Source organism: Chitinophaga sp. 22308 (genome assembly GCF_052045305.1).
GTDB classification, from domain to species: Bacteria; Bacteroidota; Bacteroidia; order Chitinophagales; family Chitinophagaceae; genus Chitinophaga; species Chitinophaga varians_A.
Genome location: NZ_JBQEOP010000004.1, coordinates 576715 through 807400 on the forward strand (window position 1 = coordinate 576715; position 230686 = coordinate 807400).

Sequence of the window (230686 nt, forward strand, 5' to 3'; positions counted from 1 at the left end):
TACGGTTTCCGTCGCGTCCCAGCTTAGCGTCCGGGTGTTTTTCATCATCCAGTACCTGGTACTCCAGACCGATGGCAGATTTCCCACCGGTTTCATATGACTCATTTACGAAATATTTCACCCCGCTGTTGGCTCCTGGTGTGAGTTTGAACATAAACTCCATTTCAAACGCGCCATATTCTTTTTCTGTGACGATGTCGCCGCCGCTGCCTTCTTCATCCCCGTTGGAATGCATAATCGTCAGCATGCCGTCCTGGATATGCCAGCCGGAAGTGGGGAAATCCTTTCTGTAAGCGCCTCTCCAGCCTTTGGAGGTCTTACCGTCCCACAGTAGCTGGTACCCGTTCTTTTTCTGCTGACCGGAAATAGTGTTGTCCACATTATTCACCACATAGATATTATCATAGGGAGAATATTGGGAAGCCGCCGGTTTGTCTATGATCCGGATATTTTTCCAGTAAATATGTTTGTTTTCGTCAGCGGCATTTTTGCCGATGCCATGCACCTGCAATGCGATAAAACCTTTAGGCAGCGCGGTATCCACCAGATGTGCGGTAGGAACGCCGTTCACCCAGGTACGGATTTCATTGCCCCTGCATTCAATACGGTATTTATTCCAGTCGGTAGGTTTGAATGCATTTTGCCCTGCCGGATTCAACTCCATAGGGTATTGCCAGCCTCTGCGGCCTTCTTCGTACACTCCACCGCTCCACTTGCGGTCAGACGGGTCTATCTCCATCTGGTAGCCAAATACACGGCCATTCTGATAGTCGTCGCGGCTCTGGCTGCGGAATTGTATACCGGAGTTAAAAGGAGCGCCCAGTTTGAATTCCAGCTCCAGGATGAAATCTCCGTAGTCCTTATCGGTGGCCAGGAAGGAGTTGGGCGTGCCGGTCACGGTTGTACCGACTATCTGTCCGTTCTCTACATTATATACAGCCTTGCCTCCCAGCTGTTTCCAGCCTTTCAGGTCTTTGCCATTAAAAAGCGTTTGCCACTGGCCCTTTTGGGCAAACAGGCTGCCGTACATAAAAAGCAGGCTGCCGAATAGTAAAATCGTCTTTTTCATAACTTGTTATACTGGAATGAAGGTGTCAAATTAGGTAATGAAAATGATTTTTACAACCGATTGCAAAGAAAAAAACTTTTCAAGACGGAAAATAATAGGGCTGGGTTGACCAAGGTAGATGCCAGCCAACCATAAACGCTTACATTTTAGTTGCCGACCTACCTGAAGATATTACAGTCTCTTACCTGAATTTCTTTTTGGAAATCTCTCTGAATGCCCTGCTCACAAAGATGATAATTTCCCATTAACGATAATATAGTTAACCATATTGCCGAAAAACGCTACCAGTCAACCAGCTCAATTCAACTTCAGAAAAATGTTCTCTGGAAAAATAACCCTGATCATCTTCCGAAAATCTTCTTAAAAAAACTTCTGTATAAAAGCCTCATCCAAAAGATGTTAAAAAAATATTGCCGAAATTACCCGGTCCCCAAAACCGCGATAACCCCTTTGCTGTCCCCACTTTTACCCCCTTGCCCGCAAAAAAATTGCATTCCTAAAATTGCAATCGTTTGCATCTCTGCAAATAATTATTATTTTGGGCTGGATAAGTTAGTACCCAATTCCATTTTTTGAAAAACTGATAACGTTATGAATAGGATTTCACGCTTATGTTTTGCAGCGTTATGCCTGCTGCTATGCCATCAGCTTGCTCAAGCACAATCCAAACAGGTGGAGGGAAATGTTGTGGCAAAAGATAAGACTCCCCTGGTAGGCGTTACGGTAGCTGTTAAAGGCGGTACTTCCGGCACGCAGACCGACGCTAACGGACACTTTAAATTACAGGTTGCCAATTCCTCCAATGCTGTACTGGTTTTTTCCTTCATCGGCTACACCCGGCATGAAGAACCCGTCTCCGGACGCGGCGTCATCAGCATCACCCTGGAGGAAGACCAGAAAAAACTGGAAGAAATTGTTGTTGTCGGCTATGGTCAGCAAAAGAAAAAAGATGTGACCGGCTCCATCGCTTCTGTCAGCAGTAAAGCCATCCAGGAAGTACCGGTGACCAACGCGCAACAGGCGCTGCAAGGCCGTACGCCTGGTGTGGACGTCATCAGCAACAGCGCCAAACCCGGCGACGAGCCCACGGTCCGCATCCGCGGTACCCGCTCCCTCTCTGCCGGCAACGATCCGCTTTATGTAATTGATGGTATCCCGTACTCCGGCAGTTTGAATGATATCGGTCCGGGCACCATCCAGTCCATGGAGATCCTGAAAGATGCCTCTGCAACGGCTATCTACGGTTCCCGCGGCGCCAACGGCGTAGTGCTGATCACCACTACCCGCGGTAAAACCAGCCGCCCGATTGTGACCTATTCCGGCTCCTATGGCATGGTGAAAAACCTCGGACAAACAGACCTGATGAACGGCGCCCAGTTCGCCGAAATGCGCCGTGAAGCCTACCGCACTATCGGTAAGTACAATGACAACAACCGCGACTCCTCCGACAGAGCCATCTTTGTTCCGCAGGAATATGCGGGCATCCAGAAAGGCACCAACACCGACTGGCAAAAACTGCTCCTGTCTACCGGATACCAAACCAACCACTCCCTCGGCGTAAACGGTGGCACGGAAAAAACAAAATATGCTGTCGGCCTCGGCTACTTTAAAGACCAGGGCGTGCTGAAACTGCAAAGCTATGAACGCTATAATATCAATATCAGCCTCGATCAGATGATCGGTTCCCGCGTAAAAGTGGGCGCCACTATGCTGGCTTCCTATAGCAACCGCAAAGGCGAAACTTACAATGGCATCAACAACGCCATCCGTATGCTGCCCATCTCATCTCCCTATGATGATAACGGCAACCTGATCACCTTCCCGAACAATGACAGTAACCTGCCCAACCCGTTGCTGGACTACGTGCCAGGCGCCCGCACGGAGAACCGCAAACGTTTCCGCCTTTTTACCAGTCTTTATGGCGAAGTGGAAATAATCGACGGTCTTAAATACAGGCTGAACGTTGGACCGGATATCTCGCAATACAACTACGGCCTGTTCCAGGGTAAGAACACGTTCGATCTCCTGATCGGTGGCGGCGATGCCACCGCTTCCAAAACCAGCGGAGAAACGATTGCATACACCGTGGAAAACGTAGTCACCTACAATAAAACTTTCAACAAAAAACACAACATCGGCTTCACCGGTCTGTATAGCGTACAAAGACAAAGAGGCGACAGCACCACGGCCAACGTACGCGGCGTGCTCGTGGAAGCACAGGAATACTACAACCTCGGTCAGGCAATGAACGTTACCGGCGTTGGCAGCAGCCTCGGTACCTGGACCATCCTGTCTTATATGGGACGCCTCAACTACGGATATGATGACCGTTATCTCGTAACACTGACAATGCGCGCTGACGGCTCCTCCCGCTTCGCTCCCGGTCATAAGTGGGGTTATTTCCCCTCTGTGGCCGCCGCCTGGAATATGAGCAACGAACAGTTCCTCAAAAACAGCCGTAATATCAGCCATATGAAACTGCGCGCCAGCTTCGGCCGTATAGGCAATACCGGTATCGATCCATACGCTACACAGGGTTTGCTGGCACGTATTCCCTACTCGTTCGGCGGAAAAGGCGTGCTCGGTTATACGCCGCAAATGCTGCGTAACCCCAATCTTACCTGGGAAACCACCACTTCCTTCGATGCCGGCCTTGACTTCGGCTTCTTTAAAGACCGCCTGACCGGTACTGTCGATTTCTATAAACAGAAAACCACAGACTTGCTCATGCCTTTCCTGCTGCCTTACAGTAACGGCTTCAACAGCGTCCTGCAAAACGTAGGCGCCACCAGCAATACCGGCTGGGAAGTAGCACTGTCCGGCATCATCATCGACAACCCGAAAGGATTTAACTGGAGCATGGACGTGAACTTCTCCCGCAACCGGTCTAAAATCCTGGAACTGATGGGCGGTAAGACAGAAGACATCGGTAACGGCTGGTTTGTAGGTCAACCTACATATGTGTACTACGACTACAACAAAATCGGTATCTGGCAAACCAATGATAAAACGGATGGCCTGCTCTATAAACCCAAACCGGGTGAAATCAAAGTGGAAGACACCAATGGCGATAAAAAAATAGATGCCAGCGATCGTAAAATACTCGGTACACCGCAGCCCGACTGGACTGCCGGCATGACTCAACGGCTTTCCTATAAAAACTTTGAATTGTCCGTAGTAGCCTTTGCACGTGTAGGCGGTATGATCAAGAGTGATTTCTATCAGAATACCAACACACTGTTCGGCCGTTTCAATAACCTGAACATCAACTACTGGACACCAGCCAATCCGACCAACGATTTCCCCCGGCCCAACGCCAACCAGGAACGTCCGGTCAATTACCAGTCCCTCAGCTATTTTGATGGTTCTTTCTTTAAAATCAGGAACATCTCCCTCTCTTATGCGTTGCCGGAAGCTACCGTGAAACGTATGCAGATGCAGGACCTGCGCTTTAATGTGAGTGTAAAACAACCACTCATCCTGGCGCCTTACAGACAGAAATATAAGGGAGTGGACCCTGAAGACGTGAACGTAATTGGTATTGACGCACCCGCCACCTGGATGTTGCAGTTTGGTGTGAATGCACGGTTCTAATTTTTTTCAATCAAAAACATTCCAACATGAAAAATATTTTGTGGGCATTAGCATTAACAGCACTCGCCGGTACAGGGTGTAACAAAATGCTGGACGAAGATGTAGTCACCAATACAACCGATGATTTCTATAACACGCGGAATGGTTTCACCACTGCGGTCAACGCAGGTTACGCCGGCATGCGCATCTTTTATAGCACAGAAAGGGGCATGACCCTCACCGTTGCAGGAACAGACACCTACACCAACGGCTCTGACGGGAACTTTAAATTTGCCAACCAGTACACTTCCCAGCTGGACGCCCGCTACGATCACGTGAGGGAATTGTGGAACGGCTTGTACCAGTCCATCAACAACTGTAACGTGGTGGTAGACCGCGCAGATAAGGTGAGTGGCCTCGATTCTGCCGCTAAGTTCAAAGGGGTGGGTGAAGCCTTGTTTTGCCGGGCACATTATCACTTCTTGCTGATGCAGACTTTTGGTAACATACCCTTACGGCTACACGAAAATAAAGAGATCAATACAGCCGCTACCCGCGACAGTACCGCTAAAGTATACGATGCCATCATTGACGATCTGACGAAGGCCGCGCAATACCTGCCGCCAACGCAGAGCGACTGGGGCCGCGCTACCAAACCGGCGGCAGAACACCTGCTGGCCAGGGTGTATCTCACCCGAGCCACTTCGCCTGATGCGAAGCCGGACGATTATGCCAATGCAGATAAATACGCAGAAGGCGTCATCAAAAATTATGGCCTGAAGTTATTGGACGATCCCGGAAAAGTATGGGCACAGGGCAACGAAAACAATACAGAAACCATCTTCGCGGCGCAGTATACCACTGACCCGCTGTATGCGTCGCCAGACAACAATGCCTGCCGCTTTTTCCTCATGCAGTACGATGTGCTGAACGGTATGCAGCGCGACCTGCCTAACGGTACGCCGTGGAAACGTTTCCGTCCCACTGCCTACCTGATCGATACGCTTTACAAGGAGCGGGTGTATGATACCCGTTATCAGAAATGGTTCACTACCGTTTGGTTTGTGAACAAGCCTGTTACCACTCCTTGGGTGATGAACCTGGGCGACACGGCCGTATATATGCCAGGCCGCCCGGTTACGCCGGCGGAAGTGGCCAGCAAACACTATCTGTTAGTGGGTTCTGATAAGTATACCGAAAAGCTGTATCCGTCCCTGAACAAATTCGCGGACGCCCTGCGCCCTGATAACCAGGCTTCCGGTGTAAGGCCCTTTATTGCCTTCCGGTTGGCTGAGACCTACCTGATTGCTGCCGAAGCGCTCTATAAACTGGGGAATGCACAAGGTGCCGCTGATATGGTGAACGTAGTGCGGATCAGAGCTGCCCGTCAGGGTACTACACCGGCTGAAACCCAGGCGAACCAGGAGGCGATGAAAATCAAAGCCGGCGATATCAATATCGACTTCCTGCTGGACGAAAGAGGCCGGGAGCTGGTTGGAGAGCAGCTGGCCTGGTTTGACCTGAAACGGACCGGTAAGCTCCTGGAGAGAGTACGCAAGCACAATCCGGAAGCATCGGCCAATATAGACCCCCATCATCTGCTGCGGCCTATCCCGCAGGAGCAGATCGACAGGTCCTCTACGCCGTTCCCGCAGAACCCGGGTTACTGACCGCCTTACCACTTCATGATTTCTTAACAGACGCTCCGGGCAAAACGTCCGGAGCGTCTGCGTTTATCCCGTTATTTTGTGTATATTGAAGGACTTAAAAAACATCAATATATGGCACAGAAGAAGATTTTATTGCTGACAGGAGATTTTGCGGAAGACTATGAAACCATGGTACCTTTTCAGATGCTGCAAATGATTGGGCACGAGGTACATGCGGTTTGCCCCGACAAGGCTGCCGGCGACAAGATAAAAACAGCCATCCACGATTTTGAAGGCGACCAGACCTATTCAGAAAAACCCGGTCATGGTTTTGTGCTCAATGCCTCCTTTGCTGATGTGACGGCGGCAGATTATGACGCGTTGGTGATTGCCGGTGGCAGGGCGCCTGAGTACCTGCGGCTTAATAAAAACGTGCTGGAGCTGGTGCGGCATTTCTTTACAGAAGATAAACCGGTAGCTGCTGTTTGTCATGCTATCCAGATCCTGACCGCTGCTGATGTGGTACGGGGTAAAAAACTGACCGCTTACCCTGCCGTAGCGCCCGAAGTAACTGCGTCCGGCGGCACTTATGTGTCTGTTAATGTTACAGAAGCAGTCGTTGATGGTAAACTGGTGACGGCACCGGCGTGGCCGGCCCACCCGCAATGGATCGCTGCGTTTCTCCAGGTACTGGGCACCACGATCACGTTATAATTTTATTATTTGATTATTTCATTATTTATATAATGTTGATAGTTAGTCTTTAAAAGAAAGGTCTAATTATCTTCCCGATGGATTTTCAAATTATACCTTCATTGCTTACCTTTGCAGCCAAATTCAGGAAATCAACTGCCTGGATGCATGATCGTCAAAGTAATTTGTCATTCCGTAATTGATTAAAATATATGTCCGGACAGCTTAAAGAAGTTCGTAACCGAATCAAATCTATTCAATCTGGTCAGCAGATCACAAAAGCCATGAAAATGGTGAGTGCTGCGAAATTAAGACGTGCACAGGATGCTATTTTACTGATGCGTCCTTACGCCTTGAAACTCCAGGAGATGCTGCAGAATATTGTTTCCAACAGCGAAGGCAATATCGCCACTCCCCTGGCTGCACAACGTGAGGTTGAAAAAGTACTGATTGTGGTGATCACTTCAGACAGAGGTCTGTGCGGCGCCTTCAACTCCAACCTGATCAAAACTGCCAAACGTGTTATCCGCGAGAAATACCAGGAGCAGTTTGAGCAGGGCAGAGTGGAAATACTGCCTATCGGTAAAAAAGGATACGAGCACTTCGCCCAGAATGGTTATAAAGTAATCGACAAGTACTGGCAGCTGTTCGGCAGCCTCACTTTCGAAAACGTGAAAGAAGCGGCTTCTGTAGCACTGAACGGTTTTATCGACGGTACTTACGACGCGGTGGAAATCATCTACAGCGAATTCAAAAACGCTGCTACCCAGGTATATGTTTCTGAACAGTTCCTGCCTATCGCGAAAGTGGAAAGCAAAGAAGACAACAACCTGAAAGCGGATTTCATCTTTGAACCACAGAAAGAAGTACTGATCGCTGAACTGATGCCGAAAATCCTGAACACCCAGTTCTTCAAAGCGGTACTGGACTCTCACGCTTCTGAGCATGGCGCTCGTATGACCGCTATGGACAAAGCCACTGAAAACGCCCAGGAACTGCTGCGTACACTGAAGATCTCCTACAACCGCGCCCGTCAGGCCGCCATCACCACCGAGCTGACTGAGATCGTGAGCGGTGCCGCTGCACTGGCAGGTTGATAACACTACGTCAATACTGAATATCGAAATATTTTCAGATTAGGGTCAAAGACTGTATTTTTAGTCTTTGACCTTTTTTGTGTAATTCACACCTCTGATAGCAACATGGAAATATCACAGCTCATCCCACATGTGGAAGCACTAATTTTTGCAGCCGATCGGCCCTTACCCCTGCTGGAAATAGTGGAGTTGCTCAATAACGCGTTGGCATTCCTGGAAGACCGCGCCACGCTGGAGCAGGTAGAAGCAGCCATGGAAGCCATCAGGGAGAAGTACAGCTCTGAGTTCTACGCCTTTGAAATCAGAAGCAGTGGCGGCGGATACCAATTCATGACCAAAAAGGAATATTATCAGACCGTAGCACAGCTCAACGGTGATAAATTCCTGAAACGCCTGTCAACAGCTGCTCTCGAAACACTGGCCATCATCGCTTACCGCCAGCCTATCTCCAAAGGAGAAATTGAATACATCCGCGGCGTAAGTACGGACTATTCCATCCAGAAACTGCTGGAAAAAGAACTGATCGTTATCTCCGGCCGCAGTGAAGACCTGCCCGGTAAGCCGCTGCTATACACCGTTTCCCGCTCTTTTATGGACTATTTCGGTATCAATTCCGCTGCCGATCTGCCCAAACTGAAAGAACTTTTCGAGGAAGAGCTAGTGCAGCCTACGCTGATCAATGAAGATACAGCTACCATCGGTCGTGGCGATAACGCCCAGACACCCGAAAATTTACACTCCATGATGGTCTCCGAAGACGGGGAACTGCTGGACCCCGATCATGAACTGGACCGGCTGGAAACCCCCGAGGTGCCCGCCGCAGAAGATGAAGAGGCCGAGCCGGACGATGAAATCGTCGCGTTCAATACTTATCTCGCAGAAGAAGATACCACCGAAGAAGCTCCCGCCCCGGAAGATGCCGTAGCTCCTGAAACGCCCGATGTCCCGGAAGATACAACCACGCCAGAATCAGCCACGGAAGAAGAGGAGGAAACGCCTGCCATCGAGGAAGAAGCCGCCGGCGATCAGGGACCGGCAGAAGACGAGGACAGCGACAAAGACCCTGACAGTATCATGGAAGAAGCCATGGAACTCCCTTCAGAAGATGATGAACCTGTATCAGAAGAACAGGAGGATGAGGATGAGGATGAGGATGAGGATGAGGATGAGGATGAGGATGAGGATGAGGATGAGGATGAGGATGAGGATGAGGATGAGGATGAAAACTCAACCAACGAAGATACAGATAAAAAAGACTAATATAACAGCCTGCTTTTGCAGGCTTTTTTATGTGCTTCGCGCGATGTTTTGCCATGTTTTACCAAAATGTCTTGAGGTAAGTGGCATGCGTAAAAAGTCGAATTTTTCGAAAAAACGTCGTTTTTTGGGCGGTTTTTGACATTTTTGTTCCTGAATTACCTATCTCTGCTGTTTTATGCCCTTGCACTTTGTGGTTCTATAATTGGTTTTATGCCCTCTGGCTGGGGAATATCCTGCTTCTGCGAGCTTTTAATGCGCTTCGCGCGATATAATAGCCCTGGGCTGTCAGGATGTTTTGCGCTGTGGTGAGGGGAAGCCTGTATGGGGCGGCCTTTTTTTCGAAAAAAACGTGTTTTTTTGATGATTTTTGAGATTTTCATTCCTGAATTACTCACCTCTGCTGTTTTATGCCCCTACACTTCCGGTTCTATCAACTGGGTTTTTAATGCTTTCTGGCCGGGGAGCAGCCTGCTTCTGCGAGCTTTTAATGCGCTTCGCGCGATATAATCGCCTTGTGTTATCAGGATGCTTTGCAATGTGGTGATGGGAAGCTGGTATGGGAAGGTTGCTTTTTTCGGAAAAACGGCGTTTTTTGATAGTTTTTGACATTTTTGCCCTTAAGTTGACCCTTCGTCCTTGTTTAGTCCGTTGTCGTTATGCCAGCGCCCGCCATATAGTAACGTGGACGGCCCTACGGAATTTCCAACTCTCCTGGCAGCCCATATATGCAAGAAGCCATTTCGTCTGAACAGCGATTCATCTACGACCACGGTCCATTTGTTATTGACATCAGTTCCCCTTCCGGGAAATAAAATAAAACAAGGGTGGAAAGAAACGTTTGAACCAGAGCAATATTCTTTCTTCCCTGGCAATCAGTACCTGTTTTTTTCGTTTACGCATACCTGTGATAATGAGGCGGGCACATTTGTCCACCGGAATACCATGTGCCTGGCCTGGGTCCATTTTGCCAAAGGGAGAGCCGTCGGCGGTAATGGCGGCATAGGTGATAGGTGTTTGGATACGGCCCGGACAAACGATAGTGGTATGCAACTGAGGAATGGGCTGTTCTGTCTGCAGCGTTTCAAAATAGCCTTGGAGCGCATGTTTGGCGGCGTTGTAGCCGGAGCGCCAGGGGTAGCCCATAAGACCGGCCATGCTGCTGACAACTACGATCTGGCCGTGTTGCTGTTGCTGAAAATAAGGCAGCAGGGCTTTGGTCAGCATCACAGGACCAAAAAAGTTGACTTCCATTAATTGACGGATGGCGGATACCTGTGTATCAATCAGTTTGGAGCGTTGGGTGACGCCGGCATTGTTGATCAGCACATCTATCCGGCCATACAGCTGCCAGGCTTTTTTAGCGCCGGCATCGACCTGTTCGGGTTGGGTGATGTCCATGATCAGGATTTCACAGAAAGATGTGTATTGCAGGCATTCCCGCTGCACGGTGGCAAGTGTATCGGCATGCCTGGCGGCGAGGATGAGCCGCGCTTTTTCCTGCGCCAACAAAAGCGCCAGCTGCCGGCCTATACCGGAGCTGGCGCCTGTAATAAAGATCACCTGGTCTTGGTAGGACATAAGGTTGTATTATCCCTTCAGGGGAACCAGTTTAATATTTTTCCATTTCACCTTGATACCGCCGCCGGAGTGGATTTGCAGGGCGATCTGACCGTCGATGGAACCGATTTTTTCGTCTTTCAGAGTGATCATTTCATGGCCATTGAGCCAGGTGGTCACCTGATCGCCGTCAACGCGGATTTTCATGGTGTTCCATTCGCCCATTTTCAGGTATTGTTCTTTGTCGGCTTCCGGTTTGATCAGCCATCCGCGGCCATAGGACTCATAGATACCGCCGGTATGCATGTTGGGTGGCGCTACTTCGGCCTGCCAGCCGGCAATTTTGGTGCCTTCCAGGGAGGAGTGGAAGAATACGCCACTGTTGCCATTGGCCTCCTGTTTGAACTGAACGGTCAGTTCGAAATTTTTATATTTTTTGTCGGTGGCAAGATAACCGTATTCTTTATCCGGGCCGCTTTCGCAGACTAATTCACCTTTTTCCACATACCATTTTTCAGTACCGTGTATTTTCCAGCCATCCAGGTTTTTACCATTGAACAGGGATTGGGCTTTTTGTGCAAAAGCGCTGCTGGTGCCCAGTACGAGGGCGGCACCCAATACGAATTTTAAAAAAGACCGCTTCATATAGATTATTGGATTTTTGAGATAAGTTTTAAACGTGGTTCCGTTGTTCACCGGATAAAAAAAGTCCCCCGGTGTTGGCCGGAGGACTCCAATATAATATCTAAATTCCAGATATCTAAATGAGAATGATTAGCGGGCGATGTTTACCGCACGTTTTTCGCGGATAACAGTCACCTTGATCTGACCAGGATATTGCATCTCGGTCTGGATTTTATTTGCGATTTCGAAGGACAGGCGGTCAGCGTCGTTGTCGGACACTTTATCACTTTCAACGATGATACGCAGTTCCCTGCCGGCCTGGATAGCGTAGGCTTTTTCCACGCCTTCGTGAGCGAGGGCCAGGTTTTCCAGGTCTTTGATACGTTGCAGGTAGCTCTGCATGATTTCGCGGCGGGCGCCGGGACGGGCGCCACTGATGGCGTCGCAGGCCTGTACGATCGGGGAAATCACGTATTGCATTTCCATTTCGTCGTGGTGCGCACCGATAGCGTTTACCACAGCGGCGTGTTCGCCGTATTTTTCAGCCAGTTTGGCGCCGAGGAGGGCGTGGCTCAGTTCAGTTTCTTCGTCCGGTACTTTACCGATATCGTGCAGCAGGCCGGCGCGTTTGGCGAGCTTCGGGTTGAGGCCCAGTTCCGCAGCCATCACCGCACAGAGGTTGGCTGTTTCCTTGGAGTGCATCAGCAGGTTCTGACCATAGGAAGAGCGGAAACGCATTTTACCTACCAGTCGCACCAGTTCTTTATGCAGGCCATGGATACCCAGTTCGATTACGGTCCTTTCACCGATGTCCATTACCTGTTCTTCCAGTTGTTTCTTGGTTTTTTCTACCACTTCCTCGATACGGGCGGGGTGGATACGGCCGTCCTGTACCAGTCGCTGGAGGGACAGGCGGGCGATTTCACGGCGCAGCGGGTCGAAGGAAGAGAGTACGATGGCTTCAGGGGTGTCATCCACGATGAGGTCAACGCCTGTAGCCGCCTCAATAGCGCGGATATTACGTCCTTCACGGCCGATGATCTGGCCTTTGATTTCATCACTTTCCAGGGTGAACACAGTGATGGTGTTCTCGATGGTCTGTTCAGCGGCTGTGCGCTGGATGGACTGTATAATAATTTTCTTGGCTTCTTTGTTGGCTTTCAGCTTGGCGTCCTCGATAATTTCCTGGATATGGGACAGCGCCTGGGAGCGGGCTTCCTCTTTCAGGCTTTCCACCAGCTGATGTTTGGCTTCTTCAGCAGTAAGGCCGGCCACTTTTTCAAGGCGGCGGATATGCTCTTCCTGGTGTTTTTCCAGTTCAGTACGCTTAATGGTCACCAGTTCCATCTGGCGGTTCAGCGTTTCCTTGATCGCTTCGTTTTCGTTGATGTGTTTCTGGAGCTGTTCGTTTTTCTGATTAAGGGACAGCTCTTTCTGTTTGATGCGGTTTTCGGACTCGGCTATTTTCTGGTTGCGCTGCATGACTTCTTTCTCATGCTCACTTTTCAATTGCAGGAATTTCTCTTTTGCTTCGAGTAACCTGTCTTTTTTCAGCGTTTCGGCGCTAAGTTGTGCATCTGCGACGATTTTTTTAGCCTGTTGCTCAGCTTCGTCAATTTTTTGCTGTGTGTTTTTGGCAAATATCACCTTACCTAGCACTATTCCTAAGATCAATGCCACTACTGCAGCTATTGTCGTATAAAGTGTAACATCCATATGAATTATTTATACTTGATTTATGTAGTATCCTCATACCCAAGTCACTGCTAAAACGCGACAGGGGCGAGAACTGACCCGCGAAAATACAAAAAAATAGCAGTAAAGCGCGTTTAATACGTGATAATTAGCGAATTAGCTAAGTCATTGTTTAGCAAGGGGTAAAGTGACCTCAGCCCAATGCCTGGTTGATGATTTCTTCCAGCTTTTCCAGTTTCTCCTGCAGAAAGGGAGCAGTAACGGCCTGTGCCTTGCCGCCGCTGGTGCCCGGGTGGGTAGCGTACATAATGAGGGCCATAGCAATATAGTCCTGCTGGTCTTTACCAGCATAGGCAGTTTTAAAATCAACGATTTTCTCATTCACTTCTTTCATAATACGGCGTACCTCTTCCTCCTCTTCCGGACGTATTTTGATCCGGTAAGAGCGGTCAGATACCACAATATTGATAGGAATGAGCTGTTCCATATGTTGAAATTATTTTATGTCAGCCATTTAGCAAGGCGATACACCGGTCGATCTCTTTGATATACTCATTGATTTTGTTCCGGATTTCCTTTTTAAAGGCTGCGTCTTCTGTTGCTGTGGCGCCTCCCTGGGCGGTGGCTGCGATCTTTGAAAGATGCAGTTTGTCCTCCATTGCCTGTATGGTCAGCTGTTGTTGTTGCAGTGCCTGTTGTTGGTGGTTGACTTCTTCTTTTAGCGATGCATTCTCCGACTGCACCTGGTGAAGCCTTTTCACCAGCAGTTGTAGCTTTTCTTCTACCCGTTGAATGTATTGCTCTAATACCATTTTAAACAATTGATATCATTTTCGATTTTTTGATTTACGGATTTCGGAATTTAAACGAATGTGATTGAATCCCCCAAATTCGTAAATCAAAAAATCGAAAATCGAAAATTATCTCCGTATTTCTGCTTGTAACTGTGTCTCAAAAGTCTTTACCAGCTTGTCCATTACCCCGTCAATTTCTTTGTCCGTCAGGGTTTTTTGGGTGTCCAGGAAGGTAAAGCTTACAGCGTACGATTTTTTATTGGCTCCCAGCTTCTCGCTTTCAAATACGTCGAAGAGGTTGATGTCCTTCAGCAGTGCTGATTTTACTGCACGGGCAGCGGCCTCTACGGCTGCAAACCGCACCTGTTTGTCCAGCACCAGCGCCAGGTCTCTCCTTACGGCAGGGAAGCGTGGAATTTCCCTGTAAAAGTTATCACTTTTTTGCAAGAGTCCGAGTATTTTATCCCAATTAAAAGTGGCATACCATACCGGTTGTTTAATATCGAACTGCTTCAGTTTCTGTGTGGTAACGCCTCCGAGGGTCACTACCACCTGATTTTTTACTTTAATTTCCCAGGCTGGCAGCAGACCGGCTTCGGTGCTTTCCACCCATTGGAACTGCTGGTAGCCCAGCTGTTTCAGTACATTTACCACAAAACCTTTCAGGTCGTAGAAATCCACGGGAGTGGATTTGTGCATCCAGGTTTCTGCGGTACGTTTGCCGGTGAGGTATAACACGAGGTGATTGTTCTCGGCATATCCTTTCTCCAGTACTTTATAGGTTTTTCCGAATTCGAAGAAGAACAGGTCTTCGTTCTTACGGTTCAGGTTGTGAGAAATGCTTTCCAGGCCTGTTTCCAACATGGAAGGGCGCATTACGTCCAGTTCCACGGTGAGGCTGTTCATCATTTTCACGGTATGCTCCAGCACTTCCGGCGTATAGTATTTGCTGTTGGTGATGGAGTTGGTGAAAATTTCATGGAAACCGTTGCCGGCCAGGTAGTTGGCCACTTTTTCACGGATGCCTTCTTCGTCTGGCTGGGAGGCCATGGAAGGGGCAATGGTGATGTGGGACGGGATTTCAATATTATCGAGACCGTCTATCCGCATAATTTCCTCTACCAGGTCCGCAGGAAGACTGATGTCCGGTTTGCTGAAAGGTACGGCCACCCGCAGTTTTTCCGGGGTTTGCGCCATTACGTCCACTGTTTCGGAAATAAGTTCGAAACCAAGGCTGGTCAGAATGTTTTTGATTTTTTCCGGTGCATACTTGCTGCCACTGAGTTTGTGGATATAGGCGTAGGTAGTTTCCACCTGTGTTTTCACTTTAGGCAACGGATATACGTCCACGATATCGGAAGCCGCTTTACCGCCTGCCAGCTCACAAATCAGTGCGGCGGCGCGTTGCAGGGCAAATACCGTATTGGAGATGTCCACCCCTTTTTCAAAGCGGGTGGCGGCATCGGTGCGGAGACCATGCCGGAAGGAAGTGGTACGGATACCACCGGCAGTAAAGAAGGCGCTCTCCAGGAAGATATTTTGAGTGCTGTCGCTCACGCCGGAATGCAGTCCGCCGAAAACACCGGCAATGCACATGCCTTCACCGGCGCCGTTACAGATCATCAGGTCGGTAGCGTCCAGTTTCCGTTCTTTTTCGTCGAGGGTAACAAATACGGTGTCCTGCGGCAGGTTCTTCACTACTACAGCATTGCCTTTAACGGCTGACGCGTCGAAGGCGTGCAGCGGTTGGCCGGTCTCATGCAGTACAAAGTTGGTGATGTCCACAATATTATTAATAGGGCGTACGCCGATGGCCTGCAGGTGGTTTTTCAGCCATTCCGGAGAAGGCGCCACGGTCACGCCGGTGATGCTGATGCCGCTATAGCGCGGGCAGGCATCGGTATTGTCGATGGTCACGCTGATCGGAAGCGGGGCCGCTGCGGCAGGCAGGGCTTTTATTTCCGGCAGTTGTACCTGGTATTTGCTGGTATGTTCCAGGTTATTGAGGAAAGCGCATACGTCTTTCGCTACGCCGATATGGCTCATAGCGTCCATACGGTTGGGCGTAAGGCCTATTTCGTAGATCCAGTCCTGTACTGGTTTGAATATATCTGCGGCAGGTGTTCCGGGTTGCAGGGAGGCGTCCAGCACCATGATACCGGCGTGGCTGTTGCCCAGGCCAATTTCATCTTCAGCACAGATCATGCCCTGGCTTTCTTCGCCACGGATTTTTGCTTTTTTCATGGTGAGGGGCTCGCCATCCAGCGGATAGATAGTAGTGCCGATGGGGGCTACCACTACTTTCTGGCCCACGGCCACGTTGGGAGCGCCGCAAACAATGTGCAGCGGTTCACCGTTGCCGGTGTTTACAGTGGTCAGTTTCAGTTTGTCAGCATTGGGGTGCTTTTCGGCTGTCAGCACTTCACCCACTACCAAGCCGGCCAGACTGCCCTTTACCGCCTCGAACTTTTCAAGGCTCTCAACTTCCAGGCCTATTCTTGTCAGGATGGTGGACAGTTCCTCCGGTGTAGGTTTGACCGGCAAATACTCACAAAGCCAGTTGTATGAAATCGTCATTTGTCTGCTTGGTTTATAAAGAAGCGTAAAGTTAAAGAATTACAAATTACGAATTACGAATTAGCGGTTTAGCCGGTGATTACCGGGAAAAATTATCCCGGAGGAGGGATGGATAGCGGTTTTCCGACTCCTGTTTTCTCGTATAGGTCTACCTGGCCAACGTTCCGGCGGCCTGGTAACGGCGTTTCACGGCAATGTGAAAATCTTTTTTACACAATGTGTGTGAATAATCAGACCTTTGCATGTGGTTTTTCCGGTTTTTGGTGGATAACTGTTGTTGTCCGGTGGATAACCCGCTCATAGATGGTGGAAAACCTGTGCGTGGGGTTTAATAAATTTAGTCGTCAAATAAAAAAGGTTAATTAAAAAAATGCCTTTACCTTAGTTTGTACGGCTCGAGAAAATTTACAATTTCTTAAAGCGGCAAATGTTGCCGGGATACAGGAATAATGCAAATAAATACCGGAAAGGCCCATTGACTGTAACCTTTTATTAACTTTTTTTAATACGCTGACCATAAATGGATCTCAATCTTAAGAAGGACCGCAATGTTCGCAGAAAGCCGGCCATTGAGGTATCATCCTTGGTGTATGGCAAGATACCACCACAGGCTAAAGAATTGGAAGAAGCTGTTTTGGGAGCCATCATGCTGGAAAAAGGTGCTTTTGATATTGTTGTGGAAATATTAAAAGGCGAGTGTTTTTATGTGGAGGCACACCAGCTGATATTCTCTGCCATGACCCGTCTGGCATCAAAATCGATGCCGGTGGACATTCTCACCGTAACAGAAGAGCTGAAGTCTATGGGCTCGCTGGAAGCGGTAGGCGGCCCTTTTACCGTGATGAAACTCACCAATGCGGTAGTGTCTTCGGCCAACATCGAAGCGCACGCCCGTATTATCCTGCAGAAATTCATTCAGCGGGAGCTGATCCGCATTTCCGGAGAGATCCTTACCGAATCTTACGAAGACACGGCAGACGTGTTTGACCTGCTCGACAGTGCCGAATCCAAGCTTTTCGAGATCACCAATAATCACCTGCGTAAAAACTACGACTCCATCGACCGCGTTCTGGTAAACACCATGAAACGTATCGAGGACCTGCGTAATAAAGGCGATGATATTACCGGTGTGCCTTCCGGCTTCCCGTCGCTCGACAAAGTGACTTACGGCTGGCAGTCTACCGACCTTATCATCATAGCGGCCCGTCCTTCCGTAGGTAAGACCGCCTTCGCGCTGAACCTCGCCCGTAACGCAGCGCTTCACCCCCGCTTCCCGAAAGGGGCTGCGGTGTTCTCCTTGGAGATGTCCTCCGGCCAGATCGTACAACGTATCCTCTCGGCGGAATCGGAAATCAAACTGGAGAAAATATCCCGTGGTAAACTGGAGGAATATGAGATGAAGAAGCTGATGACCCACGGTATAGAACGCCTGGCAAAAGCACCCATCTTTATCGATGACACCCCGGCACTCAACATCTTTGAGCTAAGGGCCAAATGCCGGCGACTGGTACATAACCACGGCGTAGGGGTGATCATCATCGACTACCTGCAGCTGATGAGCGGCAGCGGCGATGGCAGAGGCTCCAACCGCGAACAGGAGATCAGTAAAATCTCCCGTGACCTGAAAGGCCTCGCGAAAGAGTTGATGGTACCGGTGATCGCCCTCTCCCAGTTGAGCCGTGATGTGGAAAAACGTAAAGACGGTAATAAAATGCCGCAGTTGAGTGACCTCCGTGAATCTGGTGCGATCGAACAGGATGCCGACATGGTAATGTTCCTGTACCGCCCTGAATACTATGAGATCAACGCCAACGAAATGGGTGAGTCCAATAAAGGTGAAACCCACGTCCGTATCGCGAAACACCGTAACGGTCAGCTGGATACCATCAAATTAAGGGCAGTACTGGAGTTCCAGCGCTTTGAAGATGATGGCAGCCTGGAAAACCCCGGTGGCGGCGGCAACCCTTTCACCGGCATCTCCCGTCCACAGGGCGGCGGCAATGATGAGGCAAAGCTGTACATACAGAAGGGCTCCAAAATGAATGACATGAACTTTGACGAAGGTTTTGAAGATGCACCGTTTTAGCACCTGTAACGATATTTGCTTTAAGGCCGGCATCACCAGATCGCCGGCCTTTTTGTTGGCACCGGATAAATTTATCACTATCGGAATAATTTACCCTGCTTAAATCTTACATTAATCAGATGAATCAATGAAACAGCTCTATTTAAAATACAGGCATTATTACAAGGACAATTTCCATTTAGCCTATCCTGTTGTTATTTCCCAGCTGGGACACACATTGGTGGCCCTGTCAGACAGCATTATTATTGGCCACACCGGGAAAGTGCCGCTGGCAGCGGTATCGCTGGGCAACAGCCTGTTCAGTATTTTTATGGTGACAGGCATCGGCATGTCCTATGGCCTTACGCCGTTGATTGCACAGGAGAACGGCCGTGGCAACAAAAAAGCCATCGGCCACCTGTTGAGCCACAGCCTCATCATCAATATGGTAGTGGGTTTCCTGTTGTCAACAGTTATTTATTTCGGCAGCAGCCATCTTGAATTACTGAAACAGGAAGCCGATGTGGCGGCTCAGGCCCGCCCTTTCCTGCGTTACCTGGGTTTTTCCTTTATCCCGCTGATGTTGTTTTTGTCATTCAAACAGTTTGCGGAAGGACTGGGCTTTACCCGTCAGGCCATGAACATCAGTATTATTGGTAACGTCATCAATATCATCATCGGTATCACGCTGGTATACGGTCTCTTTGGTATGCCCCGTATGGGCGTAGTGGGCGTGGGTATCGCCACTTTCACCGACCGCCTGATCATGGGCATTACCATGTCTTTTTATGTATTGAAGTCGCCCCGTTTCAAACCTTACCTGCAATCTTTTGGTTTCCGGCACCTGGAATGGACATCTGTCAAAAAAATCCTAGGCATCGGTACGCCGGTGGCCCTGCAATATATTTTCGAGATCAGCGCTTTCAGCGGCGCTGCCGTGATCGTAGGCTGGATGGGCGCTGCCGAACTGGCGGCACACCAGATTGCGCTCAGCCTGGCAGCCATGACCTACATGATGGCCAGCGGCATCTCCGCAGCGGCCGGCATCAAGAGCGGCAACAACTTCGGAAAGAAAGATTATCACGCCCTGCGCCATTCCGCCATCGCCAGTTACCATATGGTGCTAGTGCTGATGGGCACCACCGCGCTGATGTTCATGTTATTCAAAAACCTGCTGCCTGCCATGTATATCAACGACCCGCAGGTGATAACCATTGCTGCCGGGTTGCTGGTGATTGCTGCTTTCTTCCAGTTATTTGACGGCACACAGGTAGTGGGGCTGGGCATTCTCCGTGGCCTCGGCGATGTGAAGATGCCTACGTTCATTACATTGCTGGCTTACTGGGGTATTGGCATCCCGTTGGGTTATGTGCTGGGCATTAAAATGGGCTACGGCGTAGAAGGTGTATGGTGGGCGTTGTTACTGGGCCTGCTGACCGCTTCTGTATTGTTGTTTTTCCGTTTCCATATTAAAAGCCGCAAGCTCGTAGCGACCAGTTAGGATTTTAAAATCCCAAATGGTTTTATCTTTGCGCCCATGGACAAGCCTATCTTTTATGCGCCGGATATTGCTGCAGACGCAGCAGCTTATACAATGAACGAAGACACTTCCAAGTATTGTATACAGGTGCTCCGGCATGAAAACGGCGATGAGGTATTGTTGGCTGATGGCCGTGGGCACCGGTTTCATGCTGTGATCACGGATGACAACCGTAAGCGTTGCGGGGTACGGATCACCGGATGTGATACGTTGCCGGCGCCGTCACCGGCACTTCGTATAGCCATTTCGTTTACTAAAAATGCATCCCGGATCGAATGGTTTCTGGAAAAGGCCGCTGAAATAGGCATCCGGACGATCATTCCGCTGGTGAGCCACCGTACGGAGAAAGAGAAGATCAAAGCGGAGAGGCTGCAAAACATACTGGTATCAGCGATGTTGCAGTCGCAGCAGTTTTACCTGCCGGAGCTGCTGGAGCCGCAGCCGTTTGAGAAGGTGGTAACCGCCAATACTGACCCGCAGCGGCTGATCGCTCACTGTTTGCCCGGAAAGAAAAGGGAACTGGTACATCATTTTCAACCCGGAAAGGATACCATTATCCTGATCGGGCCGGAGGGCGACTTTACGCCGGAAGAGATACAACTGGCGCTGGACAAGGGTTTTGAGCCGGTGTCGCTGGGGAGGAACCGGCTGCGGACGGAGACTGCGGGGATGGTATCTGTAACGATGATGAATATGCTGAATACCGGTTCTCCGGAATAATAAATCAGCCATACTGATAAAAAAGGAAAGCCCGGAACATTGTTCCGGGCTTTCCTTTTTTATCAGGCAGATGTTTGGTTAGTGTTGTTTGTCCCCGGGTTTGAGGGTGGGCTCTTTTAGTTCCACCGGATGGCCGTGTCCTTTCCGTACGCGCATATTCAGCATTTCCACGCCGAAGGAGAAAGCCATGGCAAAGTAGACATAGTTTTTCAGGTGCAGGTCGTGTGCTTTCTCCGCGTCCCAGCCTTCTACAATAAGGATGGCGCCTACCATCACGAGGAAGGAAAGGGCCAGCATTTTAAGGGTGGGATGTTTGTGGATAAAGTCACTGATGCGGGGTGCGAACAGGAACATGACGATCATGGCGATCACCACCGCGATGATCATGATGGGCACTTGTTTGGCCAGGCCTACCGCGGTGATGATACTGTCGAAGGAGAACACCGTATCGATGACGATGATCTGGCCTACCACGTTGAGCATGGAGACGGCGGGTTTGTTGCCGTTGACGGCTGGTCCGGTGGTTTCTTCCTCGCCTTCCAGTTTGTGGTGGATTTCGAGGGTGGTTTTGATGAGCAGGAAAAGGCCGCCACCGAGCATGATGAGGTCGCGCAGGCTGAAACCGTGGCTGCCGATGTGGAACAGCGGGTTTACGGCCCTGACGATGTAGCCGATGCAAAGGAGGAGGATAATGCGTACAGCGATGCCAGTGAGCATCCAGATGCGGCGGGCCGCAGGGCGTTTTTCTGCTGGCAGGCGGTTCATGACAATGGAAACGAAGATCACATTGTCGATGCCCAATACCACTTCCATGAGCACCAGCGTCAAAAGGCTGATGATTGATTCAGCCGTCAGAAATTGTTCCATATAGGTTGTATTTGAAATGCTGCCTTATCTGCGCAGGCCGGCACATATTTTCTTCACGATGGTCGGGCCTTCGTAGATGAAACCGGTATACACTTGTACCAGGGACGCGCCGGCATCCAGTTTTTCCTGTGCATCCGCCGCGGTGAATATACCGCCGGCCGCGATGATTGGAATCGTGCCGTGGCTGCGCTGGTGTATATATTTAATTACAGCGGTAGCTTTCTCCCTTACCGGAAGCCCGCTAAGTCCGCCTGCCCCTATTTCCGCGATGGTGGCCGCCGGAGTGGCCAGTCCTTCCCGGCTGATAGTGGTATTGGTCGCCACAATGCCTGCCAGTTTGGTTTCCTGTACAATCTCGATAATATCGTCCAGTTGTTCGTTGGTAAGGTCCGGTGCTATTTTTAACAGAATGGGTTTCGGTTTCAGCTTTTGTGCGTTGAGCAGTTGCAGATGGTGCAGCAGCTGTTTCAGCGGTTCTTTCTCCTGTAATGCCCGCAGGTTAGGGGTATTGGGAGAGCTGACGTTGACCACGAAGTAGTCGGCCACGTCATAGAGCGCATGGAAACATTTTTCGTAGTCGCTTACCGCTTCTTCGTTAGGGGTGTTTTTATTTTTACCGATGTTGCCACCGACAATAATATTTGATTTTTTGTGGCGCAGTCTTTTTGCAGCTGCTGCGGCGCCTTCGTTATTAAAGCCCATACGGTTGATCAGGGCCTGGTCTGCCGGAAGACGGAACAGCCGTGGCTGGTCGTTGCCTGGCTGTGCCAGCGGGGTCACCGTACCGATTTCCACAAAGCCGAACCCGAGGCAGGCCAGTTCATCGATATATTTGGCGTCTTTGTCAAATCCGGCGGCCAGTCCTACCGGATTGGAAAAATGAAGGCCAAACAGTTCCCTTTCCAGCCCTTTTGTTTTAACGTCACAAAAGGCGCGCAGTACATTTTTGCCGAAAGGGAGCGCATAAATTATTTTCATTCCACGCATCACAGTGTGGTGGATCTTTTCCGGCTGAGCGCGGAAGAGGATTTTTTTGATTAGCTGATACATTGCGGGATCAAAGATAATTAGGATTTACATGATTTCTACTGATTTGCCAGGTGCATGTATGGTATTTATCTTTAAAAGATCGATTTAAAAAATATAACAAAAAATTGGCATAATAAATCTTTCAGTCGTCGGATTAGTCGACAGAAATCATTTAAATCCTGTTTATATTTGTGCCTCATCATGTTGGAACTCCAGTCATTCGAATCATTGTTCCGGGAAAATCATGCGCAATGCGTCGCCTTTGCCACACACTACATGGGAGATTCCCATGCGGCGGAGGAAGTCGTACAGCAAGTGTTTTTAAGGCTCTGGGAAAAGCGGGATAGTATCACTATTACCGGGCCGGTGAAAGCGTACTTGTTTTCCGCCATCCGGAATACGGCGATCAGCCAGTGGCGCAAGGAAACAGTGAGGATGGACCGGGAAACGCATTACAGCACGATACGGGACTCCGCCACCGAGGCCACTGACCAGGCCCGTGAGCTGGAACGGCTGTACCAGCAGGCGTTGGACAGGCTGCCGGACAGGTGCAGGGAAGTATTTGTTCTGAGCCGCCAGCAACAGATGAAATATGCCGAAATTGCGGCGACGCTTGATATTTCAGTAAAGACAGTCGAGAACCATATGGGTAAGGCCCTTCGTATCCTGCACCAGGAGCTGAAGGAATACCTGCCTTTGTTAACTGGATTTTTATTTTAAAAATTATAGGGGGACGCATAGGGGAAACACAATTTTCCATGCGTCTACTTTTATGGACATCCGCGATAGCGGGACATGATAAAAAAACGTACAACTGCGCATGACATCAACCTATTTTGACGAGGCACTGTATACCTTGCTCTGCAAGTATCTGCTGAATGAAGCGGATACGGAAGAGCGTGCCTGGGTAGAGGCCTGGTTGCAGGAAGATACCGGCAACGCCAGGCTATTGGCGTCGCTGGGCAAAGTGTTGCAGACGGCCGCCGATCAGGCGGTAGCGGTGCCGGTGGAGACAGACCGCTCCTGGCAGCAGTTGTATGCGAAAATGAATGTGATGCCGGCAGCGGCGCCGTCCACGAAGGAGCCGGTTACGCCGGCGCGTAAATCCGGTTATATTTATACCCTGCTGAAAGTGGCGGCGGTATTATTAATAGCCCTGGGCGCCGGATGGTGGTTTCTGACCGCCAAAAAGCCGGCCGCTGTTTACGCAGGGCCAGCCACCGCCCAGCTGCCCGATGGCAGCAGCGTTCAGCTGATGGAGGATTCCAGGCTGGAACTGGCGAAAGATTATAACAACAGCAACCGGACCGTCAGCCTGCAGGGTGTGGCCACCTTCGATGTGGCCGGTAATGCAGGACAGCCGTTTGTGGTAATGCTGGGACATACAGAGGTAAAGGTGCTGGGTACCCGCTTTACCATACATTATGTGCCCGGTCAACAAGCAGTTTCTGTACATGTAGCCAGCGGTAAAGTAATGGTGATTGATCATGACAACGCAGACAGCGTAGTGCTTACACAAGGCATGCTGCTGCGGAATGACAGCCTCCGTCCGGCTTTCCGCATTGCCACACATGTCATTGATATAAAGAAAAAATCGCTTGCTTTTCATGATACCCCGCTGGAGGAGGTACTGCAAACCATCACAGAAGTGTATGACGTAAAAGTGGAACTGGAAAATACTTCCCTGTTGAAACTGACCGTCAGCACCAACTTTAATGGCGAAAGTATCGAAGATGTGATGAACGCATTGGCCATGACGCTCAATGCATCGTGGGAGAAAACAGGTGACAGACATTATAAATTGAAGTAGGCACCACCTATGGTTTTTAGCGAACTTGCCGGGAGACTTTCTGTAGCAGACCTCCCTGTGGGTTCGCTATTCAGCATTGTTAGCGGTGTGCTCCAATATCCCGATAACAAAGTCATTCATTAAAATTATGTCGTTAGCCGGCAAACTGCTGACGGGAATCATTTGTTTGTTTTTATGTTTTCCGTTAAAAGTTTCAGGGTGGGATTGGCAAACAAGAGTCACAGTGGTAGTAAAGGACCAGCCGCTGAGGGTGGTCTGTGAGATACTGGAGAAAGGATATGGCATCCATTTTTCATATAGCAGGGAACTTGTAGACTTGTCCCGTAAAGTTACGGTCACAGCATATCAACAGCGGCTTAAAAGCCTGCTGGAGGATCTTTTTGCGCCTGATGATATCCGTTTTACCCGCGTTGGCGACCAGCTGGTGCTGCAACAGGTGAAACGTACCACCCGCACCATCAGCGGATATGTACAAGACGCCGCCAGCGGTGAAAAACTCCCCGGTGCCACCATCTATGCCCCCACGCTCAAACAGGGCACCACTACCAATCAATATGGTTTTTTCAGCCTGACGACCGTCAAGGACACCAACAGCCTGATTGTTTCTTACGTAGGCTATGAGCCGGCCCTGCTGCCGGTTGACGGACAGGCCAACAGGATATTGCTGGTACCGCTGCAGCCATTGGCCAGTTTACAGGAAGTGGTGGTCAGCGGAACCGATAAGACCAAAATACAGGACCAGACCCAGATGAGCAAGGTACACCTGCCACTGGCCGCGGTACAGTCCATGCCCAAATTACTCGGGGAAGCAGACGTGATGCGCACCCTGCAATCCATGCCCGGCGTGGGCGGTGGTATGGACGGCGCCGGCGGCCTGCATGTAAGAGGCGGCAGCCCCGACCAGAACCTCATTCTGATGGACGGTACGCCCGTATTCAACTTCTCGCATTTCTTCGGGGTATATTCCCTGCTCAATGCGGAAGTGGTGAAGTCGGCGGACCTTTATAAAGGCGCTTTCCCTGCGCGTTTCGGCGGACGGCTGTCGTCCGTGGTGGATATCTCCCTGAAAGACGGGGATATGCGCCATTACCACGGAGACGTGGCGATCGGGATGATCTCCGCCAAGTTTAATGTGGAAGGGCCTATCGTCAAAGACAAAACTTCGTTTATTGTTTCTGCCCGTCGCTCTTACCCCGACCTGTTATATAATGCTACGCTCAGGACTGATGGTGAACTCGGCAGCGGAGGCGCTTTCTACGCATATTTCTATGATGTGAATGCTAAAATCAATCATATTTTTTCCGCGAAGGACAGGATCTACCTGAGCCTGTATAAGGGAGAAGATAACCTGTTGATCAAATCGGTGCCGGACAGCATTGTGCCGGATGCCGCCGGCCGGATGGCGGAAAGCAGCCGTTTCCAGCTGGGATGGGGCAATACCATCGGAGGACTGCGCTGGAACCATATTTACAATACCCGCCTTTTTTCCAACGTCAGCCTCAATTACTCCCAATATGCCTTCCGGACGGAGTACCAGTTTAAATACCAGATGCCGGCCACCGGACAGGCTTCTGACCTGTACGGAAAATATTTTTCGCGGATGGAGAATATCGGGCTGAAAGCTGATTTTGATTTCCGCCCGAGACCCAGTCACGCTATCCGCTTCGGTGGCGCTCTCATCGCGCATTATTTCCGGCCAGGACTGATGAATCTTTCCGATAAAGGCGCCACTCCAGTAATACCATTGGATACCGCTAAAAACTGGTTGAATATACGCGGCACTGAAATGTTGCTATACCTGGAAGACGACTGGCGGCTGGGCGAGAACCTGTATGCCAACCTGGGCGTACATGCGTCGGGGTTTGTGGTGGAAGGCCGCTTTTATCAGTCCCTACAGCCAAGACTGGGGCTGCGGTATATGTTACCGCGTAACTGGGCGGTAAAGGCCTCCTATACCCATATGAACCAGTATATCCATTTGTTGTCCAGTACAGGAACTTCGCTGCCAACGGATATTTGGGTACCCTCCACACAACGGGTGGCGCCTATGCTTTCGCGGCAGGTGGCGGCAGGCATCGCAAAAACCAGTATGAACAACGCCTTTGAATTCACCCTGGAGGGATATTACAAGACCATGTACAACATGATCGAATATTCAGACAACAGTACTGCGATTGCCCAACCCCTGGAACGGTGGGATGAGAATGTGGTGATAGGGAAAGGCTGGAGCTACGGCGGAGAGGCGATGATAAAAAAACAAAAAGGTTCCACCACCGGCTGGGTGGGCTATACCCTGGCGTGGAGCACACGGCAGTTCCCCGATATCAACAAGGGCCGCATTTTCCCTTATAAATACGATCACCGGCATGATGTGGAAATAGTCCTGACGCAACAAATCGGCAAACACTGGGAAGCATCAGCATCGTGGCACTATACCACTGGTGCGCCGCTTACGCTGCCGGTGGCCAGCTACCATGGAGTAGGCACAGCATCCCCCTGGGAGCCCGGCAGCGGTGTGGACATCGGGATCGACCGGTACGACGGCCGCTACAATTACCGCGCTGCCGATGTTCACCGGTTAGATGTAGGGATCACTTATACCAAGCAGAAAAAGCGCTGGCGTAAAAGCTGGAACCTCAGCGTATATAATGTATATAATCAGAAGAACCCGTTCCTGTATTACATGAAACGGGACGAAGAAGAAAAGCAGCGTTACCTGTCGAAGGTAACGGTGATGCCTATCCTGCCCAGCATTACCTATTCGATCAAATTTTAAAACCCAAGGCATGAGATCTTTTTTCGTATATGGTGTACTGTTCATGACATTGCTGAGCGCCTGTGAAGAGCGGGTGAATATCCAGCTGAAATATGAAGGCGACAAGATTGTGATTAACAGTCTGCTGCAGCCGGACAGCGTGGCTTATGTCCGTATTACCCGCAGCGTGCCGGCCAACGTGTACGACGAAAGCGGTTTTACGGAAATTGGCAACGCACAGGTCACCCTGCTGCAGAACGGCATTGCTATGAGCGCACTGCAGCAACAAAGCATTAAAGGACGTACTTATTTTGTGTCCAAAGAAAAGATAACTAACGGTAACAAATATACGATAAACGTGTCCGCTGCAGGACTGACACCTGTCACTGCGCAGGACACGGTTCCTCCCGCCCCGGTGGTGTCTGACGGTACGGCGCGGCGCGGCAGCACGCGGATCGTCTTCACGCTAAAGGACCGGCCTGGCGCCGCAGACTATTACCGGCTGCGCGTATTTACGTATGGCCCGGACAATCTGCCGGACACTACACGCAATTTCCGGCTGGACCCTGCCTTTAACAATAACCTGATTGACGTGATCGCCAATACGCACTATTCCAGCCTGGTCATGGATGATACACGCTTTGACGGCAAGACGGTCAACTTCGTGCTGGAAACAGAACAACCCATTAACGCCCCCCGTCTGATGGTAGAAGTCAGCTCGCTTACCTGTAGCGGTTTTAAATATTTCAGGACAGTAGATATGCAGACCCGGAACGGCGGCGTACTGATTACAGAACCGTTCGCGGTATACACCAATGTGCATAACGGTTATGGCATCGTTGCCGGTATTAATTCCCAAAGACTGGTGTTCAGTACGGAATAAGATGTATCACTGATAACATGCTGCACCGGAAAGTGATAATAGGTTGCATTGCGAACTATTTTTTTAGATCATTATAATTTTTCCTGATCCGATAAAGGCATTGTTTTTTTATGATGTAGGTTTGCTCATCAATAAACTGATATTGTTGCACCCTATGAAACCCCTGCGCCCGCTGTGTTTACAGCGGGCGCTTTTTTGGATAGGTGCTAAAAGAATGTTAAGGAAACTTTCCTTTTTGCGTAAATCGTTTTCCTGATCCGTCAATATCAGTTGTATGGTCCGATGTATTTTTGATTTACTAAAATGCTTCGGCGTATTTGCTATATACATTATAAAGAAAGGTGTCTGTTGTTTGTAACCTCATTTCAGTAAAGAGTGATGAATAAGTCCTGACAGCGGCCGGTTCTCCGGCTGCTGGAGGCACTAACCGCAAAATAGCTTATGTGTAATTATCAGACTTTATATCATAGCAGCCATGGATATGTGATCCGTTGCCCCCATTGCAAAGGTATTCAGATGGCCTTTGGCACCAGCGTTGTTAACCTGGCCCCGGAAGAGTTTTTTTGTTTCGCTGATATGGTGGTCCGCCTTTCCGATAATATTGACCCGCTTTATCAGGAACATGAGAAAAGTGTTTGTCTGCCTTTGCCCGCAGACCATGTGATGATGTTGTTAACGCCCGTAGAAGTAAATGCGCTGGCCCGCATGGTCATGGAAGTGCAGGCGTTATTGGAAGCGTATGCTATTTTGGATGGCGCTTCCCAGTCCCAGGGCTGAAGCCCTGGGTGACGTTGAGGCTCGTTTTATTTGAAAATGGGCCGGTGGATGATGCAACGTGATATCATCTCCCCCCCAATTCTTGTTGGTTATCTCCCAGAAATAACCGTCCTGTTTGAACTTTATTCGCTTCAGGGTGTTCTGATAGCTGCGCAGATCAGCTGTCCGGGCTGATATCGGTACTGCCAAACCAAAATCCTTTATCATGCCTTTACAAGAAATCCTGAAATATTCCATCACAAAAAGATCTCTGTTTTTGCTGGCGGGCCTAATGTTTTATTGGGGCCACAGCGATGCGCAGAAAAAAATCTCGTCTACGGAAAAGCGTATCCGCGAAGTGATGCAGCAGGCTTATAACCAGTTTAAGAGCAGTAGTGGCGGTGCCAATGCCAGCTACATTCCTTATCTGGCGAATATAGATCCTGAGCTGTTTGGGATTGCTATTTGCATGGCCGACGGGAAGGTGCTGGAGTTGGGTGATACCAAATATGAGTTCGGGATAGAATCCATTTCCAAAGTGTTTGTGCTGGCGCTGGCCATGCAGCAGCGGGGCGCCAAAGCCGTGGAAGACAGTATCGGGGTCAACGCCACCGGTATGCCCTTTAACTCGGTGATGGCCGTAGAGCTGGACCCGCATCGGGCAGTGAATCCGCTCGTGAACGCCGGCGCGATGGCCACCAACAGCTTTATCCGGGCGCCAAACAGTGCCGCCAAATGGGCCATGATAGACGATATGATGGCAAAGTTTGCCTCCCGGCGGTTGTCGGTCATCCAACAGTTATATGCCTCTGAAACCGCTACCAACCTGCATAACAGGGCTATTGCCTGGCTGCTGTATTCCTATGGCCGCTTTTATGGCGATGTCAGTGAATCGGTGGACTTATACACCCGTGCATGTTCTTATGGCTCCAGTACCCGTGACCTGGCCATTATGGCCGGCACCCTGGCCAACAACGGCGTTAACCCGGTCAGCCGTGAGAAAGTGATCGACGCGGTTTTGTGCCCACGGATATTGGCCACGATGATCACAGAAGGCCTGTATGACAATACCGGTTCATGGGTGTATCATACCGGTCTGCCTGCCAAAAGCGGCGTGGGCGGCGGTATTATCGCCGTAGCGCCGGGTAAGATGGCCATTGCGGTGTTTGCGCCGCCGCTGGACAAATCGGGGAATAGCGTGAAAGCGCAGAAGGCGCTGCAATATATTATTGATGAACTTAAACTGAATTTGTTGTCCCAGGGCTAAAGCCCTGGGCTACGTTGAGTTTATCATTGCAGCGGTAATTGGGTGTGTACGGCGGTAGGCCCTTCCCTGCAAGAGGAAAGCATGCTACAATACGAACTGGCCCCTGATCGTAGCCCTGGGCTACGTTGAGTTGCTGTTTATATGGACCGTGGATTATGTGCCGTGATATTGCTGTTCCTGCAATATGGACGTATACCGTAACGCGATCTGATCCCTAATCGTAGCCCAGGGCTTCAGCCCTGGGACGCCTGAGCAACAAACGTCGTATTGCCGTTCCCGTGGCAGCTATGCGACCGGCGTAAAGAATCGCTTTTTTCCTATAAAATGCCACTTTTTTCCGGTATATTTCTTGTGGCCATTTTAACTCCTGAACAAGTTTCAATCATCACATGTTGTATACTTATGGATGTAAAAGATTACTACAAGATACTTGGTGTAGAGAAGACAGCAACGGCGGAACAGATCAAAAAGGCGTACCGGAAACTGGCGGTGAAATATCATCCTGACAAGAACCAGGGAGATAAGGCCGCTGAAGATAAATTCAAGGAAATAAACGAAGCGTATGAAGTCTTAAGTGACGAGGAGAAACGCAAAAAATACGATCAGTTCGGGGAGAACTACAAGTATTACGAGCAACGCGGTGGCCGTCCGGAAGATTTTGATTGGTCGCAGTACGGCGGTGGCGGCAGGCAAGGCGGTTACACCTATTCCGGCAATATGGAAGACATGTTTGGCGGAGAGGGTGGTTTTTCCGATTTTTTTGAGCAGCTGTTTGGCAGCCGGTTTTCCGGAGGCGGCCGGCGGCAGCAACAAGGTCCGGGCCGTGGCCGCGATGTACAGGCCACCATGGAGGTGTCGCTGGAAGATGCCTATAATGGCGCCACCCGGCAGGTGGAAGTGAATAGCAGCCGGCTGAATATCAAGTTGAAGCCGGGGCTGCAGGAAGGACAGGTGATCCGTCTTAAGGGAAAGGGCTCACCAGGGCGGCAGGGGGGCCAGCCGGGAGACCTGCTGATCACTATCCAGCTGAGCGCTCATCCACAATACGAACTCAAGGGACAGGATATTCATATCGAAGTGCCGTTGCCCCTGTATACGGCTATCCTGGGTGGTAAACTGACCGTGCCTACCCCCGCCACTACTCTGAGCATGAATATCCCCGCCGGCACAGACAGCGGCAGGATATTCCGGTTAAAAGGCAAAGGCATGCCGGCATATGACCATAAAGGCGCCGCCGGCGATCTGTACATTAAAGCGGTCGTGCATATTCCGAAAAACCTTTCCGACAAGGAAAAAGAACTGTTTCAGCAACTTTCACAACTAAATGAGAATGGTCATGCTTAAACTTTTTGATTACCTGGAAGAAGTGATTGCCACTGAGAGAATTTCACAACTGAGAAACCCGCCCCTGCTGTATACCGCCAGCGAGATCATGCAGGAACTGGGATATAAAGACCCTGCTATGATACAGGAACCGTTGGACAGGGCCATGCATGCCTGTGCCTCTCTGCAGATACCTGTCAACTATAACTTTCATAAAATATTTTGCTTTAAGGACGGTGGTGAAATGGAAACAGACTGGCAACTGTCAGAGCTGGCCACCTATCTGCTGATGATCAACTGCAACCCGCTCAACCCGCTGGTGGCCAAAGCTCAGCTTATCTTTATGATGAAAGACCGCGTATGAGAGATGTCAACAGGACCGGTATTCTGATAGTGATCATCATGGGTACCACCATGGCGGGGATAGATTCGAGCATTGTCAATATATCCCTGCCCGTTATGAGTAAACAATTCAATTGTACGCTGAGCGAAATTGAATGGGTGATCACCGTCTACATGCTGAGTTTTTCTGTGCTTATGCCGCTCACCAACTGGTTAAAGAACAGAATCGGTTTTTTCAATCTTTATATCGGCGCTATTTCCCTCTTTACTTTGGGTTCGTTGTTATGTGCTTTGTCCACCACGTTGCCATCATTACTGGTAGGCCGTGTGGTACAGGCTTTAGGCGGCGGCGCCATGGCGCCTACCTCCATGGCCATCATCTCCTATGTGTTTCCGGCGAGGGTGCGGGGCGCTGTTTTAGGCTGGTGGGGCCTGGGCAACCTGGTGGGGCCGGCTATCGGGCCTACACTGGGTGGTATCCTGACAGAACAGTTCGGATGGCCTTCCATCTTCTACATCAATCTGCCCATAGGTGTCATCACCGTGGTACTGTCTTTCAAATACCTGGACGTACTGCGCAGCCAGCCCAAATTAAAACTCCCTTTCGATCTGATGGGTTTTACTTTGCTGACTGTTTTCCTGGTGTGCCTGCAATATGGCGTGGCCCGTGCCGAGGTGCTGGGCATCAGTTCTCCCGAAATCCTGATTACGCTGGGCGTGGCGCTGGTGGCATTGATATGTTTTGTTTTGCTGGACCGCCGGCAGAAGGCGCCGATCATTGATCTGCAGCTGTTCAGCAACTATTCATTTGTCAGTTGTATACTGGTCACTATTTCGCGTGCTGCTGCCTTGTTTGGTGGTTTGTTTCTCATGCCTTTTCTGTTGCAGGAGCAGATGGGTTTTTCAGAAGGCGTATCAGGGCTGCTGATATTGCCTAACTCGGCCTTTATGGCTGCCCTGATGCCATTTGCCGGTAAATGGTCCGATAAACACGGCTCCCGTGAAATATCCATGTTGGGTATAATGCTGCTGGCTGTTTCCATGTACCTGTTCTCTATACTGGACCGTGGCAGCGATATCTGGTCCGTTATTACAGCCATGACGGTGAGGGGCCTTGGCATGGGCCTGCTGCTGGCCCCGCTGAATGCTGCCACCCTCAGTTCGGTGAGGCCTGCTGAAGTCACGATGGCATCTTCCGTGAGCACACTGATGCAACAGGTGGGCGGTGCCATAGGTATTGCTGTGCTTGCTATTATTACCCAGACAACTTACAATAACCATGTGCTGGCCGGCGCCACCTCCATGCGGGCGCATCATCTGGCGTTGCGCGAAGGGTTTAACATCTCCCTGATCATCCTGCTGGTGACCCTTGTACCTGCCTGGTTTCTGCCCCGCAGAAACGTAGTACTGAAAGATGTTGATGCACATATCGATACCTGATGTATATTGGCACATATTTATGAAGGAATAAAATGGAACCATACCATTACCTATGGCTATAAACAGCAAGAAACACATTTTAATGATCGATGATGACGAGGATGATTTTTTCCTGGTAAACGCATTGCTACAGGACATTTCGCCCGACGAATATGTTTTGCAGTGGGTGTCTTCCTACAGCGAAGCACTGGGTATTATCGAAACCCGGTCGCACGATTTATATCTGGTGGACTACCGTTTGGGGGCGCATACGGGCATTGATGTGTTGCATCATTTCCGCAACCTGGGTTATAAAGCCCCGGTTATTCTTTTTACCGGTAAAGGAGATTACCATATCGATAAGGAAGCTATGCAGGCCGGCGCCGCGGACTATCTCGTGAAAAGCGAGATCACCGCTGTGGGACTGGAACGCGCTATCCGTTACACACTGGATAAATTCACCCATCTTAAAGCGATCGAAAAAAGCGAAAAACGCTACTTCAGTATTTTTGAAAAATCCAACGACGCCATTCTGCTGGCCGATTGCGAGCATCGTATTGTAGCCGCTAATCCGGCCGCCATCCGGTTGTTGCGTTATGAAGAGGTATCATTGTACAACAGTTATTTGGGGGCGCTGTTTGCCAATGAAAGCCAGATCAAGGCGTTTGTAGACCAGTTGTGCAGTGAAGATGGCGTGGTGCGGCAGGAGTTTGTGTTCCGCACGCATCAGGGGCAGCAGCTCGATGTAGTAGTGAATGCATCACTGCTTGATGAAAAAAAACAATTGTACCTCTGCATCATCCAGGATATCACGGAACGTAAAAGAAAGGAACAGGAAAAGCAGCAGCAGGAGAAGTTTGCGATCACGGGGAGGATAGCCCGCCTGATTGCCCACGAGGTGCGTAATCCGCTGACTAATATTCTGCTGGCCGTATCTGAATTAAAAACGTCTGAGTTGCCTGAAACAGCTGATTCCCTGTTGTATCTCGATATTATGGAACGCAACTGTCACCGTATTAACCAGCTGGTGACAGAGCTGCTGGAATCTACCCGTATGTCGGAACTGAATATGTTGCCGCAAGGCCTTAATGTGTTGCTGGAGAAAACCATACACCTGGCGGCAGACCGCCTGCAGCTCAATGATATCAAGATTGTCAGGAAATTACGCGAGCCCGATCGGCAAGTAATGGCTGATGAAGATAAGCTGATTATTGCGCTGCTGAACATCATCATCAATGGTGTGGAAGCGATGAAAGCAGGAGATGGCGTACTGGAAGTGGAAACGTGGCATGAAACTGACCGGGTGTTTGTTCGTATAAGCGATACCGGTAGTGGCATCCCGCCGGAAAATCTGGCGAAGATGTTTGAGCCGTTTTTCACCAGTAAGACCAAAGGTACCGGCCTTGGGCTGACGGCTACCCAGAATATCATTCTTAATCATAAAGGAACGATACATGTGGACAGCCGTCCGGGTGAAGGCACACAGTTTCTGATCAGTTTCCCGGTCGTGAAAGCTGCTATTGATCAGGATCAGCTTCTTTGATACCTGTTTGTGTAAAGATGATTTTTCGTTGTTTATAGAGATTTCCGATCGTCATCTTAAACGTTTTTTTGCTCATGCCGAAGAACTCCTGTATTTCTTCAGGGGTGGATTTATCATGATAGGGCAGATAACCGTTGTTTTCCTGTAGCAGGCGGAGTATCTTTTCCCCTTCATCTTCCACGCGTTTGTAACCGGCCTGGCCAAGCACCACATCGATTTTATCTTCCCGGATGCCGCGGATAAAGCCTTTGAGCTTGTCTCCCACTTCCACGCTGCGGAACAGTTCGTTGTGGTGCAGGATACCGGTGTGCCGGTTGTTGATGATCACTACATAGCCGATATCAGTACGGCGGTACACCACCAGGTCGACGGGGTCCATCTCCTTTACTGTCAGGTTTTCATTGCTGAGGAAACGGTCTATTTTTTCAGTCGCGGCAAGGCGGCCGGTCAGTTCATCGATATATATTCTCACGAGGTATTCCTGTCCGGGCACCATGCGGGTCAGTTGCTGGGACTGTGGCACGAACAGGTCTTTCATGAGGCCCCAGTCCAGGAAAGCGCCCTGTTTGGTAACGCTGACCGCTTTCAGGTTCACGATATCCCCGGCGATGCCGTAGGGTTTCTGCGTAGTGGCGATCAGCCTGTTTTCCGAATCGTGGTACAGGAATACTTCCAGTTCATCGCCTATTTTGGTGCCTTTAGGCACAAACCGTGACGGCAGCAGTATTTCCTGGTCAACACCTTCCAGATATACGCCGAAATCAGCTTCTTTTTTAACCCTTAACAGGTTATACTCACCCACCTTTATCATATTGAGAAATTAAGTATGTGGCTGCAAGTTACTTATAGATTACGGATTGTGGGAATCATATTCTGCTTACTTTTGTATCATTGGCCGTGAAGGGCTGTTTTTATTGCCTGTAATTGTCGATCTAAACCAACCAACCATCTTATGACGATTTTATTATTTACATTGATCCTGCTCGCCGGGGCCTTTCTGGCGGGGCTATTGGGGTCACTTACCGGGCTGGGGGGCGGTGTGGTCATTATTCCGCTGCTGACGCTTGGTTTCCACGTTGACATCCGCTATGCGATTGGTACTGCCCTGATCGCGTCTATTGCCACCTCTTCCGGTTCTGCTTCTGCTTATGTAAAAGAGGGGATTACCAACATCCGGCTGGGCATGTTCCTGGAAATAGCCACTACCACAGGCGCTGTGGTGGGCGCCCTGATAGCGGTATTTATCCCTACCAATGTGGTGGCCGTTATCTTTGGCTGCGTGCTGATCTTTTCAGCCTTGATGTCTTTCCGTAAAAAACCGGAAGCTGTTTCGGATGAAGATGTCAGTAAACTGGCGCGTGACCTGAAACTGAACGGGACCTACCCTTCCGGCGGGGAGATGGTTTCCTACAAAGTACGCCATGTTCCGGGCGGCTATTTTATGATGACGTTTGCCGGCGTGATGTCAGGATTGCTGGGTATTGGCTCCGGCGCACTGAAAGTGCTGGCGATGGACAACATCATGCGTATCCCGTTTAAGGTGTCTACCACTACCTCTAACTTCATGATCGGGGTAACAGCGGCTGCCAGTGCGGTGGTATACCTGCAACGCGGTTATGTCAGTCCCGGCTTGTGTATGCCGGTCGTACTGGGCGTATTGCTGGGCGCCTTCGGCGGCTCACGGTTGCTGGTAAAAGTCAACACCAAGTGGTTACGTATAGTCTTTGGCGTAGTGATCACCTTTTTGGCGCTTCAGATGATTTACAATGGTATCAACGGAAAACTGTAACAGATGAAGCGTTTATTCTCAAAACATTTCTGGGCCGATAAGGACGTGCAGCAACTGATCGGTAAACAGCTCCGGGTGGGCGTTATTACGTCCAGCATCATCGTGTTTCTCGGAGGAATGGTATACCTGTACCGTCATGGACATGAAGCGCCCGACTATGGCACTTTCGCCGGTGTGCGGCAGGGGCTGGACAATCTGCCGGGCATATTGCAGGGCATTATGCAGGGAAAAGGCATGAACGTGATCCAGCTGGGCATTGTGCTGTTGATTGCCACGCCTATTGTCCGCATTGCACTTTCCGTTTTCGCTTTTTTACTGGAGAAGGATTATCTCTACGTGGTCATTACCCTGATTGTATTGGGAGTGATCACCTTCAGTATGGTAGGAGGATTGGAGCGATTGTAAAAGAAGCTTTTCGTATAATGGAAAGGGTTAGTGCGCAGCACTAACCCTTTTTTTTGTGAATACAACTTTGATCGTGGTTACCAGCCGGTATTTTGCGGATAAGGAGTACCGGTGGTAGTGGCATCTATCTGGTCCTGCGGAATAGGGCGCAGCCAGTGTTTAGGGGACTTGAAATTGATCCTGGCATTATCGTCGCAGTGTTTCAGCAGCCGGGTCTGCAGGGTACCGGTCCTTACGAGGTCCAGCCAGCGCACGTTTTCGCCGGCCAGTTCGCGGGAACGTTCATCGAGGATAAAATCGATGTTCAGGTCTGCTGCAGTGATATCCATTTTCGTTTTATCACCGGTAGGATATGCAGCTCTTTCCCTGACAGCGTTCACATAGGGCACTGCTTCGGCGGTACGGCCGCTCTGCATCAGCGCTTCAGCGGCTATCAGGTAGGTTTCCGCGAGGCGGTAAGCGATCAGCGGGCGGATGGAGGGCGCGTTCATATCGGAGCGTTTGGTATCCACATATTTGGATAAAGCCGGCGACATCTTGATGGAGTATTTATTGGACGGTATCAACGTGTAAGGCGAGGCGGCTATCTGCGCATCGGTGAATTTGCCCTGTGGCATATAGATACAGGTGTCTCCCAGTTTCATTTTGGGCTTGCCGGGGGCGGCACCTGCCGGAGCGCCTGCCGGCAGCGGGTTAGGCCATACCGGAATGCTGCCCGCATTATTACAGAACCATACCGTCTGGAAACTTTTGTTAAAGCGCGTATCATTTTTCCTGTCTGCAAAAACGGTGTCTGTCAGCCATTTGGTAGGCACGGTGCGGATATAGGGACGGCCGTCTTTGATGTTACGCGCCATACCGTCTATTTTCTCGTATTGCGGCACAAACAGATGTACCAGCATATTGTCCGGCGTACGGCTGTCCTGGTTGGGAGATCCGTTGTAAGCCAGGCTGGCGGTATGTTGTACGGTCCACAGTACTTCTGCGTTGGCTTCGTTGCCTTCTGCGAACACGCTGCCGAAATCGGGCAGGAGGTTGAGCCCCAATGCCGGCGCGTTGGTCAGCAGGTCAACAGCAGTAGCTGCAGCGTCCTGGTAGTCGGTGGCTTTGGCGGCCTTGCTGCCGGCGCGTGTCAGGTAAACTTTAGCCAGCACATGTTTGGCGGCGGCCGCATTAGCGCGACCGGCATCGATGCCTTTAGGGCCGGGTGCCAGGTCTGGAATGGCTTCTTTCAGATCGGTGATAATGGCATCGTATACTTTGGCCAGCGGGTCTCTGTTGGCTGAAGTCACCGGACCGGAGATGAAGGAAGTGGTAAGGGTCACATCTCCCCAAAGCTGTACGAGCACAAAGTAATAGTTGGCCCGCAGAAACTTCGCTTCTGCAATAGCTTTTTTGCGGATATCATCAGTAATACCGGTTGCTTCGGGCGCATACTGTATGACTGCATTGCAGGTGTTGATGTATGTATAGATGTTGTTCCATTGTGATTTGAACTTGCCATCGCTGGGCAACAGGCCCGGGTCGTAGGTCATGAAGTTCTGGTTGCCGTCATTGCCTCTTTTGAATTCATCGGTGCCGGGCGTGGTCATGGAGAAATAATCTTCGCAGCCCCAGATGGTGCGGGTGCCTGCGTAAGAGGCGTCCAGTGCGGCGTTTACGCCTTGTGACGTTTTATAGAAATCCGGTACGAGTACGGACCGGGGTGTTTCGTTCAACATTTTGCTGCAACTTCCCAGGAGAGAAGCGGCGGTGAATATACCGGCAGCGAACCATATCTTTTTCATCACACACAATTTTGAAGGTTTATAAAGTAAGGTTTATACCGAAGAGCATAGACCAGGTGGCCGGCGTGTCTGCATTGATATTGCCGGCAGATTCCGGATCTACGCCGTGGTACTTGTTGCGGTATTCGGAGAAGAAGATGAACGGGTCCTGTGCGGTGACATATACCCGCAGGGACCGTGCTTTCAGCTTCTGCACGAAAGAACCGGGCACGTTGTAGCCCAGGCTCAGCGTTCTGATTTTCAGATAGCTGCCGTCGAAGTATCCCAGTGTGGAGTTGTATTGGGTTTGTGTTCTGGACTGGTTGGGTTTCGGGAAATAGTTTTCGCTGTTGTAAGGGGTCCAGTAAGGCACATTCAGGTTGTTATAGTTGCCCTGGAAGGTATTGGCAAAGCCGCCGCCATACAGCTTGCTGTTGAGCGTGCTGCCGATGCGGGCATACATCACCACCGTCAGATCGAAACCTTTATAGCTGAAGCGGTTGGTCATACCGCCTTCCCATTTGGGCTGCGGTGAGCCTACGATGGTGCGGTCGGCATCACTGAAGGTACTGTCGTTGTTGACATCTTTCACGCGGATAGTGCCGATAACGGAAGAGTTGCCGGTTACTTTCTGACCGTACCGCTGTGCCAGGAGTGAATCTGGTTTGGTATTCTGCCAGATACCGATGCGCTGGTAATCGTAGATGGCGCCGATAGGCTGACCAACAAACCAGCCATTGGAGATATCCTGTTGGATGCCGTTGTATAGTTCTGTGATTTTACCTCTGTTGATGAAGAAATTGAGGTCTGATGTCCAGGTGAAGTCACCGGCGCCTTTGCCTTGTATGTTCACGGTGGCGACGTGTACATCGATGCCCCTGTTTTGTGTTTTACCGACGTTCACGAGCACATCGCCGGGGATGCCGGAAGTGCCGGGCAGGTGCAGGGGCAGCAGCAGGTTGCTGGTTTGTGCGGAATATATTTCCGCACTACCGGTGATACGGTTGTTGAACAGTCCGAAATCCACCGCGAAGTTGGCCGTGGTGGTGTATTCCCACTGTAAAGCCGCGTTGGGGGCGGTATTGATAAACACACCGGTAACGTTGGTAGAACCGTAGTTATAGTTGATGCCTTTCAGTGCGCCCAGCGTCTGATAGGGATTGATGGCGGTATTGCCTGTGCGGCCATAGCTGGCGCGGACTTTCAGGTTGCTGAACACGCGCGATTCCCGCATAAAGTCTTCGTTGCTGATGATCCATCCTGCCGCGGCAGAAGGAAATCCTTTGAACTTATTGCCAGGTGCGAGGCGGGAACTGCCATCGCTACGGGCGGTAAGGGTAAGCAGGTAACGGTCTTTGAAACTGTAGTTGAGGCGTCCCATGTAGGAAACGATGTCCCACTTGCTTTCAGAGCCACTGCCGGCGAGGTTGAGGCCATAGGTGGAGTTGAAGTATTGCAGGTCATCAGACAGCAGGGTGTTGTTATTGTAATTGTTGGACTGGCCGCGGGATTCCTGCAAGCTATACAGGCCGGTGAAATTTACGTGATGTTTACCGAACTGTTTATCATAGGTCAACAGGTTTTCGAGGGTATAGTTCACATCGGAGCCGTATTTGTTTTCGCTGGTATTGAGGCTGCCGAGGTTATTGGTGGTTTTGCTGCCGTAGAAATTGCCGTAGTTATCACTTTTGATTTCCGCGCCGCCATTGAAGCGGTATTTCAGTCCGGGCAGGATGTTCACGTCCAGATAGGCGGTGGTAAAGGTTCCGTTGCGTTTTCTTTTTTCCACGGTGGCGCCGGGGAGGAAATCGGCCAGGGGGTTCCAGATTTGTTTCTGGCTGCCGGCGAGGAAGTCATTGATCACAGCGCCGGTGCTATCATATGCCGGCGCCATGGGGCTGGCCCTCAGTGCCTGTCCCATGGGGTTGACGCCTTCGCCGGTGGTGGTGGAGAAGTTGTTGAGGGAGCTGACGCCTATTTTAAAGATGCTGTTGATCTGATGGTCCACGCTTACTTTTACAGTGAAGCGTTCAAAGGCCTGGCCGGGGTATACGCCTGTTTCTTTGTAGTAGCCGGCAGAGGCGGCGAACTGTGTTTTTTCATTGCCACCGGAGATGCCTATCTGGTGGTTGGTCATGATGCCTGTTTTGTAGATGAGGTCCTGCCAGTCGGTGCTGTTGCCTTTGGCGAGTTGTCTTCTTTCCTCTGCGTCGAAGCCATCGATGAGTATCTGCGGGTCATCGGGGCCGCTGTATTTCAGCGGAGGGTCCTGTGTGCCGTTCCAATAGGCCCATTTTTTCAGATCGGCATACTGTTGGGCGTTCATGAGATCGTATTTGCCGGAGGGTTTTACGAAGCCGGCATAGCCGCTGTAAGTGACAACCGCTTTACCGCTGCGGCCGCGTTTGGTGGTAACGAGTATCACGCCGTTGGCGCCACGGGAGCCATATATCGCGGTAGAGGAAGCATCTTTGAGCACATCCACCGATGTGATGTCATCGGGGTTCAGGTCGTTGATATCACCGTTGTATGGGATGCCATCCACTACAAACAGCGGGGAGTTGCCTGCTTTGAGCGAGCGGGTGCCACGAATGAGGATGGTGGGTTTAGCGCCTGGTTTGCTGTTGCCGCCGCTCTTCTGGATATCGATGCCGGCGCCTTGTCCTTTCAGGATGGAGGTCAGATTGGCGGCGGGTATGTCGCGGAGCGACTGTGCGTTGATGGAGGTGATGGAGCCGGTCACGTCGGAACGTTTTTGCGTACCATAACCTACCACCACTACTTCGCTGAGTTCACCTTTATCTACTGCCAGGGATATGCTGACGTTGTTCATGTCAGTGTTTTCCACTTTCAGTTCACGGGAGATGAATCCGGTGTAGGTAATTTTTATGAAAACGTTTGCAGGCACATCTAACTGAAAGGTGCCATCTGCTTTGGTGGTAACGCCGCGGGTAGTGCCTTTTACCACGATGTTGGCGCCGGGCAGCGGTTCCCCGGTTTGGGATATCACGCGGCCTTTTACGCTGACGGTCTTGTTCTGTGCATATATCGGTAACGAATATACGCAGATGAACAACAGCCAGCATGCCATGAGTGAAAGCAGGCGCAGGGCATGGGCCTGCCATCCTGAGATCTGGAATTTCATAACGCTTAGTTTTTGTTGATAAAATGATTATAGGTTAGTTGGTAATGTCCTTGCCATAAAGTCTTAATGCCAGTTGGGCTTCAAAAAGGGATGCAGGGGCGACTGACTGTCCGGGCAGTTCATTGATGCCTGCATTATCCACCGTTACTTTGGAATCGGCCTGGAAGCCTTCTAGTATTGGTGCTGCGATGGTATAGTTCCGGCGGCGTTCCATGTCCCAGAAATTGTAATGCTGGTCTTTGGCGGAGCTATGGCGGAAGTTCCATAGCACCAGTTGTTTGCCATGATGAGGATGACCGGGCTCTGGTCCGCCGAGGTTATAAAACACGCCGCCGCGGATATCATCGAACAGCGTAGCATAGGGCTGTCCGGAGTGGCTGTCGAAATTCTGGTCGGTGCCCAGTGCGCACTGTGTGATGACCGTGCCGGCGGCGCTGTAGCCGGTGCCGGGGCCATGATGCTGTGCGCCGTTGAAATAACATTGTTTGATCAGCACACCGTAACCCGTACGTGCATGTACTGAGGCATGGCCTTTTTTCCCGATGAACGTTACGTTTTGTACGGTCACCTGGTATCCTGCGCGGATGTTGACACCTTCATTCCAGTCCTGGAATACGCAGTCGCGTATCCAGCTGTTTTTTACGTATTCCATGCCTACGGCTTCCCAGGCGTAGTCGTGGATCTCGTTTTTGTGATGCACAAAATCTTCCGGGTAACTTTTCCAGTTACTGGAGAAACGGATGCCGGTGATACCACATTCTTCGATGCTGTTGTACGCCACCAGTTCAAACGGTTTGCCGTCAATGAGGTGGATGTCCAGGTGCAGCGGGTTTTTGAAAGTGATGGTATTGCCGTTTATTTTTTCGATGGTATGTATTTCCTGTACCTGCATGCCACCGTCGTCGCCAAAGAGGCGTGTCCATTGGGATTTAAGCGGTAGCGGGTCGAAGTACCATTTTGTATAGGCTTCGCTGCGATGTTTGATGATAACGTCTTGTCCGGGCCGTAGCTGTGAAGCGTCGGCCACTTGTACCGCGAAGGTTTCGCGGGAAGCGTTGGCCGTGATGGTCGTCAGTCGTTGCTGCCGGTTTGCTGCCGGGCGGAAAAGAAACTGCCGGTCGTTGATTCTTTTTTTGTCCTGATAAATTTCCGTGCCGCCTTCCTGGCTGCCGCTGCCTTGCAGGATGATGTTGCTGCTGGTAATGAGGATTTGTTTTTTATTGTCTTCATCAGGTGCCAGCAGGAATTTACCTTTCGGGAAAAAGACAATGCCGCCGCCGGGATTGGCTGCCGCTGCGTCCACAGCGCGTTGTATGGCATCATCATCATACTGGTCATCATTGGGAACAGCGCCAAATTGGGTCACGTCAAATTTCTTCTTACCGGTCAGTTCCGGTAAAGGGCTCTCAGAAAAATGATAGCCGGCGTAGGAAAAATCGGGTAAAGTCGGTACCGTATTATTTTTCCGGGCGGCCACAAATTCTTTCCACAGGGGCGCGATGGGAGGGGCTGCAGCAACGGCGCCATCCACCGTAATATCACGGGCAACGCCTTCCAGTTGCAGTAGCTGGCCGTTTTCCGGGTGTTTGACCGCTTTCAGTTCCACGGCTTTGGAGTCCGCGATGCGTACCAGCGGTTCTTTGCCGGTATTGCCGGGCAGTGTCCAGTTGAGGAGCTGCACCTGTTCAATATCGCTGGCAATCACCGCTGGCCGCGCTTCGGGCTGATCGCAGGTATAGGTGATATTATGGAAACGAATATTTTTAGCGTGACGGATATACAGGGCATACGCCGGGATCTGTTTACCGAACATTTTTATTTCGGGATAATCGCGTTCCCTTTCTTCCAGTTTTACCCGGGCATCTGCAGCGGTGCCTTCGCCGGGAACATTGATGTGGATATTGTCGAGCGTGATGCCATCGATGTAATGTCCTGGAATACCGCTGATGAGCATGCCGGTCCAGGTGCCGTGTTTAACGGTCACGTTTTTGATGCTGATATGGCTAATGCTGCCGACTTCCTGTTGCGCATCGCCTTCGCGGAAAGTCTTCAACCGGGAGCCCAGGCGGATGATGACGGGCATATTCACTTTGTCCATTTTCACATCGCTGATGCTGATATTGCGTAGCTGGGAACCATCTACGGAAAACAGTTTGATACCTCCTTCACGGGCAAATGCCACATCGATATGGCTGATCTGTATGTTTTCGAAGTTGCCCGCCGATTCTGTACCGAATTTAATGGCGCCTTCGCCGGTGTTGATTTTGATGTTGCTGACAGTGACGTCGCGGCAGGGATAGGGACTGGTGGTTTTAAAGCAGATGGCGTCATCGCCGCTGTCAATGTCACAATCGCGGATCACGACTTTCTCGCAGCAGTCAATATCGATGCCGTCATTATTGCCCAGTCCGCGGCTTCTGATGGTCACTTTCTCCGTTAATATATTCGTACAATGGAAGAAATGCATGGTCCAGGCGGTGGGCCCCTGGAGGTGAATATCGGACACATTGACCTGACTGCAGCGGACAAAACGTACCAGGAAGGGCCGTCTGTCGTGGCCGCCGGAGGCCCTTACCAGCTTACCTTGTCCGTCGATGGTGCCTTTGCCTGTAATGCCTGTATTGTTGACATCTACCGCGCCGATGAGGGCATAACCCATTTGTTGACCGAGACCGTCTTTAAAACCGTCTACGATCTGATAGTCTTTGATATCCGGACTGCCGAGCAGGGTGGCATTTTCTTCCACCAAGAGCAGCACGTTGTTTTTGAGCAGCAGGGTACCGGTAAGCCACGTACCGGCGGGCACGCGTACCCTGCCACCGCCTTTGGCGGCGCAGGCGTCGATGGCCTGTTGTATGGCTGCGGTATTCAGTGTTTTGCCATCGCCCACAGCGCCGTAGCGTGTGATATCGACAACGGTATTTTTGTCCATGGGCACGCCCATGGAGGCTATCGACAGCCAACAGAAGAGCTGAAGTGACAGGAAGTATTTCATAACGCTGTGGAAATAGAGAGACGGGTGGCAACCGAATCTCATCAGTTGCCACCTGTTTTTTATAAAGTTCCGGTTGTTTCTACTTTGATGACAGTAGCGATAGCATCGGGAGCCTGGGTGGGCACGCTGATGACGAGTCCTTCATCCGTGGTGGTGGCATTGAGTTTTTTACCACCGGCCAGCAGTCGGGCGCTGTTGACTTTATTTTTCAGTCCGGGCACTACCAGTTTACCGTCAGCCGGCCAGTTGAATACGTGGAGATAGAGGGTGGTGTTGCCGTCTTTTACTTTCTTTGTGCAGCGTCCCCAGGGCAGTGCGCCTAAAGGGCTGCCGTTGGTGGCATAGATAGCTTCACCGTTTACTTTCATCCACTGGCCGATGCCTTTTAGTCCGTCGATACTGGCTTGCGGGAATTGTCCCAGTTCGTCCGGACCCACATTCAGGAGGTAGTTACCGTTTTTAGAGGCGATGTCTACCAGGTTTCTGATCAGTGTTTCCGTGCTTTTCCATTTGTTGTCATAGCTTTTATATCCCCAGGTGCCGTTCATGGTCATACAGGTTTCCCAGTCGCGGCCATCCAGTTCAGCCTGTGTGGGAATTTTCTGTTCCGGTGTTTTATAATCGCCGGGGAAGTTGGGTCTTTTGAGCCTGTCGTTGGTGATGATATTAGGTTGAAGAGATAATACCGCCTGCAATTTCTTCGCGTATTCGTCGGTCATGTTGGTCGGCGTGTCCCACCATAACACTGCCACGTCGCCGTAGTTAGAGAGCAGTTCTTTCACCTGTGGTACAGCAACCTGGTCGATGTATTCGCCCATGGTGGCGCTGGTTTGGGCCGGGTCCCAGTGGCCGGTGTTAGCTTGTGTATAGGCATCAATTTTAGCGGAGTCAGGGTTGGCCCAGCCTTCGGAAGTGGCTTTGCGGGCAGCGGCGCCGCCGGGGTTGTTCCAGTCCTGTGCCTGGGAGTAATAGAAGCCCAGTTTAAGCCCATATTTTTTACAGGCCGCAGCCAGCGGCTGGAGCACATCTTTGCCGTAGGGGGTGGCGTCAACGATGTTCCATTTGCTGGCAGCTGATTTGAACATCGCGAAGCCGTCGTGGTGTTTCGCTGTGATGACGATATATTTCATGCCTGCATCTTTCGCTGCTTTCACCCAGGCGTCTGCATCATATTTTACCGGGTTGAAGGATTTGGCCACCTGTTGATAGTCGGCCACCGATATTTTACCGCGGTTCATGATCCATTCGCCGCCGCGGCCTATCTGATGGCCCTGCCAGTTGCCGGCCAGCCGGGCATATACGCCCCAGTGGATGAACATGCCGAAACGGGCTTCCCGCCACCATTTCATATGCTCATCATGAGCGGTTTGTGCGAAGATGGATTGCGCAGCGCAGCAGCACGCAAGCAAGGAGAGGAATAGTTTTTTCATTACGTGTTGTTAGTTGTTATAGGTGGTGAAAATATCGATTTTGGTGAATGGCCTCCCGTGTGGTATTAAATGAATAATGGTTGATGTGCAAATGAATTGTCGCCTGGCTTATAGCATCTTTTTCCCCGTTTTTATTGCAATCGTTTGCATACTCTTTGCAAAAAATAAGCGCGAAGCGCTTTATCTATTTTATAGTGTTTGTTTTACACTTAAATTTTGATGTTCTAAAGATCGGAAATAAATCAGCCGGCGAGTAAGCTGATTTTCACTTTTTGTCATGTTTTTTTCGCAATGTGGGGAGAGCTGGGAAAGAATAGGATCAGGAAGTGTTTCTGAACTTTTTTAATATTGTTGAGCGTTCCTTAAGCACAACGGAGACATCCGATGTTTAGATAGTCATTTCTTCTTTCTCAAAAAACTATTTTGAAATTTGCAATCGTTTGCATAATTTAGAACCACAGCCAGGATCTGAAACGCCAAAATTCACTTTGGAAACCATAGACCATTTGTAGCCTCGTACCTGACAAAATCCCGGAAACTACCTGTAGCCAAGTGTTGTTGAAAACCCGTTTCCACCGTACCCTTTTATTGATTGTTAAAAAACGCCGCTTTATGACATCCTCTTAATGCCATTTTCAACATGAGCAGGACCACGCCCACCTGTTCCAGGGAAATTATGCTGAAGTGTATAACTGTTACGGATATACGCTAATTGGCAACCTATGTATTTATCACCCTCATTATCCACCTTAAAAGTTTTTTGATGATGAAAAAAAGATACGCTATGCTCTTGTTATGGCTGTTATCCGTTACAACTGCCCTGTCTCAATCCCTGCCGGCCAATTTCCAGCGGGTGCAGGTGGTTAACGGTATCAGCAGCCCCACCTCCATGGCTTTCCTGCCCGACGGCCGCATCCTGGTATGTCAGGAAACCGGCCAGCTGCGCGTGGTGAAAAACGGCGCCCTGCTGTCAACACCGGCGATATCACTGTCGGTCAACAGCAGCGGGGAACGTGGCCTCATCGGCGTAGCCGTGGACCCCGCCTTCGCTACCAACCACTACATCTATCTGTATTACACAAACACCTCGGGGCCGCACAACCGCGTCAGCCGTTTCACCATGACCGGCGACGTGGCAGGCGCTGAAACTGCCATCCTGGACCTGCCCACGCTCAGCGCTATCTATCACAATGGCGGCGGCCTGTCTTTCGGCACCGACGGCAAACTGTACGTCTCCGTTGGGGATAACAAAGTAGGCAATAACGCCAGCAACCTCGACAGCTATATGGGCAAACTGCTGCGCATCAATACCGACGGCTCCGTACCGGCAGGCAACCCTTTTAGCGGCGGTGCGCAGCGCAGCCGCGTGTGGGCGTACGGGCTACGCAACCCCTTCACTAACGCCATAGATCCCGTAACAGGCAAAATCTTCATCAACGACGTAGGAGAATCTACCTGGGAAGAAATCAACGACGCCACTACCGGCGGCCGCAACTTCGGATGGCCTACGCAGGAAGGTAACTGCACCAGCGGTTGTACAGGCTTTACCAACCCCATCTACCGCTACAGCACCAACCGCGATGGTTCCCCGCCAGACGGCCAGGGATGTGCAATCAACGGCGGCACCTTTTTTAATGGCGCCATCAGTAACTATCCTGCTACCTATAACGGCAAATATTTTTTCCTCGACTACTGCGGCGGCTGGATCAACTATCTCAACCCTGCTTCTCCCTCCCGCACCGCTTTCGCTACGGGCCTCGGTGGCGGCATGGTATACCTGAAACAAGGCCCCGATGGCAACCTGTACTATCTGAGCCGCGATAACAGCGCGTTGTATAAAATTGTGTATACCGGCACCCAGGCGCCGGTGATCTCCACACAGCCGCAACCGGTAACGGTGCCACAGGGACAGACAGCGGTGTTCAGCGTGACAGCCGTGGCCAATCCGGCGCCGACCTATCAATGGCGCAAAAACGGCAACAATATCAGCGGCGCTACGGCGGCCACTTACGCCATCGCCAACGCGCAACCGGCAGACACCGGCCTGTACAGCGTAGTGATCACCAACAGCGCCGGCAGCGTTACCAGCAACAACGCCAAACTAACGGTAACAGCACCTAATACCCTACCGGTGGCCACTATCACCGCCCCGCTGAATAATGCGAAATTCCGTGCAGGCGACACCGTTAGCTTCGCCGGTACCGGTACTGATGCGGAAGACGGTACCCTGCCTGCCAGCGCCTTCCATTGGTGGGTCGATTTCCATCATGCTAACCACATACACCCCGGCCCGCAAACACCCGACAGCGTGAAAAGCGGCAAGTTCGTTATCTCGGCCGAAGGCCACACGGAAACAGACATCTGGTACCGTATACTCCTCTCCGTTAGAGACAGCCGGGGCGAACTGGATACCACCTATGTGGAACTGTTCCCCGTGACTTCCAGCCTCTCCCTGCAAACGCAACCGGCAGGCCTGCAAATCAAGCTGAATGATATGCCATTTACCACCCCGTACACTACCCCTGCTTTATCAGGCATGGTACGGCCCATGGAAGCCCCGTCTCCACAGGTGCTCAATGGTGTCACCTATATCTTTGACCATTGGGCGCATGGAGGCAACCGTGTGCAAAACATCACCATCACCGATAATGACACAACCTATACCGCCGTGTTCAAAGCCGTTCCGGCCGCTACTTTGCTGACACCCGTGCAGGACGCCTACGTACGCGATGGCACCAATGCCAACACTACCTGGGGCATTTCCGATTCCACCTTCCTCATCACGAAGGTGTCGCCGGCAGGACAGCTCAACAATGCGCGGGAAACCTATCTCACCTTTGACCTTACCAATACGGCCAGCAGCGTATCTGCTGTAGTGTTGCGGTTGTACGGACGTGTAGACGGCACCGTGGCCATGAGCGTACCGGTAGGGGTGTATCCGCTGAGCAACACCACCTGGTCTGAAAAAACAATCACGTGGACGAATAAACCGGCGTCCGGCAGCACGCTGCTGGCATCTACCGTGTTAACAAACGACAGTGCGCGGTATTATACCTGGGACGTTACCAGCTACGTACAAAGTGAACTGGCAGCCGGCAGGAAAAAAATCGCTTTCGTTTTGAAGAGCCAGCAGGCCCATGACCCGCGTATCTTCCTCAATTCCAAAGAGGCCGCTGCCAATCCGCCGCAGCTCTCCGTGATCGGCGACAGCTCCGGCCCCGGCCCTGTTTGTGTTCCTGCACAAGCCAGCGCAGACGACGGTAACGTGGCAGCCAATGCCATCGACAACGACCTGAACACCCGCTGGTCGGCCTCCGGTGAACAGTCGATCCAGTTCTGCCTCGGTAGCAGCACCACCACCGTGAGCGGAGTAGATATTGCCTTCTACAAAGGCGATACCCGCCGCGCTTCGTTCGATATACAGGTAAGCATTGACGGTACCACCTGGACCAACGCCGCTACCGGCCTGCAAAGCAGTGGCACTTCCACCGCCTTCGAGTCCTTTACGTTTGCAGCGGTAACGGCCAGGCATGTACGAATTCTCGGCCATGGCAACAATGTAAACGCCTGGAACAGTTATTCGGAAGTGAAGTTCAAAACAGGTGCCGCCCTGGCAGCTAAAGAAACCAGCCTGGCAGTGATGAACACCTATCCCAACCCGGCCAGTTCCATGGTGACCGTCACCTTCAGGCTGCCGTCAGATGGACGTACCTCCCTGGGAGTGTATGATCTTGGCGGTAAACTGGTGCAGATGCCAATAAATGGCCAGTTGCAGGAAGGCACACATACGAGGACGCTCTCCGTTACAGGATTGCCGGCAGGTATGTACTTCCTCAAACTGGTACACAATGGAAAAGTGATCGTGAAACGTGTAGTGGTGGGCGTTAGTCAGACAAACAACCAATAAATACATAACGCTTAGAAACGACAAAGCCCCTGCGTTTCCGCAGGGGCTTTTGTATATAAAACAGGTTAAACGCTGATTAATCCTGGCCTACAGCCTGCATGGCTTTCAGTTCCAGTACTTCCGTGGTCCAGGTACGCAGCTCTTCGCACAGTTGCGGATTGTTGAGCAGGGACTGGCCATAGGAAGGGATCATTTTTTTCAGTTTCAGCTGCCATGCTTCTGTTTCCACGTAGTCTTTAAAACAACGTTTCAGCAGGTTGAGCATAATAGACACTGCGGTGGATGCTCCGGGAGAAGCGCCGAGCAGGGCGGCGATAGAACCGTCGGCCGCGCTAACAACTTCAGTACCGAATTCCAGGATGCCGCCATGTTCAGGATCTTTTTTGATCACCTGTACACGCTGACCGGCAATTTCCAGTTTCCAGTCCTCCATGCGGGCTTCCGGATAGTATTCGCGAAGCGCTTCCAGCCTGTCTTCCGGTTTCTGGCGTACCTGTGCGATGAGGTATTTCGTCAACGGAATATTATCAAGGCCGGCAGATACCATCGGGTGGATATTATCCAGGCTGATAGATTTAGGCAAATCCAGGAAGGAGCCGTTTTTCAGGAATTTGGTGGAGAATCCGGCGTAGGGGCCGAACAGCAGGGCTCTTTCACCGTCGATCATGCGGGTATCGAGGTGGGGCACCGACATGGGAGGTGCGCCTACAGAGGCCTTACCATATACTTTCGCCTGATGTTGCGCAATGATGTCGGGGTTGGTGCAACGCAGCCACTGGCCGCTTACCGGGAAACCACCGAAGCCTTTGCCTTCAGGGATATCAGATTTTTCGAGGAGGGGGAGCGAACCACCGCCGGCGCCGATGAAAACGAAGTCGGTTTTAATGGTTTTCTTTTCGCGGGTTTCGCGGTTTTTCACCTTGATCTGCCAGCCGCCGTCATCGGCTCTTTTCATATCACGTACGTCGTGATTAAAATAGATGGTAACGCCATCCTGCTGTTCGAGGTGATTGAACAATGCACGGCTCAGGGCGCCGAAGTTCACGTCTGTGCCCATTTCCATGTGCGTGGCCGCCACTTTCTGGTTCGGGTCGCGACCCTCCATCACCAGCGGCATCCATGCCTGCAGTTGTTCTTTATCTTCGGAGTATTCCATCTTTTTAAAGAGATGGCACTGTTGCAAAGCTTTGTAACGCTTCTTCAGGTAGTCTACGTTCTCTTCTCCCCAAACAAAACTCATGTGGGGGATACTCTGGATAAACGCTTGCGGGTTGGAAATAATGTTGTTTTCTACCAGGTAAGCCCAGAACTGCCGGGACACTTCAAACTGCTCGGCAATATTCACGGCTTTTTTAATTTCCACAGAGCCATCCTGCTTCTGCGGCGTGTAGTTCAGCTCACAAAAAGCAGAGTGACCGGTACCTGCATTGTTCCATGCATCAGAACTTTCTGCAGCTGCCATATCCAGTCGCTCATAAATTTCGATGGTCAATTCTGGCTGCAGCTCTTTGAGGAGTGTACCCAGGGTGGCGCTCATGATTCCTGCGCCGATTAAAACCACATCCGGACCTGTTTCAGACGTACGCTTGCTTCTAAACATAACCCCATTTTTATTCGAGGTGCAAAGTTACAATCAAAACATTTAGCGAGGGTAAGAAAATGAAGGATTCAGGGTAATATTAACAATCTGATTACAATTCTTTCTGAATAAATTGAAAGTTGCCCGGCGCTTATGGAAAAAATCTGGTTGCAATCGATGGATGTTTTTGAATTAATATATTGATAGTCAAATATTTATAATATAATGCATGAGGAAATGTTACATATGATTATGGCTTTTGAATGATTGATATTATCTTGTATAAGCCTGATATTTTTTTAACGGACAAGGCTATAGGCAATTACGAATTACGAATTACAAATTACGAATGATGACTGCACCATATTTGGGTACTTATCATGAAGGGAAATCGCATTCTCGTAATTCGTAATTTGTAATTCGTAATTCGTAATTCGTAATTCGTATTGATTTTACCATTCTGTTAATATATAAACTGTAGCCATCGATTCCATCGGGGAAAAACTAATTTTAACACATGATGAACAGACGCGAATTCTTCCGCGGCGTATCGGCCGCTATCGTTATCCAGGCCTGCGGCAAGATCGTTACCGCCGCCACCGGCAAGGACTTTAAAAACAAGACCGTATTTCGTTTCGCCATCGGCTCCGACTGGCATTATGGCGAGCCGAAAACGGAATGGGAACAATATTATAAGGACCTCGAGAAAGCGTTCCGTACGTACGAAAAAGATAACCCCTGCGCTTTCTTCGTACTGAACGGCGACGTGGTCCACAACGACCCCTCCTTCATGGTGCCCGCCGCTGCCATGTTTAAACAAATTCACCCTAAAGTGTATGCCACCCGCGGCAACCACGACCAGGTTACCCCGGAAGCATGGCAACAGGCATGGGGCTTCCCGCTCAATCATGACGTGGTATTTGGCGACAATGTGATCCTGCTGGGCGATACGGCGGATATCAAAGGGAATTATCTCAGTCCGGACGTGGCCTGGTTCCGTGAAAAACTGGAACAACATAAGAAAGCCGCAAACATCTTCATCTTCGTGCATATCACCCCGGTGAAATGGACGAAACACGGCATCGATGCGCCGGAGTTCCAGGCGCTCATCAAACAATATCCCAATGTACGGGCCGTGTTTAACGGTCACGACCACCAGGAAGACAGTGTGAAAATGCTGGATGAAAAAATCCCCTTCCTGTGGGACGGGCACGTAGGTGGCAGCTGGGGCGTGGAATACCATGGCTTCCGGGTAGTGGAACTCAAACAGGACGGCAGCGTACTGTCATTTGTAATGAACCCTTATCAGAAACAGGGAGAGCAATCTTTTAAACGTACAGCAGTGCGTAAATAAGCCGTATCTTTCCATGCCAAAACGATAGCGAAAGATGACGACACTGGAAACAATAGAACAAGAACATCAATTTGAATACCCTGCGCTGTACAAACAACTGGACAGGGATGGTATGTTGTCCTGGGGCAAACTGGGCCCGGGATGGTATGCCACCGAGTTTCCCCGTGTAAAGGACAATCCGCCTTTTTTGCTGTTTGCCAACGATTTTGAAATCATTGAACAGGAAGATATTTCCCGGGAAGTAGCAGAGGGTATGTTGTTTGCCGATAAAGCCCACCGGTTTGTGCCCTTGGGCTACACCGGCGCCGGTGACTGGTATGCCTTTTATTACAACCTGAAAGATGGTGATGATGTGCCCATCGTGTTAGTCTATCACGATTCCAATGAAGCGGTGATCATGGCTAAAAACCTGCAGGACTTTATTTTTGCGCGGTTGCTGGAAACGTTGACCGAACAAGACCCTGAATATCCGGGGCTGATCACGGAGGGAGACCAGGCCGTTAATGCAGGCAATTACCTGCGTACACATAGCCGTTATCTTTCGCCGCGCCAGCAGGAGATTGCAGCCGGCATATATGCAAAAGGCGTGATCACGGAAGATGAGCTGCGTGACATCCTGGAAGCAGAGATCGGTTTTGACTGGCTGGACAGCAGCTTCCCTTATCAGACAAATGATTAAAATAATTAATCGCCGGCTTTGCGAAGGCAGGCCGGCGATCTGACTATTCCTTATAAAAATCTATCAGGGAACCAAAATAGGCTTCCTGCCAGCCGGTAGTAATGTCCTCAAAGGCTTCGTCCGGAATGTTGGTATGCCTCAATTCCACATCGGTGCCTTTTTTGCCCTGGTGCAAAATGATGGTGACAATGGAGGGCGCTTCTTCATCTTCCCCAAAATACCATTGTTGCACAATCTTCTTCCCCGGTTCAAATTCCAGGTTCTTACCCACAATGCTTTCCTCCCAGAGGGCAAATTCAGACCCCGGTTCAGTGGACATTTCCGCTACCTCACCTGTCCATAATTGTATGGTGGCCGGATTGGTCAGCGCGGCATACACTTCTTCCGGTTCTGCCGGAATGCTAAAGTATTTCTTGAAATCTTTCATATCAGTTTTCTGCTTGCCCAAAACTAGACCATTTTTGGATTTTGACATTTTATTATTTGGCTATTCTGATTTAGGTTTTTTTTTGATTTAGGGATTTAGGGATTTGCGGTTGGAAGATTGAGCCATCTGGTTAGGGGGGGGTTGATCTGATGATTTTGGGAATTCGTCGCATTTTCTCTTTCTCTTTAGCAGAATTTTTGAAGTTTTATTTAAAATTATTGGGTAACTTTTTAGACAAAAGTTTTACGATACGCTGTTATCAAATCCCCGAAATTCGTAGATCAGAAAATCCGTAAATCCAATAATCAAATATCCACATGACAAAAAATCCAAATGAGCCTGTATTTTTTGAGACAGGGGCCGCCTTCCGTAAATGGCTGGATAAAAATCATCATAAGGCAGACGAGTTGCTGGTTGGGTATTACAAGACCGGTTCGGGAAAAAAATCGATGTCATGGTCGGAGTCAGTGGACGAAGCAATCTGTTACGGCTGGATAGATGGTGTCCGTAAATCCATCGACGCGGAGAGTTACACCATCCGCTTTACGCCCCGCAAGGCTAAAAGCATCTGGAGCGCCATTAATATCAAGAAGGTGGAGGATCTTACCCGCGAAGGCCGTATGATGCCGGCAGGCCTCGCCGCTTTCAACAAACGGGAACTGAAACGTTCCGCCATTTATACTTATGAACTGGAAGAGTCGGAGAAGCTCTCGAAGGAATATGAACAACAGTTCCGCGCCAACGAAAAAGCCTGGGCCTTTTATCAGACAATGGCGGCTTCCTATCGTAAGCACACCGCCCACTGGGTGATGACGGGCAAACAAGCCGCCACCCGGGAGAAACGGCTGGCCGAGCTGATACGGGACTGCGCAGAGGGAAAGAAAGTGAAAAAATATAACTATTAAGACTATACGAAACAATGGAAAAGTTAAAAGTAGCAACCGCCCAATTTGAGAACAAAAGTGGAGACAAGGCCTATAATCTCCAACAGATAAACGATATGGCCGCCCAGGCAGCCGCTCAGGGCGCCCAGGCCATTGCCTTTCACGAGTGCTCCGTGACCGGCTACACCTTTGCCCGCCATCTTACCAAAGAGCAGATGCTGGACCTGGCTGAATTTATTCCGGACGGTCCCAGTATCCAACGGCTTACCGCTATTGCCCGTGAACACAATATCGCTGTCCTGGCCGGCCTCTTTGAAAAAGATGCTGCCGATAAACTGTACAAAGCCTATATATGTGTCGATAAAAACGGACTGGTGGCCAAATACCGCAAGCTGCATCCGTTTATCAATCCGCACCTGACGCCGGGCGATGAATATGTGGTGTTTGACCTGCTGGGCTGGAAATGCGGTATCCTGATCTGCTACGATAACAACGTGATCGAAAATGTAAGGGCCGCCGCGTTGCTGGGGGCAGATATCATCTTTATGCCACACGTGACCATGTGTACCCCTTCTTCCCGCCCTGGCGCCGGATTTGTAGACCCTGCCCTTTGGCTGAACCGCGAAGCCGACCCTACTTCCCTGCGGCTGGAATTTGACAGCCTCAAAGGCCGCGGCTGGCTCATGAAATGGTTGCCCGCCCGCGCCTATGACAACGGCGTATACGTAGTTTTCTCCAACCCTATCGGTATGGACGACGATCAGCTGAAAAACGGCTGCTCCATGATACTGGACCCGTTCGGTGATATCCTGGCCGAATGCCGCAAACTGGGCAACGATTTCGCCATAGCCACCCTGACGCCCGAAAAGCTGCAACAGGCCGGCGGCTACCGCTACCGGAAAGCCCGCCGCCCCGATCTATACCGCAATGTTATTGGCCAGCAACATACTTCCGAACAGAAGGTGGCATGGCTGGACAATAAATAAGTTTTATTATTTTTAAAACTCCGGGTATAATAAGAGGCAGCCGGGTTTGCCAACGATGCATTCAATTCCACATAATGAAACCGAACTACTGAAACGTTTGGCCAACGGGGACGCGGTAGCTTACCGCGAACTGTTCGTGCGTCATTGGGATGCGGTGTATTCTTCCGCCCTGCTGCTCTCCCGTTCTCCCGATATCGCTGAAGATATTGCCCAGGAGATATTTGTGACCCTCTGGGAAAAACGTGCGCAGCTGGCACAGGTGGAGAAGCTGGACGCCTACTTCTTTATCATGGCCCGTAACCTGCTCTACAGCCGGCTGCGCAAATTAGCCTCCCAGGACGCCTACCGGCAGTACCTGCTGAACTACCAACACGAAACCTCCCACTCCGGCACAGAAGCCCGGGCGGAATTCCGGGAACTGGAAAATGCTATTCACGCCGCCATCCACCGCCTGCCTCCCCAGCAACAGAAAGCTTTTCGCATGAGCCGCTTTGAAGGCATGGGGCACGAAGAAATCGCCCGCGCAATGGGCCTCTCCCGCATCACCATAAAAAGTTATATCGTACAGGCACTGGCCACGCTCCGTAAGCTATTGGAGCATTATCCCGGTTTATTCTTCTTCATGATAGCCACCCTCGTCCGGTACTACTGAAAAATATTTTTCCGGTGGCACCTCCCTCTGTTCCGTTGACGCGTCTTTACCATACAACGTCGCATACCGGCTATGGAACAAACACCTTTATCAACCCTGATAACAAGATATCTTAACGAAGAGCTGAGCGAAGAAGAAACCGCACGGCTCTGGGAAACTTTGCGGGAAGGCCATGGGGAGGAGGCCTGGAAAGAAGCCCTGCTGGCCCTGTTGCAGGATAAGGACAAACACGGTCATGCCGATACGGAACGGATGGAACAAATCTATGCCTCCATCCGCCCGGCAGATACGCCGGTTGTACCTGTGCGCCGCCGCTGGATATACCCCGCTGCGGCAGCCGTGATACTGGCCGTCATCGTAGCATCGGCCACCCTGTGGCGGTCGCGCGGGCCACAACCGCGGCTGGCAGGCCATCCTGCGGCGGCAGTGCACGAGGTGACACCGGGAAGCAATAAAGCCATGCTTACGCTCGCAGACGGCAGCACCATCACGCTCGACAGTGCCGGAAACGGCGCCCTGGCGCAACAAGGCAATGTGCAGGTGGTGCAGGTCAATAATGGCCAGCTGGCCTATCAGGCCAGCGGCAGTCACGCTGCCGGAGCTGTCCAATACAATACCCTGGCCATTCCCCGCGGCGGCCAGTTCCGCGTGACGCTGCCGGACGGTACCAACGTCTGGATCAATGCGGCTTCCACCCTGCGTTATCCAACAGCCTTCACCGGCACAGACCGCACAGTGGAGCTTACCGGGGAAGCCTACTTTGAAGTGGCAAAAATGCCTGAAAAACCTTTCCACGTGAAAGTCCGCAATATGGACGTACAGGTGCTGGGAACACATTTTAACGTGATGGCCTATACGGAAGAAACTTCTATGCAGACCACCCTGCTGGAAGGCGCCGTGAAAGTACATACCGCCGGCGCGCAGACCGCCCTGCGGCCCGGTCAGCAGCTACGCATGGAACAGACAGGCCGGCTCTCCGTTGTTGATAATGTAAACACTGATGAAATCATCGCCTGGAAAAACGGCTACTTCCAGTTCAACCACGAAAAACTGCCCGGCGTCATGCGGCAGATAGCCCGCTGGTACGATGTGGACATTGCCTATGATGGCAATATCCCCGACCGGGAATTCGGTGGTAAAATATCCCGCAACAGCAGCATAGAAGAAGTCCTGAGAATACTTGAGCTAAGCAAGGTCCATTTCAGAATAGAAAAAAAGAAGATCATCGTAATACCATGAAAACAACCGTTATGAAAAATGATTAATTAACACAGCAGGGGCCCAAAAAAACCGGAAGTGTTCCAGCACTCCCGGCAGTCGTTTGGGTAACCCATGAAAATCGTTCCACGACTCTCACCTCCTGGTTTTAAACCGGGACAGGGCTTTTATTACCCAAACAATTCAAAAGTATGCAATTTAGTTCTATTTGCAGGCGACCGGCTTATCAACCACGGTGTATCGCCAAAATGCTTCTGGCCATGAAATTATCAGCCATCATCGTACTGTGTGCCTGTTTACAGGTCAGCGCAAAGGGATATTCCCAAAGCGTTTCCCTGTCCGAAAAGAATGTGCCGCTCGAAAAAGTTTTCCGCGCTATCGAAAAACAAACGGGCTACGTCTTTTTCTTCGATCACCGCCTGCTCGATAACACGCGGCGTGTAACCGTGGAAGTGACAGCTGTGCCGCTGGAAAAAGCGCTGGAGCTATGCCTCCACCAGCAGTCCCTTTCCTGGAGCATCGTAGGCCGGAATATTGTGATAGAACCGTCGGAGAACGGGAAAAACGCGCCGCCGGCGACACCACCGCAAGAACAGCCGGTCACCGGCCGTGTGACCGCCGCCACAGGGGAACCGCTGCCAGGCGCCACAGTAGTGGTCAAAGGCAGCAAGACCGGCACCCAGACGGACGCCGATGGATTTTTTAAACTGACAGCTCCCCGTACAGCCGTTCTCGTTATCTCTTATATCGGCTATACACCGCAGGAAGTTGCCGCCGCCGGTAAACAGCCGCTGCAGGTACGCCTGGAAGCGGAGGTGAACAAAGCCAACGAAGTAGTAGTGATCGGCTATGGCACCGCCAAAAAAAGTGATCTTACCGGCTCCGTATCACAGATCAAATCCGCTGACATCACCGCACAGCCCAATACCAATATCATGCAGGCATTGACCGGCCGCGCCCCGGGCGTACGCGTGATGCAGAACAACGGCGCCCCGGGAGGCGCTATCAGCGTGCGTATCCGCGGTATCAATTCCATCATGGGCGGCAACGACCCGCTATATGTCATCGACGGGTTTCCCTACAACGGCAACCCCACCTTTTTGCAGCCTGCCGATATCGCTTCCATGGAAATTCTCAAAGACGCTTCTTCTACGGCCATCTACGGTTCCCGTGGCGCAAACGGCATCGTGATCATCACCACCAAAGCAGGCAGGAAAAAAGAAGCCACCAACGTGGAAGTGAACGCCGGATATACCATTCAGTCCGTTTCAAAAAAGATGAAACTGATGAATGCACAACAATACGCCACCCTGTATAACGAACAGGCAGCCAACGATGGACAGGCAGCCTACTTCACCAAAGCACAGATAGATTCGTTCGGGCTGAACCCCGGCACCGACTGGCAGTCCCTCGTGATGCACAAAGCGCCTATCTATAATACCAGCGCCACCGTCAGCGGCGGTACGGACAGGACACGCTTTTCCCTTTCCGGCGGCATGTTCCTGCAGGATGGTATTGTACGCAACAGCAACTATAAACGCTACTCTGTCCGCGGCAGCGTGGAACATGATATCAGTAAAATATTCAGCGTGTCCTATAATGCCACGCTAACGCGCATGGACACACGCAGCCAGAATTCCAGTCTCGGTAACCGCGGCAGCGACCTGATCTCTGCCATGCTGATGGCGCCACCCACGCTCACGCCCTATCTGCCTGATGGCAGCTACCGCCACCTTACTACCGCCTATCCTTTTATCTCCAACGCCATCATCAACCCGATGGTGCCCATCAATGAGATAGCAGACCGCCTGAAAGGCGACCGCGTGTTTTCCAATGCCGCCCTGACCATCAAGCCATGGAAAGACTTGTCTCTCCGCATTTCCGGCGGTATCGACAACCTGAACGACAGGGCGGACTACTATGCCAATATTGAGCCCTCTACCAATTCCGTGGGTTCCGCAACAGTGAGGACTACACAGTCCACCAGTCTGCTTAATGAAAACGTGTTGCACTATAACAAAAAGCTGGGCATCCATGGGATCAATGTGACTGCCGGCTTTACCTACCAGGATTATGTGCGCACCACCCTTGACGGCTCCGGGATCGGATTTCTCAGTGACGTCACCAAAACCGGTTCGCTCGGAAGTGCCGGCACGCCCGGTATTCCGGCCAGCAGCTATGAAAAATGGGTATTGCTTTCTTACCTCGCCAGGGTGAACTATACTTTGCTGGACAGGTATCTTTTTACCGTAAGTGTACGCCGGGATGGATCTTCCCGTTATTCCCCGGGCAATAAATGGAGCAACTTTCCTTCCGCCGCCATCGCATGGAGAGCCAGTGACGAACCTTTCCTAAAAGGGTCAAAAGTGGTATCCGACCTGAAAGTAAGGGCCAGTTACGGCGCTACCGGCAGCACCGCGGTAAGCCCCTATCAGACAATGAACCAGTTAAGGCCAGGTAACACTATCTTCGGTGATGCGCTGTACACCGCTTTTGCGCCCGGTACGGTGCTGCCTGGTAACCTTAAATGGGAAACTACCTACCAGGCAGATTTTGGCATCGACGCCGCTCTCTTTGATGACAGGGTGCGTGTTACGGCAGATTTCTATGATAAACGCACCAGGAACCTGCTGAATACTGTACAGCTGCCCGCTTCCATGGGATACCGCACCACGCTGCAAAACGTGGGGGAAATGGAAAACAAAGGCATGGAGTTCTCCGTGGACGTGGACGTGATGAAACAAGCCGTCACCTGGAACGTAAATGCCAACATATCCTTTAACCGCAACAAAATCGTGAAGCTGTACAATGGACAGGATATCTTCGGAAATACACTGTATACCGGTTCGCTGAACGATTACGTGAACCTGCTGCGCGAAGGGCAACCGTTTGGCATCTTTTACGGCTACGTGGAAACCGGTTACACCGCACAGGGAAATTTGCAGTATGCCGATCTCAATAAAGATGGAAAAATCAGCGCAGATGATAAAACCTACATCGGCAATCCCAATCCTGATTTTACTTACGGCATCAACTCCGTGACCAGCTACAAAGGATTTGAACTGTCCATCTTTATACAAGGCTCCAAGGGCAATGATATTTTTAACCTCAACAAAGCCGCCGCGCTGGATCTGGGCATGGGCCTGAATCTCCCTGCGGAAGTGGCTTATGACCACTGGACGCCTGAAAACACACAGGCGAAATATCCGAAGATCACCCGCACGCTGGCCGGTAATATGTCTACCCGTTTTGTGGAAGACGGTTCCTATCTGCGGTTTAAAAATATACAACTGGCCTATAACATCCCCCTGGAAAAAATGCACGTGAAATGGTTTAAAAAAGCACAGGTATATGTAAGCGGACAAAACCTGATCACGATCACCCGTTACTCGTGGTATGATCCGGAGGTGAACGCGTTTGGCTCCCTGCTGGCGCCCGGTGCCATGAGTTCCGTTAACCAGGGAATTGATTACGCTACCTATCCTACCAACAAATCAGTAACGTTCGGTATCAGATGTGGTTTTTGATTTTCCAACATTCAATCTTTTTTATGAAATATAGTATCCTCGCCATATTGTCTGTGTTGCTGTTTACTTCCTGCGAAAAACTGCTGGAGGAAAAACCGCAGTCCATCGCAGCGGAACAGTTCTATAATAATACCGCCGAAGTGCAGGCTGGGCTGAATGCCATTTACACGCCCATCCGTGCAGGAGGCATCATGGGGGCGCTGTACCAGATACAGCAGGAGATTTACACGGAGTATATGTATGGCCGTGGCAGCCACGCTCCGCTGAATGATTATGCCGGGCTGGACAACACCAACATCACCCGCGTGGCCGATATGTGGGCTGCTTTTTATGAAGCCATCCGCAATGCCAATATTGTAATTCAGAAGGTGCCCGTCGGTAAAAATATCGGTGATGCCGATAAAAGTAAATTCCTGGGAGAAGCCCGGTTCATGCGGGCCTTGCTATATTTTCACCTGGTGCGCAACTGGGCGGGCGTGCCCATTCGTAAGGAAAACAATATGGACTCCCTGAATGTGCCGAGGAGCAGCAAAGAAGCGGTATATCAGCTGATACTTGAAGACCTTTTGTTTGCCGAAGCCAACCTGCCGGACGCCGCGCGGCTGGTGGGCGCTCCATCCAAATGGGCCGCCAAGACGGTACTGGCGGATATGTACATGAACCTGAACGACTATCAGAAGGCACGTGACAAGGCACTGGAGGTGATACAGTCCGGTAAGTTTTCACTGGTGAATGTGACCGTATCGGCCGATTTTGATAAGCTGTTTGGCCCGGATATTATCACCACGCCGGAAGAAATTTTTTACCTGAAATTCTCCCGCCAGCCTAACGGCCAGGGTTTCCAATATCCGATGTACACACATTATCCGGGGGCGGGTTATTATCCTCCCGGCGGATATTATACCCTATACAGTGATGCGGTAAATAATACTTTTGTGCGGAACTGGGACAAGAACGACCTGCGGTATGATTATAACTGGTATGTACAAACGTTTGGCCTTGGGCCCAGTACTATTCTTAGCAAGAAATTCAGCGACCGTACCACCACCACCGCAGCGGGAAATGATTATCCGATGTACCGTTATGCCGATTTGTTGTTATTTTACGCAGAATGCGACAGCCGTGTAAATAACGGCCCCACTACAGACGCATTGGAGAAACTGAATATGATACACCGCCGGGCTTACGGCAGGAACCCGCTGGTGGCAGACGCCTCGGTCGATTTCAAAATGACGGATTATGGCAGTTTACAGGCTTTTGTTGACCAGGTTGTGAAAGAGCGCGCCTATGAAGACTGCAGCGAAGGCAAGCACTGGCTGGACCTGAAGCGGCTGGGCATCGCCAAAGAGGTGATCAAGGCCATGAAGGGCATTACCATGGCCGATAAACATTTGTTGTGGCCTGTTCCTACGATAGAATACAACTATAATAAAGCAATTGATCCAATAAAAGACCAAAATCCCGGGTATTAAAATAACAACTATGATCAGACAAATTAAATTGTGGCTGCTGGCCATCTGTTGCCTGTTGACCATACCGGCTGCCTTACAGGCCGGGGCTCCTAAGGAAGTGGACATTTGTATATATGGCGGCACTTCCGCCGGTATTATGGCGGCTTATACCGCCAAAAAGCTGCACAAATCCGTATTGCTGATAGAGCCGGGCAAACACCTCGGCGGACTGACCACCGGCGGTCTTGGTTATACGGATATCGGCAACAAATACGCGATCACCGGACTGGCCCGTGATTTTTACCGTCGTATCGGCACACACTACGGAAAATTTGAGCAGTGGATTTTTGAGCCGCACGTAGCTTCACAGACATTTGACGGGTATATACAAAACGCAAAGCTGGAAATCTGGTCCGATCACCGGCTCATCAGTGTGCGCAAGGAAAACGGCTATATCCGTGAAATCACTGTGGAAGGCGCTTCCCCGGTGGTGGTGAAGGCCCGCATGTTCATCGATTGTTCTTACGAAGGGGACCTGATGGCCAAAGCAGGCGTTTCGTATACCGTTGGCCGTGAGGCCAACAGCCAGTATAATGAGACTTACAACGGGGTGCAGCTCCGCGAAAAGCACCAGTTCCCCGACGGAATAGATCCTTACAAGATACCGGGCAAGCCGGAAAGCGGATTATTATGGGGGATCAGTCCTGCCCCGCTGGCCGCGCAGGGCGCAGGCGACAAGTGCGTGCAGGCGTACAATTTCCGTATCTGCCTGACGGACCGTCCGGACAATATGATTCCGATCACGCAGCCGGAAGGATATGATCCTTCCCGGTATGAGCTGCTGTTGCGTGTACTGGAAAAAGTGCCGGCAAAAAACCTGTGGGGTTTTCTGAAGTTTGACCTGATGCCTAACGGTAAGACAGACATCAACAACAACGGTGCGTTTTCCACGGATATGATCGGGATGAATTTCGATTATCCTGAGGCGGATGCTGCCAAAAGGAAGGAGATCATCCGTGAGCATGAGCAGTACAACAAAGGACTGTTGTATTTCATTGGCCATGATCCGCGGATGCCGGAGCATTTGCGCCGGGAGATGTTGAAATGGGGATATCCTAAGGATGAATATGTCAGCAACGGGCATTGGTCACCGCAGTTGTATGTGCGTGAGGTGCGCCGTATGGTGGGTGAATATGTAATGACGCAGGCCAACTGCCAGGGACGTGCCACCGTGACGGATGGCGTAGGTATGGCGGCCTATACGATGGATTCACATAACTGTCAGCGGCTGGTGGTGAATGGCATGGTGAAGAACGAAGGAGATGTGCAGATTGGCGGTTTTGGCCCGTATCCTATTTCTTACCGGGCGCTGGTGCCTAAAACCGGTGAATGTGCCAACCTGTTGGTGCCAGTGTGTTTATCCGCCACTCATATCGCCTACGGTTCCATCCGGATGGAACCGGTGTTTATGGTGCTGGCGCAATCTGCCGCTACCGCCGCGGTAGTTGCTATCGACAGCAAGGTGCCGGTGCAGCAGGTGGCCGTGAAGAAGGTGCAGCAAATGCTGGCGGCTAATCCGCTGGCCGATAACAGCACGCCGGAAATACTGGTGGACAACGATGATGCCGCCCATGTAACGCTGAAGGGCGACTGGAAAAAAGACTGGAAGGGCGCCTATGGCCCGTCGTTGTACCTGGATGACAGCCATGGGAGTGTGCCGAAATCTGCACGTTTCACCCCCGAAATACAGCAGGAAGCCGAATACCAGGTTTACAGCTATCTGCCTAAGCTGGCCAACCAGGCTACTGTTACCCATGTGCGGGTTTTTGACGGAAAACAGGTAAAGCCGGTAAAGATAGAGACCCATGCCATTAAGGTGGAGGGGCAGACTTCCGGTGAATGGGTGCTGCTGGGAAGTTACCGTTTGCCGAAGGGGAAGAAAGCGTATGTGGAGATCAGTAATGAGCAGGCGGATGGCCCGGTGGTGGCGGATGCACTGTTGTTTATCGCCCGTTGATCATTTGGTTGTTTTTTATTTTGTTATTGAGTTTTAGGGAGATGACCGTCTGGCTTTGCCAGGCGGTCTTTTTTTGGATAGGATGGTTGGTATCGGGGTGGCCATTTCCCCAAAAAAATATTTTTTCGAAAAATATTACGCGGTAAATCTGCGTTTTATGCAGAAATCTGCAAGAATCTGCATTTTTATATTTGTTTGAATGCGTTTTTTTGCCGAATTTAAAGCAGAATAAACTTCCGATGCTAAAAAAGGAACGCCAGGCATATATCTTACATCAGGTCAACCTACATAACAAGGTATTGTCGTCGCATCTGAGCGAACAGATGGGGGTATCGGAGGATACGATCCGCCGGGACCTTGCGGAGCTGGCCAAAGAAGGGAAAATGCTCAAAGTGCATGGTGGCGCGTTGTCCAACTCGTTTCACCAGGGGGCGGTGGCGCAGGACGTATATGCCATAGAAGAAAAGCGCATTATTGCCACGAAGGCGGTGGAGCTGATACGCGACGGTATGTTTGTGCTGACCACAGGCGGCACTACTATCCTGCAGCTGGCACGGATATTACCGCCCGAACTGAGGGCTACTTTCGTGACGGTAAGTTTACCGGCAGCTTTTGAATATGCCAATCATCCGAACATAGAAGTGATTGTCATCGGTGACAAGTTATCCAAGAACTCGAAAATAACGGTAGGTGGCGAAGCGATCGCCAAAATCAGGGATATCCGGGCGGACCTGTGTTTTATCGGGGTGAACGCCATTGATGTACAGGCGGGCCTTACCGACAATGACTGGGAGGTGGTGCAGGTAAAGAAGACGATGGTCAGCACTGCCAAAAAAGTAGTGGCCATGTGTATCTCCGAAAAGGTGAACACTGCCGAGCATTTGAAAGTATGTAATGTGGAAGATATCGATATATTGATTACCGAGTTGCAGCCAAAATCGAAGAAGTTGCAACCATACAGTAGTAAAGGAATTAAGATTTTATAACAATCATTTTTATTATTTAACACGTTTATCAACAAATAGCCCTCCCGGGCTGTTTTACAGGACAACCAACGTTTGAAGAGGCGTTGTGAAAAACGAATTTCGGGAATGGCCGGTGAGGCAGTATGATGCCGTTCGGGCCACTAATTTCAGAAGGCACAAAAAAGAGGATTCAATAAGGCAATCAACCATTCAACAGTTGTTTTACGACTGTTTTAAGGGCTACGAACAACAGTAACCAACATTTAAAAATCACTTATGATCACGCGTGTATTTATGCGATTGACAGGGAGTGGCCGTGTGCTGCTTTTACTGTTGATGACCTGCCTGGCCGCCACCGTCAGCGCGCAGGTGAAAATATCCGGTAAAGTAACAGACGAAACCGGAACTCCCTTACCTGGAATTACCGTTACGCTCAAAAACACCAAACTAGGCGCCAATACTACGGTGGATGGGCTTTACAGCTTCATTGCCAACGTACCTGCGGGCAACTATGTGCTGGCTGTTACCGGTGTAGGGTTTACCACACAGGAAATACCGGTCACCATTGGAACCTCCAACATCACCAGGGATGTGAAGATGGGTGTTTCTGTATCCAAGCTGGATGAAATTGTGGTGACAGGTACCTCACAAGGTACCACCCGCCGCCAGTTGGGCAGCTACATCAGTTCCGTAAAAGCCGAAGACCTAAACAAAGGCGCCACCGGCAACGTGTTGGCAGCTTTGCAGGGTAAAACGGCCGGCGCCCAGATCACCCAGAACTCCGGCGACCCTTCCGGTGGTATCTCCGTAAAACTGAGAGGCATCAGCACTATCGGAGGATCATCAGAGCCGTTGTATATTGTGGATGGCGTCATAGTGGATAACTCTACCACCCGTGTTACCAATGCGGACCCTAACTACGGCGTCAATACTCAGGGAGGCAATAACTTTGTTGGTAACGTAGGCCAGAACCGTATGGCGGACATCAACCCGGATGACATTGAACGGGTGGAAGTGCTGAACGGCGCCGCTGCCGCCGCTATCTACGGCTCCCGCGCCAATTCCGGCGTAGTGCAGATCTTCACCAAAAGAGGCAGTGCAGGTGCACCGGTGATCAACTTCTCCACTGGTATATCCATCAACGAGCTGCGTAAAAAACTGGACGTAAACCGCGCTCCCATCAAGTTTGGCGGGAATCCGAACGATTCTACCCAGAACATCCTGACGCCGGGCGTTGTAAGCACCTTCCCGGTAAAACGTTACGACTACCAGGATTTTATTTTCCGTACAGGTGTGGGCACCGATAACAACATTTCCATCGCTGGTGGAAAAGATAAAACGAAGTACTATGCCTCTGCCGGTTACTTCTACAATCAGGGTATTATCAAAAATACTGATTTCAACCGCGTTAGTTTCCGGTTGAACCTGGACCAGGAAGTAACCAAATGGCTTACCATGAACGCTACTGTCAACTATGTTTACAGTAAGTCAAACGAGAAGCCTGACGGTAACACTTTCTATTCTCCCATGAACTCCGTTACCATCCTTGGTAACTACTACGATATACAGCAAAGGGATGCCCTGGGCAACCTGATGAAAGTAGGTAACCTGGGCCGTGTGAACCCAGTATCTATCATTAATGATTTCCGTCAGCAGCAACAGGTGGGCCGTGTGATTGCCGGTTTGGGCTTTAAAGCGAATGCCACTAAAAATCTGACACTGGACTATCACGTGGGTATCGACAACTATTACCAGGATGGTACCACCTTCATTCCGCCATTTGCCTATAATGTGAGCACCGGTTTCTTCGGCGGCGGTACTGCGCTGGACCCCAGCCTGAACGGCTACGCCAGTGCCGGTAACAATACTTCCTTCCTGATCAACCACGATGCGAACGCCACTTACAACGCGCGTATCAGTGATAATCTTGAATCCGTGACGCAGGTAGGCTATTCTGTGCAATACTCTAAGCAGCACTATTCCGTGCAACAGGGAAGAGGCATGCCTCCCTTTGTTCAGACAGCTGATAAAGCTACGACCGCCATTCCCGGCATTGACCAGCGTTCTGAGTATTCTATCTCGGGTGAATATATCCAACAGAACTTCAAATACCGCAATCAGTTGTTCCTGACAGGTGCACTGCGTGTGGATGGCTCTTCTGTATTCGGTAAAAATGAACGTAACCAGTTGTACACTAAACTGAGCGGCAGCTATGTATTGTCCGGCACTGATTTCTGGGCTAAATCGGCTGTTGCCAAATGGTGGACGCTGTTTAAACTGCGTGCTGCCTATGGGGAATCCGGTAATATGACCGGTATTCAGCCATACGCCCGCTACAATACTTACCTGGCCAACGCTTTTGTCGGGGCTTCCGGCTTTCAGGGACAGCTGATCTATACAGATCCTGATGTAAAACCAGAAAAGCAGAAAGAACTGGAATTCGGTACAGACCTGTCTTTCCTGGATGACCGTATCGGGCTGAGTGTGAACTACTACCGTAAAAAAGTACAGGACCTGTTGATTGACCGGGCGGTAGCACCTACCAAGGGTTATAACTTTATACGGAGCAATATTGGTTCCCTGCGGAACAACGGTATAGAAGTCGTGCTCAATGCCGTGCCGGTGAAGACCAAAAATTTCAGCTGGAACTTTACCGCTATCTTCAACCGTAACCGCAATGAAGCGCTGGACATCGGGCAGTCGCTCGTGCTGCTGAACACAGTAGGCGGAGCACCGGTGGCTATTGCCGCAGGATATCCGATTGGATTCTTCTATGGAACCTTCTATGCCCGTGATGCCAATGGCAATATCCTGACTACGCCTGCCGGTATCCCGGTGACAGAAAGAGGTGTGCAGAAAGGCCCGTTCGATTACCAGGCACAGCGCGACCCTGCCACAGGGCTGCCACTGGCTACTGCCCCGGCACTCAATAAAAAAATCGGTGACCCTAACCCGGACTGGACCGGTACTTTCACCACCGATCTGAATTACAAAAAGCTCGGTCTGCATATACAACTGGATGCCGTACAGGGGGTGGATGTTTTTAACGCAGACTTCAGGACCCGCCAGGGCGTTGATAACGGGAAGATTGCTGAACAGGAAGATCTTGGTAAGCTGCCCAGAGGCTATATCGCCGGTGTGTATAACATCCAGGAATTCAGGATAGATAACGGCAGCTTCGTGAAGCTGCGTGAAGTGGCCTTTAGCTATGATTTCGGAAAAATTGGCAATACGGTGAAAAACCTGAATGTCAGCCTGGGTGGCCGGAACCTTATTTCATGGGACAACTACAAGGGTTATGACCCGGAAGTGAACGCCGCAGGACAAAGTACTGTTTTACGTGGTATAGACTTTGGGGCCGTACCTGTTCCACGTACTTATAACCTGACCGTCCGCGCCAAATTCTAATCCTAAAAAGACAAATCATGAAACGAACTACCTTCTATACATACATGACCATGGCCACGTTCCTGTTGTCTGCGGCGGCCTGTAAAAAAGATTACCAGGACCCTTCCGGTCCTTCCCTGGACCAGGCTTATAGCTCCCCGCAGGCCATTACCGATGCTGCTGTGGGGTTGCAGGCCAACTATGCCAAAGACAGGACCGGACTGATTTATACCACCATCACTTCCGGCAGCCTTTTGAGCGGAGAAACGTTTGTCACCAATCCGGGCAACGCCGATGAAGGCCAGCTGGGCACCGGCGGCAATACGGTATTGAACAACAACGTAGTGGTGACCGGCATGTGGTTGTATACCAACAAAATCCTTTTTGATGCGGAGAAAGTGCTAAAGGCGACTAACACCGTGATATCTGATAAAGGCTATGCCAGTGGCGTGATTGCGTATACTTCCATTTTTAAAGCGCTGGCACTGGGTATACAGGCCAATTACTGGGAACAGGTGCCGGATACCATCGGTAACCCGGATGCCACTATCCGCGTGGGTTTCATCCCAGGGAAACAAGGTTACGCAAGAGCGGTACGTACGATCGACAATGCATTAAATACCATTGCCGCCAACCCAATCAGTTCTGCTATTACACCGTTTCTTCCTAAAGGCATCAATGTAGTCAATACCCTGTATGCCCTCAAGGCCCGTTACGCGTTGAGTGCCGGTGATTATACCGCTGCGCTGGATGCTGCCAATAAAGTAGATCTTACCAGTGCAGGTATCAGTACTTTCAACTTCAATCCGCAGGTGGCCAATCCGATCTTTACCCTCGTATCTTCCACCAGTAATATTTACCAGGTGGTGGATTCCACGATGGGGCTGCCGGTAGTGCTGGCGCCCACGCCAACTGACGCCAGGATACCGTTTTACATGACAAGGCAAGCCACCGGGCTGAAATTTGTGATGAGCGGCTTCTTTAAATCCAATATCCAGTCCATCCCGGTGTTCCTGCCCGGGGAAATTACGCTGATCAAAGCGGAATGTTATGCCCGTAACAACGACCTGGTAAACGGTCTCGCAGAGCTGAACAAGGTAGTGACCAAAAAGCCGTCTGACGATCCGTTTGGCATAGGCGCCAACCTGCCGCCGGTGGCTGTTGCCACCATCCCGGACCTGCTGACGCAGATTTACAAACACCGTCGCATTGAAATGTTCATGTCTGGACAGGAAATTGAAGACCAGCGCCGTTTTGGCCGTCCAACTACCGAAAGGAAAAGGAATTATTTCCCTTATCCTTTTGTGGAAAGGAACGATAACCCAAATACACCCGCCGATCCTACTTTTTAATGTAATAAGTTTTTTATCTTTATAACGGCAGCCGGTAACTATTCCGGCTGCCGTTCACATTTACATCCTGTACCCTAAATGTCCTATAGCCATGACTGAAATCGGCGTTGTTGCCCTGGTGACCGTTATCCTGAACCTCGTGGTGTCTTACAAGGGATTTAAAGACACCGTTTTTTATGATAAATATGCTTTTATTGTGGATGAAATGCTGGTCCACAAGGAATATTACCGCCTTATTTCTTCCGGCTTTCTGCATGCGGACTGGATGCACCTGCTTTTTAACATGATGTCGCTCTGTTTTTTCAGCGCGGATGTGGAAGCGGTGTTAGGGATTAAAAACTTCATCATCATTTATATGAGCAGCCTGGTGGGAGGCAACCTGTTGTCGCTGTTTATCCACCGGCATCATGGAGATTATAGTGCAGTAGGGGCCTCTGGCGCCGTATGTGGTATTATCTTCGCATGTATCGCTTTGTTCCCGGAAATGGAAATCGGATTCTTCGGTATCCCGTTGTACATACCGGCATGGATATACGGTGTATTGTACATGTTGTTTACTATCTTTCGGATTAAAGACAAAAATGATAACGTAGGACATGAAGCCCACCTGGGCGGCGCTTTTATCGGGCTGGTTTTTGCCGTATGTATGGAGCCGCAGGCTGTCAGACAACATTATCTGCCGGTATTGGCGATACTGCTGCCCTGTATTATTTTCATGTACCTGCTGGTGCGTAAGCCACACATGATACTTACCGGCAATACGCCCGGACCACAACGTTTCCTGAACCTGGAAGACCGGTATAACCAACAAAAGGCCATACAGCAGCAGGAGATAGATGCCATACTTGAAAAGATCCACCGGCAGGGCATCAACAGCCTGTCTGCCGAAGAGAAACAGAAGCTGCAGAATTATGCCGACCGATAATCAGTAACTATAGTGTTGTTAAAATATAACCCGCGAACATGAAATTATCCAGTACTGTACTGTGTCTGGCCATCCTGAGCCTGATGGCCTGCCGCAAAGATGAATCCGGAAACGGGCCGGCATTAAACTACAACGATGTAAACATCACCGCTATCTCTGATATTCCGCCTTTTATTTATGAAGGCGACCGGCTGGTGGCGATGGGCCATGAAAAATTTTCCTATGATGACAAAGGCCGCATTGTTGGCAGCCGTATCGAACACAAAGACACCGTCAATAATATTATTACCGGTTATATCTACAAAACGACTTTCACCTGGGCCAACGGCCTGTGTGCGGGCAGTATTGCGGACTCCCTGTACAGCTATATCAAAAGCATTGACGGCAGTATCAAGGATGAAAGGTTTGCCAGCGGTACCATCCTCAGCAGCTATGATTATACCCTGCCCGCCGGCCGCCTGAATGGCATTACCTTTACGCCCGGCAAATGGAACACCGCCCTGTATACTTCCATCAAATTTGAATACGATGGCAAGGGCAACGTTATCCGGGCCATTACCACGCAACCTAACCTGTTCGGAAGGCCAGGAGTACCGGACCTGGTGGTAACGGTCACCTACCAGTATGATAATCATCCCAACCCCTACTATGCCATGTATAAAAAATACGGTCTCATATTACCGGCCCTGCAGCGGTTTGCGGATTGTATTTCTCCCAACAACGTAATTAAAATGCAACTGAAGATTGATAATATGGTGGAGCTGGTGCAACAGTACGTGTATGAGTACAATGCGGCCGGTTACCCGGTAAAAATCACGACCAACGGCGGCAGTGTGACCGGGCAGACCACCTACATTTCTTACCGGTAAAGTCCGTGTTGTCTGCACATTTTGCCTTGTTGTCGCTTCTTTAAGGGTAAACCGGTCCGGAGCAGCGTGCTTTGCAGTATATTTATATTGTACATGAAAGCATTCCTGACAGCAAAATATATCAACATAACACTGCATGCGCTTATCTGGGGCATGCTGTTGTTATTGCCTTATATCGTATCATCTCCCGAAAACCAATACAGTATCGGCCCTATGCCCGGCGTTTTTTTTACTGTTGCCGGTGTGATACATATGGGTATTTTTTATGGTAATGCTTTTTACCTGTGTCCACGGTTGCTCAACCGCCGCTACTGGTGGTTGTATATTCTTGCTGCCTTGTTGCTGTTGTTTGTTTCTTTCCAGCTGAAGTACCACATCATGGCTACCTGGTTTCCGGGGCTGTTGCACAACAAAGCCGCGTACCGCTTTGTTTTCGGGCCGTCTGTGGCGGTACTGGTGATCAGCCTGTTGTACCGTAAGATACTGGACCGCATATACGAAGAGCGCCGGCAAAAAGAAAAGCAGGCTGAGCAACTGTCCACCGAACTAAAGTTTCTCCGCTCACAGATCAGCCCGCATTTTTTGTTTAACGTGTTGACCAACATGGTGTCTCTGGCCAGGAAAAAGTCCGATCAGCTGGAGCCTTCGCTGATCATGCTGTCGGAGCTGATGCGGTATATGCTGTACAATACCGGTGGCGCTAAAGTGCCGCTGCAAAAGGAAGTGGCGTATCTCGACAGTTACATTGCGCTGCAGCAGCTGCGTTTTGGCAATGATGTGGACATCCGCAGGGAACTGCCGGCTACGACCTCATTGAGCAATTATATGATAGAGCCGATGTTGCTGATACCCTTTGTGGAGAATGCTTTTAAACATGGCACCGGCGTGGAGCAACCGGTTATCCGTATCCACCTGTCTGTTCAGGAAGATGTACTTACCTTTGAAGTGGAAAACCATTTTGATCCGGTACAGGACACCAGCAAAGACGACAGTTCGGGAATAGGCCTGGCCAATGTGAAATCCAGATTGGAACTGCTATATCACCGGCATTATACGCTGGCGGTAAAGAACGATGGCAACCGGTTTCTTGTACACCTAACGTTAACGCTTATATGATACGTTGCATTGCAGTAGATGATGAGCACCTGGTGCGGGAGTTACTGGAAGACAGTATCCGGCAGGTGCCTTTTTTGGAGCTGGTGGCCACCTGCAAAAATGCGATGGAAGCCTTGGATGTGATGCAGCGGGAACAGGTGGACCTGATGTTTCTCGACATACAGATGCCCCGGCTCAACGGCCTGCAGCTTTTACAATCGCTGCAACGCCCGCCGCTCGTTATTCTCGTGACAGCTTATGAAAAATACGCCCTGGAAGGATATAACTTCCAGGTAGTGGATTACCTGTTGAAACCCTTTAGCTTTGAACGTTTCCTGAAAGCCTGCCAGCGTGCCGGCGACTTGTTCCGGCTGCAACAGCCACCAGCGACCGCCCGTGCCATCACCGATTTTTTCGTGAACGTGGAATACGTACAGGTGAAAATTGTGGTGGCAGACATTGAATATATCGAAGGATTAAAAGACTATATCAAAATACACCTCTCTTCCGCTGCAAGGCCAATCCTTACCCGTATGACGATGAAAGCCGTCGCAGAGAAATTGCCGGCAGAAGAATTTGTCCGCACCCACAAATCCTATCTGGTGGCGGTGAAGAAGATCACCTCTGTAAAACGTGATTTGGTATGTATCGGGGAAAAAGAAATACCTGTCAGCGACTTCTTCAAAGAAAATGTTACCCGTTTGGTGCAAGGACCTCAAAACTGATGTAAACGGACTTGCTCATCTTGTCGCCACACTTTCCTGTGTTGTCTACACCTCAAAATCCCGGTCGTGCTATCCGCTAGTTTTGTGGGTAAATAATACTTCCGGTGATGACCAGATACCTGATATGGATTTTTTTACCTGCCTTGCTGAGCACAGCTCACGCGCAACAGGCGCCGGCTGACAGTGCCGGGAAAGCCGTGTCCGATACCGTTCCCCGCGGCACACCTAAAAACCTGAAGCAGGTGACGGTGAGCGCCGGCGCTTTTGAGGCCAGCGATAAAGCGAAAGGAGCCTCCCTCACGCCCATGGACGCTGTCACCGTGGCCGGCAGCAACGGCGACCTTTCACAGGCGCTGCGCGCACTGCCGGGTGTACAACAGATCGGGGAAACGGAAGGGCTCTTTGTGAGGGGCGGTACCAGTGATGAGACCAAACAGTTTATTGACGGCACGTTATTCAAATATCCCAATTATCCTTCCGTGCCGGGCATCTCGCAGGGCGCCCGTATCAACCCTTTCCTGTTTAAAGGGATACTGTTCAGCTCCGGCGGTTATTCCGCCTTATACGGGCAAGCCATGAGCAGCGCGCTGATACTGGAAAGTGTGGACCTTCCGGAGAAATCGTCCGCCAATTTCTACCTGTTTCCTGCTAATCAGGGCGCGGGGATGCAGCGGTTGGGAAAAGACAACCGCAGCAGCTTCGGACTGGGGCTTAACTACTCCAATCAGACTTTGTACAATGCGTTGGTGCCACATGTGCCCGATTATTTTCAGGGGCCTTCGTATCTGGAAGGTAATGCCAATTTCCGCGTTAAAACAGGCCGCAGCGGTATGTTCAAAGTATATGCCGTGTGGAGTAAAAGCAGTGTGGGCCTGTATAATCAGGACGTAGACAGTGCGGCGTTGCGCTCCGGTTACCTGGTAAAAGGCGGTAACGTCTATACGAATATGAGTTACCGCACCGGGTTGGGGGAAAACTGGAAAGTGGAAACGGGCCTGGCTTACAGCAACAACAGGGATAAACGTGTTGCCAGCCTGGTGGACGCTGCGGAGAAGCCCGCTTCTCTACCGGACGTGCCGCTTAACTTAAAAAGCAACTACAGTAATATCCGTTCTGATTTTGCGCAGGCCCGGGTTGTGTTTACCCGTTTCCTGGGCAGGGACCAGGCAGTGCGCTTTGGTGCGGAACATTTTTATTCCAAAGATGCCGGCATATATCGTGACAGCGCTGTGGCGCAAACAGACCAGCTGTCCGCTCTTTTTGCAGAGAGTGATATTTACCTGACGGGCAGCCTCGCAGCTAAAGCTGGGCTGCGGCTGGAGCATACCTCCCTGCTGGAGAAATGGTCACTGGCGCCGCGGGTAAGCCTGGCGTGGCGGATGAGCGATGAAAGTCAGCTTAACTTCGCCTATGGCCTTTTTTACCAGGAACCTCAGAACGAGTTCCTGTACCGCAACCGCGACTTATCCCTTTCCCGTGCTGCGCACTATGTCGTGAATTACACCAGAAGGGCACATAACCGTTTTTTCCGTGTAGAAGCTTATTACAAACAGTATAACGATCTGATACGGCTGTTACCGCCGGACGCAAAAAGCGTGTCTACCGGTAACGGCTATGCGAAAGGGGTGGAATTATTCTACCGGGATAAAAAGACTTTTAAAAACCTGGACTACTGGATCACCTATACGTACCTGGACACTAAACGGGATTACCTGAACTATCCGATGACGCTGCGTCCGTCATTTGCTGCGCCGCACACTATGACGATCGCCGTAAAGAAATTTTTCCCGGACCTGTCTACCGGCATTAACGTGTCTTATGCGCTGGCAGCGGGAAGGCCGTACTACAATATCCGGTACAGTGATGGCTGGCAGCTGGCAGACGAAGGCACCACAAAGCCATATAATGTCGTGAACCTGCATATTGCTCATCTGATGACATTGTTCCCGCGCTGGAAGCATAAAGACTTTTCCGGTTTTGCCCTGGGAGTAAATAACCTGCTGGGCACTGCCCAGGTGTTTGGTTACAACTACAGTTACAATGGCCAGCATAAGATGGCGGTGGCGTTGCCGGCCAACAGAACATTTTTCATCGGCTTCTTTATGAGTCTTGGTATAGATCGTACAGATGATTTTATCAATAACAATTTATAAAACACAAACCCGCTAATTATGAAAAACACAATCCTCTCCTTATTAGTACTGCTGTCCTGCTCCGCCTTTGCCATGGCGCAGTCACTGGAAGACGCCGTGCATAAGCTCGACGGCGCCACTTCTGTAAAAGATTACGAAGCGCTGGAAAAAACATTTGTCACGCTGACGGCGCAGCAGCCTGGCTCCTGGCTGCCCTGGTATTATGCTGCTTACTGCAACGCGAAAATCGGTTTCCTCTACCAGGACGATGGGGATAAAATTGAGCCATACAGCGTGAGGGGAGAAGAGCAGATAGGGCGTGCGATGTCTTTGCTGGACAGCACCAAATCTCGGCATGAACTGGCGGAAGCGCTGACAGTGGCCAGTATGGTGAACCGCACCAGGGTATTCATCAATCCGATGACTTACGGCCGTAAATACGGTAGCATATCGGAAAAGTACCTGCAGCAGGCGCTTCAGCTGGCGCCGGAAAACCCGAGGGCTTTGTATGTACGTGCATGGGTGAAATATTATACGCCTAAAATGTGGGGTGGTGACAAATCATTGGCGAAAGAATTAGCAGAGAAAAGCCTGGGCCTGTTGGCGAAAGATAAGACAGGAACGACCCCTCACTGGGGCAAGGCGGAAGATGAGGCATTGCTGGGCAAGTTCAAATGATTATTTAAGCTTTAAAAAAATCATGTTATGTTATTTCCTTTTCTTATCCTTTTCAGGGTACTGTTTGCAGCGAGTATGGTATTTATTATCGGTTACATCTTTGGTGGTTTTTCAAAAAGACCTGCGCTGGCGCGTATCTCCAAAGTGGCTGCGATACTTGTTGTTATACTCTTTATCGGTGTAAATATCCTGTTGATGCGGGCTGCCTTCCACCGTGACTGGCATGGAGGATGGCGGGGTTGTGAACAGCTTAAAACAGAAAAGCAGGGCTGACCAGTTGGTCAGCCCCTTTTTTTGCTTGTAATTATTGTTTGATGCTTGCCGATATCAGTGCTAGTGCCTGCCGTGACCTCCGCCACCAAAGTGGCCACCTCCACCGCCAAAATGTCCGCCGCCACCACCGAAGTGGCCACCGCCGCCGCCGTGGAAACTACCGCCTCCTGATGGCTGACGCATAAAGTTGCCTTGCGGACGGGACGCTCTGCTCATGGCCATCGGCCTGTTCATGCCTGCCTGGTGGTTGCCATTCCAGCTACTGCGGGAGGCGTTCATGTTATTGTTTCTGGCGAAGTTGTCACGGTTGTTGTTTACCGTATTGTTATTATTATTCCGGGTGAAGTTCTCCCGGTTATTGTTGATCGTTGTGTTGTTATTATTCCGGGTGAAGTTCTCCCGGTTATTGTTAATCGTTGTATTGTTATTATTCCGGGTGAAGTTTTCGCGGTTGTCGTTTACCACATTCCGGGTATAACTGGTACGGTTATTACTGATGTTGTTATTGACCACGCTTCTGTTGATATAGGTGTTGTGCACCACTGTGGTATTCACTCTGGTGATAGCTGTATTGTAATGGAAGGAATTGCCCCGCCACATACCGCCGGAGAACCCTGTGCCGAAATACCCGCAGCCATAGTTAATGCCGCCATAGTACCCGATGTGCGGGCCCCAGTAACCGGCATGCCAGCGATATACGCCGCCTATAAAGCCCCAGTAGCCGGGAGTCCAGAGGGCGCCTACATAAGGAGCTCTCACCCATATGCCCGGGACCCAGTAGTAGTGGGTACTGTAGGCCCAGTATCCGGGGACCCACATGTAACCGTCGCCGGGGCAGGGAGGCTGTGTATAGACCGGTATCGTAGGCGGCGCGATGCCTACAGAAACGCCAATGCTGACTTGTGCATATGCCCGTGGTGTGGCAGCAGCAACAGCCAGCAAAGTGCATATTATTATCACGACAAACTTTTTCATGACCTTATGGTTAGGTTCACTTGTTTGACGGTCTGGAAGGGGGTAAGTTTAACGTTGGCAGAGGTCGCTGGGTGAGCAGCCACTGACGCCAGTCTTCCGCTACCTTGTCCCAGTTGAATACACCGTAGTCGGGCTCTCCATTGGGTTTTAGCGGGAAATAATTATGTTCTGTACCGATGTATTCGCGGTAGTTAAAATTTTGTTTATGCCGGCGGACCATGTCTATGCGGAACATGTCGAGGTAAGGGACGCCTGCATCGCGGGTGCCGAAGGTGATGAGCACGGGGATTTTGAGTCGACTGAGATATGCTGCTGGTGGATCAGAGAAGTCGTGGGTCACTTTGTAGGTGTCTCCCGCGGAGAAATCCATGTTCTGCGGGTTTGCTGTTATTTTTTCCCACCGGGAGAAGAGGGCGCCGGTGCCGCTGGTACTGTCTTTTTCGTGTGCCCGTTCCCGTTCTATCAGGGTGAGCATGCGGCCCTGCGGGTTTCCGCCGGAATATATCAGATGGGTGATTGATTTACTGCGCATGGCCATTTTGGCGCTGATGGTGCTCCCTTCGGAATGTCCGGCCACCACCAGCGGGCTGCGGGCAATCCAGGGTTGTTTTTGCAGAAACTTTATCACGGCGAGGTTGCGGTCCACGTAGTAGTCAAGATAATACCGCTCCAGGTATTTCCGGGGAAACAGGCCGGTACTGTCTTTATAGGCCATATCGGGGCCGAGGTTGCGTTCATCGGCCACCAGCGGGACATACGCTTTGCCGATAATAGCCAGGTGATAATGTTGGGCGAGGCTGTCGGGATTAAATACAAATGCCGGAATGACAGCTGTCTGGCCGTTTTGTTCGTACCGGACCAGCAATGGCTGTGGCAGGCTGCCCTGGCAAAAAAGGAAGAGCGGTTTTCTGACCTGTTCCTCTCCTTTTTTGGATTTGATCAGGATGTCTACCGTATCGCCCCTGAAGGTGGTTTGCAGGTGACGGTAACCGTAAACGTCCGGCAGCTGCGACTGAGCATATAGTGAAAAACCTGAAAACTGTATCAGGCAATACATCAGAATGTATGGGAAATGGCGAAGCATGGGACAGGATAAGTTAGCGGCTGCTTTTACCTGACAATATAATTCAAATATCGGCTATCATAAATGGCCAGCCAGAAATGGCCGGCCTTCTCGTACGAAAATTTATTGCTCGTTGTAAGCAAGGGGATGTGGTGTATCCCCAGAATATGAAGATAAGCCCGGCTTCTGCCAGGCATTTATTGAATTGGGAAAAAAAAATACGCAATCGGGAAAATTTTAATAGGATCTGTTCATCTGCTTATTGCAGGGAGACGACACCCACCAGGAAGAATGCGGATTGTTTAAAGGTTAAGGTACAACTGTCGTAAATAAATAAGTCGCCAGGATCACCAGCAGCACAATGCCCTGAAGGATATTGGTACGGCCGGCGTTAAAGGATATACTGATGGTGAACAGGGATAATATCAGCAATAAAGTGGATTTGGTGTCTATGCCCAGCGTAACGCTGAAACCTGCAAAGACGGTGACGATGGCCACTGCAGGGATGGTAAGCCCTATACTGGCCAGTGCTGAGCCCAGTGCCAGGTTCAGGCTCGTTTGCAGCCTGTTGCGCCGCGCCGCGCGTATGGCCGCCAGCCCCTCCGGCAACAGGATGACTGCTGCAATGATAATGCCCACAAGGCTTTTAGGCGCGCCCATGCTGATGACCATCGATTCTATGGTGGGCGACAGTTTTTTCGACAGCATCACGACCAATACCAATGCAATCAGCAGAAACAACATACTGAGGGTGGTCGTCAGGTTGTTCGGTGGAGCGGAATGTGTATCCCCTTCTTCTTCCGGCAGGAAATAGTCCCTGTGGCGGCCGGTTTGTACGGATACAAAACCACCGTACAATACAAGGGAAATGATCGCCACAAACAGCAGCTGACTGTTGGAATATACAGGTCCGGGCGTAGTGGTGGTATAGTTGGGCAATACCAATGTCAGTATAGAGATAGCCGTTAGAGTGGTAAGAGCCGCATTGGTGCCTTGTTTGATAAACACCTGTTCTTTGTAGCGATAGCCCCCGAGGAGCAGGCAGAGGCCAATGATACCGGTCAATAGGATCATGATGGCGGCAAATACGGTGTCCCTGGCCAGGGTGGACCCTTCGGCACCTTCGCTCAGCATCAGGGACACTATCAGCGATACTTCTATCACCGTGATGGCCAGCGCCAGGATAAGCGTGCCATAAGGTTCTCCCACTCTGTGGGCCACTACTTCGGCATGATGTACGGCAGACAATACGATACTGATCAGGGATACGGCCATCAGCAGCGAAAAAAACATACTGTGTATGCTGCCGGCCAGCATCAGGATGACAAGCCCTATCAGGGGACTGACGAGGCTCCAGAGAGGTAAGGCGATATTCCAGCGTTTGTATAGAATGTGTGTGTATGGCATATACGTAATTACAAAAAAATATTTAATTAGTTCATAAAAAATGCTATTCCGTGGCTGACAGATAAAGTTTAACTTACAGCATACACGTTGTTAAATGAGAACGCAACTGATCACACCGCTTCCTGCATTGGCCGGTTATGTAAGCCACATCATGGTACTGGAGAGTGAGCGCCTGGCTTTTGACACTTTCCTGCCTTTGATCGCAAAAGGATATCCCAGCGTTGTTTTCCAGCTGACAGCCAGCCATCTCAAAGTAGATCATCTTGTACTATACGGGCAGAATATCCGCCCTATTCTTTTACCGGTATCCGGGCCAACGACACTGATCGCGTATTTTCTGTATCCACATATACTGAAAGCCCTGTTTGGCTGGAGTGCCCGGGAACTGACAGACCTGAGTGTGGATATCAGTTTGTCTGAACCGGCACGGGACATGCGCGTGCGGGAACAGCTGCTGAACGCTCCGTCGCTGGAACAGCGATTGGCCCTGATGAATAATTATTTCTTACGGTTGATATCTCCTGGTAAACTGGACATACATCAACCTGTCCTTTTTGCCACCAGGATGATACAGCAGCATAGCGGAGCATTGTCCATGCTGAAGGTACAGCAGGAGTTATATGTGACAGAGCGTACTTTGCAGCGTATGTTCGATATGCATGTGGGCGTGTCGCCTAAAACGTTTGGCCGTATTTGTCAGTTTGATGCCGCGTTGCGGCAACTGGGCGGTAATGGCTTTACGGACATGGCTGGCGTGGCTTTTCAGCACGGTTATGCAGATCAGAGCCACCTGATCAGGGCATTCCGTGATTTTACCGGTCTTACGCCGCTGGAATACCAGAAAGCGGCCACGGACTTCCCCGCCTGAAGATTGTCGGGTTTGTTCTATACCATGGATGGTTGCCGTCGTTACTTTGTATCAAAAAAAACAACGTATGAGAAAGTTAATCGTTTCTACCTGGATGACACTGGACGGTATTTTTGATGCTGAAAGCATGGGACAGTGGTTTAACCCTTACGACAGCCAGGCGCGTCAGGACATTATACGCGAAGGCATTCTGTCGGCAGATGCTATCCTTTTCGGCCGCAAAACATATGAGATGCTGGCCCCTTACTGGTCTTCCCTGAAAAATAATGAAATGGGCGTAGCTGCCAAATTGAACAGCGTACAGAAGTACGTGGTGTCCACTACCCTGAAAGAAGCCACCTGGGAGCATTCCACCATCATCCGGGATAATATTGAACAGGAGATAGCCCGGCTGAAACAACAACCAGGCAAAGAGATACAGATAGAAGGCAGCGCGGCGCTGGTCCAATCGCTGGCCAAAGCAGGCCTGATTGATGAGTACCAGTTCCTCGTACATCCGTTCCTAATGGGCGGTGGCAAACGTTTCTTCGGCGAAGGCATGCAGACCGGTTTACAGCTCACCGGCAGCCGTCAGCTGGATAAAGGCGTGATGCTGCTCTGTTATCAGCCTGCATAACGGTATTGTAACACAACTATACCGGACGGGTACGCAGTGGCGTTGACCAGCGACAGTCCCAATACGCCCTGCACCTTGTCAAAAACGGGCATTCCCCTGCCGATAGCTGCGGGATTGATGATGAGATGATACTCGTCTATCAGTCCCGCTGCAATCAGCGCAGATACAAAGGAAACACCGCCAAATACTATCATATTTTTCCCCTGCTTTTTTTTCAGCGCCTTCACTTCTGCTGTAAGATCGCCTTTGGCCAGCACTGTATTTGGCCAGTTAGATTGGTCCAGCGTATGCGTGAACACAACTTTCCCCGCATCCCGGATATGTCCGGCAAATACGGCCTGTGGATTGTTGACCTGCCCCGCCATTTTTTCCCAGTGGCCGATGAAACCTTCTTCGGCCATCTTTCTGCTTAACAATATCTCGTCTGCGGATGCTATCAGTGCAGTATGATAATCCTGCAGGGCAGGGTCCCAGGTCCAGTTGTCCCCATAACTCCAAATCATCCAGCTGCCGCTTCCGTCGGCCGCCGCCGCAAAGCCGTCCACAGACAGCTGCATTTGTAAGATCAGTTTTCTCATGATATGTTTATGTTCAGCAAACCTACGCTTGTTTTGGGATAGGGAACAGGGGGAGATGTGACAAATTTGCGGGGCAAAAAAACGCGTGATGAATGATATTTGCTTTATCATTACTGATTACTAAATAAACAATTGTCACCACACATTTAAAATCGATCAATAAAATGGAAAAATTACAACGTGAAGTCCGTTTTTTAAAAGCCTATGCTCTTATTCTCACCACTGTACTGATAGCCTTCTTTTTTATGGCTTTCCGTACGGACTTCGGCAAACAACGTTTTCAGGAAATCGATGTAGAAAGAATTAATGTAATTGAAAAAGACGGTACCCTGAAAATGGTCATCTCCAACGCTGAACGGCAGCACCCTGGCCTGGTAGAGGGTAAACCGATAGCCGCCAGGGAAAGATCGGCAGGCCTCATTTTCTTCAACAGCGCGGGTGACGAATGCGGCGGCCTGGTATATGACGCCACCAAAAAAGATGGCGCCGGTATGGTGTATTCCGTAGATCAATATCGCAATGATCAAATTATGCAGCTGCAATACATGCAGGAGCTCGAAGGAAACAAAGCCCGTTCCTACGGCCTGAAAATATGGGACCGCCCGGATGACTTTACCCTTGCGCGCATGTTAAAGGTGACAGATTCACTGAAAGCGCTGAAGAATGAAAAGATATATGAAGAGGCAACGAACCAGCTGGCTTCGGAAGGGAAGTTTGGCACTGAAAGGCTCTTTGTTGGCCGCACCTGGAAAGATGAAGTGGGGCTGTTTATCCGTGACCAGAAAGGAAAAGTGAGGATTAAAATCTATGTAGATAAACAAAATCAAACTAAGATAGAAACCTTTGATGAACAAGGAAAGCCTATCAGTAAATAATCTCAGAGAGCCGCTTTTATAAAGCGGCTCTCTTTTTTATACCATTACTGCTGAGATTCCGATGTTGTTCTGGCATGGAAAATGTGCCCCGCTATGCATGGTTGTCTTGCTTAGGCAGCCGTGCTCACCATTAAAACACAGGTTATGGAATCAGACAGCAAGATCACCCGCCGCCGTATGCTCACCGGTGTGGGAACTTCCCTCGTAATGTTGACCGTACCCGATATGATAGCCAGGGGCGGCAGTTTGGCATCGATGTCTTCAATAGCTGGTATAGAAGACCCCGCGAAGAAAGCCATTGCACAACAACCGGGGCAATAACACTACAACAAAAGTTAATGTTTAGATAATATCGCTGCTGTTTTTTTGCCCTTATGTTTGCGACTGGAAAAATTGGAAGGAATATATGAGCGAAGCTCTACACGACTTATCAGATTATTCACTGTTGGAACAATGCAGGCTCGATAATGTGAAGGCGTTCGAAATATTGTTCGACCGGTATTCCAGAAGGTTGTATAACTATGCGCTGAACTATTTGCAGGACAAGGGCATCGCAGAAGAAACGATGATGGACCTGATGTTGTGGGTTTGGGAGAAAAGACAGCAACTGGACCCGGACGTGCAACTGGCGCCTTATTTATTCCGTGCCATCAAAAATGCCGTTATCAAAGCCATGACCAAAAAGTCATTGGCCATGTTGCCCATTGAACAGGCATTTGACGACGAAACACTGTTGACCCCCGCGGCAGATAACCAGATGAGCTGTCACGAATTAACGCAGGCGTATCTTGATAAATTGGATGAACTCAGTCCGCAACGTCAGCGTGTATTTAAAATGAGCCGCCATGAACATCGCTCCCATGCGGAAATTGCCAAAGAGTTGAACCTGTCGCTGTTTACTGTTAAGAATCATATTAAAGCTTCCCTGAACCATTTCAGGCATCACCTGAAAGACTATACGGACGTAACCATGGTCGTTATATTTTATTGGTGGATGCCCTGATCAACCCGGTCAATGTTATGTAATTGTTACCTGTGATAACCCCATTAGCCCCTCTTCTTTTTTTTCTGCCCTATATAAGTGAACGGACCGTCGTTCACTTATCAACATGGCAAATACGATCACGAAAGCATTAATGAACAAATACCTGGATAATCGCTGCACCGCAGAAGAAAAACTGATGGTGGCCGCTTTTATGCAGCAACCGGAAGGACAGCAGTTACTGGATGAAGTGTTGACGGAGCGGTTGACAGCAGACATGTTGCTGATGGAGCAGATCAGGGTAGACGACCAACAGGCGGAAGACTGGAAAACAGTGCTGCGACAGCGTATAGCGGCCATAGAACCGGAGCAGGCACCTGTTGTGCAACGACGGGTGAAGCGGCTCTCTTTCCTGCGCCGCGCTGCTATCTGGACCCTCCTGGTGTCTGCGCTGGGCACAATCGGGGTACAGCAATACAGGAAGCACGGCAAAGCCACCTCCATGGCGCTGGCCAATCTTGAAAAACAAAACCCCAGAGGTCAGCGGGCCGTGATCACGCTGGCAGACGGATCAGTGATACATCTGGGGGCAGACAGTAAGCTGGAATATCCGGAAGCATTTAACGGCCCTTCCAGGGAAATTACGCTTACCGGTGAAGCTTTCTTTGAGATCAGCGAAGATCCGGCGCATCCTTTTATTGTGCATACCGGCAATGTGCAAACACGGGTGTTGGGGACCTCCTTTAAGATCAATGCTTTCAAGGGAACGCCACTGACGGTAGCGGTGGCTACCGGTAAAGTACAGGTAGAACATTCTGATAACGCTAACGGTTATACGCCATCTGTAACGGTGTTAACACCTGGTCAGCAGGTCACCTGGGACCCGGTCGCCCAAAAAGCCACCATGGCGGAAATGCCGGTAGCAGATATTGCCGGCTGGAAAAATGCACGCCTGGCGTTTAACAACAGTACATTAAGGGAAGTGGCGGACGTGCTGGAGCGTTGGTATAATGTGAGCATCAGTTTTAAACAAACAACTACCGCGCAAAAGCGGATCACTGTTACACTGTCAGCCAACAGGCCATTGGAGGAAACACTCCGTGTATTGAGCGCCGGCAGCAGATTTACCTACAAGATAAACAACCGGCAGGTCACTATTCATTAACGCGCAAAACAAACATATGCACTAACAGTACACAACTAAAAAAACGTTCCCGGTATCTGACAAATACACGGGAACGTCTCAAAGTGATTTCATGATGCCTGATAAGTTTTGGACGACGAACAGGCATCTGAAAAGAGATACCAGATTTCCCGGAAAACCGGGATTAACCAGTAACATTCAAAAGTATGGAAAAAGGATTAAAAAGAAATCCTTTAAGATTTAGCATGCAACCCACCTTCGCCTGCCAACGGGCCCGCCCGGAGCAAAACCAGTCCGGCGCGCCGTTGGGTAAAAGGGAAGGACCAAGGCCCTTAATTTATTTCCTGATGAGATGTTCATTTATTGTGCTGGTATTGCAACTCACCGCAGCGGGGTTGCTTTTGGCCGCAAATGTAAATAGCCAGGATCTGACCCGGAAAATAAACCTGCAATTGAACAAGGTAGCCCTGAAGGAGGCTTTGCTCGCTATCGAAAAGCAGAGCGAAGTTAAATTTATGTTACCGGAAGAATTGCTGGAGAAAACCCATAAAAAGGTAACCGTCAGCAGTGCTGATATCCGTATCCAGGACGCCTTACATGGCATGCTGGAAAATACAGGCCTGGAATACAAGCTGGTGGAAGGTTACGTGGTGATCACCCAGCAGCCGGCGCCCGTGAAGATCTCCGGGAAAGTGATCGACAGCAAAACCAAAGAAGCCATCCCCGGTGTTTCTGTACGCGTGAAAGGCTCCGCTACCGGCGCTTCCACAGATATGAACGGTGTATTTAATCTCATCGTGGCGCAAAGCGGCGTGACGCTGGTTGTCAGCTATATCGGTTACGAATCAAGAGAGGTGAAGGCAAATGCGGCCGGCGGCACCATGATCATCGCTCTCACCGTTTCCAGCAAACAGCTCAGTGAGGTGACCGTCAACGCACGGCGCAAGCTCAATACTGACATCGCGGTGCTGCAAGACCGAAAAAATGCCGCTATCGTTCAGGACGCGATATCTGCCGCGCAGATAGAACGTACTGGCAGTATCACTACCACACAGGCGTTGCAGAAAGTGTCCGGCGTAACCATCACCGACGATAAATATGTAGCGATCCGCGGCCTCGGCGACCGTAGCGTGATAGGACAGCTGAACGGCGTGCGCCTGGCCTCTTCCGATCCGGACAGAAGCGCTATCCCGCTGGACCTCGTGCCGGCTTCCCTCCTCGATAATATCACCATCTTCAAAACAGTGACGCCAGACAAGCCCGCCGATGCGGCTGCCGGCATCGTGGAACTGAAAACGAAATCCGTTCCTGACAGTGCTGTGTTCAACATTATCGCGCAAACCGGTTTTAACTCCAATATCGGTCCCGGTGGCAGCATGAACAGCTTCTATAATAGTGAAATGGGTTTCTTCGGAAGCAAAGTGAATAAAAAAGATCTTTCTTCCGAATTCCTGAACTTGTCCAAACAGTACCCCGGCGGATTATCACAGATACAACAGCTGATCATCAACAGCCCTAATAACCCGGCTTTACAGCAGGAGGCCTCCCGTATCAATAAACTGATGAATGCTTTCGATCCGGTATTGACCACCAACTATCGCAAGGCGCCCCTGAACCAGCTTTATTCCGCTACTTACGGCAACAGCTACAAAGTATTCCGTAAACATACCCTTGGTATTGTGGCTGGTGGCAACTACTACAGCCGCTCTTCCGACATCTACGGCGGAGACCTGACCCAGTACAGTATTTATCAGGGTGTGATCACCGGTAATAAAGATGTGTACAGTCCGCGTAACATACCCAACTATATTACCCCGAACAACCTGTTCATGGGCAGATATCAAACCTATAAAGAGAACACCGGAACACAAACAATCAACTATGGACTATTGACGGGGTTGACTTACAAGTTCAACCCCCGTCATGAAATCAGTATGCAGTACCTGGGTAGCTGGGGCAGTGAAGCACAGGCTATCAATATGTATGGAAAATACGAGTATACCGGGCTGCCCGGTGATGTTACCAGCACTATTTATTCGCTGAAACAGACTTTCCGCACATTGCATACCTTCAATCTGCAAGGCGAACACAAGTTCCTGAAAGGAGAATACAGTCCCCGGTTGAGCTATAACGTGGCCTCTTCCAACTCTTCCCAGAACGATCCGGATTATCGTTTTGTCACGCTCACCGACTATGCACCCCGTAACGGCGCATTTTATCAAAGACCTGTAGGTGGCGCTGATGCCGGCCAGTACGTGAACACCTATACGGACCACCTGTATGCGCTGAACTCCGGGTATGTGAATGGTTACGGCACCTATGGCATCATCCAGGCGGAACCTAATGGCCGGCGCTGGCGCAGGCTGAAAGAAACCAACTACAACTACAAAGCCGACGTAACGCTGCCTTTCCCATTGTTTAATCAAAAGCAGGAATTCAAAACCGGTGTGAACTACCTGAACCGTGACCGTAGTTTCAGGGAGAATATGTTTTTCCTGCCAGGCTCGAACTTCTCTTCCCTGGGCGCTTATCCCCTGTACGTGACTGAAGGTAACCTGAACCGTTTGGTGAGCCCGGAAATGATCGGTATTAAGATGCCCACCGGCAGTACCGGTGAAGGCGCCCATCCTGTTGGCGGCTTCCTGTACAACAGCCAGAAATCGCCTAACAACTATTCCGGTTTTTTTGAAACCAATGCCTTTTATGGCATGGTGGACCTGCGTTTGCCCGCCCATCTGCGTTTAACCGGTGGCGTACGTTTTGAGAAAACAAATATTCAATCTGCTGTAGATACTTCTGACGTATACCTGGACCCCTCCCTGACCACGGTGGACAAAGACGGTAACAAAATTCCCGTGGTGCTCATCAATCCGAACACGGCCTACCAGACTGGTTATAAGCCTTTTTATTCCTTTAACCTGACTTATACCCCCGTGGAAACCATGAATTTCAGGGTTGGCTATAACACTACACTGGCAAGGCCGGAGCTTCGGGAGATCACCAACGTATTTGAATTTGACGCCTTCCAGATGGGACTTGTGGTAGGTAACCCCCACCTCGTCAACCAGCATACGGAAAACCTCGATTTCAGATGGGAATGGTTTCCCAACAGAGGAGAAGTGATCTCCGTGTCACTGTTTGGCAAACGGATACAGAATCAGCTGGTGAAAGTATTCAGCCTGAAAACAGACGGTCTGGCTGCCAAATATCCTGAATATCCTACCATCCAGTTCCAGAACGATCCCAACGAAGGTAAAGTATGGGGAATGGAGCTGGAAGTTGTCAAAGACCTGGGACGCTTGTTTGCCCCGCTGAAAAATTTCAATCTCGGTTCCAACCTGTTGCTGGCACAAAGCCTCATCAAAAAAACATCGGAAAGATATGCGGCCAATAAATCACTGGACCGTCATACACCGGAATATAGTCCGCTGTTTGAACAGGCGCCTTACTCCGTAAACGCCTGGCTGAATTACAAGAACAACAAATCCGGTACTGACCTGACCGCCACTTTCAATATGGTAGGCGAGCGCCTGGTGCAGATCAACCTGACCGGTGAACCGGACCTCTATACCCGGCCGGTACCTGTGCTGGACTTCATCTTCACGCAACAGGTCACCAAACGCCTGCTGTTTAAAGGGTATGCCAAAAATATCCTGAACCCGGCCATAGAAACGGTATACGCCGCACCAGGCACCGGGGGCGTGTGGTACGGCAATAAGTTCGTTAACCGCAGCTTTAAGCGTGGCACCGAGATCATGTTTGGCTTCACTTATAATCTGTTCTAACGGTAACGGTTATCCCGGAATAAAAAAATGAAAATGAAACGAATTTCTATCATAGCAGGTGTGTTGCTGGCTGGCACCAGTGTCATCACATCCTGCAAAAAAGATAAACTGGACCACTTTTATGACAACCGGACCAATAATGACACAAGGGCCAATTCCAGTGTCCGGATTGTGAATCTGGCTGGTTTTAATCAGCTGATCGCCAACGGCGATACGCTGACCAACTATGTGGTGCTGCCGGTTAATGAGGATAAATCACGTTACCCGGCCACGAAGTTTTTCCCGGATAAGGGCCGTCTGGGCGGCACCTGGTGGGTGCCCCGGCAGTTTATACAGGCAGGCGGAAAAGCCCATATGAAAATAGAAGCTATCTCCCTGAATCCATTTGTGGCGACTACCGAGTTTGATGTGCAGGAAGATTATAACCAACCTGCTGACTATTATGTGACCCGCAATAACCTGTATACTACCGGTAATATTCCGGAAGTGCTACGGGTGCCGCGTTCTGTGGAAGCGCCTTCCCGTCCGGACCATTTTAAAATCCGTATCCTGAACCTGTCGGGGGATATTAAACGTCCGGAGTCCGGCCAGGAAAAGATATTAGGCCCGCTTTCACTTGCTTTTGCAGACGGTACGCTGGTGGACCCCAAATCTTCCCATGTTAACGTAGGTGAATATTCTGAATATGTGGAAGTGCCCTATGGCACCTACCAGTTCAGGGTACTGACGGCCGCAGGTACACAGGTAACGGCAACGGGCGGTCCCCGTGAAGAATTTGTGGACCTGGTAGATCCGGCCACCTCCACCGTCACTAAAACAGTTACCTCTCCCGTACCACGACCGGTATCAGTGAACTTAACGTATGCGCCTATACGTACTTTTCAGCCCGGTGGTATTTATACAATAGTTGTATCAACACAGGAATTGCCCTATAAGTTGAATAACGGGTCTACCGGTGATGAAAGTACCTTCTACCAGAATGCCTTCCAGATCATTGCCGACATTGCTGACCCGGCAAATACCACCTATGGCCGTTTACACGCGGTAAATGCATTGCCCGGCGCCGGCGCGTTGCAGTTGAAGGTGAATGGCATTAAAGTGGGCGACGACATTGCCTATGCTAACGCAGGTGAATATACGAATGTGGTGACCGGCACTACTACCATCGAAGTGACCGATGCCGGTGGTAAAGTATTGGCCACTGCCCAAAAGAGGGTAGATCCCGGAGGTAACTATACCGCCTGGGTATATGGTGATGCCAAAGGAACCCCGCAGATCGTGATAGCCGCCAATAACCTGAGCGGCAGCATCCCGAGGATTGAAAAAGACGGCCAGGACGGCTCCCTTTGGTGGACACAGTACAAATATCCCTTTCAGTTCCGCTTTTATAATTTCTGCCCCGATTTCGCCAATGTGAATTTCACTGGTATCAACGGACAGGCGATAGGCCGTAACGGTGTAAGCTCCAATCTTAAGCCGGGTATTATTCCTGACGACGCAGCCAATGCAGTATTAATGATGGCGGCCGATCCGTATGAGATCATGGCGTTCCAGGCCAATCCGGGCGTATTCCCGGGAACATGGATCACCCGGGTTCCCGTCATAAAAAGCGCCGACCTGATTGCCAGAAAAGAACTATACGTCAGAGGCGGACTGCCTGACCAGGAGCCCGGTTATTATTCCATCGCGCTGATCGGAAAAGACGGCGCCAATACTCCTGAAGGGTCCAAAGCGAAGATGATCATTGTAAAACATAACCGGTAGAAGTATGAAACTCACATTTCCCATCGTCATAGCAGGGCTGCTGGCCGTATTCAGCAGCTGTGCCAAGATAGAGCATAAAAAGATCGATGATCCGGCTTACCTGCGTGTGTTCAATAATCTGAACTATACGGTGAGCATCGAGAATAAAGATGAAGAACAACCATTCCTGGCCATGCTGATAGACCCGGAAACAGATGCCTCCGGCATGCCTGTCAGCGCCGCCATCGTAGGCGATTTCCTGGACCAGCGGGATGGATATGCGCCACCATACCCTTCACACGTGGGTAGCAGCAACTCTTTCAAAAACCCGGAATATCCCGGTAAAGAAAGCGTGCTCGTAGGACCGGTACTCAACGGTTTCGACCTGTCCAGCTGGGCACAGATACCTTCCGGTAAACACCGCGTGATGTTTATGTTCCGGCCGGTGAACAATACCCCTTTCTTTCAGCTGGAAGAACGCCTGAAAAAGAAGGTGCTGATCGATACTGTTTTACAGCTCGACAGTCACGAAGTATATACACTGCACATCCTGCAAAAAAACTTCAGGACGAAAGAAAATGGTATGGTGTTACGCCAGGAGATCTTCCACAAAATGCCGCTGTCGGATTCCATGATATACGTAAACTTTTATAACATGAGCGCAGATGGCTTTGCCGACGCGGATATTTCATTGAAAAAAAGAATACCGCAATCAGGCTTGCTGATGTTCGGGGTGAAAGACGTGATGAATGTCTGGTTCTCACTTTTTACCAATGACGAGTTGCGCAACCCCGTACCTGGATACAGATTCCGGTATATGACCTCCCTGCGTCAGAACAATACTTCCAACGTAGTACAGCCCTATTACAGCTTCCCGCTTTTCGCTGCCAATGGTACGGACGGCATCCGGACTACTGCATGGCAGCGTATTTCCCTGATGGTGCCGGGGATGAACCCGGAAAACAATCCGTACAACGATCAGGCACCTGCGGAAGTACTGGGTAACTATGCGGTGATCAGCTGTTATGGCAACGGGACCAAACCCGGCTTTGAACGGGACATCCTGACCGTGCCGAATATGATCGTTAACATTCACTCCGGTACCAATAACCCGCAGTCATTTGCCACGGTCAATACCATCGAAATCGTGAATGGCAGGGCTTATTTGACTACCATACAACGAAAATACCCTACGCCGATCTATTAAACAATTTGTTATGAGACATTCCATTACCACCTTAATAGCGGCACTCCTCATGGTGTTTACGGCCTGTAAACATGACAAACTGGAGTTTGACCAGGAGTTGAAGAATTACCGTCCTGCTGCTGATTTTCTGAAGAACAACTATGACCTGAGTATTTTTTATGCTGCTGTTGAACGGGCGGGCATGACCGCAGAACTGAACGGCCCCGGCCCATTTACCATACTGGCGCCTACCAACAGGGCCTTTAATGAAATGGGGATCATGAGCGTGAATGACTGGGCTAAAATGCCGGTGGAAAAAGTGAAACTGATGGTCCAGATGCATGTACTGCCACGCAGGCTACAAGAAACCGATCTCGCAGACAATTCAGTGGATGTACGTTTTAAAACACTGGCCGGAAAGGAGATACTGGTGACCATGGCCACCAGAAATTTTCCCAACGACCGGAACGATCTTTATTTCCACGGTTGTTTCACAGAGCTGAAGAATGTCGTGCTGACAAACGGAACGTTGCATGTGTTACAACAGGTGATCAAATATACACCGGGCACTGTGCAGGAAATACTGTCACAGCATGAAGAATACAGCCTGTTTGTTGGCGCCCTGAAACGTTTCGGTTTATGGGACCAGCTGAAGGAAGCGGGGCCCTGGACTATCCTGGCGCCTACCAACGATGCGCTGAAAGCGCAAGGGCTGGATGAACAGTACATCGCCACGCTGGACCCTGAGAAGATTTTTATAGGCCGCCTGTTCGGGTGTTACATCCTGTATAACCAGCATTATTTCTTTTCCGATTTCCGGGCGTTTTATATGATGAACAGCGCCAACTATATACTGTTGAAACTCTATGATGATCCCTATCAACGGGAGATATATGTTAGTGATGGACTGGAAAACGGTGTCCGGAAGGCTAGTTACGTGGTTTCCCTGCGGCTTGACAGGAACACGCTTCCCGTTGGTGTCGTGACAGTACAACGCAGAGGTGTTATGGATTACAGCGCGGACAATGGTGTTGTCCATCAGCTGGATGGTTTGTTGGCGAAGCCGGCAGATGCTGTCAGGAAATAAGCAGTGGTAAAACAGTTAATGAAAATCAACATGAAAAATAAAATATACAACATCATAAGCGGGATAGCGATATGTGGGGTGCTACTGGGTACTTCGCTGGTGCAGACCGGTTGCCGGAAAGAAATGTTCATGCCGGAACCGGAAGGCACGGCCGTTCCCTATAAAGACAGCATCAGCAACGATCTTCAGACTTATCTGAAATCATCTCCCTATAAGCTTTTTTACGCTGCCTGGCAACGCAGCAGCATGCAAAAAGAACTGGAAGCGATGGGCAGCAAAGCGTCCGTCACCCTGCTGGTGGTAGATGATGCAGCCATGAAGGCTGCCGGGCTGGATGAAACGGAGATCAATAAACGTAGCCCTGAATCACTGCTGGAAGTGGTGAAATACCATATGCTGCGCGACAAAATGGAGCCCATGAGCGTACAGCCGGGGCAATTAAGTTATCACCGGACGACGCTGCTCTCCAGAACAGATTTAGTGGAAAGGATTAACCGCGCTGGAAGTGCCGTATCCTTTACGGTACCTTATACTTACCGGCACTACGTAGCCATGGCAAAAGACAGCCAGCTGATCATCAACGGAAAGCTGTGTGGGAACCAGAAACCGGTAGTGGTAAAGAATGGAATCGTTTGGCCGGTGAACCGTTTCCTGCAGAAACCGGAACAGCATGTACTGGACATACTGCAGGGTGATCCCCGGTTTTCTTTACTGGTAGCCATAAATCAGCTGAACAACGATGCCTGGTTTGAGGTGGCCATGGGCTCATTTGAGCGTTGGTCTGGCCTGTTCCTGACGGCGGGTGAATGGGACAACAACGTGATTTTTAACTCCTATTTCGCTCCTACCGATGACGCATTTCATCAGGCAGGCATCTTTACGGTGGAACAGCTCCAGGAAATAAACAGCCGCTTTACACCCGAATTTGTCTTTGATCCCTTCTATGGCATGACAGGCCTGCTCCCTACCGATAGTGTGCTGGATTATCATAACTGGGGAAGACTGTTGGCGCCCAAAACGTCAACGGGAGAATCACCTGTTTTCAAGCCTACCGTATTTTATTCCAATGACCTGGATGAAATGTTGCTCAGCAACTACACCATCAGCGTATCGAAGCCGGACCTGAAGCCTGCACCGATGCCATTAGCGTTTATCCGTGAAGGTAATACCATCAAGGTAAAGGTAAGAGGAGCTAAAACGCCGGCCGCTACAGTTACCACGGCGGATATCAATACCCTGGAAGGACCGTTGCATATCGTTGACCGGCTTTTTATACCGGATAATTTCAAGGTGAAATAAAAAGATTAATGATGACAACAATGAACACAACAATATTATCCGGTAAATATTTTTCCGGCCGTCTGGTGATGATCGGGTTGTCTTTACTTATGGCAGGAGCCTGTAAGAAAGACGACGATAACGGTCCGCAAAAAGGGAACGACCGCCTGCTGGAAGTGGTGATGGATAACTTCAACCTCAGCAAGTTCAAGGCGGCGGTAGACCGTAGCAGCATGAACGATGTACTGACCAGTACCGGCCCGTTGACTGTGCTGTCACCGTCTGACGGGGCCTTTACCAACGCAGGGTATCCCAAACCAATTGACGTGGCGTCTGCCAGTCTGCCGTTTATGGTGAAAATGACGGGTTATCATATTCTCAATGGTAACTATGATCTGAATAAAATGCCCTACCTGTTCAACCAGGAAATACGCACGTATAACGGCGGCAGGTTGTATGTTACCCGCTGGATAAAAGACAATGACACCATACTGACCGTCAACGGCAGCCGTGTGCTGGCCACTGGCATGAAAGCCAGCAATGGCACCCTCCAGGTGATTGACCGGGTATTGGAACCCTATCTGTATGAAACACTGGGAGAAGCTGTTTCCGCTGATCCCAGCCTGAGCCTGTTCACCCATGCCTTACAACGTTCTGGTTTATCCGCTTTGCTGAAAGGCAAAGGTCCCTATACCGTGTACGCTGCCAATAACGCTGCCATGCAAGCCTATGGTTATAGCACGCTGGAACAGATTGAGGCCGCTGATCCGGCGGTGATGGCCGCTTTGGTGCGTTATCACATTGCGGCCGACCGCCGTTTTGTATACGATTATATCCTGAGCACCGGCAAATCTGCTGCCACCACACAAACCATGCTCGATGATAATAACGTGAACATACGATTGGTACCCGATCCGCAGGCCCCGGGCCTGTACAACGGCATCACCCTGCAGGGACCGGGCAACCAGGCTCCTGTACCACTGATTAAACAGAATATTATTACCGGTAACGGTGTAATGCATGTCATCGGTCAGGTATTGAAAATAACACGGTAACCAGTTTACAATCAAAAGTGATGAACACAAAAAATTTACTTATATCGATATATTCTTTCCTGCTGCTCCTGCTGGTATCCGCTACCACCATGGCACAGGAGACCTCCGGCGGCCTCTCCGGAAAAGTGCAGGACGGACAGGGACAAGCCTTGCCCGGCGCCACTATCATCGCCGTGCATGAGCCTTCCGGCACGCGCTATCCCGCCATCTCCGATCCCGTCGGGCGCTATCATCTGTTGGGCATGCGCATCGGCGGTCCCTATACCGTTACTGTTACCATGATGGGCATGTCGCCACAGCGATACCAGAACGTCACCGTACGGCTGGGAGAACCGCAGCAACTGAATGTAGTGCTGAACGACGACCGTAAACAACTTTCCGAAGTAGTGGTGAAAGGCGCGAAAACAGGGCCTAAAGCCAACAATTACGGTGCCGGTCAGAACATCAACCGCAGCCAGATCAACAATATGCCTACGGTGAGCCGCAGTATTCAGGATATCACCCGCATGGTGCCACAAGGCAGCAAAGACAACAGCTTCGGCGGTTCCAACTTCCGCTACAATAACGTGACCATCGACGGCGCTATCAACAACGATGCGATAGGCTTCAGTCCATCCATGGGCGGACAAAGCGGTACTTCCGGCCAGCCTGGCAGCAGCACCCGTACCAACCCCGTTTCCCTGGATGCGATCGAAGATATGCAGGTATATCTTGCTCCCTTCGACGTAAAGATCGGCAACTTCACCGGAGGCAGCGTGAACGCCGTTACCCGCAGCGGTACCAATACCCTCACCGGCTCAGTATATGCCTTTGGCCGTACCGCCGCCATGATCGGCAAAAACAAAATCGGCAACGGGGATAAAATGAACGGTGACTTTAAAGACTATCAGGCAGGTATCCGCCTTGGGTTCCCTATCATCAAAAACAAACTGTTCTTTTTTACCAATGAAGAAATCACCCGCAGAACAGATCCTGCGCAGCTTCTGGCCGGTAAGGAAGAAACGGCCCGCATCCTCACTGAGAAAGATGCCGACGATATCCGCCAGGCGACCATCAAACGCTATGGTGATATCTTCGACCCTGGTACCGCGGGATTGTACAATTCCTCTTCCGAGTCCAATAAATTCTTTAACCGCATAGACTGGAACATCAACGACAAACACCAGCTGTCCATCCGCAATAATACCATCACTTCCAGCGCCATTAACATGGACCGCGACCAGCAGGATTTCCGTTTCAGCAGCATGGCCTTTAAACAAACGAACAATCAAAGCAGCACGGTAGCGGAACTGAAAAGCCGGTTCAATAACTCCTGGTCCAACAGCTTCGTTGCCGGTTACAGCACTGTACACGACTACCGCGATCCGCTCAGTGATCCAACCCTGCCACAGGTACAGATCATGGGCCGCACACCGGGTACTACCATCTATCTGGGCACTGACAGGGAGGCGTCTGTCTTCAATATGAAACAACGCACCATCGAGATCACTGATAACCTCACCTGGAGCAAAGGCAAACACACTGTACTGATGGGCACGCACAATGAGCAGTATCATATCGACTATGGTTTTGTAAACTCCTGGAATGGCCGTGTGGACTATCTGAGCATCGATGATTACCTGCGCAATGTGCCGTACCGTGTAAGAGGAAGTTATAACTACACCAACAACAGCCGCGATTATATCCTGAACAACCCGGGAGCGGTGTTTAATGTAAACCTTTACAGTGTGTACATTCAGGATGCTATCCACGTAACAGACAAACTGACCGTCACGCCCGGTCTGCGTGCTGACTACACCGATCTGCCAACCAAACCTGAACTGAGCGATAAAGTAACCAATGCCATCGCTGATCCTTACTTCGGTACCAGCTACCACTACACGCCACTGAAACGTATACAAAACAGGTATTTCGGAAAAGTGCAGATCTCTCCCCGTTTGGGTTTCCGTTATGACTGGCTCGGTGATCAAAGCCTGATCGTACGTGGCGGCATAGGGATGTTTACCGGCCGTATTCCTTTCGCATGGCTGGCTTACGCCTACTACAACAACGGCGTGAACTACGGTTCCTTCGACCAGAAAGCTGATCAGAAGCCGTTTGCGCCCGGCAGCGACGCCATCAAGCCTGGTAAGAACGGTATCGCTGATTTTATCGAAAAGAATGGCACCGTGATCAACGAGCGCAACGCCGGCAAAACACAGGTCGATCTGATTGATAATGATTTTGTGATGCCGAAGATCCTGCGTGCCAGCATTGCTATTGACCGCACTACTGCCAGCCAGTGGAAGTTTGGCGTGGAAGGCATGGTGACCAAAAGCATCAAAGAGGTGTTTTTTCAACAGGTAAATGTGACCGATAATCCGAAGTATTATCCTTACGATAAAGAGCGTCAGCAACCTGTCTATTCCGGTAGCATCGATCCGCATTTTTCCAACGCATATATGTTGAGCAATACCAATAAAGGTTTTCGCTTCAGCATCACCGGCACTGCCAGCAAAACTTTCACCAGCGGGTTGTTCCTGTCTGGCGCTTATACCTATGGACAAAGTAAAGATGCATTCAATGGCATCCGTAACTCCATGGAATCCAACTGGCAGTTGAACCAGGCATTAAGCCCCAACAATGCGCCGCTGGCTTATTCCAACTTCGATATTCGTCACCGTTTTGTGGTGAACAGCAGTTACCGCAAAGCCTGGAATGCTACCTGGGTAAGCACTATCAGCCTTTTCTTCAGCGCGCAGTCTGGTAGTCCGTTTACCTACGGTGTGGTAAATAACAGTGTGCAGGGATTGCCTCAACAGGTAAGCCTGGCTTATATTCCACAGGCAACAGATGCTGTACAGTTCTTTAAGGACTATACCAGCAACGGTCAGCAGGTAACTGCTGCCGAACAGGCGGAAGCCTTTAACCGCTTCATTGACGGCAACAAATACCTGAGCAGCAGAAGAGGCAATTTCACCGAAAGAAACATGGGGCGTACGCCATGGAATGTGCAGGCAGACCTTCACTTCGCACAGGAGTTCCATCTGCGTAAACTGAAAACACACTTCATCACTTTTACTGCGGATGTGGTGAACCTGACCAACCTGCTGAACCGTAACTGGGGTGTGAGCTATTTTTCACCCAATACCTTTAACTCCACTGCCAGCGTTGGTTTAACACCGGCGTTATTCCCTCCGGAACAAAACAAGGGCGGTATGCCGGTGTATACCTTCTCTGATCCGGGTACGCCTTATTCCATTGACTATTTCGGTTCCCGTTACCAGGTACAGCTGGGACTGCGTTACACTTTTTAAACGACAGCATATATGCAAAAGCTTACAACATATTTATTTGCGGGACTACTGTTATGCCTGATGGGCGTTATACAAGCCTGCAAAAAAGACAAGACAGCCATCGTGGTCCCGTTTGAGGTGAAGAGCTATTATCCTAACAGCGGCGCTGCCGGTACGCTGATCACCATTACCGGTACCGGTTTCCTGGATGGGAAAGCCAGTGTGGCTTTCAATGGCACCGAGGCAGAGCTGCTGAGCACTACTGACTCGGTAGTGGTGGTGCGTGCTCCTGAGAAAGGGCAAAGCGGCGCCATCACGCTTTCCAACGGGACCAAATCGCTGACTGTCGGGGAATATACCTATCAGAAATTAAGCGTACAGAAAATATATCCGCCTAACGGTCCCGCAGGTACGCAGATACGTATCATCGGAGCTGGCTTCAGCAGCCTGAAATCACCAGCGGAAGTATTGATCAATGGGAAAAGCGCTACCGTGGTAAGTGCCAGCGATACTACGCTGGTGGCTACTGTGCCGGATGGCGTAGGCAGCGGCCCGGTAACGGTGAAAGTGGATGGCATGGTGTCTGTTGGTCAGCCTTTCCAGTTCCAGGCGGTCAGCGGTATTAAACCGGCCTCCGGTGGAAAGGGCACCCGTGTGACCATCAAGGGTGAAGGTTTTGCGGCGCTTGCTGCCAACAATGTGGTGGATTTCAACGGTACGGTGGCAGAAGTGGCCGAGGTAGCAGGTGACAAGCTGGTAGCCATTGTGCCGGAAGGCGTGACCAGCGGCCCGTTGGCAGTGACCATCAACGGACAGAAGATTGTCGGTCCGGCCTTTACGGTAGTGCCGCCTCCTGTTATCCGGCTGGTAAGCCCACTCAGTGGTCCCGCCGGTGCTGAAATGATCATCGATGGTAAGGACTTTAGCACGGTGGCAGATGAGAACGTAGTAACGATCAATAATATACGCGCAGTTGTCAAATCGGCCACGGCGGTCCGTCTTACGGTGATATTACCGCTCGGCATGGGCAAAGGGCCGGTGCTGCTCAGCGTGAATGACCAGCCGGTGAAGGGACCTGAATTTACAGAACAGAGCCTCGGTATCCAGAAGCTCGAGCCGTCCAATGGACTGGCTGGCGTCAAGGTGGTGATCACGGGCACCGGCTTCAGCGTGAACCCGGCAGAAAACGAAGTGACTTTCAATGGCGTAGTGGCGCAGATACTCAGCGCAACGGAAACAACGCTGGAAGTAATGACACCGGCCAACCTGACCACAGGTCCTGTAAAAGTGCGGAGAGCGGCGTTGGTAGCGGAAAGCCCAACTACGTTCAACCGTGCCGGTATGGCCACCGTCAGCAACCAGATGGGTTCCTTTATCGGCGCCCTTGTTGTGGACAATCAGGGAAATGTGTTTGTGTCCAATACCCGTGAAAACTATATATCCAAAGTGACGCCTGCCGGTGATGTGTCCATCTTTGCGGGCGAGCCTAACTCAAACGGCTATGTTAACGGTAACGGCAGAAATGCCCGCTTTGGATCTATTTACGGTTTGGTGCTGGATGACAACAACAACATATATGTGTCGGAAGTAGGCGCCGGTGGCGGTACGATCCGTAAGATTACGCCGCAGGGCGATGTGACTACCGTGAAAAGTGGTTTGCCCAATGATATTGGTTCGCTGACGAGAGATAAAAAAGGCAATCTCTATTATACGCAGCTCTACAAAGGTGTTTTCCGGTTATATCCTGATAATGTGTCGGAGAACGTATTCCCGCGCACAGCAGAGGATATACGGACCGCCATCAGCAGCAATAACGACCTGTTTATAGTAGGAGACAAATATGAACCTACTTTCTACTGGCGGGAGCTTAACAGCGCGAAGCTCACATGGGTGGGCTCATCCAGCGGCTACCAGGACGGGCCGGCATCTTCTGCCCTGTTTGGCGGTACTATCAGCTCATTGCTGATGGACAACGAACAAAACCTGCTGATCGCGGACGCGCACAACTATGCGTTGCGTAAGCTGGAACTGTCTACCGGCCAGGTCAGCACCGCTGTGAAACTGTCGAGAGGTTATGCAGATGGCAGCCTGGACCAGGCGAAGATGGGGCTTATCGCAGATATAGCCATTGATAAAGAAGGAAGTATTTATATCTCTGATCCTAACAACAGGGCTATCAGAAAGATTGTGCTTAAGTGATGATGCTTGCAATTGAAAGGGTGGGGCTGCTCCGAAAGGGGCAGCCTTTTTTTGCTGATATGACGGACTTTTAAACAAAGCAAATTCGGACGTTTGAACAAAGCCGGTGGGTTCAGGGTGTTCTACTTTTGTTTCAACAAAAACAATAACACATGGAACACACAAATTATCAGGGAACATTGCAAAACCCGCTGGACTCAGGATTCAACGCGAAATCCACTACAAATGAAGTCATCAGGGGCATCGATCTTAAAGGCAAAATCGCCATTGTGACAGGAGGTAATACCGGTATTGGCCTGGAGACCACCAAAACGCTTGCCGCCGCCGGGGCGACAGTTATTGTGCCTGCCCGCGATACGGAGAAGGCGAGGAAAAATTTACAGGGTATTGCCAATGTGGAAGTGGCTGCCATGGACCTTATCCAACCAGATACTGTAGACGCTTTTGCTGCCGCATTTCTCGCCTCCGGAAGGCCTTTACACCTGCTGATCAATAATGCAGGCATAATGTGGGTGCCGCTGCGCCGGGACGGCAGGGGTTTTGAGTCCCAGCTGGTGACCAATTACCTGTCACTGTTTCAGCTGACCGCAAGGTTATGGCCGGCATTGCAAAAAGCCGGTGGTGCGAGGGTAGTAAACCTGTCTTCCGGCGGTCATCAGTTTGGTGATTTCGATTTTGACGACCCTAATTTCCTACACAGGGAATATGAAACACTGCTGGGATATGGGCAGTCCAAGACAGCTGTGAACCTGTTTTCCCTGGAAATGGACAACCGCGCCAAAGCGTCAAAGGTCAGGGTATACGCTGTCAATCCGGGTTCTATCGGTGGTACGGAATTGGGCCGTGAAGCACCGTTGGAACTGTTTCAAAAGATGGGCTTTTGCGATGCGGAAGGAAACCTGCTGCCCGAAGTGGCGGCTTCTTTAAAGACGATACCACAGGGCGCCGCTACTACGGTATGGTGCGCTACCAGTCCGTTGCTAAACAACATTGGCGGTGTGTATTGCGAAGACGGGGACGTGGCGGCATTGGCAAATGTAAAATCGTATTCACTGGATGAAGCCAATGCGAAGCGGTTATGGACATTGAGCGAAGAGATGACGGGTATCACCTTTAACATTCAATAAAAACAGAGATCATGTTTAAAGATAAAACAGTGCTCATAACAGGAGGTAACAGCGGTATTGGATATGCTACTGCAAAGCAAATGCAGGAAAGTGGCGCCAGGGTTATTATTACCGGCAGAAGAAAAGATGCCGTGGCACAGGCTGCATCTGCATTAAATGTGAATGGATTTGTTGCCGATCAATCCAGTCTCCCGGCGATCGAAAAGCTGGTCGCGGAAGTTGCTGCTCAATACGGTAGAATAGATTTATTACTCATCAATGCGGGGATTACCAAACTGGCGTCTATCGAATCAATGACAGAAGAGCTGTTTGATGAAATGATGAATGTGAATTTTAAGGGCGCCTATTTTACGCTCAGCAGGTTTGCTCCCATTCTTAATGATGGCGCATCTGTGGTGTTATTATCCTCCACTTCCGCCATCATTTCTCCGCCAGGCGCGTCGGTGTATGCAGCCAGCAAGGCTGCCATTAACGCGGTGGTGAAGATCGCGGCGCTTGAACTGGCATCCCGGAAGATCCGGGTAAATGCGGTCAGTCCGGGCCCTGTTGCTACGGAGATCATGCAGAAAATCGGGTTGAACAATGATATGGAAGCTCAGATGGTGAACAGCATTCCTATGGGACGTTTCGGCCAGCCATCTGAGGTAGCGGACCTTATTACTTATTTATTAAGCGACAAGGCAGCTTTTATCACTGGTTCAAATTTCCTGGTTGACGGCGGGCAGGCGATCTAACAGCAACAGAATCAAATTGTTATTTCGAGGTGAAGAAGTTGCGCGATTCTGATTATTTTTACACAGGCGATTTTCTTTTCAGACAATGAAATATACAGCCCAATATATTACGGAAGATATAAAGCTCTCCTGCTATGAGGACAGTTTTTTTAAGTCAGACATTATGTTTGACCAGCATATGCTGGTGTGGTTCATTTCCGGAGAAACGAAGATTGTACAGGCAGAAGCTACCTATATTTTTAAGCAGGGAGATATCTTTCTAATTCCCCGTCATCAACTGGCGACAATTATCAATTACCCTAAAAACGGGCTGCCGCACAAAACGGTGGTGATGCATCTTTCCTCCGCCAGGCTCAGAGAGTATTATGCAAAACTGGATTTAAAACCCCAGGTGCCTGCGGCGCAGAAAATTTTCTGCTACAACAATCATCCTTTACTGGAAAGTTGTTTGGCATCTTTGGTCCCGTATTTTGATATGAAGGAACTGCCACCTGATATAGCATCATTAAAGATTACAGAAGCTATAAGCATTCTCAGGGCGATTGACAAGGGGATTGACAATATCCTGGCGAATTTTGAAGAACCGGGAAAGATAGAGTTAACCAGTTTTATGGAGAAGAATTTTATGTTCAACCTCCCGCTGGAAAAATTTGGTTATCTCACTGGTCGTAGCCTGACAACATTTAAACGGGATTTTCAGAAGGCATATCAGGTGACACCTCAACGATGGCTGACACAAAAAAGGCTGGAACTTGCGCATTATCATTTTGTGGAGAAGCATGCCAGGCCGGTTGATGTTTGCTATGAAGTGGGTTTTGAGAACCTGTCTCATTTTTCTTTTGCTTTTAAAAAACAGTTTGGCTATACGCCAACGGAACTGTTAAGCAGGCAGTAAGTCTGTAGGATACCTGAAAGGACCAACCATACCGAAGTTCACGGCCTTCGATATGGTTGTCTTTTTCCTTACAGCGTGCAGTTATCTACTGTCCGACGGCAGCCGGGACAAGTGGTCTGATCGAAGGAGGTCAGGCAAATAAAGCCTTGTTTCGGAGGCGCAGCATTCAGATCAGCGATTTTTACTTTTGCCAGCTGCAGCTTTTTGGGAAATGTGTTCTTTTTCATAAATGCGGATTTACATTAAATAAATGGTCCTCTCCTGTCTTTAGCCGGGAGGCAATGCCCTGGAGCGGATGTTCAGCATAAGAGGCCGGAATGTGATTGATATGTATAGAAGGAAAATGTGTGCGGGTGGGTTGCTGGGAGCATAGATTAATGCATTTTGAGGGAATTGATTCTTTCTAATTTAGCAGAAATTTTTCCATTGCAGAAACCCTGACGTTTTTTGTTGTTAAAAAATATTTCAGCGGAAATGAAAAAAGGCCGGCTCATTTGAGCCAGCCCTACATGTTTGGATACAGTCAGGGTATCTGTTAAACGCAGAGAATAGTTTCAACGCAGCCACGGCATGTGGTTTCAGCGAATGATGTCATACAGATGAACTCTTTTTGTTTTGCCTGATTGATAGTCAGTTCAGCGATTTTTACTTTCGCCAGGTTCAGCTTTTTAGGAGCGATTTTCTTTTTCATAAAATAGTGAATTCATTAAATACGCGTCCGCTCCTGTCTTTAGCTGCGGAGCAATGCCATGGAGCGGTTGTTCAGCATGTGAGACAGAAGATAAGTCAGGTCTGGTCTTATCTGTTACAGGCAAATAATAGTTTCGTAGCAGCCACGGCAGGTGGTCTCGGCATACGATGTTTCACAGATGAAATTTTTCTGCTTGGGTTGGATGGCATTGAGATCGGCGATTTTTACTTTTGCCAGCTGCAGTTTTTTGGGAAATGTGTTCTTCTTCATAAAAAAATGGATTACAGTAATTGTCCTCTCCTGTCTTTAGCCGGAAGGCAGTGCCATGGAGCGGTTGTTCAGCATATAAAATTGGAATACCGGAAATGTATGTGTGAAAGTTATTGGCAGTCGGGTTTTGCACAGGTTGAACAATTTGAGGGAACTAAAAAGTAGTTGGACATTATTTCTAATTTAGCAAAAAATTTGCAATGATGCTGTTTTGACGGTTTTTGTTGCTCGAAATGTCGTTTTTGTACTATTTGAGAATATTGATGTTGGCTAGTTTTGTAGCACTAAATGTTTGTTGATCCTTTATTTAATGGACTGTAGCTTTTAGTTTCCCTTTTATGAAAAGGGATAATCAAATTACCATGAAACCCGATTGAAAGCCATGCTTCATCCTGAATGGACAACTATTGTGTTTGATGACCTGACCTGCCAAATGTATGGATGTCCGTTGAATGACAGGCCCTTATTTCCACCGTTATTATTTCACCCTCAACCCACTTATTGTTTATGAAAATCAATTTAATGATGCGCATGGGTTTACTAATGATGTTTGTTTTTCTCTCCTGTAAGAAGGACGCAGGCATCAATGACAGTGAACCTGTAGTTAAAGACAGCCCGGTCAAAGTAGTAGACGGTGTACTGCACTTCTCCAATGATCAGGCCTTTGTCCAGACAATGCTGGCAGTTAATGCTATGTCTCCCGAAGAAAGGGCGGATTGGGAGAAGAAAATGGGATTTACTTCCCTGAGATCAATCTATAATCAGTTCAACCAGGAGTTGGACAAAATGGAAGCTGTACAAAACAAGGACGGCTTTTTTGCTGTGAAGAACAAGTACAACAAAGTGGCTGTGTGGAATAATGCCGGTACGTCCTACGAGATTAACTGTAGGGGTATTCTTGAGGCCGGGATCGTAAATGCAGATGGCCTGGTACAGATAAATGACCAGGTTCTGCAGTATAGCCGTGACCAGGTTACTGCTTCCACTGTGTCCGGTGGTAGTGCAAACGCCAGAAAATCCAGCGGTGGTAACGTTATATGGACGAGGGAAAAGAAGGACCTTCTTGCAAGAGATCAGTCCGCATTGATCGCTTATGGTGGACATGGTGTTGTGAATCAGCTAAGAATGGGAGAGGGCGGCATTTTAAGCGGAGGACCCATGGAAGATGGCCCCGAAGCCAAAGCATATGCACAGGTGAAGATTTATAACTTTTTGTTGAATGGGCAAAACAGAGGTTTCTGCACTGTTTATTTCCGGGCAGAACACAGAAACTGGCTGGGTATAATGCGTCAGGTGACCTGCTTTGGCGGCGGTATCCGGGGAGAGCATTATGTTACGCTTAATAATCAGGGAAATCAGATTCTCTTTGCCTCAGGTACCTGGGGAGGAGAGTGGGGCACAAAAGGTCCTAACTGGCGCCAGACATTTGAGAGTAATCATGAAGTGGTGCTAATTGTATCCGCCGAACTTAAAAATAACCCGGTGACAATAGGTTATATCCCACCCTATCTGAATAATCAGTTTGCAAATGCTGACTTTAAAATAACTGAAGATGGATCTTCCAATAATTTTTGGACCAGGTATGTGCCGTTTGGCCAGTTAGAGACTCCACTCGCGATGCGTATCTATAGTATAGGCACTCCTCCGAACGCGAAGTACCATTCTTTTACGCTCGAGTTTAAATAACAATAAAAGGATAGTTTAAAAGTTGTATAATGGCAAGGGTTGGACAGAAGTCCAGCCCTTTATAATTTAGCCATATTTCGCCTATCTTAGAACAATAATCCTATGGGATGAAAGAAAGAATTCATAAGATTGTGAATATTGCCATAGTGGCTGTCTGGATAATTAACGGCTTGTATTGTAAAGTTTATAACGGTGTCCCCCGGCATCAACAGATTGTGGCCCGTATCCTTGGTAATGACTATGCCAGATTGTTAACACTTACCATCGGGTGGCTGGAAGGGCTAATGGCGGTATGGGTGCTGTCGGCCATAAAATCACGCTGGTGCGCTGTCGTACAGATTTTTCTGGTGCTTACGATGAACGTCATAGAATTTTTAGTGGCACCTGATCTGCTGTTGTTTGGAAGAATGAATTTGATTGTAGCCATCTTTTTTTGCTTAATGATTTACTGGGACCAGTTTGGCTTTTATCGTACCAAAATAGTTGGATGATGTTAACTTTCCTGAAGAACCACCCATTTGCGGTGGAAGCATATTTTGAAAGCTCTTTGGTGCTGACTTACGCTGTTCCTATGGCGATGGTACGACCAATGGTGCCGGCAAAGCTTGACCTTGACCTGTTCGATGATCAATGGGCGTTTGTAGCCGTGGCGGTTGTAAAAACGCGTCGTTTGCGTCCGAAAGGGTTTCCAGGTTTTATGGGGCATGATTTTGTGTTAGCAGGTTATCGTGTTTTTGTACGATATACCAATAGCCAGGGAAAAAAATGGCGTGGCTTGTATATTCTAAAATCGGAGACAGATAAAAAGAGGATGGCGTTCATGGGCAACCTGTTTACGCATTACAACTATACCACGACAGATATCGATGTGAAGAGTGAAGAGAATATTATCCGCGTGAAGTCTGATAAATCCGGTGTCGATATTGTAGTGGACCTGGGAAACCCGGAAGCAGGACTTCCTGCCGGTTCGCCTTTTAATAACTGGAAAGAGGCGCGCCGGTTCGCTGGTCCGTTGCCGTTTACATTTACCTGTAGTGATGTGTCAAATGAAGTATTGATCATTGAAGGGGTACGGGAAAACTGGACACCGAAACCAATTGCGGTAGTTAGTGCAAAGGTTGGCTTCATGGACCGGCCGGAGTGGCGGGATGCGGTGCTGGCCAACGCCTTTTTGATTCAACATATTCCTTATTACTGGAAAAAAGGTAAAGTTGATATATGGAAGGGATAAAGCGGAAGCCATTTCAGGGTGTTATGAATATTGTCCGGTTCAACTGGCATTTTTATCTGCTATCGATGGGGTTATTGATAACAGGTTTGTTTTTCCGTCACCTTGTACCTGTACAGTTGTTATTATGGCTGCTGATCGCCAGCTCCGTGCTGTCTTTGGGCGTTTCATGGTATATCTATGATGTTTCCCGGTTATATCAGTTGCGTTGGCTGGATGGGTTAAATGTCCGCACCAACGGGCGGATCGTTAATATCAATGCCGGTTTTGACGAAACAAGTCATCTTCTTGCGCACAAGTATCCGGATGCGCAGCTCCGCGTTTTTGACTTTTATGATCCGGCAAAGCATACCGAAGTGTCTATTGAGCGGGCGAGAAGGATATATCCTCCTTATCCGGGTACGGAAGTAGTCAATACCTCGGCGGTCCCGCTGTCCCATGCATCGACAGATATTATCTTTCTGTTTATGGCCGCGCATGAAATCAGGGATGGCCGGGAACGCAAAATATTCTTTGAACAGTTATGTGATGCCTTGCCGGAGGACGGCCGATTGATAGTGCTCGAGCACCTGAGAGATCCGTTCAATTTCATGGCCTATAATATTGGATTCTTTCATTTTTTTTCCGCGCGCACCTGGAAGGAGGTGTTTACTTTGGCGGGATTAAGCGTCGAAGAAGAACGCAAGGTTACTCCTTTCTTATCAGCCTTTATACTTTGTAAAAATGGAACTACATCTTAAAATCACTGGCTATATCCTGTTGCTGCTATCGTTGTTGCATGTTTTTTTCCCGAGGTATTTTAACTGGAAGAAAGAGTTTTCGCAGGTGAGCCTGTTAAGCAGGCAGGTGATGTATGTACATACTTTCTTTATTGGATTGATGATATTCCTGATGGGGCTTTGTTGTATCAATGCCGCAGAAGACATATTGCATACCAGGTTAGGGCATTTGCTGGCGTTGGGGTTTTTTGTTTTCTGGTTTTGTCGTTTGTTTTTTCAGTTTTTTGTGTATTCGTCAGCGTTATGGAAGGGAAAACGTTTTGAAACGGCTATGCATATATTATTTTCGTTCATTTGGGGATATTTCAGTATCGTGTTTTTGCTGGTATGGTGGGATAATTGATGAAAGAAAGGTATTAAAGGCTGCTTCAGGAAATATTCCTGAGGCAGCCTTCTTTTTGCGTTTATATCACTGCAATGAATAAAAGAGAATGGGTATACTGGTTTGATCAATATACGCTGATAGCATCCCCGGTAATATTTTCTAGATCTCGTAGGTGATCACCAGTTTCGGACGGCCGGCGATATTGGTATTACGAGGACCAGTGAAGATAAGGCTGCGATAGTAAGCTTCTGTCTGCAGTTGCATGCTAAGGCCGTTGTTCTGTCCACTGTTGACGATGTCCTGTACCAGTGAGGTAACGTTAAGGGTTACACTGTAATTCCACTGGGAAGTAGAAGCCGGAATCGCTACCTGATTGGTGGTAGTGGTCGTAGGCTGGTTATTCCAGGTAATGGAAGTTGCAGTCCAGGAGCCGGTTACACGTTTGATCCAGGCAGGGTTAGTGCCGGAAGAATTGTACGGCGAACCTGGATAGTAGGAGTTGCCTTGTGGAGCGGCCGCGCTAGTGGTCACACCGGTTAGCGTCAGTGTGGCAGATACGATCGTCGTGCCTGCAGGGATGGTGCTGAGACCATTAAATCTGAAGAACTGCCGCGCAGTACCTGGCGTACCCTGGAAAGTCCAGGACAGGGCGAGGAAATCGGTTTCGGAGCTGAAGTTGCGATTAACCCAATCCGGATGGTTGTAAACAGCCGCGTCGTCCTGAGTGCCGGCGCCTTTTGTGAAGTTGTCCCCGATACTGAGGGTAATAGTTTTCTTTCCGTCTTTAATTTCGGAGTTGAGGACCTGGGCATTTTGCTGTGGATTTGGATCTGTCGCCAGATCTTTACGGCAGCTGCTTGTCATAAATGCTGCTACAAGGGTAAGGGTCACAAGGGCATTAGAGATTTTCATACATTAAAGGTTAAGTGAGTAATAAAAAACGGATAAACGCAAGAAGGTATTAGCGCCCTATGCAGGCATCATTGTTAGTGGTGCATGAGAAAGTATGTTAATGAGTAAATGGGCTTTTTAACAAAGGTCCGGGTTGATATTGGTTCAGTTATTTTGAGTTGTTGGGATGGAGGATTTTTAATACCATCTTTACAAAGATAGTCATTCAGTTTTCATAAAAATGGAAAATAAAAGCTAGATAGTTTTGAGGGAATGAGGATAATATTTATAGGTGAAATTTTATCGCAGGAGTGTGTGGGCTTCGACTGGTGCCATTTTCCGTGAGTCATATTTTATCCGGTTTAAACGATGTGTCATACATTTCCTAAATTGCAGGGTGGCATGTAATCTGTGCAAAATGTGCGAATAATGTAAATAGTATTTAAATGAAGCCTGAGAACGACATACAGCCTAACGATGCTACAGAAATAAGCAGCGTTAAGCCTGATATATTTTATAAAGTAGATATTGTGGTAAAGCCAACCCACAATTTTTATGATTTACACAGTTTTTGAGATATTGTTGTAAACTCAATGAAATAGTCCCAAATAGTGAGCATCTAATAGGCAATTCTATTCAAATCTATAGGTACGGCTATCTTCATCAAGTTTCTTGATTACTGCCATAACTTTGTCATGAGGCATTTGATTATGCTTTAGTAGTGTACTGTAAATATTGGCATACTCATTATAAATATTTGTGGCAAAAATACCTGTATCATCAGACCCCACAACAATCGGAGGAATACTCGCACCCTCTTCTCTCCATTTCACCCAGTTATAAAGATGATAGGAGCGAAAACTCCGGTGAAATCCAATACGTACATTACTAGTTGGCAATGTCTCTATTACAATCTCTCGTTGATTCATTTCATGCAGGAGAGCCAATTGCAGTCGTGTAATCTGCTCTGAATTCAGCATTTCAAATGGATTCACCTCAATTGTCTTGTCATAATCCTTTCTGTAATTCGCGTCATGATATCGCCGATAAAGATCCCATGCTTTATTCTTAGCTATGTCTTTTCTTTTCTCCACGAATTTTGATGTCACAGGAAATCTCCACTCCTCATCATTAAAAACATTTTTCAATTCGGCATTCTCTCGTTCTAATTCCAGTGTATGAATGGGACAACATTGGCGCATTAGCCAAGCATTCTCCAACACTGAAACCGGGTAATAATCTCCGTAGATATCAAAGCTCAGATCCTGAATTTTGTTTACAATAAATGGAATCACACTATGCAATGACTCTATCTTACTAACAATAATCAAATGATAAGTAAAAATCAGATCATCGAGATACTCACCCTGGCGAATCACTATTTTATCACCAACTACCTGCTTCCATTGGACAACAGACAGGCCAGCCGCGGTAGCATGTCCGATACGGTCGCCATTTCTTAAGTCGCAAAACACAATTGCCTCATAAATAGCTCGAAGCCCACCGGGAATATGATAAAAATCTTCACCGGCATGGTAGGTAAAATGCATCACACCAAATCGGCGCATGAGCCGAAATACAGGTGCAAATACTTCTGGCGCTGCGTCGAATTCATTGGCGGCGGCATCAACAGCGGTAACCCGTTCTCGGTATCTGGCATGTTTACTCAGCAATAACCCAAGCACTTTCCCCCTTTGCCATAGATCATATCTCAATTCTTTGTGACGCACAAAGTCGTTCGGCTTCTTATCCCGCCTCTTAATGAAATGGGCTATCAGTCTTAATTTTGGGACGGAATTTGCATTTGCCTCTCCTTCCTCTTTCCCTACCACAATTTTCTTGCACATAAATTCCCATCCCTGCCATATAGAATCGATAAAGGCAATCAGGTCTGCTTCGGTTTTTTTGGGAGAAAATCGTCCTTCCAGGAAAGATAGATGTCTCAGATCGTTGCCGTGCATCTGGTAATAACGTCGTCTATATGTGCGCTCACTATGCTCACGAAGTCCATTAAGTGTATGCTTCTGAAACTGATCAAATCCATTCTGATGAGTCTGTTGAACCAATAGCCTGTTTGTTAAACCAAGTATCAGGAGATAAAAATGAAAGAGCCCTGCCAACGTTTCGTTCTCTACCTTCTCCAATTCTTTTAGCAACAGAATGTACATCAATGCTTCCAATGTCATCAGGCTTGCATTCCCATCACCACCTAATAGAACTGAGAAGGGGTGCTTATAGCCTCCTGGGTAATCAGCGTGCTTGTGCACCATTTGATATAGCAGAACATGTCTGTTCCGAAATACATCGTCCTCTGTAAGCTTTGGCACATTGGGAAATAAAAAGTCAAAAAAGTAATTCCTTAGACGTTGGGCTGTTCTAAGTAGCGATATGAAACTATCCGGATCCAACAAATGTGATTCCTGTTCTAATTGTTCCTTTACTTTCGTATCCGCAAAAGCACTCATCAGATCTTTATAAATCTTGTTCGGAGAAAAGAGATAGTCCTGCCATACTTGATCTGTTTCCAAAGCTCCATTTAGATGCATATGTAAATCATGTAACCCTTGTTGCTGCTGCAAATAATAATCCAATTGTGGAATTCTTGCGCTAGGAATAGCTGTGTATCTTGTATTTGGTAGCAAGATCCTTTTCACCAGTGTAACCACGGAGGAGGCTTCACTCCGATCGACGCTAACTTTGTCTTGGAGGAATACACATTGGAGAAACAAAGGAGGTATATAGGTAATCAACTCCTGCCAATCTGTTTGTCTATTACTCTTGACATACACTCTTTGTTCCGAAAACTCCAGATATCCATCTGCGAGCTCTCTCAAGCCTCTGGTCATTATTCCCGAGATAGATGCAACATTTCGGAAAGTTTCCTCCTGAGCTAAGAGAAAATAGGAATCCGGCATTGATCGGTTCTGCTCTCTTGCTTTTAAGAACAATCTTCTTTTGACGTCCGAAAATGAAACAAATTTACAGTTACTATAATGAGCAAGAGATTCGTTGTCGGATAGAAAAAATATTAGTTGCTGCATGGTCACCACTTGATGTTGTTTTCCGCGAGATATTTTCTGAATTTGGTAATTCGGGCACCATTACGAGGACTACGCGGAAAAACTGACGAAATGTACCTCTCTATCAAAGTATTGTATCCTCTCCTATTCGTTACACTGTCTGTTGTTGCAAACCATTCGTAAGGGATATTATTGCTCTTTAGAATTTCAACTAATTGGTCTGGATTGTCCAATAGTGCAATGGAACCCTGTACTGTTTTAAAGGAGCCCTCGTCATCGATGCTCTGATGAGAACGAATAGCGACATCAGCTAATAGATGAGCCATCGATAATCCAGTTGTATACAGAACGGCTTTTTCTCTACTTTCTTCATTTGAAAGGAATTCATTAAGCGCTGATTCTAATTCGCCGCCCTTAGTTATAGTTAAAAATGGCAAGAGCAGTGGGCAAGCCAATATCCATCTGGAAAACTTCAATTTTTCGAATTCAGAAGTTTCTTTTATTGTTATAATTGTCCTTAAATTACTAACAAAGATACTATCCTCGGTTCTGGTATTATTAATATTCAAATCTGTAGATATTTCTTTCAAATTCTCCCTTGCATCCTCTATCAATACAGCATTCATAAATGCGACTGTTTGTCTATGAAAAAGTACATCTAATGTCAGATTCCTGGCTCCCGTCTCTGCAATAGAACTCATCGCATAGAAAAATCTGGTAATTGTTTTTCCAAGCAAATGGCTCGCCACTGCGATGGTCCTATTCGATTTCAACCATTTTAGTATGGCTTCGGCGAGCAGCGTATCCGAGTTGTCTTCAGATTTTCCTTTTAAATTTCTGACCGGTTCAATTACATTTCCCTGACTTAAATCAACTTGCCTTCTAACAAATCCCACCATAGGATAGCTTCTTAATTGAGAAAGTTCAGTTAAGAGAAGTTTTAACAAATCGACTTTATAATTTTCAGGATCGAAATAAACAGTTTCGTATTCTTTAACAATTTCACCGATGGAGGCAAGAAGCAGATAAAATGAGTATCCTATCCTCGATTCATTTTTATAACCATATGTACTGGAAAAACACGGCATGTAACCTAGAATCCTCTCCGCATTGCTAACCTTTGGTTGTGAAAAGACTCCATCAATGCGATCCTTAAAAGGTTTATTTGCACGATATTTTAGCGCCTTCAGTTGAATAAAATGTGGTGTAATATCACTAACAGCTCCATCTAACTCGAGCGTGCTATACAGATACGCCTGTATTTTTCCTGTCACATTTCGCAATATACCATCGTTTAATAAGCCTGCGCGATCACATAAATCATCAAGATTTGGTTTTAATTTATCATCCAGAACATTATCATCACGGTACGGCAGAATAGGAACCAAGTTTCTTAAGTATCCAACCTTGATTAAATATTCAAAAATCAAAAAACGATAATTGTTTTTAATAGTATTGGACAAAAGCAAGTTCAAGGAAAACAAAGAGGCATTTAAGCTATCGTCTGTAGTAGTTGGCAGCAATTGATACAGGCCATCTAAATACCGCTTGCTCAATAGAAATTTTAATACAACAGCTATCAAATATTTGGCAGTATTTTCTCCAACCGCAACTTCAATTTTTTGCTCCAGCAAATCAGATAGAAAAACGGCCGTAATTTCTGCATTTTTAAAGGGAGCCAGCTTATTATCAGCATATTTGACCAGGAGTAAAAATTGAATTTGGGAACGGAGAGGCTGGCTTAACATAAAGGTTGTAAAAACCTCTACCTGAACCTTGTTTCGAATCCCGTATTCCGACAATATTTCCACATAAAGGCTCTCCAAATTGATAGTCTTTTCAGTTTGTCGAAGCACCACCTCGATGTCTAGCTTTTCATCTATTATCTTGCTCAATAATGAACTCAAGTGTATTCTATACTGCGGTTGCATTATCTTTAGCATGTACTGCGCGGTCAATTTTGTTACCAACTTTCGCTTCTCATTTAAGCCATCCGGAGTACCAGCATGGATGCCTTCATATTTTAATATCTCCGCGCCAAAGTTTTGCCACTTGTTCTGACGGACAACGGTGGTATACAATTCCAGATCACCACTTATTATTGTAATCAAGCGTGGGCCAGTGAAATATTTCCGGATGGTTTCCAACACCACCCACCCTTTAGAGGTATCCACATCAATATCATCAAATATTAGCACGAATGCTTTGCGCCCAATGATATCCAGCGATTTCTTAAGAAAATCGTTAAAATTGTTCGAAAGCTTCTGCGAAGCTGCAACAGCTTTCAATCCATTATCCATGACAAACTCTGCATCCTGCCAGCTATCACCATAATGGCTGCCAATACCATCAATAGAAGGCAAACCAGCTGCCAGCTTATTTAGGGAAGAACGCCATTCTTTTCTGCTGATTACTGGCATAGATTCATTCCTGGAGCTGCATTCATCTTTTGCCAGCTTTCTTTCCACCAGATCAGCGATCATTGATATAATATTTAAAAAGACATGACCTTTTTCTTCTATTAGTGTGGGATCAATTATATCTAAAACTTGAATAGATGATGGGTCGATGTCTATGCCTTTATCCTTTTTTTCGTTATCCTTAATCCAATTTGCAATACTAAGCAGGAATGATGTCTTACCACTACCCCTGGATCCCAACAGCGTTATAGTATTGTGCTTATGATTAGCATCACTTCCCATATCCTTCTCCGCCAATTTCAATGCCTTACTTATGAATTTGATTATGGCTTCAAACTCACTCTGATGCACAAGGTTCGCATAGTCGAATTCTTTTGCGTGATCGCTATTGTCCAAAACAATTGTTACTTTTGGGGTTGCTTTTAATGTATCAGCTGTCCTCACTTTTAATGATTTTTTACATTGAAAATTGTTGACGATAGTAGTCTACTTTAAAATCATATACAGGCCTGGCCGACCCTACATATTTATTCCTTTTGTTCAGATAAAGTGGATGCCTCGACAAGGAAACGTTAGATGAACCGGAAGGGGAATACAAGGCTTTTAATAGCACAGGCTTACCAAATATTGATGGGCTCAAAAGCACTTCCCTATTCGTTCGTACGGCAGGTGTTATTTTCTGGCCAAGAATATCAGAATAAAACAACCTGAACGCGTTATTTTTTCCAAATGAGCTGGTACAAAGAATACGGTCAATTTTTGACTGTGCAATCTGCACTCTGATTTCATGATGCAATATCTCTGGAATAAGGTCCTGATCTAAAGCAGTTGGATTTACACGGCGGCATTGTCTGACAGTATTAGTCACGGCAATCTTTCTATCGTTTAAGAAAGATATCACGCCGCCTAATGTAATCGGCTTTTGCAATGAGTTTGGAAACGCATCACTGAGCAAGTTCCAGATACTATTCCTGTTGCCGTAGAAAAAAGGAATTTGAAAGTTTCTGACGTCATGCGGATGAATTGTCCCAAGTATTAATGAAGTACTTTCAGGGGAAATAGGATACCTGTCCAGGTATTGGTGTTTCGTAATCATGGGGTGTTTATTGAGGAATAATTGAGGGATAATTTCTGTTTTACAGCTGTTCAGTTACGTGATATCATAGCCTGTATATATTTATAGTAAACAATGATTAGTAAATTCTATGATCAAAAGATACTAATTTACTGCAACATTTTCGCATTTAATGGTGCACTCTAAGAAAATAAGGTATTCCAGTTACCCAATCAAATGCCATGTAAGATGACTAAAAACAAAAAGCCACTTAAATCCTTCGATTCAAGCGGCTTTAATTTCCTTGGACAATTTTGCTTGTGACCCTGTAGGGACTCGAACCCTAGGCCCGCTGATTAAGAGTCAGCTGCTCTACCAACTGAGCTACAGAGTCATTAATAACACACCCAAAATGGGTATCGACAAATTTAACGGTTCTGTCGCACATTTGTGTGCTTAATTTAATTAAATTTGGTTACAAGGTAAAAATGTGGATAAATATCCATTATATTGATAATCTAACCGTTAGCTCATTATAAAATAATTTTTTCATGCAAGAAGCGTATATAGTAGCCGGCTACCGCACAGCGGTAGGTAAGTCCAAAAGGGGAGGATTTCGTTTTTACAGACCCGATGATCTGGCTGTAGATGTGATTACGGGATTGCTGCAATCTGTGCCACAGCTGGACCCTAAAAGGGTTGATGACCTGATTGTGGGGAACGCTGTTCCGGAAGCGGAACAGGGACTGCAGATCGGCCGCATGATCTCCGTTCGTGCCTTGGGAATTGATGTACCGGGAATGACGGTCAACCGCTACTGCGCATCCGGATTGGAAACAATCGCTATTGCAACCGCTAAAATACAGACAGGGATGGCCGACTGTATCATCGCCGGTGGTACGGAAAGTATGAGCCTGGTGCCGGTGGCCGGCTGGAAAACCGTGCCCAACTACACCGTGGCCAGCACCACCCCTGACTACTATATCGGCATGGGACTCACCGCTGAAGCAGTGGCCAATGAATTTAAAGTGAGCCGCCAGGACCAGGATGAGTTCTCTTTTAAATCCCACCAGAAAGCATTGAAAGCTATTAAGGAAGGGTACTTCAAATCCGGTATACTCCCTATCAACGTTGAAGAAGTATACGTGGATGAAAAAGGTAAAAAACAAAAACGCACCTTCACCGTGGACACCGACGAAGGACCACGCGGAGACACCTCCCTCGAAGCACTGGGCAAACTGAAACCTGTTTTCGCTGCCGGAGGCTCCGTAACAGCTGGCAACTCCTCACAAACTTCCGACGGCGCTGCCTTCGTTATTGTGATGAGCGAAAGAATGGTCAACGAACTGGGACTGAAACCTATCGGCCGATTGGTGGCCTGTGTTTCTGCCGGCGTGCACCCGCGTATCATGGGAGTAGGACCGGTAGCCGCTGTGCCCAAGGTGCTGCAAAGAGCCGGTAAAACACTCCAGGACATCGACCTGGTGGAACTGAACGAAGCTTTCGCCTCCCAGTCTATCGCCGTGATCCGCGAATTGGGCATCAACCCGGATATCGTGAACATCAACGGTGGCGCCATCGCCCTCGGACACCCGCTGGGCTGCACCGGCGCCAAGCTCACCGTACAGATACTCAACGATATGAAAAGACTGAATAAAAAGTACGGTATCGTGACTGCCTGCGTTGGTGGTGGCCAGGGTATCGCCGGCATCATCGAAAATATTGCCTGATTCTTTTCGTAATACATTATAGCTCAAAGCCGCAGGAAGATTTTCCTGCGGCTTTTGTTTTTATATCCCACCGGTTTTATGATAATTTAATCCTGTTGAATTAAATTTTTTATTAATTTGGCGGAATTAAAGGCCATCCCGCTATCTCAACCATATCGCTTTATGGATCGCAGACAATTCCTGACCTTATCGCCTGCCCGCAATACGCGGAACAGCAAAGCTGTTGCCCGTACGGCAACCGGGCTTACTCCCTACACTGGTGCCTGGGGCAACCAGCAACTCATCCACCTCCTTAAACGGACTACCTTCGGCGCTTCGCCGGAAAATATCAAAGCCCTGAAAAGCCTTGGTATGCAACAGGTGGTGGACATACTGCTTACAGCACAGGCAGACCCTACGCCTCCGGTGAATAACTACGGCACGGACAGTACCGGCGTGGCGCCAGGCGCCACCTGGGTAAGAGCCGCCCAGGGCGATGAAATGCTGGAACGCAAAAGGATCGATTCCTATAAAGCATGGTGGGTAGGGCAGATGCTCAACCAACAGGCAAGCATACACGAGAAAATGGTGCTCTTCTGGCATAATCACTTTGTGACAGAAACAACTATGGTGAATGACAGCCGCTTTATCTACCAGTATAACCTCACCCTACGGCAATACGCATTGGGCAATTTTAAAGCGCTGACCAAAGCAGTGACGCTGGACCCATGCATGCTCGTATATCTCAACGGTTACCTGAATTCCAAAGGCGCTGCTGATGAAAACTACGCCCGCGAACTACATGAGCTCTTTACCGTCGGAAAAGGGCCTGATTCCCACTATACGGAAGATGATGTAAGAGCGACCGCCCGCGTGCTGACGGGCTTCCGGGTAGATCGTACCGCGATCGTCAGTACGTTTAACACAACGCAGCACGATATCACCAATAAACAGTTTTCCGGTTTCTACGGCAACAAGGTAATCTCCGGTCAAACCGGGCCGGATGGTGCCACCGAGGTGGACGCCCTCCTGGATATCATTTTTGCGCAACCGGAAGTCGCTAAGTTCATCTGCCGTAAACTCTATCGCTTTTTTGTATACTATGATATAGACCAGGCTACAGAAGCGAATGTGATCCAGCCACTGGCAGATATTTTCCGCAGCAGCGGTTATGATATCAAAGCAACGCTCAACGCACTGTTTACCAGTGAGCATTTCTTTGATCCGCTTAATATGGCCTGCCTGATTAAAAGCCCTGTGGATTTCTGTATCGGCATGTGCCGCGAATTTGGCGTGACGTTCCCATCAGACTACACCAACCAGTACCAACGCTGGGGCGATCTGCACAATGCCATGGCCGGTATGTTGCAGAACCTGGGCGATCCGCCGCTGGTAGCAGGCTGGGAAGCCTACTATCAGGAACCCGCCTACCATGAACTGTGGATTAATACTGCCACTCTGCCCCGAAGAAACCAGTTGAGCGATGGTTTGATCACCACCGGCTATAAAAACGTGAAAATCGATCCTCTGGCATTTGCTGACAAACTCTCCAACCCCGGCGATCCGGTAGCACTTGTCAACGATTCACTGGATATCCTTTACCGTGTAGGCGTGTCCGATAATGTGAAGACGTTCCTGAAAGATACCATCCTGCTGGCCGGACAAAGTACTAACAGCTACTGGACCAGCGCCTGGAACAATTATAAATCCAATCCCGGCGACGCTGCCAATACGAAAGAGGTTACCAATCACCTGCAAGCCCTGTACAAATACATCATGAACCTTTCAGAATATCAATTGTCCTGAAAAACCTTTCTATGAAAAGAAGAGATTTCCTGAAATATACAGCCCCGGCCGCGATATTGCCAACCATTATCAACGGCTTTTCTATCAAGGCTTTTGGAAGCTCGCCCATGCTGGCTGCCTTAAGCGGCGCCGCTGCCGACAATGACCACGTGCTGGTAATGATTCAGCTGACCGGAGGCAACGATGGGCTCAACATGGTCATCCCATTGGATATCTATGGAAAATACCAGTCTGCCAGGACAAACATTGCTATTCCGGAAGGAAAAGTACTGCGGCTCGACAACTACCTTAAATCCGGTCTGCACCCTGCGATGAAAGGCGTGCAGCAGTTATATAACGAAGGCAAAGCCAGCATCATCCAAAGCGTTGGTTATCCTTCCCCCAATTTCTCCCACTTCCGCGCCACGGACATCTGGCTCACCGGATCAGATTCCAATGAAATACTGACTTCCGGTTGGGGCGGCCGTTATCTCGATACCAAATATCCCGGACCACAGGACAGCTACCCGAATGCTGACAACCCGGACCCGCTGGCCATCCAGATCGGTTCCATTGTGTCACCGGCTTTTCAGGGTGCTGATGCCAGCAGGGGAATGGCCATCACCAGTGCGACAGATTTCTATAACCTGATTGACGGCGTGGTAGATCCTGTGCCCAACACCAAAGCGGGCAAAGAATTGGAGTATATCCGCATGATCGCCAAACAGACCAATAGCTATGAGAGGACGATCAAAGCGGCAGCAGCTAAAGTGACTTCTCAGGGACCATACCCTGCTAATAATAACCTGGCCGATCAGCTGAAGATTGTCGCCCGCCTGGTGGCCGGAGGGCTTAAAACCCGCATGTACATGGTGAGCACAGGGGGCTTCGATACCCATGCCAGTCAGACAGAATCCGGTGACACTACCACCGGCGGCCATGCTAAATTGCTGGGCGGTGTGTCCGATGCCATCAAAGCCTTTATGGACGACCTGAAAGGCCTGAGAGCTTCCCGCAGGGTAGTAGGGATGACGTTTTCCGAGTTTGGCCGACGTATCAAATCGAATTTCAGTATGGGTACGGACCATGGCGCCGCTGCACCGATGATCGTCTTCGGCGACTATGTCAATCAGGGCGTACTGGGCAACTCCCCGGCCATACCTGATAATACCAGCGTGGCGGACAACGTGCCAATGCAGTATGATTTCCGCTCTGTCTATGCCTCCATCCTTGAGCAGTGGTTCTGCGTGGACCAGACCGATCTGAACAAAATCCTGCAGAAAGATTACCAGCGGCTGCCCCTGATCAGCGGTGTGGCCTGTGGTGTCATTACCAACCTGCCCGATCTGAACACAGACGATAAAAAACTGATCACTAACAGCCCTAATCCCTTTACCAGCGCCACCACCATCACCTATATCACAGGCAACGGCAATACCATGATACAGATATTTGATACCATGGGACGGCTGGTGAGCGTGCCTGTCAACAAAATACACACTCCCGGCACCTATACCTTCACTTTCGATGCGGAATACCTGCCCAATGGGGTCTACTATGCCCGGTTCCAGAATGGCTCTGTGCAACAGGTGAGACCAATGCTGAAGGTGAAATAGTGCAATATAAATGCATCGATGTTGCAAATGCGTAAAGTTTATTACCTTTGCCCTGGTGTATAAACATTTTCAAAAAATATTAGCGGTCATCCTGCTGGGCGTATTTACCCTGAATACGGTCCCACGGGAGTTTATACACCTGTTCGCCGGTCACCACGACACCCAGGATGTGCATACGCCTGTGGGCGGGACCGTGTTCTCAGAGCAACACCGCCACTGCGATTTTCTGCAGATAGGAGTGGAACCGTTCGATCAGTACACCACTGATTTTATTTCACCGGTACGTCCGGTAATATGGGTATTTCAACCGCGGCCGTTGCCGGAAACCAGCTATGTTACCTATCGTCATCTCTCTCCCCGGGCGCCACCATCTGAGGTAGCCTGATTTTTCAACTACACATGATATATAGCTGTTATTACCTGCGGGTAGCAGACGGTTATTGGTATTTACTGTTTTCTTATTTCTTATAACTTACGTATGCATTATTTGCGTGTATTTATACTCGGATTAATGGCGACATTGCTGTTGCTGCATCCCACTGCCCAGGCCGGAATTCCTGAAGACGGCACTTTTTCTAACGCACTCACCGGAAAAGTAACGGATAAAGTTACGCATGCCATTATTCCCGGTGCTACTGTTTATCTGCCGGACCTGCATGTCGGCGCCGCTACCGATGCCCAGGGAAATTATACTATCAAAAATCTGCCGAAAGGAAAATATATTGTGGAAATACACTCCATCGGTTATGCCGCCTATACGGAGACAGTCAGTGTAAATGGTACTACCACCAAAGATTTTGAACTGACCGAAACACTGATCGAGAAAAATGAAGTAGTGATCACCGGTGCCAACCTGGCTACTTCCGTGAAAAAAACACCTACGCCCATCAGTATCATTCGCCGGGATGTCCTCGACCAGAGCATTTCTACCAACATTATTGATGCGATCGCCAAAGTGCCCGGTGTAAGCCAGCTTTCCACTGGCCCGGCTATCTCCAAACCTTTCATCCGTGGCCTTGGCTACAACCGTGTAGTGGTGGTCAGCGATGGTGTTCGCCAGGAAGGCCAGCAATGGGGTGATGAACACGGTATCGAAGTGGATGATTACAATGTCAGCAAAATAGAAATACTGAAAGGCCCTGCTTCACTGGTGTATGGCTCAGACGCATTGGCTGGCGTGGTAAACATCGTACCTCCCGCCCCGCTGCCGCAAGGCAAAATTAAAGGCAACGTAGAAGCCAACTACCAGACCAACAACGGCCTCATGGCCTACCATGCTGATATCGCCGGCAATAACAACGGTTTCAGCTGGGGGGCCTACATCACCCAGAAACAGGCACATGACTATAAGAACAAATACGACGGGTATGTATTCAATTCCCGTTTCAATAACACCAACTACGGCGCCAATATCGGTATCAACAAACAGTGGGGCTTCTCCCGCCTGAGCTTTACCTCCTTTAATCAGCATCTTGGCCTGGTAGAAGGAGAGCGCGACAGCGAAGGCCGTTTTATCAAACCAATTAATGATAACGGCACAAAAGAAGAAGTAGCTGTTACCGACAGCGATAATAAGTCCTACAGCATGACGGTGCCCAAACAACAGATCAACCACCAGAAACTGGTATGGGACAACAGCCTGTACCTGCATAATGGTGGCCGTCTTGGCTTAACACTGGGTTATCAGTGGAACAACCGTCGTGAGTTCGGAGATGTCCTGCATCCCGATGAACCAGAGCTCTGGCTGAAATTGCAGACATTCAACTATGCCGCCAAATATTATCTCCCTGAAATGAACGGTTGGCAGACGACTGTCGGTGTAAACGGGATGCAACAGAAAAATGAAATCTCCGGCGAGGAATTCCTCATCCCCGCCTATAACCTGTTCGATATCGGCGCTTTTGCGGTAACAAGCAAAACCTTCGACAAGCTCACCCTGAGCGGTGGCGTACGTTTTGACAGCCGTTCCATGCGTTCCAAATCACTCTTCCTCGATGCTGACGGCAAGCCCGCCGCATCCGGCGAAACAAAATTTGAAGCGTTCAACCGCAATTTCTCCAATGTGTCCGGTAGCGTGGGACTTAGCTATGAAGTCAGCGATCAGGTGGTGCTGAAGCTCAATGCTGCCCGCGGCTTCCGTGCTCCAAACATCTCTGAACTTGCTGCCAACGGCGTACATGAAGGCACTATCAAATATGAATATGGCAACCAGGACCTGAAGCCGGAAGTGAGCACGCAGATAGACGGAGGCGTAGAGTTCAATACCCAGCACGTTTCATTGGCTGCCAATGTGTTCTACAATCATATCAACAACTTCATCTTCTCCCGCAAACTGTTTAATGCAGCTGGTACAGATTCTATCCCGGTTGATGACAATGCCGAGGGATTTGCCGCCTTCAAGTATCAACAAGCTAATGCCAATCTCTATGGTGGCGAGCTGATGTTGGATATACACCCTCACCCTGTTGACTGGCTGCATTTTGAAAACACCCTCTCCTATGTAAGAGGTACTGACGTTAACGCTACCGACTCAACTAAAAACCTGCCTAATATCCCCGCCGCCAGATGGTTGTCTGAGTTGAAAGGCAAGTTTAAAAAGGTAGGTGGCCCGCTGCGCAATGCTTACGTAGGAATACAGATGGATATGAATTTTGCCCAGAATGATGTGTTCTCTGCTTATCAGACCGAGACAGCCACAGGAAGTTATACACTGCTGAATGCCGGTCTGGGTTCGGAGTTTGTGAATAAACATAACAAAACCCTGTTCTCGCTGCATTTTGCAGTAAACAACATCGGTGATGTAGCTTACCAGAATCACCTGAGCCGTTTGAAATACGCACCGGTGAACGAGGTAACAGGGCGCTCCGGTGTCTTTAACGTAGGACGTAATTTTAGTGTTAAACTGGCTATCCCTATTGATTTTAAATAGGTTTTGTCCGGATTATTCAGTCATACAAGGCTGGCCCTTTGGGCCGGCCTTTTTTATGCTGTATCACTGCTTCGCTGTGCTATCTTTCGTTTTCGTATAGGTGGCCCTGTTGCCTTTTATTTTAAAGCGGAACGCATCCTGCCGGATGTTAAACGTAATAACAGTATCCTTCCCGTTGATCGTCATATATGGCGTCGGCAGGGCCTTTTCAGCTGTATCTGCCGTCCGGATATAGTTGATCAGCCGTTTTTCGTCTTTTTTAATGCTGATGGTTTGCGACGCATCAGCTGTCTGATCAAATGATACGGTTATCCCCGATAAGGCAAAGGATGCACGGCCACTGTCAGGATGCCCCGACTGCAGCTTAAAAGCCACCGGCTTACCGGCTTTGGACGAAAAAAAGCCGCCACCGCCACGTTTACCAGGCTGCTCCGACTGGTTACAGGCTCCTAAGGATAATACTACTACAGAAAACGATAAAAGGATAATAGCTTTATTCACAATTCACGGTTAAGTTGAATATAAAGCTATTGAATTTTTTTGCTTTCCGGGGTATGTTTTAACAGATAGGTTTTGGTTGTGTCCTCAAGAATAGCACTTGAAATAATGTAGTAGTTGGTATCTTTTCGGAAGATTTTGAAAAGAGGTTGCTCCGGGCTCCAGTATTGCTCTATGCCACGAGCGTCGTAACAAAAGTACCCCAGAAGTGTATCATTATTGGTTTTGAGGGCACACTTGGCTTCGAAGGCGTACTGTATGCCGTCGCCAATAAAGAGACAGCTGTCGTCTTTGGTGTTGATTTCGTAGTCAGTACCGACATTTATCCCATTCATTATTTCGTTAGTAGAAGTACTTAACTTGTATTGACCTGACCAAGCAGAAATATCATTTGGGGATACAACTTGACTGTTGCAGCTCGATATTATTACTACCAAACTTACTGCTTTACTAAATGGATTTCGCATATTGATGATCTTCTTGAGGGTGAATGATATCAGTTTCGTTAAGTTCTTTTATAATTTGTAGGGGGTCAATACGGCCGTCAAATCCTTGCCCCACATTCTCTCTGACTCGTATTTCAAAGTGCAGGTGTTCCTGCTCTGCTCTGATGTTTGCGGCGTTTCCAGATTTGCCAGTAAAGCCGATGACGTCTCCCATTTTAACATTTTCTCCTGCATTGTAATTAGATGAGTTCTTTAAATGTGCATAGAAGAAGTAATAGTTGTTGTCATCATATTCGCCATTGATGATGACAACATTTCCGTAGGAGTTTGAGTAATAAGATGCTGTTATCAGTCCATCTACACACGCATATACAGGAGTACCTTCTGGAGCATAGAGGTCTAACCCTTGATGCTTGCCACTTTTGCGGCTGGGAATAATACCATATTTGCTCCTTTCCGGAGCCCAGCAGTTGTACCAGCCTCTTAGTTGCATACTTTTTAAAGGGTGATGCCATTTTTTTTGATCCTTAGATATCATAGATAGCATTCTACAATTGGCATCGCAAGTATTTTTATAATTCAAGCCTTCTGTATACTTTTTATGAATTGTTACATGGACTTCAGCCTTACTAACAATTCGATCTTTATCGAGATCGAGACCCTTATTTTTTTGATACCAGCTTCTCTTTGCTATTTTATCCTGTTCCTCACTAAATACTATATAATCTTCTCCTTTTCCTACTCCTTCTGGTTTAAGGATAGTCATATAAAAATCTTCTAACGTGTTTAGCCTGCCTTTGAACTCGCGTAAATAGTGATAGACATATTCCAGCTGTTCTTCTGCTGACATGTGTGCTAGTTTTTTCTTATTAATACCAAGCTTCCATCGGTTGTTCATATGGTTAATCGCTTTTTGCGTAAACTGCACCAATCCCACCGCATGCTCCGCCAACACCCCTTCCGTCAATTTCTCCACTGCCGGCGTAGTCCCCGGCTTATACCCATTCAGCAAATGCGGCAGAAAAGAACCACCTGTTTCAAACGCCATACAGGTCATCAGGTGATTCGGGTCTGCTTGTAACTTGCGTGCAATACTGATGACTTTCTTCCGAAACGCGCAACTTACTTTGCTGCCCCATACCAGTGACTGACATTCTGATGGACCTTGTGAAACGGATACCCGTTCTATGACAGCGGTGGAACGTGCTTTTATGGCGGGTGACAGCCGCAGCTGGTTACCAGGGTACACAAATAGCTGTCGCGAGTACACAGCATTATATCCGGGAAGTTGTATCAATGCATAAATCAGGCTGATGGCAGATAACGGCGCCAGTGGTACAGGAAGCATTACTGCACCTGTTTTATCGACGGTTACCTGTTGTTTGCTGATAATGACGTCATGCTCCAGTAATGGCAGCAGCTCCGTCGCCGGGTAGGTGTGCAGCGGTTTCAGCAACGGAGGCGAGCTTTTCCGGCGCAGGATTGTCACCTGTAATTGCTGTCCGGCAAGGTTGACAGCGTATATTTTCAGCGCTATCTGCTGATGATGGTCGGTGATAAAATATATGCGTTGGTCCTGTGGATCGGTAAAGTATACTTTTACAATACGCTGCCGGCGATGTAATAGTAATTGCGGGCGATTTTGTTGCTCGATGGGAATATTGTCTGTTGGTTTGATCTGAAAATAGAGCTGCAGTTGTTCGTTGTCCCATCCTGATGGAAGCTGTTGCCGGAAGCTGCTGATGGATAACGGGTGCGACACTGCGGGCGTTGTGGTGATGGTTATGAAGCAAGTGTACACCAGTCTGCTGTGAAAAGCCTGCCGGGCGTATATTTCCAGCAATACCTTTCTTTTTTCCAGGCCGGTATGTTCAAAGTACAGGCAAACATCCTGATCATGGCCGGCCTGACGGATAACATAACCATTCGGTGTCGTCCAGTGAGCGGTGGTAACAGTAGCATTCTTTACTTCAAAATGTAATGCTGCTTCCTGCTGTATATTATAAAGATAGGCGTACAGCGTATAATACCCGCAATGAACAAACAGGTGCCGGAATGTTTGTTCTCCCGCACAGTGCGTGCTTTCGGGGCCTTCCAGTTTCCAGTGAAGTTTAAGCTGTTCCCTTGCGGTTAAATCCGGCAGGCTGGTGGTGACATCGAATGTTACGACGGCGCCGCTGACAGGCTGCCGGTCTGCCTGGATACGTTGGATCCGGTTGTTACAGATGGTAACGGCCTGTTGCCAGGTCTGATCGCCTGTGGTGGCACGCACAGTGTAGAGTCCTGGTTGCTCAAACGTCAGTTGAAATTCCGGACCGGTGTTTTCTGATGCGCCACGAAAGCCTTTATCATCTCTCCAATCCCATCGGAATATATCAGCAGATGTTGCGTCTGCCACGGTGAAGCGGATAGGTTGTCCCGGCCTGGCGGTAGTCTGAGAACAGACGATGCCGGTGGGCGTGACCTGTACCCTCTGTGTCAGCATGACCTCAGAGTCTTCTCCGCTGAAAACACGCAGCGTGTAATCCCCGTTGTGCAGGAAATGATGACGGAAAATATGGTCGCCATGTAAGGAAACTGCTGCTATGCCTTTTTCATTTTCAAGTACCCAGTGCAACAGGGCAATATCTCCGGAGGAAGGCGGACGGTCAAAAGTCACCTCCCACGAGGCATTGCTTAGCTGACGTACTTTTGCCGGGCCTTTGATCCGCTGGATATGTGGCGCCTGCTGCGGAAAAGTCATCGACAGTTTGTCGGCCGGAGGCTGATTGTCGCCGCTGTACAAACCCGGAGGGTCATTGTCACCGGAGGGAAGTTGCCCATGGGTGAGGATCTTCAGCCGGCCTCCTTTGGTGAGACATTGCGCGGTGGCATTGTCTGGCAGCGGATAAGCGCCGTTGGCCAATACAATACGTTGTTGACTGGCCGGTATCTGCCATAACAGTTGGGGCGTACAGGGCGCTGGCTGTCCGCCGGCAAGGCAGCTGCTGAAATGCAGGGCGCGCTGATCATTTTCGTGTGTGGTGACTACCGGGCGATCTGTGCCACTGCTGCCGTGAACATAGTACCGGTCGTGTGACACCACCTTTACGGCCGCCGGTGCCACTGCCTTGTCGCAGCTGCAAAGTGCGCCTTCACATACCAGGTGCCTGGCTGAGTTATTGGATGGTATCATATCACGACAGTTTTATTTTTTCCACGCTGTTAATAGCAACGGTACCGGCGGCCATCAGTGTCAGGTCTTCCCGGATACTGTTGATCAATATGCTTTCTGCCTGCTCTTCCAGCTTACGCGAAGTGAGGGTAAAACTGTCATTTGCCTGTTGAATGATATGTGTTGCCAACACCGTTGTATGGCTGCCGGCATACAGGCTGATGTTTTCTCCCGCCCCCTGGGTGAGATTGCCGCCGGCGTGCATGTCCAGCTGATCGGTAGCTTCGATGCTGATATGATTGGCTTTCAGATGAAGCTGTCCCGGGGAAGCGATTGTAATGTTTCCCCGATGGGTGTCAAGCTGTATCACGTTGCCGTTGCGGTCATGGATCTGCAATTGTTCCGCGCCGCTGCTGTCGTCCAGCTCTATGGTATGGCCGCTTCGTGTTTTGATGATCTTCAGGTTATTTCCGGCGTCGCTGAATTTCGTACTGTCTTTACCGTTATATGCGGCGCCCATGGCAAAAGGCAGCTCGGGGTTACCGCCTTCAAAGTCCACCCATACTTCTTCGCCCTTTTCGGGAATAAAATGAAACCCTTTGCCTGCGCCGCCATGAGGGGCTATCAGCCGTATCCAGGGTGAGCTTCCATGCTGCTGCCAGCGGTACCGTATCCGGATGCGCCCCATCCCTTCCGGATCATGATTGTCCGTGACAATAGCGCTTTGTGCTTCGCAGCAGGGCGCAATACCGTTATGGCCGGATGGAATGCAACAATCTGTAGGGGTGCAGGTGAACTGATTGAAATAAGCACCGTCTCCCTGACAATGATGGTCAATACGGGTGACGGTAAACGTCCCTTCAAGGTCAGGTGAAGAGAGGGAAGCGGCTGCTTCAATAATATCACCAATGCGAATGCCGGGGTGCTCACTCTTTCCGGTGAGTTCTACGGACGCGGCCAGCTGTCGTTTTTCGTGTAGCTGTGCCTGTAAGGCAATGCCAGCCATATGTTGTGACATCGTTTTGTCGTAACCTTCTTCCTGGTAAAGCTGCCTGCTGGCGGCCCTTGCCCGTGTGGTGAGCAGCCCGGTGCCCGCTGCAGGCATCGGCGACGGCCCGCTGCTGAAGGCAGCTCCGGTCTCATAGTCATAGCCGGTAAAGCGCCGGTTGCCGGAAGTCAGCTGCAGCCGTATATCGAAATGTACCAGCTCCCGCGGATGCGACAGGATGATTTTGGCAGGGGCGTAGGCGCCAAAGATCATCTGCTGGCCATTGTAGAAGTACCATTCCCCGAAGCGCGCCGCCAGCCGCTGCAGAAAAGCATAATTACTCTCCCGGTACTGCACGAGGTAGGGATGATGGGCTGTATTGCCCGGAGCTATCCGCACATCTGCATGGGCTGACACTGCTTTCAGGCAATGCCGCGCAATATGGGACAGCGTCTGGGTCTCATATACCCGTAACTGTGGTTCCCCGTCCAGCACAATACCCGGGTCGGTTCCTTTCAGCACGCAAAAGCCCGCCGTGGCGTCGCCTTTTTTGCCGGTATGAATGGCGGTGACCAGCCCCTTGAAATGCAGAGTGCCCGTCTGCGGCGCTGCGGCGGCGGATATCTCCACCCATACGTCTTTCCCCAGCAGGTCCTGTCCCTTGCCGGAAGCGTCCGGCCATAAACTGGCCAGCCATCCCTGGTCAATATGTATTTCAAATGTATGATGTCCGTCGATCCGTTGCCGGATCAGCAACTCCCGGAAATGGGGGAACGTTTTTCCATCTATGGTTATTCGGGTCAATGTGTTTAAAGGCATGACAATTAATTTTTTCGGGTTAACAGTGACGTATATACGAATCAGGAATGCGGCCAGGGGTTCTGATAAACACTCTGGTTCAATGCCAGCTCCCGGGCGGACAGCTTTAACCGCACCTGCATCGGGATGTCGCCACTGGCGTTGAAATGCTCGCCATACCGGACACAATAGGCATCGGTGAAGCGTAACTCTTTCATCCGCGACATCACATCACGCCGCCAGAAAGTAACAGTACCGCTTTTAACGCCGGTATTGGAAATCATCCAGTCGAAAAGCCGGCTGCTGCCGTCTGACTCGATAACAATACGGATAACGCCCCCTCGGGGCCGGTGGGAAGGTTTGCCGGTTTCGTCCGTTGCCTGTGAAAAGGTAAAATGACATTCCAGCACATTCATGGTCGATCCTTCCAACAACAGGGTCGCTTTAAAAGACATATAATTGCTGATTTATTGGTGAATAAACAACAAGTATATAAGATGAAGACTGGTAACGGGCTTGATAGGATTTTCCGAAGGAAATTGGGGCAGCTGCTTCAACAGTTTTGATCGTCACAAAATCAGATCATCGCCGTTATTACTGAAGTTACAAATATTCTGTTTACAGATCATTTTCAGCGACGTTTTTTTTCTGTTCATCGCAGAAGATTTACCATTTATATAAAATTATGGTTTTTATGTTGACGGATTTTGTAGTTTCGCCCTGCTTTGTAAGATTGTGTGATTGGTTGTCCCGCCTTGGAGGCTAAGCAGTTTTCCCTCTGGTTATTTTATTATTGGTTTTTGCTGGTAAAGATTTTCTGACCACCATTGGTTCAGATTTTGGTTGAAAAAGAAAGGGGCTGTTTTCACAGCCCCATATTTTTTTCAATGAATTCATGAATTTTTTTAATGATGATGTTGTTGCTGGTCCGGCGCTTTTAACCCCGCTGTACTATCGTCATAATACACAAAAAAATACAGGTAGATAACACGGGAAATACGCATCAGCCAGGGCTGTATCAATACCAGCAACACACCGTTTACGCCCAGCCAGATAAAAATACTGTTGTCTCTCCAGGTAATACCGAAAAAGAGAGCGTACCAAATCAGGTTAAACACGCTGAACGCCACGGAAAGCGCATAACTCACATAACCTGTCCCAAACCAGAACCCCGTCTCCAACTCGTACTTCTGCCCGCATACGGGACAGTTGTCATACATGTTGAAAATTTTTGAGAACTTAAAATGAAAAGGGTTTTTGTCCTTAAACATATCTCCTCTCCGGCATTTGGGACATTTCATCGTTAACAGGCTGACGAAATAGTTCGGGCGTTTGTGTTCCATACTTTTTTTACACTGATTCGGTGCAAAAATAAGTTTTTTAATTCACTAGACGGTCTCCAGCTTGCGCTCGCCTATCTGCTGGCGCCACATGGCGTAGTATAAACCCTTCTCTTCCAGCAGTTCATCATGCCTGCCCGTTTCTACAATATGCCCTTTTTCCAGTACATAAATCCGGTCCGCATGCATAATGGTGCTCAAACGGTGAGCGATCATTACGGTGATATGCTGTTTGCTGGCGGTCACCTGGCGTACCGTTTTGGTGATCTCTTCTTCTGTGATGGAATCCAGTGCGGACGTGGCTTCGTCAAATACCAGTAAACGTGGCTTACGTAATAATGCCCGGGCAATAGACAAACGTTGTTTTTCTCCTCCGGAGATTTTAATGCCGCCTTCGCCGATTACGGTCTCCAGACCTTTGTCGGCCCTCGCCAGCAACGAATAACAGGCCGCCTTGTTCAGGGCGTCCATGATCTCTGCGTCTGTCGCGCCGGGGTTGACGAACAACAGGTTCTCCCGGATAGTGCCGGCAAACAACTGCGTGTCCTGCGTTACAAAACCCACCTGGTGCCGCAGGTCGTCCATGTCTGCTTCATTGGCGTCTACGCCATTGTAAAGGATATGGCCCTCATTAGGTTTGTACAGTCCTACCAGCAGCTTTACCAGCGTGGTTTTGCCGGAACCGGACGGCCCTACGAAGGCAATGGTTTCACCCACCCGGGCGGAAAAATTCACCTTGTCAAGCGCCTTGGTGGCGGCTGTCAGATGTTTGAAGCTGACCTGCCGGAAAGTGAGATCGTCAATATGATTGATCTTCACCGGATGCGCCGGCGTTTCTTCTACCGGCGTATTCAGGATGCCCTGGAAATTCAGCAGCGATACCTGCGCTTCCCTGTAGTTAAGGATAATATTGCCCAACTCCTGCAATGGCCCGAAGATGAAGAAGGAATACAACTGAAGCGTCATCAGTTGCCCGATGGACACATAATCCCGGTAGATGTAAAACAACAGCAAAAACAGGATGCTTTGCCGCATCAGGTTCACAAACGTGCCCTGCACAAAGCTGATACTGCGGATGCTCCGTACTTTCTTCAGCTCCAGCATCAGTATCTTGATGGTAGTGCTGTTCAGCCGGCGGATCTCCTGGTGGGTAAGCCCCAGGCTCTTCACCAGCTCTATGTTGCGCAGCGATTCAGTAGTGGAACCGGCCAACGCAGTGGTCTCCTTTACGATCGTCTTCTGGATCACCTTGATCTTACGGCTTAGCACACTCATCAGCACGGCCAGCAGCACACAGCCAATAAGATATACAAACGGCAGGGTCCAGTGTACCATGGCGGCGTAAATCATCACAAACACCACTCCGATCAACGATACAAATAATACGTTCACAAATGCGGTGATGAACTTCTCACAGTCTGTCCGTACTTTTTGCAGGATGGCCAGCGTTTCACCGCTACGCTGGTCTTCAAACTGCTGATAAGGCAGCCGCAGGGAGTGTCTCAGTCCATCGGTATACACCTGGGCACCAAACTTCTGAACAATCACGTTCACAAAATAATCCTGGAAAGCCTTCGCGATACGCGATACCATGGCTACACCAATAGCAGCGCCAATCAATAACAATACGCCGGACAAATACTGCCCCTCCGGCCGTAAAATATCACCTCCCTTCAGGGTGGTATGCGGATGGGAGGCAAACCGGTCAATGATCCACCCGAAAATCATCGGGTCCAACAGGGAGAAAAGCTGGTTAATGCTCGCCAGCGCCATAGCCAATACTACCAGCCATTTATATTTCTTCAGATAATGCAGCAATAGTTTCATAATATGTTCTTTACAGGTGCACAAAGTTACTGCATGTTGCAACATATTATGGGTAATCAAAAGGTCATTTTTTGCGCAAAAATCAGTAACTTAATAGTAGTAGCTCTTTGTTTGGCAACGGTGATAATCGATTACCTGATTAAATCTCCACATATGAAAACGTATGATGAAAAACACGTCAAAAACATCGTACTGTTGGGCGCCCCCAAAAGCGGCAAAACCACCCTCTCCGAAACAATGCTGTTTGAAGCCGGTATCATCAGCAAACGCGGGACAGTAGAAGAAAACAATACCATCTCGGATTACCATGAAATAGAACACGAACGCGGTAACTCTGTCTATGCCACCACACTGCACTCAGAATGGAAAGACTACAAAATCAACATCATAGACACCCCTGGCCTGGAAGACTTTATTGGCGAAGTGATCGCCTCCATCCGTGTATGCGATACTGCTGTATTGCTGCTCAATGCGCAGTACGGCGTGGAAGTAGGTACTGAACTGATATGGGACTATGTCGATAAATTCCGCAAGCCCACCATCCTGGCGGTCAACCAGCTGGACACTGAACAGGCCAATTTCAACAAAACCGTGGAAGATGCCACCCGTGTCCTCGGCAACGCTGTGACGATCATGCAGTACCCCGTCAACCAGGGCCCCGGTTTCAATGCCATCATCGATCTGCTTAAAATGACCCTCTACCGCTTCCCGGAAACAGGCGGGAAACCGGAAAAACTTCCCATCCCCGACAACGAAAAGGAAAGAGCGGAAGCTCTCCACAACGCACTGGTGGAAAAAGCGGCGGAAAATGATGACTCCCTCATGGAACAATACTTTGAAAAAGGCAGCCTCGATGAAGATGAGCTCCGCCAGGGCATTAAAATAGGCATGCTCAAACACCAGATCTTCCCCGTTTTCTGCCTGTCGGCGAAAAATGATATGGGCAGCGGCCGCCTCATGGGCTTTATCGATAATGTGGCCCCTTCGGCGGTGGAAATGCCCGCAGAAATGACGAGCGACGGCAGGGAAGTGCCCTGCGACCCCGCCGGCCCCCCCTGCCTCTTTATCTTCAAAACGCTGCAGGAGCCTCACGTCGGACGATTATCTTTCTTTAAAGTGATGTCCGGCGAAATAAAACCCGGAATGGAACTGTTCAACGAGGAAGCCAATACGTCCGAACGCTTCAGCCAGATATTCGTTACCGATGGCAAAAACCGCAATAACACAGAATCCCTCAAAGCCGGCGATATAGGCTGTACCATCAAACTGAAAAATACCTTCACCAACCAAAGCCTCTCCGATAAAAACAAACCCATTCAGATAGACCCTATACAGTTTCCCACCCCTAAAGTCCGTGTAGCCATCGAAGCCCAGAATAAAGCTGATGATGAGAAACTCAGCGAAGTGCTGGCCGAACTGCACATGGAAGACCCTACGCTGCTGGTGGAATTCAACCGGGAACTGAAACAGGTGATCCTCCACGGCCAGGGCGACCTCCACCTGCTGGTCACCAAATGGCGCCTGGAGAATATCTACAAAATGCAGGTCGCCTACCTGCCGGCTAAAATACCTTACCGCGAAACTATCCGTAAACCGGCCCTGGCCTCTTACCGCCATAAGAAACAATCCGGTGGCGCCGGACAGTTTGGCGAGGTATACCTGAAAATTGAGCCCTGGTACGAAGGTATGCCGCCCCTCAAAGAATACCCGGTAAGGGAAACGGAAGAAGTGCCGCTGCAATGGGGTGGCAAACTCGTCTTCAACAACTGCATCGTAGGCGGCGCCATTGACAGCCGCTTCCTGCCCTCCATCCTCAAAGGCGTGATGGAAAAAATGCAGGAAGGGCCGCTCACCGGTTCCTATGTGCGCGACATACGGGTAAGCGTATACGATGGAAAAATGCATCCGGTAGACAGTAACGATATCTCCTTTAAAATAGCCGGTATGATGGCTTTCCGCGATGCCTTCCACCAGGCTGCGCCACAACTGCTGGAACCGGTGTTTGATGTGGAAGCCACCGCCCCAGATACCATGATGGGCGATATTATGAGCGAACTGCAAAGCCGCCGAAGCGTTATAACGGGTATGGATACACTGAATGGTTACCAGGTGATCAAGGCCCGTACACCGCAGGCGGAACTGGATAAACTCTTTGCTGCGCTGCGCAACGTTACACAGGGCAAAGCCAAGGTCCACTCTGAATTTGCAGAATACGCGCCCGTTCCGCCGGAAATACAGAAGAAACTAAGCGATGAATACCAGAAGGAGGAAGTGGTGTGAATTCGTAATTCGTAATTCGTAATTCGTAATTCGTAATTCGTAATTCGTAATTATAATGGTTACATCCATCCTTCCCTGTCAAGGCTTCTGTACTGAATAGCTTCCGCCATATGCGCCACCGCTATGCTGTGTCCACCCGCCAGGTCCGCAATGGTACGGCTTACTTTCAATATCCGGTCATACGCCCGGGCAGACAACTTTAATTGCTGAATAGCATTTTTCAGCAGCTGGTTGCAGTCTTCCTCAACAATGCAATATTTTGTCAGTTGCCGGCTGTTCAATTGCGCATTGCAATAAATACCTGGTAACGTGGCGTAACGCGCCGCCTGTACTTCCCGCGCGGCCATCACACGGCCACGGATACACGTGCTTTTCTCTTCTTCTCTGTTGCCGGTCAGATCACTGAAAGATACGGGCGTCACTTCTACATGAAGATCTATCCTGTCCAGCAGCGGACCAGATACCCTGTTGAGATATTTCTGCACCATACCGGGAGAACAGGTACATGCTTTTTCCGGGTGATTGAAATAACCGCAGGGACAAGGGTTCATAGATGCCAGCAACATAAACCCTGCGGGAAAATCAATGGCCGACCGTGCCCGCGAAATCGTTACCCGCCGCTCCTCCAGTGGCTGCCGCATCACTTCCAGCACCTGCCTTTTGAATTCCGGCAGTTCATCAAGAAATAATACGCCATGATGCGCCAGTGATATCTCTCCGGGCTGGGGCTGGCTGCCACCGCCTACCAGCGCGGTATCGCTGATGGTATGATGCGGTGAACGAAAAGGCCGTTTCAATACCAGCGATGCATGTTGTGGCAGTTTACCGGCCACGGAGTGGATCTTGGTGGTCTCCAGCGCTTCCTGCAGTGTAAGCGGCGGCAGGATGGTGGGCAGCCGCTGCGCCAGCATCGTTTTGCCGGCGCCGGGCGGTCCTATCAGGATGGCGTTATGCCCGCCGGCAGCGGCTATCTCCAAAGCCCGCTTGATGTTATGCTGCCCTTTTACATCGCTGAAGTCAAGGTCAAAGGATACCTGCGCCCGCTCTGGTGGCGCCGATGGCAATGGCTTAAGGCTTTCCGGCTGATGGAAAAACTGCATCACTTCAGACAAATGCGATACGCCATATACTTCCAGCTGCGCTACCATGGCGGCCTCCCGTGCGTTAACTGCCGGTAGCACAAACCCCTTGAACCCTTCCTGCTGCGCCTGTATGGCCATGGACAAGGCGCCGCGGATAGGCAGCACGCTGCCGTCCAGCGATAATTCGCCCATCAGCAGGTACCGGTCAAAGGCATCGGCGGGTATCTTGCCGGAAGCGCCTAATATCCCGATGGCAATAGGCAGGTCATACGCAGCACCGGCCTTGCGGATGGCTGCCGGCGCCATATTAACGACCGTTCTGGTGCGCGGCATCCGGAAACCAAGATGGCTGATGGCCGACTCGATCCGGCGCTCACTTTCCTTGACAGCGCTGTCTGGCAGCCCGACCATGTAAAAACGGTTCCCCTGCGGAGATACATTCACTTCTATGGTGATGGTAATGGCATCTACGCCGTAAATGGCGCTGCCAAAGGTTTTAACAATCATATGGCGTTGGGTTAACAGTTACTAATATAACAAAAAGACTTCTACCGGCCTATTCCTGTTGTTTACCGGTATTTCCTGCCGGTTTAACCTTACGGTCGTTGTCCGGCACTCCCCGAGCGGATACTTTTACAGCATGAAAACAAAGACAGTATTGATATCCGGGGCCAGCGTGGCCGGTCCGGCACTGGCCTTCTGGCTGCATAAATATGGTTTTGAAGTGACCATCGTGGAACAGGCGCCCACTATCCGGCCCGGTGGTTATGCGGTGGACTTCCGCGGGGCCGTATTGCCTGTTATTGAACAAATGGGACTGATGGATGAAATCCGCAGCTACGAAACAAGATCAGGGAAAATACGGATGGTCGACGAAAACAACCGCACCGTCGCCCGCTTCCCCGATGGCTTTACCAGCGGGGAACTTGAAATCATGCGCGGCGATCTGGTGAAAGTATTGTACGAAGCTACCCGTGATCAGGTCAGTTATATTTTTAATGATTCCGTCACCGCCTTATCGCAGGATGAAACCGGCGTGAACGTCACTTTCCGCAACAGCCGGCCTGCCCGCTACGATCTTGTTATCGGCGCCGACGGCGTACATTCCAAAGTGCGCTCCATAGCATTCGGCGAAGAGCATAAATATCTCTCGCACCTGGGGCTGTACATCGCCGTCTTTACTACGCCTAACTTCATGGATCTTGGTATGGACGGCCTGTATTACGGGTCACTCGGAAAACGTGTAGGCGTGTTCGGTGCCTGTGAAGGCAAAGAAGCCCGGGCTTCTTTTTACTTTTCATCAGGTCCTCTGCATTACGACTACCGCGATGTGGAACAGCAAAAATCGATCATCCGTAAAAAATTTGTGGGTGAATCATGGAAAGTGCCGCAATTGTTGGAAATGATGGATACCGCGCCCGATTTTTATTTTGATGCTATTAGTCAAATTAAGATGGACAGTTGGTCCAATGGCCGTGTGGCGCTCGTCGGTGATGCAGCGCATTGTGCGTCGCCAATGGCCGGAATGGGCACCAGTATGGCTTTTATCGGTGCTTATATTCTCGCAGGGGAATTGCATGAAGCTAATGGCGACTATCAAAAAGCCTTCCGCCATTACGAAGCAACGATGCGGCCGTTTGTAAAACGTTGTCAGGACATGGCCAAAGGCTCCGACTGGTTTGTGCCCGACACCCGTTTTAAACAGTGGATGAGCAACCAGTTCTGGAAAATACTGCCTTATACGCCCTGGAAAAATATGATGATAGAAATGCCGCTGAAGATCGCCCGTTCAATCACGCCCAAAGTATATGCGTAGCCCAGGGCTTCAGCCTCGTTAAACGTAGCCCAGGGCTTCAGCCTCGTTAAACGTAGCCCAGGGCTTCAGCCTCGTTAAACGTAGCTCAGGGCTTCAGCCTCGTTAAACGTAGCCCGGGGCTTCAGCCTCGTTAAACGTAGCCCGGGGCTTCAGCCTCGTTAAACGTAGCCCAGGGCTTCAGCCCTGGGTTTTCTATGCGTTGCCGTTAATGTATCTGGTCCAGCAGGTCCAATACTTTCTCTCTTTTAAGGATCAGGTAACCGATTTTCTCTTTGGCGATACCATCTTTCAACAGATAGGTAAAATGAAGGTCATCCTGGATAACGTCAGATTCAAAATATTTAAACAGAATTTTGTTCTCGTGACGAAGGTCTTCTGCTACTTCATACAAGTGGGTGGAGAGAATGAAAAGGCAGTTGGAACTGCGCAGCAGTCCCCGGATAACCGCGAGTGAACAGTTTTTGGCGTCTTCCACGTTAGTGCCTTTGAACATTTCATCGATCAGTACCAGCCAGTTTTTACCATCGTTGACCTGCATGATGGTGTTTTTAATACGCAGTACTTCACTGTAGAAATAACTTTCTCCCTTGAAGATATTGTCCTGTACCTGGATATTGCTGACAATGCCATGGAAGAAGCTCAGTTCCATATGTTTGGCAGGCACGCCCATGCCTATGTGTGCCATGAATACGGCGATGCCTACGGCTCTGATGAAAGTGGTTTTACCGGCCATGTTGGCGCCGGTGAGGAACATAAAATGGTTCTTTTCATCCAGCGTTACATCGTAGGCAACAGGTGCCTGCAGGATGATATGATATAATTGTTGCGCTTTAATGGCCGGCCGCGGACTGTCAGTAACAACAGGGAACTGCAGCTGGTAGTGTTTCATCGCTTTGGCCATAGCGTAGTAGGCGTCGAGTTGATGATAAAGGGTCACCAGTTCTTCCACTACTTTTCTGTGCCTTCTCCGGATATAGTTGTCATACCGGAGAATTTCCACATAGTTCATTTTACCGGCTGCATCAACTTCCAGTATATCGCTGAAATCTTTTTTGTGTAACAGCTGCTGTGCCCGGTCCAGTAATACCTTCAGTACTTTGGGGGCATGGTCGGAATTGAATACGTCCACGAAGGTCCGGAAACCACGAAGCAGGTTCACCAGCTGTTCAAAGGAAAATTTGATGAAGCCGAAGTCCGGCGCATACAGTGTTTTATTGATGATAGCCTGAAGTCTTAAGGGGAGGCCTTCTGTATTGGAAATGGGTTCTATCTGGGCTTCCATGTAGTTTTCCACCACTACAATGGTGCCGTTGGATATGATGGAAGGCCAGCTGCTTTCCAGTTCGAGTATATATTGCAGGGCTTTCTGCCGTTGCTGGATGGCTGGAATATCCTGTAAGGGTGAGCTGAAAAGCTGGCGCAGATAGTCTCTCCCGCCTGCAGTGGTGGTGAAGTCCAACCGGTGGAACAAAGAAAATTCTTCGTCGCGGTTGAAGATAGATAGGTCGTAATAGGATGTTTTGTCCAGCTGCATGCAATATTATTTTGGTTAATATACAGGGAGATGCAATCATCAGGATTTTCCACACACCAATTTATATATTTTGATATGCAGGCATTTAGATATTTATTCTAAGATAGCAAGGCCACAAAAGATAAGCCAGGCATACTCAGAATAAATATCTAAATATCAAAATAACTAAATTTCAAAATTCAGGCGGTGCCCTTTGGTGGATTCATTGAACTGACCGTTTGCATAGGCGAGGTGACCGCTCACAAACGTATGCGTGATGGCAGCCGGGAAGGTATGGCCTTCAAACGGGCTCCAGCCGCATTTATAGTAGATATTTTCCTTGGCTACAGGTGTTTTGTCGTGCATGTCTACGATGACACAGTCGGCATAGTATCCTTCTTTCAGGAAGCCTCTTTCTTTGATACGGAAGCAGATAGCGGGAGCATGGCTCATTTTCTCTGCTACTTTTTCAATGCTGAGCGCGCCTTTTTTCACGTATTCCAGCATCAGCAGCAGGCTGTGTTGTACCAGTGGTACGCCTGACGGTGCTTGCAGGTAAGACTGTTGTTTTTCGGCCCAGGTATGCGGAGCGTGGTCGGTGGCGATGATGTCCAGCCGGTCATCGAGGAGGCCCTGCCACAGCGCGGCTTTATTTTCCGGTGCTTTGATGGCGGGATTACATTTGATCAGATTGCTGTACAGTTTATAGTCATCGGAAGTGAAGTGCAGGTGATGTACGCACACTTCGGCCGTGATACGTTTCTGTGCCAGCGGCATCATGTTGGTGAACAGTTGCAGTTCCTTGGCGGTGGAGATATGCAGGATATGCAGGCGTGCGTCGTGCTTTTTGGCAAACTGCACGGCTGTCCAGGATGATTCAAAGCAGGCTTCCACGCTGCGGATCAGCGGGTGGTCAGCAGCGGTAAGATGATCGCCTTTTTCCTGTTTGAACGTTTCCATATTGGCGCGGATGATTTTTTCATCTTCGCAGTGGGTGGCGATCAGCAGTTCTGTTTCGGAGAATATTTTTTCCAGTGTCAGGAAATTATCTACCAGCATATTACCGGTGGATGATCCCATGAATATTTTCACGCCGCATACACGGTCTTTTTTGGCGTTGGTCTTCAGTACTTCTTCTGTGTTATCGTTGGATACGCCCATGAAGAAGGAGTAGTTGGCCAGGGAATGTTGCCGGGCAATATCATATTTGTCTTCCAGCAGTTCCTGTGTAAGGGCGGCTGGTTTTGTATTGGGCATTTCCATGAAGCTGGTGGTGCCACCGGCGACGGCCGCACGGGCTTCGGTATAGATGGTGGCTTTTTCGGTGAGCCCTGGTTCACGGAAGTGCACCTGGTCGTCGATCACGCCGGGCAGGAGGTATTTGCCTTCACCGTTGATTTCTTCGTAATGGCCGTTCACAGTGAGGTTGGGGCCCATTTTGGCGATGCGGCTGCCCTTGATCCATACGTCCTGTACGGTGGTCGTTCCTTCATTGACCACAGCGATATTCCTGATGAGATATTGTTGCATGGTTACAAAGATAGTTCACACCGGGCTTATGCAAAGGAAAAATGCTTATCCTTCCAGGTGGATGGAAAATACGATCATCCGGGACTGCAATTTCTCGATCACATTGGCGTAACGGAGGTTCGGGTCTTTGACCAGCACATTGCCGAAACCGTTGCTGATCTTGAATTCAGGAGAGAAAATGAAGCTTTCAAAATAAAATTCAAAGCCGGCGCCTACTTCATAACCATAATCGCTTTTCTGGATTTTGATCAGGTTTTCTGCACGGCGGGCGCGTGCGTTGGAGGCCAGGTCATAATCGTATTTCAGGCCCCCTATGACATATACCCGCATGTTGCCGATACGGTCCGATTTGAATTTCAGCTGTAAGGGAAAGCTCAGCAGGATGGATTCTATCTTTTTATCGGTGCTTTCAGGCTTGGGATAGGTATCACGGTAATACAGGTTTTTGGACGCAAAAAGCAGCTGGGGATTGAAGCGAAGGTCAAAATGCTCCGTCAGGCGGGCATTGGCCAACAATCCCAGGTTGAACCCCATTGTTTTCAATGGTTCTGCGATCATGGTCGAATCATCGGCCAGGAACGCGGTAGAGTGCTTCAGTTTGAAAAACGACTGGTTGGCGGCCAGCGTGATGCCAAAATAATAGGGTTTTGCATCATGGTCTATCATATTCAGGTTGGTTTGCGCTGCTGCCGGCAACACAAACAGGATCAACAGGGATATCAGCGCGTAGCGCAGTAGATAGAACATATGCCGAAAGTGAGCGTTTTGCATGTAACGGCCGGGAATCCTGTGTTAAGTAATATGGTTCGCATTTCTTCGCCCTGCGGGAACGCTTTCACGGATTCTGGCAGATAACTGTAGGCCGCTTTGCTTTTGGCCACAAATTTCCCGATCAAAGGTACGATAAGACGAAAATACGAATTATATAATTGTTTAATGGGAAAAACTGTCGGGTTCGAGAATTCAAGAATCACCAGTTTTCCGCCTGGTTTCAGCACCCGGCGCATTTCTGCCAACCCTTTTTCGAGGTTTTCAAAATTGCGGACGCCAAAGGCCACTGTTATGGCATCAAACGTCTCATCCGCAAAACTTATTGTCTCACTATCGCCCAACTGCAGGGTGATTTTATGCTCCAGGCCCAGTTTTTTGATCTTTTCCCGTCCATGGGACAGCATGCCTTCGGAGATATCGATGCCGGTAATGCTGTCAGGGTGCAGCTTTTTTTCCGCCATCACGGCAAAATCCCCGGTACCGGTGGCCACGTCCAGCATTTTTTTGGGCTGCAGGCTTTTCAGGTATTTCAGGGCTTTCCGACGCCAGATCACATCAATTCCCAGCGACATAAAATGGTTGAGGAAATCATACCGGTAAGCTATATCATTAAACATGGACGCTATCTGCTCCTTCTTGCTTAATTTTGACCCTTCAAAGGGTACGATCTTCTGAACATTTGTATTCGCTGACATGGCCGCAAAGTTAAGTCATCTGAAGGAATGCAAACAGGAAGATGCGGGATTTTTAATGGAACAACGTAATATCATGATTATTAAATCTGCAGAATATCTGATCAGCAGCCCCGACTGGGAGAAATGCCCCACGCCTAATATGCCGGAATATGCTTTCATAGGCCGGTCCAATGTGGGCAAGTCTTCCCTGATCAATGTGCTGGCCAATAATGAAAGGCTGGCCAAAACTTCCGGTACGCCCGGGAAAACGGTGATGATCAACCATTTTCTGGTCAATAAGGAATGGTACCTGGTGGACCTCCCCGGGTACGGTTTCGCTAAAAGAAGCATGTCCCAGCGCAAACAATGGGAAAAAATGATCGAAGACTACCTGCGCAAAAGGACCAACCTGGTCACCATCTTTGTGCTGATCGACAGCCGCCACAGCCCGCAGAAAATCGATATCGATTTTGTAAACCAGCTGGGCGAATGGAACGTGCCTTTCAGCCTCGTGTTTACCAAGGCCGATAAAAGCACGCAGGCGGAAGTAAGCCGCAACGTGAAGTCGTTCCTGAACAAAATGCGGGAAACCTGGGAATTCCTGCCGCCTCATTTCGTCACTTCCACGGTCAAAAAATCCGGCCGCGACGCTATTCTGGGCTATATCGAAGAATTAAACGCACAGTTCAGGGCTATCGCCTGAGTTGTGATACAACAAAACATTCCGGGCCTGACGTTTATTCAATAACGTTAGGCTTTTTTATTGGGCGGATGGATGTAAACAGGCGGTTAAAACGGCTGGATTAGGGGGAGAAAATCACCCGACGTGCAGTACACGTCAAAATTTGAGGAAGGTACAAACTACTGACAGGGTTGGGGCCTTGCTTAATTTACGATCTTATTGGCGCAGCTGCTGCTGGCGAAGGCCTCCGGCTTGGCTTTAAAGGCGAAGCCCATACCAAGGATATAACCCATGGCTTCCCGCAGTGCCAGATTGCTTTTGAACTGGGGATTAGTATTGATGTCCGCATGTACTTCCATGTCTACGTCATACTCGGTAAACAGGTCGCACAGCTCATACGCGATCTCAATACTTTTGGCCACTTCCACCAGCATGCGCTCTTTGATGGAATAGCAGTCCTTGGTTTTTTCATTGTGGATAAACATAAATCCGCCATGACCTTCCCGCAGGAATACGATCACCGTAGCAAATTCAGTATCCAGTCCTTTTACCTGGGAATCGGTGCCTATGCATACTTTCAGGCGATAGCCCCGGGCAGCTTCCCGGATAATGGCCTGCCGCACTTCTTCCTTGATCGGAAGGTGGATAACCTCTCCATTAAATCTTCTCCATTGCATAAAATATATATTAAAGGGTGAAAATGCAATTGTGTCAGATGGGATATTGCCAGCCAAATGAAGTTAATGCCAAGCTATTTGGGTCAACAAGATGGAATCAGTCCATTGGGGGTTAAACGGCTATATAGATCGAATATACGAAAAGCTGCCAGTTATTTGCCAACAGCCTTTCATAAAAGTTTTTTCGGGGAGATGTACGCTAACGGATTAATACTGTCCGGTGCTCAGCAATACCAGTGTGCAGGCTTCCTGCGGTACGATGTTGTTTTGCCGCGCCAACTCCTCCAGCTCATCATTTTCGGTACCGGGATTAAAAATAATGCGCCGGGGCCGTAGCTGCAGTATATAGTCGTAATACTCCTTTTGTAATATCGGGTTCATATATAAAGTCACGGTGTCTACCTGTTCCAGCGGAGGATGGTCTGTAATGACTGGCACTTCTCCGATGGTGGCGGCCCTTTTTCCAATAGCTACGACCGGATGCCCGTGGGCGGTCAACCGGTTAACCGCCAGGTAGCTGTATCGTTCCGGATTAGGCGATGCGCCCAATACCACGGTAAGTTTTTTATCGTTGGTGGTTTCCATATGCCTAAGGTACGAATTTCAAAACAAGTGGTAAGCGCTTCGGGGCATATGGGCCAGGATGTGGGAGAAGGCGGTATTGATGTCGGGATATTGAAAAACAAAACCTTCCTGCAGGGCCCGGGTGGGCAATACCCACCTGCTTTTCAGCAACAGTTCCGTTTCTGTGCCGATAAGGGCGGCGCCGATGCGCAACAGGGGCGCGGGCGCTGGCAGGCCAAACAAATGACCGGCTGTTTTACGCAGCTGCTGCATGAAAGTGCGGTTGGGTATTGGGTTGGGAGAGGTGCAGTTGTATACGCCGCTGGCCGTGTCATTTTCATACAGCCAGTCGATCATGCGGCATACGTCGGTGATATGTACCCAGGTGAACATCTGCCGGCCGCTGCCCTGATACCCGCCCAGCCCGAATTTCACGAGGTTCAGATAAGGATGCATGACGCTGCCTGGTTGCCATCCCAAGGTGACGCCTATACGAAGAATAGCCTTACGTGTATGCGGCAGCGTTATCCCGTTAGAGGTGGCTTCCCAGCGCTTGCATACCTGTACGGAGAAGTCATTGGCTATTTCGCCGTTGAATTCGTTCATCGGACGGTCTTCTGCATGCCGGTAGATGGTGGCGCTGCCGGCGTTGACCCACAGGCGGGGCGGCTTTTTCAGCGTTTGCGTTACGGCGCCGAGGATACTGGTGGCATCTGTACGGCTGTTGAAGATAGCCTGACGGGTAACGGCAGTTCACACTTTTGCCGGTCAGGTTGATCAACAGGTCGGCGCCTTCCAGAGCGGCAGCCCAGTCCCCGCGGGTGCGGCCGTCCCACACTATGTATTGCACCCGGCCCCTGGCCGCTTGCGGACGGCGGGTCAGTATCACGATGTCATTGTCGGTACCAAAATAGTCGCTGAGGCCATGCCCAATAAATCCACTGCCACCGGCTATGATGATGCGCTTGTTTTTCATGTTTTTTATTTTCTATAATTCAGAACTTTCAGTAAACATTGAAATATAGCAGCAAAAAAATAAGCTTATTTAATAAGCTTAAGCAGGCTGCTGTAAAACCAGCTCTCTTCCGATTTAATGAAGGCGCTGATAGTCCTGTCGGTTTGCTGGGCAAACTTGTTGATATTGGAAATGGAGTCTTTGAAAGCCTTTAACTCCCTGTCTTTGGGATCGCCTTCGGCCTGTTGCAGCTGCAACAGCACTTTCATGATAGGGTCCAGTTCTCGTTTTTTCCGCTCCCGGGCAATGTAAGTCGCCACTTTCCAGATATCTTTTTCTGCTACGAAAAACTCTTTTCGCTCACCCGGAATCAACACACGTTCTACCAGTCCCCAGTTGATCAACTCCCGCACGTTCATATTGGTATTACCACGGGAAATATTCAACTCCGCCATAATATCATCGGCGCTCAACGGGTCAGGCATCACCAGCAACAACGCATGGATCTGGGCCATGGTGCGGTTAATACCCCATTGTGCCCCCAGAGATCCCCAGGTTTGAATAAACTGCGCTTTTGCATCCACTAAGTTCATGTAGGTCGATTTGTTGAAAATCAAAAATACACCAAGTTTTTGAACTTTCAAAAGTTTATGAAACAAAATCTATGGGGAGATGACACCGGAAGGTATTTTGAAAAGGAAAGAGCGTGCAGCGGCTGATGTTTTTATATTCCGGGAGATAGGAAAGCCCGTTAAAGGGCCGGCTGCTTCTTTCAGGAGAATTTTACTATGCAATGAATTTTACCGGAGAAGTGGTTTTACATTTCATGAGACAGGAGAATTCTTTCCAGGACCAGCAGCTTCTTCGGAAGAAGCTGCAGCCGTTCCTCCTCATACATAACCCAATAAATAAAGAAAAGACTCCGTCTAAAAAGCCGGAAAAACTAATCGTAGCCCAGGGCTTCAGCCCTGGGAACCAGAAAAAAAAGCCCGAAGCCATAGCTTCGGGCATATTTATTCATAATAAACAAATTCGCGTCAGTGACTACACCAGCATGGTTACCGGATTTTCCAGGTAGGTCTTCAGGGTAGCCAGGAAACGGGCGCCTACGGCTCCATCCACGCTTCTGTGGTCGCAGCTGAGGGTCAGTTTCATGATATTGGCGATTTTCACCTGGCCTTTTTCAACGATGGCGGTTTCTTTGATGCCACCTACAGCGAGGATAGCGGAATCCGGCGGATTGATGATAGCGGTGAATTCGTCGATGCCGAGCATACCGAGGTTGGAAACAGTGAAGGTGTTACCACTGAAGTCCTGCGGTTGCAGTTTTTTGTTTTTGGCTTTGTCGTACAGGCCTTTGGCTTCACCGGCGATCTGGCTCAGTGATTTCTGGTCTGCAAAACGGATTACCGGTACAATGAGGCCGTCTTCGATGGCTACAGCGGAACCGATATGTACGTGTTGGTTGTGACGGATAAAGTCGCCCATCCAGCTACTGTTCACGTCCGGATGCTGACGCAGTGCCAGGGCGCAGGCCTTGATCACCATGTCATTGAAGGAGATTTTTACCGGGGACATCTCGTTGATGGCTTTACGGGCGTCCATGGCTTTATCCATGTTCACGTCTATTTTCAGATAGAAGTGAGGAGCGGTGAATTTGCTTTCGCTCAGGCGTTTGGCGATCACTTTACGCATCTGAGAGAGCGGGGTATCGGTATAACCTTCCTGGCCGGCAGGTACGAAGGCCGGTGCAGATGGTGCAGCGGCGCCGGTTTTGGCGGCAGGGGCGGCAGATGGAACGAAGTTGTCCACATCTTTTTTCACGATACGGCCATTGTCACCGGAACCAGCTACCTGGGCGATGTCAATACCTTTCTCAGCAGCCAGTTTACGGGCCAGCGGAGAGGCTTTCACACGACCGTCGGTGGAGGTGGCGGCAGCAGGTGCTGTCGTGGCGGCCGCGCTGGTGGCAGCGGGAGCGGCAGCTTCAGCAGGAGCGGCTTTGGCAGGAGCAGCGTTTTCGCCGGCGAGGATCACGTCCACATTAGTGCCCGGTTTACCTACAATAGCGATAATGCCGTTTACTTTGGCAGCTTCTCCTTCTTTAACGCCAACATACAGCAGTGTTCCGTCCGCATAACCTATCACTTCCATGGTAGCTTTGTCGGTTTCTACTTCTGCCAGTACGTCGTCACTTTTTACTACGTCGCCTACTTTTTTGTTCCAGGCAACTATTTTTCCTTCTGTCATCGTATCGCTCAGCAGCGGCATACGGATAACAGTCGCATTTTTCAGTGCTTCTTTTAATGCAGCATCATCAGCAGCAGGTGCGGCGGCGGCCGGTGCAGCTTGTGGTGCCGGTGCAGCGGCCGCTTGCTGGGCAGGTGCCGCAGCGGTTTCGCCGGAATTACCTTCCAGCAAAGGTTTATAGTCTTCGCCTGGTTTACCTACAATGGCGATAATACCATTCACTTTGGCTGCTTTGCCTTTTTCCACACCAATGTACAGTAATGTGCCCTCTACGTAGCCTATTACTTCCATCGTCGCCTTGTCCGTCTCCACTTCAGCAATAACATCGTCTGCCTTTACTTGATCGCCCACCTTTTTATGCCATTCCGCAATCACCCCTTCCGTCATCGTATCACTCAGGAGGGGCATTCTGATAACTTCTGCCATAGTGTTTATTAAAAATTTTGCTCAAACCTACATGTTTTTGCGCAAAAACGCAAAGAAGGAATGCTAAACGGTTTAAAAATGTCTAATGATCGTTAAGATATAATAAGTGAATCTCAATTAAAAATCGAGCTCCATATTAAGCCTGTCTTTTAACTCTTTTACCAGGGGATATTTTTCCGCCATGTGCTGGAACTGCTCCCTGCTGGAAAGAGGTGCCGGCCCGATGTCCTGTACCTGCTGGCTCTCGTCCAGCTGAAGGGTCAGTACAAGGGTCGGATTATTGAATTTCTGCTTGAAAAACTCGGAAATAGCCATTTTTTCCTCTTCCATGAACCGGTGTTGTACGATATTGCGGCTCACAATACCAATTTCGGTGGCTCCGAGCAACTTCAATACGGCCAGCGCCAGATTGCTCACCACGGTCATTTTATTGGCCTGACGGAACCGGTCAATGAACTCCTCCCAGTAAACTTCGAGCGCGCCGGCTGTCAATGGGATGCTCTGCACCTGCGCACTGGTCTGTTGTTTGGCGGCCAGCGCTTCTTTCATGGCGGCCAGACCGGTCAGCTTGCTTGCCGGTGCGGCTGTTTTGGCGCCTGCGGTAGCAGTGGCAGGTTGACTGCCACTTGTGGCATAGCCTGCTGTGGAAGTGCCCTGACTGGCGGCGGATGTAGTAGTGGCAGCTCCTGCGTTGGCGACAGGGGCGGTCTGTGCGGATGCCACCGGCTGATGGACCGGTGTATTCCCTGTGCCTGCATTATTCCCTGCGGGCACGGCTGCCGGACTGGCTGTCTGGCTACCGGGATTGCCTGCTACAGGCTGTGTGGGCACAGCGGTGGCAGGGGCGGGAGTGCTGTCTACGGTCAACCGGGCGGTCTCGGGCGACTGGGCCGCAATGCTGGCTGTAGTCGCCGGTTTGGCAGCGGCAGGTTGTGCGCCCGGAGCTCTCAGCCGCTGTGGTGGCGTTCCGTCAGCTACCAGCTTTTTTTTTAACACCTCCCCGTTGTTGTCATCGCTCACCAGGCTAACGGCCTGCTGCAGGTAACACAGCTTGATCAGCGCCATCTCCACATGCAGGCGCTTGTTACGGGCCAACCGGTAGTTGATCTCCGTATCATTGAGCAGGTGGAGGGCGGTAATAAGGTAGGCCGGACTGATTTTGCCGGATAATTGTTTATAACGGTCTTTCAGGTTGCCGGACACTTCTACCAGGTGAAAAGCTTTCTCTTCTTTGCTGAGCAACAGGTTGCGCAGGAATTCGGCCCAGCCGTTCAGGAAGTTGTCCCCTTCAAAACCTTTCTGTAAAATTTCATCAAATATTAACAGGGCAGTGGCCACGTCCTGCTGCAACACGGTGTCCATGATCCGGAAGAAATAATCATAGTCCAGGATGTTCAGGTGCTCCAGCGTATTCTGATAAGTAAGGTGGCCGCTGGTGAAACTTACGATTTTGTCCAGCGTGCTCAGCGAGTCACGCATACAGCCGTCCGTTTTCTGCGCTACCAGGTGAAGGGCATCAGCGTCAGCCTGGATATGTTCTTTGTCACAGATCTCTTTCAGGTGGTCTACGGTGTCCTGTATGGTGATCCGCTTGAAATCGAATATCTGGCACCGGCTCAGGATGGTCGGTAATATCTTATGTTTCTCTGTGGTGGCGAGAATAAAGATCGCGTAGGAAGGTGGCTCCTCCAGTGTTTTAAGGAACGCGTTGAAGGCAGATGAGCTCAGCATGTGCACCTCATCTATAATATAGATCTTGTATTTGCCGGCCTGTGGGGAAAAACGTACCTGCTCCACCAGCGTCCGGATATCGTCTACCGAGTTGTTGGAGGCGGCATCCAGCTCGTGAATGTTGAAGGAACTGCCTTCATTGAAGGATTTGCAGGAATGGCATTCGTTACAGGCTTCCCCATCGGGCTGCAGGTTCTCGCAGTTAATGGTTTTAGCCAGGATACGGGCACAGGTGGTCTTCCCTACTCCACGGGGTCCGCAGAACAGAAAAGCGTGCGCCAGCTGGTTATTGCGGATGGCATTCTTGAGCGTGGTGGTGATATGTGCTTGTCCTACAACTGTTGAAAAGTTCTGTGGACGGTATTTACGGGCTGAAACGATAAAATTCTCCATATGACTGCAACGCTTTCGCGAGCGCCGAAAATACGCACAAATTCAGTAAGAGAAAAATGGAAGCCACCGGCGCGGCTTTCGGCTCAGGCTTCCGGCTCCATGGTCAACAAAAATTCCAGGAAAGATTTCCGCAACAGGACATTGCTGTTATTGTACTGCTCCATTACCGAGGAAATGATTTCGTGCAGCTCCTGCAGGGCGGCATAATCAGGCACCTGGTCCTGCATGAAAATACAGTCCTGCATGGTAAACAGCTGTACCCTGTCATACAGCTCCGGCGAAAGGCAGCTGGTATGCCCGGGCGAAGAGGTGACTTCATGCAGCAACCGCCGGAACCGCCAGCATTCAGCTCGCAACTCTTCCATCCAGGGCATCAGCAGGGCCAGGGTATCGTGACTGGCATTAAAAACCTGGCTGATGGCATGGATAACCCGCACCACCTGGTCGTTCAGCCGGTTGGCAAACTCCTGGTGCATCAGGATCTGCTGGTATTGCGTGGTCAGTAACCGGACGGTATCCGGCCCTTTGGCCAGGGCACGCTGATAATGATAGCCGTAAGCCTGCCGGTCGTGCTGCTGCAGCCAGTCCTGTTCGGCGGCTACGTGCCGGGCCAGTTGCCGGGCCAGTTCTCTGGCATCGGAGGCTTTGCGGGATTGTCCGTCAAATTCAAAAGTGCGGGTCTGGAACTGCCCGATGGCAATGGCCTGCAATGTTTCCACATCCTGCTTGTCCCGGTAGTAGCTCCTGATCCGCCATACGATGTCCGGATGGTATAACTGTGCCATGTTGGTGGCAACAGACGCAGAGAGGGACTGTTCATCCTCCGTATTAATAGCGGTAAACGCCCGGTTATCATAATAATCATGGAAAGCGGCGGGATATTCGTATAACTGGTGCCGGTGGGTCAGCTCTGCTACAAATTCAGCAGGTGTGATCATTTCGCCGGTAAATCCCGGTGACAGGACATCGTACACCTGCCGGGTGCTTTGTTCCTGCAACAGCTCGGGGTCATCAAATAATTGCCAGGCGCTGGTATTGACCTGCTCGCAGGTAATGCCGGCGGCAAGATAACGTTGTTCCCGGTCTTCCCGGGTGGGATGGGTGGTCCATTGTTCCCGCAGCTGTACCCGGCTCTTCAGGAAAGTATGAAAGTAACTGTCGGGGATGACCGGCAACCCTGCTGCATCCGTGTCCAGCCTGTTCTGCCGGGCATAATAGTCGATCACGGCGCGGTGTGTCTGGAAAATGTTGCTGAACTGCTGCCCGCTGGCTTCCAGTTCAGACAGCTTATGCATACAGTGGTCCAGGCAATAGGTGCCCATCTCTATGCGCCGCCCGCCGCTGATAGCGGCAGCTGTGCCCGCCAGCGACACGGCCAGCGTATCGGCATGAAACTCCATCTCCCGGCTGAGCTCAAGGTATTGCCGGTTGATCAGGCGATACAGTTTGCGCAACAAAAATTGTATACTGTTGACCAGCATGAGGGTCACATGAGCGAAAAATGCGGGCAGGCTGCCATGGCTGCTCCACCGTATGGCCAGATCGTTCCAGCTGTCATTTTCGTACAGCATATTGTACAGTACCTTGTTCAGGGCATACACATAACTGCCCAGTTTCATGCTGCGCCTGGAAAAATGTGCAAACTCCTGCGCCAGTATCATCTTAAACTCGCTGATATTAACGCTGTTCACCAATCCCAGTCCTATTTCCAGGTTCATCCGCGCAGGCCATAACAAATTGAAAAAGCTGGCATTGTAAAAAACCGCAACGTTCACTTCCGGCACTACAAACACCTGCTCCGGAAAACGGATACGCGTGTCTTTGACCAGCCGGGAGATAAAATCAAATAACCTGGGATGGTGATGCGCTTCTATCGGGGCACGATAAGGATTTACCGGAGGGCGCCGGTAAAAAAGAAACCGCACAAGGAGAAACAACATCAGACCGCCCAGTATTGCCAATGCGGGACCGGCAATAAACGTGAAGATATTGGGATAATAGCCGGTTAGTGCAATGCCGGCTGTTATGAAAGCCGCACCCAGCGTTATAGCTGTCAGTAAAACAATTGCATACAACAGAAAAAAGAGCAATATAAAGCCGATCACCTTTACTATCTGTAGCCTAAACGCTGTCGTGGGCTGAAAGACCGCGGGATCTTTAATCCCCGGACTTGCAGGATATAAGTTGGTCATAACAAAACATCAGGTTAAAATACGATAGCCGTTGCAAAAGGGATTTAAATATAACCAATATTCAGGGATTAATTGCCTGGCCCTGCGGTATCGGATATTGATATGGTATCCTGTAAAGACCATACAGTGGCCATTTATAACGTGACAGGAACAGATAAAGTTGTCATGCAGGTTTTTCAGAACAAAAAAGCCCGGCTGTCTGAAGAAAGCCGGGCTATGCTGTTTTAACGTATAACAGTTATTTTAAGATCGGATGTCTTTCCACCGGTACGTTAGGATCAAACATACAGCGGTAGGTGGTCAGTATCCTGGAAGGCTCAGCGCCCAGGCTGGTCGCCACATTCAGCATACGAGGGTTGAAATCGCCGATCCATTGCATTTCATACTGGTTGTAAGGCATGCTTTTGCGCTGTATTACTTTTGCGCCTTCCAAAATGATATAGGCGTCCACTCCCTTGCCCTGAAACTCTGGCACAATGCCGAAAATAATGCCTACTATCTTGTGGCATTGTTTGGTTAGTTTCATCCACAGAAAGATCAGTTTTCCCCATAAGTCCATTTTCCCGTTCATGTGTTTTATATACTGATTCAGGTCGGGCAGATTAAGCCACATGGCTATAGGTTCATCTTTATAATAGGCAAACCAGGCAACCTTTTCATCCATCAGGGGCTTCATCTGATTGAAAAGGCTCAGTGCCTGCCCTTTGCTCATTTCTTTACCACCGGCATGCTGGGCCCAGGCTTTATTATAGATAATACTGAAGTCTTGTGCGAATTTCTCCAGCTGGTTCTTTCTAATATGTCGCGCGGAATAATCAGGGTCCCGGCTAACGGCAGCGTGGCGGGTGTAGAATTTGTCCGCCAGTTCGCCGTAGATATGCATATCGTAGCAGATCTGGTTGAAGAACAGCCGGAAACCGTAAGTTTCAAACAGGCGGACATAATATGGCGGATTAAAATTCATGCCATACAGGGGTTCGTGGTAACCTTCGGTCAGTAACCCCCACCAGTTGTTACGCTCTCCAAAGTTGATAGGGCCGTCCATGGCCTCCATTCCTCTTTCCTGTAACCACTTTTTGGCGGTGTCAAATAACAGGTTGGCTGCCTCCTGTTGGTCAATACAGTCAAAGAAGCCCATTCCGCCTACCTTCACTTTATCCCCTTTATTGGTGTACTTCTTATTTACAAAGGCGGCCACTCTGCCGGTCAGGTTTCCCTGTTTGTCTTTCATGATCCACCGGGCACACTCCCCATGACGGAACGCTTTGTTCTTCTCAGGGTCAAAAACAGCTTCAATATCCTTGTCCAGTGGTCTGATCCATCCAGGTACGTCCTTGTTTAGCCTGATGTGTACTGCTAGAAACTCCGCCGCTTTTTGGGCATTGTCAACTAAAATCAATTCCATGGATACTATTTATGAAAATTTGCGCAAAAATAAGAAAAACAGCCGTTGGCATTATTTTTTCTGCTGATATCTTATGAAGCGAAACTATATCCTCCCTCTTATACTCTGTATCTTCACCATTATTCTCGCACTGGGCTACTGCCGGCAGCAGACGGAAGTCCGCCGGGTTCTTACGGAAAACCAGCGGTTATGGAATGAAAACCGCGACCTGCGCAAAAGCCTGGAACAAAGCAACAATGTAAGCCGTCAGATAGATGACCGGCAGGCCGTTCAGCAACGCGTGGCAGGCCAGTTTGTAGAGAGACGGGCGTATTACCGCCGCAACTGGCAACAGTTCATCACGGTTGCTGCCAGCGACTACCGCACCGGTTTCCTGGGCGGCATCAAAAACCTCAGCATCGTTGTCCGTAACCAAACAGAATACCCGATAGACAATGTAGTGGTAACGGTGCAGTATATGCGCAATAACGACGAGGTATTCAAAACAGAACAATACACCATCAATAATATCCCCGAAAAGAGTGAGCGCAGCGTAGCGGCTTCCAACAGCCGCAAGGGCAGCAAGGTTAGCCTCAAACTGGTAAGTGTTACCAGCCAGGCCATGAACTTCTGCTGGGCTGTGGGCAAACCCGCACCGGCCAACAATCCTGATCCCTTTGAGTGTGTGCCCTCTCCGCCGAAGAATCCTTAACTTTGGCGCATGATTACTTTACAACAGGTAGATATCCCCGGACAGGCAATAAAAGAGCTGTATGAAGAAGCATTTCCCTACGAAGAAAGAAGGGACTGGCCGGTGGTGTTGTCATTGCTGGGCAGTGGTAAGCTGAAGATACTGCAGCTGGAAAAGGACGGGGAATTTGCCGGGTTTGTATGTTACTGGCCTTTGCCGGACTATACTTTTGTAGAATACCTGGCCATCCATGCCGCTGCCAGAGGCGGTGGCATCGGTACCCATATTATGGAAGAACTGGAAAAACGCTTCGGTAACCTGGTACTCGAAGTAGAGCCTCCGCTGACAGAGCAGGCAAAGCGCCGCGTCGTTTTTTATGAAAGACTGGGCTACCTGGCTTTTGAGCAGCCCTATTACCAACCTCCCTATCACGAAGGCTATCCACTTTTGGAACTGCGCTTAATGCAGAAAGGTTCCACCCATGATGGTGAAACCTTTCTCAATATTAAAAATCAGATTTATCGTTTCGTTTACAATCTCAGCTAGCCTCTTCTGACTCTTTCTCCGCCGTCGCCGCCACCACCGGATTCTCCACGGGATGGACGGGATTGTTGTTGCTGCTGTTGTTGCTGTTGTTGCCTTTGCATCTCCTGCTGCTGTTGTTGCTGCTGGCGTTGTATTCTTTCCTGTTGCTGTTGCTGCTGTTGTTGTTGACGCATTTGTTGTTGTTGCTGTTCGCGCTGCATGCGTTGCTGTTGTTCCATTTGTTGTTGCTGTTGCCTCATTTGCTGATCACGCTGCATCCTTTGCTGTTGCTCCTGTTGCTGCTGCTGCTGCTGTTGTTGTTGCTGACGCATCTGTTGTACTTGCTGGTCACGCTGCATACGTTGCTGTTGTTCTATCTGCTGTTGCTGTTGACGCTGTTGCTGCTGCTGCCATTGCTGGTCGCGTTGCATCTGTTGGTCACGTTGTATCCGCTGTTGCTGTTGTTGTTGCTGCTGTTGCTGCTGTTGCTGCCATTGCTGGTCACGTTGCATCTGCTGCGGATTATTATTGTTGCCTGGTGTCACTCCTCTTGAAGGGCGGTTGTATCCAGGCTGATTGACGCTGTTGCTGTTGTTATTGTTATTGTTGTTGTTATTATTGTTGAAATTCGGCTCGCGGGATATACGTCCCCCATTGTTATTATTACCGTTATTGATGTTGCTGTTATTATTGTTGTTATTGTTGTTGAAATTCGGTTCGCGGGACACGCGGCCGCCATTGTTGTTGCCGTTGTTGATATTGCTGTTACCGTTATTGCCGTTATTGTTTAACACACTGCGGGAAGGCCGGCTGGCGTCTCCTCTGTTAAGTGCATTGGCATCCGGACGGAAAATCTGCAACTGGTTGTTTTGTATCCTGCCTGCGCCGGGCCTGTCGGTATTGGCTACTCTTACAGGTCTTACCGTGTTGCCGGTATAACGTTCCACTTCCCGTACGTCCGGTCCTCTGGAAATTCGTCCTCCGCCACCGTAGTTGTCACGGGTACCATTATAGTTGTTGTTGATGATAGTGGTATTGTTGATGATCGTTACGTTACGGCTGTTATTGATATAGTAATTGTTGATCTGCCGGCTGCCGATATATCTTCTGGGAACGAAAGCCCAGTAGGAAGTTGGCATATTGTAAGCTGAAGGGCCCATCGGCGCCCATCCGTAGTAGTCTCCTCCACTTCTCCAGTCTACCCATGCCGGACCCCATTCGGTGCCGGGTATCCACATCCATCCATACATGCCGTCATACATCCAGCGGCCGTAGTGGAAGGCGGCCCATCCCCAGGAATAGTCAGACATCCAGGTCCATCCGTAGTCGGAATAAACCCAGTGCCCGCCGGTATAATAAGGGCGAAAATCCGGTCCTGCATTCGGTATCCATACCTGGTTGTAGCCGGGATAGCTTGTCCAGCGGCCATAAGGGCTCAATTCATCATAAAAAGAGATGGAAGCGCCCACCTGTACCTGTGGCCCCGGGCTGTAGGCAGAATAGGTAGTAGCACAACTACCCAAAAAGAAGGATATAAGTAAAAGAGATAATCCTGTGTTTTTAAATAATCTGTTCATACTCCTGTTTTTTAGTCCTGATTGGTTTCGCTGTTATTAGACTTTGCGGAGATTCAATGGCTTGCTTTTGTTTGTTCCGGTTTATACTTCAATGATCTGCTACTTTTAAGGTGTCAATTGGTGTTTCAAACGCGGTCTAAATGCAGTTAGTCATTAAGGCAAAATGTTAAACAAAATTGTTAAAATTTTTATAACGCTTTTTTGCTGTAGATAGAGCGTTACGACTACTATCAGGCAAAAATGATTCCAATTTATTTACCTTGATCTAAGTTATACTGGTACAATGTTTTAGGAATTGTGTATTATTGCTTTGTGAATAATTTTCATAATGTGAGATTTGTTTAAATGCCAACAGCCCCTTATCGCATTTTTTGAATACATTTTCCTAACCCAAAAACCTATATGTACAATGCCTGTTTTACCAACGTTGAAGTATAAACGAATTTTTACCTGGCTCGTGCTTGTTTTTCTGGCCATGTTCCTGCTGCGCCTGCTATACGGCTATACGCAGTCCCGCAGCAGCGATAATACGGGTCAGAGCGAAAGTTTCCTGTCACAGGTGCAACAGAAAAACTATGCCTCCGAGAAAAAAATCATGAAGGGGGAGGCAGCTCCAATAGTGTCCGGCCAGAAATATGAGAAAGTGGCTTACGTACAGTCGCGCTCCACCAGTTTTACCGAAGATGAAAAACAGCTGCACGGCACCATCCGCCGGTTTGGAGCGGTTATCCAGTATCAGCAGGAGTCGGGCAACAAAGGCAACCGCGACCTGCGGCTGATGATCGGCGTGGCGCCGGAGAAATTCGATTCCTGTTATTATGCCATTCAAAAAATTGGGACTATCAAATCTACCAGCATCACCAAAGTAGACAAAACCAATGAGTACCGGAAACTTAATGCCAGCAAGGTTTCTCTTGAAAAGAACCTGGCATCGCTGAATGGCCTCACTTCTCAACAGGGAAAAATAGACGAACGTATACTGCTACACGAAAAGATAGCAGAGGTAGAACGGCAGTTGCAGGAACTGGGCGTGGAACTGGGCAACTTCGATGAGGAAAACGAGTTTTGCACGATACAGTTCAGCATGTATGAAGGAGCGGCTGAGAGAGGTATTCCTTTTTATTCCCGTGTCAAAACAGCACTGGAATGGACTGTCAAGTATTACGTATTGCTGATGGCAGGCATTTCTCTGGCTGCGCTGGGCGCCTGGTTGCTACTGAAAGTGCTGACAATGGTAAAAGCAGAATAGCAACAGCAGATTATTTTTCATTTAGCTATTTTTCATTTAAAGGAGGCCAGGCTTCACTCAAAATGAAAAAATAGCTAAATAAAAAATAACTAAACCGTATACTCGCCCACTTTAGTCCCGTCGTCGCGCAACATGGTAAGTGTCAGCTGTTTCTGGTCCGCTTTTATTTTAATGAGCGTACGCTTGCCTTCCTGGGGGCCTCCGCCAATGATCAGCGGATAATTGTGCTGACCGGCAACAGGCGCATGTACGCCATAGGTATGCGTATGCCCGCATACGAGGATGTCTATCTTGTATTTGTTGAACAGCGGGCCGAAGAGCTGCCGGCAATGGGAGGCACCGTGCCAGTCGCCACCATGATAATGGGGGATGTGCATCAGCACGACTTTATGTTTGGCTTTTTTGTAGGCAGGGCTTTGCAGTTGTTTTTCCAGCCAGCGGGCCTGTTCTTCACGGTAACCGTCAAAATCGGCGATGCCGGCATATACGGGGGCGCTGTCTTCCTTGTCTTCTCCGGTGTCCAGCACAATGGTGTGTACCGGTCCCCAGGTGAAGGCGAAATAGCTGCCATGGTCGGGGTTATCGAAGTACTGATGCCATTCGCGGGCGTATTTGCCGCGGGTTTCGTGGTTACCTCTTACATACATGAAAGGTTTTTGTGTGGAAAAAGTGTCGCCACAGGGTGACAGCAGGTGGTCGATGATCTGTTGTTCATTGGATTGATAATCGAACATATCGCCGTTAAAGAACACAAAATCATAGGGATCGTTGCCGTTCAGTCCCATCAGATGAGGGATGGACTTTGGCCTGTCGTGAATATCGTTGAGCATGAGCCAGGACACTTCCCTGGCCTGCGTATCAGGCGCAGTGAAGGTGTAAGTGTCGCTGGTGAGCGTATTGCCGTAGGTGAGCTTGTATGGCTGGAAATCAGTGATTTCTTTGGAAAGCACGCGATAGCTGTATTGTTTGCCTGGTTGAAGATGGGCCAGTTCTATGCGGTGGAGGCGGTTGTTGGCGTCTACCAGTCCTTTTGTTACGTGATGGGCTTTCTGGTTGAGCTGGCCGTCTGTGCCGTATTCCACCCAGCTATAGCAGGGGCGGGAGGTGAGCCACATGACCGCGATGGTGTCAGGGGCGGGCATTTGCAGGTAGGGTTTGCAAAGGAAGGCATGTGCGGGCTCATCGGTGGTGGTGGTCGTGGTGTTGGTTTTACGTGCGGCGCCGGCAGCCAGGGGCGACAGGCCGGTTACGCCCAGCAGTCCCGCTTTGGACAGGTTGCCCAGAAAGGAGCGGCGTGACAGTTCATTGTTCATTTTCTTCATATTATAGTCAGATATATGTGAGGAATCGCTAAAAATAATCAGCGATAAAAGAAAAGCGTATTATTTTTATATGAACGGAGGAAGGATGGAAAGAAGAATGGGACGGTAAGTTATAAATGTTGAAAAATCTATATTTGATAGATTCCGCGTTGACTGTACAGGAATTTAGCTGTTAGCAACTGAAAACATCGCGTCAATTGAGGACTAAAAAGGTTTTTTTTCCTTAATAGCTTTTTGATTTTCCCCCATTAACTATTACCTTTGCGCCAAATTTTAGAAACCGTTGCAGCGCAACAGTTTTTGAGGAAATAACTTTTTAGTATTTTATAAACCTCTTTAAAAATATGCCTAACACAGGTAAGATCAAACAAATTATCGGTCCCGTGGTGGACGTGCACTTTGATGACAAATTGCCCGAAATCTACAACGCATTGGAAATTACCCGCGAAAATGGTCAGAAAGTAGTATTGGAAGTACAACAGCACCTGGGTGAAGACAGTGTACGTTGCGTGGCAATGGACTCTACTGACGGTATGGTTCGCGGAATGGCCGTGGTGGACAAAGGTGCGCCGATCAAAATGCCAATTGGCGACCAGGTGAAAGGACGTTTGTTCAATGTGGTAGGTGAGGCTATCGACGGTCTGGGTGATATCGCAACTGACAATGGTTATCCCATCCACCGCCAGCCGCCTAAATTTGAAGATCTGGCTACTGATACAGAAGTACTGTTCACCGGTATTAAGGTAATCGACCTGATCGAGCCTTATGCAAAAGGTGGTAAAATCGGTCTGTTCGGTGGTGCGGGTGTAGGTAAAACCGTATTGATCCAGGAGCTGATCAACAACATCGCAAAAGGTTATGAAGGTCTGTCCGTGTTTGCCGGTGTGGGTGAACGTACCCGTGAAGGTAATGACCTGATGCGTGAAATGATCGAAGCTAACATCGTAAAATATGGCGACAAGTTCAAAGAATCCATGGAACATGGTGACTGGGACGTAACCGCTGTAGATAAAGAATTACTGAAGCAGTCTCAGGCTACCTTCGTGTTCGGTCAGATGAACGAACCTCCCGGAGCCCGTGCACGTGTGGCCCTGTCCGGTCTGACCCTGGCGGAATACTTCCGTGATGGTGATGGCTCTGCAGGTGGCGGCCGTGATATCCTGTTCTTCGTTGATAACATCTTCCGTTTCACCCAGGCAGGTTCCGAAGTGTCCGCACTGTTAGGCCGTATGCCTTCAGCGGTGGGTTACCAGCCAACCCTGGCTACTGAAATGGGTCTGATGCAGGAACGTATCACCTCTACCAAAAACGGTTCAATTACCTCCGTACAGGCGGTATATGTACCTGCGGATGACTTGACCGACCCTGCTCCGGCTACAACCTTCTCCCACCTGGATGCTACCACCGTATTGGACCGTAAAATCTCCGACCTTGGTATCTATCCTGCGGTAAGCCCGCTGGATTCCACTTCCCGTATCCTCACCCCGGCCATCGTGGGTGAAGCACACTACAACTGTGCTCAACGTGTGAAGCAAATCCTGCAGCGCTATAAAGAATTACAGGACATCATCGCCATCCTCGGTCTGGACGAGCTGAGCGACGAAGATAAACTGACCGTTTCCCGCGCCCGTCGTGTGCAACGTTTCCTGTCACAGCCTTTCCACGTGGCAGAACAGTTTACCGGTCTGAAAGGTGTACTGGTACCGATTGAAGAAACTATCCGTGGCTTTAACATGATCATGGACGGTGAAGTGGATGAATATCCTGAAGCAGCCTTCAACCTCGTAGGTAATATCGATCAGGCTATCGAAAAAGGTAAGAAATTACTGGAAGCAGCTAATAACTAATCCGAATGGTCCTCCGGGGCCATTTAATCACCATTCACGATCATAACATGCTATTAGAAGTATTAACACCAGAAAGAAAATTATATGCAGGCGAAGTGTACGGCGTACAGTTGCCAGGCATTGATGGTTCTTTTGAAATACTGGATAAACATGCGCCCTTAATCGCAGCGCTCGGAAATGGTAAAATGAAAGTGCTGAAAGATAAAAACCACAGCGAATTCTATACAATCTCCGGCGGCTTCGTGGAAGTGCTGCGCAACAAGGCTACTGTGCTCGTAGAAGGTGCGGTGGCAGTAGAAAAATAAATACTACCAGTTAGTACATATCATTTAACGGACAGGCCGGGTAAGATTACCCGGCCTTCGTTTTGTCCTAACTATTCCAATCTTAGAAGACCCGTTAGTCGGGTAAGATTACCTCCCCGGGATTTCCGCTATCCCACTTCTGTACAATACATCCCTGCAGGGCCCCACATCGCTGTCGGACCGCAGTTATGCACGTACATCCATGAGCAGCCCTTTCACAGGCTGTGTATATTACCTAATGAATAATGCGCTTGTTATGTGTGATCTGTTTCTTCCTATCGTTGTCTCAGGTAAATTCGGGCGTCTTCTCTGAAGGTGCAATGTTTTTCATAGGTAGCCTTCATAGGTGTATTCTATCGGTTGTTCGTTACCTGATCTATAACGGGTTATTTTGTGTTGTTACTTTAGCAAGATATTTAATTTGTTGCAAAAAAAGTCATTCCTTTTTGTTCATTTTTGCACAAATAACCCTCACCAAAGCACATCTGCTTCGCTTTCAGAATATTAGAAAATTTAATTTAAGGAAGGATCAATGGGAAAATTTGCCATCATGGCGAAATTACTGCCAAGATTTCTCAACGCCTGCTGCCATATTTGCTGCTCCCGCGGGTCAAACACCAACGCTGGGGTGCTCTCAGAAGGTATCCACGACTTCTCCCGCAACTCCTCCTCCAGCTGACCGGCCGTCCAGCCGGAATAACCAATGAAAAACTTGATCTTCTGCAGGTCCAGCGCCCCTTTGTTCAATAACTCCACCACATCGTCAAACCGGCCGCCCCAATATACCCCTGGCACCACCTGCATCCCGCCCGGGATCTGGTCAGGCATCTGATGTAAAAAATGTATCGTGTCCACCTGCACAGGGCCGCCATAATGTACCGGAATACCCGGATAAATGACATCAGGGATCAACGCGTCGAGGGTCTGGTCAAATAACCTGTTGATAACGAAGCCGAAACTGCCCTTTTCGTCATTTTCACACACAAAAATCACCGTACGTGCAAAATTGGGATCTTTCAGAAAAGGATCGGCTATAAGCAAAATACCGGGCGCCAGACTAACCATATACATACGTTTTGATCTCTAACCAAATTTAATTAATTGATTACAAAGCAGGAAAGAAATAAGCAGGAAAAAGGAAACGGTTAGGAAGGGTAACAAAAACTCATTGAAAAAGAAGGAAATAAAAAAGGAGGCTAGAAAACCTCCTTACCATTTTATCAACCAAAATCTAAATCGCTTATGGAACGAATCCACGTCGATGTATGTAGAAAGTTTAATTACTTTGTTATAGAATGTTACTAATCAAATTTAGTACCAATTCTGTAAAGCAAAGGTAAGGAAAGTCGCATTAATAAAATCAGACATCCCCCGTTAAAATTACGTTAAAGTAATATTGTATTGATGTTAAGACACCTCGCGACCTTTGTAACTATTTAATTTTGTATCATAGTTGCTATAGCAAATATCTTTTTTAACAATTTTTAATATGTCAGGTTAAGTATATTTAAGGCCTGACCAGATTTGCATGATACCACTAAAGAAAATTTTCCCTGTAATCGTCGTCCTGATCACCTTGTCTCTCCTGGGCATTATCTATATCCAGGTGAGCTGGATCAAAAACGCCATCGCCATCAAAAAGGAACAACTGGTGGAACGGTCCATCAACATGATCACTGACGTACAACGTGACATGCTGAGCACCAGGCAGACCTACATCATGTTCCGCCTCAACAACAAAAAGGACCCGGCCGTCACCAAAGGATTTTCGCTGGACATGGACCGGCCCGTGGCTTACGTGCCCGCCATGAGCGATATCTACAATCCGCAGCAATTGCGGGAGCTCATACAGTCCAAAATGAGGAAAAACCACCTCGATTCTACCCGTTTTGAATTTGCCATCCTCGCGCCTATTGAAGGTATCGGTTCCCAGCTCAAACTGCATTCCGCCAATTTTGAACGGGCTTACCGGGAAAATGAAAAAGACAGCGTCAGCGAACGGAAACGCTACCAGGTGACCTATATGCCGCTGGAAGATATGCTCAACCTCAGCCCGCAAACGGAAAGCCTCATGATCATCATGCCATCGGACGATTCCATTGCCCGGCAACTGGGCCTGATGATCACCGGCAGCATCCTGTTCACCCTCATCATCGTCACCGCCTTCGCCCTGACCGTCCGCACCCTGCTGAACCAGAAAAAACTCTCGGAAATAAAATCGGACTTCATCAATAACATGACGCATGAGCTGAAAACACCGCTGGCCACTATCTCTCTGGCCATCGACGCCATCGGCAATGAAAAAGTGATGAGCAATACCGAAAAAATCCGCTATTTCTCTGGCATCATCAAGGAAGAAAACAAAAGGATGAACAAACAGGTGGAAAGCATCCTGCAATCGGCACTGTTGGAAAAAGATGAAATAGGCCTGAAACTACAGGCCATGGACGTACACCAGGTGATCCGCAACACCACCGACAACCTGCAGCTGCAGCTGGCCGCCAAAAACGGCGTGGTAGACCTTCAGCTGGACGCCATCAACCCGGTGATCATGGCAGATGACGTGCATTTCTCGAACGTGGTGTTCAACCTGCTGGACAATGCCATCAAATATTCAAAAGAGGACCTGGAAGTCAAAATACAGACCTACAATACCCGCAAAAGCCTGTTTATCATCTTCACAGATAACGGTATTGGTATGAGCCGGGATACTATTTCCCGTATCTTTGAAAAATTCTACCGTGCCCACACCGGCAACGTACACAACGTAAAAGGTTTCGGCCTCGGCCTCACCTATGTAAAGGCGATCGTAGATGCCCACAAAGGAAAAATAAAAGTGGAAAGCACCCTTGGGAAAGGCAGTAAGTTCACCCTGGAGTTTCCACAGGAATAGATAAAAGATCCAGCGTATGACATTAAGTGAAAAAGAACTGCAGCATTTTAAACATCCTATCGCAGTGCCCGGCGTAGGCATCGATATGCAGGAAAAACTGAAAAACGCCCGTGTACTGGTAGTTGGCGCCGGCGGCCTTGGCAGCCCGGTATTGCAGTACCTCAGCGCCAGCGGTGTTGGCGTGATAGGCATTGCAGACTATGGCGTGATCAACGATGAAGATATGCACCGTCAGCCTGTCTACCAGATGCAGGATATCCGCAAACATAAAGCGAAAATGGCCGCCAGCAGGCTCTGGGCGGTCAATCCTTACACCAAACATTACCCGATGCTGGTACAGGCCAAGCCCGAAAATATCGCGCTGCTGCTGCCCGGCTTCGACCTGGTGATCGATTGTTCCCAGCATCTGCCTACACATCTGCTGCTCAACGATGCCTGTGTGAAACATGAACTCCCGCTGGTGATCGGCGAAGTACATAACTGGCAAGCCTGGTACGGCGGTTTTAATATGCCGTTGCCCGATGGCGGCAGGTCTGCCACCTACCGTTGCGCACTGGACCTGACAGAAGAATACCGCAACTTCGACGCGGGCGCACTGGGCGCCACACACGGCGCCACCGGCATGCACATCGTGCTGGAAGTGCTCAAATACCTGATGGACGTGCCTGGAGGCCTCGCCGGTAAGTTATATGGTAAAGATTACCTGCACAACCTCACCACTGTTCACGAGCTGACCGTCAATGCGGAAGTGCTGGAAAACACCCGTGCCGCAGGTATCCTCACTGCAGAAGATTACGGCCTGGAGATTGTTCCGGATGTAGAAGATTAAATAATTGTGATCAAATAAAAGAAAAAGCACCCTCGCCGGGTGCTTTTTTTATGACCTGTTCTTTGTGGTAAATCATTTGCAAACCAAAGTGGAGCGGAGTTCCCCTACCTTCAGATCGTGTTTCACGCCCAGTTTCAGGGCATAGTTCTCCGGCTGGTGTCCGCAGGGGAAGCCGAAACAAACGGGATAGTCATATTCTTTCACCATATTGTGAATAATTTCATATTCCGTCTGGCCAAAAGGAGTAGTGGTTTCCTTGCCGTCCGTGAAGGAGCCTACTACCAGCCCGGCGAGCTTGTCGAGCCACCCGGCACGTTTGAGGTTGTACATCATCCTGTCGATATTATAGCGGTATTCTCCGATATCTTCGAGGACGAGGATTTTATCTTTGGTATCGATCTGCGATTTGCTGCCGGAAACATTGGCCAGCAGGGACAGGTTGCCACCTACCAGCAGGCCGGAAGCGCTGCCTTCGCGGTTTAGTGTATGCGAGGGCGTAGTATAGCGGTATGATTTGCCTTTCAGCACAGCGGCGAGGCTGTTTACATATTCATTATCAATTGTTTCAGGCGTAATGCCGCTGCACATCATGGAATGAATGGTAGGAATACCGTAACGTTCATGGATATGCGCATGGAGGGTGGTCACATCGCTGTAGCCACAGAGCCATTTAGGGTGCTTGCGGAAGCGGGTGAAATCAAGTTTGTCAAGGATACACACCATGCCATAACCACCACGTCCGAACACGACCGCTTTAATTTCCGGATCGTCCAGCATGTCCTGCAGCTCCTCCAGCCGAAGTTCGTCCGGTGCGGAAAAATTGTGAAAGCTGGTACCCACGGTAATGCCCAGATGTACCCGGTATCCCCAGGATGACAACACGCCGGCAGCATATTCAGCCGCCTGTAGTTCCATTTTGCTGCTGGGGCACATCACTCCAATCAGATCGCCTTTTTTCAGATATGGCGGAATTTTTACCATTGTACTTTTGTTTACCTTTGCAGATTAGTGAATACTTTTACTATTCGCCTGACTAAGGTGATAAATTGTTTGATGATTCCAAAAACAAAAACGAGAAAAGAAATTTATTTAAGCATTCTTTAAGATAGTATGGGAAATTTTAACAGATATCTAATAACTGCGGCATTACCTTATGCCAATGGCCCCGTCCACATTGGGCATCTGGCCGGCTGCTACCTGCCTGCAGATATTTACGTGCGTTACCTGCGCGCTAAAAAGGCAGACGTGAAATTTATTTGCGGTTCTGACGAACACGGGGTACCTATCACCATCAAAGCGATGAAGGAAAACGTAACCCCGCAGGACGTGGTAGACCGTTACCACAAGATCATCGGCGACAGCTTCGCCGCCATGGGCATCTCTTTCGATATTTTCGCACGCACCAGCGCTCCCATACACCATACCACTGCGTCCGACTTTTTCCTGAAGATGTACAATGACGGCCTCTTTGAAGAAAAAGAATCAGAACAGTACTTCGACCCGGAAAAACAGGTTTTCCTGGCCGACCGCTATATTGTCGGTACCTGCCCCAAATGCGGCAACGACAAAGCCTATGGCGACCAGTGTGAACGCTGTGGCACTTCCCTGAGCCCGGATGAACTGATCAACCCGCACTCTGCGCTCAGCAACGCCGTACCTGTCAAAAAAGCCACGAAACACTGGTACATGCCCCTCCAGAACTATGAGCCATGGCTGAAAGAATGGCTGCTGGAAGGCCATAAGGACTGGAAAAACAACGTGTACGGCCAATGTAAAAGCTGGCTGGACTCCGGTCTGCAAAGCCGCGCCATGACGCGTGACAGCAACTGGGGCATCAAAGTGCCGCTGCCGGACGCTGAAGGCAAAGTGCTGTACGTATGGTTCGATGCACCGATAGGTTATATCTCCGCCACCAAAGAACTGACACCCGACTGGGCCGACTACTGGTGCAAGGAAGACACTAAACTGGTACACTTCATCGGAAAAGATAATATCGTGTTCCACTGTATCATCTTCCCGGCCATGCTGAAAGCTCACGGCGGATTTGTACTGCCGGAAAACGTACCGGCCAACGAATTCCTGAACATCGAAGGGGAAAAAGTGTCCACCTCCCGCAACTGGGCGGTATGGGTACACGATTACATCAAGGATTTCCCTGACCAGCAGGACGTGCTCCGTTATGTGCTGTGCAGCACCGCACCGGAAACAAAAGACAACGACTTTACCTGGAAAGATTTCCAGACCCGTAATAACAGCGAACTGGTAAACAACCTGGGCAATTTTGTGAACCGTACCATGGTGCTCACACATAAACTGTGTGGTGGCAAAGTGCCGCGTTTCCATGAAGAAGTGGCGGATGATATAGATCGCGAAATGCTCGCCGCTTTCCAGGCTGCCAAAGAAAGCGTGGAAACCAGCCTCGAAGCCTATCGTTTCCGTGAAGCGCTGGGCGCTGTAATGGAATTCTCTACCAAAGGGAATACCTACATGCAGAAGAAAGAGCCATGGATACTGGCCAAAGCAATGGAAAATATCAAAGCAGGTAAGCCTGCCGGCGATTATACCGAAGCGGATTTGCCCGTGTTGCAGATGAAAATAGACAACAGCCTGCATATCTGTCTGCAGCTGATGGCTAACCTGGCCATCTTTACCCATCCGTTTATGCCATTCACTTCCCGGAAGATATGCCATCTCCTGAAAGTGGTGGACCGTATGTTGGAATGGGAAAACGCCGGCAGCGCCAAACTGGTGAGCGTAGGCTACTCCCTGCGGGAACCGGAACTGCTGTTCAAGAAAATTGAAGACGATGTGATCGCTGCACAGGTAGAGAAACTGCACGCAGGCCTCGTTAAGCCGGCCGCAGAAGCAGCTGCCGCCCCGGCTGCCGCAGAGAAGCCTGCCGCTCCGGCCAAAGCGGAAATACAGTACGACGATTTCGCGAAGCTCGATCTGCGCGTAGGCACCATCATACAGGCGGAAAAAGTAGAAAAAGCGGATAAACTGCTTAAACTGCTGGTAGACATCGGTACAGAACAACGTACAGTCGTTTCCGGTATAGCCATGCATTTTAATCCGGCTGAGATCATCGGTAAACAGGTGACACTGGTGGCCAACCTGGCTCCCCGGAAAATGCGCGGTATCGAAAGCCAGGGTATGATCCTTATGGCGGAAGACAACGGTAAACTGGTATTTGTGAACCCGGCAGAAACAGTCGCTCCCGGTAGCGGCGTGAGCTGATATCCCGGCGCCACAAGTTTTACAGATAAATTAACACGTAAGGGAGCGAAGGTCAACTTCGCTCCTTTGCTTTTAAGATAACCGCCATCCGGGCAGGGCTGCGGAGAAATTTCAGTTTCCCCGGTTTTCGACTTATCTGTAAAAAACTTTATGTCTTTGTATCCCGCAGGTGTCGTTGCGTGAAAAAAAATCCTAAATTCAAGGATCATAAAAGGCTAAAGCTATGCAAAGACACATCAACAAAGTAGCCGTCCTCGGCTCGGGAGTAATGGGATCAAGAATTGCCTGCCACTTTGCAGGTATCGGCGTACAGGTTTTATTGCTGGATATAGCGCCGAAAGAGTTGAATGATGCTGAAAAGAAAAAGAACCTCTCGCTCGAGAGCCCCGCTGTGAAGAACCGGATCGTGAACGATGCGCTGCAAGCTGCCATTAAATCAAACCCTTCACCGGTATACACCAAAGATGTGATCAAACGCATCAAGACCGGCAACTTCACCGATGATATGAAACGTGTGGCAGAAGTGGACTGGATCATCGAAGTAGTGGTGGAAAACCTGGACATCAAAAAAACAGTTTTTGAACAGGTGGAGAAATTCCGCAAACCCGGTACCCTGATCACTTCCAACACGTCCGGCATTCCCATCCACCTGATGACAGAAGGCCGCAGTGAAGACTTTCAGAAACATTTCTGCGGCACCCACTTCTTTAACCCGCCCCGCTATCTCCGGCTGCTCGAAATTATACCCACTCCGCATACAGACCCTGCTGTGATTGATTTCCTTATGCATTACGGTGACCTGTACCTGGGTAAAACCACCGTGCTGTGTAAAGACACGCCGGCATTCATCGCCAACAGGGTGGGTGTGTATTCCATCATGGCCATTTTCCATATCATGCAGGAAATGGGACTAGGCATTGATGAAGTGGATGCGCTGACCGGCCCGGTGATAGGCCGTCCCAAATCCGCTACCTTCCGTACAGCAGACGTGGTAGGTATCGACACCCTGGTAAAAGTGGCCAAAGGTGTAAAAGAAAACTGTCCCAACGATGAAGAGGCAGCCATCTTCGATATACCGGCCTTCCTGCAAAAAGTAGTGGAAAACAACTGGTTGGGTGATAAAACAGGGCAGGGCTTCTACAAGAAAACCAAAGGTGAAGGTGGTAAGGAAATCCTTACCCTTAACCTGCAAACGATGGAATACGGGCCTAAACAGAAACCCAAATTCGCCAGCATCGATGCAGCCAAGCCGGTGGAAGACCTGAAACAGCGCCTGCGTATGCTGACAGCCGCCACAGACAAGGCCGGACAGTTTTATCAGCAGTTCCATGCACGGCTCTTCGCATATGTGTCTCACCGTATTCCGGAAATAGCGGATGATATCTATAAAGTGGATGACGCCATGAAAGCCGGTTTCGGCTGGGAAATAGGGCCCTTCGAAAGCTGGGACCTGCTCGGGGTGGAAGCATCCGTTAAACTGATTGAGGAAAAAGGCCTCACCGTAGCACAATGGGTAAAAGACATGCAGGCCAAAGGCATCAGGAGCTTCTACAAAGTTGAAAACGGTAAAAAATACTATTACGATGTTGCCAGCCAGGCTTACAAAACGGTGCCGGGCGAAGGCGAATTCATTATACTGGAAAACTTCTCCAACAATATCGTCTGGAAAAACAGCGCCTGTAACCTGATAGACATCGGTGACGGCGTGGTATGTTTCGACTGGAAAACCAAGATGAACACCATCGGCGGTGAAGTGCTGGAAGGACTGAACAAAGCGGTGGACCGCGCGGAAAAAGACTTCCGCGGCCTCGTGGTAGGCAACGAAGGCACCAATTTCTCTGCCGGCGCCAATGTAGGCATGATCTTCATGCTGGCAGCGGAACAGGAATACGATGAGCTGGACATGGCCGTACGCCTGTTCCAGCGTTCCACTATGCGTTTACGTTATTCCTCCATTCCGGTAGTGGTGGCGCCGCATGCGCTGACGCTCGGCGGCGGCTGCGAAATGGCGCTGCATGCCGATAAAGTACAGGCTGCTGCGGAAACCTACATCGGCCTCGTGGAGCTGGGCGTAGGCCTGATCCCCGGCGGCGGTGGCACCAAAGAAATGACGCTGCGCGCCAGCCTGGAGTTTAAAGAAGGCCGCATCGAGGAAGAACCACTGAAAGATTACTTCATGGCCGTAGCCACCGCAAAAGTGGCCACCTCCGGTTTTGAAGGCTTCGATATGGGCGTGCTCCGCAAAGGACATGACGAAATCACCATGAATGCGTCCCGCCTTATTGCAGACGCCAAACGCAGCGTGATCGCCCTGGCCGACGAAGGTTATACCCGGCCGGTGGAAAGAACGGACATCAAGGTAATGGGCCGCAGCGCGCTGGGCGCCCTGCTCGCCGGCGTATACGCCATGCGCTTCGGTAATTACATCTCCGACCACGACCAGAAAGTGGCCAACAAACTCGCGTATGTAATGTGTGGCGGTGACCTCACCGAACCATCATTCGTCAGCGAACAATACCTGCTCGACCTGGAAAGGGAAGCATTCCTGAGCCTCTGCGGCGAACGCAAAACGCTGGAACGCCTGCAAAGTGTGATCAAAACAGGTAAACCTGTGCGTAACTAATAATTCTCTTATAAACACAAAGGGAAATACAGGGGAGATTTCGCCATAAGATCTTTCACTGTGTTTCCCTTTACTTTTTCATTCAACTAAAATACCAACGCCAGCTGTGTCTATCCTGTCCTTACAAAATATCTCAAAGAAGTTCGGCGCCGTACAGGCTTTGTCCGGTGTGTCTTTCGACGTGCCGCAGGGCGCCGTGTACGGTATCCTTGGTCCGAACGGGAGCGGTAAAACTACCCTGCTGGGCATTGTGACCGATGTCCTGAAAGCCGATACCGGCAGCTTCACGCTGTTCGATCAGGCCGCCTCTGCCCGGCAACGCCGGCAGATAGGGACTTTGCTGGAAACACCCAATTTCTACCACTATCTCAGCGGATACCGTAACCTTGAGATAGCTGCCGCGATCAAACAACGCGATAAAAATGATATCGCCCGCGTGCTGGAGCTGTGCGGCCTCACCGCCAGACAACATGCCGCCTTCAAAACCTACTCCCTGGGGATGAAACAGCGACTGGCCATCGCGTCTGTCATGCTGGGCGACCCGGAAGTACTGATACTCGATGAGCCTACGAACGGACTGGACCCCGCCGGTATCGCGGAAGTGAGGGAGCTGGTGCGTAACCTGGCTAGAGCGGGTAAGACCATTATCCTCGCCAGCCACCTGCTGGACGAAGTGGAGAAAGTATGTACCCATGTGGCCATTCTGCGCAACGGAAAACTGCTGCTCTCCGGCAGTGTAGACGTCGTGATCAGCCGGCATGATTACCTGGAGCTGGGCGCTGCAGATAATGAAACGCTTAAATCAGCGCTGCTGGCATATCCTGGCTGCACCAGCGTGCAGCTCAACGGCAACGTGGTGGTGGCGGTGTTCAATGCATCGCCGGAACCGGCGCAGGTCAACAGCTACCTGGCACAACAGGGCATCTGGCTGCAGCACCTGCAACTCCGCAAAAAGAGCCTCGAAAAAGCATTTCTGGAAATAACCAACGATCCCGCATGAAACAATTACTCTATACCGAATGGCTGAAAGTGAAGAACTACCGCACTTTCTGGATAATGCTGCTGGTCGCGGTGATTATGGTCCCGGCCGGAAACTACGTGCCGGCGGACATTATGTCGAGCCGCGAACTGAACCAGGCAACAAAAATGCTGGGACAAACACCTTTTGGTTTTCCGACCGTCTGGCAAACCGTCGCCAACATCAGCAGCTACATGACAGCTTTGTTTGGGCTGATGCTGATTATTTTAGTCACGAACGAATATACTTTCCGCACCAGCCGTCAGAACATCATCGACGGATGGGAACGCCATCAGTTTGTATATGCCAAACTGATATGGGTACTGTTGTTGTCTGTATTAGCCCTGGTGGTGGCCATACTGACCGCCGTGGTCCTTGGTTTCGCCTATGGCAGCAACGCCTTCAGCCTTGAAGGTTTCAGCTATCTTTGGTACTACTGGCTACAGCTGGTGCTGGCACTGAGCCTGGCGTTGTTGCTCGCGGTGCTGGTAAAAAGGGCGGGGTTCGCCATGGCCATTTTCCTCGGTTATACCATGATGCTGGAACAAACGCTGGTATTGTTGCTCAAACGTTATGTAGGTCCCGTTGGCGGCCTGTTGCCGCTGCAAACCGGCGATGAGCTGCTGCCTTTCCCGTTGGTCGGAAAAATGGTCGCAGCCAGCAGTGACCGGTACGACGACAGCATTTATTTGTTATTCCTGGTGGGGTACATTGCGCTGGTCATCTACCTGGTTTTCAGGAAAGTATTAAAATCGGATTTGTAAAAAAAGCTATATATTTCACATTCTTTTAAAGCGAAATGTTTGTGAGAGAGCTTAAATTTGTTGGGCAAAGTAAAAATGTGAAATATGGAAAAACAGGAGCGCATCATATTAGTGACAAACGACGACGGTATAACGGCGCCGGGTATACGGGCTTTGATTGAAGCAGTGCGGCCGTTGGGAAAGGTAGTGGTAGTGGCACCGGACAGCCCGCAGTCGGGCATGGGGCACGCCATTACGATTGGTGTTCCTTTGCGTTTGAACCAGGTAAATATTTTTGAAGATATAGAAGCGTGGCAATGTTCCGGTACACCGGTAGATTGTGTGAAACTGGCGAGAGATAAAATACTGCATCGTAAACCGGATATCTGCGTAAGCGGTATCAATCACGGTGCTAACCACTCTATCAACGTGATCTATTCCGGCACCATGTCAGCAGCCATGGAAGCAGCTATTGAAGGCATTCCTTCAGCAGGCTTTTCTTTCCTGGAATACAGCTATGACGCCGATTTTTCACTGCCTGCCAAAGTGGCCCGTGAGGTGACAGAACGGATGCTGGCTTCTGAACTGCCGGCCGGAAGCCTGTTCAATGTGAACATTCCGGTGGTGGAGGAAAAAGATTTCAAAGGACTGCGCCTTTGCCGGCAGGCAGATGCCAAATGGGTAGAGGAATTCGACGAACGCCGCGACCCGCATGGCAAAAAATACTACTGGCTCACCGGACAGTTCAAAAACAGGGACGTAGGAGAAGATACGGACGTATGGGCGCTGGAAAACAACTACGCGTCTGTGGTGCCGGTACAGTTTGACCTGACCAACTACAAGCTGAAGAAACAGCTGGAAGAATCCTGGAAGGATCTCTAAGAACAACGGCAATATCGCCACTATTATAACCTTATGTTGAAAAAAGACAATCTTTCGTTAGGAATCGTACTGGGGCTGCTGACTCCCCTGGTAGCATTTTTCCTGTATTACTTTTTCCTCATCAGACCCCATAACAATATAGGGCTGGGACAGTTTTTTAATATCCTGAAAGACAACCGGCAAATGATTCCCAAAATAGTGAGCATCTGCCTGTTGGTGAATGGATTAGTCTTTTTTCTGTATACCAGGACCCGGAAAGATATTACCGCCAAGGGCATCTTTCTGATGACAATGCTGTATGCCATTGTTATCTTGTTACTTAAACTGATCAGATAATTTTTAATAAACACCAGATTGAAATATTACATTATAGCAGGAGAGGCATCAGGGGATTTGCATGGCAGTAACCTGGTGAAGCAGATGAAGCAGCTGGACACGGCGGCGGATATACGTGGATGGGGAGGCGATATGATGGAAGCCGCCGGGGTGAATGTGGTGAAACACTACAAGGAACTGGCCTTTATGGGCTTTGTGGAAGTGGTGATGAACCTCCGCACGATCCTGCGTAATATGGAAATGTGTAAAAAAGATATCGCCGCTTTTAAACCGGATGTGCTGGTGCTGGTGGATTATCCCGGTTTTAACATGCGTATTGCCGAATGGGCAAAGCAGCAGGGAATCAAAATAGTATATTATATTTCCCCGCAGGTATGGGCCTGGAAGGAAAACCGTGTGAAAAAGCTCAAGCGCGATGTGGACAAGATGCTGTGCATCCTGCCGTTTGAGCAGGATTTTTACCGTAAATGGAACTACGAAACGGAATATGTAGGTCATCCGCTGGTAGAGGTGGTCAAGGCGGCCAAGGAAGAACCGGCCGACACGCCGTTGTCTGACAAGCCTATTGTGGCGGTGCTGCCCGGCAGCCGTAAGCAGGAGGTGAGCGTCAAGCTGCCGATCATGCTCACTATGGCCAAACATTTCCCGGAATACCAGTTCGTGGTGGCACAGGCGCCCAGCCTCGATGACCATTTCCTGGAAAGCCTCACCGGACAACATCCCAATGTGTCCATGGTGAAAGGCAAAACCTATAAGCTCCTACGGCAGGCCAAAGCGGCCCTAGTTACCTCCGGTACCGCCACGCTGGAAACAGCGCTATTCGGCGTGCCTGAAGTGGTCTGCTATAAAGGTAATCCCATCTCTTATTTCTTCGCCAAAAAACTGATTAAAGTAAAATATATCTCCCTGGTCAACCTGATCATGGACCGGCTGGTGGTGAAAGAACTGATCCAGCACGATCTCACGGAAGAAAACCTGCTGAAAGAGCTGACCAGCCTGCTGAAAGATGATAAAGCCCGTCAGCACCTGATGGCCGACTACGCGGAACTATGGCATAAACTCGGCGAAAGAGACGCCAGCAGAAGGGCTGCGGAAGTAATCGTGAACTACGCTAAAAACAAATAGCTAAATAACCAAATAACTAAATCATAAATGATTTAGTGTCTTCTTATCAGCCTCACAATCATTACAATCAGGGCTATCAGAAAAAGAATGATCGAGATGCGGTTCATGCCGTGCATCATCGCTACATAACGTGTTTTAGGCGCGTTAGGGTCCCCTTTGCCAATATAGAAGTATCTTAATATTTGTTGCCAGAAACGTTTCATGCACCAAAGATCGGAAATCAATATTATTTTTGAAGCTGGCTGAATAATCAAGATATGAAATATATGAGATGGGGTCGATGGCTGGTATCGATCTTTTTTTTGACCTGCGTTACTAAATCGATTTATGCGGCGGGAACTGTTACTGACACACTGGTTTCAGGATGGGAATTCTCACGTGTGGACGAGGGCGTATGGCGCCCTGCCACAGTGCCCGGCACGGTACATACCGATCTGCTGGCCCTGCAGATGATACCCGATCCGTTTGTAGGCTCCAACGAAAAAGCTGTGCAATGGGTGGATAAGAAAGACTGGCAATACCGGAAAAAATGGAAGCTGTCAGCCGCCGAGCTGCAATATGACGTGCTGGAGCTGGATTTCAAAGGACTGGACACCTACGCGTCTGTATATGTGAACGGTCAGCTGGTACTGCAATCTGCCAATATGTTCGTGGAACAGGTGGTCAACGTGAAACGCTGGCTGCGCGAAGGAGACAACGAACTACGGGTGCTCTTTGAGAGTCCCGTTAAACACGATATGCCACAGTTCCTGAAAGACCAGGTGATCTATCCCGCCGGTAATGACGCCAGCGATATCCCGCTGAGCATCTATGCCCGTAAAGCGCCCTACCACTACGGCTGGGACTGGGGGCCGCGCCTCGTAACGTCTGGCATCTGGAGACCGGTGCTGCTGAAAAAATGGAATAAAGCAGTGATCCGCGATGTATGGTGGCAGCAACAACAACTGAGCACCGCCAGCGCCACGCTGAACGCGGTGACCACCATAGAAGCGGTCGCACCCGGCACCTACAACCTCAAACTGATAACTCAACTCGGTAGCTACAGTAAAGTAACCACGACCAAAGTAACATTGAAACAAGGCCGCAACACGGTGCAGGCGCCGGTGCAGATCCGTCAGCCGCAGCTGTGGTGGCCCGCCGGACAGGGAAATCCTACCTGTTATGTCATGACAGCCGAACTGCTGGATAACACCGTTTCGATTGATAAAGACGAGAAAATGGTAGGATTGCGAACAATTGAAGTGGTGAATCAACCGGACAGCCTGGGCGAAAGTTTTTACGTGAAAGTCAATGGCCGACCGGTTTTCATGAAAGGGGCCAATTATATCCCGCAGGACAATTTCCTGCCGCGCGTGTCTGCATCCAAATACAAACAGTTGTTTGATGATATGCGTAACAGTCATTTTAACATGGTGCGCGTATGGGGCGGTGGTATTTATGAAGATGACCTTTTTTATTCACTGGCAGATGTTAACGGTATCCTTGTCTGGCAGGACTTTATGTTTGCCTGCACCCTGTATCCGTCCGATACGGCTTTCCTGAACAACGTGAAAGCGGAAGCAGCAGATAATATCAGAAGATTGCGCAAACACCCGTCACTGGCGTTGTGGTGCGGCAACAATGAAGTGGCTGTGGCGATTAAAAACTGGGGCTGGCAAAGTGGTTATGCCTACACCGATGCACAATGGGCCAGCCTGCAACAGGGATATGATCAGTTGTTTAAAACGGTATTGCCCGCCGTGGTGAAGGAAAATGACCCCGGTCGTTTTTATTTCCATTCTTCCCCTATCAGTAACTGGGGCAAGAAAGAAGATTTTACCAAAGGGGATAACCACTATTGGGGCGTATGGCATGGGATGGAATGGTTTGAAGCGTTTAATACGCACATCCCGCGGTTCATGAGTGAATACGGTTTTCAGTCATTTCCTGAAATGGCCACCATCGATAGCTTTGCTACCAAAGCAGATTATGATATTTACTCCAATGTGATGCAGTCGCATCAAAAAAGCCCAGCCAAAGGCAATACTGCTATCCGTACGTATATGCTGCATTATTACCAGGCGCCGAAAGATTTCCCGTCTTTCGTTTATCTGAGCCAGGTGTTGCAGGCGGAGGGGATGAAAGTGGCTATTGAAGCGCATCGCAGGGCTATGCCTTATTGCATGGGCACCTTGTACTGGCAGTTGAATGATTGCTGGCCGGGCCCGTCCTGGTCGGGCCGTGACTACTACGGCCGCTGGAAAGCGTTGCAATACTATGTGAAAGAAGCCTTCAATCCCTTGCTGATATCCGGTGTTGTGGAAAACAACCAGTTGAAGGTGTGGGCCGTTTCTGATGAAATCCGTAACCATAAAGCCGCCGTGGAGCTGGTGGCGATGGACCTGGCGGGCAATCCGGTATGGAAACAAACTTTGTCAGGCGTGGATGTTCCTGCCAATACCAGTAAACAAATTTTTACAGTAGATACAGCGGCTATTCTGAAGGGAAGGAATCCTGCTGAGGTAATATGCTATGCACAACTGCGAATTGACGATAAGATTGTCAGCCGCAATATCTTTTATTTTGCCCCGGCGAAGGATATGCCGCTGGAGAAGCCGGCTTTTACAACTACGGTGGAGCATAAGTTGTTCGTAGATCCGCCATCATTATACCGTGACAGGATATTGCTAACTATTCGGGCAGATAGGTTTGCCCGTAACGTTTATTTACAGTTGAACAATGCAACCCCGGGGGAGCAATTTGATCAGAATTACTTTGACTTATTGCCTGGAGAAAGCAGGACTGTTTGGTTACGATCTACGCGCGATATAGAGAAGATCAAAGCAGCGTTGACAATTACCTCTTTGGTAGATACTTATAAAAATTGACTATGAGAAAATTATGGATGGCATTGGGTTGTGCGTGGCTCGCGGTAAGTGCGGCCAGTGCGCAAACGGAAGAACCGCCGTATGTACCGGAAACAGATCCGGTGGTAGTTCAAAAACTGGACGAGTGGCAGGACTGGAAATTTGGGATGATCATTCACTGGGGGCCATATTCCCAGTGGGGCGTGGTAGAGTCCTGGAGCATTTGCCCGGAAGATGAAGAATGGATTGGGCGTAAATATCCCAAGATGCCGTATTTCGAGTACCTGCAAAAGTACCAGGCGCTGGGCAAAACCTTCAACCCTACCGCTTTCGCGCCCGAGAAATGGGCTAAAGCCGCAAAGGAAGCCGGTATGAAATACCTGGTGTTCACCACCAAACATCATGATGGTTACTGTATGTTCGACACCAAACAGACAGATTACCGCGTAACCGCGCCGGATGTGGCTTTCAGCAAGAATCCGCGGGCCAATATCGCGAAAGAGGTGTTTGAAGCGTTCCGTAAGGAAGGCATTCATGCAGGCGCTTATTTCTCCAAGCCGGACTGGCATTCCGATGCCTACTGGTGGAATTATTTCCCGCCCCGCGACCGTAATGTGAACTACGACGTGAAAAAATATCCTGAAAGATGGAACCAGTTCAAGCAGTATACCTATAACCAGATCGAGGAACTGATGACCGGTTACGGCAAGCTGGAGATCCTTTGGCTGGATGGCGGCTGGGTAAGGCCTTTGAAGCAGCAGACCAAAGAATCCCTGTCGTGGAGCAAAACACTGCCGCAGGACCAGGACATCGATATGGGCCGTATTGCCAGGATGGCGCGCAGCCACCAGCCCGGGCTGATCGTGGTGGACCGCAGCGTGCATGGTCCGTACGAAAACTACCGCACCCCTGAGCAGCAGATCCCGGAGAAGCCGCTGGCTTATCCATGGGAAACCTGTATGACGATGGCCAATTCCTGGTCGTATGTGCCGGATGACAAATACAAACCCGTTGGTAAGCTTATCCACAATCTGGTGGATATCGTGGCCAAGGGCGGCAATTACCTGCTGAATGTGGGCCCTGGCCCTGACGGAGAGTTGCACAAAGAGGCTTATACCACCATGAAAGGTATCGGTGACTGGATGAAAATCAACAGTGCTGCTATCTATGGCACCCGGGCCGTAGCACCGTACAAGGACGGTAAAGTATGTTTCACCCGGAAAAAAGACGGCAGTGTGTATGCTATCTACCTGCTGGACGAGCAGGAGCAACTGCCTGCCACGATTGTTTTTAAAGGGCTGAAACCGGCCAGAGGGGCATCTTTACAGTTGCTGGGCGGTTCCGGTAAACTGGTGTGGAAAACCGAAGGGGACACTGTTACCGTACATATCCCTGAAAAGCTTCGGCAACAGGCCTGGAACCACGCAGTGGCTATTCGTATCAGTGTTGTGGAAAAAGTGTGAAAATGATGTGAATTAGTGTTAATTTGTAGTGAATAATAAAAACAGGCCGCCGATAACCCAAGGCAGCCTGTTTTTTGTTTTATAGGTAGATATGCCCAAAAAGGTTGACTATGAATATGCAAACCCACGTGAATAAGAACCCCCGCATTTTGCTGGCGGAAGACGACAAGGTACTGGGGGAAATCGTCAAAAAAAACCTGGAAAGCATCGGTTATCAGGTAGAGCACTGTATGGACGGTGAAGACGCATGGGAGGAATTCCAGCGTAAACGATATGACATGCTGCTGGTGGACATCGTGATGCCCAGGAAAAACGGCTTTCAGCTCGCGAAGGACGTTCGCAGCAAAAACACACTGGTGCCCATCTTCTTCCTTTCTGCCGAAAAAACCATGGACGCCGACAGGCTCGACGGCTTTAAGCTGGGCGCAGACGGTTACATCGTGAAACCTTTCAGCCTCCTGGAGCTGCAAAGAAGGGTGAAAGCCTTCCTCAAATGGACCCGCCCCCCCAAAAGTGAACTGCTGATCGGCCACATAGTAGGCGACCATACGTTCAACTACCGCAAAATGAAAGTATACCCCCGCGACAGCCAGACAGCCTACGTGGCCACGTTTTCCCCCACAGAAGCCAAGCTGCTGCGTTATTTCTTCAATCGCCCCAATGTAATTATCAAAAAAGACGAACTGCTGATGAAGCTCTGGGGACGTGACGATGTCACCTCCAGCCGCAGTATGGACGTATTTATCGGAAAGATCCGTAGACAGATAAAGATCGAGCCAAGGCTCAACCTGGAAACGATCTTTAACGTAGGCATGCGCCTCAATGTCCCTAAAGACCTCCTGTTGCAAAAGATCACCATCCCCATTACCAATCAGGCAAAACAATAGCAGCCGTCCTTTTAAGCCCCTGTTTCTTTCAGATTATATTAAATCGTAACTTTAGGCCCAATGGAAACAGCGGCAGTTCAAAAATATAATCTAGACGAAGAGCAGGAAAAAAAAGAAATCGTCCGGCATTACCGCGCCTTGTTAAGGGCGCTCAAACCCCGTCTGAAAAAAGGCGACAGGGAGCTGGTACGTACTGCTTTTGAAATGGCAGCGGATGCCCATAAGGAAATGCGCCGTAAATCAGGCGAGCCCTATATCCTGCATCCCCTCGCCGTGGCACAGATATGTGTGGAAGAAATAGGCCTGGGCGTACGCTCAGCTATCTGTGCCTTGTTACACGATACCGTGGAAGATACGGAAGTGACCCTGGAAGATGTGGCCCGTGAATTTGGCAACGAAATCGCCCACATCGTGGACGGCCTCACCAAGATATCCACCGTCATCGATTCCAATACCAGTACCGCACAGGCGGAAAACTTCAAGAAAATACTCCTGACCCTGGCAGATGACCCCAGGGTGATCCTGATCAAACTGGCCGACAGGTTGCATAACATGCGTACCCTCGACAGCATGAGCCGGGAAAAACAGTTGAAAATAGCCTCTGAAACGGTGTTTATCTACGCTCCGCTGGCTCACCGCCTCGGATTGTACAACATCAAGTCCGAGATGGAAGACCTGGCCATGAAATACACGGAGCAGCAAACCTACCGTGAGATAGCCCGGCGCCTGAAAGAAACCAAGCGTGAACGCACCCGCTATATCAACGAGTTTATCAAGCCTATCAAGGAAGTACTGCAGGAGGAAGGATTTACCTTCGAGATCTACGGTCGCCCGAAGTCCATCCATTCCATCCACAACAAGATCAAAACAAAAGGCGTGGCCTTTGAAGAGGTGTACGACCTGTTCGCGATCCGTATCATCCTGGACTCCCCGCTGGACAAGGAAAAGGCCGACTGCTGGAAGGTATATTCCATCATCACCGATTTCTACCACCCCAGCCCGGAACGTACGCGTGACTGGCTCAGCAACCCCAAATCCAACGGCTATGAGGCCCTGCACGTAACAGTAATGGGCCCGCAGGGTAAATGGGTGGAAGTACAGATCCGCTCCAAACGCATGAACGACTACGCCGAAAAAGGAGTGGCCGCCCACTGGCGCTATAAGGAAGGCGCCGCAAACCCGCAACAGGAATCCAAATTCGATCAGTGGTTCACGCAGATACGTGAAATCCTCAGTAACCCGGATTCCAATACGCTCGACTTCCTCGCTGATTTTAAAAGCAATCTCTTTACAGAAGAGATCTATGTGTATACGCCCAAAGGCGACCTGAAAATATTGCCGGTCAACTCTACGGCGCTGGACTTCGCTTATGCGATCCACAGCGCCGTGGGCAACAAGTGTATCGGCGCCAAGGTGAACTATAAACTGGTGCCGCTCAGCCATAAGCTGCGCAGCGGAGACCAGGTGGAGATCATCACTTCCAACAAACAGAAGCCTTCTGAAGACTGGCTCAACTTTGTGCTCACCGCCAAAGCCAAATCCAAGATCAAGGACGCCCTCAAGGAAGAAAAAAGAAAAGTGGCCATGGATGGAAAAGCTGCGCTGGAGCGCAAGCTGGACCATATGAAGGTGACCGCCAGCCAGCACAATATCAATGAGCTGGTACAGTTCTATAAACAACCGTCCCCGCTGGACCTGTATTATCAGATCGCGGTAAAAAATATCGACCTTAAAGAGCTGAAACAGTTCAGCCTCCTGGGAGACAAACTGGAGCAGCCTAAACCGGTCAAACAACCGGAGCATGTTCCGGAAGAACATGTGAAACATCAGATCCCGAACAAAAAAGACGCGGAACTGATCATTTTCGGGGAAAGCTCCGATAAGATTGCCTACAAACTGGCCAACTGCTGCCGTCCCATTCCGGGCGACGATGTATTTGGTTTTATCACCGCCAGCGAAGGCCTTAAAATACACCGGACCAACTGTCCCAACGCCGCCCAGCTGCTGGCCAATTATGGCCACCGCGTGGTGAAAACCAAATGGGTTAAAAACAGGGAAATCTCTTTCCTTACCGGCTTACGGATTATCGGCATGGACGATGTGGGCGTTATCCACAAAATCACCAATATTATCTCCGGTGAACTGAAAGTCAATATCTCCGCACTCAGCATTGAATCCAAGGAAGGGCTGTTTGAAGGCCTGATCAAGGTATATGTGCATGATAAGGAGGAGCTGGACGAACTGGTGGACCGCCTCAAGAAGCTGGATGGTATCCAGTCAGTACAACGACTCGAAGAATCACAATTATAGGCGCCCAAAGCATATAAGGGAGCAAAGCCACAAAGTAAACATTATAAGTTATTATACTATTTTCTTTGCCGCTTTGCTCCCTTATATATTTTGTGTGAAACAGGGAGCAAAATGCTTGTCATGTGCGGGCCAGGCGCAATGCAGGTCTTTGTGTGCCTGGCAATCCCCGCCCTTCTCTGTGTTCTTTGTGAGAGAAATTTGATTTTGTAGTATTTCAGCGTAATTTTGCCACTTCTTTTAAAAGCAACCTCCGATAATTAATTAAAATCATTATGGTAGACGTTTTGTTAGGCCTGCAATGGGGCGACGAAGGCAAAGGTAAAATTGTGGACTATTTTGCCGGCAGGTACGACGTGATTGCCCGTTTCCAGGGTGGACCAAATGCTGGCCATACCCTGTATGTAAACGGTCAGAAAGTAGTATTGCGCACCATTCCTTCCGGTGTGTTTCATGATAAAACCATTAACCTGATTGGTAATGGCGTAGTACTGGACCCTGTAGCTTTCAAAAAAGAAAGTGAAGATATCGCTGCCCTGGGCATCGACCTGACAAAAAACCTGTTTATCGCGGAAAAAACGCATATTATCGTTCCTACGCACCGTGCGCTGGACAAGGCTTCCGAGATCTCTAAAGGTCATGATAAAATCGGTTCTACCCTGAAAGGCATTGGTCCCGCGTACATGGACAAAACAGGCAGAAACGGCCTGCGTGTGGGCGATGTGATCTCTGCCGATTTTGAAACGCTGTACGAAAAGCTGAAGCAGAAACACCTGCAGATGCTGTCCCAATACAACGTGGAAGGCCTGGAAGCTGACATCGAAGCCTGGGAAAAAGAGTTCTTTGAGGCAGTGCCTTTCCTGAAAAAAATGAATATCGTCAGCGGTGAATATTTCCTGAATGAAAAACTGAAAGCCGGTAAAAAAGTACTGGCCGAAGGTGCGCAGGGAAGCATGCTGGACGTGGATTTCGGTACGTATCCGTTTGTGACGTCTTCCAATACTATTTCTGCCGGCGTATGTACCGGGCTGGGCATTGCTCCGCAATGGATCAAGGAAGTGATTGGTGTGACCAAAGCTTATTGCACCCGCGTGGGCAGCGGTCCTTTCCCGACCGAACTGCATGATGCCACCGGCGAAAACCTGCGTGCTGCCGGACATGAATTTGGCGCAGTTACCGGCCGTCCCCGCCGTTGCGGCTGGATCGACCTGGTAGCCCTGAACTATACCTGTATGCTGAGCGGCGTTACCCAGCTGGTGATGACCAAAAGCGATGTACTCGATGAATTTGATGAGGTACTTGCCTGCACCGCCTACGAAATCAATGGCCGGCAAACCAAACAATTGCCTTTCCAACTCAACGGTCTGGAGGTGAAACCAGTATGGGAAACCTTCAAAGGATGGAGCGAAAAGACTGCTACCTGCAAGCAGTTCAACGAGTTACCTTCAGAGATGAAAACTTTTGTGGAAGCAGTAGATAACTATCTGGGCGTTCCCGTGAAATACGTTTCCAACGGGCCGGGACGCGATCAGATACTGGAGCGCTAAACCTCAAAAATTAAGGAAAAAAAACGGCAAAAAAAATTTGGCTAATCAAAAAAACTGTTAAAACTTTACGGCAAAGAAATAAGTGAACCTATTATGAAATCAAAATCTGATAAAGAGAAAGAGACGAAAAAAACTACTTCTCCTAAGACTGCAAAAGACGCTCCTAAAGCTGCGGCCAAGCCTAAGAAAGAGGTGGATGAAGATGATGAGGACGACGAGGATGAAGAGGAAACTACATCCAAGAAAACCTCAAAGAAATCAGATAAGTCAGCTTCCAAATCCAAACGTAAAGACGATGACGATGAGGAAGATGACGACGATGATGATATGGACGATGTCGATGACGCGTGGGAAAAGGGCGAGGACGAAGACTACGATCCGGACTTTGAAGAGTTTGACATGCCTAAGTCTAAAGGTAAACGCGGCCGCCCTGCAGGTGGCAAGAAAACTGACGACGACGATGACCTGGGCATCGACGACGAGTTTAAGGACATGGACCTGTTCAATGACCGCTTTGATGACGATGATGATGATTTTTAAGGATTAAAAGCGATTAGTATCAGAATATTTCACACTTTTCCGGTCAACGATCAGAAAGTATTTAAACAACAAATGTTGAATTGGGCCAACCAGTTCAACATTTGTTGTTTATTGGATAATAATAATTATCCGTCTGCTTATCATCGTTTTGAAGCACTGCTGGCCGCTGATGCGCTGCAAACACTGGAAGCCGCTGCCGGTAACGCCTTTTCCGCGCTGGAACAATTCTATGCCACCCATCGCGACTGGCTCTTCGGTCACCTTGCCTACGACCTCAAAAATGAAACGGCCCCCGGCCTGCGTTCTGAAAACCCCGATGGCACCGGATTCCCGGACATGCATTTCTTTCAGCCCCGGGTCGTCCTCCTCCTGAAAAACAATCAGGTCCATATCGGCGGCATGCACTTCTCTGTAGAAGATGCCCTGGCTGTTTACCGGGACTGTCTTCGTATGCCCGTTACCGTTAATGCGCCTGCGGCGCCCCGGTTGACTGCCTTACGGGCCCATCTGGACCATGACCGCTACATCAGCGCCGTGAAAGGTATACAGGCGCACATCCTCCGCGGCGATTGCTACGAGGTCAACTTCTGCCGGGAAAACTTCATGGAAAATGCCAGCGTTTATCCGCCTGCGTTATTCTCGCAGCTAAACGCCCTGTCACCCGCACCGTTTGCGGCTTACTACCGTTTACATGACCGTTACCTGATCAGCTCCAGCCCTGAAAGATATCTGCAGAAAACAGGTAATACCGTTATCTCTCAACCTATCAAAGGCACTAGCAGAAAACACGCTGACCCGGTACAGGACAAGGCATTGCAGGAGGCGTTGCGCAACAACCCCAAAGAAAGGGCGGAAAACATTATGGTGGTAGACCTCGTACGCAACGACTTGTCACATACCGCCTTACGGGGTAGTGTACACGTAAAAGAACTGTGCGGTATCTATTCCTTTGCACAGGTACATCAGATGATTTCTACCGTGGCGGCGGAAACGGCTCCCGGCACACAGTTGACCGACATCCTCAAACATACGTTCCCCATGGGTTCCATGACCGGCGCTCCCAAAATCCGCGTCATGCAGCTGATAGAAGAATATGAGCAAAGCCGCCGTGGGCTCTACTCCGGAGCGGTAGGCTACATCACGCCGGAAGGCGATTTTGACTTCAACGTGGTGATCCGCAGTATCATCTACAATGACACGCGGCAATACCTGTCCTTTCAGACCGGCTCCGCTGTTACCTTTTACAGTGATCCTGAACTGGAATGGGAAGAGTGCCTGCTCAAAGCAGCGGCCATGGTACGGTTATTTGAATAGTTGCGCCATGGCTTCACCAATAGTGGGGTAGGAGAACTGAAAACCGGTATTTTGTATTTTCTGTGAAGATGCTTTCACACTTTTTAATACTTCAATGCTCATTTCGCCCAGCGCCAGTTTCAGGGCAAAGGCCGGCACATAACTGGTAATGAAGCTGTTGCCCTTGGCGGCATGCGCCATGGCCAGTACCAGCTCTTTATGCCGCACAGGCAGCGGTGCTACGGCGTTGTAAGTGCCCTCCAGCTGATCGTTCACGATCGCATTAAAATATAACCTCACCAGGTCCTGTATATGGATCCAGCTGATGTATTGGTCGCCGGAGCCTAATACCGTGGCGAAGCCGAATTTCAGTGGTTTGTAGAATTCTTTCAGGGCGCCGCCTTCCCGGCTCAACGCAATGCCGGTACGAAAAATCACCAGCTTCTTGTCTAGTGCAGCTACCGGTGTAATGCTCTGTTCCCAGGCCAGCGTGGTGCTGCCGAGGAAATCGGTGGCCGGCGGGTCTGTCTCCGTAAATGCGCGTTCTTTTGTTTCCCCGTAATATCCGGTGGCGGAAGCGCTGATCACTTTTCTGACTTTGTTGGGATGGATTTGCAGGGACTTAACGATCAGTTCACTGCTTTTGGTGCGGCTCTCCAGTATCTCCTGTTTCCTTGCCGCTGACCACCGTTTCTCCCCTACGTTGGCGCCTGCCAGATGGACGATATAGTCGGCCTCCTGCAGGGCGCTGACATCTATTGTTTGATTGTCCACGTCCCAGGCGGCATAATGTACAGCAGTATTGACGCCCTTCTCCGGTTTTCTGGTGAGAATGATCACTTTATAGCCACGCTCCAATAGCAGCCGGGTTAGTGCCGTTCCTACCAGCCCCGTACCGCCGGTTATCATAACGGTCTCCATCAGGTATATGTCTTTAAAAATATTTTATTAAAAATACACAATAAATCCCGCCTTTTGGTATTTAAGTAAAGACGCGGTTTACATCGTGTAAATTGCCGTATTAATTTCTGATTTTTAATGTAAGTTTGGAAATGGCGCGGTTGTTCGCGTCAGCTACCATTTTCATCATCAGCATTATTGAAACTACACCAGAGTATGCACACGCTATACCGCATCCAACTGTTACTGATGCTGCTCTTCGCCGGCAGCGCAGCAGTAGCGCAGAAAATCTCCTATTCCGAACCAGAAAAAGATGATTACAAAAGTACCGAATTTGAAATCATAGGTAAGGTGGGCGGCAATATACTCGTCTATAAAACTGACCGGGGCGACTATTCCGTGTCTGTTTATGATGCTGATATGCAACTGAAAGACCGGATAAAACTGGACTTCCTGCCCAGAAAGGTGATCAGCATGGACTTTGTGGCCTATCCCGACAAGGTGCTGATGATCTACCAGTTCCAGCGCAAAGATGCCGTGTTCAGCTTCTGCGCCACCATGACGCCCGAAGCCCGGTTCAACGATGCGCCTGTCATGATAGACTCTACCCGCATCGGCATGTACTCCAAGGAAAACAAAGTATATTCTATGGAGGTGTCTGAAGACAAACGCCGTATCCTCGTTTATAAAATCAATCAGGACAAGGAAGACAACAACGTGTTTTATACTTTCCTGTACGACAGCGCCATGACGCTGGTCAATAACAGCCGCCTGTCATTGCCCATGGCCGGCAGGAAACAGTTCCTCAGCAATTTCAGCCTGACCAATGAAGGCGACCTCGTGTTCAATAAACTGGAACGTACCTCCAACCGGGACTATGTGGTGAGCGGCAACTTTGTAATGAAGCGTGCGCTGGTAGACAGCTTTGAGGTATCACCCCTGTCTTTCAAGGGACAGCTCCTCGATGAGGTGAAAATGAAACTGGACAACAACCGCCATACGGCGCTGATCACCGCTTTCTACTACAAACAGAAGCGGGGCAATGTGGAAGGCATGTACCTGTACAAATACGATTATCAGAACGATAAGCCCCTCTACGAAAAATCAGTCGTGTTCTCCAATGAGCTGAAGATGAATGCCCGCGGGGAGTCCAACACTTCCAGCGCGTTTAATGATTATTTCATCCGTAAGGTCATCAATACCGCCAACGGCGGATTTCTGCTGACAGCGGAATCGTTTTCCACCTCTTCCCGCTATCAGCCGTGGAACCGCTGGAACTATATGTACGGCGCCCCTTATGGCGGCATGTATTATTCCCCTTACTATTACTCTCCTTATTCTCCGTGGTATTACAACCCATGGTACTGGAACAATTCACAGGGCGTGCGTTATCATTATGACAACGTGGCCGTGCTGTCTTTCGATGAAGAAGGCAATATGCAATGGAACAACTTTGTCCGCAAAAGCCAGTACGACGATAATGCAGACCTGTACCTGTCTTACCTGATGGTGAACATCGGCAGCGAGCTGCGTTTCCTGTACAATGAGCTGGACAGGCGCAGTTACCTGCTGACAGACGTAAGCCTGGCCCCGGGTGGAAAAGTAACCCGTATGCCTACCCTGCGCAATCTGGACAAGGGTTTTACCTGGATGCCCCGGTATGGAAAACAAATCAGTGCCCGGACGGTGTTGGTGCCGTGTGTATATAGAAACTATATTTGCTTTGCTAAAATTGACTTTTAATCACACCTTTGCACTGTGATACGATTTTTCCGTTCAGGCAATCCGCTTACGGTATTGCTCCTGCTGATATACACATTACTGGTCAAGTTTTATTATCTGATACATCCTGCCGCGTACATGGCGGATGGGTCTGAAGGCCTTTTGTACAGCCTGCTGGTCAAATGGCTGCAGGTGCTCACCGGCGGCAGCGCTTTTGTATTTACGGCACTGGCGGTGATGCTGATCCTGTTGCAGTCCTTACTGCTGACGAAGATCATCAACCATCACCGGTTGTTTCCCAAGCCGACCTATCTGCCGGCGATGTGTTACCTCCTGTTCACCTCCCTGTTGCAAAGCTGGAATGTTTTTTCCCCGGCATTGCTGGTGAACGTGATCATGTTGTGGGTGTTTTCCAGTATAACGGAGCTGTACACACGGACTTCGGCGCGCGATGTGGTATTTAACATCGGTTTTGCGCTCGGGATGTGTGGATTGATTTATTTCCCTTCTATTATTTTCTGCCTGTTGCTGCTGGTGAGTATGCTGATTATGCGTGCCTTCCGGCTGGCGGAGTGGATTATTGCCATCCTGGGGCTTATCTGTCCGATATACCTGATGGGCACATACCTGTTTCTGACCAACCAGATGACCCTGCTGCGGCAGATTCCCAACATCGGGCTGTCGCTGCCGCTGATCACCGATTATAAAGTTTGGGGGGCGATGATCGCCTGCCTGCTGTTCTTTGTGCTGGGCTGGCTGCTGTTGCAGCGCCCGCTGATGAAGATGCTGATCCAGGGCCGTAAAATATGGGCTGTGTTGATTGTATATGTGGCAGTGGCCATGCTGGTGCCTTTTTTCAATGTACATTTCTCTCCCGCATATTGGGTGCTGGCGGTTTTGCCTATCGCGATGTTTGCCGGCAACGTGTTCTGGTCTGTCACCAACGAAACCTTCGCCAATGTGATCCACTTCATTGTACTGGGGTATATGATCGTCATGCAATATTTCAGCTAGACCGCTTTTTTAACTGATTGGTTGCCAGTAATTTGTTAAATCAGGATGAGCGGCAATGGAAAATTGCGAATGGAGAAGTAATTTTGTCCTTTCCCGGTGGCTTTGATATAAGAGTTTAATATCATGTGAATAAGCGGGAAGACCGATTAATAAAATATTTTTTACATATAAACACAAAACATTTTCAGATGAAATTTGGCGTTGTCACCTTTCCGGGCTCTAACTGTGATCATGACATGATTGATTCCCTGCGCAACGATCTTGGGCAGGAAGTAATAGAGCTGTGGCACAAGGATAAAGACCTGAGCGCGTTCAGCACAACAGATTGTATTGTATTACCGGGTGGATTTTCCTATGGTGACTACCTGCGTTGCGGCGCTATCGCCAGGTTCAGCCCTATGATGCAGAGCGTGATCGAATTTGCCAACAAAGGCGGTCGTGTGATAGGTGTATGCAACGGTTTCCAGGTACTGTGCGAAGCAGGCCTGTTGCCAGGCGTATTGCTGCGTAACCAGAACCAGCAGTTCATCTGCAAAAACGTTTTCCTGAAAAGCGAAAACAACGAGGCTTCCCTCACCAAAGACGTGACCGGCCGCCCGCTGATGATCCCGATTGCCCATGGTGAAGGCCGTTACTATGCTGACGACGCCACTTTGGACGAACTGGAAAGAAACAAACAAATCCTCTTCCGCTACTGCGATGAGTTTGGCAATATTATTGACTCAGCTAACCATAACGGTGCCATCCGTAACATCGCTGGCATCTGCAATAAACAGAGAAATGTATTTGGAATGATGCCTCACCCGGAAAGAGCTACCAGCAAAGTGCTCGGTAACACTGACGGAAAGCTGATACTCCAAAGCCTGATCAACAATAATTAATCAATCAACCAACCAACCAATTAAAAAGAAAAACATGAAAAAATTACTCACAGCACTGGCACTGTTCGCCCTGCCTATCCTGGCAAGCGCGCAGATCGAGAATCCGGTTAAATGGAGCTTTACCTCCAAAAAGGTAAATGCCACCACTTACGAGGTTCACGCTACCGCCACCATCGAAAACGGCTGGCACTTATATGCACAGGAAGCAGGCGAAGGCCCGGTCCCTACCAGCTTCAAATTCACTAAAAACCCGCTGGTGGCTACCGACGGTAAAGTGAAAGAAAATGGCAAACTGCACAAATCCTTCGATAAAAACTTTAACTCTGAACTGAAATACTACGAAAACACGGTCAACTTCGTACAAACAGTGACTGTTAAAGGTAAGGCTGCCACTAAAGTGAAAGGCTCCGTAGAGTTCATGGTATGTGACGACCACCAGTGCCTTCCTCCGAAAGAAGTGGAATTCGCGGTAAGTGTGGGAGGAAAATAATTGCACACCATCACCAAAAATATGTCTATACGATGAACGAGTTCCTCCCGGGGGACTCGTTGTCGTTTAACCTACTGTATATTCTTTAAAGCCTATTGACTATATGAAGCATTTGCTTTCATTGCTGATACCGGTCTTCCTGCTATTCACCTTCGGTGCCAACGCACAAGACCAGAGCCCTAAGCCTGTTAAGTGGGAGTTCTCCGCCGAAAAGAAAAACGACCAGGAATACATACTCCATGCCAGGGCAACGATAGAAAAAGGAGCGCTGTTGTTTTCCACTACCATGGGCAACGATGACCCGAACACCCGCATTGTTCCCGACAGCGCCACCAAACTTACTTTGGGCGCCATTACTGAAAAAGGTCAGATCTTACAGCGTAAAGAACCGCTGTTCGACAACCTCGATATCAAATACTTTGAAAACGAAGTAGAGCTGGTGGCTGAAGTGAAAGGCACGCCTGCTTCCGGTAAAATCAAAGGCAATATCACCTACATGGTGCTGAAAGGAGAAGAAGTGCTCCCCGAAGAAGCTGCTTTTGATGTGGCAGTAGCACCGGCTGCTACTGATAACGGCAACACCGTGGCTCCTGCAGCCAATGGCACTGCCGCCGGCGACGTGGCGGAAGATGACGCTTCCAACAAATCCCTGATGTGGATATTCCTGGCCAGCTTCGGTGGCGGTTTTATCGCCCTGATCACGCCCTGCGTGTTCTCCATGATCCCTATCACGGTGAGCTTCTTTACCAAACGCAGCGGAACAAGGGCGCAGGGCATTAAAAACGCCTTTGTCTACTCGCTCTCCATCATCGTTATTTATACCCTGCTGGGCTTTCTCATTACCAAAATATTTGGTGCCAGCGCGCTCAACTCCCTCGCCAGCAATGGTATTGCCAACATGATCTTCTTCGTGATCTTCCTGTTGTTTGCCTTCTCGTTCCTGGGGGCGTTTGAGATTTCGCTGCCAAGCTCCTGGGCTAACGTGTCTGACTCAAGGGCAGGCATGGGCAGCTTCATGGGCATTTTCTTCATGGCGCTCACCCTTGCTATCGTGTCTTTCTCCTGCACCGGTCCTATCCTGGGCAACCTGCTGGTACTGGCGGCGAAAGGCGGTAACTCCGGTCCGCTGGTAGGTATGTTCGGCTTCTCGCTGGCCCTGGCCATTCCTTTCTCCCTGTTTGCACTGTTCCCCAGCCTGCTGAATAAAATCGGCAAATCCGGCGGATGGCTTAACGCGGTGAAAGTAACCCTCGGCTTCGTGGAACTGGCGCTGGCCCTGAAGTTCCTGTCCAACGTGGACATGGCCTATCACTGGAACCTGCTGGACCGCGAGATATTCCTGGCCCTGTGGATCGCGATCTTTGGCCTGCTGACACTGTACCTGATCGGCAAACTGAAGTTCAGCCACGACAGTGATGTGCCTTTCCTGACCGTGACCCGCCTCTGTTTTGCGATTGTGACCTTTACCTTCGTGATCTATATGGTCCCGGGCATGTGGGGCGCTCCGCTTAAAGGCATCAGCGGCTTCCTGCCGCATGAAGGCTCACAGGACTTCAACCTGAACAAATCACTCGTAGACATACAGGCATCGCTGGAAAGCGGCGGTGGCGGCGGTGGTAACACCGGTGGCAATGCCAATGCCATCAAACCGAAAAAACTGGTGGACATCCTGCATTCTGAAATACCGGGCGTGGAAAACGTGTTCTTTGATTATGAAGAAGCGCTGGCAGCAGCCAAAGCGGCCAACAAACCGCTGATGCTCGACTTTACCGGCCACACCTGCGTGAACTGCCGTAAGTTCGAAAAATCAGTGCTGTCCAATCCGGCAGTGATGAAAATCCTGCGCAACGATTTCATTGTGGCTTCGCTGTACACCGATGAAAAGACTGCCCTGCCGGAAGCGGAAAGATATGTTTCCAAATTCGATGGCACCAAAATCAAGGACATCGGCCAGAAAAACCTGGACCTGGAAGCTACTCATTTCAACCGTAACTCCCAGCCTTACTACATTCCTGTAGACCTGACAGGTGCTGCGCTGGTGAATAAAGGCTATGGCTATGATCCGAAAGAGGATGCCAATGCATTTATCGAATACCTGGAAAAAGCGAAAGCGGAATTTGCCAAAAGAAAGCAATAAGCTGACTGACTTTCAGATAATAAAAAAAGCGGAGATCACTGATCTCCGCTTTTTTTATGTCGATAAATAAACATTAGAAATTGTAATCCGCCAGCTGTTCCGCCTTGATCTTCTCCTGCTGGCCGGTGATGAAGTTCTTCACCGCGATGAGGCCTTCCTGCAGTTCCGCTTCGCCGAGGATGATCACATACGGAATACCTCTTTTATTGGCGTATTTCAGCTGTTTGTCCATTTTGGCGTTCTCGTGGAACAGTTCAGCAGCGATGCCTTTGGCGCGCAGCTGCATCATATAGCTGAAGCATGTGCGGGCGCTTTCATCGCCGAGGTTCAGGAACAGTACTTTGGTGGACTGCTGCGCTTCCTGCGGGAACAGTTGCAGTTCTTCCAGTACGTCGTAGATGCGGTCTACCCCAAAGGAGATGCCCACCCCGGAAATGCCTTTAAGGCCAAAGAGGCCGGTGAGGTCGTCATATCTGCCGCCGCCGCCGATGCTGCCCATTTTCACGGTGGGAGGCGCTTTTACTTCCACGATCATGCCGGTGTAGTAGTTGAGGCCACGGGCCAGTGTCACGTCGATTTCCGGCGTGGTGTTGAAGGTGCCGAAGCCTGAGTTGAGCACGTAAGATAGTTCCTCGATGCCTTTGAGGGCGGTAGGAGATGACTGGAGCAGGGTTTTGAGCTGTGCCAGTTTTTCTTCACTGGTGCCGCTGATGGCCAGGAAAGTCTCGATGGTGGCGATGTCCGCGTCTGTCAGTCCTCTGGTGGCCAGTTCCTTGCGTACGCCTTCCGCGCCGATCTTGTCCAGTTTATCGATGGAGATGGTGATATCGGTGAGCAGTTCCGGTTTACCGATTACTTCGGCCAGGCCGCTCAGTATTTTGCGGTTGTTGATGCGCAGTTCATAGCCTTGCAGGCCCAGTTTGGTGAGCACGGTGTCGTAGATGAGGAGCAGTTCCACTTCATTGAGGAGGGAGTTGCTGCCTACCACGTCGGCGTCGCACTGGTAGAATTCGCGGTAGCGGCCACGTTGGGGTTTATCGGCGCGCCATACCGGCTGCATCTGGTAGCGTTTAAAAGGCAGGGCGAGGTCGTTCTGGTTCATCACCACATACCGGGCAAACGGGATGGTGAGGTCGTACCGGAGCGCTTTCTCGGAGAGGGCGGCTACCAGTGATTTGTTATCGGTGGCAGCTTGTGCTTTAGGAAATATATCGCCGTTGTTGAGTATTTTAAACATGAGTTTATCGCCTTCCTCGCCGTATTTGCCGGTAAGGGTGGAGAGGTTCTCCATGGCGGGTGTTTCGAGTGGCTGGAAGCCGAATACTTCAAATGTTTCGCGGATGGTCCGGAAAATATAGTTGCGTTTTCTGACTACAACAGGGCCAAAGTCGCGGGTTCCGTTGGGAATACCGGGTTTTATCATCTTCAAAAAATATTATCGTGATGGTGGTAGTTACAGTTCCTGATCGGCGATGTCTTTGCAGGCATTGAAGATCAGTTGATATACGGGGGCAAAGAGGGCGTCGTCGAACCATGGGTCGGGCACGTCCTGGTCATCTGCCAGCAGATGTCGTACTTTGGCCTTGTCCGCTTCATTACGGGCTTTTTTCAGTACGTCGCGATGGTTGTTATGGTCCATGACATAGATGCGGTCAAACCGGTCAAAATCGGCTGTTTCAAACTGCCGGGCGGCCAGGCCGGAGATGTCCACGCCCTGGCGGCGTGCCTCGCGGATGGCGCGGTGGTCCGGGGAATGGCCCACATGCCAGTTGCCCGTACCTGCCGAGTCTATTTCCCAGTCCAGCCCCTTTTCTTGTGCAAGCTGCCGCATAATACCTTCCGCCAGGGGCGAGCGGCAAATATTACCAAGGCATACCATCAGTATCTTCATCGTTTCAGAGAATTGCGTATCAGGCCGCAAACCTACAAGTTATTATGGAAATGTTCATCTATTTGCATCTTTTAGTCAACAAAAGCAGTCGGCCCGGCTGATTTTGCTTCGATACAACACGCGGATGCATCAACTATAAATAACGGGAAATGATTAAATTTTAAATCAAAAAATTACAACATGTTGAAAAAATGCCTCAAATTGCGCTTCTATGGTCATCCGGTAAGGGTTTTGCAGCTTTTTTTTAACATTCCTCTAAAATTCGAGAATCAAGATTAAAAAATATTTTTTTGTATAATTGTAAATCGCAAGAAGGAAATGCAAGACGAACAAACAAACAGGCTACCGGAAAACCGGTACAGGCCTATGGGTGAACTGATAAGAGGTATCTTCTTTATTCTTTTCGGGCTTTTCGCCATCTTCGCGGAAAAGCTTGGATTGGGTGAATTCCGTATATCCCGGCAAGGGATGGTCATATTGGGCATCGCATTAATGCTGTATGGTATTTTCAGGGTGTATAATGGTATCCGGAAGTTATTTTTTAACAGGAATTAAAGAGACGGAAGATATGTTTTTCAGGATTACTAAAAAGTATGCTGTATATTTAACAGCCTTGACATTACTGCTGGCGGCCTGCGGCCCCAATCCTAATGCGAAAAAAGTGGATACGGCCACAGAAGGGGAGATACGTATCAGCGTGGATGAGACGTATAAACCGTTACTGGATTCGGAAATCAAGGTTTTTGAATCATTGTATCCAAAGGCACATATCATTGCTTCCTACAAACCGGAAGCAGAGTGCTTTAAAGATCTTTTAAATGATAGTGCGCGCCTGATCATTGTCACACGCGATTTCAGTGCTGCCGAACGTGATTATTTCAAGAAGATAAAGATCACGCCTCAAAGCTTAATGCTGGCCTGGGACGCACTGGCACTGGTAGTGAACCACGCTAATCCGGATTCCATCCTCACGATGGACCAGGTGCGTGGCATCATGGACGGCACTAATAAAGACAGGAAATGGCAACTGGTGTTTGATAATGCCAACTCGAGCACCGTACGTTATATTCAGGATTCCATCAATAAAGGTAAACCTTTGCCAGCCAATACCATGGCAGCCAAGACTAACCCGGAAGTGATAGATTACGTCGCCAAAAACAAGGACGCAATCGGCGTGATAGGTGTGAGCTGGATCTCTGATCCCAGCGATTCACTGGCCCTCGCATTCACCAACAAAGTGTCCGTTGTAAAGCTGAGAGCGGATAATGGTTCGGAATTTGTATTGCCTTATCAGGCTTACATTGGTATCGGGTCCTATCCATTAAAACGTGGCTTCTTCTTTTGTCTGAAAGAGCCTTACCATGGTTTAGGCTCGGGATTTGCTACCTTCCTTGGTAGTTATGAGGGCCAACTCGTGATCAAACAGGCCCGCTTATTTCCCGCGAGATTGAACGTGGTATTCAGGGAAGCCAACCTTAAATAGTCAAAAAAACACAACTAAAACTAAAAAACCAGATTGCAAATGAACAGACGGAAAAGTTTACTCGTAGCATTGCTGTGCGCCGCCTCCGGCAGTGTGATGGCTCAATCTGTGCAGGATGGATTGAAAGACCTGTATTATGGTAAAAACCTGTCCGCCAAACAGACGTTTGAAAAGGTAATTGCTGCGAAACCAACTGAAGACAAAGCTTATTATTACATGGGTATAGCACAACTCGCCATGGAAGACGTAGCCGGCGCAACTGCTACTTTCCAGAAGGGTTTGCAGGCCGTTCCAACTTCAGCTTTATTGCAGGCTGGTATGGGCCGTATCGATCTGATAAAAGGTGATGCTGCTGCCGCCAAAGCTAAATTTGAAGCTGCTACAGCTGCTACCCAGGGCCGTGATGGCGACGTGGCCCGCGCCATTGCTGATGCCAACACAGAAGTAAAAGGCGGTGACCGCGCTTATGCCCTCACTGTAATGGACAAGCTCCTGAACAACGAAGGCCGCAAGAAAAAAGAAATGTACACCGCTACCGCGGCTGACTATATCGAACAAGGTGACGCCTACCGTTACCTGGGCGGCGAAAACGGCGGTAAAGCCATCGCTGCTTACGATAAAGCCCTGGAGCTGGACGCCAACAGCGCTGAAGCTGTCATGAAACAAGGCCTCGTAAACTACAACGCGAGACTGAAAGCAGAAGCAGTGGCTGACTGGACCAAAGCTACCAATATGGACCCGAACTATGCTCCCGCCTTCAATGAGCTGTTCCTGTTCTATACTACTCCTAAAAAAGATCAGCTGTCATGGGAAAAAGCCGCTGAATACCTGGAGAAATACATGGCCATCGCTGACCCGGCAGATAAAACCAAAAACGAATACCTGGCTGCTTCCGTAGCGTTCTTCAAAAAAGACTACGATGGCGCTATCAATAAAGGTAAAGCCGCCATGGCCGGTGCCAACGAGTTTTATAAAAACAAGTTTAGCCTGCTGGTAGGTGATGCTTACCTGCAGAAAGGCGATTCCCTGAGCGCGAAAAAAGTAATGGATGATTATGTGCAGGCTGCAGGTGAAGGCAAACTGGACTCCAGCGACTACAAACTGCTGAGCACTATCTACCTCCGTCTGAAATCTTCTGATTCTGCTACACAGAACCAGTACACAGACAAAGCACTGGGCTACCTGGAAAAATTCGCTTCTTCCACTACCGCTAAGGATCCTGAGACTTACATCCAGATCGCTGAAGCACTGAAAGCTGCGAGAAAATTCGAACAGGCTGGTGACTGGTATGAAAAAGCCAATGAGCTGCGTCTGGCCAATAAAGAAACACTGGGCGCTATCGACTACTTCAACGTAGGTCTCAACTATTACTATGCCGGTATTGGTTCCAAACCAGTGGATACGGCGCTGATCAACAAAGCAGATGGTGCGTTTCAGAAAGTAATAGAGGCGAAACCAGAACTGGGCACCGGTTATTACTGGAGAGGCCAGGCCAACTTTGCCAAAGATCAGCAGGGCCAGAGCGGTGTTGCTAAGCCTTTCTATGATAAATACATAGAAATCACTGAGCCTAACGGCGCTGACAAAAACAAAAACACCCTGACTTTCGCTTATACTTATGAACTGTTGTACTACTACTTCAAGGAAGATAAAGCCAATGTTCAGGTGTATGCTGATAAGCTGTCCGCTATTGATCCAAACAACGTAACCGTTAAACAGATCAAAGAAAACATGGCCAGCCGTGAAAAAGCGTCTGCCAAGCCAGCCGCTAAACCAGCTGCCAATAAAAAATAAATAAAACTGCTTGTCATAAAAAAAGCCCCGGGCCTGCTGGTCCGGGGTTTTTTATTGGCTGAAAATCCCCCTGTGCCGAAAATTTAACATAGCCCTTTGCTGCCAGATTGACATTTTTCCTGTTCCGGGAGATACTTTCCCGGGTAATGGTCTGTTTGCCCGCGGAGAAAGGGTGCCCGGCCGTTGTGGCCATAGGAGCAGGTATGGCTGGGTGTTGCAGCATAACCCGTAGTCGTTGCCGCAGCCGGGCCTTGCTTTGTCAATGTCCCAATTGTTGACCAATGGTCAAGTCTTGACAAAATGACTGATGTACTGCGGTGTGAATAACGTATTTATATTTAGGTAAATTGTTATATCTAACTGTTAATCAGGATACTGCTTCCCCGAACATTGTGTAAAAAACACAAAAAGGCTTTAAATGCTTGATCCCCGCCGATGAACCGGTAATTGCCGGAATGGTTTCCGTAGTTTCCGGTTGGCAAAAAAAGATAATATTTTAACGAGTAAATAGATTTGATATTTGGTTTAGTTACAGTATTTTTGCGAATTCGGACAATGTTTTATCGGGAAGCTTATGTATACAGATACTGTATTTTTGTCAGCAACGACTACTCCTTTTAGCTATTTCCCTATAGTACTGCAATTACTTGCTGCTTTAGGTTTTGTTGGGATCACTATGCTAGCCACTCACTTTCTGGGTCCCAAGCGTAAAACAAGTGATAAGCTTATTAACTTTGAGAGCGGAATTGAGCAGCGCGGCAATGCGAGGCAGCCAGTGGCCATCAAGTACTTTCTGACGGCTATTCTCTTTGTCTTATTTGATGTGGAAGTGATCTTTTTCTACCCGTACGCTGTTAATTTCAAGTCGCTGGGTTGGGAAGGATTTGTTGCCGTGTTGATGTTTGTGGGTTTCTTCCTGTGTGGGTTTATCTACATTGTGAAGAAAGGGGCCCTGAAGTGGGAAGACTAATCTTAAACCTTTAAATCTTAATCCAATGGCTCGTCCGGTTCAATATAATACCAATGTGAAGATGGTGGAAATCCCAGAGGGATATTCCGGTGAAGGGTTCTATGCCACCTCATTTGATAAGGCCATCGGTCTGGCGCGTAAAAACTCCATCTGGCCTTTACCGTTCGCTACCTCCTGCTGCGGTATCGAATTTATGGCCACTATGGCCGCTACCTACGATCTGGCCCGTTTCGGTGCGGAACGTATGGCATTCACCCCGCGTCAGTGCGATCTGCTGATGGTGATGGGGACTATTTCCAAAAAGATGGGCCCTATCGTGCGCCAGGTATATCTGCAGATGGCTGAGCCACGCTGGGTAATGGCAGTAGGCGCCTGCGCCTGCAGCGGTGGTATTTTTGATACTTACTCTGTTTTACAAGGAATCGACCAGGTGATCCCGGTAGATGTGTATGTTCCGGGATGTCCTCCCAGACCGGAAGGCATCATCGACGGCTTCATGAAAATACAGCAGTTGGTGGGCAATGAAAGCCTGCGCCGCCGTAACTCCGACCGTTATAAAGAACTGATGGAGTCTTACGGTATCAAATAACGTGTGAATGGTAACTTGTAACTCGTAAATCACTTATTGTTAATGTCTTTAACAAACGAACGCATACAACAACGCCTGACGGAGAAGTTCGGGGATGTACTGACCGGTTTTGAAGAGCCGTTTGGAATGCTCACCTTCACCGCACAGAAAGATTATAACCTGAAAGTAATGCAATTCCTGTTTGACGATGAGGAATTGCGTTTTCGTTTTCTGACAGACATCACAGCGGTACACTATCCCGAACGTAAAGGGGAGGAGCTGTGCGTGGTATATCACCTGCACAACTTCGTGGACAATGTACGGCTGCGCCTTAAAGTTTATACACCGGTGGCAGCACCGAAAGTATTTACCGCTACCAGCCTGTATGAATCTGCCAACTGGATGGAGCGTGAAACTTATGACTTCTTCGGGGTGGATTTTGTGGGGCATCCTAACCTGATCCGTGTCCTCAACGTGGATGAAATGACCTATTTCCCCATGCGCAAGGAGTTCCCGCTGGAAGATCCCATGCGTACCGATAAAGACGACGAAATGTTTGGCAGGGGCGGTCACTTTTAATCAATTAGGCTATGTTAGACCAGAAACAACATATAAAACTGCCGGAAGGCTCCATAGAAAAAAATACGACCACGCTGAACCTGGGTCCTACGCACCCGGCCACACACGGCGTATTCCAGAATATCCTGGAAATAGATGGTGAAAGAGTTGTGAGCGCGGTATCCACCGTAGGATACATCCACCGTGCATTTGAGAAGATCGCAGAACGCCGTCCCTATTACCAGATCACCCCGCTTACCGACAGGCTCAACTACTGTTCCGCCCCTATCAACAACATGGGCTGGATCATGACCGTGGAGAAACTGCTGGGACTGGAAATTCCAAAGCGTGTTGACTACCTGCGGGTGATCATCATGGAGCTGGCCCGTATTGCAGACCACCTGATCTGTAGCGCGGTAATGGGTGTGGACACCGGTGCCCTGACCGGCTTCGTGTACCTCATGACGTACCGTGAACTGATATACGAAATTTACGAAGAGATATGCGGTTCCCGCCTGACGACCAATATCGGTCGTATTGGTGGTTTTGAAAGAAACTTCACCCCGGCTGCTTTCGAGAAAATAGAACGTTTCCTGAAAGAATATCCGGCGGCGCTGACAGAATTTGAAACCCTGCTGACCCGTAACCGTATCTTCATGGAACGTACGCAGGGCGTAGGCGCCATCAGCGCAGAGAGAGCCATGAGCTACGGCTTCACCGGCCCTAACCTGAGAGCTGCCGGCGTGGATTACGATGTGCGCATCGCCAGCCCGTACTCCTCTTACCAGGATTTCGATTTCTCCATACCAGTGGGTACTACCGGCGACTGCTACGACCGTTACCAGGTACGTAACGCGGAAATGTGGGAGAGCATCAGTATCATCCGTCAGGCGATGGACAAGCTGAAAGGCTTACCAGACGACGTATACCATGCAGACGTTCCGGCTTACTACCTGCCTGACAAAAAAGACGTTTATACAAAAATGGAGGCGCTCATCTATCACTTTAAAATCGTGATGGGTGAAACAGACATACTGCCCGGCGAAGTGTACCACTCTGTAGAAGGAGCTAACGGTGAACTGGGCTTCTACCTGATCAGCGATGGTGGCCGCAGCCCTTACCGGTTGCACTTCCGCCGTCCCTGCTTCATCTACTACCAGGCTTATCCTGAACTGATCAAGGGCTCCATGCTGAGCGATGCGATCGTGTGTATGAGTAGCCTTAACCTGATTGCCGGTGAATTGGATGCATAGTACCTGTTTTTGCGGGTACTATTTGTTTTTATGATAGCGTCTAGAGAATAAAATAAGCTTACTTAAACATAATTTTTTAATGGCTGTGGTTCAATTTTCTGAAGAGAAACTGAATAAAGTAAAAGAGATCATCGCACGCTACCCGGAAGGGAAGCAGAAGAGTGCGCTGATACCTGTGCTGCATCTGGCACAGGAGGAATTTGGCGGTTGGCTGAGTGCAGAAACGATGGACTATGTGGCGGGCATCCTGCAGATAACGCCCATTGAAGTATACGAAGTGGCCACTTTCTACAGCATGTTCAACCTGAAGCCGGTAGGCAAATATCTGTTTGAAGTATGTCAGACAGGCCCCTGCATGGTAAGTGGTTCGGATCAGATCATTGACTATATTAAGAATAAACTGGGTATCGGTGTAGGTGAAACTACGCCTGACGGCATGTTTACCCTTAAAACGGTAGAATGCCTCGGTGCCTGCGGTTATGCGCCCATGATGCAATTGGGTAAACATTTCCGTGAACACCTGACCCCTGCCAAAGTGGATGAGATCATCGCGGAATGCAGGGCAAAAGCTAATTGATGCATCAGCAAAAAAGTATCGTCATGCGTATCGGTTTGTTATTATATCAGCACCGCCAGACCATCATCGAAGCGGCTTTGCTGATGGCAGCACTGGCAGGTCTGTGGCGGGTGAACAACTGGTTCCTCTCCTTTGTCTGCGGCGTGGCCTCCGGATACCTTTTTTTCCGGCTGGCGGAACGTATAGCGCAGCACCGGATACGCAAGGCATAAAAGATATATCATACAAATCTGTTGATGGTGCTGGTTTACCTATCACCATTAAACCATAAGGAAGACAATGGGACGCAAATTACTGTTAGACAAAGCACATATAGAAGGTATCCGGTATTACGACACTTACCGGGCTAACGGCGGTTATGCTGCGGCAGAAAAAGCCCTGAAATCCATGGGCCCGGAAGCTGTAGTGGAAGAAGTAAAGAAGAGTGGCCTGAGAGGCCGTGGTGGCGCTGGTTTCCCTACCGGCCTGAAATGGAGCTTCATCGCCAAACCGGAAGGTGTTCCGCGTTACCTCGTTTGCAATGCGGACGAGTCTGAGCCAGGCACTTTCAAAGACCGTTACCTGATGGAGTTCATCCCTCACCTGCTGGTGGAAGGGTTGCTGATCTCCAGCTTCGCCCTGGGCGCTAACAGAGCATACATCTACATCCGTGGCGAATACGCATGGATCCCGGATATCCTGGAACAGGCGATCGCTGAAGCTAAAAACAAAGGCTGGCTGGGAAAAAACATTCTCGGTACCGGCTACGATCTTGAAATATTTGTACAACGCGGCGCCGGTGCCTATATCTGCGGTGAGGAAACAGCCCTGCTGGAATCCCTGGAAGGCAAACGCGGCAATCCACGTATCAAACCTCCGTTCCCGGCCGTAAAAGGCCTGTGGGGATGCCCTACAGTGGTAAACAATGTGGAGACCATTGCGGCGGTAGTGCCCATCGTTAACATCGGTGGCGATGAATATATCAAATTCGGTATTGGTAAATCTACCGGTACCAAACTGATCTCTGCCTGTGGTAATATCAACAAGCCCGGCGTATACGAGATCGAAATGAACATCTCAGTAGAGGAATTCATCTACTCTGACGAATATTGCGGAGGCATCAAAGGTGGCAAACGCCTGAAAGCCTGTATCCCCGGCGGTTCTTCCGTACCGGTGCTGCCTGCCAACCTGCTGCTGAAAACAGCCAAAGGCGAAACCCGTATGATGACCTACGAAAGCCTCAACGATGGCGGTTTTGCAACCGGCTCCATGTTGGGTTCCGGTGGTTTCATCGTAATGGACGAAGACCAGTGTATTGTACGCAATACCCTCACCTTCGCCCGTTTCTACCACCACGAAAGCTGCGGCCAGTGCAGCCCTTGCCGTGAAGGCACCGGCTGGATGAAAAAAGTGCTGCACAATATCGAATACGGAAAAGGTAAAATGAGTGATATCGACCTGCTGTGGGACATTCAGCGGAAAATAGAAGGCAACACCATCTGCCCGCTCGGCGATGCTGCTGCATGGCCGGTAGCTGCCGCTATCCGTCACTTCCGCGACGAGTTCGAATGGCATGTGAAACACCCGGATGAAGCGCTGACCCGCAACTTCGGCTTGGCTCATTATGCCGATCCGTTGCCTGCACCGGCTCCGGCCGCTGTATAGTCAGCATGAAGATTATCTGAACAAGTCAATACACAAATAATCATTAAAATTTGCTGCCGCTGCAAAGCAGTACTGACAGCAAGAAATATATCAAGATGGCGGAGGAAAAAAAATTATTCAAGGTTAAGATCGATAACATCTCCGTGGAGGTCGAACCTGGTACTACGATACTGAATGCGGCCCGGTCGATAGGTGGAGATGTGGTACCGCCGGCTATGTGCTACTATTCCAAGCTGCAGGGCAGCGGTGGTAAATGCCGTACCTGCCTGGTGAAAGTAACCAAAGGTTCCGAGGCCGACCCGCGCCCGATGCCTAAACTGGTGGCCAGCTGCCGCACTACCGTAATGGATGGTATGGAAGTGGCTAACATCACTTCTCCGGAAGTACAGGAAGCACGTAAAGGTGTGGTGGAATTCCTGCTGCTCAATCACCCACTGGACTGCCCCGTATGCGACCAGGCCGGTGAATGTGACCTGCAGAACCTGAGCTATGAACACGGTGCTGAAGCTACCCGCTACGAATTCAAACGCAGAACTTTCGATAAAATCGACATCGGCGACAAGATACAGCTGCACATGACCCGTTGCATCCTCTGCTACCGCTGCGTATTCACTGCCGACCAGCTCACTGAAAAGCGTGAACACGGCGTGCTCGGCCGTGGTGATGCATCTGAAATCAGCACTTATATCCATCAATCACTCGACAATAACTTCATCGGCAACGTGATCGACGTTTGCCCGGTAGGCGCCCTCACCGACAAAACTTTCCGTTTCAAAAACCGTGTATGGTTCCTGAAACCGGTAGATGCCCACCGTCAATGCGAAGACCCGAAATGCTGCGGTAAAACCGTACTGTGGATGCGTGGTGATGAAGTGTTCCGCGTAACTGCCCGTAAAGACAAATACGGCGAAGTAGAAGACTTTATCTGCGATACCTGCCGTTTCGATAAAAAAGAAAAATCAGACTGGATCATCGAAGGCCCCCGTAAAATTGACCGTCACAGCGTTATTTCCCAGGGCCATTACGTGAATACCGTTAAACCGAAAGACCCGCTGGTGGAAGTACTGGACGGAAGACAGCCTAAACTGCTGTTCGATATCCACTCCACAAGTGAGGTGAACCGGCCGGAAATAGATCTCTCTAAGATTGAAGGACCTGCCCATTCGGACGATTTTAATAAGTAAGCATCGTATTCGTAATTCGTAATTCGTAATTGGAAAATGACGTTATTAAGCATAGACTGGTTTTTTATTCTTGAAAAAATACTGCTGATATCCGCAGTACTGGTGCTGTCACTCGTAGTGGCCATGTACTCTACCTGGGGCGAAAGAAAGGTGGCTGCCTGGATTCAGGACCGTCTCGGCCCTAACCGCGCCGGCCCGATGGGACTGTTGCAACCGCTGGCCGATGGTGGTAAACTCTTCTTCAAGGAAGAGATCATCCCCACCAACTCCAACCGGTTCCTCTTTATCCTCGGCCCGTCTGTCGCCATGATGGTGGCCTGTATGACCAGCGCCGTTATTCCATGGGGAGATACCCTCACCATTGCAGGCCATACCGTTTCCCTGCAGGTGGCAGACGTCAACATCGGCATCCTGTTCATCTTTGGTGTGCTGAGCGTGGGCGTGTATGGTATCATGATCGGTGGCTGGGCTTCCAACAACAAATATTCGCTGCTGGCCTCTGTAAGGGCGGCTTCCCAGATCATCTCCTATGAGCTGCCGATGGGCCTGGCGCTGATCGCGCTGCTGATGCTGACCGGCACGCTGAGCCTGAAAGAGATCGTAGAACAACAACGCCACGGACTGTGGAACGTAGTATACCAGCCGCTGGGCTTCTTTATCTTCCTGGTGTGTGCCTTCGCAGAATGTAACCGTGCGCCTTTTGACCTGCCGGAAGCAGAGAACGAGCTGAATGGTGGTTACCACCTGGAATATTCTTCCATGAAACTGGGCTTTTATCTCTTTGCGGAATATATCAACATGTTCGTCAGCTCGGCGCTGATGGCCACTATGTACTTCGGCGGATACGCTTTCCCGGGTATGGACAGTCTGGGCGTTAGTCCCAATCTGCTCACCATTCTGGGCTTCCTGGCGCTGTTCGTGAAGATACTGGTGTTTATATTCTTCTTTATGTGGGTACGGTGGACGGTCCCCAGGTTCCGTTATGATCAGCTGATGCGCCTTGGCTGGAGAGTGATGATTCCGCTGGCATTGGCCAATATGCTGATTACCGGTGCAATTGTACTGGCCCGTCAACACTAATATTTATCCGTTAATTTATACACACCGCGGGTGTGGACTAAATAAAGCATTTATGCAAGCATTAACAAACAGGGCAAAACCGGTGGACCGCAGTCCATTAACCTTCCTGGAAAAAATGTATGTTCCTGCCATCGCCAAGGGCATGGGGATCACCTTTAAGCATATCTTCAAACGGAAAGCTACCGTTAGTTTTCCTGAACAGCGCCGTCAGTTCAGCCCGGTGTTCCGTGGATTACATGTATTGAACCGCGATGAAGAAGGCCGTGAAAGATGCACCGCCTGTGGCCTGTGCGCAGTAGCCTGCCCGGCAGAAGCGATCACCATGGAGGCGGCAGAGAGAAAACCGGGAGAAGAGCACCTGTACCGTGAAGAGAAATATGCGGCCCGCTATGAGATCAACATGCTGCGTTGTATTTTCTGCGGATTCTGTGAAGAAGCTTGCCCCAAAGACGCGATCTATATGTCTGAAACCTTTGCGCCGTCCAACTATCAGCGTAAAGGCTTCATTTATGGAAAGCCGGACCTGTTGATCCCTGATCCGAAACAGCAGTCCAAATAATTATTCACAATACGCATAAGCTAAAAAATACATAGTCAAACATAGCAGAGATGGGAATGAGTATACAACAAATAATTTTCATGGTGCTTTCAGTCATCGCCCTGGTTTCGGCGCTGGGCGTAGTATTGAGCAAGAATCCCGTGACGAGCGTATTGTGTCTGATCGTAACCTTCTTTACCATTGCAGGGCATTACATTATGCTGAACGCCCAATTCCTGGCGGTTGTGCATATCATTGTGTATGCCGGCGCTATCATGGTATTGTTCCTTTATGTGATGATGCTGATGAACCTGAACGCGGAGCTGGAGCCTCAGAAGCGTAACTGGCTGAAATATGCCGGCGCTATCAGCGGCGGTGCTCTCCTGGTGGTACTGGTAGCCGCCCTGCGCGATGCCAGCATGCCGGCTATCAGCACAGAAGCAAATGAAATGGGATTGATCAAAAATCTCGGCCAGATGTTGTTCACACAATATGTGGTGCCGTTTGAAGTGAGCAGCATCCTGTTCCTCAGCGCCATGGTAGGTGCCGTTGTTATTGGTAAAAAAGACTAAGTAAGCGGATACTGAGTTTTCTTCGTAATTCGTAATTCGTAATTCGTAATTCATTTTTATGCCTGTTCAATATTACATATTCCTGAGTATCGCCCTGTTCTGCATTGGTGTGATGGGGGTGCTGATGCGCCGTAATGCCATCATCATTTTTATGTGCATAGAGCTGATGCTGAATGCAGTAAACCTGTTGCTGGTAGCATTTTCCAAAATGTGGGCAGATGCGGGAAGAGTAGATGCGGGATCAGCGCAATTGTTTGTGTTCTTTATTATGGTGGTGGCTGCTGCCGAAGTTGCAGTTGGCCTGGCTATCATTACAATGGTCTACAGAAACACGCACTCGGTAGATATAAACATTCTTAACAGGCTGAAAAATTAATAATTCATCCTCTTTAATTATTAATTGTTTCGACGTCGTAAATAGAATTGATAAATGATTAAACTAGTTTGGCTGGTACCATTTTTACCATTATTAGGTTTCCTGGTGAATGGTTTGGGGCGCAGATTTTTATCCAAGTCCCTGGTAGGGTTTATCGGAAGCGGCACTGTACTGGCTTCCTTTGTGGTGAGCTTATTGGCATTTTTTGAAGTAAAAGCCCCGGGATTTCAGGCACAGGTGGTACACCTGTTTAATTTCATTTCCGTTGGCAGCCTGCATATTCCTTTCGCATTCCAGGTGGATCAACTGAGTGCATTGTTCCTGCTGATCATCACCGGTGTGGGTACCCTCATCCACATTTACTCCACTTCCTACATGCATGATGAAAGCGATGAGAGCTTTGCGAGATATTTCGCTTACCTCAACCTGTTCGTGTTTTCCATGCTGATACTGGTGCTTGGCGCCAACTATGTGATGATGTTCATCGGATGGGAAGGTGTTGGTCTCTGCTCTTATCTGTTAATCGGATTCTGGTTTAAAAACACCAGCTATAATAACGCTGCCAAAAAAGCATTTGTGATGAACCGTATCGGTGACCTCGGTTTCCTGCTCGGTATCTTCTTCATGATCATGCAGTTTGGCACGGTCACTTTCCCCGACGTATTTGCGAAAGCAGCGCCGCTGGGCATGAACAACCCCACGCTGGCTGCTATCGCCATGCTGCTGTTTGTAGGCGCCATGGGTAAATCCGCACAGATACCGCTGTATACCTGGCTGCCCGATGCGATGGCCGGTCCAACGCCGGTATCCGCCCTTATCCATGCTGCAACGATGGTGACGGCCGGTATCTATATGATTGCCCGCAGCAACGTGATCTATACACTGGCGCCAGCCATCCAGACCGTGGTGGCAGTGATTGGTATCGCTACCGCGCTGTTTGCCGCTTCTATCGCACTGAAACAAAACGATATTAAGAAAGTACTGGCTTACTCCACCGTGAGCCAGCTGGGATATATGTTCCTCGCACTGGGCGTAGGCGCTTACTCTGCTGCCGTATTCCACGTGATGACGCACGCTTTCTTCAAAGCGCTGTTGTTCCTGGGTTCGGGCTCTGTTATCCACGCTATGGGCGGTGAACAGGATATCCGTAAAATGGGCGGGCTGAAAAAATACATGCCTACCACCAACTGGACATTCCTCGTAGGATGCCTGGCCATCGCCGGTATCCCTGGTTTATCCGGCTTTTTCTCCAAAGATGAAATCCTGGCCAGCGCTTATGCTCACAACCCTGTGCTGTATGCACTGGGACTGATTGGCGCGCTGATGACCGCTTTCTATATGTTCCGCCTGTACTACATCACTTTCTCCGGAAAGTTCCGTGGTACGCACGAACAGGAACATCACCTGCACGAAAGCCCTTCCCCGATCACTATTCCGCTGATCATCCTGGCGGTACTGTCTGTGTTCGGTGGTTATGTGGGCCTGCCGGAAGTATTTGGCAAAAACCTGCTGGCAGAATACCTGTCACCGGTATTTGCCCCTTCTGCTCCTTTTGTGACAGAACATCATCTGTCTCACGGCACCGAATGGATGCTGATGGGCCTGAGCAGTGTACTGGTTATTGTCTTTATCCTGATAGCCCGTCAGAAATTCGCGGCCTACGAAGATACCGGCAAAGAAAATACAGGTGTGGCGAAAGTGCTGGAGAACAAATGGTATATCGATGAGCTGTATGATGCTATCATTGTAAAACCATTACAGGAGCTTTCCCGTTTCTTCCGCGACACTGTTGAAAAAGCAGGTATCGATAAACTGGTAAATGGTGTTGGCCGCAGCGTTCAGTGGGGCAGCCAGCAAATCCGCCGTGTTCAGAGCGGACAGGTAGGTTTCTACATCTTTGCCATGGTAATCGGTATGATCGTATTATTTGTGATCGGATTCTTATTATAAACCAATAGCGGAAGTTACAAGCGCAGATAAATTATGTTGACAGTTTTATTAATACTGATTCCTTTCATAGCGGGCCTGATCGCATTCGGCCTGAAGGGGTCCGGGCCAAAGGTGCTGGGCATGATTGCGTCCCTGGCGTCGGTAGCCACAGCCATCGGAACCGTATGCACGCTGCATGCCGATCCGAAAAAACTCTCTTTTGTTACCGATTGGATACCTCAGCTGGGAAGCCAGTTCAGGGTAGGCCTGGACGGTATGGGCACTATGCTGTGTTTATTGACAGCAATCGCCTTCCTCCTGGTTTTCATCACCATTTATAACCGCGACATCGAAAGGCCCAACAGCTTTTACGGACTGATGTTGCTTTCTCAGGCCGGCCTGGTAGGTGTTTTCACCGCTTTCGACGCCCTGCAGTTTTATGTATTCTGGGAACTGGCGCTGATACCGGTATATTTTCTCTGCTCTATGTGGGGCGGCGAAAAACGTATACCCGTTACGTTTAAGTTCTTCGTTTATACCTTCCTCGGTTCCCTGTTAATGTTGGTAGGTATCATCTACCTGTATTTCCAGACACCAGACCATTCCTTTAGCTGGACATCCTTCACCAGCCTGCAGCTGAGCACAGGTGACCAGAAATGGCTGTTCTGGCTGTTCTTTGTGGCATTCGCCATCAAGATGCCGGTGTTCCCGTTCCATACCTGGCAGCCGGACACTTACGAGCAATCACCTACGCCGGTGACCATGATCCTCTCCGGGGTGATGGTGAAAATGGGCCTGTTCGGTGTACTGCGCTGGCTGGTGCCGGTATTGCCGGAAGGCGCCGCCATGTGGACAGACGTAGCTATTGTACTGTCTATCATCGGTATTATCTATGCTTCCTGCATCGCCATGGTGCAGAGCGACCTGAAACGACTGATCGCTTACTCTTCCATAGCGCACATTGGTTTGATGAGCGCCGCTATTTTTGCGCATAACGAACAAGGCACCCAGGGCGTGTTGCTCCAAATGTTCAACCACGGTATCAACATTATCGGGTTGTGGATCATCGTGGAAGTGATACAGAACCGTCTTGGTATAAAGAACATGGACCAGATGGGCGGCATGGCCCGCAAGGCGCCCCGGATGGCTATCTTCCTCGTTATTATCAGCCTGGCGAACATTGGTTTACCGCTTACCAACGGATTTATCGGTGAGTTCCTGATGTTCAGCGGCCTGTTCCAGTACAATCACTGGTTTATGGCATTTGCCGGATTAGGTATCATCCTCGCTGCAGTATATACGTTGAATATGATCCAGAAAGTGATATTCGGTGAAGGCAATACCCTGACAGACACCACTACCGACCTGCAGCCCGGCGAAACGGTGGCATTAAGCCTGGTAGTGATCATGATCTTCGTATTGGGTGTATATCCGCAACCGATGCTGGATCTGGTTAGCAAGGTATTTTGAGAAATTTTAAACGGGTTTTGTAACGAAACAATATGAATGCACTAATTTCTACTGCTTTATCGGGCGTTGTTCTGATGTTTGTCGGTTTATTCGTACGCAATAAGCAGCATATTAAATTTTTTGCCATCGCGGCCATCATCATATCATTTATCGCTAACCTGGCACTGTACCCCACTGTGCTGCTGGGCAGCTATATCCAATTTGGTATGATTGAAGTATCAAAGTTCAGTGTGTTGTTTAATGCAGTGGCTTTAGGTGCAACCCTGATATATTTCCTGTTATCAGGGAAAGAGTTTGAGAAAGTAGGTGAACATGTGGGAGATTACTTCGCCCTGATTTTCTTCATCCTGGCGGGTATTACGCTGGCTTCCTCCTTCAGCAACCTGCTGATGCTGTTCCTGGCCATCGAGATCATGTCTATTCCGCAGTATGTACTGGCAGGGGCCGACCGTAAAAGCCTGAAAAGCAATGAGGCGTCCCTGAAATACTTCCTGATGGGCGCTTTTTCCACCGGTATCCTGCTGATGGGCATTACCCTGATTTATGGCGCCGCAGGCACCTTTAATATCGCCGAGCTCGGACTGGGTGCAGACCCGGCACATCCGCTGGCTTTGTGCGGTATTATCCTGATGGCTTTTGCCCTCGCTTTCAAAGTGTCCGCAGTGCCTTTCCACTTCTGGACACCTGACGTATATGATGGTTCTCCTACCGTCTTCACTTCTTTTATGGCTACTGTGGTAAAAGCCGGTGGTTTTGTGGCTTTCCTGCGGATGTTCCATGTGGCCTTCGCTGGTGGTGCTGTAAGCCATCACTGGACGCTGATCCTGTCTATCATCACGGCTGCTACCCTTATCCTGGGTAACTTCAGCGCGGTGTTCCAGCAGAGCGTAAAAAGAATGCTGGCTTATTCCAGTATCGCGCAGGCAGGTTTTATGTTGTTTGCCGTTATCGCTATCAATCAGTTCGCCGCACAGGGCATCATCCTGTATGCAGCTGCCTACAGCCTCGCTACTATCGGTGTGTTTGCCGTGCTGATGAAACTGAAGGACTATACTTTCGAAGGATTTAACGGCCTTGCCCGTAAACAGCCGCTGCTGGCGCTGGCAACGACCATCTTCCTGTTCTCCCTGGCCGGTATCCCGGTTACAGCGGGTTTCTTTGCCAAATACTTCGTACTGTCTGCTGCTATTCAGCACGGTCATCTGCTGTGGCTGGTGATTGTGGGCGTACTGTGTGCCGCGATCAGCGTATACTACTATTTCCGCGTGATCATGGCCATGTATTTCAAACAGGGTGATCCGGAAGTAGAGCCAATTTCCGGTGGCTTCAGGGCTGCGCTGGTGCTAACCATCGTCCTGGTATTGGTGCTGGGCCTGTTCCCCGGTCTGCTGATCGGCTGGCTGTAAAATCGTTACAAGACAAAATTCTTTCTATAGGGAGCGGCCAAGCCGTTCCCTTTCTTATTTATGGTCCCCGTGACCGCTCAAACGGCATAGTCCGCGTTCCCTCACTTTTTATTTTGTGCCTGTCTGAACTTCCATTAACTTTATTATATGCGGTTTTTAGATATATTTTCCCTTGCTTATCGTTCCGTGAGTGGCAACAGACTACGCACAGGTCTTACAGTGTCCATCATTGCTGTAGGTATCACCGTACTGGTGGGCATTTTAACGGCCATCGACAGTATGAAAAACAGTATTTACTCCAGCTTTGCCAGCATGGGGGCCAACAGTTTTTCGCTTCGTAACCGCGATATGCAGGTGCATATCGGGAACGATGGGGATAAAGCGTCCAAGGGCAATAAAAACCAGAAAAAGGTCAGAAAATCCATCAGCAATAAACCTATTACATACCAGGAGGCGCTGGCTTTTAAAGAAAGGTATCATTTCCCTGCCACTGTGAGCCTTAACTTCAGGGCGAGCGGTATTGCCACTGTTTATAAAGATGATAAGAAAACGAACCCGAATGTGACCGTTATCGGCGGTGACGAAAACTATCTCGATATCTCCAACTATACGATCCGTGACGGCCGCAATTTTAACGCACTGGACGTGTCGTCCGGGCGTAATGTGGCCATATTGGGTAAAGATGTGGCGGAGAAACTGTTTGGCCGCAAGCTTAAGAACGTGGTGAATAACACCATCCGTGTGGGCGACGTGCGTTACCGCGTCATCGGCGTACTGGAAAGCAAAGGCAGCAGTAATTTAATGAGCGCGGACAACGTAGTGATTACTACGGTCAACAATACACGAAGAATCTTCAACCGGCCTAACGCCTCTTATCAGATAGGCGTGGCCGTTAAGGACATTAAACAAATGGAGGCTGCACAGGGAGAAGCCATTGGCACCTTCCGTGTAGTCCGCCAGCTGGCCCTGAACGATGAAGATAACTTTACACTGAGCAAGAGCGATAGTATCGCAGAGATGCTGTTCCAGAGCCTTGGGACGGTGAACCTGTTCGCGGTGGCCATCGCGGCGATAACGCTCTTTGGTTCTGCCATCGGGTTGATGAACATTATGCTGGTATCTGTGGCTGAAAGAACGCGCGAAATAGGTGTTACCAAGGCATTGGGCGCTACCAGCAAGACTATCCGCAAACAATTCCTCTACGAAGCCATCATCATCAGTACCATGGGGGGCCTTTTTGGCGCCCTGGCGGGCATGCTGCTGGGCAATGTCGTGTCCATATTACTGAAATCTTCTTTTGTCATCCCCTGGGCCTGGATTTTAGTTGGTATTGCCCTCTGCGCCGCTGTAGGACTGGTTTCTGGCATTTACCCCGCTTATAAGGCCTCTAAACTGGATCCTATTATCGCTTTGCGTTACGAATAGAATTCCCGGAATCAATTTGTTATCTTGTTCTTTCCAAAAAGAAAGAGCATATGCCATTATTGATCGTTATTGCTGCTATTCTCCTGTTAGTGGTACTGGTTACCTGGTGTAAGATAAATACATTCCTGTCTTTCCTGATTGTTTCCCTGCTGATGGGACTGGCCCTGCGTATGGAAATCGGGCAAATTACCCAGTCCATACAAACGGGTATTGGCAAAACATTAGGCTCGTTGATCGTGGTGATCGTCTGCGGCGGCATGTTGGGCAAACTGGTGGCCGAAAGTGGCGCCGCGCAGCGGATTGCTGGTGGACTGATGCGTTTGCTGGGGCCGCGGTATATCCAGTGGTCGCTGATGCTGACAGGCTTCATTGTAGGCATACCGCTGTTTTACAACATCGGTTTTGTGCTGATGGTACCGTTAATATTTACCGTAGCAGCGCAGACCCGGCTGCCGGCGGTGTACCTGGGCATTCCCATGTTGGCCTCCCTGTCAGTTACCCATGGCTACCTGCCGCCGCATCCTTCTCCTACTGCTTTAGTGCAGCAGTTTCAGGCCAGTATGGGACTGACGCTGCTGTATGGTATTTTGCTGGCGATACCGGCTATTATCCTGGCAGGTCCGGTGTTTTCCCGTTACCTGAAAAAATATACTACCGAGCCGGGAAAGATGTTTGTTGCGCCGCCGCTGCCGGAAGCGGAGCTGCCGGCTATGTTGCCCAGCCTGTTGGCTGCAATGCTGCCGGTGTTGTTGCTGGCGGTGACAGCGATGTTGAAACTATGGTTGCCCGTTGGTCAACTGCCATACAAGCTGGTCACCTGGCTGGGTGATCCGCTGATCGTGATGTTGCTGGCGGTGCTGAACGGCTTATACCTGCTGGGTGTTCGCCGCGGGGTGCCTTCAAAAAAACTACTCGGCATGATGGACGATGCCGTAAAAGATATAGCGGTGATCATTCTGATCATCGGTGGTTCGGGTGCGCTCACGCAGCTGTTGCACGACAGTAAGGTGAGCGAATATATCGCGACAACGCTGCGGGACCTGCATATGCATCCGTTAATACTGGCATGGGGCATTGCGGCGATCATACGTGTGTGTATAGGATCGGCTACCGTAGCTGGTTTAACAACCGCAGGTATCGTTGCGCCACTGATCGCCACCTCCGGCGTAAATCCTAACCTCATGGTGCTGGCTACCGGCGCCGGCAGCCTGATGTTTTCACATGTTAATGATGCCGGTTTCTGGATGTTCAAGGAATACTTTAACTTGTCTGTGAAAGATACGATCAAAACATGGTCAGTGATGGAAACCATCGTTTCAGTAACGGGACTTGTCGGTAGTTTGCTGCTGAGCATGATTGTCTAACGTAAATCAATAAACGAAAATGACACCCACTGAAAATTTTAAAGCACTGGGTCTTACGCTTCCGCCGGCGCCTGCGCCGCTGGGCGTTTATAAACCGCTGCTGATAGATGGAAAACATGTGTATGTGTCGGGGCATGGTACCGTACAGGACAACGGCAGCCTGATCATTGGCCGCATAGGAAAAGACATCAATAAGGAGGAAGGCAAACTGGCGGCCAGGCAGGTTGGATTGGCCATCCTCTCCACGTTGGTGGCCAACCTGGGCAGCCTCGATAACATCAAAAGAGTGATCAAGGTACTGGGAATGGTAAACTGCGTACCGGAATTTGAACACCATCCTTATATCATCAACGGCTGCAGCGAACTGTTTGCCGCGGTATGGGGACAGGAGAACGGCGTAGGCGTACGCAGCGCTGTTGGTTTTGGTTCCCTGCCCGATAATATTCCGGTAGAAATAGAAGCACTGTTTGAATTGTATTAATGATATAACCGATGGAATGGTATCAACTTCAGAACCCTGAACAGGTAGACTCACCGGCGCTGCTGGTGTATAAAGACAGGATTAAACAAAACATCGATCTGTTAAAAACGATGATCGATGATGTACAACGGTTACGCCCACACGTAAAAACAAGCAAGATGGCCGAGGTGGTACAAATGTTGCAGGCAGCCGGAATACAAAAGTATAAATGTGCCACTATCGCGGAAGCGGAAATGCTTGGCATGGTAAAAGCCCGGGACGTGTTACTGGCTTATCAGCCGGTAGGCCCTAAGACAGCGCGTTTGTTGCAACTGGCGCAGCAGTATCCTGATACTGATTTTGCCTGCCTGGTGGATAATAAAGCCGCCGGAGAAGCTATCAGCCGGTTGTTTGCGGCTGACGGCCGGCAGCTGCGGGTATATATCGATCTTAACGTAGGCATGAACCGCACCGGTGTTAAGCCGGAAGCGGCATTGGAGCTGTACCGCTACCTGCATACGTTGCCGGGTATACGCCCCGTAGGCATACATGTGTACGATGGACATCTTCACGATACGGACATGGCTATACGGAAAAAGCGCTGCGATGAGGCATATGGACCGGTGCCAGTATTACAACATGCTATTGTGGCCAGCGGACTGCCGGAGCCGGTAATTGTTGCAGGAGGCTCGCCTACCTTTCCCATACATGCTGCCAGACCAGTGATTGAATGTAGTCCCGGCACTTTTGTTTTCTGGGATTGGGGCTATGGAAAAAATCTGCCGGAACAACCATTCCTGTGGGCGGCATTGGTATTATCGAGAGTTGTTTCTGTTATTGATGATCAGCTGTTGTGTCTGGATCTGGGACATAAATCAGTGGCGGCGGAAAACCCTCAGCCACGGGTGCATTTTCTGAATGCGCCGGACGCACAACCTGTATCCCAGAGTGAAGAGCACCTGGTGCTCAAAGTGGCCGACACGGCTGCTTATCCTGTAGGCACAACGTTCTACGGTGTGCCATTGCATATTTGCCCTACAGTGGCATTGTATGAACGCGCTTATGTGGTGGAAGGCAACGTGTGTACAGGCACCTGGAAAGTGATTGCCAGAGACAGGACCATCGTACACTAAATATGTTTTTAGAATAATGAAAAAGGCCGTCATTTTTTTATTGACGGCCTTTTTGCTTGTTATAATATTAGCGTGTCTGTATCACTTTAATATTGTCTGTTTATCTTTTAAAAGCATTCGACGTGTCACCAATCATCTGTAATGGAAATACGGGCGTTTGTTCAATAATACAGTTGTGATAAAACATTTGTCTCATCAAATGTTTTAGGTTTCAGGCCCATGAACTCTGTGTACTGGGTAAGCGTGAGCAGGGGCTTCAACCTGTTGTGCAGCCCGTTCTGCATGCTGTTTAGTTTTGTCGTATAGGCTTTCTGGTTAGTTTGCTGCAATGATTGGATATTTATTTTCTGCTGCAGATAGGAGGTGACAATAGTGAGCAGCTTTGGCTTTTGTTGATCGGTGAGGAAGAGGGATTTGTCCAGTTTGGAAACAATAGAATTGGCTGTTCCATCAACATTCATGGTGGGCGCCTGTGACAGGGAGAAGTTGGCAGCAGCGTTTACGGTATAGCAAACAACGGCTGCCAACATCAGGAGGAGGAATACTTTTTTCATACGCAGTGGATCGATTTTGGTTACGGTCATTAAATATACTAAATAGGCCGTAACATCGACGCGTTACTGCATTACCAGTTTCACATACCGTTTGCGGTCATGCGCAATGTCTTCATGAGTCTGGTAAACGGCAACCAGTGTTTTATTGTCCACCCACCGAACTTCGTCAATTCCGTATTCAGTCAGTTCTGGTGCACCTACCAGCCGGATGTCTTTGTTATTGATTTCAAACAGTTGAAAGCCATTGGGATTAAAACCGGCTTCTATGTCCATGCTTGGGCAGAGGAAATACTTTTTATCGGGGGAAATAATTGGTGCTGTCCAGGTATACAGCGTATCGCCGTTATCGGGATTGAGCAGCTCAAAGCCATCGGCTTCGTAATAGGTGGTGAATATGCCGTGCCGGTGTAAGGCAGGATAGTAGCCCGCATATCTGTAGAGGACATAAGCATCGTCATCTTCTGGATTATTGGTGCGTATTTTCTGCCCGCCGTTTGCCAGGTGAAACTCCAGTTGCTGGCCCACGCGTTTTACGTCGGTGGTTTTGCTGAGGGCATTTGTTTCTGAGGTATCGCCGGAGAGTTGATAGGCCGGGTATTGTTCATAGGTGGCTTTGTCAACAAAGGATACCAGGAATTTTTTGTCGCCGGCCTGTATGGTGTCGATATATTCAGGCTTGGCGCTGATACTGGCTTCCGGCATGATGCTGTCGTGAGCTATCTGCGTGCTGTCGGGATTGCCGGTTTGTTTGCCGCCGTTGCACGAATACAGAAAGTGAACAAACACCATTAGGAATAAGACCTTCTTTATCATAGTACGGAATTTAGGAATACAAATGTAAGTAATTATCATAGGGAAAATCATCTGCGGGGCAGGCGCAAACCATCGGCTTCGGTAAGGGTAAAATAGAAGGTGTAACCGGTGAGCATACCGCAGAGAAAACCTGTCAGATGGGCGGCGTTATCGATGTCCTGGGAGAAGCCGGCCACGAGAAGGTTCAGCAGAATAAACAGGCTGATGTAACCGAGGAAGTTGTGGCGGGCAGCAGGTGGGAAAAGACGGGTGGTGAGCAGCGCGAAGAATACGCCATAGATACCGAAGATAGCGCCGGAAGCGCCTACGCCCACCATGTTGCGGTGAAACAGCACACTGGCATAATCAGCTATTAACCCGGTGAGGAGGTAAGCGATAATAAACCGGAGCGGCCTGACCACCCTTTCCAGAAAAACACCGGCGATAAAAAGTCCCAACATATTGGTCAGCAAATGCCACCAGCCGGCATGTAAGAACATGCTGGTCAGCAGGCGCCAGTATTCACGCTGGCCTACGGTCAGCGGCCAGTAATTGGCGCCCCAGCGCAGCAATTGCTCGCCATTGCCCCACCAGAGGTTCATGCCGGCCATTATTGTCAGGAGATACACCAGCACATTGGCAGCTATAAGCAGCAGGGTGACGGGCATCAGTCTGAATCGGGTGAGTATATACATCCGTTAAAAGTTACGGATAATTCCCGAATAGGCTTATTGGTAGATATAATCGAGATTCACCTGTGCATCGGAGCCCAGTTTGGTATATCCTTCCGAATGGAGGTGTACCGTCGCCCGTTGTGGATAACCATCCTTGTAGGCATAAAAGAATTGCACAGTGGTATTGCGATGGTATCGTTGGGACGTGTTTTTGTAAACGGCTGTTTGTTGCTCGTCCATCTTTATCAGGGTAGGATTATTGGTGCTTACCGGCAGCAGGAAGGCAGCTACGCTGGGCAGCGGTGTTGATGAAAGCACCGGGGCCATACCAGGACCTAATACCAGCTGATTGGCCAGCGGCCGGAGCGGATTGATGGTATCGTCCCATTCATACCGGGCGGAGCGCACATAAAAACCGGTATCCTGACGAGGGCCGATGAGGGTGTCGGTACAAATATTTTTCCAGTCAGGGTTGCCGTTGGTATAGTTCCAGCTCATGGCCAGCGAAGAGTCAATGTATTTCAGGCAGGACGGCATTCCCTCTTTCCAGGTAAGACGGGCTAAGCGCAAAGGGGTGCTGTCTGCTCCGTAATACTGTACCTCCGTGATATTGCCAGCCTCGTCCCAAGCGCTGACGGTGGCTTTTTGTACAACTGTTTTCTGTCGATGGTTTTCGTCTGCTGATTCCATGCCGGTAAGGCGATTCTTATTGTCGTAGCTAAACGTGGTGACGTTGGTGTCCTGGTCACTATAATGTTTCACCAGTTTAATAAGATGTCCGGCCGAATCGTACTGAAAGGAATATTGCGGGATACTGTCACCATGTATGGTGATGGCAGCCAGGCGTGCCGGCGCCTTTTTAGCCTTGTGGGTGCCGCAGGCTGTAATAAGAATGGGTATCAGCAAACAGTAAAGGTATTTTGTCATACAAATGGCGGAAATAGGTGATGTATTGTATGAAAATACTAATAAGATTTGAGTTTTTCAGCGGTGGTATAGCTGAGGCTGCGAAATGAAGACCTGATAAAATTCTTCATCAAATAACCGGCAAAAAAAATCCCGGACTGTCTCCAGCCCGGGAAATATGGTATTCCGGTTGTCCGGAAAAATACTACTCAGCCACTACTTCAAATTCCATTTCGGTTTCGTTGCCTTTACCGAAATCCAGGCGTGCTTTGTAAGTACCTAATTCTTTTACATCATCCAGGATGTGGATGCGGCGACGGTCAATTTCGTAACCTTTCTGTTCTTTGATCGCGCGGGCAATCTGAACACCGGTAACGCTACCGAAGATTTTACCGGAAGTACCGGTTTTAGCGCCGATTTTAACAGGAGAAGCTTTCAGCACTTCCACCACTTTCGCGATTTCAGCCAGCAGTTTCTCTTCTTTCACTTTCTGCACTTTCAGGCGTTCCTGCAGTTGCTTCATGTTGGAAGGACTTGCTTCTACCGCAAATTTCTGCGGAATCAGGAAGTTCCTGGCGTAACCATTCTTTACGTTAACCAGTTCATTCTTCTGACCCAGGTTATCTACGTCTTGTATTAAGATAATTTGCATAACTTCTTACTTTAAAAGGTCAGTAACATAAGGCAATAAAGCCATTTGACGAGCTTTCTTAATAGCCTGGGCTACTTTACGCTGAAATTTCAGGGAGTTACCTGTGATACGGCGGGGCAACATTTTACCCTGGTCGTTCAAAAATTTCTTCAAAAACTCACCGTCTTTGTAATCTACGTACCTGATGCCCATTTTCTTGAAACGGCAGTATTTCTTCTGACGTTTCTCGGTTTTTACGGCTGTTAAGTACTTAATTTCTTGTTTTTTTGGTTTAACTGCCATAATAATTAAGCTTCAGTGGTTTTAGATTCTGCATTTACACCATGTCTTTTGCGGTTGTTGTACTCAACAGCGTGTTTGTCGAGCGCAGTGATCATGTGGCGTAATACATTTTCATCACGGTTAAGCTGGATTTTCAGCTTCTCATTGAGGTCGGATGGCGCACTGTATTCCAGAACCAGGTACATGCCTGTAGTCTTTTTCCGGATAGGATACGCCAGTGATCTTAATCCCCAGGGATTTTCGTGCGTTACATTTCCGCCGTTCTCTTTAACGAGATCAGCGAATTTTTTCTGAGCCGCTTTGTATTCGTCCTCAGAAAGCACAGGGGTAAAGATCACCATCAATTCGTAGTTCATAATTCCCTGTTTAAATGGTTTTAAATAAAAAAAATTGGAGTGCAAAGATACAGAACTATTGATAATTTCCACGTTCTGTTGACTTTTAATCCCTAAATATCTTGCCTTTTCTCCTTCTTAATGTATAAAGTGTTGTAAATCAAAATAAAAAACAGCCGCTCTGGTGTTAAAGAGCGACTGTTTCTAATAACAAAATATCGAAATACCGAAATGTTACTGGTTCACCACGATCTTCGTCACCTGTACGTCCAGCCCTGACTGTACCCGTAGGAAATAAACACCCGCCGGCAACTGGCTTACGTCCAGTGACCTGTTGTTTTTACCCTTGATCAGCGTGGTCTGTTCCTGATGACGGACTCTTCCCTGCATGTCGATCAGCTGTATGGCCGCAGGACCATTCTTGCTCCAGTCGATCCAATATTGCAGCTGATGTCCCAGAATACACCACCATAACTGCAACCATAGGTCTTTGCCGGTCAACAGCACCGTTTTTACCGGACTATATTTAATGGTGCCATCGAGTCCCTGGTATTTGAGCCGGTACTGGGCAATTCCCGGCCATGGTGACGCGTCATACCAAAGGTATTGATGCGCCTCTCCGCTAGTGCCATGTGCCGCCACAGTATCCACCGGGGCAAAATGTATCAGGTTACGGGAACGCTCTATCACAAAGGAACCACTATTGATTTCATAAGGCGTGTTCCAGCTCAACTGCACCTTGCTGCCATCTACTTTGGCATCGAAGCTGTTCAGCGGCAACGGGTTCGCTAAAACGCGCAGGTCGTAACGGCTCAATACCGGATAGTGGTCCGTAGTGGTGGTACTGTAACTGCTTACCAGCTGCTGCACCTGCTGCATCACTCTGGCTGAGGCGGGCAGGTAGGCCACACCGGCTTCGTCAGACCCGATCACGTTGTCTATCACTGAAGAGAAACTGGCGGTGGAACGTTCCCCGGCAAGGCTGAGCGGTAAGGTCAACGGCTTGTAATGCAAGGTGTCATTCATGAAATCAATGTAGGATGTTATGGTGTCGGGCGCTCGTTCTGTGGTAATGGTCCGCGCCAGGTCATCATTGAAGTCTCCCAGCATGATCAGGTTATTATAAGGATACTGCGCGTCCAGTGTATCTTTCAGCTCTCTGGCGCCGTTTTTCCGGCGGTCCCAGGAAACCAGCTTTTCTGCTTTGGTACCGGTATTGGCTTTGGCATGCAGCAATATAAAGTTGATCCGCGCGGAATCATTGTCCAGTTTGGCAGTGGCTTCCATCAGATAAGGGAAACGGCCGGACGACCAGTTATAATAGGCAGTGCTGCTGCCACCCTGACGTAATACACCATAGGTGCGTATCTTCCGCACCACTGATGTCTTATATACAAAAGCCAGTTTTTGTGCCAGCGCGTAATCCACATCGGAAATGCTGTCTGCATAGGAACCGAAATCAGACATCACATAGCTGTAGCCTGGCAACTGGTTCACGACGGCCCTGAAGCGGGCAGTGTCCACCACTTCTGCCAATGCGTAGATATCGGCGTCCAGGTATTGCAGGATGCGGGTCACATTGGCCTGCTGTAAACTGTCATTGGCAGGGTTTTGTACCGGACTGCCAAACCATTCGATGTTCCAGTTCACCACTTTCAGGGAACGCAGTGATGTGCCGCTCAGCCGGATATGGCTGTCGCTGAAGCCCGGAGCGCTGAATGCCAGCGTACCGTTGTAGGCCGTATTGGCGGCGGTGGGCGCAAATCTTACCCATACCTGTTGAGGCCCTGCGTTGAGCGTGGCCAGCGGGATAGTGAGTTGTGAACTGTAGTTAGTACTGTCAACAGACAAGCTGAAACCGGCCGGTGCATTGATTTGCAGGTTGCCGGTGAAGTCGTTGGCCCAGTAGCTGATCAGCTGTGGGGCGGACTGCTGCCCGGATTTCACATAGTCAAAGTCAATGGCTGCAGGGCTGCTGGTAAGAGTGGGGGCCGGCGCGGCAGTGGTGTCTTTCAGGCCAAAATCGTCTATGGTCCAGCGTGCGGCCTGCTGCGCCGGAGAGGAAGTGTATACAAAAGCGACATATACATTGGCGCCTTTGTAGCCAGCCAGGCTGATACCCTGGCTGACAGCCCACACGTCGCTGCCGGTGGCAGGGAAACGGCCATTCAGTGTATGCCAGGTAGCATTGCGGGGATCACCACTGCCGCTATAGTCCGTGGATACTTTCAGTGCCAGTGCGGGACCGGTAAAGGCAGTGCGGCTGCTGAAATAAAGCAGCGGTATCTGGAAGCCGGTCAGATCAAAGGCCGGCGATATCAGCCAGTCTTCATTGTCCTGGGCGCCGCCACTATAACCGTTGATCTGTACGCCGTTACTGTTATTTTGTCCGAAAGTGGTGCAGGCCCATGTTTGTGCGCCGGCCACACTGTATTGTGTAAAGCCGCCGCTCAGCGTGGTGCTGCCTGTTGGCGTGCAGTTGTTAAAGTCGAAGCTCAGCTGCTGTGCGCCGGTGCTAAAACGCCATTGGCTGCTGTCTGCAATGCCGGCAAAAGCGTTGCCGGAAAGATCCTTCACCAGCGCGCTGTCGGCAGTGATGTAATAACTGCTGTAAGGACGCAGTATTTTGTTCACAGTAAGCAGATTGTTGTTAATGCTCAGCGCAGGCTGACCAATGGCAAATGTGTCTGTATGGCCGTTGCTGCTGTTATGCAGGTACACGCTGCCCTGATTGGCGGCAACGTTTTCACTGAAGATAATTTGCAGTGGTGTTGACGGAGAGATATCAGTCGATTGGTTGGCAGGCACCAGGCTGCTGATGACTGGTGGCGTGACATCGCCACCGGCGCCTTCCACGGAGATATTGTCCACCGCGAAAGAAGGGCGTGAGCCGCCACCGCTGATCTGCCGGTTCACCCAGCGCAGCTGTACCACCGGCTGGTTGTTACAGGCAGCCGGCAATGTGATGCTGACATGCTGCAGCTGCTGCGGCAGTGTAATACCAGACCCGGTCTGGGTTACAGTATTATTCTGGTACGCAGTGCCGCTGATATTGATGAAACTACCGGTATCGCCTATACGATATTGCAGTCCCATTTCATTGATACGGGTATTGGTGGTGCCATCGTATGGATTCCTGATTGTCATGGCGTCATAGCTGACGGTGACGTTCACCTGTCCGCCGGTGTTGACGGCAAGTACCAGCGAATTGTCCACGGAGCCGCTGTTCAGGAAACCCAGTTTGCCGCTGTAGTTGTATACGCCGTTGGCCGTGCCGGAAGCGCTGCCGTTGGGTGTCAATGCCTTGTCGGCCGATGGGGTGGCAGTGTTGAAACTACTGCCGGGAGCACCGCTCAGCGTCCACCCCTGCCATCCGTCAGGATATACGGTGGAAGAGGCTGACAGGGCGTCGAAGTTTTCCTGGTAAGGCAGCTGCCGCGGTTGCGGCTGGCTCTGCGCCAACGCAACATGACTGTAAATAATGCAGGATAAAAGAAAAAGATAACGTAAAGGTCTACTCATAGATTAGATTTAAAATGAAAAAGGGGGTACAGATTCAGATATTTGGTTATCTAAATCTACTAAATTGCCGCTGCCCGAAAATGTTTTTATATGATTTATATGTTAATTTAGGGAGATATTGTAATATTATATTTTTGTCGAATATTGTTATTATTGTGGTGATTGTTGTTGTATATCAGGTAAAAGTTTATGCGATGATTGACATCTTGTCAGCTTGTCCCCGGCTGGCATATCGTTTGAAAAAGTGAAGAGAAAAAAACCAGAAAATCAATGCAAAAAGGAGCAATACGTGTTCAAACGGAGAACATTTTCCCCATCATCAAAAAATTCCTCTACTCAGACCATGAAATCTTTATCCGCGAACTGGTAAGTAACGCAGTAGATGCGACACAGAAACTGAAAACCCTGGCCAGCGTTGGCGAATTCAAAGGAGAACTGGGCAACATAGACATTGAAGTAAGACTGGACAAAGAAAAAAAGACGATCACCATTGCCGACCACGGCATCGGTATGACTGCTGAAGAAGTAGATAAATACATTAACCAGGTGGCTTTTTCCGGCGCGGAAGAGTTCCTGAAAAAATATAAAGGCCAGGAAAACGGTACCAACATCATCGGTCACTTCGGTCTCGGTTTCTATTCCTCTTTCATGGTGAGCAGTAAAGTGGAAATCTTCTCCAAATCGTGGAAAGACGGCGCTGCAGCGGTCCGCTGGGAATGCGACGGCAGCCCTGAATATGAACTGGAAGAAGTAACCAAGGAAGACAGGGGCACTGAAATTGTGATGTATATCAACGAGGAAAGTGAAGAATTCCTGGACGAAGGCCGCATCCGTGCCATCCTCACCAAGTTCTGTAAATTCCTGCCGGTACCGGTGAAGTTCGAAGGCCAGCAGTTGAATAACACTACACCTGCCTGGACTAAAAAACCAAGTGAACTGACCACGGAAGATTACCAGAACTTCTACAAGGAATTGTATCCCTTTGCGGAAGCGCCGCTGTTCTGGATTCACCTCAACGTGGACTATCCGTTCAATCTCACTGGTATTCTCTATTTCCCCAAAATCACCAAGAGCTACGAAATACAGAAAGATAAAATCAACCTGTATTCCAATCAGGTGTATGTGACCGATGAAGTAAAAGACATCGTACCGGAATTCCTGATGCTGCTGCATGGTGTGATCGATAGCCCGGATATCCCGCTGAACGTAAGCCGCAGCTATCTCCAGGGCGATCCGAACGTGAAGAAAATCAATGCCCACATCACGAAAAAAGTAGCGGACAAACTGGACGAGATGTTCCGTAACGACCGCAAAGGTTTTGAAGAGAAATGGGAATCCATTGGCCTGTTCGTGAAATACGGCATGATGACCGACGATAAATTCATGGACAAAGCCAATAAATTCCTTGTGCTTGAAAACGTGGATGGTGGCACGTTCTATACCCGTGAAGAGTACAAAGCGGCTGCTGAAGCACTGCAAACCAATAAGGAAGGCAAACTGGTGATCCTTTATGCTACCAATCCGGTACAACAGGACAGCTACGTGCAGGCCGCCAAAAACAAAGGTTTTATAGTGGTGAAAATGGAAACATTGGTGGATGCCGCTTTCATCAGCAATATCGAAGCTAAATGGGAAAACGTACAGTTCACCCGCGTAGATGCTGATATCGCTGACAACCTGATCGACAAGGACGAAAACAACAATACTGTTCTGACTGCCGACCAGGAAGGCAAACTGAAAGAAATCTTCACCGCACAGATAACACAGCCTAATATCAAGGTTGAACTGAAAGGCCTGACCGCAGATGCCCAGCCGGTAATCGTTACCCGCCCTGAATTCATGCGCCGTATGAAAGACATGGCCAGCATGGGCGGCGGCGGTATGAGCTGGTACGCTGCCATGCCGGACGAAATCAACATGACTGTCAACGCCAATCACCCGGTTTACCTGAACATCCTGGATGAAAAAGACAATGCATTACAGGAAAAACAAGTGAAGAACCTGGCCGACCTGGCACTGCTGTCCCAAAACCTGCTGACAGGCGCCGATCTTACTGCTTTCGTTAACAGAAGCGTGGAATTGATGGCTAACACAAAAAAATAATATATTATACTTATAAGGTAGTCCCCTGGCATGATTGCCAGGGGACTTTTAGTAAACTAAAATCCCCGGAGCAAACTGCCCGGGGATTTTTACTGTATAAATTTTTCAGATCTTAATTCGAAGCTCTGATATCAATGACTTTCAATTGCAGGCTGGTTTGACCGTTCCATTCGTTTTCATCGATATTGAACACCATATCGAACGGTTTTTTGCTGCTGACGATCGGGAATTTGTCGGCCATATAAAATCCGATGCCTGAGAGGGTAGGACCGGTGCGGCCCTGCCTCACGGAGAATTTGATATGTTCTTCCTTTACCAGTTTGGAATAGCCTGTATCGGTAATATTCCGGGCCAGAAAAACGGGGCGCAGGTTATCAGGTCCCAGTGGCTCAAATTGTTTGAGGATATTATAAAAGGCGTTGGTGATATCGTTGAAGTAAATTTCTGTGTCGATCACTATTTCCGGGACAAGCTGGTCGGGCCGGATACTGCCGGCCACCACTTCCTCAAAGCGTTGCTGGAAAGCAGGGACGTTTTCCGGTTTGAGGGTCATGCCGGCTGCATAAAAGTGGCCGCCATAGTTCACAAGCAGGTCTTTGCACTGGTGGATGGCTTCATACACATTGAAGCCGGTAACGGAGCGGGCGGACCCTGCCACCACGTCATTGGACTGTGTCAGGATGATGGTGGGGCGATAGTAGTATTTATCGATCAGCCGCGAAGCCACGATACCTACCACGCCTTTATGCCAGTGTGCCTGGTATAACACAGTTGATTTCCTGAGACCGACGGATTCATCGTTTTGCAGCAGGGAGACAGCTTCCTGGGTGATGGTATTGTCTATTTCCTTTCTGTCAAAGTTGTCTGCATGCAGTACAGCAGCTATGGCGGCGGCTTTTTCCTCGTCGTTTTCTATAAAAAGGTTGACGGCTTTGCGGGCGTCGTCCATCCTGCCGGCCGCATTTACGCGGGGCGCAATGACAAATACGAGATTGGAGATCGTGAGTTGTTCTTTCAGTTCGCTGAGGGTGATCAGGGCCTTAATGCCGGGCAACGGGCTGCTGTTCACCTTTTTCAGCCCGTGAAAGGCCAGTATCCTGTTTTCTCCGGTCATCGGGACAATATCCGCGGCGATGCTGGTGGCTACCAGGTCGAGGTATTGATTGGCTTCTTCGATGGGAATGCCTCTTTTCTGGGCGAAGGCGCAGATCAGTTTGTAGCCGATGCCGCAGCCGCTCAGTTCCTTATAGGGATAAGGACAATCGTATTGTTTCGGGTTCAGGATGGCCACCGCTGGAGGTACAACCGCGTCTGGCAGGTGATGGTCGCAGATGATGAAATCTATTCCCATTTCTTTGGCCGCTGCAATCAGTTCTACCGATTTGATGCCGCAGTCCAGCGCTATCACGAGGCTAAAATCGTTGTCGCGCGCGTAAGCGATGCCTTCCGTAGAGATGCCGTATCCCTCCCGGTACCGGTGTGGGATGTAAAATTCTATATTATTGTAGAGTTTGTGTAGAAAAGCGTACACAGTGGCTACAGCCGTACAGCCGTCCACATCGTAATCGCCATATATTAATATTTTCTCATGGCGGAAAAATGCCAGTTCAATACGTGAAATGGCTTTGTCCATATCCTTCATCAGCCAGGGATCATGGAGATCATCGAGGGTGGGACGAAAAAACTGGCGGGCAGCCTCATAGGTATGCACATGCCGTTGTACTAACAGCCGGCACAGCAAAGGATGTATGCGAAGCGAGGATTGAAGCGCTTTTTCCTGGTTTGGTTGATATGCTTTGACTGTCCAGCGTTTTTGCATTATGTTGTCAGGTAAAAGGAACCGTTTTAAAAGTGAAAAATGTAAAATAATAAAATAATGTAAGTGGCAATGGCTGGCGGTTTCCGCAGGAGCCATTACAGCTACAGTTTACATTTATTATTTTACATTTTTGATTTTTTCTTCTAAAATGTTCTGTCGGTAGTGAACCTTACCAGCGATTCCAGGCCGTTCCGGATATCGTTCTGCGGGAACTTATGCAGGATGGCGAGGGCTTCATCGCGGTATTCCAGCATTTTCTGTTTGGTGTAATCAATTCCGCCGGAAGCTTTTACGAGTTGGATGACTTCTTCCACCCGGTCTTTTTCCGTATTATGATTTTTAACGATGTTGATGATCCTCCGCCTCGTTTCGGGCGTGGCGTGTTCGAGGGTGTATATCAGCGGCAGGGTCATTTTCTTTTCGCGGATGTCGATGCCTGTCGGTTTGCCGATTTTGGCAGAACCATAATCAAAGAGGTCGTCCTTGATCTGGAAGGCGATGCCTACTTTTTCGCCAAACAGCCGCATTTGTTCCGTGGAGTGGTCGTCGTTGCTGGCGCTCCATGCGCCGGCGGCGCAGGCGGAGGCCAGGAGGGAGGCTGTTTTGCGGCGAATGATCTCAAAGTAAATATCCTCTTTGATATTCAGTTTCCTGGTTTTTTCAATCTGGAGCAGTTCCCCTTCACTCATTTCCTTTACCGCTTCAGAGAGGATCTGGAGGGAGCGGAAGTCATTGTTGTTCAATGACAACAGAAGCCCTTTGGACAATAAATAGTCGCCAACGAGGACGGCTATTTTATTTTTCCATAATGCGTTGATGGAAAACAATCCGCGGCGCTGGTTGGCGTCATCCACCACATCGTCATGCACAAGGGTAGCAGTGTGCAGTAGTTCCACGAGTGCAGCGGCCCGGTAGGTGCTTTCCCCGATTTCATTACTGAAAAGCCGGGCAGACAGCAGTACAAACATCGGCCGGATCTGTTTTCCTTTCCGCTTTACTATGTAATGCATGATCCGGTCCAGTAACGGCACGTGGCTTTTTACTGAATCTGCGAATTTGCCTTCAAAATCCTGTAATTCCTTACCTATCAGTTGCTTGATATCGTCCATGTATAAAATAAAAAGGATTGCTAAGCTAGGTTTTAAATGGGAAACTTTAACATTTTGGCCTTTAATTTGTATATGAAGTATAACATTCCTTTAACACAGGCGAAGGAATCTTTTAACAAGGGCTAAACAATACTTTAACTTAACGTAGAAATAAGGTATATAAATACTTTCAGTTAAGCTCTAATATTGAAGCACTTATCAATGAAAATAATATTGCAAGAAAAATTTGTATATTCATTTATGATATTTACCTTTGCTAGGTAAAAAAC

General features: G+C 49.4%; 186 protein-coding genes and 1 tRNA gene (1 of these 187 cut by a window edge). 120 read left to right on the plus strand and 67 right to left on the minus strand.

Annotated elements, in window-relative coordinates; translation table 11 throughout:
- Positions 1–1069: the 5' portion of a 3-keto-disaccharide hydrolase gene (locus ACTJJS_RS18460; protein ID WP_440664788.1), read on the minus strand. The gene continues 299 nt to the left of window position 1, outside the view; the window shows 1069 of its 1368 coding nt (coding positions 1–1069); its start codon is at positions 1067–1069; its stop codon lies off the left edge, out of view.
- Positions 1070–1660: 591 nt separating this feature from the next.
- On the opposite strand from ACTJJS_RS18460, the gene ACTJJS_RS18465 reads away from it, so the two are divergent.
- The 5 genes from ACTJJS_RS18465 (at position 1661) to scpB (ending at position 9341) form a co-directional block, all read left to right on the plus strand.
- Entirely contained in the window at positions 1661–4663 is a 3003-nt protein-coding gene (locus tag ACTJJS_RS18465) for a SusC/RagA family TonB-linked outer membrane protein (RefSeq protein WP_440664789.1), read from the plus strand.
- Between the two features lie 26 nt (positions 4664–4689).
- Positions 4690–6312, plus strand: coding sequence for a RagB/SusD family nutrient uptake outer membrane protein (locus ACTJJS_RS18470; protein WP_440664790.1), 1623 nt, complete (start codon positions 4690–4692; stop codon positions 6310–6312).
- A gap of 111 nt (positions 6313–6423) precedes the next feature.
- On the plus strand, positions 6424–7005 hold the full coding sequence (locus ACTJJS_RS18475; protein ID WP_440664791.1) for a DJ-1/PfpI family protein: 582 nt from the start codon (positions 6424–6426) through the stop codon (positions 7003–7005).
- 191 nt (positions 7006–7196) lie between these two features.
- A complete protein-coding gene (atpG, locus tag ACTJJS_RS18480; RefSeq protein WP_168870216.1) occupies positions 7197–8081 on the plus strand; it encodes an ATP synthase F1 subunit gamma in 885 nt (294 codons plus the stop codon).
- Positions 8082–8186: 105 nt separating this feature from the next.
- On the plus strand, positions 8187–9341 hold the full coding sequence (gene scpB / locus ACTJJS_RS18485; protein WP_440664792.1) for an SMC-Scp complex subunit ScpB: 1155 nt from the start codon (positions 8187–8189) through the stop codon (positions 9339–9341).
- Between the two features lie 789 nt (positions 9342–10130).
- On the opposite strand, the gene ACTJJS_RS18490 is transcribed toward scpB, so the two are convergent.
- From ACTJJS_RS18490 to pheT, 6 genes are all read right to left on the minus strand, one after another.
- Positions 10131–10919, minus strand: a complete 789-nt coding sequence (locus ACTJJS_RS18490) for an SDR family oxidoreductase (protein ID WP_440664793.1) — start codon at positions 10917–10919, stop codon at positions 10131–10133.
- A gap of 9 nt (positions 10920–10928) precedes the next feature.
- Complete coding sequence (locus ACTJJS_RS18495) at positions 10929–11543, minus strand: 3-keto-disaccharide hydrolase (protein WP_168870212.1); 615 nt, start codon at positions 11541–11543, stop codon at positions 10929–10931.
- 129 nt (positions 11544–11672) lie between these two features.
- Positions 11673–13238 (minus strand): ribonuclease Y, encoded by a 1566-nt coding sequence (gene rny, locus ACTJJS_RS18500; protein WP_168870211.1) that lies wholly within the window; start codon positions 13236–13238, stop codon positions 11673–11675.
- Positions 13239–13410: 172 nt separating this feature from the next.
- The gene (locus ACTJJS_RS18505) at positions 13411–13704 is read right to left on the minus strand and encodes a cell division protein ZapA (protein ID WP_078669018.1); all 294 of its coding nucleotides are present in this window, start codon (positions 13702–13704) and stop codon (positions 13411–13413) included.
- A gap of 19 nt (positions 13705–13723) precedes the next feature.
- Positions 13724–14029: a hypothetical protein gene (locus ACTJJS_RS18510; RefSeq protein ID WP_168870210.1), complete on the minus strand. Its 306-nt coding sequence runs from the start codon at positions 14027–14029 to the stop codon at positions 13724–13726.
- Between the two features lie 108 nt (positions 14030–14137).
- Positions 14138–16588, minus strand: a complete 2451-nt coding sequence (pheT, locus tag ACTJJS_RS18515; RefSeq protein ID WP_343745517.1) for a phenylalanine--tRNA ligase subunit beta — start codon at positions 16586–16588, stop codon at positions 14138–14140.
- Positions 16589–17108: 520 nt separating this feature from the next.
- Here pheT and dnaB point away from each other — a divergent pair.
- From dnaB to ACTJJS_RS18530, 3 genes are all read left to right on the plus strand, one after another.
- Positions 17109–18674, plus strand: coding sequence for a replicative DNA helicase (gene dnaB, locus ACTJJS_RS18520; RefSeq protein WP_168870207.1), 1566 nt, complete (start codon positions 17109–17111; stop codon positions 18672–18674).
- 127 nt (positions 18675–18801) lie between these two features.
- Positions 18802–20154, plus strand: coding sequence for an MATE family efflux transporter (locus tag ACTJJS_RS18525; protein ID WP_168870206.1), 1353 nt, complete (start codon positions 18802–18804; stop codon positions 20152–20154).
- Positions 20155–20190: 36 nt separating this feature from the next.
- Positions 20191–20913 (plus strand): RsmE family RNA methyltransferase, encoded by a 723-nt coding sequence (locus ACTJJS_RS18530; protein WP_440664794.1) that lies wholly within the window; start codon positions 20191–20193, stop codon positions 20911–20913.
- Positions 20914–20991: 78 nt separating this feature from the next.
- Here ACTJJS_RS18530 and ACTJJS_RS18535 read toward each other — a convergent pair whose 3' ends face one another.
- Together ACTJJS_RS18535 and ACTJJS_RS18540 are read right to left on the minus strand one after the other, a co-directional pair.
- Positions 20992–21780, minus strand: a complete 789-nt coding sequence (locus ACTJJS_RS18535; RefSeq protein ID WP_168870204.1) for a TerC family protein — start codon at positions 21778–21780, stop codon at positions 20992–20994.
- Between the two features lie 24 nt (positions 21781–21804).
- Positions 21805–22830 (minus strand): quinone-dependent dihydroorotate dehydrogenase, encoded by a 1026-nt coding sequence (locus ACTJJS_RS18540; protein ID WP_440664795.1) that lies wholly within the window; start codon positions 22828–22830, stop codon positions 21805–21807.
- 180 nt (positions 22831–23010) lie between these two features.
- Here ACTJJS_RS18540 and ACTJJS_RS18545 point away from each other — a divergent pair, with 180 nt between their 5' ends.
- From ACTJJS_RS18545 to ACTJJS_RS18590, 10 genes are all read left to right on the plus strand, one after another.
- Entirely contained in the window at positions 23011–23529 is a 519-nt protein-coding gene (locus tag ACTJJS_RS18545; RefSeq protein ID WP_440664796.1) for an RNA polymerase sigma-70 factor, read from the plus strand.
- 100 nt (positions 23530–23629) lie between these two features.
- Positions 23630–24619 carry a FecR domain-containing protein gene (locus ACTJJS_RS18550; RefSeq protein ID WP_440664797.1) on the plus strand — a complete coding sequence of 330 codons (990 nt, stop codon included), beginning with the start codon at positions 23630–23632 and terminating at the stop codon, positions 24617–24619.
- Positions 24620–24842: 223 nt separating this feature from the next.
- On the plus strand, positions 24843–27395 hold the full coding sequence (locus tag ACTJJS_RS18555) for a TonB-dependent receptor (RefSeq protein WP_440664798.1): 2553 nt from the start codon (positions 24843–24845) through the stop codon (positions 27393–27395).
- A gap of 10 nt (positions 27396–27405) precedes the next feature.
- Positions 27406–28257, plus strand: a complete 852-nt coding sequence (locus tag ACTJJS_RS18560; protein WP_440664799.1) for a DUF4249 domain-containing protein — start codon at positions 27406–27408, stop codon at positions 28255–28257.
- Positions 28258–28698: 441 nt separating this feature from the next.
- The gene (locus tag ACTJJS_RS18565; protein ID WP_440664800.1) at positions 28699–29034 is read left to right on the plus strand and encodes a DUF6686 family protein; all 336 of its coding nucleotides are present in this window, start codon (positions 28699–28701) and stop codon (positions 29032–29034) included.
- Positions 29035–29239: 205 nt separating this feature from the next.
- Positions 29240–30280 (plus strand): glutaminase A, encoded by a 1041-nt coding sequence (glsA, locus tag ACTJJS_RS18570; RefSeq protein ID WP_440664801.1) that lies wholly within the window; start codon positions 29240–29242, stop codon positions 30278–30280.
- Between the two features lie 402 nt (positions 30281–30682).
- On the plus strand, positions 30683–31624 hold the full coding sequence (locus ACTJJS_RS18575; RefSeq protein WP_440664802.1) for a DnaJ C-terminal domain-containing protein: 942 nt from the start codon (positions 30683–30685) through the stop codon (positions 31622–31624).
- Positions 31617–31967, plus strand: coding sequence for a hypothetical protein (locus tag ACTJJS_RS18580; protein WP_168870196.1), 351 nt, complete (start codon positions 31617–31619; stop codon positions 31965–31967). The genes ACTJJS_RS18575 and ACTJJS_RS18580 overlap by 8 nt, the downstream gene beginning before the upstream one ends.
- Positions 31964–33385, plus strand: a complete 1422-nt coding sequence (locus ACTJJS_RS18585) for a DHA2 family efflux MFS transporter permease subunit (protein WP_440664803.1) — start codon at positions 31964–31966, stop codon at positions 33383–33385. The genes ACTJJS_RS18580 and ACTJJS_RS18585 overlap by 4 nt, the downstream gene beginning before the upstream one ends.
- 52 nt (positions 33386–33437) lie before the next feature.
- Complete coding sequence (locus ACTJJS_RS18590; protein WP_440664804.1) at positions 33438–34907, plus strand: ATP-binding protein; 1470 nt, start codon at positions 33438–33440, stop codon at positions 34905–34907.
- On the opposite strand, the gene ACTJJS_RS18595 is transcribed toward ACTJJS_RS18590, so the two are convergent.
- Positions 34882–35718, minus strand: a complete 837-nt coding sequence (locus ACTJJS_RS18595; protein WP_168870193.1) for a CvfB family protein — start codon at positions 35716–35718, stop codon at positions 34882–34884. The genes ACTJJS_RS18590 and ACTJJS_RS18595 overlap by 26 nt on opposite strands.
- 141 nt (positions 35719–35859) lie before the next feature.
- Between ACTJJS_RS18595 and ACTJJS_RS18600 the strand changes: the two genes are divergently transcribed.
- Together ACTJJS_RS18600 and ACTJJS_RS18605 are read left to right on the plus strand one after the other, a co-directional pair.
- Complete coding sequence (locus ACTJJS_RS18600; RefSeq protein WP_168870192.1) at positions 35860–36696, plus strand: sulfite exporter TauE/SafE family protein; 837 nt, start codon at positions 35860–35862, stop codon at positions 36694–36696.
- A 3-nt stretch (positions 36697–36699) separates the two neighbouring features.
- Entirely contained in the window at positions 36700–37101 is a 402-nt protein-coding gene (locus ACTJJS_RS18605) for a DUF1634 domain-containing protein (RefSeq protein WP_168870191.1), read from the plus strand.
- Positions 37102–37178: 77 nt separating this feature from the next.
- Here the strand turns inward: ACTJJS_RS18605 and ACTJJS_RS18610 are convergent, their stop codons facing one another.
- Genes ACTJJS_RS18610 through ACTJJS_RS18625 form a run of 4 tightly spaced genes read right to left on the minus strand, consistent with a single transcriptional unit; the run spans position 37179 to position 46437 of the window.
- Positions 37179–38888: a RagB/SusD family nutrient uptake outer membrane protein gene (locus tag ACTJJS_RS18610; protein ID WP_440664805.1), complete on the minus strand. Its 1710-nt coding sequence runs from the start codon at positions 38886–38888 to the stop codon at positions 37179–37181.
- Between the two features lie 19 nt (positions 38889–38907).
- The gene (locus ACTJJS_RS18615; RefSeq protein ID WP_440664806.1) at positions 38908–42012 is read right to left on the minus strand and encodes a SusC/RagA family TonB-linked outer membrane protein; all 3105 of its coding nucleotides are present in this window, start codon (positions 42010–42012) and stop codon (positions 38908–38910) included.
- A 34-nt stretch (positions 42013–42046) separates the two neighbouring features.
- Positions 42047–45049, minus strand: coding sequence for a DUF4955 domain-containing protein (locus ACTJJS_RS18620; protein WP_440664807.1), 3003 nt, complete (start codon positions 45047–45049; stop codon positions 42047–42049).
- Between the two features lie 17 nt (positions 45050–45066).
- Complete coding sequence (locus ACTJJS_RS18625) at positions 45067–46437, minus strand: alpha-L-fucosidase (protein WP_440664808.1); 1371 nt, start codon at positions 46435–46437, stop codon at positions 45067–45069.
- A 763-nt stretch (positions 46438–47200) separates the two neighbouring features.
- Here ACTJJS_RS18625 and ACTJJS_RS18630 point away from each other — a divergent pair.
- Positions 47201–50344, plus strand: coding sequence for a PQQ-dependent sugar dehydrogenase (locus ACTJJS_RS18630; RefSeq protein ID WP_440664809.1), 3144 nt, complete (start codon positions 47201–47203; stop codon positions 50342–50344).
- Positions 50345–50420: 76 nt separating this feature from the next.
- On the opposite strand, the gene ACTJJS_RS18635 is transcribed toward ACTJJS_RS18630, so the two are convergent.
- A complete protein-coding gene (locus ACTJJS_RS18635) occupies positions 50421–51944 on the minus strand; it encodes a malate:quinone oxidoreductase (protein WP_168870185.1) in 1524 nt (507 codons plus the stop codon).
- Between the two features lie 496 nt (positions 51945–52440).
- On the opposite strand from ACTJJS_RS18635, the gene ACTJJS_RS18640 reads away from it, so the two are divergent.
- Together ACTJJS_RS18640 and ACTJJS_RS18645 are read left to right on the plus strand one after the other, a co-directional pair.
- Positions 52441–53277 (plus strand): metallophosphoesterase family protein, encoded by an 837-nt coding sequence (locus ACTJJS_RS18640; protein ID WP_440664810.1) that lies wholly within the window; start codon positions 52441–52443, stop codon positions 53275–53277.
- A 34-nt stretch (positions 53278–53311) separates the two neighbouring features.
- On the plus strand, positions 53312–53956 hold the full coding sequence (locus tag ACTJJS_RS18645; RefSeq protein ID WP_440664811.1) for an SMI1/KNR4 family protein: 645 nt from the start codon (positions 53312–53314) through the stop codon (positions 53954–53956).
- A 43-nt stretch (positions 53957–53999) separates the two neighbouring features.
- Here ACTJJS_RS18645 and ACTJJS_RS18650 read toward each other — a convergent pair whose 3' ends face one another.
- Entirely contained in the window at positions 54000–54383 is a 384-nt protein-coding gene (locus tag ACTJJS_RS18650; protein WP_168870182.1) for an SRPBCC domain-containing protein, read from the minus strand.
- Positions 54384–54700: 317 nt separating this feature from the next.
- On the opposite strand from ACTJJS_RS18650, the gene ACTJJS_RS18655 reads away from it, so the two are divergent.
- From ACTJJS_RS18655 to ACTJJS_RS18735, 17 genes are all read left to right on the plus strand, one after another.
- Positions 54701–55288, plus strand: coding sequence for a YdeI/OmpD-associated family protein (locus ACTJJS_RS18655; RefSeq protein WP_440664812.1), 588 nt, complete (start codon positions 54701–54703; stop codon positions 55286–55288).
- A 14-nt stretch (positions 55289–55302) separates the two neighbouring features.
- Complete coding sequence (locus ACTJJS_RS18660) at positions 55303–56253, plus strand: nitrilase family protein (protein ID WP_440664813.1); 951 nt, start codon at positions 55303–55305, stop codon at positions 56251–56253.
- Between the two features lie 55 nt (positions 56254–56308).
- Positions 56309–56905 (plus strand): RNA polymerase sigma factor, encoded by a 597-nt coding sequence (locus ACTJJS_RS18665; RefSeq protein WP_440664814.1) that lies wholly within the window; start codon positions 56309–56311, stop codon positions 56903–56905.
- A 72-nt stretch (positions 56906–56977) separates the two neighbouring features.
- Positions 56978–58144: a FecR family protein gene (locus ACTJJS_RS18670; RefSeq protein ID WP_440664815.1), complete on the plus strand. Its 1167-nt coding sequence runs from the start codon at positions 56978–56980 to the stop codon at positions 58142–58144.
- A 239-nt stretch (positions 58145–58383) separates the two neighbouring features.
- Positions 58384–61650, plus strand: coding sequence for a TonB-dependent receptor (locus ACTJJS_RS18675; RefSeq protein WP_440664816.1), 3267 nt, complete (start codon positions 58384–58386; stop codon positions 61648–61650).
- A gap of 23 nt (positions 61651–61673) precedes the next feature.
- Positions 61674–63122, plus strand: a complete 1449-nt coding sequence (locus ACTJJS_RS18680) for a RagB/SusD family nutrient uptake outer membrane protein (protein ID WP_440664817.1) — start codon at positions 61674–61676, stop codon at positions 63120–63122.
- A gap of 10 nt (positions 63123–63132) precedes the next feature.
- Positions 63133–65118 (plus strand): FAD-dependent oxidoreductase, encoded by a 1986-nt coding sequence (locus ACTJJS_RS18685; RefSeq protein ID WP_440664818.1) that lies wholly within the window; start codon positions 63133–63135, stop codon positions 65116–65118.
- A gap of 239 nt (positions 65119–65357) precedes the next feature.
- A complete protein-coding gene (locus tag ACTJJS_RS18690; RefSeq protein WP_168870173.1) occupies positions 65358–66104 on the plus strand; it encodes a DeoR/GlpR family DNA-binding transcription regulator in 747 nt (248 codons plus the stop codon).
- Between the two features lie 255 nt (positions 66105–66359).
- Positions 66360–69491 carry a SusC/RagA family TonB-linked outer membrane protein gene (locus tag ACTJJS_RS18695; protein WP_440664819.1) on the plus strand — a complete coding sequence of 1044 codons (3132 nt, stop codon included), beginning with the start codon at positions 66360–66362 and terminating at the stop codon, positions 69489–69491.
- A gap of 17 nt (positions 69492–69508) precedes the next feature.
- Positions 69509–70822: a RagB/SusD family nutrient uptake outer membrane protein gene (locus ACTJJS_RS18700; protein WP_440664820.1), complete on the plus strand. Its 1314-nt coding sequence runs from the start codon at positions 69509–69511 to the stop codon at positions 70820–70822.
- A gap of 91 nt (positions 70823–70913) precedes the next feature.
- Complete coding sequence (locus tag ACTJJS_RS18705; protein ID WP_440664821.1) at positions 70914–71747, plus strand: rhomboid family intramembrane serine protease; 834 nt, start codon at positions 70914–70916, stop codon at positions 71745–71747.
- A gap of 38 nt (positions 71748–71785) precedes the next feature.
- Positions 71786–72616: a hypothetical protein gene (locus ACTJJS_RS18710; protein ID WP_343745496.1), complete on the plus strand. Its 831-nt coding sequence runs from the start codon at positions 71786–71788 to the stop codon at positions 72614–72616.
- 93 nt (positions 72617–72709) lie between these two features.
- A complete protein-coding gene (locus ACTJJS_RS18715; RefSeq protein WP_440664822.1) occupies positions 72710–73732 on the plus strand; it encodes a sensor histidine kinase in 1023 nt (340 codons plus the stop codon).
- The gene (locus ACTJJS_RS18720) at positions 73729–74436 is read left to right on the plus strand and encodes a LytR/AlgR family response regulator transcription factor (RefSeq protein WP_440664823.1); all 708 of its coding nucleotides are present in this window, start codon (positions 73729–73731) and stop codon (positions 74434–74436) included. Before ACTJJS_RS18715 ends, ACTJJS_RS18720 begins: the two co-directional genes overlap by 4 nt.
- Before the next feature lie 107 nt (positions 74437–74543).
- The gene (locus tag ACTJJS_RS18725; protein ID WP_440664824.1) at positions 74544–76589 is read left to right on the plus strand and encodes a TonB-dependent receptor plug domain-containing protein; all 2046 of its coding nucleotides are present in this window, start codon (positions 74544–74546) and stop codon (positions 76587–76589) included.
- An 18-nt stretch (positions 76590–76607) separates the two neighbouring features.
- Positions 76608–77246, plus strand: a complete 639-nt coding sequence (locus ACTJJS_RS18730) for a hypothetical protein (protein ID WP_440664825.1) — start codon at positions 76608–76610, stop codon at positions 77244–77246.
- 27 nt (positions 77247–77273) lie between these two features.
- Positions 77274–77519 (plus strand): hypothetical protein, encoded by a 246-nt coding sequence (locus tag ACTJJS_RS18735; protein WP_440664826.1) that lies wholly within the window; start codon positions 77274–77276, stop codon positions 77517–77519.
- Positions 77520–77579: 60 nt separating this feature from the next.
- Here the strand turns inward: ACTJJS_RS18735 and ACTJJS_RS18740 are convergent, their stop codons facing one another.
- The 3 genes from ACTJJS_RS18740 to ACTJJS_RS18750 all read right to left on the minus strand — a co-directional run bounded on the left by ACTJJS_RS18740 (position 77580) and on the right by ACTJJS_RS18750 (position 80964).
- Positions 77580–78494 carry a hypothetical protein gene (locus tag ACTJJS_RS18740; protein ID WP_440664827.1) on the minus strand — a complete coding sequence of 305 codons (915 nt, stop codon included), beginning with the start codon at positions 78492–78494 and terminating at the stop codon, positions 77580–77582.
- A 16-nt stretch (positions 78495–78510) separates the two neighbouring features.
- The gene (locus ACTJJS_RS18745) at positions 78511–79578 is read right to left on the minus strand and encodes a hypothetical protein (protein ID WP_440664828.1); all 1068 of its coding nucleotides are present in this window, start codon (positions 79576–79578) and stop codon (positions 78511–78513) included.
- Between the two features lie 288 nt (positions 79579–79866).
- The gene (locus ACTJJS_RS18750; protein ID WP_440664829.1) at positions 79867–80964 is read right to left on the minus strand and encodes a calcium:proton antiporter; all 1098 of its coding nucleotides are present in this window, start codon (positions 80962–80964) and stop codon (positions 79867–79869) included.
- A 94-nt stretch (positions 80965–81058) separates the two neighbouring features.
- On the opposite strand from ACTJJS_RS18750, the gene ACTJJS_RS18755 reads away from it, so the two are divergent.
- Complete coding sequence (locus ACTJJS_RS18755; RefSeq protein ID WP_440664830.1) at positions 81059–81832, plus strand: helix-turn-helix domain-containing protein; 774 nt, start codon at positions 81059–81061, stop codon at positions 81830–81832.
- A gap of 67 nt (positions 81833–81899) precedes the next feature.
- Positions 81900–82448, plus strand: coding sequence for a dihydrofolate reductase family protein (locus ACTJJS_RS18760; protein WP_440664831.1), 549 nt, complete (start codon positions 81900–81902; stop codon positions 82446–82448).
- Here ACTJJS_RS18760 and ACTJJS_RS18765 read toward each other — a convergent pair.
- Positions 82436–83026 carry a dihydrofolate reductase family protein gene (locus ACTJJS_RS18765; protein WP_440664832.1) on the minus strand — a complete coding sequence of 197 codons (591 nt, stop codon included), beginning with the start codon at positions 83024–83026 and terminating at the stop codon, positions 82436–82438. The genes ACTJJS_RS18760 and ACTJJS_RS18765 overlap by 13 nt on opposite strands.
- 164 nt (positions 83027–83190) lie before the next feature.
- Between ACTJJS_RS18765 and ACTJJS_RS18770 the strand changes: the two genes are divergently transcribed.
- The 15 genes from ACTJJS_RS18770 (at position 83191) to ACTJJS_RS18840 (ending at position 104391) form a co-directional block, all read left to right on the plus strand.
- Positions 83191–83901 carry a hypothetical protein gene (locus ACTJJS_RS18770; protein ID WP_440664833.1) on the plus strand — a complete coding sequence of 237 codons (711 nt, stop codon included), beginning with the start codon at positions 83191–83193 and terminating at the stop codon, positions 83899–83901.
- A 144-nt stretch (positions 83902–84045) separates the two neighbouring features.
- Complete coding sequence (locus ACTJJS_RS18775) at positions 84046–84222, plus strand: hypothetical protein (protein ID WP_440664834.1); 177 nt, start codon at positions 84046–84048, stop codon at positions 84220–84222.
- An 85-nt stretch (positions 84223–84307) separates the two neighbouring features.
- Entirely contained in the window at positions 84308–84904 is a 597-nt protein-coding gene (locus ACTJJS_RS18780) for an RNA polymerase sigma-70 factor (protein ID WP_440664835.1), read from the plus strand.
- A gap of 106 nt (positions 84905–85010) precedes the next feature.
- Positions 85011–86048, plus strand: coding sequence for a FecR family protein (locus tag ACTJJS_RS18785; protein WP_440664836.1), 1038 nt, complete (start codon positions 85011–85013; stop codon positions 86046–86048).
- A 326-nt stretch (positions 86049–86374) separates the two neighbouring features.
- Entirely contained in the window at positions 86375–89812 is a 3438-nt protein-coding gene (locus ACTJJS_RS18790) for a carboxypeptidase-like regulatory domain-containing protein (RefSeq protein WP_440664837.1), read from the plus strand.
- 33 nt (positions 89813–89845) lie between these two features.
- Positions 89846–91576 carry a DUF4397 domain-containing protein gene (locus ACTJJS_RS18795; protein ID WP_440664838.1) on the plus strand — a complete coding sequence of 577 codons (1731 nt, stop codon included), beginning with the start codon at positions 89846–89848 and terminating at the stop codon, positions 91574–91576.
- Between the two features lie 4 nt (positions 91577–91580).
- Positions 91581–92762, plus strand: coding sequence for a hypothetical protein (locus ACTJJS_RS18800; protein ID WP_440664839.1), 1182 nt, complete (start codon positions 91581–91583; stop codon positions 92760–92762).
- Between the two features lie 10 nt (positions 92763–92772).
- Positions 92773–93828: a fasciclin domain-containing protein gene (locus ACTJJS_RS18805; protein ID WP_440664840.1), complete on the plus strand. Its 1056-nt coding sequence runs from the start codon at positions 92773–92775 to the stop codon at positions 93826–93828.
- A gap of 30 nt (positions 93829–93858) precedes the next feature.
- A complete protein-coding gene (locus tag ACTJJS_RS18810) occupies positions 93859–95127 on the plus strand; it encodes a fasciclin domain-containing protein (RefSeq protein ID WP_440664841.1) in 1269 nt (422 codons plus the stop codon).
- A gap of 20 nt (positions 95128–95147) precedes the next feature.
- Positions 95148–96161 carry a fasciclin domain-containing protein gene (locus ACTJJS_RS18815; protein WP_440664842.1) on the plus strand — a complete coding sequence of 338 codons (1014 nt, stop codon included), beginning with the start codon at positions 95148–95150 and terminating at the stop codon, positions 96159–96161.
- Between the two features lie 20 nt (positions 96162–96181).
- Positions 96182–99457 (plus strand): TonB-dependent receptor, encoded by a 3276-nt coding sequence (locus ACTJJS_RS18820; RefSeq protein ID WP_440664843.1) that lies wholly within the window; start codon positions 96182–96184, stop codon positions 99455–99457.
- 12 nt (positions 99458–99469) lie between these two features.
- On the plus strand, positions 99470–101635 hold the full coding sequence (locus tag ACTJJS_RS18825; protein ID WP_440664844.1) for an IPT/TIG domain-containing protein: 2166 nt from the start codon (positions 99470–99472) through the stop codon (positions 101633–101635).
- Positions 101636–101787: 152 nt separating this feature from the next.
- Positions 101788–102762 carry an SDR family NAD(P)-dependent oxidoreductase gene (locus ACTJJS_RS18830; protein ID WP_440664845.1) on the plus strand — a complete coding sequence of 325 codons (975 nt, stop codon included), beginning with the start codon at positions 101788–101790 and terminating at the stop codon, positions 102760–102762.
- A gap of 11 nt (positions 102763–102773) precedes the next feature.
- Positions 102774–103496, plus strand: coding sequence for an SDR family oxidoreductase (locus tag ACTJJS_RS18835; RefSeq protein WP_343745478.1), 723 nt, complete (start codon positions 102774–102776; stop codon positions 103494–103496).
- Positions 103497–103581: 85 nt separating this feature from the next.
- Entirely contained in the window at positions 103582–104391 is an 810-nt protein-coding gene (locus ACTJJS_RS18840) for a helix-turn-helix domain-containing protein (protein WP_440664846.1), read from the plus strand.
- Between the two features lie 68 nt (positions 104392–104459).
- Here the strand turns inward: ACTJJS_RS18840 and ACTJJS_RS18845 are convergent, their stop codons facing one another.
- From ACTJJS_RS18845 to ACTJJS_RS18855, 3 genes are all read right to left on the minus strand, one after another.
- Entirely contained in the window at positions 104460–104618 is a 159-nt protein-coding gene (locus ACTJJS_RS18845; protein ID WP_168870144.1) for a class I lanthipeptide, read from the minus strand.
- A 308-nt stretch (positions 104619–104926) separates the two neighbouring features.
- A complete protein-coding gene (locus ACTJJS_RS18850; RefSeq protein WP_168870143.1) occupies positions 104927–105082 on the minus strand; it encodes a hypothetical protein in 156 nt (51 codons plus the stop codon).
- Positions 105083–105196: 114 nt separating this feature from the next.
- Positions 105197–105352, minus strand: a complete 156-nt coding sequence (locus ACTJJS_RS18855) for a class I lanthipeptide (RefSeq protein WP_168870142.1) — start codon at positions 105350–105352, stop codon at positions 105197–105199.
- 507 nt (positions 105353–105859) lie between these two features.
- Here ACTJJS_RS18855 and ACTJJS_RS18860 point away from each other — a divergent pair.
- The 5 genes from ACTJJS_RS18860 (at position 105860) to ACTJJS_RS18880 (ending at position 109388) form a co-directional block, all read left to right on the plus strand.
- Complete coding sequence (locus ACTJJS_RS18860) at positions 105860–107038, plus strand: DUF4848 domain-containing protein (protein WP_440664847.1); 1179 nt, start codon at positions 105860–105862, stop codon at positions 107036–107038.
- Between the two features lie 107 nt (positions 107039–107145).
- Positions 107146–107529 (plus strand): DoxX-like family protein, encoded by a 384-nt coding sequence (locus ACTJJS_RS18865; protein WP_440664848.1) that lies wholly within the window; start codon positions 107146–107148, stop codon positions 107527–107529.
- Positions 107526–108269, plus strand: coding sequence for a DUF2071 domain-containing protein (locus ACTJJS_RS18870; protein ID WP_440664849.1), 744 nt, complete (start codon positions 107526–107528; stop codon positions 108267–108269). Before ACTJJS_RS18865 ends, ACTJJS_RS18870 begins: the two co-directional genes overlap by 4 nt.
- Positions 108257–109006, plus strand: coding sequence for a methyltransferase (locus ACTJJS_RS18875; RefSeq protein ID WP_440664850.1), 750 nt, complete (start codon positions 108257–108259; stop codon positions 109004–109006). Before ACTJJS_RS18870 ends, ACTJJS_RS18875 begins: the two co-directional genes overlap by 13 nt.
- Entirely contained in the window at positions 108990–109388 is a 399-nt protein-coding gene (locus ACTJJS_RS18880; protein ID WP_440664851.1) for a hypothetical protein, read from the plus strand. Before ACTJJS_RS18875 ends, ACTJJS_RS18880 begins: the two co-directional genes overlap by 17 nt.
- Positions 109389–109529: 141 nt before the next feature.
- Here ACTJJS_RS18880 and ACTJJS_RS18885 read toward each other — a convergent pair whose 3' ends face one another.
- The 5 genes from ACTJJS_RS18885 to ACTJJS_RS18905 all read right to left on the minus strand — a co-directional run bounded on the left by ACTJJS_RS18885 (position 109530) and on the right by ACTJJS_RS18905 (position 117149).
- Positions 109530–110282 carry a DNRLRE domain-containing protein gene (locus ACTJJS_RS18885; RefSeq protein WP_168870136.1) on the minus strand — a complete coding sequence of 251 codons (753 nt, stop codon included), beginning with the start codon at positions 110280–110282 and terminating at the stop codon, positions 109530–109532.
- Positions 110283–110893: 611 nt separating this feature from the next.
- Positions 110894–113302, minus strand: a complete 2409-nt coding sequence (locus tag ACTJJS_RS18890) for a hypothetical protein (protein ID WP_440664852.1) — start codon at positions 113300–113302, stop codon at positions 110894–110896.
- A 2-nt stretch (positions 113303–113304) separates the two neighbouring features.
- Positions 113305–116145, minus strand: a complete 2841-nt coding sequence (locus ACTJJS_RS18895; protein WP_440664853.1) for a P-loop NTPase fold protein — start codon at positions 116143–116145, stop codon at positions 113305–113307.
- A gap of 13 nt (positions 116146–116158) precedes the next feature.
- Positions 116159–116797 (minus strand): hypothetical protein, encoded by a 639-nt coding sequence (locus tag ACTJJS_RS18900; protein WP_440664854.1) that lies wholly within the window; start codon positions 116795–116797, stop codon positions 116159–116161.
- A 279-nt stretch (positions 116798–117076) separates the two neighbouring features.
- Positions 117077–117149: transfer RNA gene (locus tag ACTJJS_RS18905), tRNA-Lys, on the minus strand.
- A 157-nt stretch (positions 117150–117306) separates the two neighbouring features.
- Between ACTJJS_RS18905 and ACTJJS_RS18910 the strand changes: the two genes are divergently transcribed.
- From ACTJJS_RS18910 to ACTJJS_RS18930, 5 genes are all read left to right on the plus strand, one after another.
- Positions 117307–118485, plus strand: coding sequence for a thiolase family protein (locus ACTJJS_RS18910; protein ID WP_440664855.1), 1179 nt, complete (start codon positions 117307–117309; stop codon positions 118483–118485).
- Positions 118486–118647: 162 nt separating this feature from the next.
- Positions 118648–120270, plus strand: coding sequence for a DUF1800 domain-containing protein (locus ACTJJS_RS18915; protein WP_440664856.1), 1623 nt, complete (start codon positions 118648–118650; stop codon positions 120268–120270).
- 11 nt (positions 120271–120281) lie between these two features.
- On the plus strand, positions 120282–121865 hold the full coding sequence (locus ACTJJS_RS18920) for a DUF1501 domain-containing protein (RefSeq protein ID WP_168870127.1): 1584 nt from the start codon (positions 120282–120284) through the stop codon (positions 121863–121865).
- A 10-nt stretch (positions 121866–121875) separates the two neighbouring features.
- Complete coding sequence (locus tag ACTJJS_RS18925; RefSeq protein WP_440664857.1) at positions 121876–122250, plus strand: hypothetical protein; 375 nt, start codon at positions 121876–121878, stop codon at positions 122248–122250.
- 126 nt (positions 122251–122376) lie between these two features.
- Positions 122377–124794, plus strand: a complete 2418-nt coding sequence (locus ACTJJS_RS18930) for a TonB-dependent receptor (protein WP_440664858.1) — start codon at positions 122377–122379, stop codon at positions 124792–124794.
- Between the two features lie 63 nt (positions 124795–124857).
- Here ACTJJS_RS18930 and ACTJJS_RS18935 read toward each other — a convergent pair whose 3' ends face one another.
- From ACTJJS_RS18935 to ACTJJS_RS18965, 7 genes are all read right to left on the minus strand, one after another.
- Complete coding sequence (locus ACTJJS_RS18935) at positions 124858–125295, minus strand: hypothetical protein (protein WP_440664859.1); 438 nt, start codon at positions 125293–125295, stop codon at positions 124858–124860.
- A 26-nt stretch (positions 125296–125321) separates the two neighbouring features.
- A complete protein-coding gene (locus ACTJJS_RS18940) occupies positions 125322–125759 on the minus strand; it encodes a DUF5991 domain-containing protein (RefSeq protein ID WP_440664860.1) in 438 nt (145 codons plus the stop codon).
- Positions 125743–128913: a peptidoglycan DD-metalloendopeptidase family protein gene (locus ACTJJS_RS18945; RefSeq protein ID WP_440664861.1), complete on the minus strand. Its 3171-nt coding sequence runs from the start codon at positions 128911–128913 to the stop codon at positions 125743–125745. The genes ACTJJS_RS18940 and ACTJJS_RS18945 overlap by 17 nt, the downstream gene beginning before the upstream one ends.
- Before the next feature lies 1 nt (position 128914).
- On the minus strand, positions 128915–130699 hold the full coding sequence (locus ACTJJS_RS18950; RefSeq protein WP_440664862.1) for a type VI secretion system Vgr family protein: 1785 nt from the start codon (positions 130697–130699) through the stop codon (positions 128915–128917).
- Between the two features lie 41 nt (positions 130700–130740).
- On the minus strand, positions 130741–131133 hold the full coding sequence (gene tssD / locus ACTJJS_RS18955; protein WP_168870120.1) for a type VI secretion system tube protein TssD: 393 nt from the start codon (positions 131131–131133) through the stop codon (positions 130741–130743).
- 450 nt (positions 131134–131583) lie between these two features.
- Positions 131584–132021, minus strand: a complete 438-nt coding sequence (locus ACTJJS_RS18960; protein WP_440664863.1) for a DUF983 domain-containing protein — start codon at positions 132019–132021, stop codon at positions 131584–131586.
- A gap of 45 nt (positions 132022–132066) precedes the next feature.
- Positions 132067–133845, minus strand: a complete 1779-nt coding sequence (locus tag ACTJJS_RS18965; RefSeq protein WP_440664864.1) for an ABC transporter ATP-binding protein — start codon at positions 133843–133845, stop codon at positions 132067–132069.
- A gap of 153 nt (positions 133846–133998) precedes the next feature.
- On the opposite strand from ACTJJS_RS18965, the gene ACTJJS_RS18970 reads away from it, so the two are divergent.
- On the plus strand, positions 133999–136125 hold the full coding sequence (locus tag ACTJJS_RS18970) for an elongation factor G (protein WP_440664865.1): 2127 nt from the start codon (positions 133999–134001) through the stop codon (positions 136123–136125).
- A gap of 59 nt (positions 136126–136184) precedes the next feature.
- On the opposite strand, the gene ACTJJS_RS18975 is transcribed toward ACTJJS_RS18970, so the two are convergent.
- The gene (locus ACTJJS_RS18975) at positions 136185–137714 is read right to left on the minus strand and encodes a YifB family Mg chelatase-like AAA ATPase (protein WP_440664866.1); all 1530 of its coding nucleotides are present in this window, start codon (positions 137712–137714) and stop codon (positions 136185–136187) included.
- A gap of 133 nt (positions 137715–137847) precedes the next feature.
- Here ACTJJS_RS18975 and ACTJJS_RS18980 point away from each other — a divergent pair, with 133 nt between their 5' ends.
- Entirely contained in the window at positions 137848–139023 is a 1176-nt protein-coding gene (locus ACTJJS_RS18980; RefSeq protein ID WP_440664867.1) for an FAD-dependent monooxygenase, read from the plus strand.
- Positions 139024–139228: 205 nt separating this feature from the next.
- Here ACTJJS_RS18980 and ACTJJS_RS18985 read toward each other — a convergent pair whose 3' ends face one another.
- The 4 genes from ACTJJS_RS18985 to ubiE form a co-directional block, all read right to left on the minus strand.
- On the minus strand, positions 139229–140557 hold the full coding sequence (locus ACTJJS_RS18985; protein ID WP_440664868.1) for a MutS-related protein: 1329 nt from the start codon (positions 140555–140557) through the stop codon (positions 139229–139231).
- Positions 140558–140722: 165 nt separating this feature from the next.
- Positions 140723–142066 (minus strand): dihydroorotase, encoded by a 1344-nt coding sequence (locus ACTJJS_RS18990; RefSeq protein ID WP_440664869.1) that lies wholly within the window; start codon positions 142064–142066, stop codon positions 140723–140725.
- Positions 142067–142111: 45 nt separating this feature from the next.
- Positions 142112–142813: an outer membrane beta-barrel protein gene (locus ACTJJS_RS18995; protein ID WP_168870112.1), complete on the minus strand. Its 702-nt coding sequence runs from the start codon at positions 142811–142813 to the stop codon at positions 142112–142114.
- Positions 142786–143532 carry a bifunctional demethylmenaquinone methyltransferase/2-methoxy-6-polyprenyl-1,4-benzoquinol methylase UbiE gene (gene ubiE, locus ACTJJS_RS19000; RefSeq protein ID WP_168870111.1) on the minus strand — a complete coding sequence of 249 codons (747 nt, stop codon included), beginning with the start codon at positions 143530–143532 and terminating at the stop codon, positions 142786–142788. Before ubiE ends, ACTJJS_RS18995 begins: the two co-directional genes overlap by 28 nt.
- Before the next feature lie 73 nt (positions 143533–143605).
- Here ubiE and yihA point away from each other — a divergent pair, with 73 nt between their 5' ends.
- The gene (gene yihA, locus ACTJJS_RS19005) at positions 143606–144214 is read left to right on the plus strand and encodes a ribosome biogenesis GTP-binding protein YihA/YsxC (protein WP_247654844.1); all 609 of its coding nucleotides are present in this window, start codon (positions 143606–143608) and stop codon (positions 144212–144214) included.
- Between the two features lie 182 nt (positions 144215–144396).
- Here the strand turns inward: yihA and ACTJJS_RS19010 are convergent, their stop codons facing one another.
- The 5 genes from ACTJJS_RS19010 to ACTJJS_RS19030 all read right to left on the minus strand — a co-directional run bounded on the left by ACTJJS_RS19010 (position 144397) and on the right by ACTJJS_RS19030 (position 146982).
- On the minus strand, positions 144397–144870 hold the full coding sequence (locus ACTJJS_RS19010; protein WP_168870110.1) for a ribonuclease H-like YkuK family protein: 474 nt from the start codon (positions 144868–144870) through the stop codon (positions 144397–144399).
- Positions 144871–145077: 207 nt separating this feature from the next.
- Positions 145078–145455 carry a CoA-binding protein gene (locus ACTJJS_RS19015; protein WP_168870109.1) on the minus strand — a complete coding sequence of 126 codons (378 nt, stop codon included), beginning with the start codon at positions 145453–145455 and terminating at the stop codon, positions 145078–145080.
- Positions 145456–145473: 18 nt separating this feature from the next.
- The gene (locus ACTJJS_RS19020) at positions 145474–146040 is read right to left on the minus strand and encodes a DUF1731 domain-containing protein (protein WP_440664870.1); all 567 of its coding nucleotides are present in this window, start codon (positions 146038–146040) and stop codon (positions 145474–145476) included.
- The gene (locus ACTJJS_RS19025; RefSeq protein WP_440664871.1) at positions 146009–146410 is read right to left on the minus strand and encodes a hypothetical protein; all 402 of its coding nucleotides are present in this window, start codon (positions 146408–146410) and stop codon (positions 146009–146011) included. Before ACTJJS_RS19025 ends, ACTJJS_RS19020 begins: the two co-directional genes overlap by 32 nt.
- Before the next feature lie 65 nt (positions 146411–146475).
- Complete coding sequence (locus ACTJJS_RS19030) at positions 146476–146982, minus strand: GbsR/MarR family transcriptional regulator (RefSeq protein ID WP_168870107.1); 507 nt, start codon at positions 146980–146982, stop codon at positions 146476–146478.
- A gap of 79 nt (positions 146983–147061) precedes the next feature.
- Here ACTJJS_RS19030 and ACTJJS_RS19035 point away from each other — a divergent pair, with 79 nt between their 5' ends.
- A complete protein-coding gene (locus ACTJJS_RS19035) occupies positions 147062–147289 on the plus strand; it encodes a hypothetical protein (RefSeq protein ID WP_440664872.1) in 228 nt (75 codons plus the stop codon).
- A gap of 144 nt (positions 147290–147433) precedes the next feature.
- Here the strand turns inward: ACTJJS_RS19035 and ACTJJS_RS19040 are convergent, their stop codons facing one another.
- The 4 genes from ACTJJS_RS19040 to ACTJJS_RS19055 all read right to left on the minus strand — a co-directional run bounded on the left by ACTJJS_RS19040 (position 147434) and on the right by ACTJJS_RS19055 (position 154786).
- Entirely contained in the window at positions 147434–149065 is a 1632-nt protein-coding gene (locus tag ACTJJS_RS19040) for a pyruvate dehydrogenase complex dihydrolipoamide acetyltransferase (protein ID WP_440664873.1), read from the minus strand.
- 117 nt (positions 149066–149182) lie between these two features.
- Positions 149183–151189: a DNA polymerase III subunit gamma/tau gene (locus ACTJJS_RS19045; RefSeq protein ID WP_440664874.1), complete on the minus strand. Its 2007-nt coding sequence runs from the start codon at positions 151187–151189 to the stop codon at positions 149183–149185.
- An 83-nt stretch (positions 151190–151272) separates the two neighbouring features.
- Complete coding sequence (locus tag ACTJJS_RS19050; protein WP_440664875.1) at positions 151273–153381, minus strand: M48 family metalloprotease; 2109 nt, start codon at positions 153379–153381, stop codon at positions 151273–151275.
- Positions 153382–153619: 238 nt separating this feature from the next.
- Positions 153620–154786, minus strand: coding sequence for a hypothetical protein (locus ACTJJS_RS19055; RefSeq protein ID WP_440664876.1), 1167 nt, complete (start codon positions 154784–154786; stop codon positions 153620–153622).
- A 73-nt stretch (positions 154787–154859) separates the two neighbouring features.
- On the opposite strand from ACTJJS_RS19055, the gene ACTJJS_RS19060 reads away from it, so the two are divergent.
- Both ACTJJS_RS19060 and ACTJJS_RS19065 read left to right on the plus strand, forming a co-directional pair.
- Positions 154860–155477 carry a hypothetical protein gene (locus tag ACTJJS_RS19060; RefSeq protein ID WP_440664877.1) on the plus strand — a complete coding sequence of 206 codons (618 nt, stop codon included), beginning with the start codon at positions 154860–154862 and terminating at the stop codon, positions 155475–155477.
- 9 nt (positions 155478–155486) lie between these two features.
- The gene (locus ACTJJS_RS19065; protein ID WP_440664878.1) at positions 155487–156002 is read left to right on the plus strand and encodes a GNAT family N-acetyltransferase; all 516 of its coding nucleotides are present in this window, start codon (positions 155487–155489) and stop codon (positions 156000–156002) included.
- On the opposite strand, the gene ACTJJS_RS19070 is transcribed toward ACTJJS_RS19065, so the two are convergent.
- Entirely contained in the window at positions 155999–157558 is a 1560-nt protein-coding gene (locus ACTJJS_RS19070) for a DUF6600 domain-containing protein (protein ID WP_440664879.1), read from the minus strand. The genes ACTJJS_RS19065 and ACTJJS_RS19070 overlap by 4 nt on opposite strands.
- A 409-nt stretch (positions 157559–157967) precedes the next feature.
- Between ACTJJS_RS19070 and ACTJJS_RS19075 the strand changes: the two genes are divergently transcribed.
- A complete protein-coding gene (locus tag ACTJJS_RS19075; RefSeq protein WP_440664880.1) occupies positions 157968–158807 on the plus strand; it encodes a DUF4349 domain-containing protein in 840 nt (279 codons plus the stop codon).
- 89 nt (positions 158808–158896) lie between these two features.
- Here ACTJJS_RS19075 and ACTJJS_RS19080 read toward each other — a convergent pair whose 3' ends face one another.
- On the minus strand, positions 158897–160129 hold the full coding sequence (locus ACTJJS_RS19080; protein WP_440664881.1) for a metallophosphoesterase: 1233 nt from the start codon (positions 160127–160129) through the stop codon (positions 158897–158899).
- 344 nt (positions 160130–160473) lie between these two features.
- Here ACTJJS_RS19080 and atpD point away from each other — a divergent pair, with 344 nt between their 5' ends.
- Positions 160474–161976 carry a F0F1 ATP synthase subunit beta gene (gene atpD, locus ACTJJS_RS19085; RefSeq protein WP_168870098.1) on the plus strand — a complete coding sequence of 501 codons (1503 nt, stop codon included), beginning with the start codon at positions 160474–160476 and terminating at the stop codon, positions 161974–161976.
- Positions 161977–162023: 47 nt separating this feature from the next.
- Positions 162024–162281, plus strand: coding sequence for an ATP synthase F1 subunit epsilon (atpC, locus tag ACTJJS_RS19090; RefSeq protein WP_168870097.1), 258 nt, complete (start codon positions 162024–162026; stop codon positions 162279–162281).
- 513 nt (positions 162282–162794) lie between these two features.
- Here the strand turns inward: atpC and ACTJJS_RS19095 are convergent.
- Positions 162795–163346 (minus strand): YqgE/AlgH family protein, encoded by a 552-nt coding sequence (locus tag ACTJJS_RS19095; RefSeq protein WP_168870096.1) that lies wholly within the window; start codon positions 163344–163346, stop codon positions 162795–162797.
- Between the two features lie 463 nt (positions 163347–163809).
- On the opposite strand from ACTJJS_RS19095, the gene ACTJJS_RS19100 reads away from it, so the two are divergent.
- Complete coding sequence (locus ACTJJS_RS19100; RefSeq protein ID WP_168870095.1) at positions 163810–165174, plus strand: sensor histidine kinase; 1365 nt, start codon at positions 163810–163812, stop codon at positions 165172–165174.
- A 16-nt stretch (positions 165175–165190) separates the two neighbouring features.
- On the plus strand, positions 165191–166003 hold the full coding sequence (locus tag ACTJJS_RS19105) for a HesA/MoeB/ThiF family protein (protein WP_440664882.1): 813 nt from the start codon (positions 165191–165193) through the stop codon (positions 166001–166003).
- Positions 166004–166075: 72 nt separating this feature from the next.
- Here the strand turns inward: ACTJJS_RS19105 and ACTJJS_RS19110 are convergent, their stop codons facing one another.
- Positions 166076–166984, minus strand: a complete 909-nt coding sequence (locus ACTJJS_RS19110; RefSeq protein ID WP_168870093.1) for a S66 peptidase family protein — start codon at positions 166982–166984, stop codon at positions 166076–166078.
- Between the two features lie 129 nt (positions 166985–167113).
- On the opposite strand from ACTJJS_RS19110, the gene metG reads away from it, so the two are divergent.
- The 7 genes from metG to lpxB all read left to right on the plus strand — a co-directional run bounded on the left by metG (position 167114) and on the right by lpxB (position 175967).
- Positions 167114–169240 carry a methionine--tRNA ligase gene (metG, locus tag ACTJJS_RS19115; RefSeq protein WP_440664883.1) on the plus strand — a complete coding sequence of 709 codons (2127 nt, stop codon included), beginning with the start codon at positions 167114–167116 and terminating at the stop codon, positions 169238–169240.
- A 223-nt stretch (positions 169241–169463) separates the two neighbouring features.
- A complete protein-coding gene (locus ACTJJS_RS19120; RefSeq protein ID WP_440664884.1) occupies positions 169464–171863 on the plus strand; it encodes a 3-hydroxyacyl-CoA dehydrogenase/enoyl-CoA hydratase family protein in 2400 nt (799 codons plus the stop codon).
- A 106-nt stretch (positions 171864–171969) separates the two neighbouring features.
- Positions 171970–172863: an ABC transporter ATP-binding protein gene (locus ACTJJS_RS19125; protein ID WP_440664885.1), complete on the plus strand. Its 894-nt coding sequence runs from the start codon at positions 171970–171972 to the stop codon at positions 172861–172863.
- A complete protein-coding gene (locus ACTJJS_RS19130) occupies positions 172860–173645 on the plus strand; it encodes an ABC transporter permease (protein WP_440664886.1) in 786 nt (261 codons plus the stop codon). The genes ACTJJS_RS19125 and ACTJJS_RS19130 overlap by 4 nt, the downstream gene beginning before the upstream one ends.
- A gap of 84 nt (positions 173646–173729) precedes the next feature.
- Entirely contained in the window at positions 173730–174506 is a 777-nt protein-coding gene (surE, locus tag ACTJJS_RS19135) for a 5'/3'-nucleotidase SurE (protein WP_168870088.1), read from the plus strand.
- A gap of 33 nt (positions 174507–174539) precedes the next feature.
- On the plus strand, positions 174540–174842 hold the full coding sequence (locus ACTJJS_RS19140; RefSeq protein ID WP_168870087.1) for a hypothetical protein: 303 nt from the start codon (positions 174540–174542) through the stop codon (positions 174840–174842).
- Between the two features lie 18 nt (positions 174843–174860).
- Positions 174861–175967 carry a lipid-A-disaccharide synthase gene (lpxB, locus tag ACTJJS_RS19145; RefSeq protein ID WP_440664887.1) on the plus strand — a complete coding sequence of 369 codons (1107 nt, stop codon included), beginning with the start codon at positions 174861–174863 and terminating at the stop codon, positions 175965–175967.
- A gap of 32 nt (positions 175968–175999) precedes the next feature.
- On the opposite strand, the gene ACTJJS_RS19150 is transcribed toward lpxB, so the two are convergent.
- Positions 176000–176170, minus strand: coding sequence for a DUF6728 family protein (locus ACTJJS_RS19150; RefSeq protein WP_168870085.1), 171 nt, complete (start codon positions 176168–176170; stop codon positions 176000–176002).
- A gap of 63 nt (positions 176171–176233) precedes the next feature.
- Here ACTJJS_RS19150 and ACTJJS_RS19155 point away from each other — a divergent pair, with 63 nt between their 5' ends.
- The 7 genes from ACTJJS_RS19155 to ACTJJS_RS19185 all read left to right on the plus strand — a co-directional run bounded on the left by ACTJJS_RS19155 (position 176234) and on the right by ACTJJS_RS19185 (position 186871).
- Positions 176234–178834, plus strand: coding sequence for a beta-mannosidase (locus tag ACTJJS_RS19155; protein ID WP_440664888.1), 2601 nt, complete (start codon positions 176234–176236; stop codon positions 178832–178834).
- A 2-nt stretch (positions 178835–178836) separates the two neighbouring features.
- Positions 178837–180276 (plus strand): alpha-L-fucosidase, encoded by a 1440-nt coding sequence (locus ACTJJS_RS19160; protein WP_440664889.1) that lies wholly within the window; start codon positions 178837–178839, stop codon positions 180274–180276.
- 110 nt (positions 180277–180386) lie between these two features.
- Complete coding sequence (locus tag ACTJJS_RS19165; RefSeq protein WP_440664890.1) at positions 180387–181163, plus strand: response regulator transcription factor; 777 nt, start codon at positions 180387–180389, stop codon at positions 181161–181163.
- Positions 181164–181223: 60 nt separating this feature from the next.
- Positions 181224–183473, plus strand: a complete 2250-nt coding sequence (locus ACTJJS_RS19170; RefSeq protein WP_168870082.1) for a RelA/SpoT family protein — start codon at positions 181224–181226, stop codon at positions 183471–183473.
- Between the two features lie 272 nt (positions 183474–183745).
- Positions 183746–185017, plus strand: coding sequence for an adenylosuccinate synthase (locus ACTJJS_RS19175; protein WP_168870081.1), 1272 nt, complete (start codon positions 183746–183748; stop codon positions 185015–185017).
- Between the two features lie 93 nt (positions 185018–185110).
- Positions 185111–185557 carry a hypothetical protein gene (locus ACTJJS_RS19180; RefSeq protein WP_168870080.1) on the plus strand — a complete coding sequence of 149 codons (447 nt, stop codon included), beginning with the start codon at positions 185111–185113 and terminating at the stop codon, positions 185555–185557.
- A gap of 111 nt (positions 185558–185668) precedes the next feature.
- Positions 185669–186871 (plus strand): anthranilate synthase component I family protein, encoded by a 1203-nt coding sequence (locus ACTJJS_RS19185; protein WP_440664891.1) that lies wholly within the window; start codon positions 185669–185671, stop codon positions 186869–186871.
- Here ACTJJS_RS19185 and ACTJJS_RS19190 read toward each other — a convergent pair.
- Positions 186860–187771 (minus strand): TIGR01777 family oxidoreductase, encoded by a 912-nt coding sequence (locus ACTJJS_RS19190; protein WP_440664892.1) that lies wholly within the window; start codon positions 187769–187771, stop codon positions 186860–186862. The genes ACTJJS_RS19185 and ACTJJS_RS19190 overlap by 12 nt on opposite strands.
- 195 nt (positions 187772–187966) lie before the next feature.
- On the opposite strand from ACTJJS_RS19190, the gene ACTJJS_RS19195 reads away from it, so the two are divergent.
- The 5 genes from ACTJJS_RS19195 (at position 187967) to ACTJJS_RS19215 (ending at position 193994) form a co-directional block, all read left to right on the plus strand.
- On the plus strand, positions 187967–189493 hold the full coding sequence (locus ACTJJS_RS19195; RefSeq protein ID WP_168870077.1) for a hypothetical protein: 1527 nt from the start codon (positions 187967–187969) through the stop codon (positions 189491–189493).
- A gap of 15 nt (positions 189494–189508) precedes the next feature.
- On the plus strand, positions 189509–190486 hold the full coding sequence (locus tag ACTJJS_RS19200; protein ID WP_440664893.1) for a hypothetical protein: 978 nt from the start codon (positions 189509–189511) through the stop codon (positions 190484–190486).
- A 188-nt stretch (positions 190487–190674) separates the two neighbouring features.
- Positions 190675–191367 (plus strand): phosphoribosylformylglycinamidine synthase subunit PurQ, encoded by a 693-nt coding sequence (purQ, locus tag ACTJJS_RS19205; protein ID WP_168870075.1) that lies wholly within the window; start codon positions 190675–190677, stop codon positions 191365–191367.
- A gap of 34 nt (positions 191368–191401) precedes the next feature.
- Positions 191402–191857 (plus strand): protein-disulfide reductase DsbD domain-containing protein, encoded by a 456-nt coding sequence (locus tag ACTJJS_RS19210; protein ID WP_168870074.1) that lies wholly within the window; start codon positions 191402–191404, stop codon positions 191855–191857.
- 103 nt (positions 191858–191960) lie between these two features.
- The gene (locus ACTJJS_RS19215) at positions 191961–193994 is read left to right on the plus strand and encodes a protein-disulfide reductase DsbD family protein (RefSeq protein ID WP_440664894.1); all 2034 of its coding nucleotides are present in this window, start codon (positions 191961–191963) and stop codon (positions 193992–193994) included.
- A gap of 73 nt (positions 193995–194067) precedes the next feature.
- On the opposite strand, the gene hisS is transcribed toward ACTJJS_RS19215, so the two are convergent.
- Entirely contained in the window at positions 194068–195417 is a 1350-nt protein-coding gene (hisS, locus tag ACTJJS_RS19220) for a histidine--tRNA ligase (RefSeq protein ID WP_168870072.1), read from the minus strand.
- A gap of 30 nt (positions 195418–195447) precedes the next feature.
- Entirely contained in the window at positions 195448–195885 is a 438-nt protein-coding gene (locus tag ACTJJS_RS19225; RefSeq protein ID WP_440664895.1) for a low molecular weight protein-tyrosine-phosphatase, read from the minus strand.
- A 318-nt stretch (positions 195886–196203) separates the two neighbouring features.
- On the opposite strand from ACTJJS_RS19225, the gene ACTJJS_RS19230 reads away from it, so the two are divergent.
- The 22 genes from ACTJJS_RS19230 to ACTJJS_RS19335 all read left to right on the plus strand — a co-directional run bounded on the left by ACTJJS_RS19230 (position 196204) and on the right by ACTJJS_RS19335 (position 217669).
- Entirely contained in the window at positions 196204–196440 is a 237-nt protein-coding gene (locus ACTJJS_RS19230; RefSeq protein WP_440664896.1) for a hypothetical protein, read from the plus strand.
- A 58-nt stretch (positions 196441–196498) separates the two neighbouring features.
- Positions 196499–197368, plus strand: a complete 870-nt coding sequence (locus ACTJJS_RS19235) for a substrate-binding domain-containing protein (RefSeq protein WP_168870069.1) — start codon at positions 196499–196501, stop codon at positions 197366–197368.
- Positions 197369–197407: 39 nt separating this feature from the next.
- Positions 197408–199162 carry a tetratricopeptide repeat protein gene (locus tag ACTJJS_RS19240; protein WP_440664897.1) on the plus strand — a complete coding sequence of 585 codons (1755 nt, stop codon included), beginning with the start codon at positions 197408–197410 and terminating at the stop codon, positions 199160–199162.
- Positions 199163–199736: 574 nt separating this feature from the next.
- Positions 199737–200132: an NADH-quinone oxidoreductase subunit A gene (locus ACTJJS_RS19245; RefSeq protein ID WP_168870067.1), complete on the plus strand. Its 396-nt coding sequence runs from the start codon at positions 199737–199739 to the stop codon at positions 200130–200132.
- 25 nt (positions 200133–200157) lie between these two features.
- On the plus strand, positions 200158–200721 hold the full coding sequence (locus ACTJJS_RS19250; protein ID WP_078668889.1) for an NADH-quinone oxidoreductase subunit B: 564 nt from the start codon (positions 200158–200160) through the stop codon (positions 200719–200721).
- Between the two features lie 42 nt (positions 200722–200763).
- Entirely contained in the window at positions 200764–201279 is a 516-nt protein-coding gene (locus ACTJJS_RS19255) for an NADH-quinone oxidoreductase subunit C (RefSeq protein ID WP_168870066.1), read from the plus strand.
- Positions 201280–201290: 11 nt separating this feature from the next.
- A complete protein-coding gene (locus ACTJJS_RS19260) occupies positions 201291–202511 on the plus strand; it encodes an NADH-quinone oxidoreductase subunit D (protein ID WP_440664898.1) in 1221 nt (406 codons plus the stop codon).
- Between the two features lie 79 nt (positions 202512–202590).
- A complete protein-coding gene (gene nuoE, locus ACTJJS_RS19265) occupies positions 202591–203088 on the plus strand; it encodes an NADH-quinone oxidoreductase subunit NuoE (protein ID WP_168870064.1) in 498 nt (165 codons plus the stop codon).
- On the plus strand, positions 203088–203300 hold the full coding sequence (locus tag ACTJJS_RS19270; RefSeq protein ID WP_440664899.1) for a hypothetical protein: 213 nt from the start codon (positions 203088–203090) through the stop codon (positions 203298–203300). The genes nuoE and ACTJJS_RS19270 overlap by 1 nt, the downstream gene beginning before the upstream one ends.
- A 67-nt stretch (positions 203301–203367) precedes the next feature.
- Positions 203368–204732 carry an NADH-quinone oxidoreductase subunit NuoF gene (gene nuoF / locus ACTJJS_RS19275; RefSeq protein WP_168870062.1) on the plus strand — a complete coding sequence of 455 codons (1365 nt, stop codon included), beginning with the start codon at positions 203368–203370 and terminating at the stop codon, positions 204730–204732.
- A gap of 95 nt (positions 204733–204827) precedes the next feature.
- A complete protein-coding gene (locus ACTJJS_RS19280; RefSeq protein WP_168870061.1) occupies positions 204828–205916 on the plus strand; it encodes a 2Fe-2S iron-sulfur cluster-binding protein in 1089 nt (362 codons plus the stop codon).
- A 36-nt stretch (positions 205917–205952) separates the two neighbouring features.
- A complete protein-coding gene (nuoH, locus tag ACTJJS_RS19285; protein ID WP_211092554.1) occupies positions 205953–206996 on the plus strand; it encodes an NADH-quinone oxidoreductase subunit NuoH in 1044 nt (347 codons plus the stop codon).
- 52 nt (positions 206997–207048) lie between these two features.
- Positions 207049–207555, plus strand: coding sequence for an NADH-quinone oxidoreductase subunit NuoI (gene nuoI / locus ACTJJS_RS19290; RefSeq protein WP_168870060.1), 507 nt, complete (start codon positions 207049–207051; stop codon positions 207553–207555).
- 56 nt (positions 207556–207611) lie between these two features.
- A complete protein-coding gene (locus ACTJJS_RS19295) occupies positions 207612–208106 on the plus strand; it encodes an NADH-quinone oxidoreductase subunit J family protein (RefSeq protein ID WP_168870059.1) in 495 nt (164 codons plus the stop codon).
- A 58-nt stretch (positions 208107–208164) separates the two neighbouring features.
- A complete protein-coding gene (gene nuoK, locus ACTJJS_RS19300; RefSeq protein ID WP_168870058.1) occupies positions 208165–208482 on the plus strand; it encodes an NADH-quinone oxidoreductase subunit NuoK in 318 nt (105 codons plus the stop codon).
- A gap of 54 nt (positions 208483–208536) precedes the next feature.
- Positions 208537–210432 carry an NADH-quinone oxidoreductase subunit L gene (gene nuoL / locus ACTJJS_RS19305; protein WP_440664900.1) on the plus strand — a complete coding sequence of 632 codons (1896 nt, stop codon included), beginning with the start codon at positions 208537–208539 and terminating at the stop codon, positions 210430–210432.
- A 33-nt stretch (positions 210433–210465) separates the two neighbouring features.
- Positions 210466–211881: a complex I subunit 4 family protein gene (locus tag ACTJJS_RS19310; RefSeq protein WP_440664901.1), complete on the plus strand. Its 1416-nt coding sequence runs from the start codon at positions 210466–210468 to the stop codon at positions 211879–211881.
- A gap of 32 nt (positions 211882–211913) precedes the next feature.
- Positions 211914–213287 (plus strand): NADH-quinone oxidoreductase subunit N, encoded by a 1374-nt coding sequence (locus ACTJJS_RS19315; RefSeq protein ID WP_440664902.1) that lies wholly within the window; start codon positions 211914–211916, stop codon positions 213285–213287.
- Between the two features lie 147 nt (positions 213288–213434).
- On the plus strand, positions 213435–214712 hold the full coding sequence (locus ACTJJS_RS19320) for an ABC transporter permease (RefSeq protein WP_168870054.1): 1278 nt from the start codon (positions 213435–213437) through the stop codon (positions 214710–214712).
- 50 nt (positions 214713–214762) lie between these two features.
- Positions 214763–216076, plus strand: coding sequence for a gluconate:H+ symporter (locus ACTJJS_RS19325; RefSeq protein WP_440664903.1), 1314 nt, complete (start codon positions 214763–214765; stop codon positions 216074–216076).
- 19 nt (positions 216077–216095) lie between these two features.
- Entirely contained in the window at positions 216096–216557 is a 462-nt protein-coding gene (locus ACTJJS_RS19330; RefSeq protein WP_440664904.1) for a RidA family protein, read from the plus strand.
- Between the two features lie 11 nt (positions 216558–216568).
- Positions 216569–217669: a D-TA family PLP-dependent enzyme gene (locus tag ACTJJS_RS19335; RefSeq protein ID WP_440664905.1), complete on the plus strand. Its 1101-nt coding sequence runs from the start codon at positions 216569–216571 to the stop codon at positions 217667–217669.
- Positions 217670–217830: 161 nt separating this feature from the next.
- Here the strand turns inward: ACTJJS_RS19335 and ACTJJS_RS19340 are convergent, their stop codons facing one another.
- The 8 genes from ACTJJS_RS19340 to ACTJJS_RS19375 all read right to left on the minus strand — a co-directional run bounded on the left by ACTJJS_RS19340 (position 217831) and on the right by ACTJJS_RS19375 (position 225386).
- On the minus strand, positions 217831–218223 hold the full coding sequence (locus ACTJJS_RS19340) for a hypothetical protein (protein WP_440664906.1): 393 nt from the start codon (positions 218221–218223) through the stop codon (positions 217831–217833).
- 63 nt (positions 218224–218286) lie between these two features.
- Positions 218287–219036: a hypothetical protein gene (locus tag ACTJJS_RS19345; RefSeq protein WP_440664907.1), complete on the minus strand. Its 750-nt coding sequence runs from the start codon at positions 219034–219036 to the stop codon at positions 218287–218289.
- A gap of 47 nt (positions 219037–219083) precedes the next feature.
- Complete coding sequence (locus tag ACTJJS_RS19350; RefSeq protein ID WP_440664908.1) at positions 219084–219710, minus strand: rhomboid family intramembrane serine protease; 627 nt, start codon at positions 219708–219710, stop codon at positions 219084–219086.
- Positions 219711–219743: 33 nt separating this feature from the next.
- The gene (locus ACTJJS_RS19355; protein WP_440664909.1) at positions 219744–220616 is read right to left on the minus strand and encodes an RHS repeat domain-containing protein; all 873 of its coding nucleotides are present in this window, start codon (positions 220614–220616) and stop codon (positions 219744–219746) included.
- Positions 220617–220800: 184 nt separating this feature from the next.
- Positions 220801–221247 (minus strand): 50S ribosomal protein L9, encoded by a 447-nt coding sequence (gene rplI / locus ACTJJS_RS19360; protein ID WP_078668864.1) that lies wholly within the window; start codon positions 221245–221247, stop codon positions 220801–220803.
- Positions 221248–221253: 6 nt separating this feature from the next.
- Positions 221254–221529, minus strand: a complete 276-nt coding sequence (gene rpsR, locus ACTJJS_RS19365) for a 30S ribosomal protein S18 (protein ID WP_078668863.1) — start codon at positions 221527–221529, stop codon at positions 221254–221256.
- Positions 221530–221534: 5 nt separating this feature from the next.
- Positions 221535–221885 (minus strand): 30S ribosomal protein S6, encoded by a 351-nt coding sequence (gene rpsF, locus ACTJJS_RS19370; RefSeq protein ID WP_211092553.1) that lies wholly within the window; start codon positions 221883–221885, stop codon positions 221535–221537.
- Positions 221886–222098: 213 nt separating this feature from the next.
- On the minus strand, positions 222099–225386 hold the full coding sequence (locus ACTJJS_RS19375) for an Ig-like domain-containing protein (protein ID WP_440664910.1): 3288 nt from the start codon (positions 225384–225386) through the stop codon (positions 222099–222101).
- A 270-nt stretch (positions 225387–225656) separates the two neighbouring features.
- On the opposite strand from ACTJJS_RS19375, the gene htpG reads away from it, so the two are divergent.
- Positions 225657–227489 (plus strand): molecular chaperone HtpG, encoded by a 1833-nt coding sequence (gene htpG / locus ACTJJS_RS19380; protein ID WP_343745442.1) that lies wholly within the window; start codon positions 225657–225659, stop codon positions 227487–227489.
- A gap of 112 nt (positions 227490–227601) precedes the next feature.
- On the opposite strand, the gene recJ is transcribed toward htpG, so the two are convergent.
- Positions 227602–229308 (minus strand): single-stranded-DNA-specific exonuclease RecJ, encoded by a 1707-nt coding sequence (recJ, locus tag ACTJJS_RS19385; protein WP_168870044.1) that lies wholly within the window; start codon positions 229306–229308, stop codon positions 227602–227604.
- Positions 229309–229451: 143 nt separating this feature from the next.
- Positions 229452–230417 carry a polyprenyl synthetase family protein gene (locus tag ACTJJS_RS19390; RefSeq protein WP_168870043.1) on the minus strand — a complete coding sequence of 322 codons (966 nt, stop codon included), beginning with the start codon at positions 230415–230417 and terminating at the stop codon, positions 229452–229454.
- Positions 230418–230686 lie beyond the last annotated feature (269 nt).

Bases quoted from the DNA above. Each gene is read 5' to 3' on its own strand.
- ACTJJS_RS18465 (WP_440664789.1), top strand. From the start codon at position 1,661: ATGAATAGGATTTCACGCTTATGTTTTGCAGCGTTATGCCTGCTGCTA.
- ACTJJS_RS18470 (WP_440664790.1), top strand. From the start codon at position 4,690: ATGAAAAATATTTTGTGGGCATTAGCATTAACAGCACTCGCCGGTACA.
- ACTJJS_RS18475 (WP_440664791.1), top strand. From the start codon at position 6,424: ATGGCACAGAAGAAGATTTTATTGCTGACAGGAGATTTTGCGGAAGAC.
- atpG (WP_168870216.1), top strand. From the start codon at position 7,197: ATGTCCGGACAGCTTAAAGAAGTTCGTAACCGAATCAAATCTATTCAA.
- scpB (WP_440664792.1), top strand. From the start codon at position 8,187: ATGGAAATATCACAGCTCATCCCACATGTGGAAGCACTAATTTTTGCA.
- ACTJJS_RS18490 (WP_440664793.1), bottom strand. From the start codon at position 10,919: ATGTCCTACCAAGACCAGGTGATCTTTATTACAGGCGCCAGCTCCGGT.
- ACTJJS_RS18495 (WP_168870212.1), bottom strand. From the start codon at position 11,543: ATGAAGCGGTCTTTTTTAAAATTCGTATTGGGTGCCGCCCTCGTACTG.
- rny (WP_168870211.1), bottom strand. From the start codon at position 13,238: ATGGATGTTACACTTTATACGACAATAGCTGCAGTAGTGGCATTGATC.
- ACTJJS_RS18505 (WP_078669018.1), bottom strand. From the start codon at position 13,704: ATGGAACAGCTCATTCCTATCAATATTGTGGTATCTGACCGCTCTTAC.
- ACTJJS_RS18510 (WP_168870210.1), bottom strand. From the start codon at position 14,029: ATGGTATTAGAGCAATACATTCAACGGGTAGAAGAAAAGCTACAACTG.
- pheT (WP_343745517.1), bottom strand. From the start codon at position 16,588: ATGACGATTTCATACAACTGGCTTTGTGAGTATTTGCCGGTCAAACCT.
- dnaB (WP_168870207.1), top strand. From the start codon at position 17,109: ATGGATCTCAATCTTAAGAAGGACCGCAATGTTCGCAGAAAGCCGGCC.
- ACTJJS_RS18525 (WP_168870206.1), top strand. From the start codon at position 18,802: ATGAAACAGCTCTATTTAAAATACAGGCATTATTACAAGGACAATTTC.
- ACTJJS_RS18530 (WP_440664794.1), top strand. From the start codon at position 20,191: ATGGACAAGCCTATCTTTTATGCGCCGGATATTGCTGCAGACGCAGCA.
- ACTJJS_RS18535 (WP_168870204.1), bottom strand. From the start codon at position 21,780: ATGGAACAATTTCTGACGGCTGAATCAATCATCAGCCTTTTGACGCTG.
- ACTJJS_RS18540 (WP_440664795.1), bottom strand. From the start codon at position 22,830: ATGTATCAGCTAATCAAAAAAATCCTCTTCCGCGCTCAGCCGGAAAAG.
- ACTJJS_RS18545 (WP_440664796.1), top strand. From the start codon at position 23,011: ATGTTGGAACTCCAGTCATTCGAATCATTGTTCCGGGAAAATCATGCG.
- ACTJJS_RS18550 (WP_440664797.1), top strand. From the start codon at position 23,630: ATGACATCAACCTATTTTGACGAGGCACTGTATACCTTGCTCTGCAAG.
- ACTJJS_RS18560 (WP_440664799.1), top strand. From the start codon at position 27,406: ATGAGATCTTTTTTCGTATATGGTGTACTGTTCATGACATTGCTGAGC.
- ACTJJS_RS18565 (WP_440664800.1), top strand. From the start codon at position 28,699: ATGTGTAATTATCAGACTTTATATCATAGCAGCCATGGATATGTGATC.
- glsA (WP_440664801.1), top strand. From the start codon at position 29,240: ATGCCTTTACAAGAAATCCTGAAATATTCCATCACAAAAAGATCTCTG.
- ACTJJS_RS18575 (WP_440664802.1), top strand. From the start codon at position 30,683: ATGGATGTAAAAGATTACTACAAGATACTTGGTGTAGAGAAGACAGCA.
- ACTJJS_RS18580 (WP_168870196.1), top strand. From the start codon at position 31,617: ATGCTTAAACTTTTTGATTACCTGGAAGAAGTGATTGCCACTGAGAGA.
- ACTJJS_RS18585 (WP_440664803.1), top strand. From the start codon at position 31,964: ATGAGAGATGTCAACAGGACCGGTATTCTGATAGTGATCATCATGGGT.
- ACTJJS_RS18590 (WP_440664804.1), top strand. From the start codon at position 33,438: ATGGCTATAAACAGCAAGAAACACATTTTAATGATCGATGATGACGAG.
- ACTJJS_RS18595 (WP_168870193.1), bottom strand. From the start codon at position 35,718: ATGATAAAGGTGGGTGAGTATAACCTGTTAAGGGTTAAAAAAGAAGCT.
- ACTJJS_RS18600 (WP_168870192.1), top strand. From the start codon at position 35,860: ATGACGATTTTATTATTTACATTGATCCTGCTCGCCGGGGCCTTTCTG.
- ACTJJS_RS18605 (WP_168870191.1), top strand. From the start codon at position 36,700: ATGAAGCGTTTATTCTCAAAACATTTCTGGGCCGATAAGGACGTGCAG.
- ACTJJS_RS18610 (WP_440664805.1), bottom strand. From the start codon at position 38,888: ATGAAAAAGATATGGTTCGCTGCCGGTATATTCACCGCCGCTTCTCTC.
- ACTJJS_RS18615 (WP_440664806.1), bottom strand. From the start codon at position 42,012: ATGAAATTCCAGATCTCAGGATGGCAGGCCCATGCCCTGCGCCTGCTT.
- ACTJJS_RS18620 (WP_440664807.1), bottom strand. From the start codon at position 45,049: ATGAGATTCGGTTGCCACCCGTCTCTCTATTTCCACAGCGTTATGAAA.
- ACTJJS_RS18625 (WP_440664808.1), bottom strand. From the start codon at position 46,437: ATGAAAAAACTATTCCTCTCCTTGCTTGCGTGCTGCTGCGCTGCGCAA.
- ACTJJS_RS18630 (WP_440664809.1), top strand. From the start codon at position 47,201: ATGATGAAAAAAAGATACGCTATGCTCTTGTTATGGCTGTTATCCGTT.
- ACTJJS_RS18635 (WP_168870185.1), bottom strand. From the start codon at position 51,944: ATGTTTAGAAGCAAGCGTACGTCTGAAACAGGTCCGGATGTGGTTTTA.
- ACTJJS_RS18640 (WP_440664810.1), top strand. From the start codon at position 52,441: ATGATGAACAGACGCGAATTCTTCCGCGGCGTATCGGCCGCTATCGTT.
- ACTJJS_RS18645 (WP_440664811.1), top strand. From the start codon at position 53,312: ATGACGACACTGGAAACAATAGAACAAGAACATCAATTTGAATACCCT.
- ACTJJS_RS18650 (WP_168870182.1), bottom strand. From the start codon at position 54,383: ATGAAAGATTTCAAGAAATACTTTAGCATTCCGGCAGAACCGGAAGAA.
- ACTJJS_RS18655 (WP_440664812.1), top strand. From the start codon at position 54,701: ATGACAAAAAATCCAAATGAGCCTGTATTTTTTGAGACAGGGGCCGCC.
- ACTJJS_RS18660 (WP_440664813.1), top strand. From the start codon at position 55,303: ATGGAAAAGTTAAAAGTAGCAACCGCCCAATTTGAGAACAAAAGTGGA.
- ACTJJS_RS18665 (WP_440664814.1), top strand. From the start codon at position 56,309: ATGCATTCAATTCCACATAATGAAACCGAACTACTGAAACGTTTGGCC.
- ACTJJS_RS18670 (WP_440664815.1), top strand. From the start codon at position 56,978: ATGGAACAAACACCTTTATCAACCCTGATAACAAGATATCTTAACGAA.
- ACTJJS_RS18675 (WP_440664816.1), top strand. From the start codon at position 58,384: ATGAAATTATCAGCCATCATCGTACTGTGTGCCTGTTTACAGGTCAGC.
- ACTJJS_RS18680 (WP_440664817.1), top strand. From the start codon at position 61,674: ATGAAATATAGTATCCTCGCCATATTGTCTGTGTTGCTGTTTACTTCC.
- ACTJJS_RS18685 (WP_440664818.1), top strand. From the start codon at position 63,133: ATGATCAGACAAATTAAATTGTGGCTGCTGGCCATCTGTTGCCTGTTG.
- ACTJJS_RS18690 (WP_168870173.1), top strand. From the start codon at position 65,358: ATGCTAAAAAAGGAACGCCAGGCATATATCTTACATCAGGTCAACCTA.
- ACTJJS_RS18695 (WP_440664819.1), top strand. From the start codon at position 66,360: ATGATCACGCGTGTATTTATGCGATTGACAGGGAGTGGCCGTGTGCTG.
- ACTJJS_RS18700 (WP_440664820.1), top strand. From the start codon at position 69,509: ATGAAACGAACTACCTTCTATACATACATGACCATGGCCACGTTCCTG.
- ACTJJS_RS18705 (WP_440664821.1), top strand. From the start codon at position 70,914: ATGACTGAAATCGGCGTTGTTGCCCTGGTGACCGTTATCCTGAACCTC.
- ACTJJS_RS18710 (WP_343745496.1), top strand. From the start codon at position 71,786: ATGAAATTATCCAGTACTGTACTGTGTCTGGCCATCCTGAGCCTGATG.
- ACTJJS_RS18715 (WP_440664822.1), top strand. From the start codon at position 72,710: ATGAAAGCATTCCTGACAGCAAAATATATCAACATAACACTGCATGCG.
- ACTJJS_RS18720 (WP_440664823.1), top strand. From the start codon at position 73,729: ATGATACGTTGCATTGCAGTAGATGATGAGCACCTGGTGCGGGAGTTA.
- ACTJJS_RS18725 (WP_440664824.1), top strand. From the start codon at position 74,544: ATGACCAGATACCTGATATGGATTTTTTTACCTGCCTTGCTGAGCACA.
- ACTJJS_RS18730 (WP_440664825.1), top strand. From the start codon at position 76,608: ATGAAAAACACAATCCTCTCCTTATTAGTACTGCTGTCCTGCTCCGCC.
- ACTJJS_RS18735 (WP_440664826.1), top strand. From the start codon at position 77,274: ATGTTATTTCCTTTTCTTATCCTTTTCAGGGTACTGTTTGCAGCGAGT.
- ACTJJS_RS18740 (WP_440664827.1), bottom strand. From the start codon at position 78,494: ATGAAAAAGTTTGTCGTGATAATAATATGCACTTTGCTGGCTGTTGCT.
- ACTJJS_RS18745 (WP_440664828.1), bottom strand. From the start codon at position 79,578: ATGCTTCGCCATTTCCCATACATTCTGATGTATTGCCTGATACAGTTT.
- ACTJJS_RS18750 (WP_440664829.1), bottom strand. From the start codon at position 80,964: ATGCCATACACACACATTCTATACAAACGCTGGAATATCGCCTTACCT.
- ACTJJS_RS18755 (WP_440664830.1), top strand. From the start codon at position 81,059: ATGAGAACGCAACTGATCACACCGCTTCCTGCATTGGCCGGTTATGTA.
- ACTJJS_RS18760 (WP_440664831.1), top strand. From the start codon at position 81,900: ATGAGAAAGTTAATCGTTTCTACCTGGATGACACTGGACGGTATTTTT.
- ACTJJS_RS18765 (WP_440664832.1), bottom strand. From the start codon at position 83,026: ATGAGAAAACTGATCTTACAAATGCAGCTGTCTGTGGACGGCTTTGCG.
- ACTJJS_RS18770 (WP_440664833.1), top strand. From the start codon at position 83,191: ATGGAAAAATTACAACGTGAAGTCCGTTTTTTAAAAGCCTATGCTCTT.
- ACTJJS_RS18775 (WP_440664834.1), top strand. From the start codon at position 84,046: ATGGAATCAGACAGCAAGATCACCCGCCGCCGTATGCTCACCGGTGTG.
- ACTJJS_RS18780 (WP_440664835.1), top strand. From the start codon at position 84,308: ATGAGCGAAGCTCTACACGACTTATCAGATTATTCACTGTTGGAACAA.
- ACTJJS_RS18785 (WP_440664836.1), top strand. From the start codon at position 85,011: ATGGCAAATACGATCACGAAAGCATTAATGAACAAATACCTGGATAAT.
- ACTJJS_RS18790 (WP_440664837.1), top strand. From the start codon at position 86,375: ATGAGATGTTCATTTATTGTGCTGGTATTGCAACTCACCGCAGCGGGG.
- ACTJJS_RS18795 (WP_440664838.1), top strand. From the start codon at position 89,846: ATGAAACGAATTTCTATCATAGCAGGTGTGTTGCTGGCTGGCACCAGT.
- ACTJJS_RS18800 (WP_440664839.1), top strand. From the start codon at position 91,581: ATGAAACTCACATTTCCCATCGTCATAGCAGGGCTGCTGGCCGTATTC.
- ACTJJS_RS18805 (WP_440664840.1), top strand. From the start codon at position 92,773: ATGAGACATTCCATTACCACCTTAATAGCGGCACTCCTCATGGTGTTT.
- ACTJJS_RS18810 (WP_440664841.1), top strand. From the start codon at position 93,859: ATGAAAAATAAAATATACAACATCATAAGCGGGATAGCGATATGTGGG.
- ACTJJS_RS18815 (WP_440664842.1), top strand. From the start codon at position 95,148: ATGAACACAACAATATTATCCGGTAAATATTTTTCCGGCCGTCTGGTG.
- ACTJJS_RS18820 (WP_440664843.1), top strand. From the start codon at position 96,182: ATGAACACAAAAAATTTACTTATATCGATATATTCTTTCCTGCTGCTC.
- ACTJJS_RS18825 (WP_440664844.1), top strand. From the start codon at position 99,470: ATGCAAAAGCTTACAACATATTTATTTGCGGGACTACTGTTATGCCTG.
- ACTJJS_RS18830 (WP_440664845.1), top strand. From the start codon at position 101,788: ATGGAACACACAAATTATCAGGGAACATTGCAAAACCCGCTGGACTCA.
- ACTJJS_RS18835 (WP_343745478.1), top strand. From the start codon at position 102,774: ATGTTTAAAGATAAAACAGTGCTCATAACAGGAGGTAACAGCGGTATT.
- ACTJJS_RS18840 (WP_440664846.1), top strand. From the start codon at position 103,582: ATGAAATATACAGCCCAATATATTACGGAAGATATAAAGCTCTCCTGC.
- ACTJJS_RS18845 (WP_168870144.1), bottom strand. From the start codon at position 104,618: ATGAAAAAGAACACATTTCCCAAAAAGCTGCAGCTGGCAAAAGTAAAA.
- ACTJJS_RS18850 (WP_168870143.1), bottom strand. From the start codon at position 105,082: ATGAAAAAGAAAATCGCTCCTAAAAAGCTGAACCTGGCGAAAGTAAAA.
- ACTJJS_RS18855 (WP_168870142.1), bottom strand. From the start codon at position 105,352: ATGAAGAAGAACACATTTCCCAAAAAACTGCAGCTGGCAAAAGTAAAA.
- ACTJJS_RS18860 (WP_440664847.1), top strand. From the start codon at position 105,860: ATGAAAATCAATTTAATGATGCGCATGGGTTTACTAATGATGTTTGTT.
- ACTJJS_RS18865 (WP_440664848.1), top strand. From the start codon at position 107,146: ATGAAAGAAAGAATTCATAAGATTGTGAATATTGCCATAGTGGCTGTC.
- ACTJJS_RS18870 (WP_440664849.1), top strand. From the start codon at position 107,526: ATGATGTTAACTTTCCTGAAGAACCACCCATTTGCGGTGGAAGCATAT.
- ACTJJS_RS18875 (WP_440664850.1), top strand. From the start codon at position 108,257: ATGGAAGGGATAAAGCGGAAGCCATTTCAGGGTGTTATGAATATTGTC.
- ACTJJS_RS18880 (WP_440664851.1), top strand. From the start codon at position 108,990: ATGGAACTACATCTTAAAATCACTGGCTATATCCTGTTGCTGCTATCG.
- ACTJJS_RS18885 (WP_168870136.1), bottom strand. From the start codon at position 110,282: ATGAAAATCTCTAATGCCCTTGTGACCCTTACCCTTGTAGCAGCATTT.
- ACTJJS_RS18890 (WP_440664852.1), bottom strand. From the start codon at position 113,302: ATGCAGCAACTAATATTTTTTCTATCCGACAACGAATCTCTTGCTCAT.
- ACTJJS_RS18900 (WP_440664854.1), bottom strand. From the start codon at position 116,797: ATGATTACGAAACACCAATACCTGGACAGGTATCCTATTTCCCCTGAA.
- ACTJJS_RS18910 (WP_440664855.1), top strand. From the start codon at position 117,307: ATGCAAGAAGCGTATATAGTAGCCGGCTACCGCACAGCGGTAGGTAAG.
- ACTJJS_RS18915 (WP_440664856.1), top strand. From the start codon at position 118,648: ATGGATCGCAGACAATTCCTGACCTTATCGCCTGCCCGCAATACGCGG.
- ACTJJS_RS18920 (WP_168870127.1), top strand. From the start codon at position 120,282: ATGAAAAGAAGAGATTTCCTGAAATATACAGCCCCGGCCGCGATATTG.
- ACTJJS_RS18925 (WP_440664857.1), top strand. From the start codon at position 121,876: ATGCATCGATGTTGCAAATGCGTAAAGTTTATTACCTTTGCCCTGGTG.
- ACTJJS_RS18930 (WP_440664858.1), top strand. From the start codon at position 122,377: ATGGCGACATTGCTGTTGCTGCATCCCACTGCCCAGGCCGGAATTCCT.
- ACTJJS_RS18940 (WP_440664860.1), bottom strand. From the start codon at position 125,759: ATGCGAAATCCATTTAGTAAAGCAGTAAGTTTGGTAGTAATAATATCG.
- ACTJJS_RS18945 (WP_440664861.1), bottom strand. From the start codon at position 128,913: ATGATACCATCCAATAACTCAGCCAGGCACCTGGTATGTGAAGGCGCA.
- ACTJJS_RS18950 (WP_440664862.1), bottom strand. From the start codon at position 130,699: ATGCCTTTAAACACATTGACCCGAATAACCATAGATGGAAAAACGTTC.
- tssD (WP_168870120.1), bottom strand. From the start codon at position 131,133: ATGTCTTTTAAAGCGACCCTGTTGTTGGAAGGATCGACCATGAATGTG.
- ACTJJS_RS18960 (WP_440664863.1), bottom strand. From the start codon at position 132,021: ATGGAACACAAACGCCCGAACTATTTCGTCAGCCTGTTAACGATGAAA.
- ACTJJS_RS18965 (WP_440664864.1), bottom strand. From the start codon at position 133,845: ATGAAACTATTGCTGCATTATCTGAAGAAATATAAATGGCTGGTAGTA.
- ACTJJS_RS18970 (WP_440664865.1), top strand. From the start codon at position 133,999: ATGAAAACGTATGATGAAAAACACGTCAAAAACATCGTACTGTTGGGC.
- ACTJJS_RS18975 (WP_440664866.1), bottom strand. From the start codon at position 137,714: ATGATTGTTAAAACCTTTGGCAGCGCCATTTACGGCGTAGATGCCATT.
- ACTJJS_RS18980 (WP_440664867.1), top strand. From the start codon at position 137,848: ATGAAAACAAAGACAGTATTGATATCCGGGGCCAGCGTGGCCGGTCCG.
- ACTJJS_RS18985 (WP_440664868.1), bottom strand. From the start codon at position 140,557: ATGCAGCTGGACAAAACATCCTATTACGACCTATCTATCTTCAACCGC.
- ACTJJS_RS18990 (WP_440664869.1), bottom strand. From the start codon at position 142,066: ATGCAACAATATCTCATCAGGAATATCGCTGTGGTCAATGAAGGAACG.
- ACTJJS_RS18995 (WP_168870112.1), bottom strand. From the start codon at position 142,813: ATGTTCTATCTACTGCGCTACGCGCTGATATCCCTGTTGATCCTGTTT.
- ubiE (WP_168870111.1), bottom strand. From the start codon at position 143,532: ATGTCAGCGAATACAAATGTTCAGAAGATCGTACCCTTTGAAGGGTCA.
- yihA (WP_247654844.1), top strand. From the start codon at position 143,606: ATGATTATTAAATCTGCAGAATATCTGATCAGCAGCCCCGACTGGGAG.
- ACTJJS_RS19010 (WP_168870110.1), bottom strand. From the start codon at position 144,870: ATGCAATGGAGAAGATTTAATGGAGAGGTTATCCACCTTCCGATCAAG.
- ACTJJS_RS19015 (WP_168870109.1), bottom strand. From the start codon at position 145,455: ATGGAAACCACCAACGATAAAAAACTTACCGTGGTATTGGGCGCATCG.
- ACTJJS_RS19020 (WP_440664870.1), bottom strand. From the start codon at position 146,040: ATGAACGAATTCAACGGCGAAATAGCCAATGACTTCTCCGTACAGGTA.
- ACTJJS_RS19025 (WP_440664871.1), bottom strand. From the start codon at position 146,410: ATGAAAAACAAGCGCATCATCATAGCCGGTGGCAGTGGATTTATTGGG.
- ACTJJS_RS19030 (WP_168870107.1), bottom strand. From the start codon at position 146,982: ATGAACTTAGTGGATGCAAAAGCGCAGTTTATTCAAACCTGGGGATCT.
- ACTJJS_RS19035 (WP_440664872.1), top strand. From the start codon at position 147,062: ATGACACCGGAAGGTATTTTGAAAAGGAAAGAGCGTGCAGCGGCTGAT.
- ACTJJS_RS19040 (WP_440664873.1), bottom strand. From the start codon at position 149,065: ATGGCAGAAGTTATCAGAATGCCCCTCCTGAGTGATACGATGACGGAA.
- ACTJJS_RS19045 (WP_440664874.1), bottom strand. From the start codon at position 151,189: ATGGAGAATTTTATCGTTTCAGCCCGTAAATACCGTCCACAGAACTTT.
- ACTJJS_RS19050 (WP_440664875.1), bottom strand. From the start codon at position 153,381: ATGACCAACTTATATCCTGCAAGTCCGGGGATTAAAGATCCCGCGGTC.
- ACTJJS_RS19055 (WP_440664876.1), bottom strand. From the start codon at position 154,786: ATGGAATTGATTTTAGTTGACAATGCCCAAAAAGCGGCGGAGTTTCTA.
- ACTJJS_RS19060 (WP_440664877.1), top strand. From the start codon at position 154,860: ATGAAGCGAAACTATATCCTCCCTCTTATACTCTGTATCTTCACCATT.
- ACTJJS_RS19065 (WP_440664878.1), top strand. From the start codon at position 155,487: ATGATTACTTTACAACAGGTAGATATCCCCGGACAGGCAATAAAAGAG.
- ACTJJS_RS19070 (WP_440664879.1), bottom strand. From the start codon at position 157,558: ATGAACAGATTATTTAAAAACACAGGATTATCTCTTTTACTTATATCC.
- ACTJJS_RS19075 (WP_440664880.1), top strand. From the start codon at position 157,968: ATGCCTGTTTTACCAACGTTGAAGTATAAACGAATTTTTACCTGGCTC.
- ACTJJS_RS19080 (WP_440664881.1), bottom strand. From the start codon at position 160,129: ATGAAGAAAATGAACAATGAACTGTCACGCCGCTCCTTTCTGGGCAAC.
- atpD (WP_168870098.1), top strand. From the start codon at position 160,474: ATGCCTAACACAGGTAAGATCAAACAAATTATCGGTCCCGTGGTGGAC.
- atpC (WP_168870097.1), top strand. From the start codon at position 162,024: ATGCTATTAGAAGTATTAACACCAGAAAGAAAATTATATGCAGGCGAA.
- ACTJJS_RS19095 (WP_168870096.1), bottom strand. From the start codon at position 163,346: ATGGTTAGTCTGGCGCCCGGTATTTTGCTTATAGCCGATCCTTTTCTG.
- ACTJJS_RS19100 (WP_168870095.1), top strand. From the start codon at position 163,810: ATGATACCACTAAAGAAAATTTTCCCTGTAATCGTCGTCCTGATCACC.
- ACTJJS_RS19105 (WP_440664882.1), top strand. From the start codon at position 165,191: ATGACATTAAGTGAAAAAGAACTGCAGCATTTTAAACATCCTATCGCA.
- ACTJJS_RS19110 (WP_168870093.1), bottom strand. From the start codon at position 166,984: ATGGTAAAAATTCCGCCATATCTGAAAAAAGGCGATCTGATTGGAGTG.
- metG (WP_440664883.1), top strand. From the start codon at position 167,114: ATGGGAAATTTTAACAGATATCTAATAACTGCGGCATTACCTTATGCC.
- ACTJJS_RS19120 (WP_440664884.1), top strand. From the start codon at position 169,464: ATGCAAAGACACATCAACAAAGTAGCCGTCCTCGGCTCGGGAGTAATG.
- ACTJJS_RS19130 (WP_440664886.1), top strand. From the start codon at position 172,860: ATGAAACAATTACTCTATACCGAATGGCTGAAAGTGAAGAACTACCGC.
- surE (WP_168870088.1), top strand. From the start codon at position 173,730: ATGGAAAAACAGGAGCGCATCATATTAGTGACAAACGACGACGGTATA.
- ACTJJS_RS19140 (WP_168870087.1), top strand. From the start codon at position 174,540: ATGTTGAAAAAAGACAATCTTTCGTTAGGAATCGTACTGGGGCTGCTG.
- ACTJJS_RS19150 (WP_168870085.1), bottom strand. From the start codon at position 176,170: ATGAAACGTTTCTGGCAACAAATATTAAGATACTTCTATATTGGCAAA.
- ACTJJS_RS19155 (WP_440664888.1), top strand. From the start codon at position 176,234: ATGAGATGGGGTCGATGGCTGGTATCGATCTTTTTTTTGACCTGCGTT.
- ACTJJS_RS19160 (WP_440664889.1), top strand. From the start codon at position 178,837: ATGAGAAAATTATGGATGGCATTGGGTTGTGCGTGGCTCGCGGTAAGT.
- ACTJJS_RS19165 (WP_440664890.1), top strand. From the start codon at position 180,387: ATGAATATGCAAACCCACGTGAATAAGAACCCCCGCATTTTGCTGGCG.
- ACTJJS_RS19170 (WP_168870082.1), top strand. From the start codon at position 181,224: ATGGAAACAGCGGCAGTTCAAAAATATAATCTAGACGAAGAGCAGGAA.
- ACTJJS_RS19175 (WP_168870081.1), top strand. From the start codon at position 183,746: ATGGTAGACGTTTTGTTAGGCCTGCAATGGGGCGACGAAGGCAAAGGT.
- ACTJJS_RS19180 (WP_168870080.1), top strand. From the start codon at position 185,111: ATGAAATCAAAATCTGATAAAGAGAAAGAGACGAAAAAAACTACTTCT.
- ACTJJS_RS19190 (WP_440664892.1), bottom strand. From the start codon at position 187,771: ATGGAGACCGTTATGATAACCGGCGGTACGGGGCTGGTAGGAACGGCA.
- ACTJJS_RS19195 (WP_168870077.1), top strand. From the start codon at position 187,967: ATGCACACGCTATACCGCATCCAACTGTTACTGATGCTGCTCTTCGCC.
- purQ (WP_168870075.1), top strand. From the start codon at position 190,675: ATGAAATTTGGCGTTGTCACCTTTCCGGGCTCTAACTGTGATCATGAC.
- ACTJJS_RS19210 (WP_168870074.1), top strand. From the start codon at position 191,402: ATGAAAAAATTACTCACAGCACTGGCACTGTTCGCCCTGCCTATCCTG.
- ACTJJS_RS19215 (WP_440664894.1), top strand. From the start codon at position 191,961: ATGAAGCATTTGCTTTCATTGCTGATACCGGTCTTCCTGCTATTCACC.
- hisS (WP_168870072.1), bottom strand. From the start codon at position 195,417: ATGATAAAACCCGGTATTCCCAACGGAACCCGCGACTTTGGCCCTGTT.
- ACTJJS_RS19225 (WP_440664895.1), bottom strand. From the start codon at position 195,885: ATGAAGATACTGATGGTATGCCTTGGTAATATTTGCCGCTCGCCCCTG.
- ACTJJS_RS19230 (WP_440664896.1), top strand. From the start codon at position 196,204: ATGCAAGACGAACAAACAAACAGGCTACCGGAAAACCGGTACAGGCCT.
- ACTJJS_RS19240 (WP_440664897.1), top strand. From the start codon at position 197,408: ATGAACAGACGGAAAAGTTTACTCGTAGCATTGCTGTGCGCCGCCTCC.
- ACTJJS_RS19245 (WP_168870067.1), top strand. From the start codon at position 199,737: ATGTATACAGATACTGTATTTTTGTCAGCAACGACTACTCCTTTTAGC.
- ACTJJS_RS19250 (WP_078668889.1), top strand. From the start codon at position 200,158: ATGGCTCGTCCGGTTCAATATAATACCAATGTGAAGATGGTGGAAATC.
- ACTJJS_RS19255 (WP_168870066.1), top strand. From the start codon at position 200,764: ATGTCTTTAACAAACGAACGCATACAACAACGCCTGACGGAGAAGTTC.
- ACTJJS_RS19260 (WP_440664898.1), top strand. From the start codon at position 201,291: ATGTTAGACCAGAAACAACATATAAAACTGCCGGAAGGCTCCATAGAA.
- nuoE (WP_168870064.1), top strand. From the start codon at position 202,591: ATGGCTGTGGTTCAATTTTCTGAAGAGAAACTGAATAAAGTAAAAGAG.
- ACTJJS_RS19270 (WP_440664899.1), top strand. From the start codon at position 203,088: ATGCATCAGCAAAAAAGTATCGTCATGCGTATCGGTTTGTTATTATAT.
- nuoF (WP_168870062.1), top strand. From the start codon at position 203,368: ATGGGACGCAAATTACTGTTAGACAAAGCACATATAGAAGGTATCCGG.
- ACTJJS_RS19280 (WP_168870061.1), top strand. From the start codon at position 204,828: ATGGCGGAGGAAAAAAAATTATTCAAGGTTAAGATCGATAACATCTCC.
- nuoH (WP_211092554.1), top strand. From the start codon at position 205,953: ATGACGTTATTAAGCATAGACTGGTTTTTTATTCTTGAAAAAATACTG.
- nuoI (WP_168870060.1), top strand. From the start codon at position 207,049: ATGCAAGCATTAACAAACAGGGCAAAACCGGTGGACCGCAGTCCATTA.
- ACTJJS_RS19295 (WP_168870059.1), top strand. From the start codon at position 207,612: ATGAGTATACAACAAATAATTTTCATGGTGCTTTCAGTCATCGCCCTG.
- nuoK (WP_168870058.1), top strand. From the start codon at position 208,165: ATGCCTGTTCAATATTACATATTCCTGAGTATCGCCCTGTTCTGCATT.
- nuoL (WP_440664900.1), top strand. From the start codon at position 208,537: ATGATTAAACTAGTTTGGCTGGTACCATTTTTACCATTATTAGGTTTC.
- ACTJJS_RS19310 (WP_440664901.1), top strand. From the start codon at position 210,466: ATGTTGACAGTTTTATTAATACTGATTCCTTTCATAGCGGGCCTGATC.
- ACTJJS_RS19315 (WP_440664902.1), top strand. From the start codon at position 211,914: ATGAATGCACTAATTTCTACTGCTTTATCGGGCGTTGTTCTGATGTTT.
- ACTJJS_RS19320 (WP_168870054.1), top strand. From the start codon at position 213,435: ATGCGGTTTTTAGATATATTTTCCCTTGCTTATCGTTCCGTGAGTGGC.
- ACTJJS_RS19325 (WP_440664903.1), top strand. From the start codon at position 214,763: ATGCCATTATTGATCGTTATTGCTGCTATTCTCCTGTTAGTGGTACTG.
- ACTJJS_RS19330 (WP_440664904.1), top strand. From the start codon at position 216,096: ATGACACCCACTGAAAATTTTAAAGCACTGGGTCTTACGCTTCCGCCG.
- ACTJJS_RS19335 (WP_440664905.1), top strand. From the start codon at position 216,569: ATGGAATGGTATCAACTTCAGAACCCTGAACAGGTAGACTCACCGGCG.
- ACTJJS_RS19340 (WP_440664906.1), bottom strand. From the start codon at position 218,223: ATGAAAAAAGTATTCCTCCTCCTGATGTTGGCAGCCGTTGTTTGCTAT.
- ACTJJS_RS19345 (WP_440664907.1), bottom strand. From the start codon at position 219,036: ATGATAAAGAAGGTCTTATTCCTAATGGTGTTTGTTCACTTTCTGTAT.
- ACTJJS_RS19350 (WP_440664908.1), bottom strand. From the start codon at position 219,710: ATGTATATACTCACCCGATTCAGACTGATGCCCGTCACCCTGCTGCTT.
- ACTJJS_RS19355 (WP_440664909.1), bottom strand. From the start codon at position 220,616: ATGACAAAATACCTTTACTGTTTGCTGATACCCATTCTTATTACAGCC.
- rplI (WP_078668864.1), bottom strand. From the start codon at position 221,247: ATGCAAATTATCTTAATACAAGACGTAGATAACCTGGGTCAGAAGAAT.
- rpsR (WP_078668863.1), bottom strand. From the start codon at position 221,529: ATGGCAGTTAAACCAAAAAAACAAGAAATTAAGTACTTAACAGCCGTA.
- rpsF (WP_211092553.1), bottom strand. From the start codon at position 221,885: ATGAACTACGAATTGATGGTGATCTTTACCCCTGTGCTTTCTGAGGAC.
- ACTJJS_RS19375 (WP_440664910.1), bottom strand. From the start codon at position 225,386: ATGAGTAGACCTTTACGTTATCTTTTTCTTTTATCCTGCATTATTTAC.
- htpG (WP_343745442.1), top strand. From the start codon at position 225,657: ATGCAAAAAGGAGCAATACGTGTTCAAACGGAGAACATTTTCCCCATC.
- recJ (WP_168870044.1), bottom strand. From the start codon at position 229,308: ATGCAAAAACGCTGGACAGTCAAAGCATATCAACCAAACCAGGAAAAA.
- ACTJJS_RS19390 (WP_168870043.1), bottom strand. From the start codon at position 230,417: ATGGACGATATCAAGCAACTGATAGGTAAGGAATTACAGGATTTTGAA.